The organism is Natrinema altunense (assembly GCF_000731985.1).
Lineage (GTDB): Archaea > Halobacteriota > Halobacteria > Halobacteriales > Natrialbaceae > Natrinema > Natrinema altunense.
In genome coordinates, this window is sequence record NZ_JNCS01000002.1 from 1 (window position 1) to 225,254 (window position 225,254).

General features: G+C 65.5%; 214 protein-coding genes, 1 tRNA gene and 3 pseudogenes (1 of these 218 running past the window's edge). 117 read left to right on the forward strand and 101 right to left on the reverse strand.

The features are described 5' to 3' along the window. Positions 1-805: 805 nt before the first annotated feature. Positions 806-1,060, reverse strand: a complete 255-nt coding sequence (locus ALTAJ2_RS20030; RefSeq protein WP_338041737.1) for a cupin domain-containing protein — start codon at positions 1,058-1,060, stop codon at positions 806-808. 576 nt (positions 1,061-1,636) lie between these two features. Here ALTAJ2_RS20030 and fen point away from each other — a divergent pair. Continuing rightward, positions 1,637-2,614: a flap endonuclease-1 gene (gene fen, locus ALTAJ2_RS04275; protein ID WP_007108008.1), complete on the forward strand. Its 978-nt coding sequence runs from the start codon at positions 1,637-1,639 to the stop codon at positions 2,612-2,614. A gap of 220 nt (positions 2,615-2,834) precedes the next feature. Here fen and mvaD read toward each other — a convergent pair whose 3' ends face one another. Beyond that, a complete protein-coding gene (gene mvaD / locus ALTAJ2_RS04280) occupies positions 2,835-3,818 on the reverse strand; it encodes a phosphomevalonate decarboxylase MvaD (protein ID WP_007108009.1) in 984 nt (327 codons plus the stop codon). Between the two features lie 216 nt (positions 3,819-4,034). Between mvaD and nth the strand changes: the two genes are divergently transcribed. Both nth and ALTAJ2_RS04290 read left to right on the forward strand, forming a co-directional pair. Beyond that, positions 4,035-4,718, forward strand: coding sequence for an endonuclease III (nth, locus tag ALTAJ2_RS04285; RefSeq protein ID WP_007108010.1), 684 nt, complete (start codon positions 4,035-4,037; stop codon positions 4,716-4,718). Positions 4,719-4,819: 101 nt separating this feature from the next. Next, positions 4,820-5,080, forward strand: coding sequence for a hypothetical protein (locus ALTAJ2_RS04290; RefSeq protein WP_007108011.1), 261 nt, complete (start codon positions 4,820-4,822; stop codon positions 5,078-5,080). A gap of 68 nt (positions 5,081-5,148) precedes the next feature. On the opposite strand, the gene ALTAJ2_RS04295 is transcribed toward ALTAJ2_RS04290, so the two are convergent. Then, entirely contained in the window at positions 5,149-5,961 is an 813-nt protein-coding gene (locus ALTAJ2_RS04295) for an NAD(+)/NADH kinase (RefSeq protein WP_049899756.1), read from the reverse strand. A 78-nt stretch (positions 5,962-6,039) separates the two neighbouring features. Next, complete coding sequence (locus ALTAJ2_RS04300) at positions 6,040-7,350, reverse strand: M20/M25/M40 family metallo-hydrolase (RefSeq protein ID WP_007108013.1); 1,311 nt, start codon at positions 7,348-7,350, stop codon at positions 6,040-6,042. A gap of 137 nt (positions 7,351-7,487) precedes the next feature. Between ALTAJ2_RS04300 and ALTAJ2_RS04305 the strand changes: the two genes are divergently transcribed. The 3 genes from ALTAJ2_RS04305 (at position 7,488) to ALTAJ2_RS04315 (ending at position 9,454) form a co-directional block, all read left to right on the forward strand. Then, a complete protein-coding gene (locus ALTAJ2_RS04305; RefSeq protein WP_007108014.1) occupies positions 7,488-8,552 on the forward strand; it encodes a polyprenyl synthetase family protein in 1,065 nt (354 codons plus the stop codon). A 187-nt stretch (positions 8,553-8,739) separates the two neighbouring features. After that, positions 8,740-9,156, forward strand: a complete 417-nt coding sequence (locus ALTAJ2_RS04310) for a DUF7541 family protein (protein WP_007108015.1) — start codon at positions 8,740-8,742, stop codon at positions 9,154-9,156. Between the two features lie 49 nt (positions 9,157-9,205). Next, a complete protein-coding gene (locus tag ALTAJ2_RS04315; protein ID WP_007108016.1) occupies positions 9,206-9,454 on the forward strand; it encodes a DUF6684 family protein in 249 nt (82 codons plus the stop codon). A gap of 551 nt (positions 9,455-10,005) precedes the next feature. Here the strand turns inward: ALTAJ2_RS04315 and ALTAJ2_RS04320 are convergent. The 3 genes from ALTAJ2_RS04320 to ALTAJ2_RS04330 all read right to left on the reverse strand — a co-directional run bounded on the left by ALTAJ2_RS04320 (position 10,006) and on the right by ALTAJ2_RS04330 (position 12,164). Continuing rightward, on the reverse strand, positions 10,006-10,746 hold the full coding sequence (locus tag ALTAJ2_RS04320) for an NAD(P)-binding oxidoreductase (RefSeq protein WP_007108018.1): 741 nt from the start codon (positions 10,744-10,746) through the stop codon (positions 10,006-10,008). 101 nt (positions 10,747-10,847) lie between these two features. Next, positions 10,848-11,675, reverse strand: a complete 828-nt coding sequence (locus ALTAJ2_RS04325) for a CBS domain-containing protein (protein ID WP_006185431.1) — start codon at positions 11,673-11,675, stop codon at positions 10,848-10,850. Between the two features lie 96 nt (positions 11,676-11,771). After that, the gene (locus ALTAJ2_RS04330) at positions 11,772-12,164 is read right to left on the reverse strand and encodes a DUF4870 domain-containing protein (protein WP_239647695.1); all 393 of its coding nucleotides are present in this window, start codon (positions 12,162-12,164) and stop codon (positions 11,772-11,774) included. A 456-nt stretch (positions 12,165-12,620) separates the two neighbouring features. On the opposite strand from ALTAJ2_RS04330, the gene ALTAJ2_RS19100 reads away from it, so the two are divergent. Continuing rightward, positions 12,621-13,238, forward strand: a complete 618-nt coding sequence (locus tag ALTAJ2_RS19100; RefSeq protein WP_144240217.1) for a hypothetical protein — start codon at positions 12,621-12,623, stop codon at positions 13,236-13,238. 37 nt (positions 13,239-13,275) lie between these two features. On the opposite strand, the gene ALTAJ2_RS04340 is transcribed toward ALTAJ2_RS19100, so the two are convergent. From ALTAJ2_RS04340 to ALTAJ2_RS04405, 14 genes are all read right to left on the reverse strand, one after another. Continuing rightward, positions 13,276-14,775 (reverse strand): DHH family phosphoesterase, encoded by a 1,500-nt coding sequence (locus ALTAJ2_RS04340; RefSeq protein ID WP_007108020.1) that lies wholly within the window; start codon positions 14,773-14,775, stop codon positions 13,276-13,278. Between the two features lie 46 nt (positions 14,776-14,821). Next, positions 14,822-16,360 (reverse strand): NADH-quinone oxidoreductase subunit N, encoded by a 1,539-nt coding sequence (locus tag ALTAJ2_RS04345; RefSeq protein ID WP_007108021.1) that lies wholly within the window; start codon positions 16,358-16,360, stop codon positions 14,822-14,824. Then, a complete protein-coding gene (locus ALTAJ2_RS04350) occupies positions 16,360-17,883 on the reverse strand; it encodes a complex I subunit 4 family protein (RefSeq protein ID WP_007108022.1) in 1,524 nt (507 codons plus the stop codon). Before ALTAJ2_RS04350 ends, ALTAJ2_RS04345 begins: the two co-directional genes overlap by 1 nt. Then, positions 17,880-19,928 carry an NADH-quinone oxidoreductase subunit L gene (gene nuoL, locus ALTAJ2_RS04355; protein ID WP_007108023.1) on the reverse strand — a complete coding sequence of 683 codons (2,049 nt, stop codon included), beginning with the start codon at positions 19,926-19,928 and terminating at the stop codon, positions 17,880-17,882. Before nuoL ends, ALTAJ2_RS04350 begins: the two co-directional genes overlap by 4 nt. 1 nt (position 19,929) lies before the next feature. After that, positions 19,930-20,235: an NADH-quinone oxidoreductase subunit NuoK gene (nuoK, locus tag ALTAJ2_RS04360; RefSeq protein ID WP_006181260.1), complete on the reverse strand. Its 306-nt coding sequence runs from the start codon at positions 20,233-20,235 to the stop codon at positions 19,930-19,932. Further along, positions 20,232-20,669, reverse strand: a complete 438-nt coding sequence (locus ALTAJ2_RS04365; protein ID WP_007108024.1) for a hypothetical protein — start codon at positions 20,667-20,669, stop codon at positions 20,232-20,234. Before ALTAJ2_RS04365 ends, nuoK begins: the two co-directional genes overlap by 4 nt. Further along, the gene (locus ALTAJ2_RS04370) at positions 20,666-20,938 is read right to left on the reverse strand and encodes an NADH-quinone oxidoreductase subunit J (protein ID WP_006185424.1); all 273 of its coding nucleotides are present in this window, start codon (positions 20,936-20,938) and stop codon (positions 20,666-20,668) included. The genes ALTAJ2_RS04365 and ALTAJ2_RS04370 overlap by 4 nt, the downstream gene beginning before the upstream one ends. Positions 20,939-20,977: 39 nt before the next feature. Then, positions 20,978-21,439: a NuoI/complex I 23 kDa subunit family protein gene (locus tag ALTAJ2_RS04375; RefSeq protein WP_006185423.1), complete on the reverse strand. Its 462-nt coding sequence runs from the start codon at positions 21,437-21,439 to the stop codon at positions 20,978-20,980. Next, entirely contained in the window at positions 21,436-22,557 is a 1,122-nt protein-coding gene (locus ALTAJ2_RS04380; RefSeq protein WP_049899765.1) for a complex I subunit 1/NuoH family protein, read from the reverse strand. The genes ALTAJ2_RS04375 and ALTAJ2_RS04380 overlap by 4 nt, the downstream gene beginning before the upstream one ends. A 1-nt stretch (position 22,558) precedes the next feature. Next, positions 22,559-24,214: an NADH-quinone oxidoreductase subunit D gene (locus tag ALTAJ2_RS04385; protein ID WP_007108026.1), complete on the reverse strand. Its 1,656-nt coding sequence runs from the start codon at positions 24,212-24,214 to the stop codon at positions 22,559-22,561. Beyond that, positions 24,211-24,918: an NADH-quinone oxidoreductase subunit B gene (locus ALTAJ2_RS04390; RefSeq protein ID WP_007108027.1), complete on the reverse strand. Its 708-nt coding sequence runs from the start codon at positions 24,916-24,918 to the stop codon at positions 24,211-24,213. Before ALTAJ2_RS04390 ends, ALTAJ2_RS04385 begins: the two co-directional genes overlap by 4 nt. Beyond that, a complete protein-coding gene (locus ALTAJ2_RS04395; protein WP_007108028.1) occupies positions 24,915-25,319 on the reverse strand; it encodes an NADH-quinone oxidoreductase subunit A in 405 nt (134 codons plus the stop codon). The genes ALTAJ2_RS04390 and ALTAJ2_RS04395 overlap by 4 nt, the downstream gene beginning before the upstream one ends. Positions 25,320-25,607: 288 nt before the next feature. Then, positions 25,608-26,246 carry an AIR carboxylase family protein gene (locus ALTAJ2_RS04400; protein ID WP_007108029.1) on the reverse strand — a complete coding sequence of 213 codons (639 nt, stop codon included), beginning with the start codon at positions 26,244-26,246 and terminating at the stop codon, positions 25,608-25,610. Positions 26,247-26,323: 77 nt separating this feature from the next. Then, on the reverse strand, positions 26,324-27,652 hold the full coding sequence (locus tag ALTAJ2_RS04405) for a 5-(carboxyamino)imidazole ribonucleotide synthase (RefSeq protein WP_007108030.1): 1,329 nt from the start codon (positions 27,650-27,652) through the stop codon (positions 26,324-26,326). Positions 27,653-27,776: 124 nt separating this feature from the next. Between ALTAJ2_RS04405 and ribH the strand changes: the two genes are divergently transcribed. Together ribH and ALTAJ2_RS04415 are read left to right on the forward strand one after the other, a co-directional pair. Then, positions 27,777-28,211, forward strand: coding sequence for a 6,7-dimethyl-8-ribityllumazine synthase (gene ribH / locus ALTAJ2_RS04410; protein WP_007108031.1), 435 nt, complete (start codon positions 27,777-27,779; stop codon positions 28,209-28,211). Then, positions 28,208-29,401 (forward strand): pyridoxal phosphate-dependent aminotransferase, encoded by a 1,194-nt coding sequence (locus tag ALTAJ2_RS04415; protein WP_007108032.1) that lies wholly within the window; start codon positions 28,208-28,210, stop codon positions 29,399-29,401. The genes ribH and ALTAJ2_RS04415 overlap by 4 nt, the downstream gene beginning before the upstream one ends. 67 nt (positions 29,402-29,468) lie before the next feature. Here the strand turns inward: ALTAJ2_RS04415 and ALTAJ2_RS04420 are convergent, their stop codons facing one another. Beyond that, positions 29,469-29,822 (reverse strand): hypothetical protein, encoded by a 354-nt coding sequence (locus tag ALTAJ2_RS04420; RefSeq protein ID WP_049899771.1) that lies wholly within the window; start codon positions 29,820-29,822, stop codon positions 29,469-29,471. Between the two features lie 293 nt (positions 29,823-30,115). Here ALTAJ2_RS04420 and ALTAJ2_RS04425 point away from each other — a divergent pair, with 293 nt between their 5' ends. Beyond that, the gene (locus ALTAJ2_RS04425) at positions 30,116-30,328 is read left to right on the forward strand and encodes a helix-turn-helix domain-containing protein (RefSeq protein ID WP_007108034.1); all 213 of its coding nucleotides are present in this window, start codon (positions 30,116-30,118) and stop codon (positions 30,326-30,328) included. A gap of 111 nt (positions 30,329-30,439) precedes the next feature. Continuing rightward, positions 30,440-30,512, forward strand: a tRNA-Gln gene (locus tag ALTAJ2_RS04430). 185 nt (positions 30,513-30,697) lie between these two features. On the opposite strand, the gene ALTAJ2_RS04435 is transcribed toward ALTAJ2_RS04430, so the two are convergent. Together ALTAJ2_RS04435 and ALTAJ2_RS04440 are read right to left on the reverse strand one after the other, a co-directional pair. After that, entirely contained in the window at positions 30,698-32,029 is a 1,332-nt protein-coding gene (locus ALTAJ2_RS04435; protein ID WP_007108035.1) for a cation:proton antiporter, read from the reverse strand. Positions 32,030-32,063: 34 nt separating this feature from the next. Beyond that, positions 32,064-32,558: a cation:proton antiporter regulatory subunit gene (locus ALTAJ2_RS04440; protein WP_007108036.1), complete on the reverse strand. Its 495-nt coding sequence runs from the start codon at positions 32,556-32,558 to the stop codon at positions 32,064-32,066. 219 nt (positions 32,559-32,777) lie between these two features. Between ALTAJ2_RS04440 and ALTAJ2_RS04445 the strand changes: the two genes are divergently transcribed. The 6 genes from ALTAJ2_RS04445 (at position 32,778) to ALTAJ2_RS04470 (ending at position 42,968) form a co-directional block, all read left to right on the forward strand. Then, positions 32,778-34,436: an NAD-binding protein gene (locus ALTAJ2_RS04445; protein ID WP_049899775.1), complete on the forward strand. Its 1,659-nt coding sequence runs from the start codon at positions 32,778-32,780 to the stop codon at positions 34,434-34,436. Between the two features lie 724 nt (positions 34,437-35,160). After that, positions 35,161-36,498 (forward strand): phosphohexomutase domain-containing protein, encoded by a 1,338-nt coding sequence (locus tag ALTAJ2_RS04450; protein WP_007108038.1) that lies wholly within the window; start codon positions 35,161-35,163, stop codon positions 36,496-36,498. A gap of 273 nt (positions 36,499-36,771) precedes the next feature. Beyond that, on the forward strand, positions 36,772-38,457 hold the full coding sequence (locus ALTAJ2_RS04455) for an alkaline phosphatase family protein (protein ID WP_007108039.1): 1,686 nt from the start codon (positions 36,772-36,774) through the stop codon (positions 38,455-38,457). A gap of 108 nt (positions 38,458-38,565) precedes the next feature. Further along, a complete protein-coding gene (locus tag ALTAJ2_RS04460) occupies positions 38,566-39,228 on the forward strand; it encodes a helix-turn-helix domain-containing protein (RefSeq protein ID WP_007108040.1) in 663 nt (220 codons plus the stop codon). A 437-nt stretch (positions 39,229-39,665) separates the two neighbouring features. Further along, the gene (locus ALTAJ2_RS04465; protein ID WP_007108041.1) at positions 39,666-41,174 is read left to right on the forward strand and encodes a hypothetical protein; all 1,509 of its coding nucleotides are present in this window, start codon (positions 39,666-39,668) and stop codon (positions 41,172-41,174) included. 171 nt (positions 41,175-41,345) lie between these two features. Further along, a complete protein-coding gene (locus tag ALTAJ2_RS04470) occupies positions 41,346-42,968 on the forward strand; it encodes an oligosaccharide flippase family protein (RefSeq protein WP_049899811.1) in 1,623 nt (540 codons plus the stop codon). Positions 42,969-43,073: 105 nt separating this feature from the next. On the opposite strand, the gene ALTAJ2_RS04475 is transcribed toward ALTAJ2_RS04470, so the two are convergent. Both ALTAJ2_RS04475 and ALTAJ2_RS19570 read right to left on the reverse strand, forming a co-directional pair. Then, positions 43,074-44,132 carry a glycosyltransferase family 2 protein gene (locus tag ALTAJ2_RS04475; protein WP_007108043.1) on the reverse strand — a complete coding sequence of 353 codons (1,059 nt, stop codon included), beginning with the start codon at positions 44,130-44,132 and terminating at the stop codon, positions 43,074-43,076. Next, positions 44,132-44,272 carry a hypothetical protein gene (locus ALTAJ2_RS19570; protein ID WP_168713799.1) on the reverse strand — a complete coding sequence of 47 codons (141 nt, stop codon included), beginning with the start codon at positions 44,270-44,272 and terminating at the stop codon, positions 44,132-44,134. The genes ALTAJ2_RS04475 and ALTAJ2_RS19570 overlap by 1 nt, the downstream gene beginning before the upstream one ends. Before the next feature lie 176 nt (positions 44,273-44,448). On the opposite strand from ALTAJ2_RS19570, the gene ALTAJ2_RS04485 reads away from it, so the two are divergent. Beyond that, positions 44,449-45,423 (forward strand): glycosyltransferase family 2 protein, encoded by a 975-nt coding sequence (locus ALTAJ2_RS04485; RefSeq protein WP_007108045.1) that lies wholly within the window; start codon positions 44,449-44,451, stop codon positions 45,421-45,423. Positions 45,424-45,572: 149 nt separating this feature from the next. Further along, positions 45,573-46,715, forward strand: a complete 1,143-nt coding sequence (locus tag ALTAJ2_RS04490; RefSeq protein ID WP_007108046.1) for a PKD domain-containing protein — start codon at positions 45,573-45,575, stop codon at positions 46,713-46,715. 38 nt (positions 46,716-46,753) lie between these two features. On the opposite strand, the gene ALTAJ2_RS04495 is transcribed toward ALTAJ2_RS04490, so the two are convergent. Continuing rightward, positions 46,754-48,082 carry a polysaccharide deacetylase family protein gene (locus ALTAJ2_RS04495; protein ID WP_049899778.1) on the reverse strand — a complete coding sequence of 443 codons (1,329 nt, stop codon included), beginning with the start codon at positions 48,080-48,082 and terminating at the stop codon, positions 46,754-46,756. A gap of 223 nt (positions 48,083-48,305) precedes the next feature. Here ALTAJ2_RS04495 and ALTAJ2_RS04500 point away from each other — a divergent pair, with 223 nt between their 5' ends. Then, positions 48,306-50,018: an asparagine synthase-related protein gene (locus ALTAJ2_RS04500; protein ID WP_049899781.1), complete on the forward strand. Its 1,713-nt coding sequence runs from the start codon at positions 48,306-48,308 to the stop codon at positions 50,016-50,018. 181 nt (positions 50,019-50,199) lie between these two features. Further along, positions 50,200-50,625, forward strand: coding sequence for a hypothetical protein (locus ALTAJ2_RS04505; protein WP_007108049.1), 426 nt, complete (start codon positions 50,200-50,202; stop codon positions 50,623-50,625). Between the two features lie 53 nt (positions 50,626-50,678). On the opposite strand, the gene ALTAJ2_RS04510 is transcribed toward ALTAJ2_RS04505, so the two are convergent. After that, positions 50,679-51,290 carry a DUF7344 domain-containing protein gene (locus ALTAJ2_RS04510; protein ID WP_007108050.1) on the reverse strand — a complete coding sequence of 204 codons (612 nt, stop codon included), beginning with the start codon at positions 51,288-51,290 and terminating at the stop codon, positions 50,679-50,681. Between the two features lie 390 nt (positions 51,291-51,680). Here ALTAJ2_RS04510 and ALTAJ2_RS04515 point away from each other — a divergent pair, with 390 nt between their 5' ends. Further along, a complete protein-coding gene (locus tag ALTAJ2_RS04515) occupies positions 51,681-52,670 on the forward strand; it encodes a DUF1616 domain-containing protein (RefSeq protein WP_007108051.1) in 990 nt (329 codons plus the stop codon). Continuing rightward, entirely contained in the window at positions 52,671-53,255 is a 585-nt protein-coding gene (locus ALTAJ2_RS04520; protein ID WP_007108052.1) for a metal-dependent hydrolase, read from the forward strand. A gap of 234 nt (positions 53,256-53,489) precedes the next feature. Here the strand turns inward: ALTAJ2_RS04520 and ALTAJ2_RS04525 are convergent, their stop codons facing one another. From ALTAJ2_RS04525 to ALTAJ2_RS04540, 4 genes are all read right to left on the reverse strand, one after another. Continuing rightward, positions 53,490-55,466 (reverse strand): glycosyltransferase family protein, encoded by a 1,977-nt coding sequence (locus ALTAJ2_RS04525; protein ID WP_007108053.1) that lies wholly within the window; start codon positions 55,464-55,466, stop codon positions 53,490-53,492. Further along, positions 55,456-56,418 (reverse strand): glycosyltransferase, encoded by a 963-nt coding sequence (locus ALTAJ2_RS04530; RefSeq protein WP_007108054.1) that lies wholly within the window; start codon positions 56,416-56,418, stop codon positions 55,456-55,458. Before ALTAJ2_RS04530 ends, ALTAJ2_RS04525 begins: the two co-directional genes overlap by 11 nt. Beyond that, positions 56,418-57,488 (reverse strand): DUF354 domain-containing protein, encoded by a 1,071-nt coding sequence (locus ALTAJ2_RS04535; RefSeq protein ID WP_049899791.1) that lies wholly within the window; start codon positions 57,486-57,488, stop codon positions 56,418-56,420. The genes ALTAJ2_RS04530 and ALTAJ2_RS04535 overlap by 1 nt, the downstream gene beginning before the upstream one ends. Before the next feature lie 117 nt (positions 57,489-57,605). Continuing rightward, entirely contained in the window at positions 57,606-59,009 is a 1,404-nt protein-coding gene (locus ALTAJ2_RS04540) for a nucleotide sugar dehydrogenase (protein ID WP_007108056.1), read from the reverse strand. A gap of 350 nt (positions 59,010-59,359) precedes the next feature. On the opposite strand from ALTAJ2_RS04540, the gene ALTAJ2_RS04545 reads away from it, so the two are divergent. From ALTAJ2_RS04545 to glmS, 3 genes are all read left to right on the forward strand, one after another. Beyond that, entirely contained in the window at positions 59,360-60,007 is a 648-nt protein-coding gene (locus ALTAJ2_RS04545) for a helix-turn-helix transcriptional regulator (protein WP_007108057.1), read from the forward strand. A 478-nt stretch (positions 60,008-60,485) separates the two neighbouring features. Beyond that, positions 60,486-60,629 (forward strand): hypothetical protein, encoded by a 144-nt coding sequence (locus ALTAJ2_RS19575; protein WP_007108058.1) that lies wholly within the window; start codon positions 60,486-60,488, stop codon positions 60,627-60,629. Next, positions 60,629-62,440, forward strand: a complete 1,812-nt coding sequence (glmS, locus tag ALTAJ2_RS04550) for a glutamine--fructose-6-phosphate transaminase (isomerizing) (RefSeq protein ID WP_007108059.1) — start codon at positions 60,629-60,631, stop codon at positions 62,438-62,440. The genes ALTAJ2_RS19575 and glmS overlap by 1 nt, the downstream gene beginning before the upstream one ends. Positions 62,441-62,933: 493 nt before the next feature. Here glmS and ALTAJ2_RS04555 read toward each other — a convergent pair whose 3' ends face one another. Beyond that, positions 62,934-63,875, reverse strand: coding sequence for an Ig-like domain-containing protein (locus ALTAJ2_RS04555; protein WP_007108060.1), 942 nt, complete (start codon positions 63,873-63,875; stop codon positions 62,934-62,936). 661 nt (positions 63,876-64,536) lie between these two features. On the opposite strand from ALTAJ2_RS04555, the gene ALTAJ2_RS04560 reads away from it, so the two are divergent. Next, positions 64,537-64,998: an SPW repeat protein gene (locus tag ALTAJ2_RS04560; RefSeq protein ID WP_007108061.1), complete on the forward strand. Its 462-nt coding sequence runs from the start codon at positions 64,537-64,539 to the stop codon at positions 64,996-64,998. A 39-nt stretch (positions 64,999-65,037) separates the two neighbouring features. Here the strand turns inward: ALTAJ2_RS04560 and ALTAJ2_RS04565 are convergent, their stop codons facing one another. Both ALTAJ2_RS04565 and ALTAJ2_RS04570 read right to left on the reverse strand, forming a co-directional pair. Then, positions 65,038-66,024: an SDR family oxidoreductase gene (locus ALTAJ2_RS04565; protein ID WP_007108062.1), complete on the reverse strand. Its 987-nt coding sequence runs from the start codon at positions 66,022-66,024 to the stop codon at positions 65,038-65,040. A gap of 117 nt (positions 66,025-66,141) precedes the next feature. Further along, positions 66,142-66,960, reverse strand: coding sequence for a hypothetical protein (locus tag ALTAJ2_RS04570; protein WP_007108063.1), 819 nt, complete (start codon positions 66,958-66,960; stop codon positions 66,142-66,144). A 218-nt stretch (positions 66,961-67,178) separates the two neighbouring features. Here ALTAJ2_RS04570 and leuS point away from each other — a divergent pair, with 218 nt between their 5' ends. The 5 genes from leuS (at position 67,179) to ALTAJ2_RS04595 (ending at position 72,893) form a co-directional block, all read left to right on the forward strand. Continuing rightward, positions 67,179-69,941, forward strand: a complete 2,763-nt coding sequence (leuS, locus tag ALTAJ2_RS04575) for a leucine--tRNA ligase (protein WP_007108064.1) — start codon at positions 67,179-67,181, stop codon at positions 69,939-69,941. Positions 69,942-70,059: 118 nt separating this feature from the next. Then, a complete protein-coding gene (locus ALTAJ2_RS04580; RefSeq protein WP_007108065.1) occupies positions 70,060-70,353 on the forward strand; it encodes a HalOD1 output domain-containing protein in 294 nt (97 codons plus the stop codon). Positions 70,354-70,511: 158 nt separating this feature from the next. After that, a complete protein-coding gene (locus tag ALTAJ2_RS04585) occupies positions 70,512-71,117 on the forward strand; it encodes a DUF420 domain-containing protein (RefSeq protein ID WP_007108066.1) in 606 nt (201 codons plus the stop codon). A 135-nt stretch (positions 71,118-71,252) separates the two neighbouring features. Continuing rightward, positions 71,253-72,152, forward strand: coding sequence for a thiamine-phosphate synthase family protein (locus ALTAJ2_RS04590; protein WP_007108067.1), 900 nt, complete (start codon positions 71,253-71,255; stop codon positions 72,150-72,152). A 15-nt stretch (positions 72,153-72,167) separates the two neighbouring features. After that, on the forward strand, positions 72,168-72,893 hold the full coding sequence (locus ALTAJ2_RS04595) for a class I SAM-dependent methyltransferase (RefSeq protein ID WP_007108068.1): 726 nt from the start codon (positions 72,168-72,170) through the stop codon (positions 72,891-72,893). Positions 72,894-72,920: 27 nt separating this feature from the next. Here the strand turns inward: ALTAJ2_RS04595 and ALTAJ2_RS04600 are convergent, their stop codons facing one another. Together ALTAJ2_RS04600 and ALTAJ2_RS04605 are read right to left on the reverse strand one after the other, a co-directional pair. Next, the gene (locus ALTAJ2_RS04600) at positions 72,921-73,331 is read right to left on the reverse strand and encodes an acyl-CoA thioesterase (protein ID WP_050031430.1); all 411 of its coding nucleotides are present in this window, start codon (positions 73,329-73,331) and stop codon (positions 72,921-72,923) included. Positions 73,332-73,393: 62 nt separating this feature from the next. Further along, positions 73,394-74,161 carry a DUF7001 family protein gene (locus tag ALTAJ2_RS04605; protein ID WP_007108070.1) on the reverse strand — a complete coding sequence of 256 codons (768 nt, stop codon included), beginning with the start codon at positions 74,159-74,161 and terminating at the stop codon, positions 73,394-73,396. 613 nt (positions 74,162-74,774) lie between these two features. Here ALTAJ2_RS04605 and rdfA point away from each other — a divergent pair. The 6 genes from rdfA (at position 74,775) to secY (ending at position 81,497) form a co-directional block, all read left to right on the forward strand. After that, entirely contained in the window at positions 74,775-75,533 is a 759-nt protein-coding gene (rdfA, locus tag ALTAJ2_RS04610) for a rod-determining factor RdfA (protein ID WP_007108071.1), read from the forward strand. Then, entirely contained in the window at positions 75,530-77,311 is a 1,782-nt protein-coding gene (locus ALTAJ2_RS04615) for an archaea-specific SMC-related protein (RefSeq protein ID WP_007108072.1), read from the forward strand. Before rdfA ends, ALTAJ2_RS04615 begins: the two co-directional genes overlap by 4 nt. A gap of 154 nt (positions 77,312-77,465) precedes the next feature. Further along, positions 77,466-77,684, forward strand: a complete 219-nt coding sequence (locus tag ALTAJ2_RS04620; RefSeq protein WP_007108073.1) for a hypothetical protein — start codon at positions 77,466-77,468, stop codon at positions 77,682-77,684. A 432-nt stretch (positions 77,685-78,116) separates the two neighbouring features. Next, positions 78,117-79,013, forward strand: coding sequence for a DUF106 domain-containing protein (locus ALTAJ2_RS04630; RefSeq protein WP_049899796.1), 897 nt, complete (start codon positions 78,117-78,119; stop codon positions 79,011-79,013). A 121-nt stretch (positions 79,014-79,134) separates the two neighbouring features. Beyond that, entirely contained in the window at positions 79,135-79,821 is a 687-nt protein-coding gene (locus tag ALTAJ2_RS18485) for a hypothetical protein (protein WP_007108076.1), read from the forward strand. Between the two features lie 212 nt (positions 79,822-80,033). Further along, positions 80,034-81,497, forward strand: coding sequence for a preprotein translocase subunit SecY (gene secY, locus ALTAJ2_RS04640; RefSeq protein ID WP_007108077.1), 1,464 nt, complete (start codon positions 80,034-80,036; stop codon positions 81,495-81,497). 912 nt (positions 81,498-82,409) lie between these two features. On the opposite strand, the gene ALTAJ2_RS04645 is transcribed toward secY, so the two are convergent. After that, positions 82,410-83,339: a sulfide-dependent adenosine diphosphate thiazole synthase gene (locus ALTAJ2_RS04645; protein WP_007108078.1), complete on the reverse strand. Its 930-nt coding sequence runs from the start codon at positions 83,337-83,339 to the stop codon at positions 82,410-82,412. A 382-nt stretch (positions 83,340-83,721) separates the two neighbouring features. Here ALTAJ2_RS04645 and ALTAJ2_RS20035 point away from each other — a divergent pair. Continuing rightward, positions 83,722-87,843: pseudogene (locus ALTAJ2_RS20035) on the forward strand (DNA topoisomerase I); the annotation flags it as partial. A 77-nt stretch (positions 87,844-87,920) separates the two neighbouring features. Here ALTAJ2_RS20035 and ALTAJ2_RS04655 read toward each other — a convergent pair. After that, the gene (locus ALTAJ2_RS04655) at positions 87,921-88,541 is read right to left on the reverse strand and encodes a TlpA family protein disulfide reductase (RefSeq protein WP_007108080.1); all 621 of its coding nucleotides are present in this window, start codon (positions 88,539-88,541) and stop codon (positions 87,921-87,923) included. A gap of 369 nt (positions 88,542-88,910) precedes the next feature. Between ALTAJ2_RS04655 and ALTAJ2_RS18490 the strand changes: the two genes are divergently transcribed. Continuing rightward, positions 88,911-89,087, forward strand: coding sequence for a hypothetical protein (locus ALTAJ2_RS18490; protein WP_239647696.1), 177 nt, complete (start codon positions 88,911-88,913; stop codon positions 89,085-89,087). A 103-nt stretch (positions 89,088-89,190) separates the two neighbouring features. Next, a complete protein-coding gene (locus ALTAJ2_RS04670; RefSeq protein WP_007108082.1) occupies positions 89,191-89,871 on the forward strand; it encodes a LysE family translocator in 681 nt (226 codons plus the stop codon). Between the two features lie 45 nt (positions 89,872-89,916). Here the strand turns inward: ALTAJ2_RS04670 and ALTAJ2_RS04675 are convergent, their stop codons facing one another. Then, entirely contained in the window at positions 89,917-90,591 is a 675-nt protein-coding gene (locus ALTAJ2_RS04675) for an HD domain-containing protein (RefSeq protein WP_081603327.1), read from the reverse strand. A 230-nt stretch (positions 90,592-90,821) separates the two neighbouring features. On the opposite strand from ALTAJ2_RS04675, the gene ALTAJ2_RS04680 reads away from it, so the two are divergent. From ALTAJ2_RS04680 to ALTAJ2_RS04695, 4 genes are all read left to right on the forward strand, one after another. After that, a complete protein-coding gene (locus tag ALTAJ2_RS04680; protein ID WP_007108084.1) occupies positions 90,822-91,238 on the forward strand; it encodes a cobalamin B12-binding domain-containing protein in 417 nt (138 codons plus the stop codon). Between the two features lie 2 nt (positions 91,239-91,240). Next, complete coding sequence (gene meaB / locus ALTAJ2_RS04685; RefSeq protein ID WP_049899801.1) at positions 91,241-92,332, forward strand: methylmalonyl Co-A mutase-associated GTPase MeaB; 1,092 nt, start codon at positions 91,241-91,243, stop codon at positions 92,330-92,332. A 119-nt stretch (positions 92,333-92,451) separates the two neighbouring features. Then, the gene (locus ALTAJ2_RS04690; protein ID WP_007108086.1) at positions 92,452-92,673 is read left to right on the forward strand and encodes a hypothetical protein; all 222 of its coding nucleotides are present in this window, start codon (positions 92,452-92,454) and stop codon (positions 92,671-92,673) included. 67 nt (positions 92,674-92,740) lie between these two features. Then, the gene (locus ALTAJ2_RS04695; protein ID WP_007108087.1) at positions 92,741-93,685 is read left to right on the forward strand and encodes an alpha/beta fold hydrolase; all 945 of its coding nucleotides are present in this window, start codon (positions 92,741-92,743) and stop codon (positions 93,683-93,685) included. 64 nt (positions 93,686-93,749) lie between these two features. On the opposite strand, the gene ALTAJ2_RS04700 is transcribed toward ALTAJ2_RS04695, so the two are convergent. Then, positions 93,750-94,142 carry a Zn-ribbon domain-containing OB-fold protein gene (locus ALTAJ2_RS04700; protein ID WP_007108088.1) on the reverse strand — a complete coding sequence of 131 codons (393 nt, stop codon included), beginning with the start codon at positions 94,140-94,142 and terminating at the stop codon, positions 93,750-93,752. Beyond that, a complete protein-coding gene (locus ALTAJ2_RS04705; protein WP_007108089.1) occupies positions 94,139-95,305 on the reverse strand; it encodes a thiolase C-terminal domain-containing protein in 1,167 nt (388 codons plus the stop codon). Before ALTAJ2_RS04705 ends, ALTAJ2_RS04700 begins: the two co-directional genes overlap by 4 nt. A 125-nt stretch (positions 95,306-95,430) precedes the next feature. Here ALTAJ2_RS04705 and ALTAJ2_RS04710 point away from each other — a divergent pair, with 125 nt between their 5' ends. The 4 genes from ALTAJ2_RS04710 to ALTAJ2_RS04725 all read left to right on the forward strand — a co-directional run bounded on the left by ALTAJ2_RS04710 (position 95,431) and on the right by ALTAJ2_RS04725 (position 99,601). Beyond that, the gene (locus ALTAJ2_RS04710) at positions 95,431-96,498 is read left to right on the forward strand and encodes a M42 family metallopeptidase (RefSeq protein WP_007108090.1); all 1,068 of its coding nucleotides are present in this window, start codon (positions 95,431-95,433) and stop codon (positions 96,496-96,498) included. 177 nt (positions 96,499-96,675) lie between these two features. Further along, on the forward strand, positions 96,676-96,921 hold the full coding sequence (locus tag ALTAJ2_RS04715) for a hypothetical protein (protein WP_007108091.1): 246 nt from the start codon (positions 96,676-96,678) through the stop codon (positions 96,919-96,921). A gap of 163 nt (positions 96,922-97,084) precedes the next feature. Then, on the forward strand, positions 97,085-98,704 hold the full coding sequence (locus tag ALTAJ2_RS04720) for an SLC13 family permease (RefSeq protein ID WP_081603328.1): 1,620 nt from the start codon (positions 97,085-97,087) through the stop codon (positions 98,702-98,704). Positions 98,705-98,881: 177 nt separating this feature from the next. After that, entirely contained in the window at positions 98,882-99,601 is a 720-nt protein-coding gene (locus ALTAJ2_RS04725) for a DUF2270 domain-containing protein (RefSeq protein ID WP_007108093.1), read from the forward strand. Between the two features lie 158 nt (positions 99,602-99,759). Here ALTAJ2_RS04725 and ALTAJ2_RS04730 read toward each other — a convergent pair whose 3' ends face one another. Next, the gene (locus tag ALTAJ2_RS04730) at positions 99,760-101,181 is read right to left on the reverse strand and encodes a heme o synthase (protein ID WP_007108094.1); all 1,422 of its coding nucleotides are present in this window, start codon (positions 101,179-101,181) and stop codon (positions 99,760-99,762) included. 140 nt (positions 101,182-101,321) lie between these two features. Here ALTAJ2_RS04730 and ALTAJ2_RS04735 point away from each other — a divergent pair, with 140 nt between their 5' ends. Beyond that, a complete protein-coding gene (locus tag ALTAJ2_RS04735) occupies positions 101,322-101,648 on the forward strand; it encodes a DUF7410 domain-containing protein (protein WP_007108095.1) in 327 nt (108 codons plus the stop codon). A gap of 33 nt (positions 101,649-101,681) precedes the next feature. Here ALTAJ2_RS04735 and ALTAJ2_RS04740 read toward each other — a convergent pair whose 3' ends face one another. Further along, positions 101,682-101,978: a DUF7111 family protein gene (locus ALTAJ2_RS04740; protein ID WP_049899817.1), complete on the reverse strand. Its 297-nt coding sequence runs from the start codon at positions 101,976-101,978 to the stop codon at positions 101,682-101,684. A 104-nt stretch (positions 101,979-102,082) separates the two neighbouring features. Between ALTAJ2_RS04740 and ALTAJ2_RS04745 the strand changes: the two genes are divergently transcribed. Next, on the forward strand, positions 102,083-102,985 hold the full coding sequence (locus tag ALTAJ2_RS04745; protein ID WP_007108097.1) for a DUF3267 domain-containing protein: 903 nt from the start codon (positions 102,083-102,085) through the stop codon (positions 102,983-102,985). Positions 102,986-103,031: 46 nt separating this feature from the next. Next, complete coding sequence (locus ALTAJ2_RS04750; RefSeq protein ID WP_007108098.1) at positions 103,032-103,319, forward strand: PadR family transcriptional regulator; 288 nt, start codon at positions 103,032-103,034, stop codon at positions 103,317-103,319. A 39-nt stretch (positions 103,320-103,358) separates the two neighbouring features. On the opposite strand, the gene ALTAJ2_RS19580 is transcribed toward ALTAJ2_RS04750, so the two are convergent. The 4 genes from ALTAJ2_RS19580 to ALTAJ2_RS04765 all read right to left on the reverse strand — a co-directional run bounded on the left by ALTAJ2_RS19580 (position 103,359) and on the right by ALTAJ2_RS04765 (position 107,601). Further along, positions 103,359-103,520, reverse strand: a complete 162-nt coding sequence (locus ALTAJ2_RS19580; protein ID WP_007108099.1) for a hypothetical protein — start codon at positions 103,518-103,520, stop codon at positions 103,359-103,361. Between the two features lie 121 nt (positions 103,521-103,641). Beyond that, complete coding sequence (locus ALTAJ2_RS04755; RefSeq protein ID WP_007108100.1) at positions 103,642-104,787, reverse strand: acyl-CoA dehydrogenase; 1,146 nt, start codon at positions 104,785-104,787, stop codon at positions 103,642-103,644. Positions 104,788-104,988: 201 nt separating this feature from the next. Then, positions 104,989-106,641, reverse strand: coding sequence for a long-chain fatty acid--CoA ligase (locus ALTAJ2_RS04760; RefSeq protein ID WP_007108101.1), 1,653 nt, complete (start codon positions 106,639-106,641; stop codon positions 104,989-104,991). A 291-nt stretch (positions 106,642-106,932) separates the two neighbouring features. Further along, a complete protein-coding gene (locus ALTAJ2_RS04765) occupies positions 106,933-107,601 on the reverse strand; it encodes an SDR family oxidoreductase (RefSeq protein WP_007108102.1) in 669 nt (222 codons plus the stop codon). 129 nt (positions 107,602-107,730) lie between these two features. On the opposite strand from ALTAJ2_RS04765, the gene ALTAJ2_RS04770 reads away from it, so the two are divergent. Further along, complete coding sequence (locus ALTAJ2_RS04770; protein ID WP_007108103.1) at positions 107,731-108,777, forward strand: phytoene/squalene synthase family protein; 1,047 nt, start codon at positions 107,731-107,733, stop codon at positions 108,775-108,777. A 61-nt stretch (positions 108,778-108,838) separates the two neighbouring features. Beyond that, entirely contained in the window at positions 108,839-109,258 is a 420-nt protein-coding gene (locus tag ALTAJ2_RS04775; protein ID WP_007108104.1) for a thiol-disulfide oxidoreductase DCC family protein, read from the forward strand. A gap of 50 nt (positions 109,259-109,308) precedes the next feature. Here ALTAJ2_RS04775 and ALTAJ2_RS04780 read toward each other — a convergent pair whose 3' ends face one another. Continuing rightward, positions 109,309-110,592: a hypothetical protein gene (locus tag ALTAJ2_RS04780; RefSeq protein WP_007108105.1), complete on the reverse strand. Its 1,284-nt coding sequence runs from the start codon at positions 110,590-110,592 to the stop codon at positions 109,309-109,311. Positions 110,593-110,794: 202 nt separating this feature from the next. Between ALTAJ2_RS04780 and ALTAJ2_RS04785 the strand changes: the two genes are divergently transcribed. From ALTAJ2_RS04785 to ALTAJ2_RS04795, 3 genes are all read left to right on the forward strand, one after another. Further along, the gene (locus ALTAJ2_RS04785) at positions 110,795-111,529 is read left to right on the forward strand and encodes a DUF7409 domain-containing protein (RefSeq protein ID WP_007108106.1); all 735 of its coding nucleotides are present in this window, start codon (positions 110,795-110,797) and stop codon (positions 111,527-111,529) included. Positions 111,530-111,789: 260 nt separating this feature from the next. Then, complete coding sequence (locus tag ALTAJ2_RS04790; RefSeq protein ID WP_006185358.1) at positions 111,790-112,584, forward strand: class I fructose-bisphosphate aldolase; 795 nt, start codon at positions 111,790-111,792, stop codon at positions 112,582-112,584. A 1-nt stretch (position 112,585) separates the two neighbouring features. After that, on the forward strand, positions 112,586-113,455 hold the full coding sequence (locus ALTAJ2_RS04795; protein WP_007108107.1) for a class 1 fructose-bisphosphatase: 870 nt from the start codon (positions 112,586-112,588) through the stop codon (positions 113,453-113,455). 39 nt (positions 113,456-113,494) lie between these two features. Here ALTAJ2_RS04795 and ALTAJ2_RS04800 read toward each other — a convergent pair whose 3' ends face one another. Continuing rightward, a complete protein-coding gene (locus tag ALTAJ2_RS04800) occupies positions 113,495-113,728 on the reverse strand; it encodes a hypothetical protein (protein ID WP_007108108.1) in 234 nt (77 codons plus the stop codon). 56 nt (positions 113,729-113,784) lie between these two features. Further along, entirely contained in the window at positions 113,785-115,035 is a 1,251-nt protein-coding gene (locus ALTAJ2_RS04805; protein WP_007108109.1) for a hypothetical protein, read from the reverse strand. Positions 115,036-115,802: 767 nt separating this feature from the next. Between ALTAJ2_RS04805 and ALTAJ2_RS04810 the strand changes: the two genes are divergently transcribed. Next, a complete protein-coding gene (locus ALTAJ2_RS04810) occupies positions 115,803-116,153 on the forward strand; it encodes a DUF5658 family protein (protein ID WP_007108110.1) in 351 nt (116 codons plus the stop codon). Between the two features lie 28 nt (positions 116,154-116,181). Here ALTAJ2_RS04810 and ALTAJ2_RS04815 read toward each other — a convergent pair whose 3' ends face one another. Genes ALTAJ2_RS04815 through ALTAJ2_RS04825 form a run of 3 tightly spaced genes read right to left on the reverse strand, consistent with a single transcriptional unit; the run spans position 116,182 to position 117,642 of the window. Further along, on the reverse strand, positions 116,182-116,826 hold the full coding sequence (locus ALTAJ2_RS04815) for a PH domain-containing protein (protein WP_007108111.1): 645 nt from the start codon (positions 116,824-116,826) through the stop codon (positions 116,182-116,184). After that, positions 116,804-117,424 (reverse strand): PH domain-containing protein, encoded by a 621-nt coding sequence (locus tag ALTAJ2_RS04820; protein ID WP_007108112.1) that lies wholly within the window; start codon positions 117,422-117,424, stop codon positions 116,804-116,806. The genes ALTAJ2_RS04815 and ALTAJ2_RS04820 overlap by 23 nt, the downstream gene beginning before the upstream one ends. Then, a complete protein-coding gene (locus tag ALTAJ2_RS04825) occupies positions 117,421-117,642 on the reverse strand; it encodes a hypothetical protein (RefSeq protein WP_007108113.1) in 222 nt (73 codons plus the stop codon). The genes ALTAJ2_RS04820 and ALTAJ2_RS04825 overlap by 4 nt, the downstream gene beginning before the upstream one ends. A 437-nt stretch (positions 117,643-118,079) precedes the next feature. Between ALTAJ2_RS04825 and ALTAJ2_RS04830 the strand changes: the two genes are divergently transcribed. Next, positions 118,080-118,292: a hypothetical protein gene (locus ALTAJ2_RS04830; protein ID WP_007108114.1), complete on the forward strand. Its 213-nt coding sequence runs from the start codon at positions 118,080-118,082 to the stop codon at positions 118,290-118,292. 274 nt (positions 118,293-118,566) lie between these two features. Here ALTAJ2_RS04830 and ALTAJ2_RS04835 read toward each other — a convergent pair whose 3' ends face one another. Beyond that, positions 118,567-119,853 (reverse strand): Cdc6/Cdc18 family protein, encoded by a 1,287-nt coding sequence (locus ALTAJ2_RS04835; RefSeq protein WP_007108115.1) that lies wholly within the window; start codon positions 119,851-119,853, stop codon positions 118,567-118,569. Positions 119,854-120,150: 297 nt separating this feature from the next. Between ALTAJ2_RS04835 and ALTAJ2_RS04840 the strand changes: the two genes are divergently transcribed. From ALTAJ2_RS04840 to ALTAJ2_RS04850, 3 genes are all read left to right on the forward strand, one after another. Further along, positions 120,151-120,825: an HD domain-containing protein gene (locus tag ALTAJ2_RS04840; RefSeq protein WP_239647697.1), complete on the forward strand. Its 675-nt coding sequence runs from the start codon at positions 120,151-120,153 to the stop codon at positions 120,823-120,825. Positions 120,826-121,431: 606 nt separating this feature from the next. After that, a complete protein-coding gene (locus ALTAJ2_RS04845) occupies positions 121,432-122,688 on the forward strand; it encodes a Glu/Leu/Phe/Val family dehydrogenase (RefSeq protein ID WP_007108117.1) in 1,257 nt (418 codons plus the stop codon). Positions 122,689-122,815: 127 nt separating this feature from the next. Then, positions 122,816-123,628: a DUF6517 family protein gene (locus ALTAJ2_RS04850; RefSeq protein ID WP_007108118.1), complete on the forward strand. Its 813-nt coding sequence runs from the start codon at positions 122,816-122,818 to the stop codon at positions 123,626-123,628. An 88-nt stretch (positions 123,629-123,716) separates the two neighbouring features. Here the strand turns inward: ALTAJ2_RS04850 and ALTAJ2_RS04855 are convergent, their stop codons facing one another. Further along, positions 123,717-125,009 carry a DUF7544 domain-containing protein gene (locus ALTAJ2_RS04855; RefSeq protein ID WP_007108119.1) on the reverse strand — a complete coding sequence of 431 codons (1,293 nt, stop codon included), beginning with the start codon at positions 125,007-125,009 and terminating at the stop codon, positions 123,717-123,719. Positions 125,010-125,163: 154 nt separating this feature from the next. On the opposite strand from ALTAJ2_RS04855, the gene ALTAJ2_RS04860 reads away from it, so the two are divergent. Next, positions 125,164-125,973, forward strand: a complete 810-nt coding sequence (locus ALTAJ2_RS04860; RefSeq protein WP_007108120.1) for an RIO1 family regulatory kinase/ATPase domain-containing protein — start codon at positions 125,164-125,166, stop codon at positions 125,971-125,973. A gap of 223 nt (positions 125,974-126,196) precedes the next feature. On the opposite strand, the gene ALTAJ2_RS19585 is transcribed toward ALTAJ2_RS04860, so the two are convergent. Then, entirely contained in the window at positions 126,197-126,370 is a 174-nt protein-coding gene (locus tag ALTAJ2_RS19585; protein ID WP_006185338.1) for a hypothetical protein, read from the reverse strand. A gap of 422 nt (positions 126,371-126,792) precedes the next feature. Here ALTAJ2_RS19585 and glmU point away from each other — a divergent pair, with 422 nt between their 5' ends. Then, on the forward strand, positions 126,793-127,974 hold the full coding sequence (glmU, locus tag ALTAJ2_RS04865; protein ID WP_007108121.1) for a bifunctional sugar-1-phosphate nucleotidylyltransferase/acetyltransferase: 1,182 nt from the start codon (positions 126,793-126,795) through the stop codon (positions 127,972-127,974). 393 nt (positions 127,975-128,367) lie between these two features. Here the strand turns inward: glmU and ALTAJ2_RS04870 are convergent, their stop codons facing one another. The 6 genes from ALTAJ2_RS04870 to ALTAJ2_RS04895 form a co-directional block, all read right to left on the reverse strand. Continuing rightward, positions 128,368-129,216 (reverse strand): carbon-nitrogen family hydrolase, encoded by an 849-nt coding sequence (locus ALTAJ2_RS04870; RefSeq protein ID WP_007108122.1) that lies wholly within the window; start codon positions 129,214-129,216, stop codon positions 128,368-128,370. A 27-nt stretch (positions 129,217-129,243) separates the two neighbouring features. Beyond that, on the reverse strand, positions 129,244-129,678 hold the full coding sequence (locus ALTAJ2_RS04875) for an SRPBCC family protein (RefSeq protein ID WP_007108123.1): 435 nt from the start codon (positions 129,676-129,678) through the stop codon (positions 129,244-129,246). Between the two features lie 125 nt (positions 129,679-129,803). Continuing rightward, positions 129,804-130,028, reverse strand: coding sequence for a DUF7123 family protein (locus ALTAJ2_RS04880; protein ID WP_006185333.1), 225 nt, complete (start codon positions 130,026-130,028; stop codon positions 129,804-129,806). Between the two features lie 112 nt (positions 130,029-130,140). Next, positions 130,141-130,326 (reverse strand): DUF7525 family protein, encoded by a 186-nt coding sequence (locus ALTAJ2_RS04885; protein ID WP_006185332.1) that lies wholly within the window; start codon positions 130,324-130,326, stop codon positions 130,141-130,143. A gap of 135 nt (positions 130,327-130,461) precedes the next feature. Further along, positions 130,462-131,493, reverse strand: a complete 1,032-nt coding sequence (locus ALTAJ2_RS04890; RefSeq protein ID WP_007108124.1) for a phosphate signaling complex PhoU family protein — start codon at positions 131,491-131,493, stop codon at positions 130,462-130,464. Positions 131,494-131,644: 151 nt separating this feature from the next. Beyond that, positions 131,645-132,826, reverse strand: a complete 1,182-nt coding sequence (locus ALTAJ2_RS04895) for an ATP-NAD kinase family protein (protein ID WP_007108125.1) — start codon at positions 132,824-132,826, stop codon at positions 131,645-131,647. Between the two features lie 152 nt (positions 132,827-132,978). Here ALTAJ2_RS04895 and ALTAJ2_RS20245 point away from each other — a divergent pair, with 152 nt between their 5' ends. Then, entirely contained in the window at positions 132,979-133,113 is a 135-nt protein-coding gene (locus ALTAJ2_RS20245) for a hypothetical protein (protein WP_007108126.1), read from the forward strand. Positions 133,114-133,127: 14 nt separating this feature from the next. Here ALTAJ2_RS20245 and ALTAJ2_RS04900 read toward each other — a convergent pair whose 3' ends face one another. Beyond that, complete coding sequence (locus tag ALTAJ2_RS04900; RefSeq protein WP_007108127.1) at positions 133,128-133,811, reverse strand: competence/damage-inducible protein A; 684 nt, start codon at positions 133,809-133,811, stop codon at positions 133,128-133,130. 188 nt (positions 133,812-133,999) lie between these two features. Here ALTAJ2_RS04900 and ALTAJ2_RS04905 point away from each other — a divergent pair, with 188 nt between their 5' ends. The 4 genes from ALTAJ2_RS04905 to queC all read left to right on the forward strand — a co-directional run bounded on the left by ALTAJ2_RS04905 (position 134,000) and on the right by queC (position 136,652). Then, positions 134,000-134,356: a winged helix-turn-helix domain-containing protein gene (locus ALTAJ2_RS04905; RefSeq protein WP_007108128.1), complete on the forward strand. Its 357-nt coding sequence runs from the start codon at positions 134,000-134,002 to the stop codon at positions 134,354-134,356. 264 nt (positions 134,357-134,620) lie between these two features. Then, positions 134,621-135,088, forward strand: coding sequence for a 6-pyruvoyl trahydropterin synthase family protein (locus tag ALTAJ2_RS04910; protein WP_007108129.1), 468 nt, complete (start codon positions 134,621-134,623; stop codon positions 135,086-135,088). 1 nt (position 135,089) lies between these two features. Continuing rightward, positions 135,090-135,884, forward strand: a complete 795-nt coding sequence (locus ALTAJ2_RS04915; protein ID WP_007108130.1) for a 7-carboxy-7-deazaguanine synthase QueE — start codon at positions 135,090-135,092, stop codon at positions 135,882-135,884. A gap of 33 nt (positions 135,885-135,917) precedes the next feature. Continuing rightward, complete coding sequence (queC, locus tag ALTAJ2_RS04920; protein ID WP_007108131.1) at positions 135,918-136,652, forward strand: 7-cyano-7-deazaguanine synthase QueC; 735 nt, start codon at positions 135,918-135,920, stop codon at positions 136,650-136,652. A 123-nt stretch (positions 136,653-136,775) separates the two neighbouring features. Here the strand turns inward: queC and mobA are convergent, their stop codons facing one another. The 3 genes from mobA to ALTAJ2_RS04935 are packed head-to-tail and all read right to left on the reverse strand — an operon-like array spanning position 136,776 to position 139,028. Then, complete coding sequence (gene mobA, locus ALTAJ2_RS04925) at positions 136,776-137,408, reverse strand: molybdenum cofactor guanylyltransferase (protein ID WP_007108132.1); 633 nt, start codon at positions 137,406-137,408, stop codon at positions 136,776-136,778. 58 nt (positions 137,409-137,466) lie between these two features. Further along, positions 137,467-138,366, reverse strand: a complete 900-nt coding sequence (locus ALTAJ2_RS04930) for a DMT family transporter (RefSeq protein WP_007108133.1) — start codon at positions 138,364-138,366, stop codon at positions 137,467-137,469. Positions 138,367-138,422: 56 nt separating this feature from the next. Further along, complete coding sequence (locus ALTAJ2_RS04935) at positions 138,423-139,028, reverse strand: nitrous oxide reductase accessory protein NosL (protein WP_007108134.1); 606 nt, start codon at positions 139,026-139,028, stop codon at positions 138,423-138,425. Positions 139,029-139,290: 262 nt separating this feature from the next. Between ALTAJ2_RS04935 and ALTAJ2_RS04940 the strand changes: the two genes are divergently transcribed. Then, on the forward strand, positions 139,291-139,965 hold the full coding sequence (locus ALTAJ2_RS04940; protein ID WP_050031431.1) for an IS6 family transposase: 675 nt from the start codon (positions 139,291-139,293) through the stop codon (positions 139,963-139,965). A 418-nt stretch (positions 139,966-140,383) separates the two neighbouring features. Here the strand turns inward: ALTAJ2_RS04940 and ALTAJ2_RS04945 are convergent, their stop codons facing one another. Together ALTAJ2_RS04945 and lrpA1 are read right to left on the reverse strand one after the other, a co-directional pair. Next, on the reverse strand, positions 140,384-140,863 hold the full coding sequence (locus ALTAJ2_RS04945) for an SRPBCC family protein (RefSeq protein ID WP_050031432.1): 480 nt from the start codon (positions 140,861-140,863) through the stop codon (positions 140,384-140,386). Positions 140,864-140,942: 79 nt separating this feature from the next. Continuing rightward, positions 140,943-141,371: an HTH-type transcriptional regulator LrpA1 gene (gene lrpA1, locus ALTAJ2_RS04950; RefSeq protein WP_007108136.1), complete on the reverse strand. Its 429-nt coding sequence runs from the start codon at positions 141,369-141,371 to the stop codon at positions 140,943-140,945. Between the two features lie 153 nt (positions 141,372-141,524). Between lrpA1 and ALTAJ2_RS04955 the strand changes: the two genes are divergently transcribed. Further along, the gene (locus ALTAJ2_RS04955) at positions 141,525-141,839 is read left to right on the forward strand and encodes a hypothetical protein (protein WP_007108137.1); all 315 of its coding nucleotides are present in this window, start codon (positions 141,525-141,527) and stop codon (positions 141,837-141,839) included. Between the two features lie 109 nt (positions 141,840-141,948). Further along, positions 141,949-143,115 (forward strand): LolA family protein, encoded by a 1,167-nt coding sequence (locus ALTAJ2_RS04960; protein WP_007108138.1) that lies wholly within the window; start codon positions 141,949-141,951, stop codon positions 143,113-143,115. A 185-nt stretch (positions 143,116-143,300) separates the two neighbouring features. Here the strand turns inward: ALTAJ2_RS04960 and ALTAJ2_RS04965 are convergent, their stop codons facing one another. The 4 genes from ALTAJ2_RS04965 to ALTAJ2_RS04980 form a co-directional block, all read right to left on the reverse strand. After that, positions 143,301-144,236, reverse strand: a complete 936-nt coding sequence (locus ALTAJ2_RS04965; RefSeq protein ID WP_007108139.1) for a thiamine pyrophosphate-dependent enzyme — start codon at positions 144,234-144,236, stop codon at positions 143,301-143,303. Between the two features lie 3 nt (positions 144,237-144,239). Next, positions 144,240-146,144 carry a 2-oxoacid:acceptor oxidoreductase subunit alpha gene (locus ALTAJ2_RS04970; RefSeq protein WP_007108140.1) on the reverse strand — a complete coding sequence of 635 codons (1,905 nt, stop codon included), beginning with the start codon at positions 146,142-146,144 and terminating at the stop codon, positions 144,240-144,242. Between the two features lie 942 nt (positions 146,145-147,086). Then, complete coding sequence (aroC, locus tag ALTAJ2_RS04975; protein WP_007108141.1) at positions 147,087-148,238, reverse strand: chorismate synthase; 1,152 nt, start codon at positions 148,236-148,238, stop codon at positions 147,087-147,089. Positions 148,239-148,311: 73 nt separating this feature from the next. Beyond that, positions 148,312-149,631, reverse strand: a complete 1,320-nt coding sequence (locus ALTAJ2_RS04980) for an alkaline phosphatase family protein (RefSeq protein ID WP_007108142.1) — start codon at positions 149,629-149,631, stop codon at positions 148,312-148,314. 279 nt (positions 149,632-149,910) lie between these two features. Here ALTAJ2_RS04980 and ALTAJ2_RS04985 point away from each other — a divergent pair, with 279 nt between their 5' ends. Both ALTAJ2_RS04985 and ALTAJ2_RS04990 read left to right on the forward strand, forming a co-directional pair. Beyond that, positions 149,911-151,083 (forward strand): MFS transporter, encoded by a 1,173-nt coding sequence (locus ALTAJ2_RS04985; protein WP_007108143.1) that lies wholly within the window; start codon positions 149,911-149,913, stop codon positions 151,081-151,083. Between the two features lie 152 nt (positions 151,084-151,235). Then, a complete protein-coding gene (locus ALTAJ2_RS04990) occupies positions 151,236-151,811 on the forward strand; it encodes a DoxX family membrane protein (RefSeq protein WP_007108144.1) in 576 nt (191 codons plus the stop codon). 607 nt (positions 151,812-152,418) lie between these two features. Here ALTAJ2_RS04990 and ALTAJ2_RS04995 read toward each other — a convergent pair. Next, complete coding sequence (locus ALTAJ2_RS04995) at positions 152,419-153,561, reverse strand: thiolase family protein (protein WP_007108145.1); 1,143 nt, start codon at positions 153,559-153,561, stop codon at positions 152,419-152,421. Positions 153,562-153,593: 32 nt separating this feature from the next. Here ALTAJ2_RS04995 and ALTAJ2_RS05000 point away from each other — a divergent pair, with 32 nt between their 5' ends. Continuing rightward, positions 153,594-153,929 (forward strand): hypothetical protein, encoded by a 336-nt coding sequence (locus tag ALTAJ2_RS05000; protein ID WP_007108146.1) that lies wholly within the window; start codon positions 153,594-153,596, stop codon positions 153,927-153,929. On the opposite strand, the gene aroA is transcribed toward ALTAJ2_RS05000, so the two are convergent. Together aroA and ALTAJ2_RS05010 are read right to left on the reverse strand one after the other, a co-directional pair. After that, positions 153,903-155,207: a 3-phosphoshikimate 1-carboxyvinyltransferase gene (gene aroA / locus ALTAJ2_RS05005; protein WP_007108147.1), complete on the reverse strand. Its 1,305-nt coding sequence runs from the start codon at positions 155,205-155,207 to the stop codon at positions 153,903-153,905. The genes ALTAJ2_RS05000 and aroA overlap by 27 nt on opposite strands. Before the next feature lie 120 nt (positions 155,208-155,327). After that, entirely contained in the window at positions 155,328-156,473 is a 1,146-nt protein-coding gene (locus ALTAJ2_RS05010) for a LolA family protein (RefSeq protein WP_007108148.1), read from the reverse strand. Between the two features lie 103 nt (positions 156,474-156,576). Here ALTAJ2_RS05010 and ALTAJ2_RS05015 point away from each other — a divergent pair, with 103 nt between their 5' ends. Next, on the forward strand, positions 156,577-157,773 hold the full coding sequence (locus ALTAJ2_RS05015; RefSeq protein WP_007108149.1) for a M24 family metallopeptidase: 1,197 nt from the start codon (positions 156,577-156,579) through the stop codon (positions 157,771-157,773). Positions 157,774-158,340: 567 nt separating this feature from the next. Here ALTAJ2_RS05015 and ALTAJ2_RS05020 read toward each other — a convergent pair. Then, positions 158,341-159,357, reverse strand: coding sequence for an aldo/keto reductase (locus ALTAJ2_RS05020; RefSeq protein ID WP_049899877.1), 1,017 nt, complete (start codon positions 159,355-159,357; stop codon positions 158,341-158,343). Positions 159,358-159,698: 341 nt separating this feature from the next. On the opposite strand from ALTAJ2_RS05020, the pseudogene ALTAJ2_RS05025 reads away from it, so the two are divergent. Further along, positions 159,699-161,326 (forward strand): annotated as a pseudogene (locus tag ALTAJ2_RS05025) (potassium channel family protein). A gap of 63 nt (positions 161,327-161,389) precedes the next feature. On the opposite strand, the pseudogene ALTAJ2_RS18500 reads toward ALTAJ2_RS05025, so the two are convergent. Both ALTAJ2_RS18500 and ALTAJ2_RS05030 read right to left on the reverse strand, forming a co-directional pair. After that, positions 161,390-161,635 (reverse strand): annotated as a pseudogene (locus ALTAJ2_RS18500) (GrpB family protein); the annotation flags it as partial. Positions 161,636-161,707: 72 nt separating this feature from the next. Beyond that, on the reverse strand, positions 161,708-162,319 hold the full coding sequence (locus ALTAJ2_RS05030; protein WP_007108151.1) for a helix-turn-helix domain-containing protein: 612 nt from the start codon (positions 162,317-162,319) through the stop codon (positions 161,708-161,710). Between the two features lie 207 nt (positions 162,320-162,526). Between ALTAJ2_RS05030 and ALTAJ2_RS05035 the strand changes: the two genes are divergently transcribed. After that, positions 162,527-163,642, forward strand: coding sequence for an NADH dehydrogenase (locus ALTAJ2_RS05035; RefSeq protein WP_049899828.1), 1,116 nt, complete (start codon positions 162,527-162,529; stop codon positions 163,640-163,642). A gap of 33 nt (positions 163,643-163,675) precedes the next feature. Here ALTAJ2_RS05035 and ALTAJ2_RS05040 read toward each other — a convergent pair whose 3' ends face one another. Next, positions 163,676-164,632 (reverse strand): TIGR03557 family F420-dependent LLM class oxidoreductase, encoded by a 957-nt coding sequence (locus ALTAJ2_RS05040; protein ID WP_007108153.1) that lies wholly within the window; start codon positions 164,630-164,632, stop codon positions 163,676-163,678. A 431-nt stretch (positions 164,633-165,063) separates the two neighbouring features. Here ALTAJ2_RS05040 and ALTAJ2_RS05045 point away from each other — a divergent pair, with 431 nt between their 5' ends. The 5 genes from ALTAJ2_RS05045 to ALTAJ2_RS05065 all read left to right on the forward strand — a co-directional run bounded on the left by ALTAJ2_RS05045 (position 165,064) and on the right by ALTAJ2_RS05065 (position 169,146). Then, positions 165,064-166,062: an ABC transporter ATP-binding protein gene (locus ALTAJ2_RS05045; protein WP_007108154.1), complete on the forward strand. Its 999-nt coding sequence runs from the start codon at positions 165,064-165,066 to the stop codon at positions 166,060-166,062. Further along, positions 166,059-166,832, forward strand: a complete 774-nt coding sequence (locus tag ALTAJ2_RS05050) for an ABC transporter permease (RefSeq protein WP_007108155.1) — start codon at positions 166,059-166,061, stop codon at positions 166,830-166,832. The genes ALTAJ2_RS05045 and ALTAJ2_RS05050 overlap by 4 nt, the downstream gene beginning before the upstream one ends. Before the next feature lie 99 nt (positions 166,833-166,931). Beyond that, on the forward strand, positions 166,932-168,293 hold the full coding sequence (gene truD / locus ALTAJ2_RS05055) for a tRNA pseudouridine(13) synthase TruD (RefSeq protein ID WP_007108156.1): 1,362 nt from the start codon (positions 166,932-166,934) through the stop codon (positions 168,291-168,293). Between the two features lie 143 nt (positions 168,294-168,436). Next, positions 168,437-168,733: a hypothetical protein gene (locus tag ALTAJ2_RS05060; protein WP_007108157.1), complete on the forward strand. Its 297-nt coding sequence runs from the start codon at positions 168,437-168,439 to the stop codon at positions 168,731-168,733. A gap of 86 nt (positions 168,734-168,819) precedes the next feature. Then, the gene (locus ALTAJ2_RS05065) at positions 168,820-169,146 is read left to right on the forward strand and encodes a hypothetical protein (protein WP_007108158.1); all 327 of its coding nucleotides are present in this window, start codon (positions 168,820-168,822) and stop codon (positions 169,144-169,146) included. 15 nt (positions 169,147-169,161) lie between these two features. On the opposite strand, the gene ALTAJ2_RS05070 is transcribed toward ALTAJ2_RS05065, so the two are convergent. Further along, entirely contained in the window at positions 169,162-169,683 is a 522-nt protein-coding gene (locus tag ALTAJ2_RS05070; RefSeq protein WP_007108159.1) for a hypothetical protein, read from the reverse strand. Between the two features lie 98 nt (positions 169,684-169,781). Here ALTAJ2_RS05070 and ALTAJ2_RS05075 point away from each other — a divergent pair, with 98 nt between their 5' ends. The 13 genes from ALTAJ2_RS05075 (at position 169,782) to ALTAJ2_RS05135 (ending at position 180,293) form a co-directional block, all read left to right on the forward strand. Further along, positions 169,782-170,213 carry a zinc ribbon domain-containing protein gene (locus ALTAJ2_RS05075; RefSeq protein ID WP_007108160.1) on the forward strand — a complete coding sequence of 144 codons (432 nt, stop codon included), beginning with the start codon at positions 169,782-169,784 and terminating at the stop codon, positions 170,211-170,213. 90 nt (positions 170,214-170,303) lie between these two features. Beyond that, positions 170,304-171,143 carry a 5'/3'-nucleotidase SurE gene (gene surE, locus ALTAJ2_RS05080; protein ID WP_007108161.1) on the forward strand — a complete coding sequence of 280 codons (840 nt, stop codon included), beginning with the start codon at positions 170,304-170,306 and terminating at the stop codon, positions 171,141-171,143. Between the two features lie 73 nt (positions 171,144-171,216). Continuing rightward, positions 171,217-173,058: a type II/IV secretion system ATPase subunit gene (locus ALTAJ2_RS05085; protein WP_007108162.1), complete on the forward strand. Its 1,842-nt coding sequence runs from the start codon at positions 171,217-171,219 to the stop codon at positions 173,056-173,058. A gap of 3 nt (positions 173,059-173,061) precedes the next feature. Continuing rightward, a complete protein-coding gene (locus ALTAJ2_RS05090) occupies positions 173,062-175,275 on the forward strand; it encodes a type II secretion system F family protein (protein ID WP_007108163.1) in 2,214 nt (737 codons plus the stop codon). A 2-nt stretch (positions 175,276-175,277) separates the two neighbouring features. After that, positions 175,278-176,885, forward strand: coding sequence for an Ig-like domain-containing protein (locus ALTAJ2_RS05095; protein ID WP_007108164.1), 1,608 nt, complete (start codon positions 175,278-175,280; stop codon positions 176,883-176,885). A gap of 131 nt (positions 176,886-177,016) precedes the next feature. Then, entirely contained in the window at positions 177,017-177,778 is a 762-nt protein-coding gene (locus tag ALTAJ2_RS05100; RefSeq protein WP_007108165.1) for a DUF2103 domain-containing protein, read from the forward strand. Between the two features lie 157 nt (positions 177,779-177,935). Further along, positions 177,936-178,142, forward strand: coding sequence for a hypothetical protein (locus ALTAJ2_RS05105; RefSeq protein WP_007108166.1), 207 nt, complete (start codon positions 177,936-177,938; stop codon positions 178,140-178,142). Between the two features lie 98 nt (positions 178,143-178,240). Then, a complete protein-coding gene (locus ALTAJ2_RS05110) occupies positions 178,241-178,504 on the forward strand; it encodes an eL43 family ribosomal protein (protein ID WP_006185277.1) in 264 nt (87 codons plus the stop codon). A gap of 18 nt (positions 178,505-178,522) precedes the next feature. Then, positions 178,523-178,657, forward strand: a complete 135-nt coding sequence (locus tag ALTAJ2_RS05115) for a DNA-directed RNA polymerase subunit P (RefSeq protein WP_006181151.1) — start codon at positions 178,523-178,525, stop codon at positions 178,655-178,657. Between the two features lie 5 nt (positions 178,658-178,662). Continuing rightward, positions 178,663-178,929 carry a KEOPS complex subunit Pcc1 gene (locus tag ALTAJ2_RS05120; RefSeq protein ID WP_007108167.1) on the forward strand — a complete coding sequence of 89 codons (267 nt, stop codon included), beginning with the start codon at positions 178,663-178,665 and terminating at the stop codon, positions 178,927-178,929. A 107-nt stretch (positions 178,930-179,036) separates the two neighbouring features. Continuing rightward, the gene (locus ALTAJ2_RS05125; RefSeq protein WP_007108168.1) at positions 179,037-179,579 is read left to right on the forward strand and encodes a DUF2243 domain-containing protein; all 543 of its coding nucleotides are present in this window, start codon (positions 179,037-179,039) and stop codon (positions 179,577-179,579) included. Between the two features lie 66 nt (positions 179,580-179,645). Beyond that, positions 179,646-180,041: a prefoldin subunit beta gene (locus ALTAJ2_RS05130; RefSeq protein WP_007108169.1), complete on the forward strand. Its 396-nt coding sequence runs from the start codon at positions 179,646-179,648 to the stop codon at positions 180,039-180,041. Next, complete coding sequence (locus ALTAJ2_RS05135) at positions 180,042-180,293, forward strand: DUF3194 domain-containing protein (protein WP_007108170.1); 252 nt, start codon at positions 180,042-180,044, stop codon at positions 180,291-180,293. Positions 180,294-180,354: 61 nt separating this feature from the next. Here ALTAJ2_RS05135 and ALTAJ2_RS05140 read toward each other — a convergent pair whose 3' ends face one another. The 3 genes from ALTAJ2_RS05140 to ALTAJ2_RS05150 form a co-directional block, all read right to left on the reverse strand. Then, a complete protein-coding gene (locus tag ALTAJ2_RS05140; RefSeq protein WP_007108171.1) occupies positions 180,355-182,685 on the reverse strand; it encodes an LUD domain-containing protein in 2,331 nt (776 codons plus the stop codon). 1 nt (position 182,686) lies between these two features. After that, entirely contained in the window at positions 182,687-183,193 is a 507-nt protein-coding gene (locus tag ALTAJ2_RS05145) for an LUD domain-containing protein (protein ID WP_007108172.1), read from the reverse strand. Between the two features lie 106 nt (positions 183,194-183,299). Then, entirely contained in the window at positions 183,300-183,854 is a 555-nt protein-coding gene (locus tag ALTAJ2_RS05150) for a GMP synthase subunit A (protein WP_007108173.1), read from the reverse strand. A 214-nt stretch (positions 183,855-184,068) separates the two neighbouring features. On the opposite strand from ALTAJ2_RS05150, the gene ALTAJ2_RS19590 reads away from it, so the two are divergent. Continuing rightward, the gene (locus ALTAJ2_RS19590) at positions 184,069-184,206 is read left to right on the forward strand and encodes a hypothetical protein (RefSeq protein ID WP_007108174.1); all 138 of its coding nucleotides are present in this window, start codon (positions 184,069-184,071) and stop codon (positions 184,204-184,206) included. 225 nt (positions 184,207-184,431) lie between these two features. On the opposite strand, the gene pan1 is transcribed toward ALTAJ2_RS19590, so the two are convergent. Beyond that, positions 184,432-185,649: a proteasome-activating nucleotidase Pan1 gene (gene pan1, locus ALTAJ2_RS05155; RefSeq protein WP_007108175.1), complete on the reverse strand. Its 1,218-nt coding sequence runs from the start codon at positions 185,647-185,649 to the stop codon at positions 184,432-184,434. Positions 185,650-185,775: 126 nt separating this feature from the next. Here pan1 and ALTAJ2_RS05160 point away from each other — a divergent pair, with 126 nt between their 5' ends. The 3 genes from ALTAJ2_RS05160 (at position 185,776) to rad50 (ending at position 190,278) form a co-directional block, all read left to right on the forward strand. Next, positions 185,776-186,045, forward strand: a complete 270-nt coding sequence (locus tag ALTAJ2_RS05160) for a MarR family transcriptional regulator (protein WP_007108176.1) — start codon at positions 185,776-185,778, stop codon at positions 186,043-186,045. A 199-nt stretch (positions 186,046-186,244) separates the two neighbouring features. Then, positions 186,245-187,597: a DNA double-strand break repair protein Mre11 gene (mre11, locus tag ALTAJ2_RS05165; protein WP_007108177.1), complete on the forward strand. Its 1,353-nt coding sequence runs from the start codon at positions 186,245-186,247 to the stop codon at positions 187,595-187,597. Then, positions 187,594-190,278, forward strand: coding sequence for a DNA double-strand break repair ATPase Rad50 (rad50, locus tag ALTAJ2_RS05170; protein ID WP_007108178.1), 2,685 nt, complete (start codon positions 187,594-187,596; stop codon positions 190,276-190,278). Before mre11 ends, rad50 begins: the two co-directional genes overlap by 4 nt. Positions 190,279-190,427: 149 nt before the next feature. Here the strand turns inward: rad50 and ALTAJ2_RS05175 are convergent, their stop codons facing one another. The 3 genes from ALTAJ2_RS05175 to ALTAJ2_RS05185 are packed head-to-tail and all read right to left on the reverse strand — an operon-like array spanning position 190,428 to position 191,639. Further along, positions 190,428-190,883 (reverse strand): DUF7346 family protein, encoded by a 456-nt coding sequence (locus ALTAJ2_RS05175; RefSeq protein WP_007108179.1) that lies wholly within the window; start codon positions 190,881-190,883, stop codon positions 190,428-190,430. Further along, positions 190,880-191,401, reverse strand: a complete 522-nt coding sequence (locus tag ALTAJ2_RS05180) for a DUF7322 domain-containing protein (protein ID WP_007108180.1) — start codon at positions 191,399-191,401, stop codon at positions 190,880-190,882. The genes ALTAJ2_RS05175 and ALTAJ2_RS05180 overlap by 4 nt, the downstream gene beginning before the upstream one ends. Positions 191,402-191,453: 52 nt before the next feature. Next, positions 191,454-191,639, reverse strand: coding sequence for a DUF7331 family protein (locus tag ALTAJ2_RS05185; RefSeq protein ID WP_081603331.1), 186 nt, complete (start codon positions 191,637-191,639; stop codon positions 191,454-191,456). Between the two features lie 134 nt (positions 191,640-191,773). On the opposite strand from ALTAJ2_RS05185, the gene ALTAJ2_RS05190 reads away from it, so the two are divergent. The 6 genes from ALTAJ2_RS05190 to ALTAJ2_RS05215 all read left to right on the forward strand — a co-directional run bounded on the left by ALTAJ2_RS05190 (position 191,774) and on the right by ALTAJ2_RS05215 (position 201,954). Then, positions 191,774-196,951 carry a DNA polymerase domain-containing protein gene (locus tag ALTAJ2_RS05190; protein ID WP_007108181.1) on the forward strand — a complete coding sequence of 1,726 codons (5,178 nt, stop codon included), beginning with the start codon at positions 191,774-191,776 and terminating at the stop codon, positions 196,949-196,951. A gap of 224 nt (positions 196,952-197,175) precedes the next feature. Beyond that, positions 197,176-198,087 carry an ABC transporter ATP-binding protein gene (locus tag ALTAJ2_RS05195; protein ID WP_007108182.1) on the forward strand — a complete coding sequence of 304 codons (912 nt, stop codon included), beginning with the start codon at positions 197,176-197,178 and terminating at the stop codon, positions 198,085-198,087. A 60-nt stretch (positions 198,088-198,147) separates the two neighbouring features. Next, positions 198,148-199,578, forward strand: a complete 1,431-nt coding sequence (sufB, locus tag ALTAJ2_RS05200) for a Fe-S cluster assembly protein SufB (protein ID WP_007108183.1) — start codon at positions 198,148-198,150, stop codon at positions 199,576-199,578. A 1-nt stretch (position 199,579) separates the two neighbouring features. After that, a complete protein-coding gene (gene sufD, locus ALTAJ2_RS05205) occupies positions 199,580-200,800 on the forward strand; it encodes a Fe-S cluster assembly protein SufD (protein ID WP_007108184.1) in 1,221 nt (406 codons plus the stop codon). A 91-nt stretch (positions 200,801-200,891) separates the two neighbouring features. Continuing rightward, on the forward strand, positions 200,892-201,386 hold the full coding sequence (locus ALTAJ2_RS05210) for a hypothetical protein (RefSeq protein WP_007108185.1): 495 nt from the start codon (positions 200,892-200,894) through the stop codon (positions 201,384-201,386). Between the two features lie 133 nt (positions 201,387-201,519). After that, positions 201,520-201,954, forward strand: coding sequence for a metal-dependent transcriptional regulator (locus ALTAJ2_RS05215; protein ID WP_007108186.1), 435 nt, complete (start codon positions 201,520-201,522; stop codon positions 201,952-201,954). A gap of 291 nt (positions 201,955-202,245) precedes the next feature. Here the strand turns inward: ALTAJ2_RS05215 and ALTAJ2_RS05220 are convergent, their stop codons facing one another. The 3 genes from ALTAJ2_RS05220 to ALTAJ2_RS05230 all read right to left on the reverse strand — a co-directional run bounded on the left by ALTAJ2_RS05220 (position 202,246) and on the right by ALTAJ2_RS05230 (position 206,304). Further along, positions 202,246-204,054, reverse strand: coding sequence for a phospholipase D-like domain-containing protein (locus ALTAJ2_RS05220; protein WP_007108187.1), 1,809 nt, complete (start codon positions 204,052-204,054; stop codon positions 202,246-202,248). Positions 204,055-204,171: 117 nt separating this feature from the next. Then, positions 204,172-205,512: a HEAT repeat domain-containing protein gene (locus ALTAJ2_RS05225; RefSeq protein ID WP_007108188.1), complete on the reverse strand. Its 1,341-nt coding sequence runs from the start codon at positions 205,510-205,512 to the stop codon at positions 204,172-204,174. A gap of 66 nt (positions 205,513-205,578) precedes the next feature. Beyond that, positions 205,579-206,304, reverse strand: coding sequence for a protein sorting system archaetidylserine synthase (locus ALTAJ2_RS05230; protein ID WP_007108189.1), 726 nt, complete (start codon positions 206,302-206,304; stop codon positions 205,579-205,581). A 107-nt stretch (positions 206,305-206,411) separates the two neighbouring features. Here ALTAJ2_RS05230 and ALTAJ2_RS05235 point away from each other — a divergent pair, with 107 nt between their 5' ends. Further along, entirely contained in the window at positions 206,412-206,843 is a 432-nt protein-coding gene (locus ALTAJ2_RS05235) for a cupredoxin domain-containing protein (RefSeq protein ID WP_007108190.1), read from the forward strand. Between the two features lie 190 nt (positions 206,844-207,033). Here ALTAJ2_RS05235 and ALTAJ2_RS05240 read toward each other — a convergent pair whose 3' ends face one another. The 4 genes from ALTAJ2_RS05240 to ALTAJ2_RS05255 are packed head-to-tail and all read right to left on the reverse strand — an operon-like array spanning position 207,034 to position 209,694. Then, positions 207,034-207,672 carry a 30S ribosomal protein S3ae gene (locus ALTAJ2_RS05240; protein ID WP_006185248.1) on the reverse strand — a complete coding sequence of 213 codons (639 nt, stop codon included), beginning with the start codon at positions 207,670-207,672 and terminating at the stop codon, positions 207,034-207,036. After that, positions 207,665-208,003 (reverse strand): KEOPS complex subunit Pcc1, encoded by a 339-nt coding sequence (locus ALTAJ2_RS05245; RefSeq protein ID WP_007108191.1) that lies wholly within the window; start codon positions 208,001-208,003, stop codon positions 207,665-207,667. Before ALTAJ2_RS05245 ends, ALTAJ2_RS05240 begins: the two co-directional genes overlap by 8 nt. Further along, the gene (locus ALTAJ2_RS05250) at positions 208,000-209,214 is read right to left on the reverse strand and encodes a hypothetical protein (RefSeq protein WP_007108192.1); all 1,215 of its coding nucleotides are present in this window, start codon (positions 209,212-209,214) and stop codon (positions 208,000-208,002) included. The genes ALTAJ2_RS05245 and ALTAJ2_RS05250 overlap by 4 nt, the downstream gene beginning before the upstream one ends. A gap of 6 nt (positions 209,215-209,220) precedes the next feature. Next, the gene (locus ALTAJ2_RS05255) at positions 209,221-209,694 is read right to left on the reverse strand and encodes a 30S ribosomal protein S15 (protein ID WP_007108193.1); all 474 of its coding nucleotides are present in this window, start codon (positions 209,692-209,694) and stop codon (positions 209,221-209,223) included. A gap of 421 nt (positions 209,695-210,115) precedes the next feature. Between ALTAJ2_RS05255 and ALTAJ2_RS05265 the strand changes: the two genes are divergently transcribed. The 5 genes from ALTAJ2_RS05265 to ALTAJ2_RS05285 all read left to right on the forward strand — a co-directional run bounded on the left by ALTAJ2_RS05265 (position 210,116) and on the right by ALTAJ2_RS05285 (position 215,774). After that, complete coding sequence (locus ALTAJ2_RS05265) at positions 210,116-210,586, forward strand: DUF5793 family protein (protein WP_007108195.1); 471 nt, start codon at positions 210,116-210,118, stop codon at positions 210,584-210,586. Positions 210,587-210,686: 100 nt separating this feature from the next. Then, positions 210,687-211,853, forward strand: coding sequence for an ABC transporter ATP-binding protein (locus ALTAJ2_RS05270; RefSeq protein WP_007108196.1), 1,167 nt, complete (start codon positions 210,687-210,689; stop codon positions 211,851-211,853). Between the two features lie 111 nt (positions 211,854-211,964). After that, positions 211,965-212,609, forward strand: coding sequence for a DUF998 domain-containing protein (locus ALTAJ2_RS05275; protein ID WP_007108197.1), 645 nt, complete (start codon positions 211,965-211,967; stop codon positions 212,607-212,609). A 69-nt stretch (positions 212,610-212,678) separates the two neighbouring features. Beyond that, on the forward strand, positions 212,679-212,957 hold the full coding sequence (locus tag ALTAJ2_RS05280) for a UPF0058 family protein (protein ID WP_006186471.1): 279 nt from the start codon (positions 212,679-212,681) through the stop codon (positions 212,955-212,957). 48 nt (positions 212,958-213,005) lie between these two features. Continuing rightward, positions 213,006-215,774: a DUF7527 domain-containing protein gene (locus ALTAJ2_RS05285; RefSeq protein ID WP_007108198.1), complete on the forward strand. Its 2,769-nt coding sequence runs from the start codon at positions 213,006-213,008 to the stop codon at positions 215,772-215,774. A 243-nt stretch (positions 215,775-216,017) separates the two neighbouring features. Here ALTAJ2_RS05285 and ALTAJ2_RS05290 read toward each other — a convergent pair whose 3' ends face one another. Then, positions 216,018-216,323, reverse strand: coding sequence for a hypothetical protein (locus ALTAJ2_RS05290; RefSeq protein WP_007108199.1), 306 nt, complete (start codon positions 216,321-216,323; stop codon positions 216,018-216,020). A 394-nt stretch (positions 216,324-216,717) separates the two neighbouring features. Here ALTAJ2_RS05290 and ALTAJ2_RS05295 point away from each other — a divergent pair, with 394 nt between their 5' ends. From ALTAJ2_RS05295 to ALTAJ2_RS05305, 3 genes are all read left to right on the forward strand, one after another. After that, the gene (locus ALTAJ2_RS05295; protein ID WP_007108200.1) at positions 216,718-218,082 is read left to right on the forward strand and encodes an adenylosuccinate synthase; all 1,365 of its coding nucleotides are present in this window, start codon (positions 216,718-216,720) and stop codon (positions 218,080-218,082) included. A 126-nt stretch (positions 218,083-218,208) separates the two neighbouring features. Further along, a complete protein-coding gene (locus ALTAJ2_RS05300; RefSeq protein ID WP_007108201.1) occupies positions 218,209-218,403 on the forward strand; it encodes a methytransferase partner Trm112 in 195 nt (64 codons plus the stop codon). A gap of 15 nt (positions 218,404-218,418) precedes the next feature. Then, complete coding sequence (locus tag ALTAJ2_RS05305) at positions 218,419-219,009, forward strand: DUF7524 family protein (protein ID WP_007108202.1); 591 nt, start codon at positions 218,419-218,421, stop codon at positions 219,007-219,009. A 76-nt stretch (positions 219,010-219,085) separates the two neighbouring features. Here ALTAJ2_RS05305 and ALTAJ2_RS05310 read toward each other — a convergent pair whose 3' ends face one another. From ALTAJ2_RS05310 to ALTAJ2_RS05320, 3 genes are all read right to left on the reverse strand, one after another. Further along, on the reverse strand, positions 219,086-220,255 hold the full coding sequence (locus ALTAJ2_RS05310; protein WP_007108203.1) for a DR2241 family protein: 1,170 nt from the start codon (positions 220,253-220,255) through the stop codon (positions 219,086-219,088). Between the two features lie 3 nt (positions 220,256-220,258). Continuing rightward, the gene (locus ALTAJ2_RS05315; protein ID WP_007108204.1) at positions 220,259-221,176 is read right to left on the reverse strand and encodes a CbiX/SirB N-terminal domain-containing protein; all 918 of its coding nucleotides are present in this window, start codon (positions 221,174-221,176) and stop codon (positions 220,259-220,261) included. 158 nt (positions 221,177-221,334) lie between these two features. Next, positions 221,335-221,679, reverse strand: coding sequence for a BsuPI-related putative proteinase inhibitor (locus ALTAJ2_RS05320; protein WP_007108205.1), 345 nt, complete (start codon positions 221,677-221,679; stop codon positions 221,335-221,337). Between the two features lie 363 nt (positions 221,680-222,042). Here ALTAJ2_RS05320 and ALTAJ2_RS05325 point away from each other — a divergent pair, with 363 nt between their 5' ends. Then, complete coding sequence (locus ALTAJ2_RS05325) at positions 222,043-222,798, forward strand: DUF2797 domain-containing protein (protein ID WP_007108206.1); 756 nt, start codon at positions 222,043-222,045, stop codon at positions 222,796-222,798. 62 nt (positions 222,799-222,860) lie between these two features. Here the strand turns inward: ALTAJ2_RS05325 and ALTAJ2_RS05330 are convergent, their stop codons facing one another. Continuing rightward, entirely contained in the window at positions 222,861-223,418 is a 558-nt protein-coding gene (locus ALTAJ2_RS05330; protein WP_239647698.1) for a hypothetical protein, read from the reverse strand. A gap of 259 nt (positions 223,419-223,677) precedes the next feature. Here ALTAJ2_RS05330 and ALTAJ2_RS05335 point away from each other — a divergent pair, with 259 nt between their 5' ends. Next, positions 223,678-224,064, forward strand: a complete 387-nt coding sequence (locus ALTAJ2_RS05335; protein WP_007108208.1) for a hypothetical protein — start codon at positions 223,678-223,680, stop codon at positions 224,062-224,064. Between the two features lie 85 nt (positions 224,065-224,149). On the opposite strand, the gene ALTAJ2_RS05340 is transcribed toward ALTAJ2_RS05335, so the two are convergent. Further along, positions 224,150-225,254, reverse strand: the 3' portion of a protein-coding gene (locus ALTAJ2_RS05340; protein ID WP_007108209.1) for an ABC transporter substrate-binding protein. The gene runs 602 nt beyond the window's last position; the window shows 1,105 of its 1,707 coding nt (coding positions 603-1,707); its start codon lies off the right edge, out of view — the gene reads right to left on this strand; its stop codon occupies positions 224,150-224,152.

A 225,254-nucleotide genomic window follows, 5' to 3' on the forward strand; every position in this document is an offset into this window, starting at 1 on the left:
CTCCCCACCCTACTGCGCTACTCGACCTTCGGTCTGCGTTGCTCCTTGAGGACGGGGACTTAGCCTACAAAAGTTAAAACGAGGACTCGGCAACCCGACGGTCACGTCAGACGTTTCCGACACGACAGGAGTTACAGTTGTTCAAGGCGAAATCCCACGGCTTTAACCGTGGGATGAGGCCGACACGATGGGGACGATCCCCTGTTCGGTGGCTGGACGGAAGGTGTGTCCCGAATCGCTAATCTCGAACAGAATATGCCTTGACATCCTCCTCCGGGTAAACGCGGAGGAATCCCGAGCGGTAGGAGTTTCAGGTTCGCAGTCCAGTCACCGGGCTCCCAGTCCTTTCGGGCACGGGTAGTCCCACACATCGAACTGGTGGACTGCTGGCGGTGCCAAACCGCCGTTACCCCTATCCTCGACCGTGTGTGGCGTCCCGGTGTTGTTTTTGCCAGCGGGACGCCGGCAGGTGTCAGCAGAGTCGGGGGTATCGTGGTGCTCGCTTTGAACAGTCAGCACAGACACACTCTTCTGGAATGTGCGTTCACCGACTGCCGTTCCGGATACTGCCTCGTTTCGTGGGCGGACAGGCCGCCTCCGAAGGACGGTTCGGAATCCGATCCGTTCCGACCGATTCCGACTCTACAGTCGGTCGCCTGCCACTTAACCAGCACCATGGGAAACTCGGGGGTGGCGTTTGAACGGTGAGTTGTTACGACAAGTAACGGCTCGTATCCACACCGTGAACGGCGTGGTATTGCGCCTGTTCAGCCTATAAGCGATACTCCGGTGTGGCCGAGTGGCCTCACGCGCTTTCCTGCATTTTGTTTCGAATGTGATCGATGACTTCCCCGTGTTCGTGTTGCGGGCTAAATAGAACGAAGTCGGTGTCCTCCTCGGCCCGGATAGTATGCCCCGGTGGCCAGTAGAACATGTCGCCGCCCTCGTCTACTTCTTCGCTACCGTCGGTGTAGGTGACGGTCAGCTCACCGCTTACCACGTATCCCCAGTGAGGCGACTGGCAATGGTCGTTTTCCAGTCCCTCGAGGAGTGGTGCGATGTCGGTCCCTTCGGTGAGCGTGAACTATTCCGCAGCGATGGTTTCGTAGTCGGTTGCGTCTCCGAAGTCCGGTTGGTGGCGAGCGATAGCGTCCGGGCTGTCGATTCTAGCCGGGATGTCTTCTTTCGGTACTTTCATGGATTTGGTAGAGGCCGGCGACGATCCGTCACAGCCGCCGGTCGGTGGAAGCGGGAAGAATGGTGTCGTAACCACTCGAGTACGACTACGGGTCCGTCCCATGTGAAGTGGTGGCATTTTCACGCCGAGGCCGTGTTTTGAGTAACCGAGTGAATAGCCCTCGACTTCGGAACGGAATTTCGGGTCAACTGAACGACTCGGTGAGTTTATAGTAGCAACTGAAAGTCATTGCACGCCAGATCGCACGACAGCGTTGCGATCAGTGTGTAAACCGTTTCAGTTGCTACTATAGGACGTTCGGGTACCGGATCGGATGCTGTACTCGTGACTCGACCGGCACAGTATCACTGCAGCGTATACCGATCGGCAGTCGAATCGTGGCCCCCATTCTCGCCTGGAAGCCAACGATTCAAATCCCAGTCGACCCAAAGACCGCCAATGGGAAACGCCGCACTCCGGGACATCGCCGCGATCGAGGAGATTCCTTTCGAAGACGTCGAGGGTGTCGTCGCCGTCGACGCGCACAACTGGCTCTATCGCTATCTGACGACGACCGTCAAGTGGACCGACAGCAGCAAGTACACGACCGCGGACGGGACCGAGGTCGCCAACCTCGTCGGGATCGTACAGGGACTGCCGAAGTTCTTCGAACACGACATCACGCCGGTGATGGTCTTCGACGGCGGCCCCTCCGACCTCAAAGACGACGAGATCGAGTCCCGGCGCGAACAGCGCCGCAGCTACGAAGAACAGCTCGAGACCGCCCGCGAGGAGGGCGACGCGGTCGCCATCGCCCAACTCGAGTCCCGAACCCAGCGGCTGACGCCGACGATCCAGGAGACCAGCCGCGACCTCCTCCGATTGCTCGACGTGCCGATCGTCGAAGCGCCCGCGGAGGGCGAGGCCCAGGCCGCCCACATGGTCAAGCGCGGCGACGCCGACTACGTCGGCTCCGAGGACTACGACGCCCTGCTCTTCGGCGCGCCGCTGACGCTGCGCCAGCTGACGAGCAAGGGCGACCCCGAACTGATGGATCTCGAGGCGACTCTCGCACAGCACGACCTGACCCTCGAACAACTCATCGACGCGGCGATCCTCATCGGGACGGACTTCAACGAGGGCGTCTCCGGTATCGGCCCGAAGACGGCGATTTCGGCGATCACCGAACACGGCGACCTCTGGAGCGCGCTCGAGGCGCGGGGCGACCACGTCGAACACGGCGACCGCGTCCGACAGCTGTTCCGCGATCCCGACGTGACCGACGACTACGAGTTCGAGTCGACTATCGACCCGGATCTCGAGGGCGCGAAGACGTACGTGACCGACGAGTGGGGCGTCGACGCCGGGGAGGTCGAACGCGGCTTCGAGCGCATCGAGGAGAGCGTCACGCAGACGGGGCTGGACCGCTGGACGTAGGCCCTTGTCGGTCGTCTCACGGCTGGCCGCAGTCCGCGGCTGATCGCGTGACTCGGGGGAGAACGGGCGTTGGTCGGATCGGTAACCGCGAACGACGACAGGGAGCGAGCGGACCGACGACCGATGTGAAGCGGCTGAAGTGGGGAATGGAGAGCAGAGTGTTTTCAATCGAATTGTTGCCGCGGGCCGCCGAAGGCGGCCCGGAGAGTAAAACTCCGTCTCAGAACAAGTGGTCGTCTTCGTCCAACAGTCGAGCGGGGCCGCCGACGTCCCAAACGGTGGTGGAGACGCCACAGTCGGCGACGGCCTCCTCGACTTCCTCGGCGTGTTCCTCGGTGGTGTTGACGTAGACACTGGCTCCGGTGTCCGTCGAGAAGTAGACGGGAACGTCCTCCTCCTCGCGGAGTTCGCGGACTGTGTTGAAGACCGCGAGCGTGGCCGGCTGCCAGTAGACCCACCCCGAGGGGCCGGTCATGGTCGTCGCGGCCAGCGACAGCGAGTCGCGTTCGGCGCGTTCGAAGACGCCCTCGAAGTCGTCGTTGCGCAGGGAGTCGCGCATCTTCGCGATCTGTTCGTGGATGTGGGCGTTGCGGGCCTGGAACATGTGACTGTCGGCGGCCTCGCGGTGGGCATCCTCGGTCTCCTTGTGGTAGGGGACGAGGCCGACGACGATCTTGAGGTCCTCGTGGAGATTCGAGGGGACTCGCTCGGAGCGACAGTCCTCGTCGTTCATCCCGGTACGGAGATGCGAGAAGGCACCGGTGACCGCTCGCGCAGCCGAAGCCGACCCGACCCGAGCGATCGTTGAGATCTCGCCCTTCGACGCGTCGAGTTCGGCCGCCTCGGCCAGGGCCATCGCCGCGGCCGCAAAGCCGGAAGAGGACGATCCCAGTCCGACGTTGGTCGGGAAGCTGTTCTCACTCTCGAGGCGAACCGGATACACCGTGTGTGCGGCGTCGGACTTCGAACGGGCCTTCTCGACGACGGCTTCGACCCGCTCGTACGCGCGCCCGTCGAGTTCCTCGCCGTCGACGATGAAGGTGTCCTCCTCGTGGTCCATCGAGAACTCGACGGTCGTTCGCGTGTGGCTGGGGGCCGTACAGACGCTGATACTGTCGTGGTAGGGGAGTCGCTCGATATCGTCGCGCATCCCGTGATACTTGACCAGCCCCTGAATGGGGTGGGCCATCGCCGTGGCTTTCATACGCACATAGGTGGTTGAAGCCCGCTTAAAGCTCACGGCATCCGGCCGACCGGCTTCGGGACCGGACCGACTCGCGGCCGGAACGGCCACTGCCGGTACCGTCCACGTCCGTCGCTCGAGTCGCGGGCCGAACGCCGGGAGCGGATCGTGTCCGCCCGGCTGTGCCCCCGATCCGGAACCCGAACGCTAAACCGAACCGGTTCCCACCACCCTCCTATGGGAACCCCACGCGAAACCACGCAGGCGCAAGCCGAGACGGTCATCGATCGTCTCGAGGCGGAGTATCCCGAGTCGGCGATTTCGCTGCGGTACTCGAATCGCCTCGAGTTACTGATCGCGGTAATCCTCTCGGCGCAGTGTACGGACGAACGGGTGAACCAGGAGACGGAACACCTCTTCGAGAAGTACGATGGGGCCGAGGACTACGCCACCGCGGAGCAGGACGAACTCGCCGCGGATCTGAACTCGATCACCTACTACAACAACAAGGCCAAGTACATCCGGAGCGCCTGCGAGTCGATCCTCGAGGACCACGACGGCGAGGTGCCGGATACGATGGCCGAACTGACCGACCTTTCGGGCGTCGGCCGGAAGACGGCGAACGTCGTCCTCCAGCACGGCCACGACATCGTCGAGGGGATCGTCGTCGACACGCACGTCCAACGGCTCTCGCGTCGGCTCGGGCTGACCGAGGAGGAGTACCCCGACCGCATCGAGGAGGATCTGATGGAAATCGTGCCCGAGGACAGTTGGCAGGAGTTTACGCACCTCTGCATCGATCACGGTCGAGCGACCTGTACGGCACAGAACCCCGACTGTGGTGACTGCGTGCTGGCGGATCGCTGCCCGTCTGCAAAGGGCGACAGCGAGATCGATCTCGCCTCCGGCGACCCCTGGTAACCGGCGTATAGCGGGGGTAGCGAGCCGCTATTTCTGACACGCCGACTGTCGCAAGCCCAACGTCTTTTCGGCGACCGCGGATACCCGCACGTGGGAGTACTATGTCCGAGAACACCGACGAGCGCGAGGCGACCGACAAGGACGAACACGGGCGCGATGTCCAACTCGCACGGGAGCAGACCGATCCCGAAGCGGCCCGGGACGAGGAGGGACTCACCGAGGAAGAGAAGGACGCCCGGGAGCGGCAGGCCGAAGCGGAGCGCAAGCAGGACATCGACGAGGGCTCCGTCGATCGGGAAGACGACGCCCTCGAGAACGCGAACCCGGATCACCATCGGGACGAGGAGCCGTACAACAGCTAACCGAGTCCCAGCGGCGGGCGGCTTCTCCGACCACCTAATCTCGAGCCGACGCCGCTTTTTCCACGCGCCTACGCGCTCTCGAGTCGCACGTCCGGAACGGCCAGCATCGTGAGCGAGCCGGCGGAGGAGACGCTGACCCGCGAGTCGACGGTGACCGCCCCGACCGAGCGGCCGTCGACGACGAGACTCGCGTCGCCTTCCTCGCGCTCGACCGCGAACGTCAGCGCATCAGGTGGCAGGACCCACCGTCTGGTCTGGGTGACGAACGGGCCGATCGGGGCGACCGCGACGGCGTCGACGGCCGGCGAGAGCTGAGGTGCGTCGACCGCGCTCGCGTAACCGTGGCTCCCGGCGGGCGTCGCCGCCACGACGCCGTCGGCGCGAAAGGTCGCGACGTCCGACCCTCGATCCCGGAGACTGTACTCGGAGATTCGGGCGGGTTCGTCGGTGATGAGCGTCACGTCGAACAGGGCGCGCTCTCGGATCGTGGACGCGTGCCGCTCGTCGCCGTCCGCCGGCTCGAGGACGACCCCCAAAACGGGGCGTTCGCGACGGACGGCGCGCCCGTCGAGGGCGGCCTCGAGCGCGGCGGGAAGCCGCCGGCGGTCGACCGATTCGATCCCGGTGAGCGGGCCGACCGGGACTACGGGGATATCGACGCCGGCGCGAGCGACGGCCGACAGCGTCGCCTCGCCGCCCGTCACCAGCACCGACGGCTCCGCCGCGAGAACGCTCTCGAGCGTGCCGCTCGTGATCGTCCCGTCGGCGTCGGCCACCGCCGACTCGAGGGCCGTATCGATTTCGATGGCGTCGATCGCATCCGTCTCGGCATCGACGACGCCGACGACGGGGGAGTCGTCCCCGTCCCACGCGGCATTCATGGCCGTCAGTTCACACGGCCCGCTCAAAAGCGTACGGTTGTCGAACGCGTCCCGGCAGTCGATCGTCCCGACTGTGTCTCAGTCGTCGTACGGCCAGTCGCCGGTGATCCGCATGCCTTCGGTGAGGTCCTGGGACTCGAGGTCGGCCGCGATCTCCTCGCGATCGCGACGAGCGACGGTCACGTCCTCGCGAGCGAGTGCCACGACGTAGTCGGTCAGGAGGATCGCCTGTTCGCGCAGGGTCCGGGGCTCGAGCTTCTCGATGGTGTCGGCGAAGGTATGGCCCCACCCCCGTCCCGCGCCGTCCGACATCGATTTGACGTGACAGCCCGGGACGCCCCACTTGACGAACGACCAGTGATCGCTGTGGGGGCCGAGTTTGGGGACGGTTCCGATCGGGTGATCGTACCGGTCCGCGACCTCGTCTGCGGCGTCGGCCAGGGCGTCGAACCCGTGCGTAACGATCGAGAGCGTCCGGTCGCGGACGACGCCGTCGCTGTTGACGACCGCCTCGATCGCGTCGTGATCCGCCCGCTCGGCGTACCGCCGCGAGCCGAGGAGGCCGACCTCTTCGGCCCCGAAGCCGACGAACTCGACGCGAGTCTCGAGATCGTCCTCGCGAGCGGCGAGCGCGGTCGCGATCTCGACGATCATCGCGGTGCCGGCACCGTTGTCCATCGCCCCCTCCGCGATATCGTGGGCGTCGACGTGGCTCGTCACGAGGACGCGCTCGTCGGTGTCGGGGCCGAGTTCAGCGTGGACGTTCTGGCTTTCCGCGGGCTGGATAGTGGCCTCGACGGCAACCGTAATCGATTCGCCGTCGAACCGACGGCCGAGCCGCGAGCCGACCTCGCTCGAGACGCCGACGGCCGGAATCGGACCGATCGGCTCGTCGTGCCAGCCGACGCTCCCGGTCGGTGGGAGACAACCCTCGACGTGATTGCGGTAGACGAACCCGATCGCCCCCTGCTCGACCGCGTGATGATATTTCTCCCGGCGATGGATGTACCGGTCGTAGTAGTCCGGAACGTCGCTGCGGACCATGACGATCGCGTCCTCGACGTCGGTCTCCTCGAAGTCGGCGGGGAGTCCGTAGCCGAGATCGATCAGCGGCGCGACGACGCGGTCGTCGGGACTGCGCGGCAGCGCGATACAGTCCTGGGTCGTGTCGCCGGCCGTAATCGCACTGTCTTCCCGCGTCCAACCCTGTATCTCGAAGGGCTCGAGCCGGGCGTTTCGCGCGCCGGCATCGGCCAGCGCGTCCCGCGTCAGTTCGGCGGCCTCCCGTTCGCCCTCGCTGCCGGCCATCCGGTTGCCGATATCGACCAGTCCTTCGAGGTGATTCCAACCCGCATCGCTCCGAAAGACGGTTCCGATCCAGTCGGACATGAGTGGACCGTGGGCCGACGGGCTGGTAACTGTATCGCTCGCCCGGGTCGGCCCGTCGGCCCGATACGTTGGTTGGTACCACTCGTTGACACGACAAACTGCGAATCTTTTTTACTCCGCTCGCTCTCGAACTCGATATGCGGGAGACGCTTGCCGACTGGCGGCCGGCCGTCGACGAGGCGATCGCCGACCTGGTCCCACGAGAGATCGACACCGACTACCTCGAGTCTTTCTTCGGTACGCCCACCTACGAGTACGATCCGACCGGTATCCAGCGCGCGTTAGCGACGCCGCTGTGGGATCTCCTCGACCGCGGCGGGAAACGGTGGCGCGCAGTGCTCTTTCTCGTCTTCATCGAGGAGTTCGGCGAGGACCCGGCGGAGTACTTGCCGTACGCCTGTATTCCGGAGATTCTGCACAACGGGACGATCATCGTCGACGACGTCGAAGACGGGGCGACGATTCGACGCGGCGAGCCGGCACTCCACCGCGTCTACGGGCGCGATATCGCACTCAACGCCGGCAACGCGATGTACTTCTTACCCCTGAAGATCCTCACACAGGACCCCGCCGGGCTTCCGGCCGACCGCCGACTGGCCGCCTACGAGATGCTGATGCACGAACTCAACCGCACGCACCTCGGGCAGGGGATGGACATCTGCTGGCACAACGAACGCGAGGTTCGAATCACCACCGACCAGTACCTCGAGATGTGTGCGTGCAAGACCGGCTGTCTCGGCCGGATCGTGGCCCGCCTCGCCGCGATCATCACCGATCAGCCACCCGACGTCGAGCGGGCCGTCGCCGAGTACGCGGAACTGACCGCGGTCGCCTTCCAGATCGGCGACGACATCCTGGACATCGAGCACTCGCTCGGCCAGGCCGGCGAGTTCGGCAAGGAGTTCGGCAACGACATCCGCGAGGGCAAGACGACGCTCATGGTCATCCACGCGATCCAGGAGAGCGAACCTGAACGCGCCCGACGGCTCCAGGAAATCCTCGAGACCGAGGACAACACCGACGACGAGATCCTCGAGGCCTTCGAGATACTCACAGCGGCCGGCAGTATCGAGTACGCGCGCGAGCAAGCCCTCGAACTGGCGGCCCAGGCTCGTGGTGCGATCGACGGACTGGACTTCGACGCCGAGACGACCCGAAAGCTTGAGGAGTTCACGGAGTTCGTCATCGAACGCGACGAGTGAACCGCCTCGGGGTCAAGCCCCGAGGTACTCGGCCTGCTCCGCCTGTAGAATCCCCGCGTGACTCGTACAGGCACGCGGCCGCGGTGACCATCCCAGAGCGGATCGGCCGCGTTTTCCGTCGTCGATGAGCGTCACGTACGCCGACGGGTAGGGCCAAATACTACCCCCTCGACGTGGAACCCCGGGTATGGCAGACCACTCGAAACGGGCGACCGCCGAACGGCCCGACGCCGCGAAACCGTGGCCCGTTCTCGTCGCCGTCGGGCTCACGGGTTCGGAGGTCGGTATCGTCGTCGGCCTGCTTCCCGTCGCCGTCGCCGGACTCGTAGTGTTCGCCGCGAGCGTCGCCGGCATCCTCGCGGACGCCGACTACGTCGAGCGGCCGCTCGCGCTCGCGGTCGAGTTCGGCGTCGTGTTCGTCGTCGTCGGCGGGGGATTGGCGGCTCACGGGACCGGAACGTTCACGATCGGTCCCCTCGAGCCCCTTTCGGGGCTGACGAGTCGCGGCATCGCGCTCGTCCTCGCCGGCATCGTGACGATCGTCGGGACCGGGTTCGTGCGGTCCCGACGGACCGACGGGGGACGGGGCAGCGTCGACCCGTGATCCGGAACGGACCGTCGACCGATCCGCTCGAGACGGACACGCCAGCCCTATGAGCAGACGCGCCTTCGACGCTGAAATCGCCCTGGACCTCGCGGTCAACGTGATCCCGTTTCTCATCATCGGGTTCTTCGTCGCAGTCTTCGCGGTGTTCAACCCGTGGGGGGTCGACCCGCTCCAATCGACGCTCCAGTTCGCCATCCTCCTGGCGACGATGGGTGCGCTCGCGGTCGTGACGTACGTCGCGGCTCGCGCGATCGAAACCGACGACCGAACGCGACGCGACACGGGCGAGGAATAGACCGGAACGCTCCCTCGCCGACTCCTGAGTCAGTTGATGATGAGGACGAACCCGGTCACCGCCATCATGGCTGCGATTCCGACCAGTAGGAGCAAGAACAGCTCTTTCTCGGAGATGCGCCGGCCGGAGTCGCTCGTATCGGAACTCACTGGAACAGTGCAGCAGTACGACGCGGGCCGGCAAGAGCGTTTCCCGGGACCGACTCGGGACGATCACCGTCCGCTCGATCGTCGTCCCCGTTTCGCCGGTGATGCTCGCCGTCGACGACGGCGGTGCCGTCGGTGTGCTGTTACTGACGGTCGGGTTCGTCGTCAGCGTTCGCTCGTGGGTCGACGAACGGGCGTCGTAGTCGCCCGGTATCCGGTACGTACGTGCGGCCACGCTTCGGACGCTGGCACCCCATGCCAGTCCGAGGGTCTCGCTGTACGAGCCGTACCGGTCCGCGAAGGCTCCCTTCGATACCGTCGCGAACCGGTCCCGCCTTCGCCGTGCGCTTCGTGGGTGATCGCGCGGCCTGCGAGTCGCGTTCCCGCCGCTCGCGCTGCGAGTCGTCAGGCCCGGCGGTGTTCGTGGCCGGTCGTGAGGCGGTCGTCGTCCCAATCGATATCGACGCGGTCGGTCGGCGCGTTCGACATGCCGTCGCGACTGACGATTTCGACGGTCCGGTTGCGTGCCCCCGGTGTGAACGGCGCTGCGGCCATCACTCGCGCCACGTCGGCCCGCGGGATCGATCCGGAGACGGAAGCGCCGCCCGCACCGACCACGACATCGCCCCTCGGCGGCTCGCTCGTCAGTTTGCCGGGTCGGACGATCGTATACGTCAGTCCGGATCGGCGAAGCGCCGACTCCGCGTCGCGCTTCGCTCGCAACGAGCCGCGAATCAGGAGGCGAGTCGGTAGCGAGAGCGACCCTTTCGAGTTGCCGACGCCGATCGCGCTCTCGAGGACGAAGACGGAGACATCGGCCCCGATGGCGGCAGTGACGAGGTTGATGACCCCGGTTCGATCGACCAACTTGCCGCCGATCACGTGGCGCGGACCCGGCGGCGTTCCGACCGCACAGTAGACAATATCACAGCCTTCGACCGCAGCGACGGCGTCTGCCGACTCGAAGAAATCCGCGACGGCCACCTCGTCGGCACCGTGGCGCTCGAGCGTGTCGACGTTGGCGTACGAGCGCGTGGTCGCGCGAACGGGGAGATCGGTCGGTCGGAGGACGGAGAGCAACTCCTCGCCGGTCGCCCCGCTGGCACCGGCGACGAGGACGCGGTCGGGTGTCGGTGAGTCAGCCATCGAGCGAGTTACTGTGCGGACACGGATAACGCTCACCAGCATTCGCGAGCGGCGACTGTCAGGCCGTCGTGACTGTGTAGCCGCGTCGGGCCGGCGAGCCCCTACTCGGCTTCGCCTTCGCGTCCGTCGTCGGATTGGAGCCGTTTGGTGGTCTGAACCAGCGGGTGGCGTGCGTAATCGACGACATCGATGTCGTCGATCCGCTCTAGCCCCTCTTTGTCGGCCGTCCGAGCCATCCCCAGCTCGATTTCGTGGTCGATGACGATGACGTAGGCGTCCATCTCGTCGATCTCCAACCGATCGGCCGCCAGCACGCGGTGGTGGCCGTCGGCCAGCAGGAGCGTGCCGCCGTTGTCGATAACCACCAGCGGCTCGGCCAATCCCCGCTCGAGTTCGTAGCGCCGCCCCTCGAGTTCGTCGGCGTAGACCCGACCCTGCGTGGGCGTGAGCTCCGAGAGCGGGACGGTCCGGCGCTCCTCCGTCAGTTCGATCCCGTGGATCTGCTCTAAGGTTCGCATCAGTTTCCCGACCTTCTCGGGGGTTGCGCGTTCGATCTGGCTACGGATGACGTCGGCATTGGAGATGATTCCGACGAGGTTGCCCGCGTCGTCGACGACCGGGAGCTTCTGGATGCCCGACCGCAGGATGACGCGTGCAGCGTCGTTTACCTTCATGTCGGGATGTGCGACGAGCAGCTCCGTCGCCATGACTTTGAAAATCGGGTCGTCGTCCTCGGCGAGTAGCAAGTCGCGGGCGCTGATGAAGCCCTCCACGCGGCGTCGATCGCAGACGGGAAAGCCGCTGTGTTGCTCGCTCTCGGCGATCCGCGTCGCGACCTGGCCGACGGTCTCGTCGGGTGAGACCGTCGCTACGTCGCGTGTCATGTAGTCTTTGACCGTGGGCTTCGTCCGGTCCGACACGACCTCCATGGATGGGTCGAGGACCCCCGCGTGGAAAAGCGTGTCTTCCGGGGGCCGGTCGTGAGTCGCGCACCCTGCGTCCGGCTTCAGGTGCCGAGGAGTTCCTCAAACGAGTTCGGGGACGATGGGATACTCCCACGATTCTCCGTTGAACGCTTTACTCGTCGCCACGAAGCAGACGACGAGATTGGCGAGACCGAGTACCAGTAGCCCGAACAGCCCGAGCAGTATCAAGAGTCGAGAAACGACCGACCCGACCCATCCGGCGGACGCGAGACCGACGCCGATGAATGCAACGACTGCGCTCCCGTTCCACGCGATAAAGAACGGAATATGCCAATTCAAGGCGTTTTTCGCGTTCCGTCTATCGAAATCGGTACTCGAGACGAGATACGCGAGTGCCACTCCGAGAACCGAAAAAAATAGACCAATAAGGTGTACGCCCGCACCTAACCACGTTCCCCGCTCGGGATCGACTGTTGATGACACTGTAGACATATGTTCATGTCGTTTACCGAGGCATAAATCCTTTTCCCAGATATAGATTATGATACATTAAAGCGTATAACTCAGATCATGGATCGAATTCAGGTAATAATACCATCTGATTTGGAACACCGTATAGTTGAGTCTGTTCGAGAAGTCGATAGATAGTTGAATTATATTTCCGAAGTTAATTCTTTCGCAGGTAGATCGTATTTAAAGCCACTATTATCAACTAAAACCACACATTCAATCAGTTATGTGCGGTAGTACGATACCTTATACAATACCACAACCCACAGAAAACACATCAAATCCTCAATGGAAGGACACTGATCAAAAAGATGCTAAAATAGATCCTATCTCCCACAATATTCTCAATAGTAATAATACGTATTAAAAATACAATTTAATCAGTAAATGACAACAGTAAAAAGATATCAGTTCTGTCGGGTGAAAAACTCATTCGCAATGTCAGATAGAAGCAATCGAGAGATGAGGAATCGTTCGAAAAATGACGGTCAAAATGAGAAGACCAATCAAACGCGACGAAATGTGCTGAGGTTGGCTGGCGGCGCAAGTGCCAGTTCGTTGGCCATTCCAGCTATCGCGGCAGCAGATAATTCGGACTCGAAAAACCACTCCGGATTCGTAACGGATAACAGTCAAACCCCAGATTGGTACGAAATCGGATCAAGCGACGATCTAAAACACAAGCCCAAAGACACTGTTGCGAATAACGTTTCCACACAGGAATCAGGGCTTTGCCTTGGTGGAGAAGTGAAAGTTTCCGGATACAAAGTTGGAATCGATGTCTGCCACTATGGCGGCTGTAATTTCGAAGTTAGTGCGTGTTACGTTGCTTGCGCTACTGGGACGATAGATGACTGTGATGCAGAGGTAGGCGTCTCCATCGGTGATTCGACCAGTCCGATTAGTGGTGAAATCGTTGGATCTGTCGATTCGCTTGATCCACTGGTTTTCCTTGTGGAAGGTGAAATATGTCATTACGATCCGACTTCGGGCTCAGGCCGAACGTGCAAGGATACCGAGATATACTTCAACTTCGATGAGGAGGTCGTGAACTAATAATATATCCCTTAATACTACACCCCCAACTATCGCGTCAGACCGACTCGCCGTCTTCCGACTCGCCGCGCTGGGTGAACAGCCACTCGCTGGTCTGCGTGTAGGCCCCGACCGGAACCCCCGGCTGCGTCTCGATCGCCTCGAGGAATCGGTTCGTGATCACTTCCTCGACGACGCTGACGATCGACTCGATCTCCGCCTCGTCGTCGGCGCTGCCCAGGATGCCGACCTCGAGTTGCGCGCCGGCCATGTCGGCGTGGCCGCCGGCGCTGCCGATCGGGTCGAACGCGTCCCGAAGCGTCTCGCCCAAGTCGACGTCCGCTGCCCGCGATCGGGCCGACAGGAACGCCATCTCGTCGGCAAAGCCGAAGACGAGCGTCGTGTCGACGCCCTCCATCGCGAGTAACTGATCGGCGGCCTGGGGCAACGCGTCCCGGTCGCCGATCCGACCGACGCTGGCGACGGCGACCGAATCGCGCTGGATGCGGTTCTTGATCGCGCGGGCGATCGTCTCGAGGGTCTCGCCCTCCAGCGAGGGCTGTTCGATCCGACGCAGGAGCGACGTGTCGACGTGGGGCCACAGCACCGATGCCGCCCGGAAATCCGCCGGTGACACCTCCCGAGTGAAGTCGTTCGTATCGACCCGGATCCCGTACAGCAGCGCCGTCGCCGTCGCGGCGTCGATCTCGAGATCGAACTGCTCGAGGTACTCGGTCAGGATGGTGCTGGTCGCACCCGCGCCCTGACGGAGGTCGACGAACTCGCCGGGAACGGGGCCGCGAGGCGGGTGGTGATCGATGACGATGTCGACGTGGAGGTCCCCCGGAAGCTGGTCGTTGACCCCGGGCCGGGAGTGATCGACCAGTGCGAACGCCGAATACTCCGCGATCGAGTCGTCGGGGGCCATGTTCCGCAGGTTCAACTCGAGGAGGTTGACCATCGCCCGGTTCTCCTGATGGGAGATCTCGCCGAAGTAACAGGCGTCGGCGTCGACGCCGACCGACTCCGCGAGAGCGACGAGCGCGACGGCACTCGCGAGCGCGTCCGGATCTGGGTTGTCGTGGGCGATGACCGCCAGCCGGCCGTCGATGCTTGCGAGTTGGTCCCGGAGTTCGATGGCGGCTTCGGCCGACGGACTGGCCGTCCCGTCGAGGACACGATCCGCGAGCGCGGTCGTCGGATCGACGACGCCGTCCGCCAGTTCATCGAACCGGTCGCGGTCCGCCGCCGTCGCGTTCCCGCCCAGATACGCCACGATCGACGCGTCGGGGAAGCGATCCCGCGCCCCCCGGAGTGCGGCCCGGTTGACGTCGGTGCGGTCGCTGCCGACGAAGATCACGTCCGGCGGCTCGACGTTCGCGATGGCGGCGGGGTCGGCCGGATCGGCACTGCGGGCCGGCACGCTTTCGTCACGCAGCGTCTCGACGACGCTCTCGTCGGCAGTAATGACGAGCAGTCGGTCGCCATCGTGCCCGGACAGTCGTTCGATGACCTGTCGGCAGACGGTCCCGCAGCCGAGCACGAGCCGAAAAACCATGTATCGCCGCTTGCGACCGCGACGAGTAAAAGCTACCGGGTCGCCGTCAGGCGACGACCGCGGCGGCCGCCTCGAGCGCGGCGTCGGCGACCGGGCCGAACGCAGGCAGAAGGACGACGGTCATGACGGCCGCGGCGATAACCGCCGCGTAGAGGCCAGTTGGCTGGGCGAGGCGGTCGCGATCGAGAAGCGGCTCCTCGATCCAGAGCGCCTTGACCAGCCGCGAGTAGTAGTACAGCGAGAGCGCGCTGTTGATCACCAGCGCGGCCGCGAGGACGAGCAAGACCGTGTTGTCCGCCGCCGCGTTGATGAGTTCGGTGTAGAGGAGATACTTGCTCCAGAAGCCGCTGAACGGTGGCACGCCCGCGAGGCTGAACATGAAGACCGCCATCGCACCGCAGGCGAAGGGCGCTCGTTCGGCGAGGCCGTTGTAGTCCTCGAAGGTCCGCCCGACGCCCCAGTATTCGGCTAGCCCGACGAACAGGAACGCGCCCGTGTTCATGAAGCCGTAGACCAGCAGGTGCATCATAGCCGCGCCCATGACGAGATCCCCGCCGTCGGCCGAGAGGGCCGCGAGCCCGATCAGCACGTAGCCGGCGTGGCCGATCGAGGAGTAGGCGAGCATCCGCTTGACGTTCTCCTGGGTCGCCGCCGCGAAGTTCCCGAGCGTCATCGTGACGATCGCGAGGATGGCAAACACCAGCGTCCAGTCGACCCCGATGATGCCGGTCGTCGCCTCGAGCGGGAACGCGGTCGTGAACACGCGGAACGCGAGCACGAAGCCGGCGGCCTTCGAGGCCGAGGAGAGAAACGCCGAGATCGGTGCGGGCGCGCCTTCGTAGGCCTCGGGGGCCCAGAAGTGGAAGGGCACGCTCGCGGTCTTGAACGCGACCCCGCCGATCAACATGAGGATGCCGAGTCCGAGGAGCCCGCCCATTTCGCCGACGGCGCCGTCGCCGCTCTCGAGAACCGTGGCGATACGCGTGAGTTGCAGCGAGCCGGTCGCACCGTAGACCAGCGAGACACCGTAGACGAAGATCGCCGACGACAGCGCCCCGATCAGGAAGTACTTCAGCCCCGCTTCGACGCTGCCGCGGTTGTCCTTCAGGATCGCGACCAGCGCGTACGACGGCAAACTCGTCAGCTCGAGGGCGATGAAGATCGTCACAAGGCTGTTCGAGGCGGCCATCATCGACATCCCGGTCGCTGCGAGGACGACCAGCGAGTAGTACTCGGCCTGGTAGGTGTGGTCCTGCAGGTAGTCGTAGCTCGCGACCGTGACGAGGGCCGTGACGACCGCGATGATGATCATGAAGTACAGCGCCAGTTGGTCGACGACGAACTGGCCGTTCATGATGTCGATCACGCCGTAGTTCTCGATGCCCGTCGCGCCGACGCCGGCGACGGTGAACCAGACGGCGACGGCCAGCGACGATAGCGAGCCGGCGACGGCGGTGCCGGACAGTAGCGTACGGTTCGTCGAGTGGGGCTCGATGCTGTCTATCAGGAACAGGACGAGCGCCGTCCCCGCCAGGATCAGCGCCGGGGCGAGTGCCATCCAGTCGGGAAGTTCGAGAACCGCCATCAGAGACCACCTCCGATGATCGGCTCGATTGCGTCGGTTATCATGTCGAAGATCAGGTCGGGGGCCACACCGAGAAGGATGATGAGTCCCAGCAGGACACCCATCGACGCGATGTCGTGGACGGGTGCGCGGCCCACTTCGTAGTCAGTTTCGAGTCGATACGGCCCGAACACCGTCCGCTGGAGCGCAAAGAGCAGGTAGCCCGCGACGATGACGATACCGAACATCGCCAACGAAGTAAACAGCGGCGAGTACTCGAGCAGCTCGGAGCCGAAGGTCCCGAAGAAGATCGTGAACTCGCCGTAGAACCCACTCATCAGGGGCAGGCCCATGTAGCCGAACGCACCGGCAATGAGGATTCCGACCGCGATCGGCATCCGGTCTGCCATCCCGGACATGTCGGTGACCATCCGCGTGTGAGTCGCGTTGTAGATGACGCCGACGGCCATGAACATCAGTCCCGAGATCAGGCCGTGGGAGACCATCTGGAAGGTCGCCCCGCCGACGCCGAACGTGGTGTACGCGACCAGTCCGAGGATGACGTAGCCCATCGACGAGACCGACGAGTAGGCGACGATCCGCTTGAGGTCGGTCTGAGCGAGCGCCAGCATCGCGCCGTAGATGACGCTGATCACGGCGATCGCGGCGATCGGAATCGCGTAGGTCTCGACCTGGTCCGGGAACATCGTGAAGTTGAACCGCAACAGCGCGTAGGTCCCCATCTTCAGCAGGACGCCCGCCAGCAGCACGGAGGCCGGCGTCGGCGCTTCCACGTGAGCGTCCGGCAGCCACGTATGGAAGGGGACGATCGGGACCTTCACCGCGAACCCGAGGAACATCCCGACGAAGACGACCGATGCCAGGGCGGGTCCACCGAGTCCGAAGAGCCCATCGAGCCCCCCGTTTCGCATCGCCGTCGCGATTTCGGGGAGGGCAAAGGACGTAACCGAATCCCCGAGCCCGAAGACGAGCGCGATGAACGACCCGAACATCACGAGCGACGCCACGTTCGTGTAGACGAAGAACTTGATCGCGGCGTACTTCCGGCGCGGACCGCCCCAGATCCCGATCAGCAGATACATCGGGATCAGGACCGCCTCCCAGAAGACGAACCAGAGGAAGAAATCGAGCGCCGAGAAGACGCCGATCAGGCTCGCCTCGATGAAGAGGATGAGCCCGTAGAACTGGGACTCTCGTTCGTCGATCGGGGTCCAAGAGCTCACGATCGCGAGCGTACAGAGGATCGTCGTCAGGACCACCAGCGGCAGGCTAATGCCGTCGAGGCCGACGAACCACGAGACCGAGTGATCGCCGATCTCGAGCCACGCGGTCTGCGATTCGAACGCCAACTCACCGTCGAGTAAGGCGTTTCCGCTGCCGTCGAAGGCGGCGAACAGCCACAGGCTGAGCGCCGCCGGCACGAGGCTGATGGCGAACGCGAGCTTGCCGGCGATGCGATTCGGCGCGACGAACGTCACCAGCGCGCCGACCAGTGCGACAGCGATAAGCGCTTCTATCATCATGCGAACCACCCTCCGAGATAGCCGAGGACGAGCAGTAAGCCGATGAACCCGCCCACCAACAGCGCCGCGTAGTTAGTCACGATACCCGTCTGTATCCGCTTCACTCGATCGCTGCCGAACAGGCTGATCGTCGACGTCCCGTTGACGACCCCGTCGATGACCGTCTGGTCGAAGCGATCGGCCGCTCGAGCCAGCGGCAGCGTCAGGCCCTCCGCGAGCCAGACCTGGTACTCGTCCTGGTAGTAGTTGCTCTTCAGGACGCGGTACGCGCCGCCGAGTTTCGTCGTGTGGCGGGACGGTTCGGGCACGTTGTACAGCGTGTGAGCCGTGAACGCGCCGGCCAGTGCGAGCCCGAGCGAGAGCCCTGCGCTCAGCAGCATCGTCGTCGTCTCGGACCCGATGACGCCCTCCTCGAAGGCAACCGTTTCGTGGTACGCGTGGTAGGTTAGCCCTTCGACGGCACCGTACTTGCCGTCCAGCCAGAACTCGAGGAAGGTGATGTCGGCGTGGAGCAGTTCGGCGACGGGCGCGAGGTTCGCGAAGCCGGCGACGGTCGCGAGCGTCCCGAGCGCGAGCAGCGGGACCTTGACGGCCCAGCCGACCGAGTGTGGGTCCTCGGCCGCCGCCGACCGGGGCTCGCCGTGGAAGGTCAGGAAGACCATCCGGAACGTGTAGAACCCGGTGAAGAACACGGCGAGCAGCCCCATCGCGTAGGCCGCGAGGATGACCGGCTGCTCCAACCCGACTGCCAGGGCGTCGAACAGCACCTCGTCTTTCGACCAGAAGCCCGAGAACGGGACGATCCCCGCGAGCGCGAGCGCGCCGGCGAGGAAGGTGTAGTAGGTGACGGGCGCTTTGTCTTTGAGACCGCCCATCTCCCACATGTCCTGTTCGTGGTGCATCAGGATGATGACGGCACCGGCACCGAGGAACAGGAGCGCCTTGAAGAAAGCGTGGTTCATGAGGTGGAAGACGCCGGCGACGTAGCCGCCGACGCCGAGTCCGAGCATCATGTACCCGTACTGGCTGATCGTCGAGTACGCCAGCACCTGTTTGATGTCGTCTTTGACGACGGCCATCGTCGCGGCAAACAAGGCGGTGAAGCCGCCGACGAAGGCGATGATCGCCAGCGCGGTCGGCGAAAGCGCGTAGTACCCGAACATCCGGGCGACGAGATAGACGCCGGCCGCGACCATCGTCGCCGCGTGAATGAGCGCTGAGACGGTGGTCGGGCCCTCCATGGCGTCGGGCAGCCAGGTGTGGAAGGGGAACTGGGCGGACTTACCGAGGACGCCGCCGAGGACGAGCAGTCCGGTGATCGTCACCCAGGTCTCGGCGTCGAAGCCGAACAGGGTCGTTCCATCGTCGATCGCCGTCTCGGCGGCGGTGACGAACGACTCCTCGCCGGCGAAACCGACCGTCCCGAACGTCGCCGCGATTGCGACGACGCCGATCAGGAAGAAGTAGTCACCGAAGCGGGTGACCAGGAACGCCTTCTTGGCGGCCGAGGGAGCCGATTCCGTACGGAACCAGAACCCGATCAGCAGGTACGAACAGAGGCCGACGAGCTCGAAGAACATGAACGCCATCAGCAGGTTATCCGCGAAGACGAACGCGAGCATGCTGAAGGTAAAGAGGCCGAGTTCGGCGTAGTAGCGCCGAAGCCCGGTCTCCCCTTCGGCGTTCATGTAGCCGAGACTGAAGACGTGAACGAGCAGGGCGACCAGCGAAACGATCACGAGCATGAGCGCCGAGAGCGGATCGATCAGGATGCCGAACGTGAATTCGATCCCCTCGACCATGGTTTCGCTGGTGGCAGCGCCGGACGTCCACTCGTACAGCGTCGTGTGATGCTCGCCGCCGCCCGCGACCGCTGCGAACATCACCACCGAGACCACGAGCGAGCCTGCCGTGGCGAGGATGCCCGGGAGCGCTCCCTTCTTCGGCAGATGCCTCCCGAAGACGAGCGTGATCACGAACGCCACGAGCGGGAACACTGCGATCGCCGGTGCGAATCCGAACGGTCCTGTTGCTGTTGCTGCCATCTTACCACCTCATCGTCGTCGGAACCGTGACGTCGACGTCACGGAAGTTTCGGTACAGCACCAAGATGATCCCCAGTCCGACGGCCACCTCTGCGGCAGCGAGCGCCATCGTAAACAGCGCGAACAACTGCCCCGTGAGGTTGCCGTGATAGAACGCGAACGCGATCAGATTGATGTTGGCCGCGTTCAGCATGAGTTCGACGGACATCAGGAACAACAGTGCGTTGCGACGCGTCAGTACCCCGAACAGCCCGATACAGAACACTGCCATCGACAGCAGCACGTAGTACTGCACGTCGACGGTCATCGGTTCTCACCTCCCGTCTCGGTTCGGAAGCCGTCATCGGAGCGGTTCCCGCCATCGGCGACTGCCGGCGGCTGCCCCTCGCTGCTCGAGGCCTCGCCGGTGCTCGAGAGCGCGGACACGGGTTCGCCGCCCTCCTCGCGTTTCGCGAGGACGAGCGAGGCGTCGAGCGCGGCGTCGAGCGCGACGGCGACGAGCAAGACGGCGGCGAGGAACGGTTCCGTGCCGCCGATCGTCTGCAGTTCGTCGAAGCCGAACAGGGCGTAGCCGAGTTCGGCCGTGATCGAGACGTCGCTGGGGAAGCCGGCACCCGCGGCCGTCGTCATCGGCTCGAAAGCCGTGTTCAACGTGATCAATGCCATCACACCGAACAGTCCGACGGCGAGTAGTCCCGGCACCAGCGTCTTGCCGAGTCGGAGTTTCGGACCGGTCGTCATGCCTGTACCACCTCGTCTGCGTCGGTGTCGTCGCGCTGGGTCAACATGACGGCGAACGTGATGAGGACGAGGACCCCGCCCACGTAGACGAGGACCTGCATCATGGCGACGAACTCCGCCGCCAGCATCACGTAGTGGACCGCCACGCTGAGCAGCGCCACGCCCAGCAGGAGCGCCGAATGCCACGGGTCCTGCATGAGCACGACACCCACCGCGCTGGCCAGCGTTACGACGGCGAACAGCGCGAACGCGATCAGCTCGTAGTTCATGGTTGTTGGTAGTGCCCGTTTGCGGGACGGGCGGACCCGTTACTGATAGTCGACCTCTCCGTCGCCCTCACCGACCCACGCGTCCCGGTCGGGTTCGCGGGAGGCGAGCGGGTCGATGTCCTTGTACCACGGTACTGCTTTCAGCTGCTCTTTGTTGTAGACGAAGTCGTGTTTCGTGTCCGCGGTAAACTCGAAGTTCTCCGTGAGCAGGATGGCGTCGACGGGACAGACCTCCTCGCAGAGCCGGCAGTAGATACACTGCCCGATGTGGAGGTTGTACTGTTCGCCCTGTCGCTGATCGTTCGTGACGATCTGGATCGTATCGTTCGGACAGACGTTCTCGCACTGGCGACACCAGATGCACCGTTCCTGACTGAACTTGTGGACGCCGCGGAATCGCGGCGAGACGTCGGGTGCGGTCTCCGGATACTCCACCGTGAAGGTAGAGCCGTCCAGTGCGTGTTTCATCGTCGTTGCCATCGATTTGAGTATCCCGATCATGCTATCAGCCCCACGATTACCGCGGTCAAGACGAGATTGGCGAAGGAGAGGACGAGTAGGCCCTTCCAGCCGATCTCGATCAGTTGGTCGATCCGGACGCGGGGAACCGCCGAACGCAGCCACTGCGTCGCGAAGAACACCGCCCAGATCTTGATGATAAACCAGACGATGCCGAGGGCCGCCGGTCCGGGCCCGGCCGGGCCGCCGAGGAAGATCGTCGCGATGATCGCCCCGCCGAGGAAGATATGGAGGAACTCCCCGAGGTAGATCAGGACGAAGTAGACCGAGGAGTACTCGGTTTGATAGCCCGCGACGATCTCGGTCGGTGCCTCGGGCGTGTCGAACGGGTTGCGGCCGACCTCCGCGAAGTTCGCCACCAGAAAGAGGACGAACGCGAAGGGGTTGACCAGCGCGTACCACGACGGAATCGAAATGCCCGCGATCGTAAGCAGCGGTTTCGCCTGTGCCGAGACGATTTCGCCTAGCTGCAGCGTGCCGGCGAAGATCACGATCGACATCCCGGTGATGACCAGCGGGATCTCGTAGGCGATGTTCTGTGCCACCGCACGGAGGCCGCCGAGCAGCGAGTACTTGTTCGACGACGCGTAGCCGGCCATCACCAACCCGAGGCTGGCGATCCCCGAGACGGCGAAGACGTACGCCAGCCCGACTTCCGGGTCAGCGAGGTGAATCCCGCTGCCCATCGGAATGACGGCGAACCCGAGCAGCGCCGACGACGCGACGACGATCGGCGCGAGGTCGTACGCCGGCCGATCCGCGTTTTCCGGAATGACGAGTTCCTTCGAGAGGAGCCGCACCGAGTCGGCGAGGATAATGAAGAGCCCTGCCGGTCCGAGTCGGTTCACGGCGATCCGGTCGGTGAAGGCGGCGGTGATCTTCCGTTTGGCCCACGGCCCCGCGACGCCGGTCATCGCGAGCATCAGGTTGCCGACGATGAAGGCCGCGAGGAAGGTCGCGAGCAGTTCGCCGCCGAGGCCGAACCCGTCGAGGCCGGTCAGCTCGCCGAGCCGTTCGGGGAGCAAGACGGTATCCTGCAGCGGCATCGCTGGCGGTGCGGACGGCAACGTGGCCGCGCCTGCGATCTGGCCACCGGTCATACTACCGGTCCACCTCCCCGAGCACGATATCGAGGCTCCCCAGCGACGCGATCAGGTCCGGGACGTACTCGCCTTCGGACATCTCCGGCAGCGCCGAGAGGTTGTGGAAGCACGGACTCCGGATCTTGAACCGGCCCGGCTTGTCGGTGCCGTCCGAGCGGATGTAGATGCCGAGTTCACCCTTCGCGCCCTCGACGCTGCGGTAGATCTCCGTGTCGGCGTCCGGTTTGAGCGTCCGCGGGACGTTGCTCTGGACCGTCCGCTCGTCCTCGGGCCAGTCCTCGAGCAAGTCGAGACACTGCTCGATGATCTTCGCGGACTCCTCGACTTCCTGCATGCGCACGAGGACGCGGCTGTAGTTGTCACAGCCGTCCTCGGTCACCACGTCCCACTCGAGGTTGTCGTAGTAGCCGTAGGGGTCGTCCCGTCGGATGTCGTAGTCGATGCCGGAGCCGCGGGCGACGGGGCCGGTACAGCCGTACTGTTTGGCCACCTCGGGCTCGAGGATCCCGGTGTCGTGGGTCCGAACCTGGAAGATCTCGTTGGCGGTCAGCAGGTCGTGGTACTCGTCGACCTTCGCGGGGAGGCCGTCGAGGAAGTCGCGGGTCTTCTCGATGAACTCCTCGCGGGGTTCGGGCAGATCCCAGGCGACCCCGCCCAGCCGGAAGTAGTTGAACATGAGCCGCTGGCCGGTGAGGTCCTCGAGGATGTCCTGGACGACCTCGCGGTCGCGCATGCCGTACTGGAAGATGGCAGTGAAGTCGCCGTAGACGTCGAGCGCGAAGGTTGCCAGCGCGAGCATGTGGGAGGCGATCCGACACAGCTCCGCGCCCATCGTCCGGATGACCTGTGCGTACTCCGGCACGTCGATGTCCGCGAGGTCCTCGGCCGTGCGCGCGTAGGCCCACTCGTTGAGGAGGCCGGCCGAGACGTAGTCCCAGCGGTCCGGGTAGGGCATGATCTGGTGGCGATAGGTGCCGTTCTGGCACATCTGTTCCTCACAGCGGTGCAGATAGCCGATGTCGGGGTCGACGTCGACGACCGTCTCGCCGTCTAACACCGTCTCGATGTGGAGCACGCCGTGAGTCGCCGGGTGGTGGGGACCGATGTTCAGGAACATCGTATCCGACTCGTCGTCGTGGTGGTCCGGCTGGACCGGATTGGCGTGTTCGGTCAGGGTCACGAGCTGGGGCTTCTCCTGGTCGTACCCCTCGGAGAGCGGATGGCCCTGCCAGGTCTCGGGCAGGAGGATGCGGCGCGGGTCGGGGTGGCCCTCGTAGTCGATGCCGACGAGGTCGAAGGCCTCCCGTTCGTGCCAGTCGGCGGTCCGGAAGACCGGTTCGGCGGTCTGGCTGACCGGCTCGTCGGTCGTCGTCGGAACGACGATCGACACCTCCTGGGTCGGGTCCGCGTACTTCCGGAGGTGATAGATCGACTCGTAGCGGTCGGCATACTGCTGTGCGGTGAGGTTCGCGAGGTGGTCGAAGCCGGCCTCGTCGCGCAGGTCCGTCAGCACGTCCTGGACGTCGTCCGGCCGAATGACGAACCCCGGCGCGTTCAAATGATCGTCACGCGCGAGTGCTCGATCACCGACCAGTGTCTCGAGTTCGTCCTCCGTCACCTCGACCGATGGCTCCCGCTCGAGTCCCGTGCTCATGGCGAATCAGCCCAGTTGTAGCGCATAACGAGGTCCTCCTCGTCGATGTCGTCGGCGAGCTTCTGGACGAGTTCGTCCTTCGGCAGGTCGCCGAACTCCTCGAGTTCGTAGGGCTTGACCACGACGGGCGTGGATTCGCCGTTGCGGATCCGCTCTTGGAGTTTGGCGATACCGTAGACGAGCGCCTCCGGCCGCGGCGGGCAGCCGGGGACGTGGATGTCGATGGGGATGATCTCCTCGGCACCCTTGACGACGTTGTACCCCTCCTGGAAGGGGCCGCCGGAGATCGTACACGAGCCCATGCCGACGACGAACTTGGGTTCGGGCATCTGGTCGTAGACCCGCTTCATGCGGGGGCCGAACTTCGAGACGATCGTCCCGGGGACGATCATCACGTCGGCCTGTCGGGGGGAGGCCCGGGGGACCCCGGCTCCGAAGCGGTCCAGGTCGTGTTTGATCGCGTACGTGTGCATCATCTCGATGCTGCAACACGCGATCCCGAACTGGAGCATGAACATGGAGTTGCCCCGCACCCAGTTCATGAACTTGTCGAACTTCGTGAGAATGAACGGCGTCGAGCCGAACGCCTCCCGAAGCTTCGAGTTGAAGCGATCGTCGGCACCCTCACCGATACGCGAGTCGCGGGTGTCGGTCGACGGTGCGGTGCTGTCGTAGATCTGTTGGCGTGGTTGTTCGCTACTCATGGTCTGTCAGATTCCAGCTGGCGAGGTGTCCGTGCCCACTGTACTGCGCCCGTACGCCACGCCCACGCGAGACCGACGAGCAGGATGGCGACGAACAACAGCATCGGCCCGAGCGCGCGGACGAGCGGAATATCCGCCGCGAGCGCATCCTGATAGGCGACCGCCCACGGGAAGAGGAGGACGGTCTCGATATCGAAGACGACGAACAGCAGCGCAACCATGTAATACTGGATATTAAATCGGATGCGCGTTCCGCCGGTCGGAATCTCGCCGCTCTCGTAAGTGGCGCGTTTGCTCGTTTCGGGCACGGTGGGCCGCAGGAGATACGATACCGCCATCATCCCGAACGGTATCAGTACCCCGACGAGCGCCAGCGCCCCGATGGCGATCCAATCATTCATCTCCGTAACGTTCGAGGGTTCAAACCGCACGCACATAAGGGTTGATTCTTTGTTTTTCGGGGAAACACGGGCCGAGACGCGACTTCAGCGAACGGAGACCCTCGTGAATAATCACCGTATACTAGCCGTCGCCGCCCGGGCCGTGAACGGAGCGGTAACAGCTGATTATTCGAGGGCGAAATCGGCCGACATACGCCGCTTAAGGCGGTAATTCGTTCTACACGGAGGAGACGACTGACCGGTCAGGGCTCGTCCGTCGACCCCCGGCGGCTTGCGACCGCGCTGCAGTTAGCGATCCCGATCCGCGAACGCCGCCGTTCCGCCGTCGTGGAGTTCTCGAGAGACGTCTCCTACGCCCTCGCGCAGGCTCTCGTGATAGGCCATCAGCCGATCACGAACGGCCTCGTGCTGCCGGGCGAGGATCTGTGCGGCCGACAGCGCCGCGTTAAACGATTTGCCCGCGTCGACCGCGACCAGCGGCGCGCCCGTCGGCATCCCGATGACGCTGTCGACCGACTTCTCCTGAACCGGGACGCCGATCACCGGCAGCGGGTACGCGATGGAGGCGGTCATGTTCGGCAGGTCCGCGGACTTCCCGCCCGCACCCGCGATGATCACCTCGAGCCCGCGCTCCTCGGCGGTCTCGGCGTAAGCCGTCATTAAGTCCGGCGTGCGGTGGGCCGAGGTGACGTAGGTCTCGAAGCTGAACCGTTCCGCGGGCGGGTTCCCGAAGTCGGTCTGTTCGGCGAAGCCGAGTTCCTCGACGAAGGCGTCGTACGCCCCGCGGCGCTTGCCGCCGGTCAGCATCGTCTCGAGGTCGGAGTCGCTTCCCATGACGATCCCGACGTCCGGCGTGTCCTCGGTCGGACGGTCCTGCTCGGCTTCGTCGTGGAGGCGGTCGATCAGGTCGGTAACGCTGTCGCTCATGGGTGGAGGTCATCGGGGAAGCGACTTGAAACGGTGGTATACAAGGCGAGAACGCGTGACGACCGGGCTCGAAGGCGTTAGGTGCGGAACGTGACGGCGGCCTCGAGCTCGCGCGCCCCCTCGAGTACGTCCTCGGCCGACGCGTCAGCATCGCCCGCCGAGAGCGTCACGTGTCCCATCTTCCGGAGGGGTCTGACCTGCCGCTTGCCGTACCAGTGGAGGCTCGCGCCGGGCGTCTCGAGGATTTCGTCGACTCCGTCTAGCTGTGCGGGCCGCTCTTCGCTCACATCGCCGAGCAGGTTCGTCATCACCGTCGGCGAGCGGAGCGCGGTCGAGCCGAGCGGCCAGCCGAGGACGGCCCGAACGTGTTGCTCGAACTGGGACGTTTGAGCGCCCTCGATCGACCAGTGCCCGGAGTTGTGCGGACGCGGCGCGATTTCATTGAGGAGCACCTCACCGGCCGTCGTTTCGAAGAGTTCGATCCCGTACACGCCCCGGCCGTCCATCACCTCGAGTACGTCGCGCGCGACCGCGTGAGCGCGTTCGGCGACGGCCTCGCTCGAGCGTGCAGGGACGATCGTCTCCCGGAGGATCTCCTCCTCGTGGACGTTCTCCCCGATCGGGAAGGTCGCGGTCTCGTCGTCTCCCTTGACCGCGATGACCGAGACCTCGCGCTCGAAGTCGACGAACGACTCGACCATCGCGGGGCCAGCGACCGACTCGAGGGCAGCCTCCGCGTTGGCTTTCGACTCGACGGGGACGTTGCCGCGGCCGTCGTAGCCGCCGGTTCGGGCCTTGAGCATCACCGGCGCGCCGTAGTCGTCGATCGCAGTGCGGATGTCGTCGGCGTCCTCGACCGCGCGGAACGGCGGCACCGGAACCCCGGCGGCCTCGAGTTCGCGCTTCTGGACGAGTTTGTCGTGGATCGTCTCGAGGGTCGACGGCTTCGGGTGCACCGGCGTTTCGGTGTCCTCGCTCACCCGGTCCATCACGTCCTGGTCGGCGAGTTCGATTTCGAACGTGAGCACGTCGGCGCGCGCGGCGAGTTCGCGGATCCCCGCTTCGTCGTCGAACCCGGCGACGATCTGGTCGCGGGCCACGGGCGCGGCCGGGCAGTCCGGCGTCGGGTCGAGGACGACAACCTCGACGCCCAACGGCGCGGCCGCTTCGGCGAGCATCCGGCCGAGCTGTCCCCCTCCGACTACGCCGATCGTCGGTCCCGGCGTCCGTAGCGTCGTCATTGCGTGGCGATTGTCGACACCCGCGCTTAAGAATTCCCAAACGGCCCGTCGCTCGAGGACGGCTCGAACCGATTCGAACTGACTCGACCCATCGCTCGCACGTCCCCCGTCGCCCCGGAACTCGTCCGTGAACGTCCCGATTGTCTCGTCCAGTGGGCAGGCCATCCGACCGCGGAGCGTCCGGTTCCGCCAACCGAGCTTCGTGCAGGGCACCGCGGTGTGTCGCTACGGGGCGTGTTGGTCACCCGAGAACGGTACCTCTTTTACCTGTCCTCCCTACCGCTCGCCTATGACCACGCTCGGACTGGTGGTCGCGGAATTCAACCGACCGATCACCGAGCAGATGGAGCAGGAGGCGCTCGAGGCGGCTACCGCCGCGGGTGCCGAGGTGCACGAGACGGTTCACGTGCCGGGGGCGTACGACGCGCCGCTGGCCGCCGATCGTCTCGCCCGCCTCGACGACGTCGATGCCGTCGTCGTCATCGGCACCGTCATTACCGGTGACACGGATCACGATCAGGTGATCACCGACGCCACCGCACAGCGACTCTCCGACGTGAGTCTCGAGCGCGACACGCCGGTCACCCTCGGCGTGACCGGCCCCGGCATGTCCGCCGCCGAAGCGCGCGAGCGCGTCGAGAACGCCGCGACCGCCGTCGACGGTGCGCTCGATCTCGTCGACGAACTACCCGACCCCAGTTCCGCCGTAGATTCCCACCAATGACGATGGAATTCACCGACCGCGTCAGCCGAGTCGAACCGTCCGCAACGCTTGCGATCTCCGCGCTCGCCACCGAACTCGAGGCCGAGGGCGCAGACATCGTCGACTTGAGCGTCGGCGAACCCGACTTCCCGACCCCGGAGAACATCGTCGAGGCCGGCAAGGACGCGATGGACGCCGGCCACACCGGCTACACGACCTCCGCCGGCATCCTCGAGTTGCGCGAGGCGATCGCCGACAAACTGGCCGCCGACGGCCTCGAGCACGATTCGGACGAGATCATCGTCACGCCCGGCGCGAAGCAGGCCCTCTACGAGGTCGTCCAGTCGCTCGTCGAGGACGGCGACGAAGTCGTCCTGCTGGACCCCGCGTGGGTCTCCTACGAGGCGATGGTCAAGATGGCCGGCGGCGACCTCACCCGCGTCGACCTCTCCGAGACCGACTTCCAACTCGAGCCCGCGCTCGATGACCTCGCGGCCGCGGTCTCCGACGAGACCGAACTGCTGGTCGTCAACTCGCCGTCGAACCCCACCGGAGCGGTCTACTCCGACGCCGCACTCGAGGGCGTCCGCGATCTCGCCGTCGAACACGACATCACCGTCATCTCCGACGAGATCTACAAGGAGATCACCTACGGCGTCGAGCCGACGAGTCTGGGCACGCTCGAGGGGATGGCCGACCGTACCGTCACCGTCAACGGCTTCTCGAAGGCCTACTCGATGACCGGCTGGCGGCTGGGCTATTTCGCCGGCCCCGAGGACCTGATCGACCAGGCCGGCAAACTCCACAGCCACTCCGTCTCCTCGGCCGTGAACTTCGTCCAACACGCCGGTCTCGAGGCCCTCGAGACCGAACAGGCCGTCACGGAGATGGTCGCGGCCTTCGAAGAGCGCCGGGACCTCGTCGTCGACCTGCTCGCCGAACACGATGTCGATGTCGCCGTCCCCGAGGGCGCGTTCTACATGATGGTCCCTGTGGACGACAACGAGGCGCGTAGCGCCTCGGATGCGAGCGGCGATGAGCCGCGAGCCGACGATCAGGCCTGGTGCGAGGGCGCGATCGAGGACGCCCACGTCGCGACGGTCCCCGGCAGCGCGTTCGGCACCCCCGGCTACGCGCGGATCTCGTACGCCGCGAGCGAGGAGCGACTCGAGGAGGGTATCGAGCGGCTGGCCGAGGAAGGCTACCTGTAAGGACACCGAGGCGACATTTTGCGGGAGCATGATCCGACAGAATCGTTCCCGTCGCCTATCTTCCCGGCTATTCCTCAGTTAGCGGGAAATCTGTTCGTACTCTCTCGCGCTCGTATACGTCAACCTTCTGTGCTGCAGTCAGTTCACCCCACGTGACACCAGTGTCCCACGGATTCCAGTTGAACAGTGCTGTCACTTCGTCTAATCGCCTCTCGACACGCCCGAGCGCGAACCGTGCGCTCTCGACATCCTTCTTCTCGGGCGTTTCGCCGCGTTCGAGATCGTCTTTGATAGCTGCGGTCGCTGCGACGAGGTGTGCGGTATCGCTGGACTCGGATTCCGTCGGCGGCCGGAGTCGCTCAACCAATCGATCACGGGTAAGCAGTGTCGAAGCCTCGAGAGTGATATTTCGCTTGGTCATTGGGAGACACCCGAACGAGCGGGTTGTCGGTTAAAATTCGATATTAGATTATGTACCGGTTCTGAACGTTCGAATTCAGTATGACAGTCCATGGTATAATCACCGACCGAAGCGCTAAGATCCGGGCCGTTATCATGGATTCGCGCTTCTATTGAGCCTTCTCTTCATAGCCTCATATAATTTGTGCAGATTGAACACTCAATCTAAATTGCTGCATTGAGTGGGTAATATGCGTACATGTGGCGTTTATAGACGTGGGATTTGCATTCTAATGCGGAGAGAACGGATTACCGATGGAACAGAATGATTTAACGGACGTAGACAACGCGATTCTCGACGAGCTTCGGGGCGGCCGAGCCACCAAAGGTGCACTCGTCGATTGGACCGGCTACTCGAGAAACAGCGTCTACAACCGACTCGAAGTGCTCGAGGCTGCCGGACACGTAACGTGTGTCCACGACGGAACGCGCCTCTTCGAACTGCGAGACGACCCTCGCGACGAGTAGCGGTCTCGGCCCGGATCGAAGCTGACATCGGTGATCGGAAACACACCACCACCTCACGACGAAAAGTAACACTATTGTGCGGTGGCGGCTTATCCGGTAGGTGAACCAAGCAGTCCCGTGGTGTAGTGGCCAATCATATGGGCCTTTGGAGCCCATGACGGCGGTTCGAATCCGCCCGGGACTACTAACTCGGAGGTTTGAATCCTGACAGCCGTGAGTAGCGCACGACAATGTTTCGAACGGTGAGTCGGATCTCGAGGACATGCCGGTTTTCGCGGGGACTTTTGTACTTGAAGGAGATATCGAAACAGCGCTTTCCAAAAGGGTATGCGCTGGTAGATATCTAAGGTTGTCACTGGCGCTGGCCGTTCAATTATCGGTTAGCCGTATAGTTCCGCTGCGGGCTCGTTCGAACAGCGAGACGGCGCTGGGTTCAATCTGATTCGAATACTGCATAAGCGAGGTGCCAAGAACACTCATAACGAGAACATAACCGACGGTAAAGGCGTAGATCGTCTGTGCGGTCTCAGCTGCCATGCCGCTGCCAGCCCCCGAGAGGGCGAGACTCGCGATGATCAGTGAGAACTCGCCGCGGGTGGCCATTCCGAAGCCGACCCGGAGTGATCGGCGATCGTCGAGGCCGTAGATTCGTCCACTGAGGTAGCCGCTCACGATCTTCGTCGGCGTCGTCACGATCACGGCGGCGACGATCATCCCGAGAATCGAAAGCGTGAACAGTCCCGGATCGGTGACGAGCCCGATCCAGAAGAAGAAGATCGCTGCGAACGCGTCTCGCAGCGGCTCGAGCAGCCGCTCCAGGTCGTGGACGTGATCGGTCGAGGAGAAGGCCATGCCGACGAAGAAGGCGGCGACGGCCTCGCTGACACCCAGCGCGAGCGCGATCCCGGCGACGAGGATCGTGACGCCGAGTGCCCGGACGACGATAAACTCGTTCGTGTCGGCGTCGAGAAAGCGCTGAAAGAAGTCGGTCCCGAAGGTGACGAGTCCGAGCAACGCGAGGATGAACCCGACCGCGATCCCGATCTGTCCCGCGGCTTCCCCGATATCACCGCCGCCCAAGACCAGTGCGGACGCGATCGCCAGGTAGACGGCGATGAACAGGTCCTCGTAGACGAGCGTGCCGAGCATCGGTTCGGACTCGTCGTTGGCGATCCAGCCCAGATCGATCAGTGACTTCGTGATGATCGCACTCGAAGAAATGTAGACAATTCCCGCTATAAGGAAAGCCGCGAGGAGGCTACCGAAGGTGAGATAGCCGAAGATCAGCCCGATCCCGAAGTTGATGACGAGATCGACGGACCCGGCTTTGCCAATCCGGTCCTTGCTCGCGATCAACCGGTTCAAATTGAACTCGAGACCGAGGAAGAACAGGAGGAGGACGATCCCGATCTCTGCGCCGACGACGATGAAGTCGGTTTCGCCGAGTGCAAGTCCACCGACCGCGCTCAGGAGATCGACGCCTCCGACAGTCACCTCGGGAATAGTGACGGTGATCCCACCGATCTCGACCTCGCTGCCGGCGACCGTGGGGAGTTCGCCCAGCACGTTCGATCCGAGCAAGACGCCGACGATGATATAAAAGGGGATGACCGACTGATCGATTCGACTCGAGAGGATGCCGGCGAGAGCAACCGCGGCGAAGAGGATCCCGACATCAACGAGCGCCGTTTCGGTCGCCACTACCGCTCACCTCCGGCGGGAAAGTTCGTCGCGATCACTCGTCGAGTCCGGCTCCGAGCAACTCCTCGAACTGGGCGCAGTCCTCGCGGTCACCGATGACGACCAGCGTGTCACCCACCTCGAGGACGGTCTCCGGCGTCGGCGGCGAGATCAATTCCTCGCCGCGCTGAATGGCGACGATAGAAACACCCGTTTCATCGCGGATGTTCGCCTCAGCGAGGGTCTGGTCAGCTATCTCGGCGGTCTCGGAGACGCCGTACCATTCGAGGTAGGTATCGTCGGAGAGCATCGTCTCCACCTGTTCGGCCTGCACCGGCTGGAAGTACGCCCCTTCCAGAATCGTGCCGATCTTTCGGGCCAGACGATCCGATGCCTCGAACACCTTCTCGCTGTCCGCGTCCGCGTCAGCTTTCAGGTACACCTCCCGTTTCCCCGTATTGTGAGTCACGATGACGAGGCGCTGCCCGTCATCGAGTTCGATCTCGAACTTCTTTCCGACGCCGGGGAGGTCGCTCTCGTAGACGGTCATACGTCATCAAAGCGAGGGCGTGACAATAAATGGCGTGTCCCGTCGACCGATGAGGCCATCTCTGCCGGTGCTTCTCCCGAGGATGTCAGAAAACGACTTACGGGCATCGCACCGCTCGGACTCGAGTGGACTCCAATACGCGGTGACGATAGGCCGTCCCAGCAAAACCGGTCACTTAATCGATCGGGGACGGTATCCACAGTGACTGGTGGACAGTAAATGCGCGAGCTTCGAGATATAGACGGTCTGCATCCGCGTGATCTGACGCAACGTCAACGACTGTTGGTACTATTCGTGGTCGGTCTCGCTTCAGTCGTCCTCTTCTACACGGTCGTCTACAACTGGGGAATGCAAGTGCTCGAGAACGACCCCCAGTCTATCTTCCGGTCGCTCAACACGGTCGTCGAGACGATGACGACGACCGGGTTCGGTGCGGATTCACCCTGGGAGACGCCGGTGATGAACGTCCTGATGGTGTCGATCCAGTTGACCGGCGTCATCATCGGGTTCGTCACGCTGCGCGTCTTGGTCATCCCGCTCTTCGAACGGACGCCGCTGGACCTCTCCGACCGCCTCACGACAAAGAACGACCACGTCGTCATCGCGGAGTATCAGCACGATACCGAGATGCTGCTCGACGAACTCGAGGAACTCGATATCGACTACGTTCTCATCGAGTCCGACGAGGAGGAAGCGAAGCGGCTCTCGGACGATGGCTATCAGTCGATCAAAGGCGATCCCGAGGAGCGGGCTGACCTCGACCGTGCGACGATCGAGCGAGCGGCGTTGCTCATCACCGACGCCGGCGACGAAACGGCGAGTATCGTCCTGACAGCGCTGGAAGCCAACGAGGACCTGCGGGTGATCAGTTTCACGGAGTCGACGCGTCGGAAGGCAGCACTGGCGGAGGTCGGTGTCGACCGAAGTATCGCCCCGCACGCGCTGATCGGCCAGCGGCTGGCGGAGAAAGCGGCGACGCCAGTCACGGTTCCCGACCGAACCGACGGCGACGAGGTCGACGTTCGCGAGATTCTTGTCAGACGGAATAGCCCGCTCCACGGCGTCAGAGTCCGCGATTCGCCGGTCGTGGCCCATCCGAATCTGACGCTGGTCGCCGGGTGGTTCGACGGCGAATTGCACCTACCGCCATCACCCGACGACGAACTCACGCCTAACACCGTGCTGGTCGTCGCCGGACCGAGGAGCGAGATCGACGAAATAACAGACGAGATCGCAGGTGTCCGGTCGCGACGTATCGAGAACCCCTCGCAGCTCATCGTCGCCGGCTTCGGTGAGGGTGGAACTGCAGCCGTCGACGTCCTCCCAGCGGATGTCTCGGTGACGACTATCGACGATTCGGAGGAGCGGGACCCCGACATCGTCGGCGATGTCACCGAACCGGAAACGCTCCGGGAAGCCGGCATCGAGGACGCGTCGGCCCTGGTCGTCACCGTCGGAAGCGACTCGACCGCGCTGATGACTATCGCCATCGCTCGCTCGCTCTCGAGCGAAGTCGAAATTCTCGCACGTGTGACTGATAGCGAGAAGATAAGGTCGGCGTTCCGAGCGGGCGCTGACTACGTGCTCTCTATCCAGCAGGTGTCCGCTCGGCTGGTTGCGGCGGAGGTCCACGGTGAACAGGTCATGTCTCCAACGAACCAGATCCGCCTGATTCGGGCCGACGCAGCGCCGTTTGCTGGCGAGTCACTGGGGGACGCCCGTCGCAATACTGAGCGCGGATGGACCGTCATCGGTGTCTCACGCGGCGACACTGTCCATACTGACGAGCGTACCACCATTGAAGCCGACGACGAAGTGATCGTTGCGGGAAGCGACGACGCGATTCAGGAGTTCGAGCGAACGGTCCCTTCTTCATGAGTGTGGGGACGTACTACGATCGGCCGAGAAGTTTCTACTCTACACCGAACGAAGCGACAAGTACACATCCTGTACTGAGCAATTCGGACAAATCCTCGAGAGATGGGGTCTGTTCTAAGACCCGCCCGTGTTCTAAATTCACGATGCAAAACTCGGATGTCAGCCCCGCCCCGGACTACTTCTGTCGCGAGCAAATCCGCAAGCGGCGAATATCCTCTCCTCGGCGAGACGGACCCCATTCGATCGTCGCGTCCACGACCACAGTCCACTGGCGGTCCGAGTGGTCGTGCACTCGGCTGCTCCGCCTCGCGGGCGATCGACTCGAGGCGCGAATGGATGCTGCGCTCCCATCGACTCCCGAACAGCGCCGAGTCCCGACGACGTGAACAGGCTCTCGTCGCATTACTGCCTCGAGTCCCCTGTCCACCAACGAGTGGTCGCCATCGGTATCGGTCCCGAACCGATCGAGGGACGGTGAGAAATCGGGTCTCGGTCCGACGGCCGGCTGATCGCGCGAGACGGGTCGGTGAGTACACGGTTGCCCGTGCTTCGCCACCGACCACGTCGGCGTGATGGGAGCCGTAACCGGGTGACGACACCGACCGCCGTCCCGAGAGCGGGCGTCTCGAGGGCCGCGCGGCCACTGCGCGAAACGGGGCGAAACCACCGCTGTGCCCGTTCTAACAACTCCATAATAATCAGTTCACTATCAGATCTGGCCGCTATGGTTGGTCCAAGCGGTAGCGGCGGATCGGGCGGGACGGAGATCACGGCCGCACGCGCGCTCTCCGTCGGTCGCGCCGTCGCGTCCGACGGGTACGACCGCGTCGTCGTCGGCCGCGACGCTCGAGCGAGCGGGGCGGTACTGGTCGATGCGGTGACCGCCGGCCTTCGAGAGTGCGGCGCGGACGTTCTCGCGGTCGGCGTCGCACCGACGCCGACGATCGCGCGGACTGTCTCACGAACGGACGCGAACGCGGGGATCGTCGTTACGGCGGCTCACGACCCGACACCGAACGACGGGCTCAGACTCCGGACGGCGTCCGGGACGGCGTTCGGCCCCGAGCAGCGGGCGGCGATCGCCGCTCGAGTCGAACGTGACGAGTACGATTGCCACCCGCGGGACGGCAAGGGGTCGACGGAGACGGTGGCGGACGCGGTCGAGCGGCACGCGACGGAACTGGTCGAGGCCGTCTCGGTGGCCGACCCGCCGAGCGTCGTTGTCGATGTCGGGGACGGGGCCGGCGAGATCACGGCGCGCGTGCTCTCGGCGCTCGGTTGTGACGTCGGGACGCTACACGGACGGCGAGAGGAGGCCTTTCCCGGGTGGCCGGGTGAGCCGGCCGAAGAGACGCTCGGAGCGCTGTCGTCGCTCGTGGAAGCGACGGACGCGCGGCTCGGGATCGCTCACGACGCCGACGCCGATCGGATGCTGGCCGTCGACGAGACGGGGGCCGTCGTCCCGAGGGATGCGCTTCTGGCGCTGTTCGCGCGGGCAACTGCGACCGACGGCGACATCGTCGCTGCGCCGGTCGGGACGAGCATGGCCGTCGACGATGTGCTCGCGGCCGTCGACGCGACGGTGAGTCGAACGCGGGTCGGCGACACGTTCGTCGCCGACCGTACGACGTGGCCGGACGTCGTCTTCGGTGGCGACCCGAGCGGGGCGTGGATCTGGCCGGGCGAGACGCCGTGTCCCGATGGGCCGCTCGCCGCGTGCAAACTCGTCGAACTCGTCGCCGATCGCGGGCCACTATCGTCGCTCGTCGCGGACATCGAACCGTACCCCAGCCGCCACGCGTCGGTCGCGGTCGAGGAGCAAACCGCCGTGATGAACCAGGTTCGGGAGTGTGCCCACGAGTGGTACGACGATGTCGACACGCTCGGTGGCGTCTACGTCGATGTCGGTGCCGGCTGGCTCTTCCTGCGTGCGAGCGATACCGAGCCCGTGATCCAACTCACGGTCGAGGCACGGGACGAGTTTCGAGCCGAACGACTGGAAGCCGACGCGATCGGGCTCCTCGAGAAGGCGATCGCGACGGTGTCGGGACTTCGACCGTGAACGGTGCCCGACGACGACCCGCCTCTCGTTCAACCCGCCACGAGCCCGAGCAGTCGAACCGGGTAGCCCTTGGCTCGGGGCCGCGAGGTCGGCGATCCCAGTACCCGACGGAACGCGACGCTCGGGGGCCGCTGGTTGTCTTAACGGAGTGATAATGAAGTGTGCTGTCAGCCTCGCTGGGTCTAGAGACGTGGTGCAACGAACGACACCGCTGTCGTGGCACGTCGGCAGCGGTCGAACGGGTACGCGGGTTACGAAACGACAACTACAACGATGACTCGGAGGTTTGGCGGTGACGACGCGACATCGACAGGGGGTACCGAGAGCGAATCGGACGGGCTGGACACGCTCCTCATCGGCATCGACGCGGGGTGTCTGCCGGTCTTCGAGCGGCTCTTCGAGGCGGATCGGATTCCGACCATCGAGCGGCTCTGTTCGACGGGCGTAACCGCCCCGCTCGAGTCACAGATTCCGCCGTGGACGCCGAGCGCCTGGCCGTCGCTCTACACCGGCGTCAATCCCGGCAAACACGGCGCGGTCGGCTTCGTCGGGTACGATGGCTACGACTGGCACGTGACGAGCAACGACGACGTCCGCGAGCAGCCGTTGTGGACGCTGTTGGACCGCCACGACCGCTCGAGCGTCGTCGTCAACGCACCGGTTACCCATCCGCCGGACGAGTTCGACGGGGCGGTGATACCCGGCTTTCTCGGCCCCGAGCAACCGCCGTGTCACCCCGAGGGGCTTCTCGACGACGTCCGCGACGCGATCGGGGAGTACCGCGTCTATCCGAACTACACGCGCGACGACGATTCGCTCTCCGACCGCGAGAAGATCGCGGAGTACCGCGAACTCGTCCGGCTGCGCGGCGAGGCGTTTCGGTATCTCGCCGCCGAGTTCGAGCCGGATTTCGGCTTCGTCCAGTTCCAGAAGACGGATACAGTCTTTCACGAGTTCAGTGGCGAACGACGACACGTCGACAGCGTCTACGAGGCGACCGACGACCAGATCGGGGAGATCCTCGCGGCCTGCGATCCGGACCGCGTCTTCCTGGTGAGCGACCACGGCATGGGCGAGTACGAGGGCTACGAGTTCCGGGTCAACGAGTACCTCCGGGACATGGGTTTCCTCGAGACGACGACCGGCGGCAAGGGCATGCCGTCGTGGACGCCGATGCGGAGACGCCTCCGCGAGGGCGAGGCGTACGACACGTGGGAGCCCGGTCCGATCGCACGCGCGGCGTCGGTCGCCGCGCGGTTCGGCGTCACCGCGCGACGAATACGGGCCGCCCTCGAGCGGGTCGGACTGGCCGACCTCGCGATCGAGTACGCGCCGAACGGCGTCTCCCGGACGGCGAACGAACAGGTCGACTTCGCCGAGTCGGAAGCGTACGTCCGTGCGCGAACCGAACTCGGCGTCCGGCTCAATCTCGAGGGGCGAGAGCCGATGGGCGTCGTGCCCCCCGAGGAGTACGAGGAACGCCGCGAGGAACTCATGCGGGCGCTGCAGGCGGTCGAAACGCCCGACGGCGAGCCGTTCTTCGAGACGGTGGCGCCCCGCGAGCAGTACTTCCACGGCGAGCACATCGAGGAGACGGTCGATATCGTCACGATCCCCGCCGACTTCGACCACATGCTCTCCGAACAGTTGGGTGACGGGGAGTACTTCGGCCCGGCCGAACCCTGGAACCACAAGCTCGAGGGCGTCTTCGTCGCGGCCGGCGAGGGGATCGACGAGGACGCCGCGCTCGAGGGGGCACACCTCTTCGACGTTGCGCCGACGATCATGGCCGCGATGGGGGTCCCCTACAGCGACCGGATGGACGGCAGCGTCGTGCCCGTCGTCGATCCGATCGACCCGATGTCCTACCCCGCATACGAGGAGGAAAACGGCGAGAGCCGACCGGCGACCGACGAGGCCGTCACCGATCGGCTGGCCGATCTCGGGTACATGAACTGACTCGCCGAATCGCAGGAGACGGGTGCGTTCGCGCCGTTGCAACCTGCTTACCCGCGGTATAAGTATGGGTCACCGGACCCGACGACGGAGTACGACATCGATCTCGCAATGGGATTTATCGCAGCAGTCCACCTCGTCCACGACGAACTACCGTTGGTCCCGACGATAGCGCGCTGTGCGGACGCGACGCTCAGATACGAGTACGGGGCGACGACCGGGAAGCGACGCCTCCGGTTCGTGTCGGCCTTCGGCGACGAGCGCGCGGCCCTCGAGAACGCGATGACCGCCGATCCGACCGTCTCGAACCCGACTCGCGTCGCGACGTTCGAGAACCGGGCGGTCTATCGCGTCACCGTCGACAGCGACCTCGAGGTCGTGCCCGACCGCTGTCTCGAGGACGGGCTGTTCGTCTTCACGATCACGAGCGACGACGGGGGGTGGCTCGTACGGGTTCACCTCCCCGATCGAGACGCGCTGTCCGCGTTCCGGACGCACTGTCGCGACCGCGGCATCTCGTTTCGCGTGACCCAGTTGTACGATTCGTCGGCGACCGACGACCGCACCTACTCCCTGACCGAACGCCAGCACGAGATCCTCACGATGGCGTACTACGCCGGCTACTTCGAGGTGCCGCGGCGAGTTACCCAGGACGATCTCGCGGACCGGCTCGGGATCTCGGACTCGGCGGTTTCCCAGCGAATCCGGCGCGCCGTCTCCGAACTGATCGCGACCACCCTGGAGAACGATCGAACGCCCGACGGGTACGGCTGAGCACGACTGGTCCGCGGTCGTTCGGGGGTCGCTCGAGCCCTCGCCGGGATCGCCGCTCCTCGGACAGCTGCTCCCGGGCTGCAGGCGCTTAACACGGGATTAAACTTCGAACCGGAGCGGTGAAAAACCGGCGCGATCGCGAGCGAACCCGCCGTTTGTGATTCGTACAACCGTTCCGAGACGCGGGACCGTGATGGCCATCTCGAGACCGTCGATCCGTCGGTCGATCTTAAAGGCTTGCTATCCGAATCCGCAGATACTGGACCCCGGACTGACTCACACCGAAGTGATTCTCAATGTCGGACCGAAGTAATCTGCAGCGTTCGGATGGTGCGGGGGCCGGTCGTTCTCGGCCGGGTGGGGAGCGGGATCGGCGGCCATCTCTCGACGACTCGATATCACGGAGGCGGTCACGACGGTCGTTCCTGGGAGGGGCCGTGACAGCGTGTCTCGCCGGAGTCGGGCTGACCGCGACCGCCAGCGCAGCCACGGACCCGTACGGGTACTATTACGACGACTACGACACCGTCGTCGATGTCACCGAGGCGGGAGCGGACGACACCGGTACCGAATCGATCACGCCCGTACTCGACGAACTCCGCGGTGACGATACGCTGCTCGTGTTTCCCGAGGGGGAGTATTACATGGACGAACAGTTCCGGTTCACGGGCTTCGATAACTTCGGCGTCGTCGGGGAGAACGCGACGCTGATCCCGGCGAACTACCACGACTTCGACGGCCCACAGTATCGACTGTTCCGGCTCGGCGTCGCGTACAGTCCCGGGGGGCAGCTCCGCTTCGAAGGGTTCGACGTCGATCAGACGGCCCCCGAGACGGGGATCAGGACGATCGAGGCCTACGCCGCCGACCGGCTCGAGGTGCGCGACGTGACGATCAACGGCTACCACGACAGCGGGACGTGGGGGCCGGGACTGTTCAACGTCACCGACCCCGACGGGCGAGGCATCGTCGAACGGTTCCGCGCGCCCGACGGCGGCGCGTGGGTGAACGACACGCCGAACGCGGGCAACCGCTGGCGCGGCCCGATCGGCATCGAAGCGAACGAGAACCGGGGGCGACTCGAGTTCAGGCGCTGCGGGCTCGGCGGCTTTCCGAACAACGGTCTCTATGCGGCGGGCGGCGACGGGACGATCATCGTCCACGGGGGACTCTATCGGAACAGCAACGGTGCGAACGTTCGCGTCGGCGGCCGGGACAGCGAGATTCGCTGGCCGACGGTCGAAGTCGACTCGACGCGACCGGAGGACGTGTCCCAGCGCGGTATTCGGATCGAGAACGGCCGCAACATCGAAATCTACGGTGCCGCCGTCGAGATCACCGCTCCCAAACCGACCAGCCACGCGATTTCGGTGATGAACACCTGTGACAGCGCGCGGATCGATACGACCCGCCTCCAGCTGCAGGGGTCGGAGGTGAACCACGGGATCGTCATCTCGCCGGAGTGCGGCGAGGCGACGATCGTCGACACGGAGATCACCCACGAAACCGCGGGCGGCTATCCGCTCTGGATTCGGGACAGCGACAGTGCCGGACAGGTGCTCGCGGAGCACCTCACCATTTCGGGACGGGCGGGCGATGGCGGCGGGTTCCGGGACGGCATTCGCTGTGAACGGGACGACTGCCGGTTCAGTCACGTCGACGTCACCCAGCACGGCCGCGACGGCGTGGATCGAAACGCCATCGTCAACACGGGCGCTGATCTGACCGTCTATCAGAGCGAACTGCGGGCCAGTCAGTATCCGTACATCGACCTCGGGTCCGGCACGCTGGTCCGTGACTCGACGCTCGAGTCGTCGGCCGACCACGAGGCCGTCTGTCTCTACTCGTCGTCGACGAATCCGACCTTCAAGAAGAACCGGCTGGTCGGCGGGATTCGCGATCTCGGCGCGAGCGGCGTTACGACCTGGGAGAACACGTACGAGTAGTCACGATCGCGCGCCCGGCCTGACTCGATGTCGTACTTCGGGGTCGTTTATCCCCTGTATAATAAGGCCTCGCTGTCGCCCCGGTACTGCTACAGTGAGTCCGTCGGATCGCGACCGGTCGGCGGCGAACGGGGCTGTCGATCGTCGACTCGAACGTGTGGAGGAGAACCCGTGAACAGAAGTATTGCGAGCGGCGTCGTCTCCGTCGTCAGTGCGAAAGTCGTCGTGCTCGTCGTCACCGCACTTTCGACGCCGCTGCTCTACCGGTTTCTCGGCGCGTCGGCGTTCGGCGAGTACGCGTTTCTGCTGTCCGTCTTCGCGATCTACATGATCTTCGTCAGCTCCGGGGTTACCGACGGCGTCCGGAAGTTCCTCGCGGAGGACCGCGCCGCGGCGAACTGGAGCGAACACGTCGTCGGCTTCTACTTCCGGTTGGCGGTCTCCCTCTCGGTCATCGGGGCCTTCCTGCTGGTTCTCGCGACCCGGACCGGAATCGTCGCCCTCGCGTTCGGAGCCGAACTAACGACGTATTTCTACGTCCTCGCGGCGCTCGTGATTTCGGCACAGTTTCGCGATTACGCGCGGAAGACGCTCATGGGATTCGGCCTCGAGCGGTACTCGGAACCGCTCAAGGTCCTCGACAAGCTCGGCTTCGTCGCGGTCGCGATCCCGCTGACCTACGTCGGCGTCGGCGTGATGGGGGCGCTCGCGGGCCACGTGTTCGCGAGCGTGCTCGTCGCCGCGGTCGGACTCGTCCTCGTCCATCGACGCGTCTCGCTGTCGTGCGTGTTCACCAGGCCGTCGGCGCGGTTTCCTCGGAAGGAGATGTTCGCGTTCAACTCGATGAGCATCGCGTTGATCTTCCTGCTGATGTCGCTCTATCACATCGACGTCGTGATGCTCCACCGGTTCCGGACGGACGCGGCGGTCGGTAACTATCGGGCGGCGCTGACGCTCGCCGAGTTCCTCTGGTTCGTCCCGATGGCGATTCAAACGGTCTTCGTCCACTCGACGTCGGAGCTGTGGTCGCAGAACCGCTACGGGAAGATCTCCGCGCTCGCCTCGCGGACGACGCGCTATACGTTTCTGCTGACGGGCGTGATGGCGGTTGGGCTCGCGGCGCTGGCGGATGTCGCGGTACCGATCTACTTCGGTGCCGAAGCCGAGCCGGCGATTACGCCCCTGTTGCTGTTGCTCCCCGGCGCGCTCGGCTTCGCCCTCGCGCGACCGATTCTCGCGGTCTCACAGGGGGAAGGGACGCTCCGGTACCCGGTCGTGGCCACCGGCGGCGCGGCGCTGCTCAACCTGGGACTCAACCTTGCCCTCATTCCGCGCTACGGGATGCAGGGTGCGGCCGTCGCGACCAGCGTCGGATACGGGTCGATGTTCGTCTTCCACTGCTGGAGCGCTCGCCTCGTCGGGTTCGATCCGCTCGCGGACGCCCGGCTCGGTCGTGCGGTCCTGACGACCGTCCTCGCGGCCGTTCCCATCGTCGCCCTCTCGACGGCGATCGCGAACCCGTGGCTCGCGCTCGCGGTCGTCCCGCCCGTCGGGTTCGCGATCTTCGTCACGTTCGCACTCCTCGTCGGTGTACTGGACCCGGCCGAACCGTTCGAGGTGTTGTCAGCGTTTCCGGACCCGATCGGATCGACGGCGAACGTGATCCACGATCGGATCGCGGACGGCGGGAGCGATGGCACGACTCGTAACTGGTTGCAACTCCTCCTGTTCGTCGTCGGCCTGTCCCTGCTCGTCTCGGGGCTCGCACTGGGCGTGCTCGATCCCGGCGTGTGAGTGCCGTTTCTCGAGCGAGACAGGCTTGCGTTGCTATAACACCGCGACACGGGAGAGAGGACGGATCGAAGCGCCCGAACCGGACGGGCCGGCGGCCGCGTAGCGTTATCGGACCTGGGTCTCGAGCGGTTCGCTCTCCGCCATGTCGAACACCATCGCGAGTAGGAGGAACCCGATTCCCGCGACGAGCAACAGCAGGCTCGTCGCGACCCGGACGGCCGGAACGCCGCCGCTCGAGAACGCGGAGCCCAGCGCTGTCCCGGCACCGAGAACGGCGGTCGCGGCCGTCGCGGCCCCGAACAGGTAGAGCAATGCGAGCGGGTGGCAGTCGAGGACGAGGTACTTGGTTCGCAGCCGCCACAGGAAGTCGCGTAGCAACAGCAGCGACACCTTCGGGACGTATCGGGAGTAGGTGATGCTCGACTCCTCCTCGCCGTAGACGGCCGGCATCGCCACGTCGGCGACGCGCATCCCGTGGACGTTCAGTTTGACTAGCAGGTCGTTACAGTAGCCGTAATACTCGTAGAGGGCCGGCACGTCGATCGCCGCGAGCGCGTCGTGTGAGATCGCCGTATACCCGTTCTGGGGGTCCATCGTCTTCCAGTAGCCGGACGCGATCTTCGTCAGGAACGTCAGGGTCGCGTTGCCGACGAGCCGAAACCGCGGCATGGCCGCCCGGTACTCTCGAGACAGGAGCCGGTTCCCTTTCGTGTAATCGGCTTCTCCCTCCACGATCGGATCGAGGAGCCGCTGCATCTGGCAGAGATCCATCTGACCGTCCGCGTCGACGGTAACCGTCGCGTCCACGCCGTCCGCGAGCGCGGCGAGATAGCCGGTCTTGATCGCGCCGCCAGCACCGCGGTTCTCGCGGTGCTCGATCGGGACGACCCGACCGATGGCGTCGCCGACCGTCGCCCGGGTCGCCAGCGCGGATGCACCGCCGTCGGCCGCGAGCCGCTCGCCGGCCTCGTCGACACGTCCCGCGTTCCCGATCGCGTCCTCCCGCGCGGCCTCGCGGATCTCCGCTCGAGTCCCGTCCGTCGACCGATCGTCGATCGCGTAAATCCGGTCGACGTACCCGGGCATCTCGCGGATCACGTCGCCGACGAACCCCTCCTCGTTGTAGGCGGGTATCACGACGCCGACGCTCGCGCCCCGGTACATCAGCGGCCCCCTCCGACATCGTGGTCGCCGGCGTCGATCGTCGCCGTCCAGCCGTCGAGGTGCTCGATGCGATCGATCGGTTCGAACACACCGGCCGATGCGACCGCGATTACGACCGGAGGTCGGTTTCGATTCGTCATCGACCGCGTCGACGCTCCGTTCGCCCTTGCTTATACGGCCGTTAGCGCGTTCGTCGCCGAGCCGGCCGTCGAACTCGCGGTCGCGGCGACGTCATCGGTCGATGACGCGACCGGTCGCTGTGGCCCCCGACGCTTAGCCGGGCGATAATAAACCCGGCCGGGTCGGAAGTGCCGCCATGACTCGCGTCAGCGTCATCATCCCGACGTACAACAGAGCGGCGACGCTTCCGGGTGCCATCGACAGCGCGCTCGAGCAAACGGTCGACGACATCGAGGTGATCGTCGTCGACGACGGCTCGACCGACGACACCGAGGCGGTGCTGGCCGCCTACGAGGACCCGCGGGTTCGGCCGGTCGTACACGCGACCAATCGGGGCGCAAACGTCGCCCGGAATACGGGCCTCGAGCACGCACGCGGGGAGTACGTCGCCTTTCTGGACTCCGACGACGAGTGGCACCCCGAGAAGCTCGAGCGCCAACTCGCGGTTCTCGAGGACCGGTCGAGCGACTGGGTCGGTGTCTACTGTGATTCGGCGTACGACTTATGCGGCGCGAGCGGCCGGCTCCGGTCGGCCGCCGCGGCCGTCCTCGCTCGCTGGGACGACGAGCCGACGCGGGAGGGGAACGAGAATCTGATCGGCGAGCTCCTCGCGGACAACGTCCAACCGGGAGCCGGCTCGACGCTGCTCGTCCGGACTGCAGTCGCTAGGGCCGCCGGCGGCTTCGACCCGGACCTCGACCGGTTTCAGGACCCGGAGTTCTGTCTGCGCGTACTCGAACACGGGAAACTCGCCTACGTCGACGAGGTGCTCGTCCGCCGGACGGAGACCGGTCATCCGCCGGCGGCCGTCGTCGCGAACGCGAGCGAGCAGTACCGCTCGGCGTACGAAGCCGAGATCGATCGCTTCGAGGACGAGGGGTACGACATCCGCTCGAGCCACGAACTCGTCCTCGCGAAGCGGTACTTCGCGGAGGGACGGTTCCTCCGCGGCGCGTGGCACGTCCGCGCGGCCACGGTGTCGCCGCGGGCGTATCCCGGCATCTGCTGGACGGTCGGGACGGGCGTTCGACGGCGCTCGCAACAGATCGCCGCGGCGCTCGCCGTCCTGCTCGTCGCGATTGCGCTCCGTCGGCGCGTCCGTTCCCGGTGAGGACACCGGTCGGACGCCGATCGACTCCGACCCGGACCGATCGGAGGGGCCGAGTCCATCGGCGCGGACCGTTGCAGAAACGAAACGGTCGCGGTTTCGCCGGTTATCGCTCCCGTAGTAAAACCGACCGAGGCCGATAGGACGGACGGATGAGACGCGAGACACTCTCACGGCGATCCGTACTGGCTGCCACGGGCGGTTGGTCGCTCATCACCACCGGCGTCGCCAGCGTCGTCGGCGACACGGCGCGGGACGATTCCGGGGACAACAGTCGAGATTTCATCGTCGTTCGCGAGGGAACGGCCGAAGAGACCACGGTGTTCGTGACGACCGGTGCCGTCGACGGTCCGACGGCCGTCGTCGTCGGCGGCATGCACGGAAACGAGGTCGCGGGCTACACGGCCGCGGGTCGGATCGCCGACCGGTCGATCGACGCCGGGACGCTCGTGACGATTCCCGAGGCCAACGGCGTCGCGATCGAACGTGGAACCAGAACCGACGACGAGGGGATCAACCTCAACCGGCAGTTCCCGGACGGGGAGACGCCGGGCACGCGACTCGCGCGGGCGCTCTGGGACGTCGTCAAGGAGTCCGATCCCGACATCCTGATCGATCTCCACGAGTCGACGGGGCTCTACGCGGGCGATCCCATGGACGGCGTCGGGCAGGCGATATTCCACTCGGCCGGCGACGACGCGACCGCCGCCGCCGCGGACGCCGCCGACTACGTCACCGAAACCCGCGTCGACGATCCCGCCCTCGCCTTTCAGACCGGTCCGTTCTCCGAACCCGATACCGATCCGACCGGCCTGCTCGCCCACAAGGCCGCCCGGGATCTGGACGCCGACGGGTTCCTCGCGGAGACCCGTTCGACGGACATCGCGCTCGAGACCCGCGTCCAGTGGCACACGGCGATCGTCGACCGACTCCTCGAGGGGGATCTCCTGTTCGACGACGGGGCGTCCGAAGAGCCGGCTGACGGCACCGATGGCGACGACGAGAGCCCGACAGCATCACCGATCGCCCGGATCGAGACGCAGCCGCCGTCGGCCGCGGAAGCGCCCCTCGAGCCGGGGACGACGGTCACGCTCGATGCCTCGCGGTCGCGCGACCCGGACGGCAAACTGGTGGCCTACGAGTGGCGTGTCGGTGACGACGGCCCGTTCGAGGAGGCCGGGGAGACGATCGCGGTACCGATCAACGGGACCGGCGACCACCCGGTCGCGTTACGCGTCGTCGACGACGAGGGGGCGACCGCCATCGATCGGCTCACGCTCTCGACGAACTGCTGACTCGCCGGCGGGCTGCGAACTGGGGACCTGGCCGAAAATCAGCGGTCGTTCGTTCGCAGCCGCCAGAGGTCGTCGAAGGTGATGACCTCGACGTCGGCGCTGTCGATGTGCTCGAGCAACGCCTCGTAGTGGTCCGTGGGCATCGTATTGGTGGCGTCAAACGTGTGGAAGTTCAGGATCGTACACTGGTTGTGCCGGGCGGCGAGATCGACACACCGTTTCGAAATCCCGAGATCGTGGCCGATCGTCCGCGGCAACGCCAACGGGTCGAAGCCGTAGACGCTCGTCGTATTGACGTTCCCGGCCTGGTTGAAGCCGCCACAGTAGTGGTAGTCGGTCGCTCGCTCGAGGCTCGTCCGATCGAAACTGTTGTGCGGATGGACGATGTAATTCGCCCCTTCGAAACCGTTGTCGATATACCACCGTTTGTCGTTCCTGAGCCGTTCGTCGAGCGCGCCTTCGTCGTCGAGTTCGTGAATCGGGTCGTGTGTCCCGTGGACGACGATCTGGTCGCCGGCGGCCTGTCGCTCCTGGAGTTCCGAGAGCGACATGACTCCGTCCCGGCTCTGTTCGACCCACCGCGGGACCGGTGCTTGGACCGCCGGAAACCCGTACTCGTCGTGGAGCGGCGCGGCCGTCTCGTAGTAGTCGCGCATCCCGTCGTCCCAGCTCAGCATGACGTACCCCTGATCGGGCGTCCCGTGGGTCCGCAGATCGTCGACCCAGAGTTCGGCCTCCGGCATGGAGTGGAGCACCTGGATCTCGAGCCGATCGAGATAGTCCAGCGACGGGTCGACGTCGTCCTGCTGGAAGACGCCGGGGCTCGTTCGGAACCAGCCGACGTCGGGCGCACGATACCTGATCTCCCGGAGTGAGTACACCTTCTCGCTGCCGAACTGATCGACGAGACGCAGGTTGACCGCGATGCTCTGGGGCGTCGTCGTCCGGATCGCGACTGAGAGATCCGTCTCCGTCAGGTCCTCGCCCTCGAGACTCCGCTCCGCGACGATGTTCTCGCTGCCGTTCGACCGGAGCTTGAAGCTCTGTTCGCCGTCGAACACCACGTCCGTGTCCGCGTCGCCCGATCCCTGGCTGACGGTCCAGCGGTCGAGATCGGCGAAGTCGTCGAACGACTCGCCCGGCTTGCGGTACCGGTCTCGGCTGTCGAATGCGGTTTCGAGCGGCGGCACCCCGTCCGTGAGTCCCGGCGTGGAGCCGTCCGAACCGCCCGGAGTTTCGGCCGATGAATCGCCGCCGACCGCATCGGTCGCCGACTCGATCCGATCCGCACAGCCGGCCATACCGGCGATTCCGGTCGCACCCGACAGTGCGAGGAATCGACGTCGCGTCGCGCGTTTCCGTGACATTGACGCTCCGAAGCTACCGACAGCGATCCCATTATTATAGATCCGATAGTCCGGTGCGACGATCGGCCGACTGGGGCCGAATCCATCGGTTCGGGGCTTAACGGTCGCATAGTAATTGAGTGCTCGGTTGGAGGGAAATCCACGGCGGCGTACGGCATCGACGAGCGGTCGGCGCTCGACGCGGTCCACTGTTCGGACGCCGTCCGTGAGGCTATCTTCGACGATGAACAGGGAACTTTTCGGTGTATTCGGGGGTATAGACGCGTTCGAGCGGCGCAGGTCCAGCGACGACTTCGACGAGGTGCTCGCCGGGCCGACGCTGACGGTCGGCATCAGGGATTCCGATCTCGGCGCACCCGGGTGGAGCGCCGCGTACACCGGCGACGAGGGGTGCTGTCTCGTCTGGGGCGAGGCGTACGTCCCCGGCGACGAATCCAACGCCGCGCGGTGGCTCCTCGAGCGCTACGCGGTGGCCGGACGGGAGGCGCTGACGGCACTCAACGGGTCGTATCTGGCCGTGGTCGACGCCGACTCGAGCGGCGATGCGTTCGTCGCTACTGACCCCGTTCGGTCACGGGAGTGTTTCTATACCGACGATCCGGGGACCCGCGTCTTCGGCACCGACGCTGCCGCGATCGGCCGTACGATCTCGGAGCCGACGCTCTCCCGGGACGGCGTCCTCGAGTTCCTCCATCTCGGGGTGATCCTCGGCGAGAAGACGGCCGTCACGGAACTCCGTCGGCTCCCGATCGACAGCCGGCTCACGCCCGCGTCGGTCGAGTCGTTCGATCGATTCGTCTACGATCCGCAGACCCCCGCGGCGTTCGACCCGGTCGACGAACTCGCCGAGCGACTCGAGGGGGCGCTCCGACGGCGGTCGGCGCTCCCGGGTCGAGCGGGCGTGCTCCTCTCGGCGGGCTACGACTCGCGGATCATCCTCTCGCGAATCGATGCGATCGACCGTAGTTACACGGTAGGCTCGCTCGAGGCACAGGAGGTCCGCGGCGCGCGCTCGGTCGCCGCCCAGTACGGGACGAGCCACACTGCCTTCCCGCCGGACGAGCGCTATCTCCGGCCCGACGAGTCGAAGGTGCGCTACTCGCAGGGGATCAAAGAGTCCCTGCACATCCACCACGCCGGCTACACGGACGAACTCGAGGTCGACACGATGTATCACGGCCTCCTCTGTGATACGTTCTTCCGCGGCCATTTCACGGCCTCGGAGACCGTCGACGTCCTCGACAAACGCGTTCCAACCGGGCGGCTCGATCCCGACCCGGACCCCGTCGAGGCGCTCCTCGAGACGGTGGGGTACAGCCGCGACGCCAGCCGTGCGCTCGCCGAGCGGACGTCGTTCGACATCGATCCGGATACGTTCGTCAGGGACGCTCTCGCCGACGAGTTCGCGGCGAGACGGGATCGCGCGGGGACGGTCCAGAACGCGCTCTCCTGCTGTGGCATCGCGAACCAGCCGTCGATGCCGTTCCATACGCACCTGTCCGATCACTTCGTGACCTCGTTTCTGGCTGCGGACCGCGACCTGATCGACTGGCATCTCCTGACGCCGCCGGCAGACCGAACGACGGACACGTTCCTCCGTGCGTGTACCCGGATCGACGACGACATCCTGCGACACCGCCCGCCCGACCGCCCGCACGATTCGACGCTGCTCAACGAGGTCGAAGGCTTCGTTCGCCGGAAGACGCCGTTTCTCTCCTCGTTCGAACCGCCGTGGCCGGACCGCGAGGCGCTCTTCGAGCGCTACGACTTCGATCGGCGGTTGCTGGGCGACCTCGAGCACGTCCATCGCCTGCCGGCCAGGTACAAACTCAGGCTCACCGACCTGCGCGGGTGGCTCGAGTGCTGGGACTCACAGGCACGACTCCGGCCGTGGCTCCGGCCGCCGGAACGGGCGGCCGCTAACACGTTCGGGTAGTCGGCGACTCGGACGAGCGGTAACGTGAGCCTCCTCCGCGAAAACCGCTCTCCGTGGCATTTATTCCGTTCACAGGCGATAAACCGTGAGAAGCCTTATATACAATGGTGTTTAAGCGCGGAATATGCGTCTGACGCCGCCGTGGTTGCACTCTTCGTCCGATTCCGACGACGCGTGTCCTGTGGGTTCCGATACGGACTCCGGAGTGACGATGATCCACGAACCGGGGAGGGACGTCTCGGTAGAACCGGACGTCGAGACTCGAGTCGCGGCGTTCGTTCCGGACTCCGACGACGCCCTCGTCGATGTCCTCGACGAGATGCGGACGCCCGCGACCGTCGACGAAGTCACCGACGCGCTGATCGACCCGGCCCACCCGCCGATCGAAACGTGGGCACTCGTCCACGAGCGACTGTCTCGAGACCGCCTGCCGGCACTCGACGCGTCGGGGGCCATCGAGTTCGACGAAACGCAGGGCCTGATCGAGCGGCCCGACGCTCGGCCGGGCGAGGAGCGACGCTTCTCGCCGGCCGTGCTCGCAACGATTTCGATCGGATTGTTGCTCGTCGTTCTCACGCTCGTCTCGGTTTCGGTCTTGATTTCGTAACGGACGGCTTCGCTTGCGAATTTCTCTGCGTCGGTGGACAGCCGCGGCGGCCGTCAATCGACGAGTCGTCTGATCGTCAGCACGGTAAAGAGCGCGAGGATGAGCGCGCTCAGGCCGATCCCCGAGAGCAACGAGGTGAACGGCAGTTCCATCACCGCACCGAGAAGGATGGCGTAGGAGACGACCGTCGCGCCGATGTAGTAATCGTCCCACCGCGGGCTCTCGGACCGCTCCTCGTCCGCCGACTCCGCGGTCGACTCCCCCTCGAGGTACTTGTCGACTCGATCGGCGGGGGGTTTTCGTTCGACGATCCCGCGGTTTTGCTGGTACTCGATCAGGCCCGCCTCGTCGAGCTTGGAGAGATGTGACTGATAGAGGGGGATATAGACGCGCTGGCGCTGTGTCGAGGTGAGATCTTCGACGGTGGTTTCGTGTTCCCACGCCGCGACCTGTTCCGCAACATCGCGCATGCGTACGGGCCCTTCGGTGCCCCTGAGATACCGGAGAACCATCCGACGGCGTTCGTTCTGCAGGAGATGAAAGAGTTCGTCCTTCGAAAACGCAGGCTCCTCGGAGAGGCAATCGGCGTCCTCATCCGCGCCCTGACCGTCGTCGATCACATCCGCCTCGTCCTTCTCTTCGGAGCTGATATGTTTCGCTTTCATTGCGCCAATCACCCCTATTCAGAAGTGGGTAATAAAGGATAGATATCGTGTATTCTGGAACGATACGATTTAGATATTTTCACGATATCTGACCTTCTTTTTCATTATTTTTATCCCCGTATTTCGGGCAGTATGGTGCATAAGAATGCGATTTAGGGAAACCACATAGGATATTTATTTCGAGAAAAGGACCGGTGTGTCTTTCCGACGTTCGTTCCGAGTTTACGATCATTCGGGATTCGATGACGTTCAAGAACGGGCGAAAGTGACTTAAGCGGAATCAGTGTCGAGATCGTTATAGTTCGCCGTTCGAAGGCCGTCGGATCGACCCGTAGAATCGGGGCTTATCTCGGCGATAATAAACCGCCACTGTCCCCTAGTGACGACGAAATGAGCGACACCCACTGGTGGTTCTTCGACCTGGCAGTCGCCATCGCGGTCACTGGCGTCCTCACGTTCGGCATTCTTGCAGGCGGCCATGGGCTGGTGAGAATAGCGGTGACGATTCCGCTCGTTCTCTTTCTGCCCGGGTATGCACTCGTCTCGGCCCTCTTTCCGGACGAACCGAACGACGACTACCGGACCTTCGACGAGGAGAAGACCGGCCTGGGCAGTCCGGTGCTGGTCAGCGGTGGACTCGAGGCGATCGAGCGAACGGTCCTTTCAGTCGTCTTGAGTGTCGCGATCGTGCCCGCGATCACCCTTTTTGCAACCGTTACTCCGGGGGGTGTGACGCTCGAACCGGTCCTTTCCGGGTTGGCTGTGGTCACTGTCGTTCTCGCTCTCCTCGCGATCGGCGCTCGGTACCGCTGTCCGCCGGACCGGCGGTTCACTCCCTCGCTCTCGTCGGTCACTCCGTTCTTCACTCGAGGGCGTCCGAGTCCGTACGAGCGATCCGGCTACCGACCGTACAACGTCGCGATCGGGATCGGCCTGGTCCTCCTGCTCGCAAGCGGTGGCTTCGCCCTCGCGAACCCGCCACAGCACGACGGGTTCACGGAACTGTCTGTCGGTTCACAGAACGTTACCGGAGACACGGAAACGATGTACGACTCGACTTACACCGCGGGAGAACAGCAGGAACTGCAGGCGACGATCACGAATCAGGAGCACGACGAACGGACCTACACGACCGTGGTACTGCTCCAGCGGGTGAGCGACGACGGGACCGACGTCACGGTCCGCGAATCGACCGAGGTAGACAGACGAACGGCGACGGTTCCCGATGGCGTCGCACACCGACAGTCCCTCGAGATCACGCCGACGATGCGGGGGAACGATCTTCGACTGACGGTGTTGCTGTACGACGGTGAGCCGCCGGCGGAGCCGACGGCCGACAACGCCTACCGCGTCGCCCGGCTTCCGATCGAGGTGGAATAGATGTGGCCGTGGGAACATCTCGCGTTCGCGTACGTCCTGTACTCGCTGACGGCGAACGTCGTCGTTCGAAGATCGCCCTCGGCCCGCGAAGCGATCGCCGTCGCCGTCGGGTCACAGCTCCCGGATCTCGTCGACAAACCGCTCGCCTGGACGGCCGGTCTCACGGGAAGCGGCTACTCGGTCGGGCACTCGTTGTTCGTCGCTCCGTTGGTTTGCCTCGCGGTATACGCAGTGGCTACCCGGCAGGGGGAGCGGGTCCGATCCGGTGGCGGTGCCTTCGCGCTCGCGTACCTCTCACACCCGATTGCGGACATGCTCAGCCAGTTGCTCAGGGGACGGGGCGTCGATCTTCGGACCGTCCTCTGGCCGATCGCATCGCCGCCAGCGACGTCTCACGGTGGGTTCCTCGATCACTTCGTTCGATACTTCGTCCGATACGTACACCAACTCCTCACCGGCGGGCTGACGGTACAGATCGCGTTCCAGGCCCTGCTGGGGCTCGCCGTGCTGGCGCTGTGGCTGTTCGACGGCGCGCCGGTCCTCACTGACGTCTGGCGGCTGCTGCGCGCCCGACGGCACCGGTGACCGGCGATCGACTGCGGTCGAAGCGGGAGTTATACGGTCGGTCCGACGACACGGTCTCGGTTGAGCCGTGATGCGGGTCCGAGGATCGCATCGAGAATCGCGCGGGGAGCGGCGGCGGTCGTCGTATCGAGCACAGGAGCGCGTGCTGGATGGCCACATCGAGGACCCGCTTAAAATCCAGACGGACGGCAGGATACGACCGGCAGACGCCCGTTCGTCGAGGCCGACGACCGATCAGTTACTCGCCGGCGAGGGCGTACACATCGTCACGTCACCGTTCGTGTAGACCGTGGCCTGATTCGGGCGACAGAGTTGGCCTCGAGAGAGCTGTGCGATCCGCGTGTTCCCGTCGCCGTCCGTGACGTACGTCGCCTCGGTCGATTGAGCCGCTCGATAGACCGTGTACTCGTGGTCCGCGACGCCGTCCTCGGGAACCGTGGCCGTCGTCGTCGACGGATACGCGCCGGTCCGACTGAACAGGGTTTGATACGGGTGATCGGTGTGGAGTTGCTGATCGGGACGGATTTCCTCACCCTGGGGCGACCCGGTCAGTTCGCCGATCGACTCGGCGGCGGCGAGCTCCGATTCGTCGTACGCGAGGCGCTCGTGCTGGGTCAAGAAGACCGGGTTTTCGGCGTTGCTCTCGGCGGCGAGGACCATCGCGCCCGGATAGACGAGCACGACGACGAGCAACACGGCGGCGACCAGCGCCGGCGTCATGTTCCCCCGCAGCGTCCGCACGCCGATCGCCCCGAGGACTGCCATCGGTGCGTAGAGGAACGCGAACCAGCGCGTCGGAATGAAGCTCCGAATGCCGAACATCGGCAGTCCGAGGATGAACACCAGCATGAACGCCGCCGCCAGCAGGAGGGTGAACACCGACTGTTCGGCGCGGCGCCTGTGGACGACGTACAGACAGCCCACGAACGTGGCTCCAAGCAGGAGCAGGAACCCGAGATTGTCCACGTAGGGGACGAGCTGTTCGATCAGCGTTGGTGCGGCCTCGGCTCCCGCTTCGGCTCCGTCGGACGAGTCGCCCGCGGTATTGAGGAACCCGGCGCTCTCCTCGAGCGTCTGCGTGAAGTAACTCAGGACCGTCGCCAGGAACGAGTCCTGTCGATACGGCGTCAGCGACCAGACGAAGATCGTCAGGCCGAGGTTGAAAACGACGAGCCCGACGAGGTTGACCGGCTTTTTCGTCCGGAAGACGCTCGCGTCGAGGCGCGTGAGCCCGAGCGGGCCGACCACGAACACGAACTGTGCGAGAAACGCCGCGAGCAACAGGACGAGCATGATGAACGTCGACACCTGATGGGTGAGGATAACGGCGACGCTCGACAGCAGGAGCAGCGAGAAGTCCCGGATCGTGTACTCGATCCGCATTACTCGGATCAGCGCGTACACCATCGCGAGGAAGAAGACCAGCCCCAGACTCGTGGGGATGAGGTGCATCCCCCACCTCGCGACGTGGCTCGCGAAGGCGTACAATGCCGTTGCCAGCACCGCCCATCGCGGCGAGACGAGCAGGTTCGTGGTTGCGTAGACGAGCAGGACCGAGAGCGGCATCACGAGGCCTACGGAGAGGTACAGCGCGGCGCGAATCGGAACGTCGTACAGCAGCGACGACGCGGCGACCAACAGGTGATAAAATGGCGATCCGTAGTGTTTGTCATGGGAGATCGCGCCGAGGGACTGGTCCGCGAGAATCGCGTCGATGAACTCGTGGTGGGTCCAGATGTCGATCCCGATGTATCCGGGCGTCGCGTACAGCGCGGTGAACCGGAAGACGAACGCGAAGCAGACGATCTGGAGGAGCAGCAGGCCGGGATGGAGGTCGCGATCGTTCACGAAGACGATCTGGCCGATGACGAGCGTCCCGACGACGCTCGCCAGTCCGAAGAAGCGGTACGTTCGCGCCCCCTGAACGACGGTCAGTAGCACGAGCCCCGTGAGCCCGACCAGGACGACACTCGGGAGCGCCATCGACACCGCCGACGGCAGGGTCGGAAACGCCCCGGAGTCGTCCCGCTGATACAGGGAGAGGAGATACAACGTACACGCAGTGCCGAGGATTACCGGAACGGTGTTGAGGTAAATCTGCGACGTGAGAAACCGCAGCGGAAACAGCACCGCCGCGAGGAGGACGCCGCCGATCGCCGCGACGGTGTCGAGGCGCAGCGGTCGCAGGTCCGACAGCGAGCTATACGTCATAGCTGACCCCCGTCGGATGCCCCAGCCCTTCGCCTCGTCCCAATAGCCGGCTGTACAGTCCGTGGAGGCGCTCGCCGAGGGTCTCGACGGCGAGTCCGTCGATCGAGTCGCGGCCGTCGGAACGGCCCCCGTTTTCGACGGCCCGCTCGAGCCCGCCGAGGAGCGCCCCGTCGCTGTCGCTGACGACGCAGTTGGTCACGCCGCGGACCGTCTCGCGGACGAAACCGACGTCCGTCGAGACGACCGGCAGGTTACACGCGGCGGCTTCCTTGACGACCATCGGGCCGCTCTCGCGTTTCGACGTGACCAGCAGAACGTCGCTCGCGTTCATGTAGTAGGGCATCGTCTCGTGGGCGACGCCGGAGATGGTTCGGAGGTCGATATCGACGTCTGCACGTTCGACGAGCCGGCGGGCGCGTGAAAAGTCCTTGACCGATCGGGTCCGGTCGTACGGGAAGAGTGCGACCGGGCGGTCGGTTTCCCAGCCGATGTACTCGCGCGCGTTCGCTCGCGACATCGGTCGGAACAGTTCGGTGTCGACGCCGAACGGGATCAGTCGGTGGTCGGTCGCGAGTTCGCGTGCCATGGTTCGGCTCGGGACGATCGCGGCGTCCGCCCGGCGGGCGCTGTGGCGACTGACCGACCGGAGCCACGACTGCTCGCCCATGAGATCGGTTCCCCACAGCGTCACGACGACCGGTCGCGTCGGCTGGGCGAGCGCAAAGGGGGCGACGAGCCCGTAGTTCGCGTGCACCAGGTCGTACGACGTCGATCGGACCTCCGAGAGGAGTTTCGAATACAAGCGGGCGTACTCCACCGCCGACCGGCCCGACGCCCCGCTGTGTTCGCCGGGGACTTCGAGGACCGTACAGTCGACGCCGCGGGCCTCGAGAGCGGCCACCTGCTGGTCGAAAAAGGGCCGCGGCGACGTGACCAGTTGGAGTACCTTCATCAGTGACCTCGATCGGCGGCAGGAATCGATCGTCCCGCGGGACGCGTCTGTGCGAGCGTCTCGAGTTGCCGGACGACGTAGTCCGTGACGTCGATCCGCTCGGCGAGCAAGCGGTCGCGACGCCGTCTCCACGTGTCGGCGGGTTCCTCGACGACCGAGACGGCTTTGTCGAGCCCGCGCGCATGTCTCGCATCGCCGTCGTATCCGAACAGCAGGCCGTATTCCGCCTCGAGTTCCGTCGTGTAGCCGAGCGAAAGCGGGTTCACGTAGACTGCGGGCGTGCCGAGCACGGCGGCTTCCGCTGCGGTCGTCGCCCCCTCGCTCAGGACGACGTCGGCGTCCGCGAGCAGGTCGTGCAGCCGGGTCGGCGAGGTTTCGAACCGGTACGACGCGAGGGCGTCCGGGGGCTCCCCCTCCGCCGTGAGCAGGACCTGCAGGCCCGCGTCCTCGAGCCGGTCGACGACCGCCTGAGGGTCGTCGAAGCCGCCGTGGCCGACGTCGTGGGAGGCGTCCCAACTGCTGAGCCGAACAACGGCGAACGACTCCTCGGGGGCGAGCCCGACTTCCTCGAGTACCGTCGAATCGGGGGTGAACCGCTCGGGATGGAGATAGGCGAGTTCGTGATAGCCCGGATACGTCACCTGTTTCGGGCCGATATCGTCCCGGTAACACGCCGGCGTGGCGATCACGTCCGCGAACGGGTAGCCGAGGGTCGTGATGAGAGTCGCGTGCTCGGTGTCGTAGAAGACGAGACTCGTCGCTCCCGTAAGCGACGCGACGTGGGCGGCAGCGACGCCGCCGATCGCCGTAATTACGTCGGGATCGAGCCGCCGCGCTCGCCGTAGCAGTCGGAGTTCGTACGTCGCCTGCACCGCCGCCAGCGAGGCCAGCGAGTCGGCGTCGCCGGCCACGACCTCGTGGTCGATGTCGTACGCCTCGAGGAGCCGAACGGCGACGCCGCTCTCGCGAGCGAAGACGTGCACGTCGTGGCCTCGCGCGTTCAGTTCCGCGATCGGGTTTCGGAAGAAGTGGACGTGGCCGGGGTGTTGGATCGTTATCATTACCCGCATCGTCGACCCACCTCCGCGACGGGCCGGCGGCTCGAGACGGCGGTCGCCGCCGCCGGCGGTCGACGTTCCGCCCGGGCCACCGATCCGTCGAAGACGCGTCGCTGGGCTCGCATCGCGTCACAACCTCCGGTAAGTGAGTCCCGCATCGGCGGCGACGCCGTCGTCGACCGCGCCGGTCACGTCGATCAGTGCGGGTTCGTCGGCGAGTTCGTCCGCGACCTCCTCGAGATCGAGGTGGTCGAACTCCTCGTGGGGCGTCGCGAGCACGACGGCGTCGAAGCCCTCGAACGAGAGTCGATCCTGGATCTCGATGCCGAACGACTCTCGGGCCGCCTCGTCGTCCGCGAACGGGTCGAACCCCTCGACGTCGATGTCGTACTCCTGCAGTTCGTCGATGACGGTGCCGATCTTCGAGCTTCGAATGTCCCCGACGTCCGGTTTGTACGCCAGCCCCAACACCAGGACGCGACTCTCGCGGAGCGTCTTGTGACACTGGTTGAGCGCCTTGATCGTCAGCTCGGCGACGTGGTCGGGGACCGACTCGTTGACCCGCCGGCCCGTTTGCATGAGTTCGGGGTCGAACCCCTCCTGAGCCGACCGGTACGCGAAGAAGTACGGATCGACCGGTATGCAGTGGCCGCCGACCAGCCCCGGCCGGTAGTCGTGGAAGTTCCACTTCGTGCCCGCGGCGTCGAGGACGGCCCGGCCGTCGATGTCCATGGTGTCGAGCGCCATCGTGAGTTCGTTGACGAACGCGATGTTGAGGTCCCGCTGGGCGTTCTCGACGACCTTGCAGGCCTCGGCGACCTCGATCGACGGCGCGCGATGGACGCCCGCATCGACGATCGACTCGTACAGCGTCGCCACGTCCTCGAGCACCGCCTCGGTCTGCGCGCTGACGACTTTGACGACGTCCTCGAGGCCGTGGTCCGCGTCGCCCGGCGTGGCGCGTTCCGGGGAGTACCCGACGAAGAAGTCCGTGCCCGCGGTCAGTCCGGAGGCGTCCTCGAGTGCCGGTACGACCGTCTCGCGCGTCGTGCCGGGGTAGACCGTCGACTCGAGGACGACCGTCGTCCCGGGGTCCATTGTCGATCCGACGGTGGACGCCGCGCTCTCGACGTAGCCGAGGTCCGGCCGATCGTCGTCGTCGATCGGCGTGGGAACGGCGATGATGACGTAGTCGGCCGCGCCGATCTCGCTGGCGTCGGTCGTATACGAGATGTCACCGTCCTGGATCGCATCGTCGGAGAGGTCGCCGGTCGTATCGATGCCTTCCTGTAGTCGACCCACCGTTACATCGTCGACGTCGTAGCCGATGACGCGGTAGTTCGACCGGGCGAACCCGACCGCGAGCGGGAGCCCGACGTATCCCAATCCGACGACGCAGATCGTCGCCGCGTGCGTCGACTGTGCGCTCGAGTGCTCGAGGGCGGTGTCGCCGCCGGGACTCGATTGTCGTTCGTTCTGGTCGCTCTCCCGATCGTCGACTCGCGTCTCCGTATCGCTGAGTATCGTGGTCATGGGTGATGCGTTGTCGCTGCCCCGTCACACAACCGCGTGCAACGGTCACTCCGGAACCGGTGCACCCGCGATCGGCGGGGCGTCCCGTGGAAGCGACGAGTCGGTGGCGGTGGTTTACTATACCGCGAATAAACGAGTACGGGAACGACACCGAGCGGTTCGTGGCCGGCGGACGCGCCGCTGGCGGAATCGACGATCCGTGGATGGGCGACCGACTGAGCGCTTAGAACGTTGTTAACCCCGCCTGTACTGCTGTATAATGAAGGTGGCGCGGATCGCATCCCCGATGCGGTCGGCGAAGTCGCGACGCTCGTGACTCGATCGCGTACCGACTGCAGCAGACGCGAATCATGGTGTTCACGCCCCAAATCGGAGTCAGTACCCGGCTCGCATCGATGCGGAGCACCGTCTCGGCCGATCCGGGTCCAGCTTCGACACAGCAGTACGACGTGCACGTGATGGCATCGAGAACGGTCGTTCCGCGGATCGGCGATCGGTCCGGCGGAACGTTGTCCTGGATACAACTGCTTCGCGTGACGTCGTTCTGGGAGTCCGCCCTGATCGCGGCGCTGTTCCTGTTGATCAGCGGACTCGTCGGGTTCCGGATGGCCACCGCGCTCTCGGAGCGCGATATCGACGTGTCGGTGCTGCCGCTGGTGGCGGATACGATCGGCGACCGAGACGACTCCGAGCAGCCACCAGAGGACACCCATCGCGCGTACGCATCGTATCTCTCGCCGGAAACGCCATCGCGACTCCTGAGCGACGAGGGAGAGGTGGTCCGACTCCTCATCGCGAATCACGGTCGGATTCGCCAGCATCGAATCACCGAGCGGACCGGCTGGTCGAAGTCGAAAGTGAGCCGGATCTGCTCGCGGATGCACGCCGACGGCACGATCGAGAAACGCTCGGTCGGGCGGGAGAACGTCATCACGCTGGCCGATCGACCGGCGACTCGAGAGCAGGCGTCGGACGACGTCGAGACCCCCGTTCAGTAGGCACGACCGACCGCCGTTCACCCACCAGTCACATCGCCTTTTTCCGACCGCCACATCGCTCGCGCTCATCGCAGTTCTCGTCGGCGAGAACCACCCGACCGACGGCCCCGCCTCGAGTCGACCGTCGGACGACGGTAACTGGGGCAGGCAAGCGACGGTGTCGCCGGAACCGTCCCATGGGGCAGTCGGTCGTCGCCGGCCGTCCCTAGCCATCTTCCGAGAGCCGGACCAGAGCGACCGCTCGGTCCCTTCGAGGCGGGAATCCCGCCGTTTACCGCGAGGAGGATGGCACGGCGGACGCCCGCTCCGTCGCATCGGAGAGTAGCGTTTCGAGGGTCGAACGCGGGATTATACGGCCGGTAGCGACCGTCGTATTCGCAGTACCGACTTATTCGTGCTATAGTAATGGCCGCTGTCACACGTCGTGGGAATGACGCCCCGGCCGTCGACAGCACCGTCGGACGGGGTCGAGATACCAATGACACGAACCAGTACTGCAGTTCAGGCAGCGGTCTCGAACCGGCTCGAAACGACCGATACGACCATCGGCAGCGATGTCGTCCGCCGTTCGGTCGGAGAGACATCGCGGTCGACGGCCGCTGCTCGGGAGGTGCTGCGCTGATGTGCGGTATTATCGCGCGTATCGGCCGCGGCAGCGCGGCGGAGACGCTCCTCTCGGGCCTCGAGAACCTCGAGTACCGCGGCTACGACTCGGCGGGGATCGCGGTCCAGAACGGGTCCGGCGTCACGGTCCACAAGACGTCCGGCGAAGTGTCCGACCTCAAGTCGTCGCTCGACGGCCGTCCTCACGGGAACATGGGAATCGGTCACACCCGCTGGAGCACGCACGGGCCGCCGACCGACGAGAACGCCCACCCGCACACCGACACGGCAGGTGACGTGGCGGTCGTCCACAACGGCGTCATCGACAACTACGACGAACTCAGGGCGGACCTCACCGCGGCGGGCCACGAGTTCGAGAGCGAGACCGACACGGAGGTCATCCCGCACCTCATCGACGAGTACCTGCAGTCGACCGACGACACCGAGCGGGCGGTCCGGAAGGCCGTCGACACGCTCGAGGGGAGTTACGCGATCGCCGCGATCGTCGACGGCGAGGAGCGCGTCTACGCGGCGCGAAAGGGCTCCCCACTCGTCCTCGGGCTCGACGACGAGGAGTGGTATCTCGCTAGCGACGTGCCGGCGTTCCTCGATCACACCGACGACGTGATCTATCTCGAGGACGGCGATCTCGTCGTCCTCGAGCCGGACGCCTACCGGATCACCGATCTCGACGGCACACGGATCGAGCGGTCCGTCGACACCGTCGACTGGGACCCGGACGATGCGGGGAAAGGCGAGTACGACCACTACATGCTCAAGGAGATCGAGACGCAGCCGACGGCCCTCTCGAACACGATCGAGGGTCGGATCGATGGTGGGGACGTCGCCTTCGAGGCCCTCCCGCCCGGCTCGTTCGACAGCATCGAGTCCGTCCAGTTCGTCGCCTGCGGGACGTCGTATCACGCGGCGATGTACGGCGGGCAGTTAGTGCGGGAGGCGGGCGTGCGGGCCGACGTCCTCCGCGCGAGCGAGTACGAATCCACGGCCGGACCGGTCGACGAGACCACGCTCGTCGTCGCGGTCACGCAGAGCGGCGAAACCGCCGACACCCTCGACGCGGTTCGGCACGCGGCTGCTCGCGACGCGCGGACGCTCGCCGTCACTAACGTGGTCGGCTCGACCGCCGCACGCGAAACCGACGACGCCGTCTACATCCGCGCCGGCCCGGAAGTCGGCGTCGCGGCGACGAAGACCTACTCCTCGCAAGCGGTCACGCTCGCCCTGCTCAGCCAGCGCATCGCCGGCGACGTTCCGGACGCGACTCCCGTCGCGGATCGAGCCGCCATGCTCGAGGCGCTCGAAGCCCTTCCAGCGCACGTCGAGACCGTCCTGGAAAGGGGACGGGCGGAAACGCTCGCCCGGGAACTGCTCGACAGCGACTCGTACTTCTTCATCGGGCACGGGCTCGGGCACTCGGTGGCGCTCGAGGGCGCGTTGAAGTTCAAGGAGATCACCTACGAGCACGCCGAAGGGTTCGCCGCCGGGGAGCTGAAACACGGGCCGCTCGCGCTCGTGACCGAAGACACGCCCGTGTTCGCGGTCGCGACCGGCAGCGACGACGACGAGAAGACGAAGACGAACGCGATCGAGGCCCAGTCTCGCGGTGCGCCGATCGTCGCCGTCGGCCCGGACGACCAGCCCCTCGCCGACGTCGCCGATGCGCACCTGCCGGTCCCTGACACCCATCCCGTCTGGGCGGGCTTGCTCGCGAACGTCCAGCTCCAGTTGCTCTCCTACCACGCCGCGACGCAACTCGAGCGCCCGATCGACAAGCCGCGCAACCTCGCGAAGAGCGTCACGGTCGAATGACCGTCCCGCCCGCCGAATAACGCCTTTTTGACGCGTCAGTTCGAAACAGGAACGTCGATTCTCGAACCGCTACCGTGAGCGATCACGCACGGCCGAACGTCGAGCGCTGCCGTTAGCCCTCCGCGCCGAGGCCGCTGGATCACGCAGCGAGTACACGATGCCACACCGCTCGAGGGATCGGCAGTGTCCCGTATCGAGGAGTGGGGAGTGTCTGCGGTCGCGACCGCGGCTGTACAGTCGGCGACGGGCGATCCACGGGACGGAGCCGCGCGCTCGGTGGCGACGCCCGCACGTTGGTCCTGCAGTCTCGCCGTTCAGCGAACGCGCTCGCCGAGCGGATAGTGGTCAGTTGACGACCCGGGACTCGAGGCGGTGCCGTCGGCACGGAACCAAACCGGCGTCACTCGGCGGTCGAGCCGGTCGGTGACGCCGACGGACCGATCAACGTTCCGAGATCGCTACTAACGAGCAGCGAACGGCGACCGACGCGTCCCTAACCGTCGGTCGTCTCCGCTGTCACGCGCCGTCTCGTGTCGCCATCGACGTCGACGGTCCGCTCGTCCGACTCGGTCCCGTCTACGATCACGGTAAACGTGTACTCGCCGTCCTCGCGCTCGAAGTCGACCTCGCTGTTCCGATCGACGGTCTTCCGCTCTTTCCCCTGCAGACTCAGCGGTTCCCGCTCGAGCGCAACGGTCGCGTTGTCGAGCGGTTCGCCGGTCCCGTCTGCCACGACGAACGTCACCGTACTCCCGTCGTCGCTCGAGTCGGCAGTGCCCGAGCCGTCGCGTTCCTCCTCGAGCGGCAGCGTGAGCGACGCGTTGCCGCCGTCGATCGCGACGCTGTCTTCCGCGGACAGATAGCCGTCCGCGTTCGCGGACACGGCGTAGGTGCCGTTCTCGACCTCCCACGTGGCCTCGCCGTTGCCGCCGGTCGTTTGGCCATCGTCGACGGTCGCGTTGTGACTGACGGTGGCCCCGTCGACCGGGTTCCCGTCCCGATCTTCCACGGTCACGGTCAACGTGTGCGGTCCGTCATCGCCGTCGCCGCTGGTGCCGTCGCTATCGCCGTCCGTCTCGCTGCCATCGGTATCGCCGTCGCTGCGATCCTCGTCCGTTTCGCCGTCGTCGCTGTCGGTGCTCCCCCCGCCGTCGGCGGTGCTCTCGTTGCCGCCATCGTTGTCATCTCCGCCGTCAGTAGCGGTTCCATCCCCGCTCTCGTCGTTCTCGCCGCTGGTCTCGTCGGTTTCGTTCCCGCTGCCGGCGTCCGCAGCGCTGTCATCCGACGACTCGACGCCATCGTCGGCCGGCTGATCCGAATCGTCGAATCGGTCAGTGACCGATCCGACGGCGCTACTGACGGACGCCCCGCTCGCAGCGAGCACTAACCCGGCCAGCAGGAACACGATCCCACTGACGGTGAGCAGAATCTGCACGCTGCTCCGAATCGATCTGGTCTCCGTTCGCTGTCGTTTGACATTTCGACGCATACGTGAGCAATTGTGAATCGTGATCGGTTGTTACGTGCGCGCCGTCCCGTCTCCGTCCGCGATCGCCGCGTTCCGCTCCCCATCGGACACGTCCGCTGTCGGTCGGCCAGCGCTCGAGCGGGCGCCGGTCGCGATACGTTCGGTCCCGGACGCTGCTGGTGTGGCTGCCGGGTCGTCCGACGAGCCTCGGGTCGGACCCCGTGCCGAGGGGTGCTGGCGGATCACCTGCCGACAGCGTCCAGTCGCCCGGGAGTTCGATCGGTCACGTCCGAGTGAATTCATTACGCGACGCTTCCCCGGTTCGGCGGTTCACTATACGGACGATAAAACCGTTTCACTACCGAAAACCGTCTGCGACGGCGGACTGTGGGAGCGATACCACCACTAGAACTCGGCTGTGCGATCGCGCGAGCAGTAATATCGTATTACCCAGTCCGGCGGGGGAGCGCAAGTCGCCGATTGGCGAGTCGTAACGGCGGTTTTGGCCGCTCTCACGGCTCGTTGACCGACCGCCGAACGCGTAATCTCCGGACGGATTTCGAGCGTGGAGCGTGAACAGTCGGCGCGCTTTTTCAGTGTTCCTGTGGGAGTCCCGGTTGAGAGTGCCATGAGCGAATCCACGACAAACGACCCGGCGGCCGGCGAATCGCACGCCCGCGACCAGGGGGAGCCGGACAGCCAGAAGTGGCTGAGCGGCGTCGTCTCGCTGATCGGCCTGTGGCTGGCCGCGTCACCGTTCGTCTACGGCCCGGCACAGTCCATGCTGTGGAACAACCTGCTGGTCGGGGGCGCGATCTTCCTGCTGGCGGGGTACAACTACTACCGGATCATCACCGCCCACCCGACCAGTACCGGCGTGATGTCGCTCGTCGCCCTGCTCGCGCTGTGGATGGTCGTCTCCCACTTCGCGATCGGGGGGCAGGTCGCGATCGGCGGTCTCGAGGTCGCCAGTGCGGGCCTGGCCTGGAGCAACATCGTCTCGGGACTCATCGCCGCGGCGCTGTCGGCGTACATCGCCTACGCCGCCGGCCGCGGCGTCCCTCGCGGAACGGCCGCCGGAACGCGATAACGACTCGGACACGGCTTTTTTCGTCGCCGTCCGCCGCGATCAGGGGTATCGCTCGGGCGGTGCGTCCGCCGCGCGCCGCTCGAGCAGGTCGAGAACGGGCTCGCTCGCGGCCAGTCGAATCCCGATCGCGGTGAGCCGATCCCGTATCGCGCCCGGAACAAGCGTGCCGTATAGCGAGCCGAGTGCGGGAACCGGGCCGACGCGATAGTGCGTGTCGGGGTTCGGAACGGTCGCGGCCTCCCGAATCGTCGCGGCGACCCGATCGGGATCGTTGATGAACGGACCGCCGCTTTCGACGGCGCGGAGCCGCCGGAGGATGCGGTAGAGATCGGCGTACCCCGTGGGGCTGACAACGGTCACGTTCCTGTTCGACCCGTGCCGGTCCGTCTCCGTCGTCTCTGCGCCGTCGACAGGGCCTGAGGCTGGTCGGGCGGTCGCGGCCGCGTCGTCGACCGCTGTCACGGCGCGGTCGTAGAACGGCGTCCGCACGATGCCCGGTTGCACGACGACGACGTCGATCCCGGAGCCGGTCAGCTCCTGTCGCAGCGCGTCGCTCAGACTCGCCATCGCCCACTTCGAGGCGGTATAGGCACCGATCCCGGCGAGCGCGAGCCGATCCGCGGCGCTGGTGACGGTGATAATGCGACCACTGCCGCGTTCGCGCATCCCCGGAAGCACCGCCCGAATCAGTCGGTGCGGCCCGAAGCAGTGGACGGCGAACTGGCGCTCGAGCAGCCTCGTGGGCACGTCTTCGACCGGACCGAACTGTCCGTAGCCGGCGTTGTTGACGAGGCACTCGACGCCGCCGGCCTCGTCGCGGACGCGCTCGACGACGCGGTCGATATCGTCGGGGGCGGTCAGATCCAGGGCTGCGATGTCGGCCCCGCGGTCGGCCAGTCGCTCGAGGCCGTCCCGATCGCGATCACGGGCGGTCGCATAGACCCGCCACCCCGCCGCGAGCAGTGCGCGCGCCGTTTCGTAGCCGATGCCGGACGAACAGCCGGTCACGAGTGCGGTCGTCGCCATGTGCCGTTCTACGATGGCCTCGTAGAAGGCAGTCCCCAGATATCGGCCTCGAGGACTGTCACAGCTACCGATGGCTCCGAGAGCGGTCGGCGATCCCCGAGCGGGGGAACGGTACCGTCAGTCTTCGAACGGAGCGACGGGATCTGACGGGCTTCGCGGACCTTCCGGCGGCCCTCGTTCGATGGCATCCGGTGATCCGCGTTCGATGCCGTCCGGCGATCCCCGCGGCACGTCCGGGAGTTCGAGGTCGTCGTCTTCCGGCGACCCCCGTTCGATGCCGGTCGACGGCTCCCGCTCGTCGTCCGCCGACGGGTCGCGGTCGCTCGCCGCCGAGTCGTCCGGATCGTCGATCAGCCCGCCGTCCTCGAGCGCTCGCTCGAAACCGCCGCCGAAGTCGTCGTCCGGGTCGGGTGAGTCGTCCGGGTCGGGTGAGTCGTCCGGGTCGGGTGAGTCGTCCGGGTCGGTTGAGTCATCAGGAGCAACGGGTTCGTCTGGGCCGTCCGGTCCGGTTGGTTCGTCAGGCGCAGCGGGTTCGTCCGGGTCGGTCGGTTCGGCCGGCTCGGCGGGACCGTCCGGCGACGGTCGAGCGGCATCGTCCGACGGGGCGTCGTCTCCGTCGGAGTCGTCGACCGACGGGTCGGACTCGGTCGGCGGCACCGGGTCGGCTGGCGGTTCCGTCGTACTGCTGTCGTCCCCGTCCGGGCTCGAGTCGGGCTCGGTTTCGGGAGCAGCCGCGTCGTCGCGGTCGGCGGTCGGCGCGGTTGACTCGGCGGCCGACGCGTCGTCGCTCTCCACTGCAGCGGCGGACGAATTCGTCTCGTCCGCCCGCAGATCGGGGGCGACGACCACCGTCAGGACGCCGAACGTGAGCAGGACGGCCACGACGGGCACCAGCAGCGCGAACGCCGATGGGATGTCGTCTCGAAGGCGTGACATTCGACGGCTCGACCGTAGACGACCCGCCCGCTTTGTTACTCTCGGCCCACAGCGGATCGAACCGACGGGTGCCGGTTGATACGCGTCCCCTTCCGTTCGTATCGGCTCGCTTCGGGCTCGAGGAACGGTGTCGGTCGCGACGCGGGACGAAGCCGCCGCGGGCGGCCGAACAATGATATAGCCGGCCCGTCCAGTGGGAACAACGGACACCGCCGACAATGACGACTCATTACGATCACGCACAGGTACAGGAGTTTTGGCAATACGTCTGGGAGCGCGACGATGTCTACGCGCTCGATGCCGACGCCACGGACCCGACCTACGTCCTCGGCATGTTTCCCTACACGTCGGGCACGCTCCACATGGGGCACGTCCGCAACTACGCGATCACCGACGCCTACTCGCGCTATCGTCGCATGCGGGGCGACGACGTCCTCCACCCGATGGGCTGGGATGCGTTCGGCCTCCCCGCCGAAAACGCGGCGTTCGACCGCGGGACCGACCCCGAATCCTGGACCCAGGCGTGTATCCGGCGCATGCGCGAGGAACTCGAGACGATGGGCTTTGGCTACGACTGGTCACGGGAGATTACCACCTGTGAGCCCGAGTACTACCGGTGGAATCAGTGGCTGTTCAAGCGCCTCTACGAGGCAGGGCTCGTCGAGTACGAGGCGGCGACGGTCAACTGGTGTCCCGACTGCGAGACGGTGCTGGCCGACGCCCAGGTCGTCGATCGCGAGGACGAGCGCAGCGAGTCCGCGGATCAGGGAGCCGGCGACGCCGCGAGCGGCCGCGGCGATCGCGTCTGCTGGCGGTGTAAGACCCCGGTCGGGCGACGGGAACTCGATCAGTGGTTCTTCACGATCACCGACTACGCCGCGGAACTCCACGAGGGACTCGACGATCTCGAGGGCTGGCCCGAGGGCGTCCGCGAGATCCAGCGCAACTGGATCGGCCGGCAGGAAGGGGCACGGATCACGTTCGACGTGGCCGGGTACAGCGGCGCTGGCGGGAGCGGCGACGGTGACGACGACCGAACCGTCGACGTGTTCAGCACCCGCCCGGAGACGATCTACGGCGCGACCTATCTCGCCGTGTCGCCGGGGCACGACCTCGCTCGAGCCCTGGCCGAGGACGACGACGCCGTCGCCGACTACATCACGACCGTGCGCGAGCAGGACCCCGACCGGGTCGGGTTTTCCGGCGTCGAGACCGACGCCACCGCGGTCCACCCGCTGACCGGCGCGGAACTCCCGGTCTACGTCGCCGGCTACGTCCTCGAAGACGTCGGTACCGGTGCCGTAATGGGCGTTCCCGGCCACAACGAGCGCGACCACTCGTTTGCGCGCGAGCACGACCTGCCGATCGAGCGCGTGATCGTTCCCGACGCGGACGACAACGGCGGTAGCGGGACCGAAACGGTCGAAGGCAGCCCGTACACCGGCGCGGGCGTCCTCGAGCACAGCGGCGAGTACGACGGCCTCGAGAGCGAGGTGGCCGGCAAGCGGATCGTCGCGGGCCACGACGCGCTCGCGGACGACGTCACCTATCGGCTCCGGGACTGGCTGATCTCCCGCCAGCGCTACTGGGGAACGCCGATCCCGATGGTCCACTGTGACGAGTGCGGACGCGTTCCGGTGTCGGACGAGAACCTCCCGGTCGAGCTCCCGGCGTTCGTCCGGACCACGGGGAATCCGCTGGACGCGGCCGAGGAGTGGACCGAGACGACCTGTCCGGACTGTGGTGGGCCCGCCCGGCGCGAAACGGACACGATGGACACGTTCGTCGATTCCTCGTGGTACTACCTGCGGTTCCTCTCGCCGGCTCTCGCGGACGCGCCGTTCGAAACCGAGGTCGCAAACGACTGGCTGCCGATCGACCTCTACGTCGGCGGCGACGAGCACGCCAGCCTCCATCTGCTGTACACTCGCTTCTTCACGAAGGCGCTGGCCGATCTCGACCTGCTCGAGCGCCGGGAGCCGATCCGCGAACTCGTGAGCCAGGGGACGGTGCTGTACGACGGCGAGAAGATGTCCAGTTCGAAGGGGAACGTCGTCACCCCCGAGGAGTACGGCGCGGAGACGACGCGGCTGTTCGTGCTCTCGGCGGCGCATCCCGAACAGGACTTCGAGTGGACCGCCAACAACGTCCGCGGGGCCTACGATCTCCAGCAGACCCTCTACCGGATGGCGACCGCTTTCGTCGAGGAGGGCGACGCCCGCGTCGAGCGACGGGACCACGACGAGTACGTCGCCCGGGAGATCGACCGAACCATCGCCGCGGTCACGGAGGAGTACGACCGGTACCGGTTCCACCGTGCCGCAACCGAGATCCGGGAACTGGCGCGTCTGCTCCGACGCTACCGCGAGTACGACCGCCCGCACGGCGACGTCTACCGGCGCGGGCTGCTGACCCTGGCCGCGCTGATCGCCCCGATGGCCCCCCATCTCGGCGAGGAACTCTGGAACAAACTCCGCGGGGACGGGCTCGCCGTCGAGGCCGACTGGCCCGAACCCGATCACGACGCCTCGCAGTATCGGCTCGAGCGTCGACTGGTCGATCGTACGCTCGAAGACGTTCGAGACATCGTCGACGTCGCCGACATCGACGACCCCGAACGGATCGAACTGGTCGTCGCCCCCGACTGGAAATACCGGGCCGCCGAGTTGGCGAGCCGGACCGACAGCGGGGACGACGGGTCCGACCCCGTCGACGCGATCGTCGACGCGGTTCTCGCGGACGAGTCGGCCGCCGCCCCCGATCCCTCTCGCGTCGCGGCGTTCGCGGGCGAACTCGTCGGACGCGACGGCAGGGACGGCGAGGAGGGGCGAAGCGCGGATCACGAACTGGCGATCCTCGACCGCGCGTCCTGGCTCGTCACCGACGAGTTCGATGCGGCCGTCAGCGTTCGACGGGCCACCGGCGACGACGCGCAGGCCGCCAAAGCCCGCCCCGGCAAACCCGCGATTCGAATCCGGTAGGGGTCGCCGACCGGGTCGATGTGCCGCTACTCGGCGGCGCGGAGGCGGTCCGCTCGAGCGGTTCCACAAACTCGGGAAGGACAGTTTTATTCAGCCGGCTTCGAAAGACCCAAACACGATGGTGGAGGGTGGCGGTAGCGTCGGCTCGTCGTCCAAACGAGCACCGAGCCAAGCAGTGATCGAAGCGGTCGCCGAGGCGGAAGGCGTTTCGCCGGCGGCGATTTCGCCACCGGACTACCAATCCCTCCACGCCGTCGTCGATCCGGCGGCACTGGATGCGCTCTTCGCGGACCGGTCCAACGGCGCGAGCAGGCCCGGGGGAACGGTCTCGTTTTCCTTCTGTAGCTACGACGTCACCGTCGATCAGGACGGACGGGTAACGCTCGGCGAACCGGCTGACTCGGCCGACTGACGTTCCCCTCGACGGATGGGAGTGATTGCTCGCGATCCGTTTCTCCTGCGGCGAACGCCTCTGGGGATCGACTAGACACGATCACGTTCCGGAGTGGCCGCCATCGGATCGCACCCGGAACAGCAAGCATGATACGGCGGTGTTCCTAACGTCCGCTAATGGCAACCGCTGACGCCAAACGGCGACTCCGGAAGCAGCCGGTGGGTGCAACGATCCTCCTGACGATCGTCGGGTACGCGCTGGTGCTCGGGACGTTTCTGCTTGACGTTCCGATCTATCCCGACCTGACGAACGCACAGGTCAATCTGCTGTCTCACGTGATCGCGGTCATCAACACGACCGCGACGGTCGTCTTGCTGCTCGGCTGGTACTGGATCCGCGCCGGCGACGTCGAGAAACACCGGCTGGCGATGGTCAGCGGGTTCGTGTTGATCCTCGGCTTTCTGGTCGTCTACCTGCTCAAGGTCGGCGGCGGCGGGACCAAGGAGTTCGTCGGCCCCGATCTGGCCTACTACCCGTATCTCGTCATGCTGGCGATCCATATCATCCTCTCGATCGTCTCGGTCCCGGTCGTCCTCTATGCCCTGATCCTCGGGCTGAGTCACACGCCCGCGGAACTCCGTGAGACGCCACACGCCAGCGTGGGCCGCATCGCCGCCGGCGCGTGGATTCTGAGTCTCTTCCTCGGCGTCGTCACCTACGTCCTGCTCAACCACGTCTTCGCCTACGAGTTCGCGTCGATGATCGCCCCCGTCGCCGTCTAACGCGTCGCAGATCGCCGTATCCGCGTCGCGCCCGTTTCGATACGATCGCCCGCGAGAGCGAGCCGTCCCGCCGTTGATCCGCTCGAGGCGGGACCCACAAGTTATCCCGTCGCCCGCCGTACCGTCGGGCAACGAATGCAATTCGTCGAAGAAATCGTCGTAGACGAGTTCCTTCCGACCGTCCGCTCGCTGCTCGCCGGTGATCTCCGAGAGCGAGGCTTCACGCAAAGCGAGGTCGCCGACGTGCTCGGCATCAGCCAGAGCGCCGTCTCGAAGTACGCCCACGGCGACGTGACGGTCAACGACCGCATCGCCGCGGACGACCGGGTGCTGGATCTCGTCGACGAACTCGGCACCGGACTGGCGGCCGGCGAGATCTCGCCCGTGCAAGCGCTTATCGAGATCGAGGTCCTGATCCGCGATCTCGAGTCCGGCGGGGACCTGCTCGCCCAACTCCACGAGGAGGCCGTGCCGGAACTCGCCGATCACGGCGCGAGTTTCCGCGTCCACGACCCCGAAAGCGACCTGCGGACCAGCGAGCGGGTGCTCTCGTCGCTGCGGCGAGGCCTGGGCATGCTCGAGACCGCAAGCGGGTTTACGAGCCTGATCCCCGCGGTCGGCTCGAACCTGGTCGCCTGTACGCCCGACGCGGAGGACGTCGACGACATCGCGGGCGTCCCCGGTCGGATCTTCGACGTGAAAGGTCGCGTAACGGTCCCCGCGGATCCCGAGTTCGGCGTCTCGGAGCACGTCGCGCGAGTGCTGTTGGCCGCTCGCCGCCACGGTGCGGACGTCTCGGCGGCGATCAACGTCACGTACGAGCCGGGCCTGATCGACGACCTGACCGAGCAGGGCCACGTCGCCGCCGAGTTCGACGAATCCGGCGACGTCGCCTCGAGCGTCGGCGCGGCGATCGAGGACGAACCCGAGGCGACGGTGCTCTATCAGACCGGCGGCATGGGGATCGAACCACTGATCTACGTTCTCGGCCCGGATGCGGAGTCGGTCGCGGACACGCTCCGGTCGCTCGTCTGAACGGCACAATAGCCAATGACGGAGTCAGCACGGGAGTTCTACGGTCGCTGGGCGCGCCTCTACGATCTGATCGCACGACGAACGCCGGGTATCGCCCGCCTCCGAGATCGGGCGGCCGCCGCCTGCCGCCTCGAGCCCGGCGACACGGTCGTCGAGATGGGCTGTGGAACGGGCGCGAACCTTCCGGTCCTCCGCGAGCGGGTCGGACCCGAGGGGACCGTGATCGGACTCGACATCACGCGACCCGTACTCGAGCGGGCGCGTGCGGCTACGGCGGCGTACGATAACGTCCACGTCCTGCAGGGGGACGCGACGCAGCCACCGATCGGTGGCGGGCGTGACGGAGCCGGCGTACTGGACACGGTCGCCGGGGATATCGACGCCGTCCTCGCGACGTTCGTCGTCGGCATGCTCGCGGAGCCGGCGGACGCGGTCGACGACTGGTGTGACCTCGTCGGGGCCGACGGGACCGTCGTCCTCGCCAACGCTGCCAGAAGCGGGGAGTGGTACGCCCCGCCGGTCAACGCCGTTTTCCGGGCGATCGTCGTCCTCTCGACGCCGCCGACGACGAAACTCCGCTACGAGAGCGAGCCGCATCGTCGGCTCGACGAAAAGATCGGTGCCGCACACGCCCGTCTCCGCGAGCGCGCGGTCGCCGTCGCGGACGAGACCCACGTGTTCGAGGTCGTCCGGCTTACCGGCGGGAGACTGCCGGCGCGACCGATCGATTCCCGGCCGTGAGTCGGGATCGATGTCGCCCGGCGACGATTACGCGGGGGCTTCGGCGTCGCCGTACTCGCGCAGCCGTCGGCGGATGGCCGGTGGGATCGGCGTCGGCTGGTCGGTCTCGTGATCGACGTGGACGATCGTCGTCTCGGCCGTCGCGGCGACCGCGCCGTCGACGCGAATCTCGTACTCCATGGTACAACTCGAGTCGCCGAGTTCGGCGACAGCGAGGGCCACGACCGGCTCGTCGTCGTACGTGATCGGTCGCTCGTAGGCGATTTCGAGCGTCGCGACCACGAAAGCGATCTCCTCCTCGGGTACGCCCAGCACCTCTTCGATGTAGGCGGTCCGGGCCGCCTCGAGATAGCTCGCATAGACGGCGTGGTTGACGTGATCCAGCGGATCCAGGTCCCGAAAGCGAACGGGGACCTCGTGAGTGAACTCGTTACTCATTGTGTGTTGTCGCTCGCGGATTCGCACAAAAGTACGCACCGGTTCGTCATCCCGGCACCGATTCAGGACCGGCCGTACAGGTCGGCGTGGGCGGCACAGAACGCGGGGTCACGAAGTTGCGCGTCGATCAGGTCCGGCTGTCGGTGGGCGTTAAAGAGCCGACAGCCCTCCCGGTCGCAGAACGCCTCGCCGGTCTCGAGGTAGTGAAACGCCTGCAGCACGTACCCCTTCAGGGCCTCGGTGGTCCGCGGATCGTCGGCGACCAGGAAGTCGCCGTCGACCCGATTTTCGAGGACTTCCCGCGGCGGTGCGTCCCCGGAGCGGAGGGCGTGGCGCTGTTTTTCCGTATAGTAGGCCTCGGGCTTGGCGGGAGCCTCGTAGAGCCCCGGAACCGACACCAGCGCGGGTTGGCCGGGGACGGTCACGCGCTTGTGCCAGCGCCCGTCGTGATCGCCCCACGTCCCGATGGCGCGGTCGAGAATCGCGACGTGCAGCGTCTCGAGTCCGCGCTCGTCGGCGGGGAGCGCGGCGTTGAGCGCGCGCTGTACCTGGACGCCGTCGTAGAGAACCCCGCCCTCGCGCTCGGGGGTCTCGAGCGCCCGCTCCTCGTACCGGATCGTCCCGAGCATCGTGTTTCCCGTCTCGCGCTCGTAGGGGGATGGGACTCGCGCCTCGGCGAACCGCTCGGCGAGGTCGTCCGTGCGGTGGACGTCGAGGAACCGATCGCGGACGGCCACGGTCGCGTCGAGCCGCGCCCGCAACCAGGCGGCGATGTCGTCGACCGCGGCCGTCGTCGAGGGTGACCGATAGCAGATGAGGCGTTCGACCATGTACTAACTAGTGGTACCACTCGGTGAAACAGTTGCGGTTGAATCGGTCGACCGGTCGACAGCGGGACGGGAGGTGTCGCCTCGAGCGACGCGAATGGCGGGCCGCTCCGTGTACTGACGGCTGAATCGAGACGGGTGTGTCGCAACCGATTCCGGCCGCCCACCCGGAGAAGCCATTCATAAATAATCGTATTGTTCTACTATATAGTAAGAAATTAGTCACTCAGTTGCGTTCGGAGATTCGTGTGCCGAGACGAGAGGAGTTCGGCTGAGACCGCTTCCATCGAACCCAGTCCGACGACTTGAGAGCGTCGAAGGTTGGACGAAGACGATCGCCGGAGGACGACCATGACCGACGTATTGGTTGCTGGTATCCCGATTCCGATCACTTTTTCCGAAACCATATTTTTACAAAAATACCTCTCTAAGTGTTACGTCATACTACTAACTACAGAGCGCGGTTCACAAGCAAAGTACCGTGGCTGCGCGGGACTGGCCGACGAAACTCCCGGGGGCGACGCCGTCAGCGCGGTTGCCCCGTTTCCGGGCGGTCCGGGCGTGTAGTAATCACGTTTATTAGCGGTCGGGCCCTGCTTTCGAGCAGACCACAACGATGGGATGTAAGGTCGATACCCTTATCGAACGCCACTCTCTGACCGTCCCCGTCCCGGAGTACGATTCCGTCGACGAGTATCTGGTGGCGCGCTGGACCGGTTCGGACGGCCGGTCCGCCGACGGATACAAAGCCCTCACGGAGTGGTTCAACAAACGGCTCCTGAAACGGCTCTACGAGGAGCACGACCGAGATACCGTCACCGTCCATCTGGACCGCGAATACGAACTCATCACGGGCGAGGAAACGCTCCACCGCGACGAACTCGCGGCCGATCTCGCAACGGATGGACTCGATATCGACGAGATCGATAGCGAACTCCCCTCCTGGAGCACGATGCGTCACCACCTGAAGGACTGTCTCGAGGCTGAAAAGGAGACGCAATCGGCGGAGACGGACTGGGAGACGGACACCGTCCGGATGGCTCGCGAACGGGCCACTGAAAAGGCCCAGTCGGTACTGTCGTCGCTCGCCTCGAAGGGCCGTCTCCGGAACGGAGAGCGAGCGGACGTCGACGTGCAGGTCAAACTGAGTTGTCCGGAGTGTTCGGTCCGGGTCCCGTTCGCGGACGCGGTCGAACGCGGGTACGTCTGTGAGACGCACTTCGACGCCGAATCGGACGAGTCGGTGCGAGAGCAGGGGCGGAACGCGTTGTCCCTCCTCGCGGTTCCGTACGGACTTCTCGAGGGGATTCAGACGGCCATTCTCGAAGACCCGTACCTCGTCGAGGCGGTCGCGACCGCTGCCATCCCGTTATGACGTGGGAGTTCTCCATCGAGAACATCGCCGGTATTCGGCAGGGAGAGGCACGCATCGAACCGGGCGTAAACGTCGTCCGGGCGTCCAACTGGCAGGGGAAATCGAGCTTTCTCGCGAGCATCGAAACGGCGCTCGGCACTGCGACGCCGCTTACCGAGGGACAGGCGACCGGTCGGGTCACCGTCACCACGGCCGACGACGATATCGCCGTTACCCTCGAGCGGACGGACGGGTCGGTCTCCCGGACGGGAACCCCGTATCTCCACGACGAATACGATCGGGTGTGCGCGACACTGTTCGCATCGCTCGACGAAACCAACGAGATCCGACGGGCCGTTCGAAACGGCGAGACTATCGAACACCTCCTCACGCGGCCGCTGGATTTCGAAAACATCGACGAACGGATCGCCGACCTGAAAGCGGAGCGAGAACGGGTCGAGACGGAACGCGATCGAGCGGCGGACGCCGCCGACCGACTGCCACAGCTCCGGTCCCGAGTGACGGATCTCGAGTCGACGCTCGACGAACTGCACGCCCAGCGAGCCGATCTCGACGACGAGACCGGCGGTGACACGGACTCTCGAGACCGGTTGAGCGAGTTGCGCGTGGAACGCGATCGCGTCGACTCCCGTATCGACCGCCTCGAGACGACTGCCGAGCGCGTCCGCGAGACGCTGGCGGAGAAGCGAGCCGAACTCGAGGGGCTCTCGGTTCCGTCGAGCGAGGACATCGAACGCGAACTCGAGACGCTCCACGAGGAGCGCCGTGACGTAGAGCGGGATGTCGAACTGCTGCAGTCGGTCTACGAGGCGAACAAGCGCGTACTCGACGAGGGTCGCACCGAACTGTTGACCGACGTTTCCCACGACGTGCTCGCGGATACAGTGACGTGCTGGCTCTGCGGCGAGGACGCCACACGCGACGAGATCGAGGCGCAGTTGGCGGCTCTCGACGAGCGGATCGGCGAACTCGATTCGCAGGCCGACGAGTACCGAGAGCGAGTCGCGACGCTCGAAGCGAAACGCGACGAGATCCGGGAGGCTCGACGGCGTGAGACGGAGCTCACCGATCGTATCGGCGCTCTCGAATCGCGACTGGCGGAGACCGAAGAGAGTCTGGAAAGCGCTCGGGAACGGCGGTCGGAACTGGCGTCGCGTATCGAGACACTCGCCGAAGCGGTGGGTGCGACCGAAGAGCGAGTGCTGGAACTGGAAAGCGAGATCAAATACACCGAAACGGAGTTGGAGGAGGTTCGTGCGGACCTCGAGGACGCCGAGGCGCAGGCGGACCAGTTGTCGACGCTCGACGACGAGTACGCGTCGCTGACGGCGGAGATCTCCGAACTCAGGGGTCGCAAGGCGGAGATCAAACGGCGGACTCGCGAGGCGTTTTCGACCGCGCTCGAGGATCTCCTGGAGCGATTCGACACGGGATTCGAGACGGCCCGGCTCACGAGCGGGTTCGATCTCGTCGTCGCCCGGGACGGCCGCGAGGCGCGATTGGACGCGCTCAGCGAGGGCGAACGGGAGGTACTGGGACTTGTCGCAGCGGTCGCTGGCCACGACGCGTTCGATGTCGACGAGCGCGTTCCGGTGTTGCTCCTCGACGGTCTCGGTGGACTGGCAAGCGACAACCTCCGAACGTTGGTCGACTATCTGCGGGACCGAGCCGAGTATCTCGTCCTCACGGCGTATCCAGAACACGAGGGGTTCGACGGTCACGAACTGTCGCCGGCCGACTGGCAGGTCGTCTCCCACGACGCCGAGACAGCGCCCTGAGTCAGGTCCGCCGCTTCCGCGGGCAGGCTGCCGGATCCGCCACGAATGCGCTTCCCGTGGACTGGTGCGGGCAGGAGAGTCCGGCCAGACGTTCCAGTATACTATCTTATAATTTTAGATACGGTTAAATGAGTCGAGGTGATATTATTACGTGATGAGTGAATTCACCGAGCACCACCAGAAGGGAATCGAGGCGTTTACGAAGAGTTTGGAACACAAGCGACAGACGTGTCACGACTGTGGCTTCGAAGACACCGTCCTCGATAGCGAGTGGCAGACACACGTCGAGACGGAACCCAGGTCCGGCCACATCTGCTATCGGTTAACGTGTCCGGACTGTAACGGAACCGAAACCATCGAGATCGATATTTGACCCCCGGGGTCCGCTGCGACTCGCGAGGCGAACGTACAGGTCTCGCCCCCTCGTTCGCGGCTGGAACGAGTCGGACCGACACGTCGTGTCGCGTCCTGCGGACCGACGCGCTCCGTTCGGAGCGGTACCACCGGTCCAGCCCGATCCCGTTTGACAATGACTTAGTGATTGTTATAGATCCATCTCAGTCCGTCGGTTCGGTGAACGGTTCCCGGCAGTGCCGAACCGCGAACCGTCACCGGCCGACGGTCTTCGGTTCCGATCCCGCAGTCCTGCTCGCGAATCGGTCCCAGCGAACGCGCAGTGTCGTTGCTGGCTCGCGCGTTCGATCGCGCGTATCTCACTGGGGGTCCGTCCCGCAGTCGCTTCGGTTCTCGGTCGCCGACGATGGGAAGCGTTGATAATTCTCTGAGATAAGGTCCACGTACGGCCATGCCAGAACCGCAATTAGCGTCGCTTCTCGAGGAGCCAGCGATGCGTGACGCCATCGCAGTCGTGTTCGAACGGAGCGACAGTGGACGCAAAGAGTTGCAGTGGGCCGACGTAAGAGACGCGCTGTCGAGTGATCAATGGGGACGGCTGATCCGAAACGGAACGCTCGTGGAGGGGAGCAGTGGGTTCGCGCTCGCCGATCCGAACCGCATTCAGCGGGAACTCGAGGAACACGAACGGGATTCGGGACCGGACGAAGACGAGGACGAGATCGAAGCCGAGCCGTGGGCCTGGTACGACAAGGCGGTCGGGCTGACGGCGCTTGCCTTCTTTATGGGCTACTGGAACACGGGGATTCGGAATACGATCGCGTCGATCGATGATCTCGTTCTCGCACCGATCACCGACGTACTCCCGTTTTACGCGGTCATCATCCTCCTCGCGATCGGTACCGGCCTCTATTCGACCGTTCTACAGGCGCGCCTCACGAACACCGAAAAGTTGCAGGCGTATCAAAAGCGGATGAGCGACCTGCAAGAGCGGCAAAAAGCTGCCAAAGAACGGGGCGACGAAGAAGCGCTCGAACGGATTCGGGAAGAACAGATGGCGGCCGCCGGCGATCAACTGGGCATGTTCAAACTCCAGTTCCGCCCGATGGTTTGGATCATGCTGCTGACGATTCCGGTGTTCCTCTGGCTCCGTTGGAAGGTCCGTGGCGGACACCTCGGGGCTGGCGAGACCGGCCTCGTCGTGCCGCTTGCCGGCGCTGTCTCGTGGCAAGACCCCCTCGTCGGTCCGATGGCGACGTGGATCGTCTGGTACTTCCTGTGCTCGATGGCGTCCCGGCAGCTCATTCGGAAAACGCTCGCCATCCAGCCGGCATCCCCGTCCTCGTAACAATGGCTAAGTCATTGTTACAACGCCGGTCGGAACCCCGGCGTTCACGACATCCGTCGACACGGGTCCAGCGACACGACGAACGGGACGCACTACCTTCGACCGACGACTTCGCTCACCCATGTCGCGTGTGAGCCTCGACTTCGACTCTCGGCTCTCGAGTGCAGCGTTCTCGATCGGCGTCTGCCTATGTGCGGTCGGCCTCGTCGGGAGAACGATGGATCTCGTCTCGAGCGTGCCGGTGTCCGGTCCGGGGATCGCGATCGATCTAGACCTCGAGCTCCTCGGCGTCGTCGCCGGGCTCGGCGCGGTTGCCAGTGATCGGACGGGCGTTTCGGCAGCGCTCTCATCGCAGCCGGTCTCGCCGACGGATGAGCGGCAGCCGGTGTACATCACGCGGCCGCTCCTCGAGACACTGCTCGAGACGGCTCGCCGCGCCGAACCGGAATCGCTTTCGATCGGACTGGCCGTGACGCCCGCCAGTCGGATCTCGAGTCGCGCGGACATCCCCGAATCGATGCCCGTATTCACGCATTTCTATCTGCCCAAAGGCCGTAACTCCGTCAGTACCGTCTTCGGAATGGAGCTGCAGATCCCACCGACACGAACGCACGGTCGATTCGTTACCCATCCGCTCTCGGAGCTTCGGCTTACGAAACGCGACGATCTCCACGGGATCGTCTTCGTCGCCGTGCCCCCGTGGGACGGCGACTCGATCGCGGCCTTCGATCGGTTCGGACGTCGGTGTCCGATGCGGGTGATCGATGCGGTACCGCCGGACGAGCCGCTGCCGGGTGAGAATCACTAGTATTTTTATCGTCTCTCGCTCAAGCCGAATACGAGCACTCAGTCGGCAGCCAGCGGTTCGTATCGAGTCGAAACGCTCGCCTCGACGCGGATTCGCCCGGTGACGGCATGAGTATCAACTCCAGAGACGCGTATGAGATACCATACTGACACTCCCGTTCTTATCGGCCGCCGGTATCGTTGTCGACCACATTCGACGCCGACGTGGTACCGATGAGTTGGAAAGACGCAGCCGAACCGATCCTCGTTCGCATGCCGACCGTCCGCCGACCCGAGGGACACGTCCCGTTCCGTCGGAAACTCGCCTGGACGGCCGGCACGCTCGTCCTGTATTTCTTCCTGTCCAACGTCTACCTCTTCGGTGCTGATCAAGGAAGCGATATTTTCGGCCAGTTCCGATCGATTTTGGCGGGTGGACAGGGGACGATCCTCCAGCTCGGGATCGGCCCGATAGTGACCGCGAGTATCGTCTTACAGCTGTTGGGCGGCGCGAACCTATTGGGGCTCGATACCGACGATCCGCGCGATCAGGTGCTCTATCAAGGGCTACAGAAGCTCCTCGTGGTCGTTATGATCTGCCTGACTGGCCTCCCGATGGTGTTCGCGGGCGGGTTCTTACCGGTCGACCCGAGCATCGCTCACGCGCTGAGCGTCCCACGGAGCGTCGTCAAGTGGCTCATATTCGCCCAGATATTCGTCGGCGGCGTCCTGATCCTGCTCATGGACGAAGTCATCAGCAAGTGGGGCGTCGGGAGCGGTGTCGGACTCTTTATCGTCGCCGGCGTGAGTCAGAAACTCATCGGCGGGTTGCTCTCGATCCCCGGACTCACCGGTCAGAAACCCGGCGTCTTGACCGCCTGGGTCGAAATCCTGCTCGGTGACATTCAAGTCGGCTCCCCGCTTACCGAAGCGGGTCTCCAGTCGCTGCTGTTCGGCGTCGGCAATATCGTTCCGCTCCTGACGACGCTGCTGATCTTCGCGATCGTCGTCTACGCCGAGAGCGTTCGCGTCGAGATTCCGCTCTCGCATGCTCGAGTCAAGGGTGCTCGCGGACGGTTCCCGGTCAAACTCATCTATGCGAGCGTCCTCCCGCTGATTTTCGTCCGCGCGCTGCAGGGGAACATCCAGTTTCTCGGACGCATTCTGTACCGACAGTTCGGTGACACCCTCCCTACGTGGCTCGGTGTGTACGCGAACGGGAGCCCCGTCGGCGGGCTGTTTTACTATTTGAACCCGATCCACACCCCCCGGCAGTGGATGTGGTGGACCGGCAGCGTGACACAACATCCCTGGCAGGTCGTCCTCCGTGTGGCGATCGACCTCGTGTTCATGCTCGGCGGCGGGATCGTGTTTTCGGTCTTCTGGGTCGAAACCGCCGATATGGGGCCCGAATCGACGGCTCGCCAGATCGACAACTCCGGAATGCAGATTCCCGGCTTCCGGCAGAACGTCGGCGTCATCGAGCGAGTCATGGAGCGGTACATTCCGCAGGTCGCCGTCCTCGGCGGCCTGCTCGTCGGTATCCTGGCCGTGCTCGCGAATATGCTCGGCACCATCGGCGGGATTTCGGGGACGTCACTGCTGCTCACGGTCAGTATCACGTACAAACTCTACGAGGAAATCGCCGAGGAGCAACTCATGGAGATGCATCCGATGATGCGCCAACTCTTCGGTTGACCCGTCGAGCGCTCGAGTCGGTTCGCAGTCCACACCGTGTTCGTCCGGAGGTCGTCCCGTTCGGTGAACCGAGGCGGCTCGACACTCACATCTCGGTCGAGACTGCGATCCCGACCGGCTCGAAAAACTAATTGAAGGTTTCTCTCCGCAGCTCGGAAAAGTAGACTGAGAAAGACTAGTTTTTGTAAATACCATTTCAACCATATATCATCAACCGATCAGCTATACATGTCGTTCGTCCCCCGGAATCGGAGCCACGCGTTGACTGGCGTCGGTCGGTGATTTATCGCACCGAGCCGCTGGACAGCACGGCCTCGGAGACACGATCCGTCCCGTGGTAGTCCGTGCAGAACGGCTAGTCACGGCTGTTCGGATCGGATTTCGGGGAGTCACTTGTCAACTCATGCGACGACGGCGCGGAGACACCCCCGACCACCGTCGAACCGGACCACGATCCGGTCGATCGCGACGTGAACCGATTTCCGGTTCGCATCGGGCCGTAACGCCGCTTCACGAATCCGGAGACGGATCGTCCGATGATCTATTTATCGCCAAATATGTCCCTGAGAGTAGTAGTGTGTGTAAGCGAGTAGTCGACTCGCTAAGTTCGGAAAGAGATCTCGACAACAGCTATAGCGTTTCTTTTTCACACGTCATTGTCCACCTGATCGCACGACGGCGTCGCGATCAGTGTGTAAATCGTTTCAGTTGCTACGATAGCGAACTCGGACACGCGGTCTCGAGGGAAACACGGCGAACCGCTCACACCCCACCCGGTCGATCGGCCGCGAAACTAACGGCACGGTTCCGCTTCCCATCGCCCCCTCTCGTGTTGCTCTCCGCGGCGAGCCACGTCGCGCGTCTCGCGGCGTTCGATTCGGACGGGAGCCACACGTCCGAACTGGTCGCCGCTCAGTCGTCGGCGGGGGCCGCACGCGAAGTCAGTTCGACCGGGTCGGCATCGACCTCGAGTTCGTCCAGTGCCTCCTGGGCGGCCCGTTTCCCGGAGACGAGCATCGCACCGAAGGTCGGTCCCATGCGCGGCAGGCCGTAGGTCGTCGCGGTGGCCATCCCGGTGGCGATGAGGCCGTCGTGGACAAGGCCGGTGTGTTCGACGACGGCGTCCTCGGACTTGCCGACCCACATCGAGTCGTGGCCGGGCGAGTCGTGGCCGGGTGCGCCGTAGGTGTCGTCGTCAGTGCTGTCCATGCCCGTCGCCGATTCCTCGGCGTCGCCGATACCGGGCGCATCGAGGACGCCGCGTTCGTCGAGTTTCTTGACCGCCATCGCGTCGTGGCCGGTCGCGTCGATGACCAGATCGGCCTCGACCGCGATCGGGTCGACACAGGTAATCTCGCGCGGCAGGGCGTGGACCGGCGTCCAGTTCATGACGATGCCACCGACGCGGTGATCTTCTCGGATGACGATATCGGTGAACTCGGTCATATTCTGCATCTTCGCACCGGCGTCGCAGGCGGCTTTGATCAGCCCGGAACAGGCCTCGGGACCGTTCGCGACGTACAGGCCCTCGCTGTCCTGGGACTGCTTGAAGTCCACGTCGAGATCCTCGAGGATCTGCTGTGCGGGGTCACGCACCGTGACCTTGTTCATCAGGAAGCCGCCGAGCCAGAAGCCGCCCCCGAGGTAGTTGTTCTTCTCGACGACCATTACCTGGACGCCACGCTCGGAGAGTTCCTTCGCCGCGGTCAGCCCCGAGGGGCCGCCGCCGACGATGATGACGTCGGAGTCCGAAAAGTCCATGAACTCCTCGGTCCACTCCTGTCCGATCGCGCGGGTGACGTCGGCTTCGCCGACCTGACTGAACTGCTCGAATTCGCTCATACAACTAGGTGGTATGACTTGGTAGTGAAAAGCCTATCGCAGCCGCGAGCGGAACTCCTGCAACTTTCGTGAAAGACTCACGCAAGCGCACATTCGGGGATGATCTCGGCCTCGCAGTCCCGTTCCGTCGGACTTCGGGTGCTTCTCTCTCTCGAGTCCCGTTCGCGCGTGTCGACTCGGTCTCGGCTCGCCGGTTCGGGGTGGTGGATCCGCAGGGTCCTCGCGCACACGCTCACGCGAGCCCACGACCGCACGCACACCCGCGCTGTCGGTCGGTTTTGGCGAAAGCGTTATCAGAGACTCAAGCGTACCGACCGACGATGACCGACACTCGTCCGCGACGACGGCAGCCGGACGCTCGCGAAGCAGGAGGTGACCCTCGGTGGAGCTAATAATCACGGAAAAGGACAACGCGGCTCGCCGGATCGCCGACATCCTGAGCGGCGGGACCTACGACTCGAGCCGCGAGAACGGCGTCAACGTCTACGAGTGGGGCGGCAAGCGCTGTGTTGGGCTGTCGGGCCACGTCGTCGGGGTCGATTTCCCGTCGGAGTACTCCGACTGGCGGGATGTCGAACCGGTCGAGTTGATCGACGCCGACGTCGAGAAGACGGCGACGAAGGAGAACATCGTTGCGACGCTGCGACTCCTCGCCCGTCGGGCACAGCGCGTGACGATCGCGACGGACTACGACCGTGAGGGGGAACTAATCGGCAAGGAGGCCTACGATATCGTCCGGAACGTCGATGAAGACGTGCCGATCCGCCGGGTTCGGTTCTCCTCGATCACGGAAAACGAGGTCCAGAACGCGTTCGACGAACCCGACGAACTCGACTTCGATCTCGCGGCCGCCGGCGAGGCCCGCCAGATCATCGACCTCATCTGGGGAGCCGCGCTCACCCGCTATCTCTCCCTGTCCGCGGGCCAACTCGGCGACGACTTCATCTCCGTCGGTCGGGTACAGTCGCCGACCCTCAAACTGATCGTCGACCGCGAGCGCGAGATCCAGGCCTTCGAACCCGAAGAGTACTGGGAGCTGTTTGCGGACCTTCGAAAGGACGAGACGAGCTTCGAGGCTCAGTACTTCTACCGCGACGAGGACGACAACGAGGCCGAACGCGTCTGGGAAGAATCCGTCGCCGACGAGGTCTACGAGACGCTCGCCGACGACGACGTTGCGACCGTCGTCGACGTCACCCGGCGGACCCGCACCGACACGCCGCCGGAGCCGTTCAACACGACCCAGTTCATCCGCGCGGCGAGCGCCATCGGCTACTCGGCCAAACGGGCGATGTCGATCGCCGAGGACCTCTACACCGCCGGCTACATCACCTATCCACGGACCGATAACACCGTCTACCCCGACGACCTCGATCCCGAAGACCTCTTAGACGAGTTCGTCAACCATCCGTCGCTCGGCGAAAGCGCCGAGTCGCTGCTCGAGGCCGACGAAATCACGCCGACGGAGGGTGACGAGGAGACGACCGACCACCCGCCGATTCACCCGACCGGCGAGATCCCGAGCCGCGGAGATATCTCGGACGACGAGTGGGAGGTCTACGAACTCGTCGTCCGTCGGTTCTACGCGACCGTCGCCGACGCCGCGGTCTGGGAACACCTCAAGGTCGTTGCCGAGGCCGACGACCACCGGCTCAAGGCGAACGGCAAACGCCTCGTCGAACCCGGCTACCACGACGTCTACCCGTACTTCAGTACGACGGAGAACTACGTCCCCGACGTCGACGAGGGCGAGGAGCTGGCGCTCTCCGACGTCGAGCTCGAGGACAAACAGACCCAGCCCCCCCGTCGCTACGGCCAGTCGCGGCTCATCGAGACGATGGAGGAGATGGGGATCGGAACGAAATGCCTGACAGCGGATACCAACATACTTCACCGAGATAGTGACGACGATGTCGTTCGGGTCCCAGTGTCCGACGTGTTCGATGACGGCGCAGTCGTGATGGCGGACGGCGATACCGAGATTGCGATCAATGAGCAGGGCCCGACGTCGCTCTCGGTCGACGAAGCAACCGAGCGCGTGACCGAACGGAACCAAACGTTAGTGAGCCAGCGTCCGCTCAAAGACGACGAGGGCGTTCTTCGGATCACGACCGAGACCGGATCGCTCTCGGTGACGTCCGACCACCCAATGTATCTGCGTACGGACGACGGGTTTGAGATCGTCCCCGCTGCCGACGTCGTTGCGAGTGACCGACTGCTGTCGACACGACCCACAAACACCGTCGACTATGACGGGAACGACGTCGTTGCGACCTGGTCCGAGTTCGCTACATCGTGTGACAAATCGTCGAAACTGTACGGTGTCGACTGCGGTGACCGGCTCGCTGACTACCGGTCGGCCCGAAACGAGACCCAGTACGATCTCGCCGACCGAATCGACGCGGATCGGCCGGCGATCAGCGACTACGAGAACGGTAAACGCGACGTTCCGGTCCGGATCCTCGGCGAACTCGAGATCCGGCCGGCGGAACTCCACGGCCTGAACTACGATCGGACCGTCGAGAATCCGTTCCCGCTACGCTGGAGTCCGACGCTCGCTCGCGTCGTTGGCGGTCTACTGGGTGACGGATCGATACACGTCGACGAGGACGAAAACGTCGTCGACGTACGGTATCACAACACTGACCGCCATCTCATCGATCGGTTTGCGAACGACGTCCAGACGTTGTTCGGGATCGAACCGACGATCGTCGAGCAGGACGGACGGAAAGACCATCACAAGACACGGTATCAGGTACATCTCCCGTCAGCCGCGGGCCGAATGCTGCGGTTCGTCCTCGAGTCAATGAGCGAAGACGGACGGCCGGTCGTTCCAGAACCGCTCGAGCCGACGTTCATCGGCGCGCTGTTCGACGACGAGGGCCACATCTCTCGCGACCAGAAATGTTTCATTTCGAATACCGATCACGAACTGCTCGAGGCGGTAGGGGAGATGCTTCGCCGCCACGGGATCGACTCGAAGCTGGCCCCGAGCCAGCACAAGCTCTACGTCCGTGGCCGCGAGGACCTCGAACGGTTCCTCGACGTCGTTCCGATCGCCGCCGACGAGAAGTTCTACCGCGGTCTCGATGCACTGCAGGAGTACGACGTGACTCGACACAAGGCTCGAATACTCGAGAGTACGTCGACCGAGCCGAAAACGTCCGACGAACTTGCAGCACAACTGGGGATCTCTCGAGGGCGCGTGAACGCACACGTCCGATCGCTACGCGACGACGGCTACCTGGAAAAACGCGTCGAAGGAAGTAATCGATCGACCGACGGGCTGCGGACGATTCGATACGCCGCCACCGAATTCGACGACACGATCTACGCGGCTGTGCTTGGCCATCCATCCGCCACCGAGGTGATCGACGTCGAGGAACGCGAGTACGACGGCTACGTGTACGATCTCACGATAGACGAGGACGCACCGAACTTCGCCGTACAAAGCGGAACGGTCGTTCACAACTCCACCCGGCACAACACCCTCGAGAAGCTGTACGATCGGGGGTACATCGAGAGCGATCCGCCGCGACCGACGAAGCTCGCGATGGCCGTCGTCGACGCGGCCGAGAACTACGCCGACCGGATCGTCAGCGAGGAGATGACCGCCCAACTCGAGGCCGACATGGACGCCATCGCCAGCGGCGAGGCCACGCTCGACGACGTCACCGACGAATCCCGCGAGATGCTCGAGGAGATCTTCGCGAACCTCGCGGACTCCCGCGAGGAGATCGGCGACCACCTCCGGGAATCGCTCAAAGACGACAAGCGGTTGGGACCGTGTCCCGACTGTGGCGAGGACCTGCTCGTGCGTCGGAGCCGCCACGGCTCCTATTTCATCGGCTGTGACGGCTACCCCGACTGCGAGAACACGCTGCCGCTCCCGTCGACCGGCAAGCCGCTCATCCTCGACGAGGAGTGTGCGGAGCACGGCCTACACGAGGTCAAGATGCTCGCGGGCCGGCAGACGTTCGTCCACGGCTGCCCGCTCTGTAAGGCCGAAGACGCCGGCGAGGGGCCGGTGCTGGGCGACTGTCCGGACTGTGGGGAGGACAGCGCGACGACGGAGTCGTCGCGAGACGACGGCGGTGAAACCGCCGGAGAAGGCGGCGAGTTGGCGGTCAAAACCCTCGAGAGCGGCTCCCGCCTCGTGGGCTGTACGCGCTACCCCGACTGCGAGTACTCGCTGCCCCTGCCCCGCCGCGGCGAGATCGAGGTCACCGACGAGCGCTGCGAGGAACACGACCTGCCCGAACTCGTCGTCCACAGCGGCGACGAGCCCTGGGAACTCGGCTGTCCGATCTGTAACTACCAGGAGTTTCAGGCCCGCGAGAGCGAGTCGGGATCCGATCTCGAGGCCCTCGATGGCGTCGGCGCGAAGACCGTCGAGAAACTCGCCGACGCGGGGATCGAGGACCTCGAAGACCTGACCGACGCCGACCCTGAGGCCGTCGCTGAGGACGTCGACGGAGTCAGCGCCGATCGCATCCGGAGTTGGCAGGCAAAAGCGTAGTATCCCCGGTCGCATTCCCGTAGCGCTCGTCGTTCGGGCCTGAGTCGCGCCGAAACGACCGATCAGGCCGTCGTCGGGCCGTTCGACTCGGTTCCGGCAGTGCCGCTGTTCTCGTCGAACGACTCGAAGGCTGCCTCAACCGCCTGCACGATGGCGTCGCTCGATTCGACGCCGAGCTTCTCCCAGCGCTTCTCACCCGTTTCGTCGATGACGGCCGTCACCGGATAGCCGATGATACCGTAGTGTGCCGCCAGCGACGATTCCGGATCGCGCGCGACGGCCCAGTTGCCGTCGTGGGTTCGCCACCACGTCCGGAGTTCGTCGTCCGGTAGCGAGTCCGACGACTGGTAGGTGACCGAAACCACCGTGAGATCCTCGCCGTAGTCGTCGACGAGTCGCGACCGGGCCTCGGCGAGGCGCGGCATCTGTGCCTGGCAGTGGCCACAACCCGTGACGAAGAACTCGGCGACCGTGATCCCGGCGTTGGGGACCACTATCGTCCCGGCCTCGCTCCCTCGAGCGTCGAGCGTCGCTATTTCGAGCGGCCATTCCGATTCCTCGTCGGATGCCTGCTCGGCGGCGGGTTCGTCCTCGAGCGACGGCACCCCGCCGAGGACGACACCGGCTCCACCGGTGAGAACGCCGACGCTACCGATGCCGGTGAGTAGTTCGCGCCGTCTCATTTTGGCACACCTCCATGGATCGGACACGGGGACTCCATTCGGGCGTTTCGGATCGGGGCCGATACCTCATTACGTGTCAGCCCACGATCCGGAACGAAAAGAGATCACTGGTCCGTGCGTCGAACAACCGGTACCAGCCTCTCGAGCGACGGGATGCGGTCGGGTCCGACGCGCTCGGCGGCTGTCGATGCGGACCCCTGACCGGAACCGAACAGGCCGAGAATTATTTCCTAAACTAGCATCCAGTAAACATAAGTTTCAGCAACAGAATGGTACCGTCATATTGACAGTTCGATCGATTCGACGGCCGTGTTCGAGCACCCACGTCCACGAACGCCCGCGCCGTCCCATCGGCTCGGGGTGGCATCGATGATCGACTCGGCCGACGACGACGGGTCGTCGCTTCCCGACTGCCCCCGTTGTGGGACCCCGGTCTCACAGGTGACGATGCGCGGTCCGTTCGAACGGATCGCGACGCCCTGTGGGTGTTCGATCGCGCCCGGCGCGCTCGAGGGGACGACGAGACCGACGACGGAGTCGGAGTGATCCGAACGAGCCGTCGAACCGGCGGCGGTCAGCGCCGCTAAACGCCGGTTCGGTCCGATCACTGGCCTTTTCACGGCGGCGGACCCAGTCGAGACCGAGACTCGTGGCTTCGCCCGTTACCACTACACTGGCCGGCGTCGTTTTCGGACTCGCGCTCGCGGCTCCGCCGGGGCCGATGAACGCGATCATCGCCGAGGAGAGCGTCGTCCGTGGCTGGACGGCCGGGTTCCGGGCCGGACTCGGCGCGATGCTGGCGGACGCGATTTTCTTCGCGCTCACGCTTGCCGGACTCGTCGCCGTCCTCGACAGCGTCCCGGCGGTCCGCCCGGCGCTCTATCTGGCCGGCGGCTGTCTGATGTTGTACTTCGCGATCGGCGCGATCGGCGACGCGCGGGCCACCACGTCGTTTACCGACGCCGGTCGGGCCGCTGCCACGGGGTTCCGGAAGACGTTCGTCCTCTCTTTGACCAATCCCTACCAGATCGGCTTCTGGCTCACCGTCGGCGTCGGCCTGCTCGAGTCGGGAACGCTCGACGTGTTATCGTACGCGCCGGCCGTTGGCGGGGTACTCGAGGGAGCGTTGGTCGTCCAGACTGGCTCGCCGGCACTGCTACTCGGGTTCTTCGCGGGGATCGCGATCTGGGTCGTCGCCTATCCGGCGGCGCTGGTCGCGGCGGGGAAGCGCGTCGACGCCTTCGCACCCACGATCGCAGCGCTGAGCGCGGTCGTCCTCGTCGGGTTCGGACTGCTGTTCCTGCTGCTGGGTGCCGTTCGAATCGTCTGAACGACGGGGCCTCGCCGTGTACGGACGGGTTCGATCGCGGGCCGTTTACTCGCCCAGCGCGGCGATTTCGTCCTCGAGCCACTCCCTGAACCACTTGACGCGTTTCAGACGCTGGTGGGCGATGCCCTCGGCGGTCTCGCTCTGGACGCGCGAGGCGGCGTCGTACCCGCGTTCGAGGACGCGCTCGACCATCTCGTCGGAGTCCATGTGGGTGCGGGCTTCGTAGCCCATCCGCAACAGCATCAGGGCGGTGCCGTTCGCGCCGACCTTGTCGAGGAGGTCGGCCTCGATGAGACACTGGGTCTCGAGGGCGAGATCGGTCAGGTCGCCCTGATAGGAGTGGTGTTCGATGGCGCGACACACCTGCTGGATGAACGACTCGGGGTACTCGGCGCGCGACTCGAGGTACTCGCGGGCGACGTGAGCGCCGGCCTCGGCGTGGAGTTCCTGGTCGGTCTCGAGTTTGGCGACGTCGTGAAAGAGGGCGGCGACGCGGGTGACGTCGACGTCCGCGCCCTCCGCCTCGGCGATGTCGGTCGCGAGTTCGACGACGTTGAGGATGTGGTTGTGCCGGTACTCGGCGGAGTGCCAGGGATACCAGCGCATGCGACCGCCTTCCTCTTCCTTCTCGACGCTGGCGGCGAGATACTCGAAGACGAACCCTTTCATCTCCTCGAACTCCGCGTCGGTCACTCGCGTTTCCTTTATTTCAACGCCCACGATAGATCCCTCCGCAATAGACGAATGATAGTCATTACCGGAATGTTCGGTCGTTTCGTTCTTTAGCCTTTGGTTCGGACCGGTTTCGATGAGAAATGACAGTCATGGTATTTTATCGAACCGGCCGAAGTCATGCTCGAGTCGGATCGGAACAGCGAGTTTCGTCACTGACGCCGCAACCCCCACCAACTTCCGTTAAAGTCAAACAGTCGGCTCGGGTATGGGTGGGTATGAGTAGCGAACAGGAAGCGGAGTCGATTCGGTGTCTCGTCGCCAAAGTCGGTCTCGACGGTCACGATCGCGGCGCTCACGTCATCGCCCGCGCGTTCCGGGACGCCGGCTTCGAGGTCATCTATTCCGGACTGCACAAAGCGCCCGAGGAGATCGTCCAGGCCGCGGTCCAAGAGGACGTCGACGTGCTCGGCATCTCCATCCTCTCGGGAGCCCACGACACGCTCGTCCCGAAGATCATGGACGGCCTCGAGGAGTACGGTGCCAAGGAAGACACGCTCGTTCTCGCCGGCGGCGTCATCCCCGAGGAGGATCGCGAGGGGCTCAAAGAGGACGGTGTGGCGGCGATCTTCGGCCCCGGAACTTCGATCGAGGAGACCATCGAGTTCGTCCGCGAGAACGCGCCGCAGCGATGACCATGGACGCCGACGACGAGTCGCTGCTCGAGGCGCTACTGGCGGGGGAACACCGTGCGCTCGCCCGGGTCATCTCGAAGATCGAGAATCGGTCGCCGGGCTATCGGGAGCTCGTATCGGAACTCTACGCACATACCGGCGACGCCGACGTGATCGGGATCACCGGCTCGCCGGGCGCGGGCAAGTCGACGCTGGTCGACAAGCTCGCCGAGGAGTACCGCGACCGCGGCGAGACGGTCGGGATCATCGCGATCGATCCCTCCTCGCCGTTCAGCGGCGGAGCCGTCCTCGGGGATCGGATTCGGATGGCTTCCGCCGTGGGCGATATGGATGTCTTCGTTCGTTCGATGAGCGCCCGCGGCACGCTCGGCGGCCTCTCGACGGCGACCGCGGACGCGGTGAAGGCGATGGACGCCTTCGGGAAGGACAAGATCATCATCGAGACCGTCGGTGCCGGGCAAAACGAGATCGACATCGTTCGGACCGCCGACACCGTCGCCGTACTCGTCCCGCCGGGCTCGGGCGACGACATCCAGACGCTGAAAGCCGGCATCCTCGAGATCGCCGACGTCTTCGTCGTCAACAAGGCGGACCGCGACGGCGCGGACCGCACCGTCCAGGAACTCCGGGAGATGGTTCACCTCGGCGAGGAAAGCGGTCTCGCCGGCGGCAGCGGCGGGCACCACGGTGCTGACGTGATGAGCAGCGGTAACGCCGCCGTCGACGAGACGGACGACGAAGACGAGGGCTGGACCCCGCCGATCGTCGAAACGGTCGCGACGAAAGGGACCGGCATCGAGACCTTCATCGACGAACTCGCGAACCATCGCATGCACCTCGTCGACTCCGGCACTCACGCCGAGAAGGTCCGCCAGCGCCACGCCGAGGAGATCCGTACCCTGTTGCGCGAGGACGTCCACTCGCTGCTCGAGGACGAACTCGCCGAAAGCGGCGGGATCGACGGGCTCGCGGAGGCCGTCCGGCTGGGCGAGACGGACCCGTACTCGATCACCAGCGACGTGCTCGCCCCCGTCGAGGCCTGCGTCGAGAACCTCGAGACCGGACCGCGAGAGGACGGCTCGAACCGGGAGTAGGGGTACCACTCTGTTTCAGCCTCGCTAGTCGCTCGAGCGTTACGCCGCTCGGCCGAAATGATGCTGAGATACACTGTTCAATTACCGAAACATTGAATAAATATATTTAACATTTTCGTATGATTGGTCTCCTGTACGGAAGCCTGCTGCTCGGCGGAGCGTACGCCGTCTACGTCGATGCGACGGATCGAGAAACCGACTGCCCGATCGGGTGGGCGATCGCAACGCTGGTCGTCGGCTCCGTCGGACCGATATTCCTGGGCATGTTTCTGCTGCTGTATCTCGTCTTGCACGCCATCGAGGCCTGTTGGGTCCGGTGGAGTCACGGTCACGCCGTCTGAGATGGCTGCATCGCTCGGCGCGAACCAAGACCTGAGGTCTAAGGCCGTTGCCGCCTAACGACCCGCTATGAAAGCCCGAACGGTCCTCGGTGCAGCCCTCGGAACAGTCGGTGGTGTCGTCCTCGGAAACCGCCTCCTCAAGCGACGTGCGAGCGACCTCGAGAACCCGCTGGTCGGTATCGAACGGACGTATCGCTGGCGCGGGATCGAGACGACCTACACCGTCGCCGGCGATCCGAACGACCCCGACATGCTGCTGCTCCACGGGGTCTATGCGGGCGCGAGCAGCCACGAGTTCGAGCCGATCGTCGAACGACTGGCCGAGAACTACCACGTCTACGCGGTCGACCTTCCCGGGTTCGGTCGCTCGGAGCGGCCGCCCCTGGTCTACTCCGGAGCCCTCTACGGCGAATTCGTGCGCGACTTCGCGGACGAGATCACCGACGAGCCGATCGTCGTCGCCTCGTCGCTGTCCGGGACGTTCGCCGTCGACGCCGCCGGCGAGACCGGACTCGAGCGTCTCGTCCTGATCTGTCCGGCCGACGAGACGACCGACGAGCGGCCGTGGGTCCGGACGCTCCTGCGAACGCCGATCGTGGGCACGACGCTGTACAACCTGCTCGCGAGCAAACCCTCGATCCGGTACTTCTACGACCGGGACGGCTACTACGACGCCGACCGGATCAGCGCCGCGGAAGTCGACTACGCCTGGGACAGCGCCCACCAGTCCGGCGCGCGCTACGCCCCGGCCTCCTTCGCCGCGGGTGCCCTCGATCCCGACTTCGACCTCGCGACGGAACTGGCCGCCCTCGAGATACCGACGACGCTGGTCTGGGGCCGCGACGCCGAACTCGTCCCGCTCCGCGAGGGCCGGAACCTCGCCGAGGCGGCCGACCTCGATCTGGTCGTCGTCGACTACGCGACGCAGTTACCCCACGCCGAACACCCCGACACGTTCGTCGAGTATCTGAGCGCGGAACTCCCGCGTGCCGACGCGGGCTCGAGCAAATAGTCGAGGCGGAACCCGGTTCTACGGTCGAGCGTGAAAACGATGCGCGATCGTCGTTCCCGAACTGTTAGACCGGCCGGAGGCCGATCACGCGATCGCCCGTCGTCTCCGCGGTCGTGATCTCGAGGGCGACGGTGAGTCCGGTCTCGACGTCCTCGACGTCGATGCCGACGACCTGGCCGGTCAGGCGAACGGGGCCGAAGTCGACGACGGCCGTCGCGTAGGGAGCGTCGTCCTCGAAGGCCGGCGTCGGAACGTGCGTGACCGTAACCGTCCGGATCTCGCCCGTTTCTGGGAGTTCGACCTCGGCGATGTCGGTCGAGCCGCAGTCGGGACAGACGCGGCGCGGCGGCAGGGAGCCGTGGCCGTTTGCACACTCCAGATAGTAGGCGTCGCCCTCCGCGGCGGCCGCGAGCCACTCGTCGAAGCCGGCGTCGGCGACGGGGTCGGAATCGCTCATCGGTCCACCTCCAGAACGTGAACGGTCGCGCTCGCGACGGTGCCACCCGCGTTGTGGGCGACGGCGGTGGTCGCGTCCGCGACGTGGTCGCTGTTGGGATGGTGGCCGGCCAACAGCTCGGTCACCTCGGCGATCTGGGATGCGCCGGTCGCGCCGACCGGGTGACCCTTCGCCTTCAGTCCGCCCGAGAGGTTGATCGGCGTCTCGCCATCCGCGGTCGTCCGGCCGTCGCGGGCCGCCGAGATCCCCTCGCCGATCGGCTCGAGATCGAGCGCCTCGAGCGCGAGCACTTCGGCGATGGTAAAGCAGTCGTGGACCTCCGCGAAGTCCACGTCACCGGCGTCGACGCCGGCGTCGGCGTACGCCTCAGCGCCGGCCTCGCGTGCGGCGGGCGAGCGCGCCAGGTGCTCGCGGTCGTGCAGCGCCATCCGGTCGCCGCCCTGACCGGTGCCCGTGATCGCGACCGGGGCCTCGAGATCGTGATCCTCGGCGTAGGCCTCGCTCGTCAGCACGAGCGCCGACGCGCCGTCCGAGATCGGACAGGCGTCGTAGAGGCCGAGCGGCTCCGAGACCGGCGGGGCCTCGAGAACGTCGCTAACCTCGATCGCGCGCTGGTACTGGGCTTTGTCGTTGGAGAGCGCGTTCTCGTGGTTCTTGACGGCGATATGGGCCAGATCTTCGTGCTCGCCGCCGAACGCGTCGAAATAGGCCTGAGCCATCAGTGCGTACGCACCGGGGAACGTCACGCCGGCGCGCACTTCCCAGAGGTCGTCCGCGGCGATCGCGAGCGCTTCGGTCGCGCCCGCGGTACCGAGGTTGGTCATCCGCTCTGCCCCGCCGACGAGCACCACGTCGTTCTCGCCGGTTCGAATCCGTTTGACCGCCTCGCGGACCGCGGTACCGCTCGAGGCGCACGCGGACTCGTATCGGGTTGCGGGTGCCTGGACCCCCGCCGCTTCGGCCATCAGCGGCCCCTGATGGCCCTGATGCTCGGAGAGTTCGCCCATGAAGTTGCCGTAGAGGACGGCCTCTACGTCGTCTCGGGGAACGCCGCTCTCTTCGAACGCCGTGATGGTCGCTTCGGCGAAGAGGTCCCGACTGGTCCGTTCGGGGCTGTTACCGAACGACGTCAGCCCTGTGCCTGCGACACGTACGTCACTCATGTACACACGTGTAGTGTGCGAACCCGTTAATACTCCGCGGTTACGGCCGCAGAAATCATATTCTTACTGATATCTAAACGATTTCTTTCCGCGACCTTATAAGCGATCGCGACTCACGCGAGAGTATGACAACCGTTCCGTTCGATTTCGATCTCCTGACGGAGTTGACGGAGACCAGTGGCGTCCCCGGTTACGAGGACCGCGTTCGCGAACTCGTCGTCCGAGAACTCGAGGACAGCGTCGACCGCGTGCGAACCGATGCGATGGGCAACGTCGTCGGCACCCTCGACGGCGAACGCGACTACTCGGTGGCCGTCGCGGCCCACATGGACGAGATCGGCTTTATGATTCGCCACGTCACGGAAACGGATGACGGCTACGGGTTCGTCGAACTCGACGCGCTCGGCGGCTGGGACGCGCGGGTGTTGAAGGCCCAGCGCGTAACCATCCATGCCGACGACGGGGACGTTCCGGCGGTTATCGGGTCGCCGCCCCCGCACACGTTAGACGACGACGAGCGCGAGCAGCCCCCCGCCGTCGAGGACGTCGTCCTCGACCCTGGCCTTCCCTACGAGGACCTCGCGGAGCGCGTCTCGCCCGGCGATCTCGTCACGATGACCCAGACGACCGAGCGCGTCGGCGAGACGGTCACCGGCAAGGCGCTGGACGATCGCGTCTGTCTGTGCGCCATGCTCGAGGCGGCCCGCCGGTTGACGGACCCGCAGGTAACGATCCACTTCTGTGCGACCGCTCAGGAGGAGATCGGTCTGCGGGGCGCTCGTGCGCTGGGCATCGACATCGACCCCGACCTCGCGATCGCACTCGACGTGACGGTCGCCAACGACATTCCCGGCTTCGACGCCGGCGAGCACGTCACCGAACTCGGAGCGGGAACCGCGATCAAACTCAAAGACTCGAGCGTCATCACGAACCCGAAACTCAACGACCGCCTCCAGTCGCTCGCCGAGGACGAGGACATCGACCACCAGCTCGAGATCCTTCCCTCGGGCGGGACCGACACCGCCGGCTTCCAGCGGTCCTCGGGCGCGAAACCCGTCGGTGCGATCTCAGTCCCGACCCGCTACCTCCACACCGTGACCGAGACCGCCCACGTCGACGACATCGCGGCGACGATCGACCTGCTCGAGGCGTTCCTCGAGACCGAGAGCGGCGAGTACGAGTACACGCTCTAACGGGCGACCCGATGTCGTGGCCGTACGGACCGATGCGAGCGGACCAGCGACGAGCGAGCGCTCGGATCGGCCGGCAAGCGTGACGGTCCCGGTTTTCCCGACGAGCGCAGCGAAAAACGGGACTCCCTGACGAAGCACATTTCAACGATGCCTCTCATTTGACGTGTACTGTCCCTCATGAACGGCTCCGACAGTCCCGCTCTCGACGACATTTCGCCGCGCGCCTGGCGACTCCTCCGGGTCGCCGCCGGGTACGACCAACGGGCGGTCGAGCGGGAGGTCGACGAACTCATGCAGGCCCACGTCTCGATGCTCGAGAGCGGGAATCGATCGCTCTCTCGAGCGCGCCGGGAGACGCTGCTCGATCTCTACAGTGCAGCCCTCACCGACGAGCAGTTGCGTGCTATCGTCGACCATTTTTAGTCGATCCGTCGACGGCGTCGATCGCTATCGATTCCGTCGCCCGGAGAGATGTCGCGGAGGCGGCGTTCGTCCCGCTATCCGACGATCGGGAGGCCACGGGTCCGATCGCACGACAACGGATGTAAAACATTAATAACGATGATGAATACGTTCTCGTGTATCAATGATACACGGACTGTTGGCCGGTTCAAACAGGCGATCAGTACAATTCCTTCTGGCAGCAACCGGGGCGGTTGCGATCGGGGCCGCTCCCTCTCCGACCGGCCTCTCGATGGCGGGTCAGTACGCAATCGCGACGATGTTCTTCGCCGGGTTCCTCTGGGTGACCGGTGCGCTCCCGCTGGCGGTGACCGCGCTGACGATCCCCGTGTTGTTGACCGGCACCGGCGTCTACGACTCGATGGACGCGGCTCTCGTCGGATTCGCGGATCACATCATTTTCCTGTTTCTGGCCGGCTTCATGCTCGCAAACGCCATCCAGAAGTACGATATCGACCGACGGATCGCGCTGTACGCCATCGCAAAGCTGGGCAGTTCACCGCGACGGTTGATTCTCGCCATCATGAGCGTCACCGCCGTGCTCTCGATGTGGGTTTCGAACACCGCGACGGCCGCGATGATGACGCCGATCGCGGTCGGGGTCCTCACGCAGGTACTTGATCGCGACGATCTCGCGTCGTCACAGGCCCCGCCGCGGGACGGTGAGACGTCCGAACCCCTCACCGACGGCGGGCACGGCGACTCGACGGCCGCGTTTACGAACCTCCAGATCTCGATGCTGCTCGGGACCGCCTACGCCGCGAGCGTCGGCGGCGTCGGGACGATCATCGGTACGCCACCGAACGCGATCCTCGTCGGCCAACTCAACGCCATTCTGGACTACGAGATCGGATTTGCGGAGTGGTTCCTCGTCGGGTTCCCGGTCGTCGTCGTGACGCTGCCGCTCGTCTGGTTCCTCCTGACGTACGTGCTGTACCCGCCCGAGGTGCCGGACGTCGAGCGGGCGCGAGCTACCGCCCGGGAGCAACTCGCGGCCGAAGGCGAACTCGATCCCCGCGGGAAACGGGTGGCGGCGATCTTCGCCGCGACGGCCGGCCTCTGGATGCTCGGCGGACTCGGCGACCTCTTCGAGCCGTACCTCTCGAGCGTCTGGATGACGACCGTGTTCGGCGGCGAGGGAATGACGGTCTTTGGCGTCGAGGGCCACCAGGGACTGCTCTACTACGTCATGGTCGGCGTCGCGGCGATTCCCGCGCTCGTGCTGGCCGACACGATGGAGTGGGAGGAACTGGTCGACATCGACTGGGGGACGTTGTTGCTGTTCGGCGGCGGTATCTCGTTGGCGAACGCCCTCGCGGACACGGGTGCGACGGAGTGGATCGCCGACACCGTGTTCGGCGGACTCGTCGGTGCGCCCATCGTCCTCGTCATCGGCGCGGTCGTGTTGCTGGTCGTCTTCCTGACCGAGATGACGTCGAACTCGGCGACGACCAGCATCATCGTTCCCATCCTGATTAGCCTCGGCAGCGTCTTTTCCGCGACGCTCGGCTTGACCGACTTCTCGACGGCGCTTTTCCTCTCGGTCGCCGGGACGATCGCCGCGAGTTTCGCCTTCGCGCTCCCGGTCGCGACGCCGCCCAACGCCATCGTCTTCGGCAGCGGATACGTCGAACAGCGCCACATGCTCCGGGCGGGACTGGTCCTGAACGCGGTCATGACGGTCGTGCTGACGGCCGTGATCTGGTTCCTGTTTACCTTCGTCTGGCCGCACCTGCTCTGGTAAATCGTCCCGGAATCAACCGGCTCGAGACGCGGAGGTTCTCGTCATCGTGCGGAATCGGACCACGAGGCCCTGAAACTCCGGTTTTGCTCGATCACGGAAGATCGGAGATCGTTCCGTGCCACTCGGATCGCGCCGTTCACCATAACTGCTTATGGAGCGAGGAGATGTCTCTTCCCTATGTCCGATTCGAGTGGCGACGAGTTCGATCCGACAGCACCGGACCAACGGGAGATCGGTCGCGAAATGGTCGACGACAGTACGGGACTCGGTTCGGTGATGGCCCACGCCTATCGCGGAGAGATAGACCGAGTGGGGACGTGGCGACAGCGCCTCGATGAGACGACGAAGTGGGCAGTAACGCTGATGGCAGCGATCTTGACGTGGGCGTTTTCGAGTACCGATAACCCACACTATATCTTGCTGATCGGGATCGTTGTCGTCGCGATCTTTCTGGGTATCGAAGCACGGCGGTACCGGGACTACGATGTCTTCCGCTCTCGTACTCGAGTCATCCAAGAGAACCTGCTCGCAAACGCCCTCGATCCGTCCCAAGGCACTGAAAGTCACGACTGGCGGGCGGAGCTGAGCAGGGACTATCGCAGGCCAACGCTGAAAGTCTCGTTAGGCGAAGCGCTCGCAAACCGGCTCCGCCGTGTGTACCTTCCTCTGCTCGGTGTCCTATTGGTCGCGTGGGTCTTCAGGATTACAGCGTTCGCGCCGCGCCAAGACTGGCTGACAACCGCCGAAATCGGCCGTATCCCCGGGATTGTTGTGATTACCGCTGTGGGCGTGTGCTACGTCGTACTGCTGGGCATCACCTTCTGGCCCCGTGAGCGCCGTGCTAAGGGCGAGTTCCGCGAAGGGGATCCCGACGACTGGAAGGAGACGGACCAATAAGTCCACATTCAGACGAAGTCGACGCGACCGCGATCCGAAGCCGGGGCGGAAACAGCCGCGATCGGCTCGAGCTAAGACCGCGATACCGCCGAACCGGAGGGACCGAAGACGGCCACAGTCAGCGGCGAAAAACGCTTCCATACGCTTCCCGCCATCGGTCAGAACGCGAGCGCGTCCACGAGGATCGCGACCAGCACGGCCCCGAGGAAGGCGTTCGAGGCGTGGAACGACCGGAACGCGGCGGCCTCGGTCTGCTCGAAGTGGAGTCGCACAGCGGTCCAGAGGAAGATCCCGCCGAAGACGACGACCGTGCCGGCGTACAGCGCGCCGAGGTCGGTGATCCAGGCCAGCGCGATCGAACTCACGAGCGTCGCGGCGATGTAGTAGACGATCTGCTTTCGCGTCTCGGTCTCCCCGCGGACGACGGGCATCATCGGGAACCCGCCGCGAGCGTAGTCGTCCTTGTAGGCCAGCGCGAGGTTGTAGAAGTGCGCCGGCGTCCACAGGAAGATCACGCCCGCGAGCGCGAGCCCCGGCCAGCCGATCTCGTTCGTGACGGCCGCCCAGCCGATGAGTGCGGGCAACGCGCCGGCAGCACCGCCGATGACCGTGTTCTGGACCGTGTTCGGCTTGAGCAAGAGCGTGTAGACGACGCTGTAGAACACGATTGCCGCGAGCCCGAGCGCCGCCGCGAGCCGGTTGATCGTCAGGAACGCGGCCAGTGACGCCGCGGTCAGTGCGAGCCCGAACGCCAGCGCGTTGCGGACCGGAATCAGGTCGACCGCCAGCGGCCGGTCGGCGGTGCGGGACATCTTCTGATCCACGTCGCGCTCGAGGACGTGATTGAACGTCCCGCTCGCACCGATCGCGAGGACGCCGCCGCCGAGCGTCGCGACGATCGTCGTGGTCTCGAGGTCGCGGCCGGCGGCCAGCGCCATCCCGGCGGCGGCGACCAGACAGAGCAGCCACATCAGGCGTGGCTTCATCATCTTGAAATAGGCGAAGGCGGTCAGTCGGGCGCGGGCTATCCGACTCGCGGGCAGCGTACGTTCGGCGGCGGTCGGCGTCGACTCCTCGAGCGGGGCCGGCGAGTCGATGCCGTCCTCGTCCGCGCTGCCGGTCGCGAGTTCGAGGTCCCAGGCAAGCGCGAGGACGACCCCCGAGAAGATCACGAGCCCGAGCGCGAGGTGGAGTCCGGGGAGGACAGCCTCGGGACCGATCGTCGCGGTGGCGGCACCGACGCCGACCTGGACGACATAGAGCGCGGCGGCGGCGACGAGCGTCGCCCGGACGCGCCGCGAGGCGTCACCGAAGGCGGCGGCGTACGCCGTGACGGCGACGAGCAGGCCGACGACGACGGCGGTGAGCCGATGGCCCCACGCGATCGCGAGTTCGGTCTGGTTCAACGGGTCGACCGGGGCGTGACAGGTCGGCCACGTCGAACACGACGCGGCCGCGTTCGTCAGCGAAGTCGTCGCGCCGACGATCAACAGCAGATAGACGCCCAGCGCGGTCGCTGTGAGCAGTGCGGAAAAGCGGCGTCGCGTGCCGATCGGGCGGGGGAACGACTCTGTTGCCACGGCTATTATCGTCTACACCGTTCGACTCCGTGTATTTAGGGCTCTCGCTTTTTCCCACCCGTCGCGGACGGGATCGGCCGTGACCGCGGTCCTCGAGAGGCGACCGAAAAGGGATTGTACTCGACAACGTAGCGCCCTCCGTGTCCGGCGACGCGCACCGTCACGTCCACGGGACCGCCACCGATACATCGGGACCTCCCTCGGCCAGTGCTCCCGATATCGACGTTCGGGATGAGACGCCGTCGGCCCGATGCCCGTACTGCAAGCGACCGTTTCGGCGACCGGCGTTCGAGTCGCTCCACCGCGGCCGCGAGCATCACGACCGTCTCTCCGATCGCGAACGAGCGGCCGCCGAGCGGGCCGCTCGCGACGAGCGCGCTGCACTGCGGCGCTTCCGACTGTACGCGCTCGGCGTTCTCGTGGTGCTGTACTTCGGCCTCCTCATCGTCGCCGCCTTCGTGGTCTGAACGCCTCGGTCGCGTCTCGTCGGCCGTGTTCGACTACATCCCCATGTCTTCGGCGGCCGCCGGAATCGGTAGGTCGTGTGGCGAAACGCCCAGCAACTCCCCGACGTGGTCGAGTGCCATCTCGAACCCGTAGTAGCGCTCGAGTTCGTCACCGTCGGCGGCGGGTCGCACCTTCAACATCGCGTACCCCTCGCGGTTCTGTGCGATCGCGGCGGTCCCGCCGGTCCCGTAGTCGCCGGCGTCGCGTTCGAACGCGAGGATTCGTTCGGTCTCGGTCTCCTCGTAGGTCGCCTTGATCCCGTTGGCCGCCGCCGTTCGATCGTCGGTCATACTCGTCACTCGGGACGCGCCCACCGGGAAACTGTCGGTTCCGGTCGGAACGTCAAGGCCGAACATCGACACCGATTTTTCGGTTGCCTCCGAGGCTCCGACCAGTGAGCCGTTCGGATTCCCTCCCGGTTCGTCGCCCGCTCGCGACGTTTCGACTCACGCGATCGGTCGCCCTCCAGTGGCTCGTCGTTTCCGCGGTCGGCTTCTTCGGGTTCGCCTACGCGCTCGGCCACGTCCTCGCGTGGCTCCGCGGGACCTCGCTCGAGCCGATCGTGATCGCGCCGTCCTCGCCGCCGACGGTAGTGAGTTGGATCGCCGTCTCCATCGGACTGCTCGTCTGCGTCGTCGTCCCGCACGAACTGCTTCACGGCGTGTTCATGGCCCGCTACGGCGATACGCCGCGATACGGGATCGGCGTCTCCTATTTCGTGTTGCCGTACGCCTACGCGGAGACCAGCGACGCGAACTACACGCGGAACCAACTGCTCGTCGCCCTGCTCGCGCCGTTCGTCGTGATCACGGTTGTCGGCCTCGCCGCGATGGTCGTCGTCCCCACGCCGCTGCTGATCGTCCCGCTGGCGGCGAACGCGGCCGGCTCGATCGGCGACCTCTGGATGGCCGCCGTCCTCTGTCAGTACCCCGCCGACGTTCGCGTCGGCGACCCCCCGGACGGCGTGCGGGGCTTCGGGATTTACGGCACCGACGAGCAGGTGAGCCGTCTCCCCGGGACGACGCTGCTCTCGCGGTTCCTGACCGGCAGCGTGGGCACCCTCGCTGCGGTCGCGGCCTACGCCCTCCTCGCGGTGTTGCTCTCGCTCGCATTCGGCTCCGGCGACGTCGTCCTCGGGGCCCCCGAGCGGGGCTGGCTGCTCGTCCGTCACGACCACCGACCCGGCGGCACCGCCGTCCTCGAGCTCGGCGATGGCCCGTTGGTCGGCACGGCCGCCCTCGGCGGCCTCGCGTGGACGGTCGTCGCGACCCTTCGGCGGCGTCTCGCGTCCGAGTGAACGCGGCAACCGTAACGTTCGAGCGCCCGTCGTACGGACGGACCGTATGACCAAGTGGCTTCGAAGCGGCCGTCGCCGAGACATCTGTTTCCTGCTCGCCGCCGCCGACGGCGAACTGCGGGGGCAACAGCTGAAATCGCGCCTCGAGTCCCACTACGACGACCGACTCGAGCCGAAGTCGTTCTACGGCTCGCTGTCGGCGCTAGTCGACGCGGGAATCGTCGAGAAGCGGACCGAGGGTCTGCACGATGTCTACGCGCTGACCGACGGCGGGGAGCGGCGAGTCCGAGCACACTACGATTGGGTGGTGGACTGTCTCGAGGACGGGGACTGACGACACCGGTGTGGCGGCTCCGGCTGGCGTGCCGTGTCGTCACTCGAGCGAGGGATTCCTGTAGAGATGGACGACGACGTAGATCGGGAGCGCGAACAGCAAGACGAACAGCGGGAGCATCGCGGCCTCGGCTTTCTCGCCGAACGTTCGCACGATCAGCGTATACGCGATGATCGCGAGGAACAGCTCCGTACGGTCCATAGGTTCACTGTACCCAGCACCGTTATAAACATGCCGAAAGAATGCGGAACAAAGGCGATCGGCAAAGCAGTCGGATGGTCGATCCGCAAGCCGCAGGCTCTTGACGCGGGAAGTCGGGGGGCTACTCCTCGAGCAGTTGATCGCCGATCGTGTTCCGGAGCACTTCGCTGGTGCCCTCGTAGATCTCGTTGAGCTTGGCGTCCCGGTAGAACCGCTGAGCGGCGAAGTCCTTGGTGTAGCCGTAGCCGCCGTGGATCTGGATGCCTTCGTTGGCGACCTCCCGGCTCACTTCGGAGGCGTAGAGCTTGGCCTGAGCGGCGTCCTTGATGTAGTTCTCGCCGCGGATTTTCTTGTCGGCGGCCTTGTGCATGAGCATCTTGGCGGCTTGGATCTTCGTGTCCATGTCGGCGAGCTTGTGCTTGATCGACTGGAACTCGCCGATCGGCTGGCCGAACTGCTCGCGCTCGTTGGCGTAGTCGCGGGCCTCCTCGAAGGCCGCGCGGGCGATGCCGACGCCGCGGGCGGCGATCGTGATCCGGCCGCCGTTGAGGGTCTTCAGCGCGTGGACGAAGCCGTCGCCCTCCTCGCCGAGCAGCCGCGAGTCCGGGATTCGAAGGTCGTCGAATCGGAGCTCGGCGGTCGGACAGCCCTTGTCGCCGAGTTTGTCCTCGGTGCCTTCGACGATGAAGCCGTCGTCCTCCTCGGGGCGGACGATAAAGGACGAGATGCCCTTGTTGCCCGCATCGGGGTCGGTCTTCGCGAAGAGCGTGACCGTGTCCGCCACGGAGCCGTTCGAGATCCAGAGCTTCCCGCCGTTGATGACGTACTCGTCGCCGTCCTTCTCGGCGGTGGTCTCCATCGCCGGCACGTCGCTGCCCGCGCCGGCCTCCGAAAGTGCGAACGCGCCGACGTCCTCGCCCGCCGCGACGGGGGTGAGATACTCCTCCTTCTGGGACTCGTCGCCGAACTCGTAGAGCATGTTCCCGGCCAGCGACGTGTGGGCGGCGACGATCGTCCCCAGCCCGCCCGAGCCTCGAGCGATCTCCTCGAGCCCGATCGCATACGAGTGATAGTCCAGTCCGGCGCCGCCGTACTCCTCGGGGAAGGGCATCCCCATCAGCCCCAGGTCGGCCATCTCACTGACGAGGTCGGCGGGGAACTCGTCCTCGTGGTCGATCTCCTCGGCGACCGGGACGACCTCCTCGTCGACGAATTCCGACACCATGTCTCGAATCTGTTGCTGCTCGGCCGATAGTCCAAAGTCCATATCGCCGCATTAGGAATCATTACCCTTTACTGTTCTTTCTTCCGTCCGTCCCGTGTCAGTCGCGGGAGGGAAATCGGCCACTCGTGGGCCACGGATCGGCAGCGACGGACTCGGCTCCCCGCCTGTGTCACCGAGGCGTCCGGCGTCCCGACGCTGGCGACGGCTGTCGTGGCTCCCGGCGAAAACGAACCGTGACTGCAGTCAGTTCCGGTCCGGGGCAGCCTCGTCCGGAACCTGTCCCTCGACCAGGGACTGGTCGGCGTACTCCTCGCGGATGTCCTTCTTCGAGAACTTGCCCGTTGCCGTCTTGGGCACTTCCTTGATGAACTCGATCTCGTCCGGCAGCCACCACTTGGGATACTCGTCGGCGAGTAGTTCGTTGATCTCGTCGACGAGCGTCTCGCGATCCGCTCCCTCGGCGGGCACGACGAACGCGACCGGTCGTTCCTGCCAGCGCTCGTGGGGCACGCCGACGACGGCCGCCTCGGCGACGCCGTCGTGGGCCATGATCGCGTTCTCGAGTTCGACCGACGAAATCCACTCGCCGCCGGATTTGATCACGTCCTTCTCCCGGTCGACGATCTTGATGTAGCCGTCCTTGTCGACGGTAACGACGTCGCCGGTCTTGAGCCAGCCGTCCTCGAAGTCCGCCTCGTTGGCCTCGGGGCGCTCGAAGTACTCCGTCGTCACCCACGGCCCGCGGATCCACAGTTCGCCGAACTCCTGCCCGTTCCAGACGATCTCCTCGCCGTCGTCGTCGATGACTTTGAACTCGAGGCCGGGGACCACGAGGCCCTGTTTGCTGCGCTTTTCGACCTGGGTGTCGTAGTCCGCAGTCGCCAGATCGGATTTGAGGTGAGAGACCGAGCCGATCGGGGCCATCTCGGTCATGCCCCAGGCGTGAAGCACCTCGACGCCTTGAGTGTCGAACCACTCGACCATCGATTTCGGTGCCGCCGAACCGCCGACGATGACTGTCTCGAGCGTCGAGAGGTCGACGTCGTGCTCCGAGCAGTACTCCATCAGTCCCAGCCAGACGGTCGGGACGCCGGCGCTGATGGTCACGCCCTCGTTTTCGATGAGGGTCGCGAGGTCTTCTGGCTCCGGGGAGGGGCCGGGGAAGACCTGTTTGGCTCCGCCCGCGGTCGCCGTAAACGGCATCCCCCAGGCGTTGACGTGGAACATCGGGACCACGGGCATGACGACGTCGTCGTCGGCCATCGGAATCCCTTGTGGCGTCTGGGACGCCATCGTGTGGCTCCAGAGCATCTGCTGGGTGTATTCGACGCCTTTCGGGTTCCCGGTCGTCCCCGAGGTGTAACACATCCCCGCGGGCTGGTCCTCGTCGACGTCGGGCCAGTCGTAGTCGGTCGCGTGGCCCTCGATGAACGACTCGTACGGCGTCGCCTCGAGATCGTCGGCCGCCTCGTGTCCCATGACGACGAAGTCGACGCCATCGAACTCGTCGTCGGCATCGGCGACGGCACCGGCGAGTTTCGACGCGAGCGACTGGTCGACGAAGATCAGTTCGTCGTCGGCGTTGTCGACGATATACTGGATGTGGGCGTCCGGAAGCAGGGGATTGATCGTGTGGAGTTGTGCGCCGATCGAGGGGACGGCGAAGTACGTCTCGAAGTGACGCGAGTGATTCCAACAGAAGGTCCCGACGCGGTCGCCGCTCTCGATCCCGTACTCGTCGAGGGCGTTCGCGAGCTGGCTCGTTCGCCCCTCGTACTCGCTGTAGGTGTATCGTTGCATCCCGTCGTGGTTCCGGGAGACGATTTCCGTGTCGGAATAGAGGTTTGTCGCACGCCACAAGAACGGCCGAAGTGTTTGATCTGTTCCGCCTGGCATCTTCGTGTTCTACTGTAGCACAATGACTGTATTATTCTTTTCATACACACACTGCTATGACCGGATTTCCGATCGTTCCGACCCGAATAGGATGAACGGACATCTAGAGAAAAATAACCGATGCGGTTCAGATGCCCGAGCCGACGAGGACAGTAGTGTGACAGCCAGTTCCACGGATACGGCATTTACGGGAAGCGAGAACCCCACGACAACGGTCGTATCTCCGGACGACCCGTGCGAACGGCGTTCGATGCCGGTTCGTCGACGCTGTACCGTTGCTCGAGCCCTGCCTCAACTCGAACCGACGGTCGCGAGCGCGTCCTCGATCGGCGTCGCTCCCGACAGGATTTCGAACGTCTCCCCGTACACCGGCTCGAAGTCGAGCGCGGTCACGAGCGTCCGTGCGACGTCTTCGCGGGGAATGGAACCGGAATCCGGATCGAGCCCGTTGCCCGCTCGGATCTCGCCGGTTCCGGGGTCGGTGGTCAGTTCGCCCGGGCGAACGATCGTCTCGGTCAGATCGCTCGTGCGGAGGTACTCGTCGGCTTCGGCTTTGGCGATCAGGTAGTCCCGAAGCGGCTCGGGTCCCGCCGCCGGCTCGTCGGCGCCCATCGAACTGAGCATGACGAACCGGTCGACGCCCGCTTCGCTGGCCGCGTCGATCAGGGAAATCGCGCCGTCGCGGTCGACGCCGTAGACGTCGTCCCCGCCGGAGCCGGCTGCGAAGACGATCGCGTCACAACCCTCGACCGCGTGCTCGACATCCCCGGTCAGATCCGCGACGACCGGCTCCCCGCCGCGGGCGGTCATCTCGTCGGCCTGCGATTCCGTTCGGATCATCGCTCGAGCGGTCCGCTCGCTCTCGCCGAGCAGTTCCGTGACGTGCTGTCCGACCTGACCGTGCGATCCGGCGATGAGTATGGTCTGGCTCACGGCCGTCGTTTCGTCGCTCGGCCACATACCGGTTGTGTCGTCCGGCGCCGAGAGCGGGTGCTCCGAGTCGCCGCGCCGTCCCGATTTCCGCCGGCCGGAAGAGCACGCCGCGACCGCGGCGTTTTTCCCCGGGGGTCACGAAATGAACACGAGTAGATGACCACGGGCCAGCCCGAACCTCCCACCGACGCCGATCTCGAGTGGTGTTACGACGCGGTTCACGGCGTTTCGCGGACTTTTTCGATCACGATCGATCGGCTCGAGGAGCCGATGGCGAGACACATCTGTATCGGGTACCTCCTTTGTCGGATTGCAGACACGATCGAGGATGCGGGGCATATCCCGCCGGACGCACAGACCGAACTCCTCGCCGAATACGACCGACTGCTCGATCCGGACGCCGAGGAATCGATCACGGCCTTCATGGACGACGTCGAGCCGTGGATTCCCGAGGATCGAACCGACGACTGGGACGTGGTCGCCGAGACGCCGCGGGTACTGCGGACCTTCGAATCGCTCGACGAGGAGCCCCGCGAAATCATGCGCGAACCGGTCCGCGAACTCGTCGACGGCATGGCGATGTTCACCGACCGGTACTCCACCGAGGGCGGATTGCGGCTCCAGACGATCGAGGAACTCGAGGAGTACTGCTGGTACGCTGCCGGGACCGTCGGTACCCTGATCACGGGGCTGGTCGCTCGCGGCACCTCGCAGGAACGGGCGACGGAGATGCGGGAAAACGCCCGGTCGTTCGCCCTCCTCTTGCAACTTGTCAACATCGCCAAGGACGTCGACGACGACTATCACGAGGAGAACAACGTCTACCTCCCCGCCGAGTGGCTCGCGGCGGAGGACGTCGACGTCGAGGCAGTCACCGACGAGGCCCACCACGGTGGCGTCACGAACGTCATCAAGCGGGTGACAGGCCGCGCCGAGAGCTACCTCGACGACGCCCAGCGCTACCTCGAAGTCGTCCCCGAACACAACGGCAACCGCCTCTCGGCGTGGGCGATCCCCTACCTGCTCGCCGTCGGAACGCTCCGAGAACTGCGCGAGCGCCCCGAAGACGTCGTCCGCGAGGGCGACGTCAAGGTCTCTCGAGCGGAAGTGTTCGCCCTCCTCCAGCAGTTCGAGGACGGCGTCTCCCGCTCTCGACTCGAGGAACTCCGCAGCAAGATGGCGGAACAGCCGCTCCACCAGTAGCGGGCGAGCCCTCGCCGACCGGTACGTTGAACTCGCGTCGGGACGTACTGACACGTATCCAATGAGTTCGGCTGTCCCGGACGGCCCGATTATCCTCTTCGACGGCGTCTGTAACCTCTGTAACGGGTTCGTCCAGTTCGTTCTCCCCCGGGATACGGAGGGGCAGTTCCGCTTTGCCTCCCTCCAGTCCGACGTTGGTACGGAGTTGCTCGCCGAGCACGACCTCCCGACCGACGACCTCGAGTCCGTCGTCCTGATCGAGGGCGAGGACTGCTACGTCAAATCGGACGCGGTCATTCGCATCGCGCGGCTCCTCGGCGGCCCCTACGCCCTGCTAGGTCCGTTCCGCTTCCTCCCGCAACGGCTCCGTGACTGGGGCTACGACTTCGTCGCCGCGCGCCGCTATCGCTGGTTCGGCAAGAAGGATCAGTGTGCCATGCCGCCAGCGGACGTCGACGCCGGTGCGCGATTCCTCGAGTAGCGCCGGTGTCGGGACGCTCGGTCTCGCGTCGGAACTGCCCGCGAGATCGCTCAGTCGACGCCGAGCGCTAGCCGCCGGCCGAGCAGTGCGAGCGGGTAGCCAAAGACCGCGACACTTCCGACCCATGGCACCAGGAGGACGCCGTAGACGGCCGGTCCGTATCCGAACAGGGAGACGGGAGCGATGCTCGCAATCGCGACGACCGGTGTGAGTGCGGCGACCGCGACGAGCCCGATCGGGAATCGCCCGCGCTCGGCGGCGTACCCGATCGGGAGACAGAGCGCGGTGGCCGCACCGAAACAGAGCGGGAACGCGTACACCGGCGGGCCGGCGAGCAGGAGGGTTACCCCTGTGGCGGCGACCGTCGCGAGGATTGACAGCCCGACCAGTCCGCGAGTCTCGAGTCCGTCACCGAACCGGCGGGCCGTACTCCCGAGCAGGGCGTAGCCGACCCCGAGTGCGGCCAGTGCGACGGCACCCGGCGCGGGGTCGGCACCGGTCGCGGCGACGCCGACGACGAGGAAGCCACCCGCGCCGACGGCACCGACGGCGACGATCAGCCGCTCGAGCGTCGCGGCGTCGAAGGCATCGATCCCCGTGTCGATGCGACCGATCACGACGCCAACGAGTCCAAGCAAGACGGCCGGGAAGAGACCGCCGCTCACGCCGTGATCGAGCGCCGTCGGGCCCCTCTCGAGCCCGATCGTGGCGTAGCCGGTCACCGTCCCGCGGACGCCGCCGCTGCCGTAGGTGAGGTACGTCTGCTCGTCGAACTCGGCGTCGTCCGTCCACGTTGCGGCGGTCCCGTCGATCTCGGCGGCGGGGACGCGGTTCGTGATTTCGGTCCCCTCTGGGGTGTGGACAGTCACCCGATCGGCCACCCTCCCGTACCGGGTGTTCGACGTGCCGACGGCGAAGTACTCGACGAGCCACGCGTCGCCGACGCCGCGGCTCGCGACATCGTCGACGGTGTAATTCACGACGACCGTTTCGTCCTCGAGACGCGAGTCGACCGTTCGGACGTCGCCGTCGGCCGCGTGGTACCGCGCCCAGGCGTCGTCGACCGCGGCCTCGAGCGCGGTCGCGTTCGTCCGGTAGCGCTCGGCGGCGGTCTCGGTGACCGGGACGCGGGCCTCCCACCGGGAGTCTCCGGCATCGTCGATATAGATGTCGAGCGTGCCGTGACCGGTCGCACCCGCGATCGCGGCCTCGTTCCCGGTGCTCGGGCCACAGACCCCACAGAGCTGTATTGGAGGGGGCGCGCCAGCAGCGGCGGTGACACAGAGGGTGCCGACGACGAACCAACAGCAGAACGCGAGTCGAGTGCGGCGCATCGTTTCGAAACTCGCGTATCAACACTAAATAGCTTCTCCCAGGGAAAGTTCTCGACGCGAGAGACGGGTGGCGATCGCCAAGTTCGATTCCCCGCATCGATGCCCGTCGCTGCCGGGTTCCGCCGCCGGTCGCTCCGGACGCGGCGGTCGAGGATAAGTTTCAAGACGGGACAGTGTGAGCTACGGACAACCGGTGACTCGCGTGAGCGAAAAAAACGTCGTCAGCGACACGAATACGGGGACGACTGAGAGCGACGAGGGGGGCCGTGTCGTCGATATCGGAATCACCGTCGACGTCAGCGACGACGGTGACTCGGCCACCGCTGCCGGCGCTCCCGTCGAACTCGAGTTCGACGAGGCGGACTTGTTCGAAGCGGCCGACGCCGCGACGGACGCGGACATCGAGCCAACGACCGACGCGGCGATCGAACCGGACGAGCGCGAGGTTCTCGAGGCGGTCGATATCGATCCGGCCACGATCGCCGACAAGGAGTACTCCTACCGCATGTTACTCGACGCGGGCGTCGACGAACCGGTCGCGGACACCCTCCGCCGGCGCTACTCGCTGCCCTGGTCGTTTGAAAGCGAAGGCGACCTCGACCGGCGCTCGAGCGAAGTGCGAGGGTTGGGCGATGCCGAGCGCGAGTGGATCGCCGTCAGCGACGGCGAGGACTGGCAAGCCTTCGAGTACGATCACTCGGCACCCGTCGCGGTCGAGCGCGAGCGCCCGTCGGAGCGGCCGTATCCCAGGCCGACGCCGGTCACGGCGGTCACGGGCGTCGGCCCCGACGACGCCGACGCGCTGGCCGAGGCCGGCATCCGCTCGGCGGAGCGACTCGCGACGATCGACGCGATGGCGGTCGCCACCGTCCTCGAGCTGAACATCCTTCACGTCCGGACGTGGCGACACAACGCGCGGGAACTGCTCGGAAGCTGAGCGAACCGACGCGGCCGCGGCGAGGATCGAAACGGCTCCCGAGCGACTCACGCCGCGACTGGATGATCGACGGGCGGGACTCGGCACCGGAGTCGATTCGACTGGTACCGATCCGTCGGTTTCCCGGACTGATTCCGGCCCGATAAGTCAGCCGCTCATCACGTTCGTCGGTCGAAATCGCATCAATTACTACTTTTATACTCAATTTCGATAACACGGACCATCAGAGATTTATAGCGACCCGTTGGACCGTCTAACAGATGATTCCGATCGACGACTCTCCGATCGTTCGCGACGGCAAGTCACTGATTCTGGCGATGGACCACGGGTTAGAGCACGGCCCGGTCGACTTCGAGGAAGTACCGGAGAAACTCGATCCGGCGACGGTCTTCGAGACGGCAACTCACGACGCCGTCACCACCATGGCCGTCCAGAAGGGGATCGCAGAGGGATACTACCCCAGCTACGAGGACGACGTCAATCTCCTCCTGAAGCTCAACGGGACGTCGAACATGTGGATGGGCGAGCCCGATTCCGCGATCAACTGCTCGGTCGACTACGCGGCCGAACTCGGCGCCGATGCGGTCGGCTTTACCGTCTACAGCGGCTCGAACCACGAGGTCGAAATGTACGAGGAGTTCCGTCGGGTACAGGAGAAAGCCCGCGAGTACGACCTCCCGGTCGTCATGTGGTCTTACCCCCGCGGCCAGGGGCTCAAAAACGACACCAAACCCGGGACGATTTCCTATGCGACCCGTATCGCTCTCGAGGTCGGTGCCGACATCGCGAAGGTCAAGTACCCCGGCAGCGCCGACGCGATGGAACACGCCTGCAAGGCCGCGGGTGACATGAAAGTCGTCATGAGCGGCGGCTCGAAGACGTCCGACTACGACTTCTGTTCGACCGTCGAGGCCGCCATCACCGCCGGCGCGAGCGGGCTCGCGGTCGGCCGCAACATCTGGCAGCGCGAGGACCCGACCCGAATCCTCGACGCGCTCGAGGACGTCATCTACGAGGAGGCGACCGCCGACGCCGCGCTCGAGGCGACCGAATAGGATGACGGTGTCCGACCCAGTCGTCGAGACCGTCGTGGCGACGATCGGCCGGTCGGCGACCGAGATCCGGCAGGGGCTGATCGGACGCCGCGGGACGGTCGACGAGGAGAACCCCAGCGGCGAGACGCAGGCCGAGGCCGACGTCTGGGCCGACGAACTGCTCGGCGATCGTCTCACCGGGATCGGCGGCATCGGTCAGTACGCCAGCGAGGAACGCGCCGCGGTCGTCGACTGCGGCGACGATCCCGCGACGACCGACGCGTACGCCGTCGCGGTCGACCCGCTCGACGGCTCTTCGAACCTCACGTCAAACAACACGATGGGGACGATCTTCGGGGTCTACGACGCCGCGCTTCCGGCCCGCGGCGACGCGCTCGTCGCCGCCGGGTTCGTCCTCTACGGCCCGATCACGACGATGGTGCTCGCGACCGACGAGACCGTCACCGAGTACGAACTCTCCGGCGGCGAGCGAACGGTCGTCGAGCGCGATCTCACCATCCCCGCGGAGCCGGTCGTCTACGGTTTCGGCGGTCGCGTTCCCGACTGGCCCGACGACTTCCGCGCGTACGCCCGCGAGATCGAATCGGAACTCAAACTCCGCTACGGCGGCGCGCTGATCGGCGACGTCAACCAGGTGCTCACCTACGGCGGCACCTTCGGCTACCCCGCCCTCGAGTCCCGACCGGAGGGCAAACTCCGACTCCAGTTCGAGGGGAACCCGATCGGCTACGTCGTCGAGCGGGCCGGCGGGCGCTCCTCGAACGGGACGCAGTCGCTGCTCACCGTCGAGCCCGACGCCCTCCACGACCGGACGCCGCTCCACGTCGGGAACGACGAGTTGATCGACCGGCTCGAGGCGGCGCTCGCGTAGTCGCTGCGGCCGGGGGCCGTTTGCTGGTTCCGGCTGGTACTAGTCGCCGTCTCCCGTCCAGGCCGCCGTCACGGTCACGTACCCCCCGACGCCGACCACGAGCAGCGCGTAGAACGCCCAGCGGGGCCAGCCGGTCTCGAGGAACAACAGCGTCAGAAACAGTACCCACAGCGAGATGGCGAGCAAGTCAGCGAAAATCCTGAGGAGACCGCTCGCGACAGTCCGGACGAGACCGCGGCCGGAACGAGCGGATCGTTGGGTGTCGTTACTCATTTTCAACTGGGGGTCGCGATCGGTCGGTCGTCCGCAACCGTGGCGGCCGACGGCGGTTAGAAGTGATAGCCATGGTTCTCGGTCAGTCGATAGGCACCGACGCCCCAGACGTAGCTCTGTCCGGGCCACCAGGTGCGGGCGTTGTTGAACCCGGCGACGAGCACGTCGCCGTCCTCGCCGTCGGGGTCACGGTGGTAGCTCACGGAGCCGCTGTCGCCGTCGGTCAAATCCATCTCGCCGCCCCACCGGATCTGTCCGTGGCGACAGAAATCGTCGGTGAAGCAGGTGACCGCGTCGATACCCTGGATCTTCCCCGTCGTGTGGCCGCTCAGGGCACCGACCTTCTCGAGTTCCTCGTCGCGAGCGACGAGATCGGCCAGTCCGAACTTGGTGAACTGGCCGCGCACGCGGGGTTGTGACGGTGCTGCGATCCTGCTCGTGGGCTCGAGCCAGCCGTTGGGTTCGACCGCGGCGACGTCTTCGACCGGGTGGTAGCGGACGACGGTTCCCAGTTCGACGGGATCGTCGCCCGCCCGGGGCAACAGGAGGGCATCGTCGGCCGCGTCGTGCTCCTCGCCGAAGGCGTGGTCGGCCGTCACGAAGAACCGCTGCCGGCTGTCGGGGTCGTACAGTGCCGGCCCGAGCGTGGCCATGCTCGACGGGGTTTCGCAGGCGACGCCGCTCGGAACGCCGCCGTCGATCGCGGCGTCGACGAAGGTCGGCTCCCGGGACTCGGGTCCGTCCTGAATCTCCTCGACATCGATGATCGTCTCGGCGTCGATGTCGATCCCCGCTGCCACCTCGCCGAGCATTTCGGTGAGAGAGTGACCGTCGCTCGAGAGACCGACGGAGACGGTCGCGGTACCGCTCTCATAGTCCCCCGGAACGACCGCACTGCCGAGGTAGCCGGTGAACGCCGTTCGGGCGAGCAGGTCGTTTAGCTCGAAGGCCTTTTCGACCGCGGCGTACCACTCGGCGGGGACGAGGCGCGTCCGTTCCCGAACGGACCACGGATCGTCGGGGTCGTCCCTGACGAGGGCGGTGACGACGGGGACCTCGCCGTCGTCCGCGGCGAGGAAATCGTCGACGCCGAGCCACTGGGCCATCCCGACGGCGAACCCGCCACTGACGACGGTTCGCAGGAACTCCCGCCGGTCCATTCCCGTTTCGACCCGGTCGCGAAGCGTCCCGAGTCGCCGGACGAGACGCTCGGTGCTGACTTCCAACATGCCGCGTTGCAGGTGTTCGGTCGCGGTGCGCCCCGTTCCGCCAACGCGTCTGTGCACGGACACGGGATCGATAACCATTGCAGGGAACGACAAATCGAAGTAAAGCGGTTCTGCCTGCAGGTGCCGCCGAGGATATCGTCCCCCGGAACGACGCCGGTCGCGCCCCGTTCGAGCGGACCGACGACCGCTCTCCGAGTACGCTTCCGACCCGGGACCGCACTATAATGGCTGTCCAACTGCACCCGAGCGTTCGTGTCGGTCCCCGTCCCAGTACGCGTCGTCTCCGTGCCGGTGATCACGGAGACGAACACGGTCGATCGGTCGGTCCGCGCCGCGACCGCGATCCTCATTCCTCGCGGCGAACGCCGTGATTAGCGGCAACCCACGGGCGCGAACCGGCCGCTCGTTCCTCCGTTCCGATCGCCGTCGAGTCCCGTCCGTCCACCGACGGGGTCGACGACGGCCCGTCGCTCGAGTTACGTTCCGATTACGGGTTGCTGATCGTTCCAGACGCCGCCGACGGAGGCGCGGAAGTCGTCTCCGAATCGTTCAATATGTTCTTACTCTCCATGCACCGCCGATTTCGGACGGCAAACCGACCGCCCGATTCCATGTCGACGAAGACATCGGGGCGTCCCTACCGGATGGGAACGCGATACGAGTCTCCGATCGTCCGCCGCTGTCTGTCGTCCCGTCTCGCTCGCGTCGAGCGACCGGGTCGGAAGTTACGAGTACTTACTCGAGACCCGGGACATCCTACGCCTGGCATAACAATACCCCGCGTGAGCGAACCGACGCGTGCTCTCTGGGGTGCGACGGTCCGGTTCGACTCCGGCGGGGAGCCTATGAGTTCCGAGGGTGCGTTCCTGCGCCACCGCCTCCCGGGCGACGTGACGCCGGTCGACCTCGAGCGACTGCTCTGGGGTGTCGTCGTCCTGGCGTTGGCCGCCGACATCGTCACGACGTTCGTCGGTCTCCGTATCGGACTCTCCGAATCGAACCCGGCGGCTCGCGGGGCGATCGAGGGCCACGGCCTGGCCGGCATGCTCGCCCTGAAGGCCTTCGCGGTCGGTGTCGGACTGATCTGTCGACTCCTCCTCGAGCACAAGTACCGCCCGATCGTGCCGGCTGGCCTCGCAGTGCCGTGGCTGGCCGCCACCGTTCTCAACGTGTATGCGATCTCGAGCGCGCTCTGACTGCGATCCCCGTCGACCGGCGCGCCGGCTACGCATCGTGTTCGAGGGCGCGTCGCCACGCCCGGACCTCGGCGAGGACCGCCTCCCACTGGTCGCGTCCCCCCGGGACCTCGCTACCGGTCAGTCGGTCGCGTTCCGCCTCGAGTCGGTCGCGAATCTCGCCCGGCCGCTCGATATTCCGGAACCGAAGCAGTGAGCCACCCGCGGTCTCGATCGTGACGGTCCCGTACCCGACGTAGCGACCCACCGGATCCTGTTCGACGGTCGTGTTCTGGACCCGCTCGAGGGAGACGATCCGGACCGTTCGCCCGAGGACGCCGCGCCGCGTGGCGGCGACCCCGTCCGTGACGACGAACGCCGTTTGCGAGACGCGGGCGTACTGCCACAGCGCCGGTGCGAGGACGGCCGGGACGCCGACGACCGCGAGGATCGGCAACCACTCGACGGCGACGGCGGCCAGAAGGAGCACCGTTCCGACGAGGGCCACGACGGCCCACGGGACGACGGTCTGAACTCGCGGACCAGCCTGCCAACGGACGCGGTCGCCCTCCTCGAGCGGCAGCCACGGCGGAACGGACGCGGCGGAATCCCCGGAGTGTGGCGTGCTCTCGGCACTCGCTTTCGATCTCGCTTCCGATCCCGCGTCGGGCTCAGACGGACTGGTCCTCGTCATACTCGTAGTGGTGGTCGTCGGTCGCGCCGGTCTCGACGGTGGATCGACCGCCCCCGTTGCCGTCGCCGTCAACGGCCGCCCGAATCGCTCGGAGTTCGGTGAGGATCTCCTCGAGCACGTCGTCTGTCGTCCGGTCGGTCCCGGAGTCGCCGCGCTCGCGTTTGATCCGGTCGCTGATGTGCTGTTGGACGGCCCTCGGATCGGGAACCGATTTGAACGCCATTTCGACGCCGGAGCCGCCGGCGGTACTGACCTCGACGGTTCCGTAGCCGAAGTGCGTCCCCAGGGCGCTCTGGCTGTAGGAGATGTCCTGCACCTTGCCGTGTTCGATCCGCTTGACGTCCCGCGAGAGCACCCCCGTTTTCTCGTACAGCGCGCGGTTCGTCACGACGTAGTGGGTGTTCGTCACGCGGAGGTACTCGCTGGCGATGATGACGAGTCCGATCAGGACGATCGAAAGCGGGAGCCCGACCACGAACGCCGGGATGAGCGTTCGCCGGTCCGGGCCGCCGGCCCAGATCACCGTCTCGTCGTCGTCCAGCGAGAGCCACGCGAGGTCCACCTCGGCGTCTCCGGCCGCGGTTTCGGCGGTCGTCACGACTCTGCCCCGCCCCCGTCCGCGGCAGCCTGCTCGCACGTCAGCGGGCGGACGGCCCAGCCGATGGTGTCGGTCGCGAATTCTGTGCGGGGGTGCGGTAGCCGCTTGGTCGTGGACGGCCCACGGCAGCCCTGCCCGTCGCTCTCGGAGATCGGCCGTCGGCGCTCGTGTCCGACCGTCTCGTCGACCGGCAACGCCTCGTCGTTCAGTTCGCTCATACGTTCGGAGTGGCGCAGTGTACACAAAAACGTGTCTCTCCCTCGAGAAGTATCGATCGAGAACCTTGAAAGGGGTCGAGACGTCTAAAAGGGGCCAACGCACGCATAGGACGGTCAAAGTTACAGGGGATCGCCACACCCTCCCCAACCGATTCGTTCGCTCCCCCCGGTCGCTCACTCATCCCTCGCACATGATCGGACCGCGGTTCGCCGCTCGCTCACCGCGGTCCAGTGCGCGCCACCGCCTGCCGGGATGCAGTATGAAACGCGACGTTCCGTAAGACCGTTTTCCCCGACGAGATGATCGTCTCGACGGGATGAATGTCGACGGAATAACCGAAGCGCTGAGTCGACTGGGGCTGCCGAGGACGGCGACAGTTCGGCACGGGCAATCGTCTCACGCAACTCCTATTCACGTCGAACCCCTACTGGCAGCAATGACAACCGACACGTGTCACGACGATTCGTATCCGCCGCCAGTGCAGCGAAAAGCCGTCCTCTTCTGTCCGGAGTGTGACCACGAGAGTCCGATCTCCGGCGACTGGGAGACCACGACCGTCGGCGACGAGCGACTGCTCGTCTGTACCGACTGCGGCTCCGTCGTCGACCGCCGGTCCCGGGACCGGTCCGAACTCGTCGAACCAGCGTAACCGGAGATCTACGGCCTTCTATCGCGACGTCCGATTCGAGACCGACTGCCCGGTTCGTTTCGATCCATGGGGCCCCCACCCCCGATTCAGAGTGAAAGCGTGGGTGCGAGGGTGCCCCCACCGTTCGCTGCTTCGGTTACGGTGGCAATTCCGGTGCCGGGGCCGGCTCAGTTAAGGTATTGTCCCCGCCTTCGGGCTGCCCCCTCTCTCGGGACTACCCCACTTTCGGACTACCCCTCTCTCGAGACCGACCCCGGTATCGAGGCCAGTTCCCTCACGAGAAGCTGGTGAGATCGGTATCACGGTTTCCCGTCGATGGACTGGTCTCGCGGAGTCGGTCGTACGTCGGGAGATCCTCGAGCGAGGCGTCCCGACGAACCGCCTTGACGATGTGTTTCGGATCGGTTACGAGACGGTGTAAGAGGTAACTCCCCTGTGATCGTCCGCCACCGGTCTTCTCGGATTCGATGACGCCCAGAAACGCCTGTTCTTTTAACTGTCGGTAGAGTCCGTTCTCGGTGATCGGATCGGTGGCGACCAGTTCGCAGATCCCGACGTAGCGCTCGTACACTTCTCGCGTCTTGTACGTCTCCCGATCGCCGGTGATGATGCAACTCGCGAGCGCGTACAGGGCGAGTTTCGCGTGGACGGTCGCCCCGCTGGTGAGTTCCTCGATGCGATTGATTTCGGCAACCTCCTGGGCCTGCTGGATGTGGTCCTCCGAAACCGTCTCGCTACCGATGCGTCGGGCGAGTTCGCCGGCTTCCTTGAGGATCTCGATCGCCTTCCGCGCGTCGCCATGTTTCTTGGCCGCGAGAGCGGCACAGAGTTCGATCGTTCCGTCCTCAAGAACGTCGGGCTGAAAGGCGTCCTCGCGATTGCGCATGATCTCGCGGAGCTGCGAGGCGTCGTACGGATGGAAGAACAGTTCCCGATGGCCGAAGCTGCTATCGATGCGTTCGTCGAGCGTCTCACGATACTGGACCTTGTTGCTGATCCCGATGACGCCGATGTAGGCGTCGGTCTTTCGCGCCTCGCGAGCGCGGGAGAGTTGCATCAAGATATTGCTGTTGTCGAGTTTGTCGATCTCGTCTAAGATGACGATGACCGCGTCGAAACAGTCCTCGAGAATGCCCCAGATATGCTGGTAGTATTCCATGGTCCCGACCCCCCGAAGCGGGATGTTCTGTTGGTACTCGGTTTGCTCTTTCAGACTCAGGGCCAACTGTCGCGTCGTCCGGGTTTCCGTGTTCGCCTCAGAACAGTCGACGTAGAGAACACCACAGTCGATGTCGTTGCCCTGCGCGGCGTCTTGGGCCCGCGTCGCGACGTGCCGGGAGATGAGGCTCTTTCCGGTGCCGGTCTTCCCGTAGATCATCACGTTGTTCGGGGGATCACCTCGCGTGATGGCACCGACTTCGGCGGCGACGGACTGGATCTCGTCATCGCGCCCGACGATCCGGTCCTCGTCGGGCACGTGACCGACGTGGAGGAGTTCCTTTCGATCGAAGATGGGGTCGTGAGATTCGAAGAGCGGGTCCCCACCCGTCTGCTCAGCCATAGTTCTGTTCTGGGAGACACTCGTTATAAAACTATGGAAGGTAGTTCAGACTGATAAGGGCCGGGTAGCGACCGTCCGTAGCCGTTCCCGGACGGGTTCGCGGTTCTCGGAGACGTTGCCGGATGCAGACTGAAGTCCTGTCGGACGAGGGCCCAGCCCCTCGTGCAGACTGAAATCGATCGACATCGGCAGCTACCGGTTTCCGTACTGCCGGCTGACGGCCACCGGTCTTCGTGCTGTCAACTGAATATGGGGTTTATAATATCCGGATGGTTCGGATTTGCTATGAACTAGGAGTTGGGCCCCCTCGCTCGAGCGCTATCGCTACCGTATTACGACGACGCTCTCCCGGCACACGATCAGTTCCATGCCAACCGGATTTGTGCTCTATCCAATCGAGTGGCGGACGAGCACGAGCGACCCGTCGATAGAGCTGTACTGACTGCAGCGGCGTGGTTACACGACATCGGCCACCCACTGGAGCGACGTGGGATAATCGAAAACCACGGCGAATGGGCCCCAACGGAAGGGAAAGCCCTGCTCGAGGCCGAAGCGGTGGCAACTGATCGAATCGATGCGATCCAGCACTGTCTTCGAACGCACAGCGTTCGGTCTTACTCCCCGAAGCCGGAAACGCTCGAGGCGGAGGTACTCTTCGACGCGGATAAACTGGAAGCGACCGGCGCGGTCGGTCTCGTTCGAATGGCCTGTATCGTCGGCGAGAGATCGGGACGCGCAGGCGAGACGTACGCGGTGATCGATACCCCGGCAGTCGACGGGGAAGTTTCCTCGGAACTCCCGGATATTACTCTCCTTCGGGACTGGGCAGAAGAGCGGTTAGAGCAGTTGTATACGCCATCTGGACGCCGCCTTGGAACGTCTCGCTGGCGTTTCATGGATGCGTTCTTCACACAGTTTGCGAACGAAATCGACATCGAACTGACGGAATACCGCACCGAATCGACGGAATAATCCGCAGATATGGAGGAACAATCCGTAGAGCTGATGGAAAATCGGAATCGAACCCAAAATCAAGTTGAGGAACTGGATTGTAGTGCGGCAAAGAACTGAACTGCGGTGCGGAGGTCCTTCGTACGAGTCCACCGACCGAACTGGTCCCTATGTCAGTACCGCCTGCCAGTCCACCAACCCCACCTCCGTTCAGCTGCTTTTCACTCTGAACAGGGGGTGTGGGCCCCGTCGTCCACTCCGGGAGACCGATACCCGTCTCCCCACCCCTCGTTCAGACTGAAAGCGGTCCGGTTTCGGCGACTGCGTTTCAGTCTGAACCGGGGGTGGGACGATTTCACGTCCCGTGGCCGATCGAGACATCGACGTCACCACACGTGTGCCGACCGGGTTTCACTCTGAACGAGGGGTGTCCGTCACCATGCTGGTCCATCCCGCTCGAGGGCGGTCGCTTCCGTCGTTGTCGTCGATGCAGTATCGTCGTTCGGAGGCCGGCTGCCGTTACGACAGGCATCCATTATATAATCAAACCTGGATACCTTATATTGGAACTTATGACCTATGAGGGGCATCGCCACGTTTATTTTGGTTTCCTCGGAACCTACTGCCATGTCCGACGAAGCCAACCCGTTCGAAAGTCTGCAATCGCAGATCGACGACGCCGCCGCGTACCTCGACATCGGCGACGACGTGATCGAGCGGCTCAAACACCCCGAACGAGTCCTCGAGACGAACCTCACGATCGAACGCGACGACGGTAACCTCGAGCGATTCGAAGCCTTTCGATCGCAGTTCAACGGGGACCGCGGCCCCTACAAGGGCGGGATTCGGTACCATCCGCAGGTCTCCCGCGACGAAGTCAAAGCGCTGTCGGGCTGGATGACGTACAAGACCGCGATCGTTGACATTCCCCTCGGCGGCGGCAAGGGTGGCATCGTCATCGATCCCGACGACTACTCCGAAGCGGAACTCGAGCGACTCACCCGCTCGTTCGCCAAAGAGTTGCGTCCCCTGATCGGCGAGGACCGTGACGTTCCCGCGCCCGACGTGAACACGGGCCAGCGGGAAATGAACTGGATCAAAGACACCTACGAGAACCTCGAGAACACGACCGAACCGGGCGTCATCACCGGCAAAGCACTCGACTCCGGCGGTAGCGAAGGCCGCGTGGAGGCGACCGGTCGCTCGACCGTTATCGCCGCTCGCGAAGCGTTCGACTACCTCGACAAGGATCTCGAGGGCGCGACCGTCGCGGTGCAGGGCTACGGCAACGCCGGCTGGATCGCCGCCAAACTGATCGACGAGATGGGCGCGACCGTCGTCGCCGTCAGCGACTCGAGCGGCGGCATCTACAACGCCGACGGCTTCGACCCGGTCGCGGCGAAGGAGTACAAAAACGAGACCGGGAGCGTCGTCGGCTTCGCGGGCAGCGAGGCGGAACTCACCAACGACGACGTCCTCACCCTCGACGTGGACCTCCTGATCCCCGCGGCGCTCGAGAACGCGATCGACGCCGACCTCGCCGAAGCCGTCGAGGCGGATGTCATCTCGGAAGCCGCCAATGGGCCGCTGACGCCCGCCGCCGACGAGGTGCTCGAGGGGAAAGACGTCTTCGTCGTTCCGGACATCCTCGCGAACGCGGGCGGCGTCACGGTGTCGTACTTCGAGTGGGTCCAGAACCGCCAGCGCTTCTACTGGGACGAAGAGCGCGTCAACGAGGAACTCGAGGCGATCATCGTCGACGCGTTCGACGCGCTGGTCGAGACCTACGAGCGCCACGACCTCGAGAACCCACGAACCGCGGCGTACGTCGTCGCGATCCAGCGCGTCGCCGACGCCTTCGAGGAAGCCGGTAGCTGGCCCTGATTCGGGACCCGTCGCCGTCGGCCGCGACCGATCGAAACTCGACAATCGGGCACTGATACTTCCCTCAATTGACAAACAATCACGAATCCAACAAGCACTTGGTACCCGAATCGACATCTGTAGGGAAATGAATCGACGAACCGTCGTCGCGGGGCTCGGGGCGGCCGGCCTCGCCGGCTTGTCGGGCTGTCTCGGGCTGCTCGGGATGGCCGAACACGAATCGTCACCCGCCGGCGTCGAGGCCGACGCCCGTGCGGAGACGGGCTACGAGCAGTCCGCTATCGATGCGCTCTCCATCGATCGGGATGTCGGACCGACGAACGAGACCGTCACGGTCACCAATCACATGACCAAACACGAGAAGGCCGTCGACATGGGGCCGCTCGGGAGTCGACGCGGTGCCGTGTTCAACGTCCTGACGACGCCACAGGTGAGCATCTTCGGTAAGGAACTCAACCCCGTCGAGGAGATGTCCACGCAGGAACTGATGGATCTCGTCAGGAGCAACTACGACGGAATTGACAACATCTCACACGACGGAGATTCCGATATCACGATCCTCGAGCAGTCGACGACCCGGTCGGAGTTCACCGCCGACGCGGAGTTCGACGGCGCGGACATACCCGTCATCATCGCCATCACCGAGGCCGTCGAGGCCGACGAGGACCTGCTCGTGACGATCGCCGTCTATCCCGAGTACGTCGAGCGTCAGGAGGACCCGAACGCCACGCTGCTCGCCGAGGCGGTGACTACCGACGTGGACGAGGGTGCCTCGAGCGACGACGGGGGGTCCGACAGCGGTGGAGTCGAGAGTACCGTCGACGCCAAGGTGACGGGCGGAAACGATAGCACCCACGACGACGGCGGCAGTGACACTCTTGACGGAAGCGGCAGCATCGAACTCGACGGCAACGAGAGCGACGACGACCTGCTTAGCTGATCTCGACCGAGCGCGTTCGAATCGCGACCGTCCTCGCGGTCCGTCGAGGCGCTCGGTTTCGACCGTTGCCGAGCCACGGAACCGCTGCTTACCAGCCGTAATCGTCGTCCTCGTCGCGGTCGTCCGACTGATCCTCTCGAGACTCGGTATCGTCGTGGTCGTCGTCCCAGCCCCCTGTCTCGTCGCGGTCGTCGTTCCACCCACCTGTCTTGTCGCGGTCGTCGTCCCAGTCGCTCGGACTGTCCCACCTACTCGCGTCGCCTCGGTCGTCATTCCGGCCGCTCGGATCGTCCCAGCCAGTCGCACCGCGCCGGTCGCTCGAGCGGTCCGTATCGGGATCGGTGCCCCCGAACCCGGCGGGACCGTTCCCGCCGCCGCGATCGCCGCCATCGACCGGCCCGCCGCCGCGGACCGCCCCGCGTCGGTCGGGGATGAGATCGAGATCGGCGTCGGTATCGCCGAGGAGCAACAGCGCGTAGTAGCGGAAGTATGTCTCGACCGGGACGTAGAGCAGCGTCGCCAGGAGCAAAAAGAGGACGAGTCCGACGACGCCGAGCAGGATGGCCAGGACGAGTCCCGCCGCATCGAACGCGAGCACCAACAGGACGCCGACGATCACGAATGGGATCGCCAACAGCAGCCCGCTGAGACCGATGATGATCGTGGCAGCGATGCCGATGACGAACTGGAGAATCCAAACCAGCAGGAGGTAGACGACGTAGTCGCTCCAGTTCGCCGTCATCGTCGACCAGAACCGACCCCAGCCGTCGCGGACGCCGCGATCCGTCAGTAGCATGATCGGCGCGACGAACTCGGTGGTAAACCGCATCGCGATGACGTAGAGCAAGCCCAGGACGATCACGTAGAGGAGGTAGAGTAAGAGTAACCCCATCGAAAAACCGTCGAGACCCGATTCCATCGAGAGCAGGAGGACCGCGGCCGGAGCGATGGTGACAACCGCCAACAGCACCCGGAGACCGAATCGGAACAGGAACAACCACAGTCCCTTGCCGAGGTTCGCGGAGAAATAGCGCCTCACGTGGACCTCGGACGAACGAAGCGACTCGAGGAAGACGAACTCCATGACAGCGCTGATGAACTCGTAGAGCAGCCAGAGTAACAGGACGATCGCGACGATCGCGAGCACCCAGAAGAGCAGTTCCTCGCCGGCGACTCCCCCGAGTTCCTGTGGCTGCTCTTCGACCGTCGGGTCGTCGGTGACTGTCCCGGTGTCCCCGCCCGGGATCGTCGGCCCGCCCAGTCCGAGCGAACTCACGAAGAAGACGATCAGCGCGAGCCTGAGCCACGTTCCCGTTCGAAACGGCGTGAGCCGGTTCCGGGTAACGTCGATGGCGTCCCCGAGATCGTCGATGGCGTCCATAGTACTCCACGCTAGCATCGGCACAGCGATAATACTACTGTTCTGACGGACCCGTCCGGCACGAAACGATCGCGGCCCCGTCCGGTCGAAATCGAATACGTTCCCCCGGTAACACTTCGAGGGGCATTTAACCCCGACCGTCGACAGATCCCCTATGGACATCCGCCGGCTCGCACGTGGATCGGTCGAGTGGAGCCGCATCGAGCGTGTCGTCCGCACGCTGGCGGATCGCTACGACCGCGAGGAGGTCCGCGTCGAGTTTCTCGAGGCCGACAACTGGTTGTCGACGCCGTGTGTCATCGACGACGAGTGGTTCGTCAAAATCGTCTCCAGACAGAACGCCCTGGTCCACGCGGTGTTGACGACCGGTCGGAACGTGGGTGCCTTCTCCTCGGGCACCGAGGGGTTTTTCGACCGGTTCGACACGCCCCGCGAGATGGTCGAACACGAGTACGCGGCGACCGAACGGATGCAGGAAATCGGTCTCAACGCGCCCCGACCTATCGACGCCTTCGAGGTCAACGGGCTGGGCGTCCTCGTCCTCGAGTATCTCCCGGACTTCCGGTCGCTCGACGACGTTTCCGACGACGTGGTCGCCCGGCGAGCGCCCGAACTGTTCGCGATGCTCGCGACGCTCCACGAGCACGGGCTCGCCCACGGCGACCTACGGGCTGAGAACGTCCTGCTCTGTGACGACGAGTTCTACTTCATCGACGCGACCAGCGTCCACGACGACCGCGTCGACGAGACGACGGCCTACGATCTGGCCTGTGCGCTGGCCATTCTCGAGCCACGGATCGGGCCGCGGGAAGCCGTCGACGCGGCCGCGACCGCCTACGACCCCTCGCAGCTGCTCGCCGCGCGGGAGTTCCTCGACTTCGTCCGGCTCCGTCCCGACCACGAGTTCGACTCGACGACCTTGCGCAGCGAACTCGAGAAGGCGGCCGATCTGGGCGGAGAATGATCCGAACCGGACGGGGACCGGTCACCGACTGACAGGCCAGCCCAGGCACTACGGGTTGTCTCGGAGTGGCGTTCGGGCGATGTCTGAGCGCACCGTTTACCGACGACGGGAGGGATGCTCCGGGCGCGCCTCGAGCGAGGAGGAGGAGAACCGGCGGCGGGATAGCCCGGCCGCCGCCGGGGTCGGTATCCGGCCCGGCTGTGATTCGAAGTCGGCGTGTGACTTATCGCATGCCGTCCAGCGTCCGGACCGTATCCGACATGATCCAGGCCGTCTCGCTGTCCGGTTCCTCGAGGCAGATCGCGAAAAACGAGTCCCGGCCGTCGTCGACGGTGATGCGGTACCCGCGACTCGTCAGCGGCTGGCTCTCGTCGGTGCGGGGTTCAGGGGAGGTCACACGCGTCTTCAGGGACGCCGGCGGATAACGAACACGATTCGGAACGGGGCCGAGAGTGCCTGACACGGACGTTCGTTGGCGTTGCCGTCGGGCGTTCGGTCTCCGAATCGACCGTCGATCGCCCGACGGGAGCGGGTCGAATATCGCCACCGCTCCGCGCGTGGGAGTCACCAGCAAGATGTTCACTGCGCCCGTCGTTTCGTCTCATGAACAACTCCAAGGAGATCGAGATGGCACAGGGGCTGTCGGCCGACATCACAACCGACGAGGACTGACCCGTCGTGACACAGCCCTGACTCCCGTGGCCCCGTCGGCAGGATCATAACGCCCAGTTACCCAGTCAGGACCGTCGAACCGCGGGACTCTCAGTTTCTACTCGCGAACGAACCGCTTATCAGACGTTTCGTGGAAGGGGTGAGTACATGAAGGCAGTCGTTCTCGCGGCGGGTCAGGGAACGCGGATGCGACCGCTGTCGGAATCGGTGCCGAAACCCATGCTGCCGGTCGCCGACCGACCGCTCGCGGCCCACACCGTCGACGCGGCGATCGACGCTGGAGCCGACGAAATCGTCCTCGTGATCGGCTACGAGGGCGAGACGGTCCGTGACTACTTCGGCCCCGAGTACCGGGGCGTCCCGGTCTCCTACGCCGTCCAGGAGGAACAGGCCGGGACCGCCGACGCCGTCGACGCCGCCAGCCCCGTTCTCGAGGGTCCCTTCGCCGTCCTCAACGGCGACAATCTCTACGATCCGGCGGCGATCGACCGGTTGTTCGACGCCTGTCCGGCCGTCTGTGCGATCGAGGTCGACGAGCCGCGCAACTACGGCGTCCTCAGCACCGCCGACGGCAGCGTCACCGGGATCGTCGAGAAGCCCGACGAACCGCCGACGAACCTCGCCAACGCCGGAGCCTACGCGTTCCCGGCCGAGGCCCGAGAGTGGCTCGCGGTGCCCGCGAGCGAGCGCGGTGAACACGAGATCACCGACGTCGTCGCGCGGGTGATCGACGAGTACGACGTGACGCCGGTGACCCTCGAGCGGTGGCTGGACGTCGGTCGCCCTTGGGAGTTACTCGCGGCCAACGAGTGGCACCTCGCCGAACTCGACGGCCGGATCGACGGCGACGTGAGCGACGACGCCCATCTCGAGGGTGAGGTCGTCGTCGAGGCGGGTGCGACGGTCGAACCCGGCGTCGTGATCGAAGGGCCGGCCCTGATCCGCGAGGGTGCGGAGGTCGGGCCCAACGCCTACGTCCGCGGCGCGACGCTGATCGGCCGGGATGCGGAGATCGGTCACGCGGTCGAAATCAAAAACAGCGTCGTCTCGCGCGGGACGTCGGTCAGTCACCTCTCGTACATCGGCGACAGCGTCCTGGGTCGGGACGTCAACGTCGGCGCGGGGACGAACGTGGCGAACCTCCGTCACGACGACGCGGCGATCGAGTTCACCGTCAAAGGCGACCGCGTCTCGACGGGACGCCGGAAGTTCGGCGTCGTCGCCGGGGACGGGGTCAAGACCGGCATCAACACGAGTCTGACGCCCGGACTGCGACTCGAGCCCGGTGCGACTACCATGCCCGGCGAAACCGTCGAGCGGGATCGGTAGTCGTCGGTCACCGTCGCACTCCGCATCGGCACGCTCCGCTCGGTCCAGAGCTTCGGGTTCCCGTTGCCCGGCAAACACCGGCTGTACAGGGAAACGCAGTCGGCCGAACCCGTCCCGGTCGGGTCGGACCGGTCTCCGAACTCGCCGGACGGAGTCAGTTCCGAGACGAGTCCCTTCGGGGAGGACAGTCGAAAGGGAGAACCGAGGCGAAAGGTGGGACGAGGAGACGGATGCGGGCGTGGTCGCTCGGTTCCCGCGGGAAACCGAGCGCGCGACGGGCCGGAGCGACGCGCAATGCCGGGGAGACGTGAAAAGCGCCTGTGCCGGCGATCGTACCAATGGCGCGCCGAAATAAAAAGTCAGCGGTCGGCGAGGGTGTGGGATCGGCGTCGACTACAGCCGTCGGTCTCGAAGCGCGGGGAACTCCTCGCGGACCGTCGCGACCGTCTCCGGTTCGATTTCGGTCGTGACCAGCGCCGGCCCGTCCCCGCTCGAGGCCAGCGACACGCCCCAGGGGTCGTAGACGCTCGAGCGACCCAACAGCGTGGCATCGTCGAACGTCCCGGCCCCGTTGATCGTCGCCACGTAGGCCTGGTTCTCGATCGCGCGGGCTCGCGAGAGCGTCGTCCAGTGTTCGACGCGCGGATAGGGCCACGCGCTGGGGACGAGCACCAACTCGACGCCGTCGTCGACCAGTCGCCGGTAGAGTTCGGGGAACCGCAGGTCGTAACAGGTCGTCACCCCGACGGTGACGTCGCCGATCGTCGCCGTGTCGATCCGTTCGCCGGGAACGAGCAGCTCCGATTCCGCGGATTCGTAGCCGAAGAGGTGGTGTTTGCGATAGATCAGTTGCAGGTCACCGTTGGCATCGAACAGCGCGGACGTGTTCGCGAGCCCCTCGTCGGCGGGGGTATCGACGCGCTCGGTCGCCGACAGATCCTCGACGATGCTGCCCGCGAGAACCGCGATCCCGTGATCGGCCGCCGCCTCCCGGAGCCGGCCGAACGTGTCGCCCCCGAACGGCTCCGCGTTGCGCGCGTAGAGATCGAACGCGAAGTAGCCCACGGTGAACAGTTCCGGCAAGGCGACCAGGTCCGCGCCGCGATCGGCGGCTCGCGACACCGCCTCGAGCGCCCGGTCGACGTTCGCCTCGACCTCGCCGGCCTCGATGTGGAGCTGTGCGAGCGCCAGCGTCAGTGCGTCCCCGCTATCGGCACCAGCGGCGTCCGTATCGAACGTCATGGCCCAACAGTCGCCGCCCCACCACCGTTACTGTGTCGTCTGCAGGTCCCGCTCGAGCGCGCGCTGGAGGTTCCGAAGCTCGGCGTCGAGATTCCGCTTGAAGAACTTCTCGACGCCCGGCAGTTTGCCGTCGACGACGAAGTGATTCTCGAGGCAAGCGCCGTCCTCGGTGTCGACGATGTCGTGTTCCCCGGTCACGTCCATCACTTTGGATTTGCCGACGAATTTCACGTACTCGGGCGGTCTGCGCGTGACGTCTTTCGTGTTGACGGTCACGGTTTTCCGCACGAGCGGGATGGGCAGTTCCACCTGCCAGGTTACTCGTCGGCCGTCGGAATCGTCGACGGTGTACTCCTGAACGACGCTGATCGCCCGCGCGCGGTTCGCCGGATCGGCGATGAACTCCCAGACCCGCTCGGGCGACGCCGCCACGTCGAACGACCGGTCGACCCGTACAGTCATGCCCCTACGTGTGCGGTTGTCGGATAAAAAGACCGTGGACCGCGTGCGAGCGCCGTTCGAATCGAACGGCGCTGTCGGGTCCCGGTCGGAACGAAGCCGGACCGGTCGTCGTCCGCCGACACCGGTCAACTGATCGTCACTTTCCAGGTCGTCGACCGCGCCCGACCCCATTTCTCGATGTCGACTTCGTCTGCCTTCTCCGCGAGGTGGGGAAGGCGGACGCCGACCTGTTTCGACGAGAGTCCGATTGCGTTCGCGATGTTCTTCGCCCGGAAGTACTGCTCGCCACGGGCGGCGCTCTCGCGGAGGTACGAGATGATTCGCTGCTCTTCGTCGGAGTAATCGGTCATCGTCCGTACGTCTCTGTAGGTGGTCGCTGGTCTTAACTCTTAACGGGCGGTACGGCCCCGGTCGAACGCGGCTTACTACCCGATCAACGGATCGATCGTCACCGCTGCCGGTTCAGTGCCAGTAGAGGTGGATGCCGACGACCGCCAGCGAGCTAAAGAGGACGGCCGCGGCGAAGCCCCACGCCGCCGTCACGTCCGGTGCACCGGCGTACATCAACAGTGCGCCGATCACCGCGAGTGCCCCCAGTGCAAGCGCCAGTCCAACGCCCTTGTCCGTCGCCTCGGTTTCCGTAGCCATGCTCGAGCGTTGTGTATGGGGTCTCTTAACTTCACTCATTACTGAGCGAACGACCGCCGATCGGCGGACGACTGCTCGGCCGACCGGCGCGGTCGATCGGTTGCGGACGGGGAATCGATCCACCCCATCACGCGGTCATTTGATCGTGGTGTGTACGGACTCCTCGTTGAGCGCGAGGTTGGCCGCAATTTCGGCGTTTCGCATCGCGTACTGGGCGGTCTGTTGGAGGCTGACCAGTACCTCTCGGATCCGCAGCAGGTCCTCGTTGTCCATCTCCGGCAGCCCCGTGAGGATCTCCTGCTCGAGGTCGGAGATATCGTGGAACAGCGCCCGGACCTCGTTTGACTTGTCGTAGTCGCGTTCGACGGCCGCTTCGACGGCGCGGGACGTGATCTCGTCGACCAGTTCGTTCAACTCTCGGATCTCTCGCATGACCGAACTGTCGACGTTTAGGGTGTGCCCTTCGGTCTCGATGACGATGTCGGCGATGTCCTCGCCGTTGTCGGCGGTGAGTTCGAGGTTCTTCGCGATCGAGCGGTAGCCGATCAGCGGGAAGCCGGTGTTCAGGCCGACCGCTCGCGCGAGGTTGGGGTTCTGGTAGGCAGTGAAGATCAGGCGCAGCAACAGGACGAAGATCTTGTTCGCCTGTCGCTCCCGGTTCAGGGCGCGCTGGGCGAGATCGGGGTTGCCGTGGGCCAAGGCCTTGATCCCCTCGCCGCGCATCGTCTGGCCGGTCCGCTCGAGGCGCTCGAGGAGGTTATCGAGCGTGAAGTCCTCGGGGTCGACCGAGCAGCGAATCGAGATGCTCTCGGGGGTTTCCTCGATGACGCCGAGCCCCATCAGCTGCGTTTCGGCCTGATAGACCGCGTTGATGTGGTCGGACTCGAGGGCCCCGTCCTCGCGTTCGATACGGATGATGCGCCGGCCGAGGACGTACTGGGCGACGATCGCACGCTCGACGGCGTCGGCGTCGAGTTCGTCGGTGTGAATGATCGCTTCCGTTTCCTCCGAGTTGGCGGACTCGGGCATCACGGTCAACGTCCCTTTGCCGCTGGTTCGAAGCGAGACTTCGTCCCCTTTCTCGACGCCGTGTTCGGACGCCCACTCCGCCGGGAGCGTCATCGCGAGCGTCGACGGACCGAGTCGTTGCACTTTCCGCGTTTCCATGTCAGACCGTAGGATCGACTCGACCTTAATCCTGACTATACACTCATTATAAGGGGACGAATCGTTATACGGTTGAGTAGATTCGCCGATTCGCACACCACCTTATATAATTTCGAACGAGGTATCCGTGCCGTCGTCGCGGCGGGGTGGATTAAACGACCGTGACGAGTCGAGTCGTAAACCGGCCGGTCCGCACTCGGAGCCAGCCACGGAGTTCGTCGTCGACTGCTTCGTCGTCGGTGTCGACGCGCAATGACTCGATGTCGTCGAGTTTCTCGCCCGCGGCGACGACCGCGATGTCGTCGGCTCGTCGGATCACCGTCGGGGAGATCTGGTGATTGCCGCGACCGAACACGAACCCCTGTCCCCCGATCGGCGAGACGACGATCGTGACCGGGTCCGCGAGAGCGTCGAGAATGTCCGATTCCGCGGCGTCACGGGCGAGTAGCTCCCCGTCGGACGCCGAAGCGGCCGTCTCGCCGTCGTCTCCCGCCGTGTTCGCTGCTCGCCAGACGTCGACGCCCAGCGGGGAGGGGTCGATCCCCAGTTCCGTCTCGATCGCGCCGACGGTACTTCCGGGGCCGAAGACGTAGGTCCGTCCCGGTTCGACCTCCCGAGCGAACCCCGCGGCCAGCGAGTCGACGCTCCCGCTCGAGACCTGCTTGCCCGATTGGACGGCCGGAGCGACGGGGACGGGGACGACCGCTTTCAGTTCCGTTCGAACTTCTCCCTCGCGGTACGCGTCCTCGTCGATGTCGTTGACTTCGCGGGGCTCGACGCGGTCGAACTCGGCGGCGATCCGCCCGGCGTCGGCCGGCGTCACGCCGAAGACGGACGAATAGATCTTGACGCCGGCCGGCACGCCGAGCATCGGCGTCTCGCCGGTCTCGTCACCTTCCGCATCGAGCACCTCGGCGACGTCGACGGCGGTGCCGTCGCCGCCGACGAAGAAGACGAGGTCGACGTCGTGCTCGAGGAGCGCTCGAACGGCCGCGCGGGTATCGGCCGCCGTCGTCTCCGCGGTCGCGGGATCGCTGGCGATCGCGGCCCCGTCCGATACGGTTTCGCGGTCGCTTTCGGACGGATCGTAGACGACGGTGGGTTCGTAGCCGGCGTCTCTCGCCGCGCGTTCGCCCATCACGCCCGCGGCCGTGTAGACGGTGAGCGAGGGCGCACGCCGGTGGACCGATCGCAACGCCTCCCGTGCACGGGCCGGCGCTCGCGGCTCGGCACCGCGGCGACGCGCCTCCGCGACGTTTCCGTCGGTTCCCTTCAGCCCGACCCGACCCCCCATCCCCGCGATCGGGTTGACGACGACGCCGATGGACTCCATGGTGGAACGTGGGGACGCCAATGGGAAAGCCGTATCGCAGCCCGGCCGTCGGGTCCACGTCTCGGGAATCGGCCCCGCCCGCGGCGTGAACCTGCTCGAAGGCTCGGTGCGGTTTCTGAAATGTTAAGAGGGATGCGAACCGATCGCAGACCATGTCCGCACTGATCGACGCCGCCGTTCTCGCGACGGAAACGGAACCGGAACTGCCGATGCAACTCGTCGGCTGGGGTGCGCTCGCCCTGGGCCTGCTCGTGACGGTCGCCTGGCTGGTCTCGTTCTACCGCTAACTCCGATCGCGGCGTTATGGCGAGTCGACCCGCTCGCGGAGCCACGCGGCCGCCTCCGCGACGGTCGCCTCGTCGGTTCCCTTGAGTTCGATCCGGACCGATTCGCCCGGATAACTTCCGACGGAGACGTCGAACCGCTCGCGGAGGTCGGCAATCCGGTCGAGCAGCGCGCTTTCGGGTTCGTCCGCGACGACCGCGTCTCGGTACGTCTGCGTTCCGGTGAACTCCTCGACGATCGATTCGAACATCGCCTGCATCTCCGCGGGAACGCCGGGAAGGACGTAGACACCCTCGAGAGCCGCGCCGGGAGCGACGCCCGCCTCGTTGTGCAACGCTCGCGCCCCCGCCGGGAGGTCCGCCGTTCCCGCCGCGAGGTCGTCGCGGGTGTACCCGTCCTCCTCGAGCCAGGCGAGGGCGACCGCGTGTTCCTCGACCGAGCGGCCGAGCGCGGCTGCGACGCCCGCCATGGTAACGTCGTCGTGGGTCGGGCCGAGCCCGCCGGTGACGATGACGGCGTCGTACTCGGCGCGGTACTCGTTGACGACCCGGGCGATATCGCTGACTCGATCCGGAACTGTGGTCACTCGCTCGACGGTGACGCCGCGATCGTCGAGCCGTTCACAGAGCCACGTGGCGTTCGTGTTCGTCGTTCGTCCGGCGAGCAGTTCGTCCCCGACCGTTACGACCGCGACGTTCATATCGCCCCGTTCGAGCCCGGTCCTCAAATGGGTCTCGCCCTTCGGTCGCGACGCCGGCGGCGTCGCGATCGTGCACTCGATCGAAGATGTTTTGCTCATAGAGACGTATAGTTCACATCGGCTGTCATATTCCCGAGTACTCATAGCAACCATAAGATTCAATCCTGATAATTGGTAAGGGGGAGAGTATGTCTCGGAGTCGGACGGAATACGACGAGGTGGATTCGACCGTCGTCCTCTCTGCGTTAGGGAGCAAATATAGCGCAGAGATCCTCTGTGCGGCGGGAACACCGAAATCCGCGCAGGCACTGAGCGAAGACATCGAGATCCCGATCGCGACCTGCTATCGCCGGATCGAAGAACTCGTCGACGCCGGGCTGTTGACCTGCGAGGGACGACAACTCTCCGAAGAAGGTCGACGAACCAACATATATCGACGGACGTTGGACGAAATCGAAATCGACTTCTCCGACGATGTTCCCGCGTTCTCGCGGAAACACCGCACCGAGGCCAAAAACAGGCTGCAGGATCAACTCGAGGACTGAACGGACCTCTTTCCGATTGCGCTCGCCTGACGCGTGCACAACGAAGGGGAAGCACTGGTCGATCGGCGTCCCGTTTTTCGACGACTCGGATCCGATACGTCGTCGGATTGTTATCACGGCGCATCGCAGTCCACCGTGCGACGGTCGTCGCGGTCGCCTCCTGTCGTCACCGGTCGGTTTTCGACTTTGCTCGATACCACCGGGTCCGCTCCGTCGCCATCGGCGTTCGGCCATCCTTAAGTATTCTCGAGAGAATACAAAGGTATGACCGAACCAGTCACGGACCGCGATGCGGCGACGGACGACGCAGTCGTTGGGACCCCTCGCGTTCTCCACGTCGGTCGCGACCGGCCGATCCGGATCAGCGCCGGGCACCGAATCCGACACCACGACGGCAAGTGTTCGCGGCCCCACGGCCACAACTACGAGATCGCCGTCACGGTTGCGGGCCACCTGTCCGACGAGGGCTGGGTGGCGGACAAAGGTGATATTACCGACGTGATATCCGAGTGGGACCATATGTTCCTACTCGAGGCCGGCGATCCCCTCGTCGAGGCCTTCGAGGCGGCCGGCGACGCCGACGGCGTCGTCGTCCTCGAGCAGCCGCCGACGGCCGAGGTGATGAGCGTGCTGCTGGAACGGAAACTCGAGGCGGCCCTGCCCGAGACGGTCACCGAGGTCGCCGTCCGGGTGAACGAGACGAGCGAACTCTGCGGCGGCAGCGAGGTCTGAGATGCCGGTTTCCGATTCCGCCGACCGAACGTCCGACATCGGGACGGACGCCGCCGAAACCGCGGACGAAACGGCCGAGGGTCTGCCGATCAACGAACTGTTCTACTCCCTCCAGGGGGAGGGCACCCTCGCCGGCGTTCCGTCGGTGTTCGTCCGCACGAGCGGCTGTAACCTCCGTTGTTGGTTCTGTGACTCCTATCACACCTCCTGGGAGCCGACCCACGCCCGGATGACCCTCGCGGAGATCCTCGCCGAGATCGAGTCCCACGACGCCGACCACGTGGTCCTCACCGGCGGCGAGCCGCTGCTCCACGAGGCGAGCACGACGCTGCTCGAGGCCCTCGACGAGCGCGGCTATCACACGACCGTCGAGACCAACGGGACGATCTACCGGGACGCGCCGATCGACCTCGCGTCCGTGAGCCCGAAACTCGAGAGCAGTACACCGACGCCCGACCGCGATCCCACCGGCGACGGCGAGTGGGAAGCACGCCACGAAGCCGACCGGATCGATATGGATGCCCTCGCCCGACTCGTCGAGAGCTACGACGTCCAGTTGAAGTTCGTCGTGACCGACGCTGAGGACATGCCGGAGATCCGTGAACTGCTCGCGGACCTCCGAGCGGTCGCCGACGTTCCGGTCAGCGACGACGACGTGCTCCTGATGCCCGAAGGGGCGACCCGGGACCGCCTCGCTGAGACCCGTGCTCGCGTCGCGGACCTCGCGATGGAGTACGGCTTCCGCTACACGCCGCGACTGCACGTCGACCTCTGGAACGACGCACCCGAGACGTAATCACGACACCGTTCACCACAACTCGAGATCACTATGACCGACGCAACCACTGACGCGCCGACCGACGCATCGACTGCCAACCGCGCCGTCGTCCTCCTGTCGGGGGGGATGGACAGCGCCACCGCCGCCGCTGAGGCCCGCGACCGTGGCTACGAACTCTATTGTCTGCACACCTCCTACGGCCAGCGCACCGAAGACCGCGAACTCGAGTGCGCTCGCCGGCTCGCCGCGGCGTTCGACGCGGCGGACTTCCTGCGGATCGAGACGGGGCATCTCTCGGCGATCGGTGCCTCGAGTCTCACGGACGACGAGATGCCCGTGGCCGACGCCGATATGGAGAGCGACGAGATCCCCTCGTCGTACGTCCCCTTCCGGAACGCGAACCTGCTCGCGATGGCCGTCTCCTACGCCGAAGCCAACGACTGTGACGCGGTGTTCATCGGCGCACACAGCGAGGATTTCTCCGGGTATCCCGACTGCCGGCCCGCGTTCTTCGAGGCCTTCGAGGAGGTCGTCGACGTCGGAACGAAACCCGAGTCCGAGATCTCGATCGAGGCCCCGTTCGTGGAGTGGTCGAAGACCGATATCGCCGAACGAGGGATGGAACTCGACGTGCCCTACGAACACACCTGGAGTTGCTACCGCGAGAACGAACCAGCCTGTGGCACCTGCGACGCCTGTGCCTATCGGCTACAGGCGTTCCAGAACATCGGGGTTCGCGATCCGATCGAGTACGCCGAGCGACCGTCGTACGTCGACGACGCGTAGCGGCCCGCGCCTTTCGAGGGCGATTCGATCCGATCGGGAAGCGAGACCGACGCCGACCGGGAGCGGCGATCGCCGATGGCGGTCACCGCTACCACGCCGCCCGCGATCGAGACCTGCGGCCGGTCACTCCAGTCGGTCGCTCGCCGCCTCGAACTCCGCGCGGGTATTTATGTTCTCGAAGGATTCGAGCGGTGCGTACTCGCGGAGTTCGTCCTCGTCGAGGACGACGTAGTCGAGGGTCAGCAGGGGTTCGGTGATTTTGCGCTCCCCGCGCTCGAGGGCGCGCTCGCAGGCGTGGATCATCGGCGCGGCTCGATAGACGGCCTGAGTAGTCTGGAGCCATCTGTCGTCGAGCCGCGGCACTGCGGCCTCGCGGCCGGCGGCCCGCTCGAAGAGGGAAGTGACGAGCGCCGGCTCGACGAAGGGCATGTCGCAGGCGACGACGACGGCGTACTCTCCGGTCGTCGCCCGGAGGCCAGTCATGATGCCCGCCATCGGTCCGCGGTCCGGCACCGGATCGATCGCGAACGTCGCGTCGGGGCCACCCGCGAGCGCGTCCTCGATCGCCGGGACCTGCTCCTCGCGGCAGTTGACGACGATTCCGTCGACGACCGACTCGAGTCGGTCGACGACCCGGCGGATCATCGGCGTGCCGGCGAGGTCGGCGACCGCCTTGTCCGCCTCGCCGAAGCGGGTCGAGTGACCGCCGGCGAGGACGACGCCCGTCCGTTCGTCGCGGCCGGTTTCGCGGGACATGGTCGACCGTTTGTTCACCGGTGGCAAAAGGGTGCGGACGCGCTCGCCGGCGGGTCCGTCAGTCGCTCCCACGATGTCGCTCCCGCTCGAGCGTCGTCACGGCGACGCCCGCGAGCACGACGAGGCCGCCGCCGACCGTGATCGCGTCGGGGACCTCCGCGAGCAAGACGAACGCGAGCAGGGTCGCGCCCACCGGCTCACCCAACCAAGCCACGCTGACGACGACCGACTCGAGGTGGGCGAGGACCCAGTTGCTCACCGTGTGGCCGAGGACGCCGGGGCCGACGGCCAGGCCGAGAAAGAGCAGCCACTCGCGAGCGGGGTAGCCGACGTAGGGGTGGCCCTGCGCGCCGACCAAGAGGAACAGGGCGATCACACAAGCACCGTAGACGACGGTCACGTAGGGAAACACCGGAACCCGTTGACGGATCGAGCGACCGGCGAGCGTGTAGCCGGCGACGGTCACCGCGCCCAAGAGGGCGAGGGCGTTGCCGTACGCCGTCGCGCCGGTGAGGGCTCCGCGGCCGGCGTCGCCTAGCGACATCGCCGCGGCCCCGGCGATCGCGACGACGATCCCGACTCCCGTCGCGCGGCTGATGCGTTCGTCCAAAAGGAGGGCGGCACCGAGCGCGACGAAGACCGGCTGAACCTGCACGATCGTGACGCTCGCGGCGACGCTCGTGTGATTGAGGCTCTCGAACCAGGTCGCGAAGTGGATCGCCAACGCGACGCCGGCCACGACGGCCCCCGCGAGGTCGCGTCGCGAGAGTCGCGCGAAGGCCGTGCGGTGACGGGTGACGGCGATCGGTGCGACCAGCACCGTGGTAAAGAGCACCCGGTAGAAGGCCGCGACGGAACTCGGGGCCGCACTCCAGCGCACCAGAATTGCGCTCGTACTCGCGGCGAACACCGCGACGGCGAGTGCGACCGCCGGCGTTGCCTCGAGATCTCGGTTCACGTCCGTGTCGACTCGCTCGAGGGGTCAAACGGGTTCCGAAACGGACTGCCGGATCGCTACTCGTCCGGCAGTCGGGTGCCGCGGTAGATCGACGCGAGTTCGAGGTCGACCGCGTCCAGTCCGACGATGATGTCCGCATCCGGATCGAGGTCCTCGGCTTCCCACCCCTCGAGGAACGCGACGGCGTCCTCGCGGTCCGCGTAGGGACGCGGATCGATCCCCATCGGGTCATCGGCGGCCTGCTTGTCGGTGATAAGGACGAAATGGGCGTCGGTCGCATCGATCAGATCACCGGTCTCGTAATCGGTCGTCCAGGCACCGGCGATCGGCGAGTCCGGTGTCGACGAGACGAGATAAGCGAACAGACAGCCCGGCGATTCGACGGTCGCCGCCAGCCCGTTCTCGTGGACGAGTTGCCCGTTCCCGAAGTACTGGGTCAGTCCCATGCCACAGACCGCGCAGTTGTGCTCGTCCGTGATTTCGACGGGACCCTCAGCCACGCCCTCGAGCGTTGGTTCGTACACCTGTGCCGGCGAGTCATCGGCGTCGGCCCCGCCGCTGTCTGGTTGGGTACCCCCGAGACAGCCTGCGATGCCCGCTGCCGCGCCCGCGCCGAGCACGCCCAGTAGTCCCCGCCGGTCCAGCCCCTCGTATTCAGCCATGCACGACTCTACCGACCGGATCGTCAAAACGAGCGTGGTACACCTCTCGAATCCGAACGGCGCGGCGCGGGGTCACGACCGACCTCGCTCGCTTATAGGCTGAACAGGCGCAATACCACGCCGTTCATGGCGTGGATACGAGCCGTCACTTGTCGTAACAACTCACCGTTCAAACGCCACCCCCGAGTTTCCCATGGTGATGGGGCACCGTCTAGTTAGCGCAGTTTGAGGAATGAGCAGGTCGTAGAGTTAGTTTGGAACAATGCTCGCAGACCTGCTCAGCGGGAGCTACGCGGCGGAATTTGATGAATGTTGGGAGCGTGAGCGGACGGCGACGCCCGTTAGGGCGTTCGCCGTCCGGCTCCACGCGACCGGTTGTTCGCTTCGAGAGACACAAGCAATTCTTTGTTCACTCGGCGTTGAACGGTCTCACCAAGCAATCTGGCACTGGGTACATCGGCTGGCTGACAGCGTGCCAGACCCGCCGACGGCGCAGCCGTCGCGGGTCGCGGTTGACGAAACTGCTGTCAGGATTAACGGCAACCGATCTTGGCTATATGCTGCAATAGACCTCGACACGAAACTCATTCTCGATGTCGCGCTCTTTGGGCGGCGAGGCACCGATCCAGCTGCTGCGTTTCTGCATGGACTCACCGAGAAACACAATCTCTCCGAGGCTGAGTTTCTCGTTGATGGCTACGGCTATCTGACTGCCCTCTCCCGGTTAGGATTGAGCGGTCACCTCGATTACGTCGATCGAAACCACATCGAAAAGTGGTTTCACACACTCAAAATGCGGATCGACCGCTTCCACAACTCGTGGGTGGGCAGTCGGGCAAGCGTCAGAGAATGTCTTGGGCAGTTTGTACACTACTATAACACGCAGCGACCGCACCAGTCACTCAACAAACAATCGCCAGCGGAGGTGCTAAACTAGACAGTGACGTGATGGTTAAGTGGCAGGCGACCGACTGTAGAGTCGGAATCGGTCGGAACGGATCGGATTCCGAACCGTCCTTCGGAGGCGGCCTGTCCGCCCACGAAACGAGGCAGTATCCGGAACGGCAGCCGGTGAACGCACATTCCAGAAGAGTGTGTCTGTGCTGACTGTTCAAAGCGAGCACCACGATACCCCCGACTCTGCTGACACCTGCCGGCATCCCGCTGGCAAAAACAACACCGGGACGCCACACACGGTCGAGGAGAGGGGTAACGGCGGTTTGGCACCGCCAGCAGTCCACCAGTTCGATGTGTGGGACTACCCGTGCCCGAAAGGACTGGGAGTCCGGTGACTGGACTGCGAACCTGAAACTCCTACCGCTCGGGATTCCTCCGCGTTTACGCGGAGGAGGATGTCAATCTAACTGTGCTTTCGCCAACCGATGGCGCGCCCGGAACATGGCCTCGAAACCGAGCCACGAGAGCGGTGCGATCGCGTCACCGAGTCCGCCCAACGGGAGGTCGTACTCCACGTGATCCCGGAGTATCGTCCGGTCACCGTCCGCGAAGAAGGAATGGGTGTGTTCCCAGTGGTCGAACGGCCCGTGGACCATCTCGTCGCGAAAGTACGCCGAGCCGTTCTCGCGCTCCCGGGCCGTGATCACCGAGGTCCAGTGCTGGCGCGGTCCCACTCCGAACGGCCGCATCGACAGCGCGATCTCCGAACCCGACTCGAGCACGGTCGGGTCCGGGTCCCCGTCCGGACCGATCACGCGCTCGACGCGCAGGTGCATCCAGTCCGGAGTCACCGCCTCGAGACCGGAAATACGCGAATTGAACGCCCAGACCTCCTCGAGCGGCGAGTCGACGGTCGTTTCGCGATCGTACGTCTGCATGAACCGGCCGGGTCTACGACGGCCAGCGTGAAAACGTGATTCCCAACGACGGGCGACGGTGGGGCGACGGTCGAGCGGGTTACTTCAGTCGCTCCTGCAGGAACGACGGATGGGCCGCGGTGACGCCGTCGATCTCGAGCAACTCCTCGGAGATGGTTTCGCCGAGCGAGTCCCCGTCTTCGGCGCGCACTTCGGCCATCAGCATGTGGTCGCCGCTGGAACTGTACAGCGCTTCGACTTCCTCGAGGTCCTTGATCGCCTGCGTCGCCTCGACGTAGCGTTCGCTCGCGACGTCGAGCCCGACCAGTGCGATGGTCTTGCTCGAGAGTTTCTTCGGGTCGATGTCGGCCGAATAGCCGACGATGACGCCCTCCTCCTCGAGTTGGTTGATGTATTTGCGCACGGTCGGTTTCGAGACGTTCGCCCGCTCGGCGATCTCGGCGTAGGACGCCTGGGCGTCCTCCTCGAGAACTTCGAGGATGCGATCTTCCGTCGCCTGGGTACTCATGCGTATACGTTTTGCTCCGGCGGAAAAATATCTTTTGAATACGAAAACGACGGATATCCGAACCGAAGACAGTACGAGAACGGACGTGGAGCCGATCGTTCGGATCGGTAATCGGCGGACTTATTCGCCCGGTGGGCCCAGGACCGATACGGAATGGTCGATCCGAATCTCGTCAGTGGCGTGGTCTGGGTCCTCTGTGGGCTCGCAATTCTGGGTCTCGGCTCGCTGATCGCCTTTCGCGGCCGGGTCGACCTGCACGCGAACTACGACGAGTCGGTCGATCCGGCACACGTGTCCCGGTGGGCCGGCGGGACGGCCCTGCTCATGGGGATGCTCGTCGTGGCCTACGGCGTGCGCGAGATCAGGTACGGCTTTCAGCCCCGTTTGCTCGCCGGACTGGTCGTCGCCTTGCTCGTCCTCAGCTACCTCTCGAAACTGTTCGCCGGCGGGTTCGGCGCTGGCGACTAGCTGATCGGCGTGTCCTCTCCGAGGAGTCAGCGGCGACGGTCGCGATCCGCCGGACGAGACGCGGAACGGACCGACGAGTTAATGACGATAGACAAGTGAACTAAATAACATGTTCGACAGCGATAGTGACTTCACTACTACCCTCCCCGCCGTGGCGCTGGTACTCGTTTTCGTACTCGGTGGGTGTCTTGCACTCCCGAGTGACGACCCCGCGCCGTCGGATCTCGAGCGGGAGATCACCGCGGCTGACCCCCCAGACGAAATCACTGCGACGGTCGACGTCCGCCGGACGGTCGACGGCGAGACATCGCAGTACACGGAAGACGTCTGGCTTCGTGCCGATGGTGCGAGTCGGATCGAAACCACCGCCGGCGGGACCGAAACAGTCATCGTCGACGATGGCGACCGTCGCTGGCACTACGACGCCGCCCACGACTGGGCGACGCGCCTCGAGACCGATCCCGCGGCCATGTCGTATCTCGAGGGGGTGTATGCACAGCAAGCGCGGTACCTCGAGCGCTACGAGATCACGGCAGTCGAGGAAACGTCGCTCGACGGCCGGGACTCCTATCACGTCACGTTCGATACCCCCGCAAACGAGACGATCGAGCGGTCGATCAACGTCCTGATCGACGACACCGAGTACGTCGTGCCGTTGGCGACCAGCGAGCGCGCCCCGGTCAAACGCGCCGCCGATCACGTCGAGGTCTGGTACGACCAGGAGACGATGTTCCCCGTCAAACACGCCGTCGAGGGCGACGGGGTGACACTCGAGCGGACCTATCGAAACCTCTCGATCGAGCCCGGGATCGACGACGACCGCTTCACGTTCGACCCGGCGACCGACGGAAACGGGACTGCAGTCCGAGACGTTGTACTGCCGTCGATCGACTCGTACGACAGTCTCGAGGCGGCCAATCGGAGCGTCCCGTTTGCGGTTGTCGATCTGCCGACCGACGCGGTACCCGAGACGATCGAACGCGATGAGATCATCAGATACGAGTTCCCCGACGAAAACCGAACGCAGGTGTCCGTCCGGTATCGGATGCCCAACGACGAGTCGATCTCGGTGTCGACGAGCGACGGGCCGCGGCGACTGGCGGTCGGCGGTGATGCGGTCACGCTCGGAACCGTGACGGGGACGATCGCCGAGACCGACGAGGCAACCGAACTGCAGTGGGCCTGTGGTGATCGATACTACTCGGTGGTAGTGAGCCACGCCTTCGAGGATGGGACCGCGCTTCGGATCGGCAAGGCGCTTTCGACCGACTGTTGACCCGTCCCGTATCCGATCCAATACGTCTTTTGCGGACACGTCTCTCGAGCTGATTCGACTGAGTCCGGCGCTGGCGCTCCGCGGAATCGATCGACTGTGGCTCGATCTCGTTTTGGGCCGGTCGCACCCGTTCCCGGGACTGTGTTGCTTGCAAAAGACGAACCGCGGGACAGCCGGCGGCTGGTCTACGTGTGGCGCTCGAGCAGGTCGTAGCTGCGTTCCCACTCGGCGTCCTCGTCGAAGTAGCGCTCGGCAAGCGGCTGGTCCGGAAGCTCGCCGACGGCGGCTTTCTCTTCCTGGTAGGACGGCCGGTCCTCGTCGACGTAGTAGCGACCGGTCAGGACGGTTCCCTCGTTGAGGACGTCCTCGGTCTCGTGCATCATCTCGGCGGCCTCCTGTCGGTCGGTGACGTCGAAGTCGTAGTCGTCGGACTCCTGGACATCGATGTACGGGACGTACTGGCGCGCGTCCTTGTTCCAGGTCGGACACTGGGTCAGGAAGTCGACGTGCGCGAAGCCGTCGTGTTCGATGGCTTCGGCGATGATTTCTTTGGCCTGGTTCGGGTTGACCGCGGCGGTGCGGGCGATGTAGCTCGCACCGGAGGTCAGCGACTGCGACAGCGGCCGGATCGGCGTCTTCGCGCTGCCGGAGGGCTGGGTCTTGGACTTGTGACCCTTCGGGCTCGTCGGCGAGGTCTGGCCCTTCGTCAGGCCGAAGATCTCGTTGTTGAACACGATGTAGGTCATGTCGTGGTTCTCCCGAGCCGTGTGAACGAAGTGGTTGCCGCCGATGCCGTACCCGTCGCCGTCACCGCCCGCGGCGATGACTTCGAGGTCGGTGTTGGCGAGTTTGGCGGCGCGGGCGACGGGCAGCGACCGCCCGTGGATCGTGTGGAACCCGTAGGTGTCCAGATAGCTGTTCAGCTTACCCGAACAGCCTATCCCGGTGACGGTCAGTACCTCTTCGGGGGTCTTGCCGACTTCCGGCAGGGCCTGTTTCAGGGACTTCAGGACGCCGAAGTCGCCACAGCCGGGACACCACGTTGGCTGCGGTTCGACGCCGGGGGTAAACTCGTCCCGGTCGATCTCGCGGTCCTCTCCGATGGCGTTGAATGCGCTCATAGCTTAGTCACCTGCTGCGGGTTCGATTCGTACCTGTGCGGTCGGTTCGCGGTCCTCGTCGGCGAGGTTGACTTCGTAGCCCTCGACGATTTCGGCGGGCTCGAAGGGGTTGCCGTTGTACTTCAGCAGGCTCGTGAGCTTCTCGCCGAATCGCCCCAGCTCCTTCTGGAGCAGGCCGCGGAACTGCGCCGTGGCGTTCATCTCGACGACCAGCGCCTCGTCGACGCTCTCGAGGAACTCGGTCACTTCCGCCTCGGGGAACGGCATCATGTCGGAGACGCTGAGACCCTTCACCGAGTGGCCGTTCTCGTTGAGTCGGGACACGGCTTCCTCGACGGCACCCTGACTCGAGCCCCAGGTGATGATCCCGTACTCGGCCGTCTCGTCGCCGAAGTAGGTCTGGGTGGACTCGCGCTCCTCGTCGAGTTCCTCGCGGATGGACTCGAGTTTCTCGAGGCGGCGGTCCATCTGGGCGACGCGGTTGTCGGGGTCCTCGCTGATGTGGCCGACGGGGCTGTGTTCGTTCCCCGTCGCGAGGTAGCGCCCGCCCTTCTGTCCGGGAATCGAGCGCGGCGCGACGCCGTTCTCGGCGTCCGCGTAGTTGAACCGCTTGAACTTCCCGGAGTTGTCGTGGGCGGCCTCGCGGAGTTCGTCCTCGGTCAGCGTCGACCCCAGATCCGGCGAGACGTCGCGGTCGAAGAACTCGACGTCGACGTTGGTGTTCTCGCCGGAGAGCTTCTGATCGTAGATGATGATCGCCGGGATCTGGTAGTCCCAGGCGATGTCGAAGGCCAGTCGCGTCTGTTCGTAGGCCTCCTCGATGTTGCCGGGCGCGAAGACGACCCGCTGGGAGTCGCCCTGGCTCGTGTAGAGCACGTGCTCTAAGTCGGCCTGTTCGGGCTTCGTCGGCATCCCCGTCGAGGGGCCGGCCCGCATCGCCTCGATCAGGACGACCGGCGTTTCGGTCATCTCGGCGAGTCCGAGCGGCTCGCTCATCAGCGCGAAGCCGCCGCCGGAGGACCCGGACATGGCCTTGACGCCGGCGTGGCTCGCGCCGACCGCGAGCGCGGCTGCAGCGATCTCGTCTTCGACCTGTTCGGAGATGCCACCCATGTCAGGGAAGTTCTGGCTGAGGATAGTGAACACGTCAGTCCACGGCGTCATCGGGTAGCCGGAGATGAACCGGCAGCCGGCGTCGATCGCACCGTAGGCGATCGCGTTCGAGCCCGACAGCAGGGCCTGCTCGGTGTCGTGAGTGCCTTCGGGGGCACGCAGGTCGTGTTCGAACTCGTACTCCTCCCGGGTCGTCTCGTAGGCCTCGTGGAGGATCTCGAGGTTGGACTCGAGAACGTCCCCGCCCATGGCGTCGGACATCAGGTCCTCGATGTGCTCGAGATCCATATCGAGCAGCGCCGCGGTCACGCCGACGCCGGCGGTGTTGCGCATGACTTCCCGGCCGTGTTCCCGCGCGAGTCCGCGCAGATCCATCGGGAAGACGTGCCAGTCGTTCTCCTCGGCACGGGCCTCGAGGTCGATTTCCTCGACGTCCTCGTCGCTGATGAGACCCTCGTCGTAGACGATGATCCCGCCCTCGCGGAGGTCGTCTAAGTTCTCCGAGAGGGGTTTGATCTCTTCGTTCCCGTAGTAGGCTTCTTCCTGCGGATTGCGAGCGAACGAGTCGCCCAGCGAGAGCAGGAAGTTGTAGCCGTCACCACGTGACTGTACCTCGCGGTCCGCGGCCCGAATCTCGACGTACGTGTGGCCACCGCGGATCCGCGACGGATAGTGGCGGTGTGTGAATACGTCGAGTCCCGAGCGCATCAGCGCCTTGGCGAAATTCTGGCTCGTCGAGTCGATCCCGTCGCCGGAACCCCCCGCGATTCGCCAGATAAGTTCGTCGCTGCTCATAGGTGGATCAGTGGCCAGTGGCCAACCGTACTCGGAATTTGCTCCACATAACCTAAAGACTTTGCTATAGATTACCAAGGAACTTTCGTGAAGAATGGACATCCTTTGAAGAATATGTATGATCTATCATTACTATATCTGCCAGACCCGTTCATAATTGACCACATTCGATCGCAGGACGATGTCGCCGGTTCCGGTCGACTTCTGCGTCGTGCTATCGCTGTCCTCCCCGCCTGCCGTCTCGGACCGTCCCGTGTCCATCGCAGTAGCAACGGCTCATTCGTCCACCTTCTTCCTCGCAGTCTACTGCGTTCCGTCGCACACCGGAAACCAACCGTTCGAGAACCGACTCCGAGAACCCATCCCGTCGCCACCCGTGACTCGAGGCGATCACGGAGTCGTCTCCGCGCCGTAACGCGTCAACAGTCGAAACGGCAGCGGGGAGGGGTGGAAGCCTTCGATATGGTCACGGCCGGACTCGATGCCGGCGGCCGCTCGATCGGCCTCGGCCGTGGCTTGCGGTCCAGCGCATCGGTCCGGATCGGTCGACCCCACGACGCGGCCGCTCGAGCGAGCGCGGCGAGATGCACCCTCGGGGGAATCCCTCGCCGGCCCCGCCGCCGTCCTCGAGCGACCCGACACGGAGCGCTCTCCCAGTCGGGTTCGACTCGAGAACGCACCTCGGACGCGTCGCTCTCCGTTTCGAGCGAACGGACTGTCGGGCGAGACGTTTATGTCTCGGGAGCGGATACGCAGTCATGGCTTCGACCTTTCCGGGTTGGAAGCCACGTCTCGGGTGTTCCTGCACCCGGGACATTTCAGCGCATGTCCCCTGCGACTGTTCTGGAGACGACGGCTTCCGGCGGGAACTATCACCCAGAGAGACTTATATCTAGTGGCGAGCGGCTGGAACGATCCCCGCCGGGAACGGGTCGAGACGCGTTACTCGTTGCGCGGGTTGCTCGGATGGTAGTCGGTATCGTACTCGCCAGGCTGATCGTCGACGCGGTCGGGGTTGATCCGGCCCGATAAGAGCATGAAGTCGACCAGCGTGAGCGCGAGCATCGCCTCGACCACGGGAACGCCGCGGGGCGGCAAGACCGGGTCGTGGCGGCCGATGACCTGCTCCTCTTTGAGTTCGCCGGTCTCCCAGTCGGCGGTCTGCTGAGATTTCGGAATCGAGGTCGGTGCGTGCAGCGTGACCTCGCCGTAGATCGGTTCGCCGGAACTGATCCCGCCCTGAACCCCGCCGTGGTCGTTCTCGACGGGAACTGGATTTCCATCGTCGTCGAACTCCCAATCGTCGTTGCGCTCCTTGCCGGTCCACTCTGCGGCCTCGGTCCCGAGGCCGAACTCGAAGGCCGTCGTTGCCGGCACTGCCATCATCGCCTGCCCGAGTCGCGCCGAGAGGGAGTCGAATCGGGGCGCGCCGAGGCCGACCGGGACGCCCTGGGCCTCGAAGTAGATCGAGCCGCCGATGGAGTCACCTTCCTCCTGGTACTCCGCGATCCGCTCTTGCATCCGCTCGGCCGTCTCGGGGTGGGCACAGCGGACGTCGTTTTCCTCGCTGTGGGCCAGAATCTGGTCGAAGCTCACGTCGGGCGCTTCGATTTCGCCGATCTGATTGACGTGGGCCTTGAGTTCGATCCCCTCCCGTGCGAGCAGTTTCTTCGCGATGGCACCCGCCGCGACCCAGTTGACCGTTTCGCGGGCCGACGAGCGGCCGCCGCCGCCCCAGTTGCGCGTCCCGAACTTGGCCGAGTAGGTAAAGTCACCGTGAGACGGCCGGGGCGCGGTGATGAAGGGTTCGTACTTCCCCGAGCGGGCGTCCTTGTTCTGGATGACCAGCCCGATCGGCGTCCCCGTGGTGTAGCCGTCCTGAATCCCGGACTTGATCGAGACGTCGTCGGGCTCGCCCCGAGACGTCGTGATCATCGACTGGCCCGGCTTGCGCCGATCGAGGTCCGCCTGGATGTCCTCCTCGGAGAGTTCGAGGCCGGCGGGACAGCCCGAGACGGTACAGCCCATCGCTTCCCCGTGGCTCTCGCCGAACGTGGTCACCTGAAAGAGGCGACCGAAGCGGTTGCCGTTCATTACCACGTCCTCGGGGACCGGGGCACTTAGCCCTGCAGGGTTCGTCTACCATCGACCGACCGTCGCGTCTCGGTCAGTCGGCGAACGCCTCGAGGCCGACGGCCGCGAACGGAACGAACTGTTCGTCGGGATGGAGCCCGCCGTGCATCCCGATCAGTTCGAACTTGGCCGAGTCGCTGCCGTACCAGACCGACTGATCGCGGTGGCAGACGACGAGATCGCCCACCCGCCGCCGAAAGACGGCGCTCTCTTCCCCGTCGCCGAAGAGGGACCACTCGCGGACCTCGTCGGCGGTGAAGACGCGGGCCTCGAGGGCGTCGGCGAGTTCCGACCGGACCGTTTCGCGGACCGCCGTGCCGCCCTGCAGGTGGAGGTGGACGTTGCGCGGGCTGCCGGCGTACCGGACCGGCTCTCCGGTGGCGTGGCGCTCGAGGGAGTCCAGTACGGTCTCGAACGACTCGAGGTCGACGCTCCGGGCGGCGTCGGTGTCGACGTGGCCGTGATCGGCCGTCACGATCACGAGCGTCTCGCCGGCGGCGTCCGCTGTGTTCGCGGCGATCCTCGAGAGCGCCCGCTCGAGCGTCCCGAGGGTCTCCTCGACGGTCGCCCGGTACTCGTCGCTCTCGGTGCCGGCGGCGTGGGCGGCCGTATCGATCTGCGGCAGGTAGGCGTACAGGAAGGCGGGCTCGTCAGCGGCGGTGAACGCCCCGGCGAGCGCGGACTCGAACCCCTCGAGCGGGTACGACGGGGGCGTCGCGTCGGTTCCCTCGGCGTCCCCGCCGTCGCCGCTCCCGTCATCGTCGCTTCCGCCGTAGGTGTGGACGGCCGCGCCCTCGTAGGTCTCCGGGAACGGAACGACGTGGCGACAGTCGATCCCCGCCGCGGCGAGGGCGGGATAGAGCGGGTCGCCGGCGAAGATGTCCGCCAGGTCGGGATCGACCGACTCGTCGCCGGCCGTCACCCTGCCGGTGAAGGCCTCGTAGGAGGCGTCGTCGACCGGGTCGTAGACGTCCCAGCCCAACACGCCGTGAGAGACCGGGAGTCGGCCGGTGTGGAACGTCGTCAGCGCCGCCGCGGTCTCCGAGGGGTAGATCGACGTCAGCGGCGAGACGGTCCCCGCTGCCTCGAGTCGCTCGAGCAGCGGATGGTCGTGGCGCTGCCAGAACGTGAGGCCGAAGCCGTCGACCAGGGCGACGAGGACGCGGTCGTACTCGCCGTCGACGCCCGCGAGGACGTCCGCGGGGAGCGGCCCGGGAACCGTCGGACCGTCCGCGTCGAGGACGGACAGCGCCGTCCCGGGAACGCCCGCGAAACAGTAGCCGCCGTAGTCCGGGAACAGGTAGCCGTCCTCGGTGCGCCGCGTTCGGAGCCGTGCCTCGAGGTCGGTACGCATGGGTCGATCCACGGACGCGAGCGAAAAAGGAGCGGGGGTCAGCGGCCGGTCGTGCCGGCGACCGTCGCCCACACCGAGACGAGCGTCGCGACGATCACGGTCCCGCGTCGCTCATCCGCCATCGAAAACGTTCCGTTTCGGCCCGGCCTCGAGTATGAAATCGTTCGGACACGTAAACGAAGGGCTACGATAGTAGTACTAGACTGCAATCGAATATACCTCGCTGTTCCGATGTCACCACGCTTATACAGCTCAGCGCGAAAGCCGGCGGTAGAGTACATGCGCTGGCAGTACCGGACGACGGTTCTCGTCCTCTGTCTGCTCGCGTTCTTCGTCACGTACTTCGCCCGGATGGCGATCAGTCCGATCGTCCCGTTCATCGTCGCGGACTTCGCCGTCTCGAACACGGCGATCGGGGTTGCGCTGACGGGGATGTGGCTCGCCTACGGCCTCTCGCAGTTTCCCAGCGGCGTCCTCAGCGATCGCTACGGGGAGAAGCCAGTGATCCTCGTCGCCGTCGGCGGGACCGTGATTGCGAGCGTCCTGCTCGCGTTCTCGCCGGTCTTCGCCGCCTTCGTCGTCTTCGCCGTTCTCCTCGCCTCGGTCGCGGGGCTGCACTACGCCGTCGCGACGACGCTGCTCTCGCGGACCTACGACGAACTCGGCCGCGCGGTCGGGATTCACTCCATCGGCGGCCCGCTGGCCGGACTCGTCGCGCCCGTCGCGGCGGCGTGGGTCGGCGTCCGGTTCGGCTGGCGGCCGGCGCTCGCGCTCACCCTCGTCGTCGGGGTTCCGGTCTTCGCGCTGTTTGCCTGGCGGGTCCGGCCGACCGAACCACGGCGGCCGGATCAGCCGATGCGGGAGCGGTTCGAACTCGCCGTCCTGTTCGACCTGATCTCGCGGCCGGCGGTCGCCTTCACCCTCGCGATCGCCATGCTCGGTACCTTCATCGTCCAGGGGTTGCTCACGTTCCTGCCGACGTTTCTCGTCGAACACCACGGCTACTCGGCGACGCTCGCTGGAACCGCATTCTCGGGCTTCTTCCTCGTCCGGACCGTCGGCCAGTTCGCCGTCGGCGACCTCTCCGATCGGTACGGCCGTGACATCGTGATCGGCGCGTCGCTGTTCGCGGGAGCCGTCGGCCTCTTCGGACTGGTCGCCGGGGATACCCGCGTCACCGTCGGCGTCGCGGTCCTCGCGGCCGGTCTCGGCTCGAGTTTCTTCGCGGCGATCGATCCCCGGTTTCTCGACCAGTTCGGCGACACCGAACGCGGTGCCGGCTTCGGGCTCGTCCGGACGTGCTACACCGTCGTCGGCTCCGCCGGCTCGGTCGGCGTCGGCCTGCTGGCCGACTTCTTCGGCTGGGGCGCGGCGTTTCTCGTCCTCGGCGGGCTGTTCTCGATCACGTTCCTCTCGCTGGCCGTGAACTGGGCGTTCGGGCTCGGCTATTGATCGCGAGCGACGACCGGTCGTCGGTCGGCGGGGGTTCTCTCGCACCTCGTGTATAATTCGAATACGTTACGAAAATCCATGCTAGCATGTATTCATCTATTTATATATACTCGAGTGACCTTCTAGGAAGTAGGAAGTATTCTTCCGTTCCCATGACTGCATCCCCCATCTCCACAGACGCTCGCAACACGTTCGAAAGCACCGTCGGCGGCTACACGGTCGGCGGTCGCGCCCATAGCCTCTCGGCTTGGTTCGTCCTCTCGCTCCGGCTCATGATGGGCTGGGCCTTCGCCTACTCCGGGTTCACCAAGCTCGTCGCGGCCGAACCGTTCGGTGCCGGCGGCTACCTGACCAACGTCGCCGCGACCAACGGCAACCCCCTCGCCGACCTCTTCGCCTGGATGGGCTCGACGCCGTGGTTCGTCGAGTTCGCGAACGTCGCCGTCCCGTGGGGCGAACTCCTGATCGGCCTCGGCCTGCTCGTCGGCGCGCTCGTCCGCCTCGCAGCGTTTTTCGGCGCGCTCATGATGCTCCTATTCTACTTCGGGAACTGGGACATCGCCCACGGCGTCATCAACGGCGACTTCGCCTACATGCTCGTGTTCCTCGCCGTCGCCGCCTTCGGCGCTGGCCGGATTCTGGGCCTCGACGCCTGGATCGAGAGCTACGACCTCGGCAGCCAGACGTTGCTCGAGCGCTACCCCCGACTCGAGTACGTGCTCGGATAGCAACAGATCGTAGCAAATTTCTTATCCAGTTTCGGATACGGAACTAAAACGAGTGATTCGGTACCTACGGGTGCGTCCCTAACACTGCGTATCAGCTATCATTACCGCATCACCGCGTCCAAACCCGATATTGATGTCTAGTTCTTCATCGATCTCTCCGTCACGGTCAGTACAATCCATAGTCGCTCCAACAGTTCGCACTTCCGTCCCATCGAGGAAAAGGGAGACAGTATACGAGAGACCAGTAGGGACATTCGAGACGGCATCGGTTTTTATCCGTACGTATGGGTCGTCTCCGCTTGCAGTCGGCAACGGATACGTTTCTTCGAACGCCGTTTGTCCGTGAAATTGTATTTTAACACGTGCATCATAGGATTCTTGCGTATAATTGCGAAGTCGAAATCCGATCGTCCCGACGAACGGGAGTGCCGTACAGCCGGATAAACCAGCGAAAGCAGAGAGACTTCCCAGTTGGAGGACGCGCCGACGTGATCGCATACGTATTCGATTATACCCTGTATATAAATAATTTGTCACCAGGCCACTTTCAGACGCTACCTGCGACCGACCACCCGGTCATCCGCGGACAAAGACGTCCTCGAGCGCTTCAGGGCAGTTCGAACTCGATCGCCGCGCCCTGACCGAAGCCGACGCACTCCGTCGCGATGCCGCGGTCGACGCCTTCGCGATTCATCTCGTGGACCAGCGTCACCGGCAGGCGCGCGCCGGAACAGCCAAGTGGATGCCCGATCGCGATCGCACCGCCGTTGACGTTGAGTTTGTCGTCCGGAATGCCGAGTTCGCGCTGGGAGTACAGCGTCTGGCTGGCGAAGGCCTCGTTGATCTCGACGAGTCCGTAGTCGTCGATCTCGCGGTCGGCGCGCTCGAGCAGGCCCTCGGTCGCGGGGACCGGGCCGACGCCCATGATGGTCGGGTCGACGCCGGCGACGTAGCTGGTCCCGACTTCGGCGAGGACCTCGAGATCGTTCTCGTCCGCGAAGTCCCGACTCGTAAGCATGACGCCGGCCGCGCCGTCGGCGATCTGAGAGGCGTTACCGGGCGTGACCGTCCCGTCCTCTTTGAACACTGTCGGAAGCTCGGCGAGCGTTTCCGGCGTCGTCCCGGGGCGGAGCCCCTCGTCCTCGTCGTGAACGCCGTCGTCGGTCTCGATGGGAACGATTTCGTCGTCGAACGTGCCTTCCTCGGTCGCTTCGACCGCGCGCTGCTGGCTGCGCGCACCGTACTCGTCCTGTTCCGCGCGGCTGATGTCGAACTCCTCGGCGACCTTCTCGGCGGTCATGCCCATCTGGAGGTTCCGCATGCCGTACTCCTCCTCGAGTTTGGGATACATGTCGCCGCTGTCGCCGCCGCCCATCTTGACGCGGCTCATACTCTCGACGCCGCCCGCGATGACCGCGTCGTGTCGTCCCGCGGCGATCGAATCCGCGGCGCTGATGATCGCCTGCGCGGAGGAGGCACACTGGCGGTCGATCGTCGTCGCCGGGACCGACTCGCCCAGGTCCGAGAAAAGCGCGATCTGTCGCGCGATGTTCGTTCGCTGCTCCGAACGCTGCTGGGCACACCCCCACATCAGGTCGTCGATGTCGTCGCCCTCGATGCCCGTCTCCGCGAGCATCTCGTCGACCAGCGGGATCGAGAGGTCCTCGCTGCGGACGTCCGCGAGCGCACCGTCCTCTTTCCCCTGGGCAGTTCTAACAGCACTAACGATTACCGGCGTGTTTCCTGACATTGTTCATCACAATTTTTCGTAGACATAAATAGATGCGCCCTCCGGAACGCGACGGGCGGCCCAATCGCTCATCCGTCGGCGTCGGTCTCGAGCGATCGGCCACGAGGACGGTCAGTCAGTTCGAAGGCGAGGCACAGTTCTCCGACGAGATCACCGCTGGGGACGCCCTCACGGTTGCGGTTCCGAGCGCCGATCCCGGCGAGTCCGTCGCGGTCTCCTGGCGCGGACCGACCTACGACCGTCATATCGTCCCGATCGCTTTCGAACCCCCGACTGATCCGTCACCGGCGACCGCACGGACGAACGTTTCCCTTCCGTTCGATCCCGTCAGCACACCGTCGCTAGTGCCCGTCGTCACGCTCGAGTGAGACGCCCAACTCCTCGAGCGTACTGAAGAAGCCGGGGTACGAGACGGCGACGTGGTCAGCACCCTCGATGGTGGTTTCACCGTCGGCGACCAGCCCCGCGAGCGCGAGCGCCATGATGATTCGGTGGTCCGCTCGGCCGCGAACGGTCGCCCCCTCGAGCGTCGACTCCGTGCCGTGGATCGTCAGCGAATCCGGCTCCTCGGTCGTCTCGACGCCCAACTTCCCCAACTCCGCGGCCATCGCGCTCACGCGGTCGGTCTCCTTGTATCGGACGTGCTCGGCGTTCGTGATGTGGGTGTCGCCGTCCGCGACCGCGCCCAGCGTCGCGATCGTCGGGAGCAGATCGGGCGTGTCCTCGACATCGACGTCGATCCCGGAAAGCGGTGCCGTCGAAACGTCGATCGTCCCCGCATCGCGATCCCAGTCGACGTCGGCACCCATCCGCTCGACGATCTCGACGATGGCGCTGTCGCCCTGCGCACTGGGGTGTGCGCCCTCGATGCGGACGGTCGCGCCTTCGTCGCCGGCGATCGCCCCCGCGGCGAGGGGGTAAGAAATCGACGAGAAATCCCCGGGAACCGCATACTCGCCGCCCACGGGCGCGTACGACTGCCCACCGTCGACTTCGAAGCCGGCGTCCGTGTGGCGAGCGTCGACGCCGAAGTCGGCGAGTACCTCGAGCGTAATATCGACGTACGGCGCGGACTTGAGTTCGGTCTCGAGGTCGATCGCGATCCCGTCCTCGGTGACCGCACCGGCCAGCAGCAGGGCGGTGATGTATTGGGAGGAAACGTCGCCCGGAATCGAGACGTCGCCGCCCGACAACGGGCCGGTGACGACCAGCGGTGCCTGCCCGTTCCCGCGGGTACTGTCCGCCTCGGCCCCGAGATCGGCAAGCGCCTCGAGCAGCGGGCCCTGCGGGCGCGAGCGCAGCGATTCGTCGCCGGTCAGTACCGTGGTCCCATCCGCGAGCGCGGCCGCGGCCGTGACGAGTCGCATCGTCGTGCCGCTGTTCGCGCAGTCAATGACATCCGCCGGCACGTCGGGACGGCCGTCGAAGCCGTCGATCTCGAGGACGCCGTCGTCGGTCCGTGTTACGTCGCCGCCGAACAGGGTGACTGCGCGGGCGGTCGCTCGCGTATCCGCGCTCCAGAGCGCGTCGCGGACGGTCGCCTCGTCGGCGTATCCCGCCGCGAGGATCGCCCGGTGCGTGTAACTCTTCGAGGGTGGTGCACGGACGGTCCCCTCGACGTTCGAGGGCGTGATCGTGACGTTCATGCTCCCTCTGTGGGGTGGCCTCGCCTTACCGATACCGATCCCACGAGTCCCCGACGGGACGGTCGGTCCATCCTCGGCCGGTTCGTTCGCCGTTCGCGGCTCCCGCCGACCGCTAACCGGTTATCGACACCCGATCGACGCGGCGATCTCGAGCAGGGGTGTGTCGTCGGTCAGACACGTGACCTCGTAGTTAAGTCCGTCACACTGCCAGAAAATGCTCCGTTTCCCCCCGTCGCGGCGATAGGCGGTGTGGCCGTCGAACTCGATCGTCTCCAACACGGCCGTATCGACTCGTTGAACCTCCTTGACCGCAACGTAGAGTTCGCGCGCGACGACGTTCGGATCGTTGTACCACAGCGTCGTGGTCGTGCCGAACCGCTCGGCCATCTCGACGACGGTTACCCGATCGAGCACGTACGAGTCCGGAAGGGTCGGCTCCGGGAGGTCGTACGGAGCGACCTCCTCGGCAGCCGACCGCGATTCGAAGACCCCGTCGGGGCCGACCCCCTCCGTGGTGACCGTCGCGTCCGTCGGCGGTTCGTACGTAAACGTCCCCGGCTCGAGCCCCGTATCGAGCGCGAGGTCCTCGTAGGCGACGGTCAATTGGTGGTAGACCTCGCCGTCGATCCTGGTGGTGTTCCGCTCCTTGATCGGGTACCGGTACTCGTCGTCGATCCAGACGGTTCGAGTCGCGGAGAGTGCCTCCGGATCGCTCTGCGCCCGCAGCCCGACGACGAACTCCGTATCACCGACGACGAGGCCGATCGCCGGCCCGGCGTCCTCTGCCGGCGGCCGCGTCTCGACGACGTGTGCCTCGCGACCGTCGACGGTCTCCGTCCCCCGGTAACTGAGCCGGTGGTCGTCGCGGAGGGTCTCGAGGACGAGTCGCGTGCGGTCGGTGTCGGTCTTGTTCGGATGATACTGTTTCTCTACCCGCTCGGTCGCCGGGTTGTACTCCCACGTCGTCGTCCGGTTCGTCACCGTGACCGAGCCGGCCGGGACGTCCGGATCGGTCGACTCGACGACCTCGCGTCGCTGCTTTGCCGGCGGCCGCAACGCGACCCGCTCCGTTCGCTCGACCGTTTCGTCCCCGGTTTCGACGGACATGACCCGCCGGGCTGCAAGATCGGTCATGTGGCGGCGTGTCCCGATCGCGTCCCGGAGAAGGGCGCGACTCGAGGGTGGCTCGTCGCTGTCGGACGGATAGCTCACACAGCCGGCGAATGCGACCGCAGCCCCCGTTGCCAGAATCCGGCGACGGTTCATACGCGGGGGATTACCACGTTTAGTGATAAGTTTGCGGGTTCGAGCCGATCCGCACGCGGTCGGGATCCGCGGGATTATGTGGCCCGCTGTCAGATATCAGCGTATGAACGTCGACGTCGATCTCGCCCCGCTGCGCGAGTATCTCTCGGCCGAGGACCTGGACGGCTACCTGATCGATGACGATGCCTCGGACGCCGACCAGCGGTACGTCTCGGGCTTTACCGCGCCCGACCCCTATCAGACCCTCGTCACCGCCGACGGCGTCCACCTGCTCGTCTCAGGGCTCGAGTACGGGCGCGCGACGGCCCAGGCCAACGCGGACTCGGTCAGCCGCCGCGCCGCCTACGACTACCAGCGACTGGTGGCCGAACACGGCCAGTACGAGGGGACGATCCGGACGCTCGCGGCCTTTCTCGAGGACCACGGCGTCGAATCTCTCGCGGTCCCCCGGAACTTCCCCACGGGGACCGCGGACGGCCTGCGCGAGCAGGGGTTCGCGGTGACCGTCGAACCCGAGGGGATCGTGACGGGGAGCCGCGCGACGAAAACGGAGTGGGAAGTCGAGCAGATCCGGGCGAGTCAGCGGGCCAACGAGGCCGCGATGGCGCGGGCCGAGGCGCTGATCGCCACCGCCGACATCGAGGACGGGACCCTCGTCTCCGACGGCGAGCCCCTGACAAGCGACCGCGTTACCGAAGAGATCGAGATCACCTTACTCCGCCACGGCTGTGCGTTAGACGAGACCATCGTCGCCTGCGGGGCCGACGGCGCGGACCCCCACGATCGGGGCAGCGGCCCGCTCGCGGCCGACGAGTTGATCGTGATCGATATTTTCCCTCGGGACAAGGAGACGGGCTACTTCGCGGACATGACGCGGACGTTCGCCCGCGGCGACCCCGGCGAGGAGGCCCGACGGCGCTACGAGGTCACCCACGAGGCCTACGAGGCCGCCCTCGAGACCGTCGCGGCCGGCGTGACCGGGGCCGACGTTCACGCCGCGGCCTGCGACGTGATCGAGGACGCGGGCTACGAGACGCTGCGCAGCGATCCCAACACCGAGACCGGGTTCATCCACAGCACCGGCCACGGCGTCGGGCTGGACATCCACGAGGAGCCGAGCGTCTCGCCCTCGGGCGGCGACCTCGAGCCTGGCCACGTGATCTCGATCGAACCGGGGATCTACGACCCCGCGGTCGGCGGCGTCCGCATCGAGGACCTCGTCGTCGTCACCGAGGACGGCTACGAGAACCTGACCGACTACCGGATCGGGCTCGAGCCGACGGCCGAAACGCGTCCGTAGAGAGCCCCTATTTCGATCGGTCGTCACTGTGAGACCGTGAAATCGTCTCGATTGGTTGACGACATCGCGGCGGCGCGCACTGTCGGCTGTCCGAGCGCAAGCGAGGACAGTCGATGATCTTGTGCGAGGGATGAGCGAGCGAATCGGTTGGGGAGGGCGTGGCTGCTCCGTTCGCCACGAGAGAGGATACTTCGTTTACGATACTGGTCACCCGTACACACTGTCAACTAGACATGCGGACTTATCCAAGCAGATTTCCAACCAGTGGTAATCTAAATACGTGCCCCCATGGAAACCTCGGACCTTATCGAGGCTCTGCCCCTCTGGTACGTTGTTCTGATCGCTCTTGAGACGACCGACCCCTCTGGAAGTGTCTGAGTATTGCCCTATTTGGTCGGTCTCGCGATCTTATTTCTGCTCCCACTCTCCGTTATCGGGGGTGTAGTAGTGATGATCGCGGAGCCAACAAAATATTGAATCGATACAGGTATACCCTGTACTACGCGATTCGAGCGGTTTCGTCTCAAGGTATCGACCGACGGAATCGTCTTCCGACTGCCGTTTGACTCAGCGATAGCCGTCGTCGTCGGGCCCGCGGGCCGCGTCGATCCGCTCGAACTGCGCGTCGGACAGCTCGAGGTCGACCGCACCGACGTTCTCCGCGAGTTGCTCGGGCGTCCGCGCGCCGACGATCGGGACGCAGGTAAAGCTGTCCTGCTCCATGAGCCAGCGCAGCGACACCTGTGCCGGCGTGGCGTCGATCTCCTCGGCGACGCCCTCGACGGCCTCGAGGACGTCCCACGCGGTGTCGCTGGTGTAGCGGTCCTCGAAGAGATCGGTCAAACTCCCGCGAGCGCCGTCGGGCGCGATCACGGTGCCGTCGTCGGCCCGCTCGTATTTCCCGGTGAGGAAGCCGCCGGCCAGCGGCGAGTACGGACAGACCGCGATGTCCTGATCCGCACAGACCTCGAGATAGTCGCTCACGTCGTCCGTATCGGCCGCGTTGAACATCGGCTGGGTCACGTCGAACCGCTCGAGGCCCTCGACGTCGCTGGTCCACAGCGCCTTCGTGAGCTTCCAGGCGGCCATGCTCGAGGCCCCGAGATAGTGGACTTTCCCCTCGCGGACGAGTTCGGTGAGCGTCCGCATCGTCTCCTCGATCGGCGTGTCCTCGTCCCAGCGGTGGATGTAGTACAGATCGAGGTAGTCGGTGCCCAGTCGCTCGAGGGTCCCCTCGATCTGGGCGCGGATGTGCTTGCGGCCGAGGCCGGAGTCGTTCGGTCCCGGCTCGCCGCGGCCGTCGAACGGGAAGTAGACTTTCGAGGCGAGAACGAGGTCCTCGCGGTGATGGTCGCGGTCCGCGAGCCACTCGCCGATCCAGCGCTCGCTCTTGCCGTTCGGATTGCCGTAGACGTTGGCCGTATCGATGAAGTTGATGCCGTGCTCCCAACAGGCGTCGAGCAGCTCGTAGGCTTCCTCGTGGTCCGTTTCGACGGTGCCGTCGCTTTCCTTGCCGAAGCGCCACGTTCCGAAACAGAGCTTCGATACTTTCGTGCCCGTCTTCCCGAGCGTCGTGTACTCCATGGACGCCGGTTCAGCGGCGAGGGGCAAAACGAGTTCGGAAGCGGCGATCACCGCGTCCACGTCTTTGATCGGTACCTCGTCGCGCTGCAGCGTCGCGTTGATTTCCCCGGCGGTCATCGCACACTCTCGAGCGACACGCCGTCGGTCAGTCGTCGAACGCCGTCACTGAGCCGCCCGTTCTCGCGCGTTGTCGCTCTGGGACGCTCGTACGCGTCGTCTGCCAGTGAGCTGGTTTTCGTCCCCGTTTCCGTATAACGCGTTCGACGACGGAACGGGGACTGCGACGGGACTGCCTCCGGGCTTTCCGAAGCTACAAATCACTCGATAGTCTCGTACGGACAATGAACCACTGGTGGCGGCGGATCACCCTCTCGCTGGTCGCCGTCCTCGTTCTCGTCCTCGTCTACGCGTGGCTCTATCGGCTGGGAATGGCGACGTTCGAGGGCGAGCCGAGGACGTACGCCCAGGCGATCCGGACCGTCATCGAGACGCTGACGACGGCCGGCTTCGGCGGCGATGCGGACGACTGGCAGAGCACGCCGATGAACCTGATCGTGGTCATGATGAACCTCACGGGCGTCCTGTTGGTCTTTCTCGCCCTCCCGCTGATCGTCGTCCCGCTCTTTCAGCAGGCGCTCGAGGACCGGCCGCCGGAGTCGACCGACCTCACCGACCACGTCGTCATTTGCTCGTACACCCCGCGGTCGGACGTTCTCGCGGGGGAACTCGAGGCGGCGAACGTCCCCTACGTCTTCGTCGACGACGACGCCGAACTCGTCGTCGACCTCAACAACGAGGGGACCAACGCCATCTACGGCGAACTGGACCAGGAGGAGACGCTGCGGGCCGCCAACGCCGGGCAGGCCGACGCGCTCGTTACCGACATCGACGACGAGACGAACGCAGTGGTGATCCTGACGGCGCGGGAACTCTCGAGCGACCTCACCATCGTCAGCGTGGTCGAGGACGACGAGGTCGCGAGCTACCACCGCTACGCCGGGGCCGACGAGATCGTCCGGCCGCGGCACGTCCTCGGACGGAGTCTCGCAAGAAGGCCACGACGACGGTCTCGGCCGAACTTCGGGACACGATCGAACTCAGCGAGGACCTCGCGGTGACCGAACTCCTCGTTCAAGCGCACAGCGACCTCGTCGGGCAGACGATCCCCGAGTCGGGCATCCGCGACCGGATGGGGATCACCGTCATCGGGGCCTGGTTTAGCGGGGAGTTCGTCCCCGTTCCCGGGTCGGAAAACGTGATCGACGGCAACACGATCCTGCTCGTTGCGGGGCGTCGAGACGATCTCACGGAGCTGAAATCACGGACGGTGTCGGCGCTACGGCACAACACGGACCGCGTCGTCGTCGGCGGCTACGGCGTCGTCGGCCGGACGGCCGTCGAGACACTGGCGACCGGGGGCGTCTCGACCTGTGTCGTCGACCGCACGGACGAGCCGGGGGTCGACATCGTCGGGAGCGTCACCGACGAATCGGTCCTCGAGGCCGCCGCTGTCGACGACTCCAGGGCGGTCATTCTCACCCTCGATGACGATGCGACGACGATCTACGCGACGCTGGTCCTCAAGCAGGTCGCCCCGGAGGTCGAAATCATCGCGCGAGCGAACGAGACCGAGAACATTCCGAAGTTCTACCGCGCGGGGGCCGAGTACGTCCTGTCGCTGTCGACGGTGACGGGCCGGATGCTCGGCTCCATCCTGATCGAGGACGAGGAGATCCTCACGCCGGAGACCCAGTTCGAACTCATCCGAACGACCGCGCCGGGGATCGCCGGGCGAAGCCTCGGCGACGTGGATCTGCGAGCGCGAACCGGGTGTACCGTCGTCGCCGTCGAACGCAACGGGGACCTCCTGACCGACCTCGGTCCGGAGTTCGTCGTCCAGACCGACGACATGCTGATCGTCGCCGGGAGCGACGAGGCGATCAACCGGTTCGTCTCATTTGCGTGCTGATCCTCCGAACGGTGGGGAAACGGGACGGTCCGTTGCGAGCAATCCGTCGCCGTTTCGATCCAGCTACGACTCGACCGTCGGGATCTCGAACACAAATGTCGGATTATCGTCCGTACACGCGACATCGAGGCTGCGCTCGATGAGCGCGGTCTTCCCTTCGAAATCGGTGACGAGGCTATCGTGGTCGGCTGACAGGGCGTGTTTTAGCCTCTCGTACTCCGCACGGAGCGTGGGGCACGTACGAAGGATGTCGCGCGTACTACCGCTGATCTTCCAGCTACCGATCGACGCCGCGAAGACGTGATCGTTGCACCGCTGCCGTCCTCGCGCACACCGACTCCGTACCCGACTCGATACTGGTCCCGCAACGGGAGGGCCCCCTCAGAACGGTCCACCGCGGACGAGTTCCTCCATGACGGTTCGTTCGGCCCGCCGGAGCAATTCCCCCGCCGTCCCGCTCGAGCAGTCCAGCCGCTCGGCGATGTCCTCGATCGAGGCGGCCCGCGTCGCGCGGTAGTAGCCGCAGTCGACGGCCGCGGAGACGGCCTCGAACTGGCGCTGGGTCAGGTCCGCCCGCGCGTCGATCCGTCCGGCGCGATACTCGCCGATCGACAGGATGTCGACGTGCATCGCGTCGGACACGTCGTCGACCACCGTCTGGATCGCTTCGCCGGGGCCGACCACCGTCAGCCGGATCGTGCCGTCGGCGCGGTGCTCTAGCGGCGGGACGACGATCAGTCCCGGCTGTTCGACCGCGTCCGCGAACGTTCGATCGGCTCCCGTCAGCGTCTCCCGTACGTACAGGTACAGGGAATCGTCGCGACAGGGTGCGAGTTCGTACTCGAGTATCATGGGCGCGTCTTCGAGGGCGCGCTCGTAGGGTGCTCGTGGACCGTCGACGTGGAACAACATCACGTGCTCGTCATCGTACCGGTGTCCATAGAGCAATCTCGACGCGGTGTACGCCTCGTGTTCGACGACGAACTGGTGCATCGGATGCCGTTCAGCCGGGGGTCGCTGAAGGCTCAGTTCGAGATAGCGCATTTCACTGGCCCGATGTACGCCCACTGTCACCTACAAAGCTACCGTCTCGGCGGGTCGTCGAGCGGCGGATCGAACGTCTGCACGATGCGACTTATAAAGACTCCGCAGATATGCGGATCAAGTCGGACGACCGCGCCGGGCGAGTATCCACTCGGTATGACGACTCCACGCTTACGGGTGACCCGATCCTCGGAGTGGCCGGACGTTCGAACGCAGGGGAGCGATCTGATCCGGGCGGCCGGCGTCGCGGGCGCTGGCGGTGCCGGATTCCCCTCCTACGCGAAGTGGACGGATCTCGAGTCCGTCGATTCCCTCCTAGTGAATCACCAGGAGAGCGAGCCGAACTACTACATCGACAAATGGCTCGGAAACGCGCGCGCGAAGACGTTCGCCGCCGTATTCGACGCGCTGCTCGAGCAGGCGTTCGACCTGATCGTCGTCAGCGCGAAGTGGAAAGACCGCGACGAATACGTTCGGGTTCTCGAGGCCGAAACCGGCGGTCGGGTGATTCCGCCGGACGAACTGCCACTCGACAGGGACGAGGAGTCCGGCGTCGTCTTCGCCTACACGGAGAATCGGTACCAGTACGGAATGGAGAGCGTTCTCCTCAAAACCGTCGACGGCACGGTCATCGGGACCGACCTCCCCACCGATCACGGCTGGCTCGTCCAGAACACCGAGACCCTGTACAATATCTCCCGCGCACTCTCCGACGGCGCGCCAGTGACCCACAAGTACGTCCACGTCGGCGGCGAGGTACCGCGCGCTCGGTTCCTCGAGGTTCCCGTCGGCACGCCCGTGAGCGAACTGCTGCGCGCAGCCGACTGTCCGCCCGACGCGCTCCCCTCGGACGCCGTGATCGCCGACGGTGGGCCAGGTTGGTGTTTCCCGATCGATTCGGCTCCCGACGAGTACGGCGTCCGTAAGCACACGAACTGCCTGCTCGTGCTCGACGAGGGAACCGTCGCGGAAAATACGTTCGGCGAGGGACGAATCGACGTGCTCGAGGAGTACCAGTGGAACGCCCGGGAGGCGGAAACCGAACCGACCGCTACGGTCGAACCGGCCGCCGTCCGGCTTCCGCTCGTGACGAACCCGGAACCCGATATCGTCGAACCCGCCGAGCCGATCGTCGCGGTCGGCGACCGCGTCGACGCCGGCGACCGGATCGCGAAGCCGAGTTCCGACGGGATCAGTACGCCCCAGCACGCGTCTATCGCCGGCACGGTGACGGCGGTGTCCGAGACGAGTCTCGAGATAGAATCCCGGTGAGATACCGTTCCGGTCGGCGCTCGCGGCCTCGCGTCAGCGGAACGACGGCAACACCTCGTCCTCGTAGAACTCGAGCGCCCGCTCCTGTTCGGGTCCGATCTGGTGGAAATAGACGTGGTCGTAGCCGACGTCGATCGCCCGCTCGATGCTGTCGATGTGGGCCTGCGGGTCCGGTTCGGTGGTCGTTCCGGCCTCGGCGATGTCCTCCTTTTCGACCATCCCCGCCGCCTGTTCGAAGTGTGCCGGCGTCGGGAGTTCCTGCCCGAGTTCGCCCGGAATCGAGCCGTTGGGCCACTGCTCGAGGACCGTTTCGATCGCGTCCGCCTCGCTGTCGGCGTAACAGCCGTGGAGTTGGGTGTATTTCGGCCCGTCGTCGCCGGCGTCCTCGTAGGCCTCGACCGGTTCGGGTTTCGGTCCGGAACACCAGAGCCCGTCCGCGTTCTCGGCGACCCATCGGGCCGTCTGCGGGCCGAACGCACTCCCGATCGTCGTCGGCTGCTCGTCGGGGACGGTGTAGAGGCGCGCGTTCTCGACCGTGTAGTGTTCGCCGTGGTGGCTCGTCGTCTGGCCGGTCCACAGCGAGCGCATGACGTCCATCGCCTCGTCCAACATCTCGAGGCGGACGTCGTGTTCGGGCCAGCGCTCGCCCGTGACGTGTTCGTTCAAGTTCTCGCCGGTGCCGACGCCGAACGTAAAGCGATCGCCGAGCATCTCGTCGACGGTGGCGACCGCGTGGGCGACGTTGACCGGATGGATCCGGATCGTCGGGCAGGTGACGCCGACGCCGACCGCGATCTCGTCGGTCGCTTCCGCGATCGCCCCCAGCGTCGACCAGACGAACGGCGACTCGCCCTGCGCCGAGACCCAGGGGTGGAAGTGATCCGAGATCGAGCAGAAGTCGAAACCGGCCGCCTCCGCGCGACGGGCGATCTCGACCAGTTCCGTCGGCCCGAACTCCTCGCTCGAGAGCGTGTATCCGAGCTCCGTCATTCCCGGGCCGCTACCACGAACCGGCGGGTAACGGTTGCACCTGCGAGGGCAAGAGCGCGAGTGCGACCGAGCCCCGACGGCGTGCCTCTCAGCCCCGATTACTGCGATCGAGGTTCCAATCTGCGGTGGCGCGCGCTGAACTGTGCCGAACGGAAGTGAGGTGCAGTTCCAAACCGTGCGAGGGATGAGCGAGGGAACGAAGTGACCGAGCGTTAGCGCGGGACCGCAGGTCCCGCGAACCATCCGAACGGGTGCGATGCACCCGTGAGGAGAAATCGGTTGGGGAGGGAGTGGTAACTCCGTGTTGCCACGATAGCAGAACGTCCCCCTCTCGTCAACCGTTCAGCCCGTGTCCAGCGACATCACTGACGGCAACTCCGCTCGAGCCCCGAACCGAACCCCTTACCCACGCCGCGCCGGAACCGACCCATATGGAAGCCGTAGTCGACGCGACGGACCTCGAGAAGGCCTACGGCGAGACGGTCGCCCTGTCCGGGGCCTCGCTGTCGGTCGGCGGCGGAGAGGTCTTCGCCCTGATCGGGCCGAACGGTGCCGGCAAGACGACGCTCGTCCGCACGCTGACGGGAACGGTCGAGCCGGACGGCGGGACGGCACGGGTTCTCGGCGCGTCACCGTCGACGGTCGACCGCGACCGCCTCGGCGTGTTGCCACAGTCGTTTTCGCCGCCCGACAGACTCAGCGCACGGGAACTGCTCGCGTACTACGCCGGCCTCTACGACGACCCGCGCGATCCCGACGACGTGCTCGCCGACGTCGGCCTCGTCGATACCGGCGACACCTGGTACGAGAACCTCTCCGGCGGTCAGCAGCGCCGGGTCTGCGTCGGGTCCGCACTGGTCAACGACCCCGATCTGCTCTTTCTGGACGAGCCGACGACCGGCATCGACCCCGCCGGCCGCCGCACCGTCTGGCGACTGATCGAGGACCTCGCCGACGCCGGGACGACGGTCGTCCTGACCACCCACGACATGGCCGAGGCCGAACGCCTGGCCGACCGCGTCGGCCTGCTCGCCGACGGCTCGCTCATCGCACAGGGGCCGCCCGATCGGCTGGTCCGCGACCACGGCGGCTCGAGTCGGCTCACGGTCGAGACGGCGGCCGATCCGGACGCGTTCGACACCCTCGAGTATCCGGTCGAACGCCCCGGGCGCGGTCGGACCCGAAACCCCGACAGCGCGGTCGTCGTCCGCGATATCGATCCCGCCGCGATCGGGACGGTCGTCGACTATCTCGAGACCCACGCGATCGAGTACACGCAGCTTTCGTGGGCCGAACCCGATCTCGAGGACGTCTATCTCGAATTGGCCGACACGACCGAGCGGGCGCGGACGGATCGGCTCGAGGGCGGCGGGACCGGGGATGGCGTGGCCGACGAGTCCGACCTCGCGCAGGCAGGTGAGACAGCATGAGTCGGCTGGGACGGGTGGGCGCGGAGACCAGCGCCGGCTGGCGGTCGTTCGTCCGCCGGCGGACGGCGGTCTTCTTCACGTTCTTCTTCCCCGTGATCCTGATCGTCATCTTCGGGGCACTCGTGCGGACGGACCCCACCGGCGGCGGGCTGTTCACGGAGCCGGCGGCCTACTACGTGCCGGGCTATCTCGCCGTCGTCGTGCTCTTTACCCCGCTGTCGCGGATGGGCAGCGAGGTCGCGCGCCACCGTGAGGGGAGCCGGTTCGAGAAGCTCGCGACGACGCCGCTGACCCGCGGCGAGTGGTTACTCGCCCAGACGGTCGTCAACGCCGCGATCATCGGCCTGGCGAGCTTGCTCATCCTCGGGCTGGTGATCCTGCTGACCGGCGCTGAGATCGTCTTCTCGCCGCTGTTAGTGCCTTACGTTCTCGTCGGCGTCGTCTGCTTCTGCGGCGTCGGCGCAATGCTCGGCAGCTACACCGATTCACAGGACGGCGCGGTCGCCGCTAGCAACGGGATCGGGCTTCCCCTCCTGTTCCTCTCGGAGACGTTCGTCTCGCCCGAGCTCCTCCCCGGCTGGTTCGGCCCGCTGGTGAACCTCTCGCCGCTGACGTACTTCGCACGGGGCGTGCGAACGGTAACCTACGCGGGTGCGGACACGGCAGCCGTCGCCGGCGTCGATCCCGCGCTCGCGAACCTCGCCATCCTGGCCGTCCTGGCCGTCCTCGCGTTCGCGCTGGGCGCGCGATCGATCCCGCAGACGGACTGACCTCGCGGACGGATCGATCGCAGTGGGGGCTCGTCGCCGCGCTGCTCGCCGCGAGAACGAACCGATTTACGCGCGGCACTCGAATCGGCGGTAATCAGTATGCGCTCGGGACACCCCACGGAGCAGGCTGTCGGCATGGAGTACTACGTCAGCGACGCGGACGGCGTCGGCGGCCGTCTCCGCGAGGACGACGCCGATTTCCGGGTGCGCGAACTCGAGCGCTTCGACACCGAACCCGTCGACGCGCCGACGGACGCCTACCCGCACCTCGTCTTTCGAGCGACGCTGCGGGGGTGGGACACCAACGATTTCGCCGCGCGGGTCTCGGACGCGCTCGGGATCTCCCGCGAACGGGTGAACTGGGCCGGCACGAAGGACAAGTACGCCGTGACGACGCAGCTGTTCTCGGTCTACGGTGCCGATCCCGACGAACTGCCCGAAATCGACGGCGTCGAGATCGAGGTCCTGGGACGGGCCGGCCGAAACCTCGAGTTCGGCGATCTGGCGGGCAACGAGTTCGAACTCGTCGTCACCGAACCCGAGCGGCCGGACAACGCCGCGGCGATCACCGACGCCCTGTGCGAGTTCGGCGGGCTCGAGACCGGACGATCGGACTCGAGCGAAGACGTGACCTCGATCGGCGTCCCCAACTTCTTCGGTCAACAGCGCTTTGGCAGTCGGCGGCCGGTCACGCACAAGGTAGGGCTCGCGATCGCCCGCGACGACTGGGAGGGGGCGGTGATGGCTTACCTCGGGGAGCCGACCGACGCGGAGCCGAAGGGGACGCAGGAAGCCAGGGCGTTCGTGGAGGAGACGAGAGACTGGCAGGCGGCCCTCGAGCGGATGCCACACCGCCTGCGCTACGAGCGCTCGATGCTCCACGCGCTCGCCGAGCACGACGGTGAGCCGGGACCCGACCAGTACAGGGAGGCCCTCGAGCGGGTCCCATCGAACCTCCAGCGGCTGTTCGTCCACGCCGCCCAATCGTACGCGTTCAACCTGATGCTCTCCGAGCGCCTCGAGCGCGGCCTGCCCTTCGACCGGCCAGTCGAGGGGGACGTGGTCTGTTTTTCGGACACCGACGCCCCCGACGGGCTCGCGCTCCCCGACACCGACCGGCTCCAGCGGGTCGACGCGCGCCGGGTCGACTCGGTGACCCGCCACTGCGAGCGCGGCCGGGCGTTCGTCACCGCGCCGCTGGTCGGCACCGAGACCGAACTCGCCGACGGCGAGCAGGGCGAGATCGAGCGTGCCGTCCTCGAGGAGCTCGGCCTCGAGCCGGCGGACTTCGACCTGCCCGGGGAGTTCGGCTCGACCGGCACCCGGCGGGCGATCCTCCTCCGGACCGACCTGAGCCTCGACCGCGACCCGCTGCGCCTCGCGTTCGCGCTTCCGAAGGGGTCGTACGCGACCGTCGTCTCCCGGGAGTTCCTGAAGGTCGATCCGATCGACCTCGGCTGAGACGACACTTGAGGGAAACCGACCGCTCGCGGCGGCCGTCGCCGTCCGACGCTGCGGCGAAGCCTTTAGCACCGTGTCACGAGTAGACTCGAGGGAATGGTCCTCGTATCCGAGCAGGAATCGAATCGAGGTGAGCCCCGCACGTGATCGGCACGAGCGAGAGCCGCGAAATCGTCGACTGGCGGAAGACGACCGACGACGGGCAGTCGGTGTACGTCATCGAGTACAGCGAACCCGTCCCGGAGCCGACGGGCCGCTCGAAGACGCTGTTCGGCGCGGGCAGCGGCGGCACGGTCCCCGCCGGCGAGCAGTACTTCGAGATGCCCGACGGCACGCGCATTCCCGCGACCGAGGCCGCCTTCGACGCCGACGGAACGACGCTGCGGGTCCGCCGCGAGCGGTCGGTGGTCGATCGGCTGCGGCGCTACCTGCCCTGGTGACGAGGCCGCCCGTTTCGGCCGCGTTCGAACCGCAGGTAGTATCGATCGGCAAAGAAGTTATCAGTCTATCACGAGACGTCGTTCGTATGTTCGAACCGTTCTCGCTGTTTACCTCGGCGCTGTACGTCGTTCAGGGCCTCCTGGGACTGGCCGATCAGCGCGTCCTCACCGGCGAACAGCGATCGCGCGCACAACCGGCCGCGAGCGTGCATCTCGGCAGTTCGGTCGCGTTCGTCGTCGCCGGCATTGCCAGCGCGTCGTGGGTACAACTGCACGGCCTCCCGACGGTGTGGTTTCCGACGATTCTGTCCCTCGGGCTCCTCGTTTCGATCCTCGTGCAGGGCTGGCTGTATCGATCGATCGGCGTCTCGCAAAGCCCGCTCCTCGAGCGGGCGTGGACGCGCCTGCACTGATCGGGACACGACGCCTTACTCGAGCGCGTTCCGCAGTACCGCGCCGAAGCCGGCGGCACCGATACAGATCGCGAGGATGCCCCCGACGCCGGTGACCGCGAGCGCGCCGCTGATCGCCGCGGCGACGAGCAGGCGCGTGAGCCACTCGTCGTCGCGCCCGACTAGCCGATCGGCGATGGCGAGATACGCGATCGCGCCGCCGATCGCCCAGACGAGATACGCCAGCAGGAACAGCGGAATCGCCACGACGATCCCGACGATCGTGACGACGAGGAGCAGTGTCAGCAGGCCGATTCCGAGCAACGACGCGATGCCGTAGAGGAACACGCCGAACGGATCCGCGAGGGCGTCGTCCATCATCCGGTCCGTGTAGTCGGGCGCGATCGCGATTAGGATCGCGCCGACGACGAGCGTCGTCAGGGCGGCCCCGAGCGCACCCCCGAGGAGGCCGTCGGTCGTCCCGATCTCGATCTCGGTCCCGGGATCGACCTGCATGATCACTGCGACTGCGAGGGTCGGTCCGTCGAGTCCAATCATGATTTCTGAAGGCCCGGCCGGTACATAAACGGCGGTGTCGACGTGCCGTCGCCCGGCTTCGCTGACAGCCTTTTGCCCGCTCGCGACCTATCCCGTCCATGCGAAGCAACCGCCTGCAACGGGAGATCGACGACCTCGTGTCTCGGGGCTGGACGATCGAGGAGGAGACGCCGGACCGCGTCGTGATGGTCGACCGGGAGTTCGGCTCGGTGCTGTCACACGTCCTCGTCGTGGTCCTGACGGTCTGGTTCTCGATGGGGCTCGGCAACGTCGTCTGGGGGGCGTACAACTACGTGTCGAACTCCCGGCGGCGAGTTCTCTGGGAGGACGCGGTCGGCTGTCCGCACTGCGGCGCGGACGTCCCGGCGTCGGCCGACTACTGCCCGGCCTGTGGCGACGGCCTCGAGCGGGTCCCGGAGCCGAACGGTGGAATCGCCTGCCTGGAGTGCGACGCGGTCGCCGCCGAGGGCTCGCGGTACTGTCCGGCCTGCGGGACGCGGCTCGCGGAGACGGGCGGCGGTCCGTCGTAAGGGGCAGCGCGGTCCGTCGTAAGGGGCAGCGATGTCGTCTTCGCTGAACCGAACAGCTACGTAGCTCGCCCCCAATCGACCGACCAGCCAATGGAACTGGACTCGGACCCGCACATCCTCCTGACGAACGACGACGGGATCGACGCGCCCGGGATTCGGGCGCTACACGACGCGCTCTCGGCGGTCGGCGAGGTGACCGTCGTCGCGCCGGACCGGAACCGGAGCGCCGTCGGTCGGTCGCTGTCCTACGGGCGGACGAACTCCTCGGACGGCGGGGACCTCTCGCTGGACCTCGAGGCCGACTCGTTTACCTCGCCGGTCCCCCACACCGATCACGACCTGGGCTACGCCGTCGACGGCACCCCCTGTGACTGCGCCATCGTCGGCGCGAAGGGGCTCGAGCCGGCCCCCGATATCGTCGTCTCGGGCTGTAACGACGGCGCGAATCTCGGTGCGTACGTCTTCTCACGCTCGGGAACCGTCAGCGCCGCCATGGAGGCGGCCTTCCTCGGCACCCCGTCGATCGCCGTCTCGATGGACACGCTCGGCTACGACGACGACCTCGAGCCCGCGGACTTCGAGCGGGCGGGCGAGATCGCCGCCGACCTCGTGGCCGGCGCACCCGGGACCGGCCTGTTCGATCGGGTCGACTACCTGAACGTCAACGTCCCCGGCCCGAAGGCCGAACCCAACGGCTTTGCGATCACGCGACCGACCGAGGTCTACGAAATGGACGCCGCCTTCGAGGACGGCCGGTTCCAACTGACGAACCGCCTCTGGCAGCAGATGTCCAACCGGGACATTCCCGACGACGAGGATACCGACCGCCACGCCGTCCTCGAGGAGGCGGTTTCGATCTCCCCGCTTCGAGTCCCCTACGAGGTCGTCGACACGGAGCCGGTACGGACCGTCTTCGACCGGGTTCTGTAACCTACGGCTCGCTGTTAAGTCACGAGCCAGCACAATTTAGGGAGTCGGCTCACAAGGGACAGCCAATCGATCGATGTCGGACGGGAATCCACCGGACGAGACCGACGACAACCGGGGCGAAATCCCCTCGCAGCCGCCGAGCGGCGTCGGCCCGGCCTCAAGTCTCGATACCGAGGCCGATTCGGTCGTCGCTCCGCCGGGCGACGGGACGGCGGGGAGCGACGACGCCGAACCGGAGCCGACGTCGGCTATCGCTCCGCCGGACTCGAAGTCGACGCGAGCGATCAGGGACGCCGTCCTCGCGGACGTGAAGGCGTCGTTCGACGACCGACCCGACGACGCGTTCCCCGGTCGCCCGTCCGACGCCTTCATCGAGGCGGAGTTCTTCGATTTCGGCTATCTCGACGACTACGAGGAGGTCGACCGCTACTGGGTGAACCGGCCGTACGCGTACGTCACGATCCTGTACGACGAGTCGACCAACACCAACCGGTATCACGTCGTCGAACCCGATCTAGACGAGTTCGAGGAGTACGTCCGCGAGGACCTCATCCGGTCGCTGCGCAGCGATCTGCTGTACAAGGAGTTCGATGGCGAGATCGACCGGGCGGCGACCTTCGACGAGGAAGTCCCGCGGGTGATGCGTGAACACGCCGCGACCGTCAGCGACGGCTCCCTCCAGCAACTCCGCTACTACCTCCGCCGGGACTTCGTGAGCTACGGGAAGATCGACCCGATCATGCGCGACCGGGCGGTCGAGGACATCTCCTGTGACGGCGCGGCGAAGCCCGTCTTCGTCTACCACCACGGCTACCGCGACCTGCGGACGAACCTCGCTTTCAGCGACGAGCGCCTGAGCGCGTACGTCGTGCGACTCGCCCAACGCGCCGGCAAACACCTCTCGGTGGCCGACCCCCTGATCGACGCCTCGCTCCCCGACGGGTCGCGCGTCCAACTCACACTCGGGGGCGAGGTGACGACCGGTGGCCCCAACTTCACCGTTCGGAAGTTCGCCGAGGTGCCGTTCACGCCGGTCGACCTCATCAACTGGGGCACGTTCAGTATCGCGCAGATGGCGTACCTCTGGCTGGCCGTCGAGAACAACGCCTCGCTGATGGTCGCCGGCGGCACCGGATCGGGGAAGACGACCAGCCTCAATGCGATTTCGATGTTCGTGCCGCCCGAAAGCAAGGTCGTTTCCATCGAGGATACGCCGGAGTTGACGCTGCCCCACGACAACTGGATTCAAAGCGTCACGCGAACGGGCGTCACCGCCGGCGGGCGCGGCTCCGTCGGGATGTTCGACCTCCTGCAAGCGGCCCTGCGTCAGCGGCCGGAGTACCTCGTCGTCGGCGAGATCCGCACCGAAAGCGACGTCGCGCTCACCTTCTTCCAGTCGATCGCCACCGGCCACACGGCGTACACGACGTTCCACGCCGACTCCGTTCGGGGGCTGTTGAGCCGGCTGGGTAACGAGCCGCTGAACGTCCCATCCGAGATGATCGGCAACCTCGATATCGTCTCGATCCAGCAACAGACGACCCAGAACGGCAAACGCGTTCGGCGCAACAGGCGGCTCGTCGAATTCGGCTCCGGCGACGCGGACACCGACGACCTCGAGCCACACGAAGTGTTCCGGTACGATCCCCGCTCGGATGGGTTCGAGCAGACCACGGGCTCGAGAGTGTTAGGTGCTATCGCCGACGAACGGGGCTGGACGCCCGGCCGCATCGAACGGGAACTGGACCACCGCGAAGCGGTCCTCGAGTACCTGCTCGAGGCGGGCATCACCGACTACGAGAGCGTCGCCCGCGTCATCCAGGGTTTCATCCGCGATCCCGACTACATTCTCGAGGAGGTCCGCACCGGCGACCTCGATCCCGAACAGATCGCGGTGACGGAGGCCGACGACTGACCCGTGACCGACCGTGATCGATCCGGCGACGACGCCGCCCGCCAGCCCGACGAGCCGGCGTTCCGCGAACCGGGGCTCGACGAGGCGACGGCCGAGGCCGTCCTCGAGGACGCGTTCGGCGACGATGCGGGGGTCTCGAGCGAACCCACGGCGTCCGGGCCGTTCGCGGCGGCCGACGAACGACGGGCGGCGGTGGCCGACGCGGAGCCGGAACCCGAGGAAGCGCTCAGCCAGCCGCTCGCCGAGGAGCGCCACCTCGGTGCCGCGGAGCAACTCGAGTTCCGGGAGGCGTACGGCCGGACGCGGGCGTTCTTCAAGACGCGACCGGAGCGATATCGCGACCTCCAGCGGCTGCTCAAGCAGGCCCGTATCCGGGACACCTACGATAGGTACCTGACCGACAGCGCCAGGCGTGCGGGAATCGCCGCGGTCGCCGCGGGACTCCTCGCGACCGTCGCACTCGTCGCGCTGGTGGTTACGGGGACGCTATTCAGCGTGCTCGAACCGCTGTTCGGCCTGTCCGGCCGGACACGGGACGCGTTCCTGACGCACCCGCTGGTCGTGGCCGCGCTGTTCGTCCCCCCGCTCTGCTCGCTCGCTGCCGGCGGTGCCGTCTGGATCGGTCGGAACTACTACTACCCGCGCAGCGTCGTGGCGACGCGGCGACGCAGCATCGCGCTCAACCTGCCGTACGCGATCACGTTCATGTACGCGCTCTCAAGCGGCGGGATGAACGTCATCGAGGTGTGTCGCCGACTCGGGAACAGCGAGGCGGTCTACGGCGAGGTCGCAACCGAGTTCGACCTCGTCGTCCGCGAGATCGACCTGTTCGGCAACGACCTGTTGCAGGCGCTTGACAACGTCCGGATGCTGACCCCGAGCGACGACTTCCGGCGGTTCCTCGACGACCTGCTCGGCGTCCTCGACTCCGGCGGCGACCTCGAGACGTTCCTCGAGGCGGAATCCGAGGCGGCCCTCGAAGACGCCCTCGAAGAGCAGTCGTCGTTCATCGAGACGCTCGGCGTGCTCAGCGAGGTGTTCGTCGTCGCGTTCGTCGCCGCGCCGCTGTTCCTGATCGTCGTTTTGATGGTGGTGAGTTTCCTCGGCGCGGAGACCGTCGGCCTGATCGCCGGACTCGTCTACGTCGTCTTCCCGCTCTCGATGGGCGGTTTCCTGCTCCTCGTCGACGTGCTCTCGCGCCCGTACCAGGAGCCGACCGCCAGCCTTGCCGTCGCGGACGAGCGAACGGTCGAACTCGAGCAGGTGGTCGACGATCCCCGGTTTGCGGCCTATCAGCGGTCGAAACGCGAGACCGGTATCCGTGCGTTCCTCGCCGACCCGTTGCGGGCGATCACCCGCCGTCCCGTCCGCTCGCTCGGGGTGACGGTGCCGGCCGCCCTCGCCGTCGCCGGGCTCGCTATTTGGACCGGACTCGTCGAGCCGACCGCCGCCGCGTTTCTCGCCGCCCCGCTCCGGACGACCGTCGGGCTCGCCGTCGTCCCGCTGGTGACGGCGACCGCGCCGTTGACGGTCCTCCACGAGCGCGAGCGCCGGCGGACGACCGTCATCACCGAGCGGTTCCCGGACGTGCTGAGCATCCTCGCCAGCGCGAACCGGATGGGCGTCGACATCGTCGACGCCTTCGATCTGGTCACGCGGTGGGCCAGCGGGACCCTCGCCGCGGAGCTCCGCCGGGTCCGCAACGACGTGGCCTGGAACCACGACCTGACCCGCGCCCTGCTCGGCTTCGCCGACCGGCTGAACGTGCCCCAACTGACCCGGACGATGACGCTCGTCGCGGAGGGGAGCCGCTCGAGCGGCGATCTCCACGGCCTGCTCGAGATCGCGGCGACGAACACGCGGGCGCAGGCGAAATTGGCCCGCGAGCGACGGCGCGAAGTCGGCTCGTACGTCGCGATCGTCGTGATCGGCTTCCTCGTCTATCTGCTGGTCATCGTCATGGTCAGCGCGAGCTATCTCACCCCGATCGCCGAGGTGGCGGCCGAGACCGATCCGGCGGCTGCCGGCGGGCCGGTCTCGTTGGGCGCGATTCCCGTCGACACCTACGAGCTACTGTTCCTCCACTCGGCGCTCGTTCAGGGCTTCGGTAGCGGGCTGATCGCCGGGAAACTGGCCGAGAACGACGTTCTCAGTGGCCTCAAGTACGGACTGGGACTGGTCACCCTCACCGTCGTCGCGTTCTTCCTCCTGGTGTAATCATGGTCGAACCCCACCCCCACGGCCGGAGCGGAACCGAGACACAGCCGGCGGCCCGACTCGACGGGAACGGAGCGCTCCGCGGCTCCGAGCGAGCGGTCTCGCCGGTCATCGGCGCGCTACTCATGTTCGCACTGCTCCTCGCCTTGCTGGCGATCCTCCAGACGACCGCGATCCCCGCGGTCAACGAGGGCCTCGAGTTCCAGCACAACGAGCGGGTTCGGACTGACGTGGGGGCTGTCGACGGGGCCGTCGATCGGGTGGCCGCGACCGGGAACGGCGAGACGGTCTCCATCGAGGCCGGCTTGCGCTACCCGCCGCGGCTGTTCTTCGTCAACCCGCCGCCCGCCGCCGGGACGGTTCGCACGACGGCCCCCGCTGGCGTCGAAATCGCCAACGCGTCCGCGGCCGGCGAGACCGGCGACTACTGGAACGGGACCCCGCGGACGTTCGAGACGCGGTCGCTCGAGTACGTGCCCGACTACAACGAGTACGGCGACGCGCCGGTGACGGTGGCCGAGCCGTGGGTCGTCTACGACCGCTTCGACGAGACGACGGTCGCGAGGGGGGACCAGGATCTCGTCGACGCCCGCCGGCTCGATCTCGTCGCGTTGACGGGCGACCGCTCCGCGTCGGGGGCGAACGACGTCGCGATCGACCTCGAGCCGACCAGCACGCCGGTTCGAACGGTGACGATCCGCGGCGACGGCGAGCCGGTCACGCTGACGGTCCCGACGCGGCTCACCGAGGACGAGTGGGCCGCCCTCCTCGCGGACGAACGCGACCCGGACGGCGATCCCGACGACGACCGGTACGTGACGCGTCTCGACTGTCAGCGAGCGCCGCCGGACCCCTGTGGACGGTTGACGCTCACGCTCGAGCGCGGGACTACCTACGAACTTCGACTCGGGGCCATCGCCCTCGGCGGCGCGAACGAGGGGGCGGCGGCGTATCTCACCGATATCGAGGGGAACGCGACGGCCGTCCCCGAGAGCGGCCGCCAGCGACTCGTCGTCGAGGCCCGCGACCGGTTCGACAACCCCGTCAGCGGGGTCCCCGTGACCGGGAGCGTCGATGGCGACGGGACCGTTCGGGCCGTCGATCCCGTGACCGATGCGGCGGGACGGGCGACGTTCGTCTACGAGGCCCCGTCGACCGTAGACGGGACGCGGGACGTCGCGCCGACGCTTCGCATCGGCGAGCGCGCGCACCGCGAAGTCCGGTACGACATTCGCGTGCTGGATCGCGACGGCGGGACGTCGAGTTCCGGCGGCGGTTCGGATGGTGGTGACGAGGCAACCGGCACCGAGCCGAGCGTGTCGATAACCGACATCACGGCGACGAACCCGCGGGACAGCTACCGGGTCTCCATCGAGGCGACCGACGGGAACGGGGATCTCGAGCGGGCCACCTTCGAACTCCGGGACCCCGATACCGGGACTCCCATCCGGACGGTGACGGCGGATCTCGGCGGCGAACGCGATACGGCGACCGAACGGCTGCGAGCGAAGGGGCGCGAGCGACGCGCGGCGTACCGACTCGTCGTAACCGTCGTCGACGCGGACGGACGGACCGGAAGCGACGAGACGACCGTTCGCGGAAGCGGATAGCTGGACTGGGCGTCGATCCGAGCCACACTCTCCGAGGTTGGCGTTCGATCCGTTCGAACGACGGCCGACCGGCGACGACCGTAGCCGGTCGGAAACAGACCTGTTTTACATCCGTCCCGACAAGTCCGCCTATGGAGTGTCGCCACTGCGCATCGCCGCTCGAGAAACCCGGTGACTTCTGTCTGGTCTGTCGGGAGGCCAACACCGAGGCGATCGTCCTCGACGCGGCACGCGACAGGGCGACGATCACGATGCTCGCCGGCGAACCCGACGACCCGACGACGCGGGACGACGACATCGACGCCGACGAGCAGGTGCTCGGCGAGACGACGATCACGACGACGCCCGAAGACGGCGAGAACGAACCCATCGAACTCCGCAACTTCGCGGGGCTGATCGGCGACGAGATCCGCCGGAAGCGTCCCGAAGAGGTCTACGCGGGCGGCGTCCGTGCGGTGATTCGCGCCGTCCGCGAGGACGTTCACCATCCCTTCTATCGCGTCGACGACGACGATCCCGTCCGGGCGGTCCTCGAGCGCCGCGGCAACCGCGCGCTCGACGTCGTCGAGACGCCGCCGGCCGAGAAGATCAGCGGCAGTCACTCGACGCTCATCGGCGGCCGTACGGGGATGCAAGCCATTCACACCGTCGCGGACCACCCCCACGTCAAGAAGGTGATCCCCGGTCCCATCGACGCCGGCGGGAAGGGGTCCCAATCGGGCATGCGCGCGAAAGTGACCCGCGCCGACGACGGCGGCAACGTTCGCATGCTGTTGCGCAACGGCTCGAGCGTACAGGAGAACCGGGTCGTGACGACGGCTCGTGACCGGGAGATGGGCGAACGCATCCGCGACGACCTCAACGACGTACTCGCCGACGCCGAGTTTCAGTAGCGTCCCGTTCGGTCATCGGTTCGGACTGCCAACCGCCGCTGTCAGTAGTGCTATCGGGAGCGTCCCACAGCAAATATTGTGTCGAGTCGATGGCAGTGTCAGGTGCTGCTGGTTGTGTGAGCCTTAATAACTCGACTGTAATTAGATATAATTAGCCATGCTCGAGCGACCGGACGCCGTCCTGACCCTGATCCCGCTGTTGGCGGTAAGCGGCCTCGCGGTTCGTACGCTGCTTGTGTCCCCAGGCGTCGGCACGGGACTGCTCACTGCACCGCTCGCGATCGCGGGCTACCTCGCCGCGCTCGCGCTCGTCTTCCTGGAACTGCTCGCGTGGCCGGTCGCCGAGCGGATCGGCGACTCCTGATCGGAGACCGCCGACGAACCGGTCCGCGGAGCGATTCGGACCGAAGGGCGTCGCGACTCAACAGGTTTAAGAATCCGCTGGCGATAGAGTGGACCACTATGGCCAAGAAAGGACAGGTCGGTAGCGCTGGCCGCTTCGGTGCCCGCTACGGCCGCGTCGCCCGACGTCGCGTCAGCGAGATCGAAGACGACATGGAAAACGCCGAGGTCGACGGCGACGACGTCACCCGCGTCGGCACCGGCATCTGGAAGAACGAGGAAACCGGCGAAGTTTTCACCGGCGGCGCGTACCGCCCCGAGACCCCCGCCGGCCGCACCGTCCAGCGCTCCATCCGCGCTGCCCTCGCAGAGGACGACGACTAACGCCTTCCGAGACCCAGTATGAGTTACAAATGCTCCCGCTGTAAACGCGACGTCCAACTCGACGAGTACGGCGGCGTCCGCTGTCCCTACTGCGGCCACCGCGTACTCCTGAAGGAACGCAGCCGGGACGTCAAGGAAGTCGACGTCCAGTAACCGCCGTGTCTTCTCACGACGCGACACTCGAGTTCGACTACGAGACGCCGTCGCGTGCCGCACTCGTCGCCACGAGCGTCGCCCGCGAGATCGGCGAGATCGACGACGAGCGCTCGCGGACGACCCTCGAGCGGGACGGCTCGTGCGTTCGTATCGAGATCGACGCCGCGGACGTGGTCGCGCTCCGAGCGGCGCTGAACACCTGGTTCTCGCTGGTCGACGTCGCCGAACGGGCCGCTGACGCCGGCGAGGCCGTTCTCGCGTCCCAGTAGTCACGCTGGCTCGAGCCGAACGACCGGATCGATTCGCGTCGAATCCAGCGAGCCGGCCCTGTACCGGCAGGCAACGCGGTCTTCGTCGTCGTCGCCGAACCCGTCGTATGGCCGACCGGAACGAAACGTGGCTCGGACTGCGGCGGGACGCCAAGCCGCTGGTGCTCGCCGGCCTCGCGCTCGGGCTGGGTTTTGGCGGTTTCTTCGACGGCATCGTCTTCCACCAGATCCTCCAACTCCACCACATGCTGTCGTCCTATCCGGACGCGAGCGTCGCGACCGATCTCGAACTCAACGTGATGGCCGACGGCCTCTTCCACCTCGCGACGTACGTGTTCACCGTCATCGGCGTCGTGCTACTCTCGCGAGCGTGGCGCTTTCATCCGGTGCCGAACTCCGGGCGGACGCTACTGGGCGCAGTGATCATGGGCTGGGGCGGTTTCAACCTCGTCGAAGGACTAGTGAGTCACCAACTGCTCGGTATTCACCACGTCTGGCCTGCCGGCCCGGGACCGATCGTCCTCTGGGACGCGATTTTCCTGCTCTGGGGCGCGCTCTTCCTCGGCGGCGGCTATCTCGTGATCCGAACCGACAGCGCGGCGACGCCGACGGCCGGCGACGAAGCGGTCGCGACGGACGGCCGCGGCTAGGGGGGTCGGACCCCTAGACGGAAGACAAAGCTTGGCTTTATCAGTCCGGAGGGCGACGGTCGAGATATGCAAGGAAACCTGCCGCCGGAAGCACAAGAGAAAATCGAGCAGCTACAGGACCTGCAGGAGACGGCACAGGAAGTCGCCGTCCAGAAACAGGAAGCCGAATCGGGTCTCACCGAGGCACAGAACGCCCTCGACGAACTCGAGAACATCGACGAAGGGACGACCATGTACCGGAACGTCGGCGAACTCCTCGTCGAGACCGACTACGAGCAGGCCGAGGAGGACCTCGAGGACAAGGTCGACTCCCTCGAGATCCGACTCGAGACCCTCGAGAAACAGGAAGAGCGCGTACAGGACCAGTTCGAGAGCCTCCAGGAGGAACTCGAGGACCTGCTCGGCGGCGGCATGGGCGGCGGCCCGGCCGGCCCCGGCGGCCCGGGCGCTGGCGGCGCATAAATGCCGACTGAGGAACCGTCGGACGAGACCGTCGTCCAGACGGCCTCGGACGCCGCGGAAGGCGTCATCTTCTCACAGTACAAACAGTCCGACGTGCGCGATTACGACGTGACCGTCGTCTTCGAGGACGGCATCCTCGAGGTCGATGTCTATCTCAACGCGCCCGAGGACGACGAGGCCGACCCCGAACGGGTCGCCGACGACGCCGCGCTCGCGGCGCGAGAGGCGGTCGACGACCTGTTCGAGGCGTAGCCGACTGGTCCGGTCCGTCCGGATGTCGTTCTCCCCCCGGCACACCGACGGAGAGCGACCGCTACGTCCGAGAGCCACCAGGTGCGAGCAACTCGATCGGATGCGGAACGTCCCGCTCGAGCAGCGTCTCGAGCTGATCGCCACAGGAGGTTCCGGAGGCGACGACGGTCTCCGTGTCCGCGACCTGTCCGGCCAGCCGCTCGCCGACGTCCAGGCTGAGTTCGTAGTACTCCCGCTTGTAGCCGAACGAGCCGGCCATGCCACAACACTCGGCGCTCGAGGTCTCGGGTGCGTAGCCACAGCGCTCGAGGACGGCGACGGTGGGCGCTTCGAGATCGAGCGTCCGCTGTTGACAGTGGGAGTGGTAGGCAACTGGCTCGGAACCGGTGCCGGTCGACAGGGCCATCGGCTCGGCCCCGTTCTCGAGGAGTCCGTAGACGTACTCACAGATCTCGTAGCTGCCGTCACGGAGGCGCTCGTACGATTCTTCAGGCAGGAGGCGCTCGTACTCGCGGTGCATCGCGGCCAGATCGGAGGGTTCGATGACGACCACGTCCCGGCCGGCATCGAGGTCCTCGGCCAGTGCGGCGTAGAGCCGACTGGCCTGCCGGTCTGCCGTGGCAATCAGTCCCTGGGAAAGCGCCGCGCGACCGCTCTCGGGGAGGTCGGGGACTCGCACCGGAACCCCCAGCGCCTCGAGCGCGCGGACGGCGGCCTTCCCGCGGTCGACATCGACGTAGTTCGTGTAGACGTCGGAGTAGAGAACGACCTCGCGGTCGACATCGGCGCTACTGTCTCGGGAGTTCGCTCGCGCTGCCCGTCGACTCGAGGCCTCCGTGCCGCCTCGCTCTTCGAACCAGTCGACGAGCGACTCCCGTTGGAACGTCGGCAGATCGCGCCGCCGGTCGATCCCGAGGGTGCGCTCGAGCGCCGCGCGGACGGGGTCGGCGTCGGCGAGCCAGTTCGAGACGGGGGCGGTCGCGCTGGCGGCCTTCGCGACGGTGCCGATGTTGCCGAAGAAGCGCTTGCCGGGGTCGAGCCCGCCCGACTCCGCGTCGGGCGTGAGGCCGTCGACGAGGAAGTCGTACGTCTCGGGTTCGTCGCTGCGGTTGATCCGATCCCTCACGACGGTGTTGATCCACGGAATGTCGATCTTCACCGGGCAGGCATCGACGCAGTTCGTACAGCCGGTACAGAGGTCGTTGAACTCGGCCGCGGACTCCTGACCGTGAACGCCGGCCTCCCAGCCGGTGGCGATCCCGCCGGAGTAGGTCTCGCCGCCGAAGCCGTGGCCGCCGACGGACTGGAAGTTCGCACACGAGTTCGAACACGCGCCACAGCGGATGCAGTATAACGTTTCCCGGAGCTGGTCGTCCTCGCGCATGTCCGTACGGCCGTTGTCCAGCAGGACGAGGTGGAAGTCCCGATCGGGATCGCCGGTCCCGGCCGCCGCATCGGGCTCGTCGGCTGCCCCCTCGCCGTCGCCCGTGATCGGCTCGTCCGGAGCGTCGAAGTCCAGCGTCGGCGAGTCGGTCGGCGGCGACAGCATCGTCACGTACTGGGAGATCGGTTGACCGGTCGCGCTCTTGGCGATGATATCGACGAACGGCTCGAGGTCCGACAGCGTCGGGATCAGTTTCTCGACGCCCGCGACCGCGACGTGTGTGTCCGGCGTGACCGCACACTTCCGGGCGTTGCCCTCGTTCGTGACCAGCGCGATCGTCCCGCTGTTGGCGACGACGAAGTTCGCGCCGGTGACTCCCACATCGGCTCTCTCGATGCTCTCGCCGAGGCGATCGCGTGCGAACCGCGTCAACTCCGTGGCCGTCTCGAAGGGATCGTCGGGAGCGAACCGCTCGTTGAACAGGTCGGCGATCTCCTCGCGGGAAATGTGCATCGCCGGCCCGACGATGTGGGAGGGCGTCTCGTCCGCGATTTGGAGGGCCCACTCGCCCAGATCGGTCTCGGTGACATCGATCCCGTCGGCCTCGAGCGCATCGTTGAGATCGATCTCCTCGGTCGTCATGGACTTCGATTTGACGACTGACGGCGTCACAGCGGCCGCATCGCCGTCGGTACCGTCCGCGGCCTCGCGGTTGACCACGTCGGCTACGTACGCGTTCGCGTCCGCGGCGTCGTCCGCGACGTAGACGGTCCCGCCGTTTTCCTCGACGGCTTCGCGGACCGTTTCGATCAACTCGGGGAGCCGATCGATAGCGGCTTCCTTGATCGATCGCGCCTCGGTCCGCAGTTCTTCGAGGTCGTCGGTTCCGCCGTAAGTCTCCTTTCGCCGGGCGTTCGAGGCGCTCGCGTGGGCGTGGATCGCCGGTCCCTCCGTCTCGAGCAGGTGTCGAATCCGGTCGGCCCGCTCCGATCGCGTGCGTTGGGCCATCCTATCGATCCTCCAGAACGATCACGTGAACGTCGCCGGGGCCGTGGACGCCGTGGACGAGGTCGCCCATGTCGGCGGTCGCGCTCCGGCCGGTCGCGAAGACGACGCTGTCCCGGCCCGCGTCGAACCCGTCGGCGAGTCGGTCGAAGCCGGCGCTGAGATCGGGGACGATATCGCTCTCCGCGACGACGGCAACGTGTCGCTCCGGGTAGAGACTGATCGGTTCCGCGCCGTCGGCCGTCGACTCGACGGCGACCGTGCCGTATTCCGCGATCGCGAACCCGACCGGGGTGATGCCGGTCCGTGCGGCCGTCAGTTCGGTGGCCGTCGGATCGGTCGTCACCGACGCCGGGAGGGCTACGCCGTCGAAGGGGAGGTGGACGCCGATCACTGGTTCCGCAGCGATCGTTTCGATCCGTTCGCTCGCGTCGGCGGCCGTCACGCGCTCGAGTCCCACCTCGAGTCCCTCGAGTACGCGTTCGAACCGGCCGACAGTGTCGACTGTCATCGCGTCTCATGTCCGGGCGAACGGTAAAGACACTGATGGTCAGTACGTTGCCATGTCGTGACGGCACAGTGGCCCGACTCGGTCGCGACTCGGAGCGGCCGCGTGACTACCGCGATTCGCAGATCGCCAGGAAGTTCTCGAAGATCTCGTCGCCCTCCTCGGTGTGGGCGACCTCGGGGTGCCACTGGACGCCGTAGAGATCGCGGTCGGTGTCGCTCATCGCTTCGACGTTACAGACGTCGCTTTTCGCCGTCAGTTCGAAGCCCGCCGGCAGTTCCGTGACCTCGTCGGCGTGACTCGCCCAGACGCGGGTTTCGGGGTGCAGCGAACCGGTCAGCGGGTCGTCTTCGTCGACGATGTCGACGGTCACGTCGGCGTACCCGCCGTACTCGCCGCTCCCGACGCTGCCCCCGAGTTCGGCGGCGATCAGTTGCATTCCCAGGCAGATGCCCAGGACCGGCACGTCCGCCTCGAGATAGGCCGGCGACTCCCCGATCCGATCCATGTCCGGGCCACCCGAGAGGACGACGCCGTCGGCATCGACGTCTGCCGGCGGCGTCTCGTTGTCGATCAATTCCGTGTCGACGCCGAGATCGCGAAGCGCCCGGCGCTCCAAGTGGGTAAACTGTCCGTGGTTGTCCACCACGACGATCTTCGTCATTGGGTGCCCGTAGCGGCCCACCCGATAAAAGCGGTCCGAAAACCGTTCTCGGCGTCGGTGGCGACGACGATCGCAGCGAGGCACACGGATAGTGTCCGACGGGGTATGGATGTGACGGGGGGATCGGGAAGCCGGATACACATCGCGACGGAAACAGCGAACTTCGACTCGGTGTTCCGGTATGTTTATGCGTTCGTCACCGGTTACAACTGACATGGCAGTCGATCTCAGTGAATTCGAGCATCCGTCGTGGCTCACTGCGGCAGGAACGGGTATCGGGTATGTCGCCATTCTCGGGCTGCTGACACTGCTGATGTTCGTCGTTCCGTGGCTCGTCTTCTCGGCGCTGTAACGTCGACCCGGCGTTCCGACGGACAACGCGCTGCCAGTCGGCCTTCTCGGTCCCTGCCGGGAGCGTCAAGCGGTACGATCGCCCGTCAGCTACTGCGGCCGCAACTATCCTCGCCAGCGAGAACACAGCGGTGAGTCCACACTGCGACCGACCGACGACGGTACCGCCGTCGCTCGAGGGACGGCAAACCGAAAGAGGAGAACTGCTGTCGACTTCGGGGGGCGTTCAGGCGAACGTCTTCGAGACCTCTTCGGACTCGTCGGATTCGGCCTCGACCTTGTCCCAGGCGCTACGGAAGTCCTCCATCCGGATCTCGGTGCGGTCGTCGCGGATGGCGAACATGCCGGCCTCGGTACAGACGGCTTTGATGTCGGCACCGGAGGCGTTGTCGGCCTCGGCGGCCAGTTCGGCGAACTCGACGTCGTCGGCGACGTTCATGCCGCGGGTGTGGATCTCGAAGATGATCTCGCGACCCTCCGCGTTCGGCTTGGGCACTTCGATCAGGCGATCGAACCGGCCGGGACGGAGAATGGCGCGGTCGAGCATGTCGAAGCGGTTGGTGGCGGCGATGATGCGGATCTCGCCGCGCTCCTCGAAGCCGTCCATCTCGGAGAGCAGTTGCATCATCGTCCGCTGGACCTCGGCGTCGCCGGAGGTCTTGGATTCGGTTCGCTTGGCCGCGATGGCGTCGATCTCGTCGATGAAGATGACGGCGGGCTCGTGTTCGCGGGCGACGTCGAAGAGGTCACGAACGAGTTTCGCGCCCTCGCCGATGAACTTGTGGACCAGTTCCGAGCCGGCCATTTTGATGAAGGTGGCGTCGGTCTGGTTGGCGACGGCCTTGGCGAGCATCGTCTTCCCCGTGCCCGGCGGCCCGTAGAGGAGGACACCGCTGGGCGGATCGATCCCGACGTCGTCGAACATCTCGGGCTTCTCGAGGGGCATCTCGACGGTCTCGCGGACCTCCTGCATCTGCTCTTCGAGCCCGCCGATGTCCTCGTAGCTGACGTCCGGGCTCTCGGTGACTTCCATCACGCGGGCGCGGACGTCGGTCTCGTTCGAGAGGGGCTTGACGATCGACAGCGAGTTGTTGACCGCGACCCGGGCGTCGGGTTCGATGTCCGCGCGCATCTCGTCGGTGACTTCCGTCAGCGCCTCCTGGTTGTTCCCGTGTTGTTTGATGATGACGCCCTCGTCCGTGACTTCCTGGACGGTGGCGACGAACAGCGGGGACTGTTTGAGTTTCTTGTTCTCGTGTGTGAGACGTTCGAGTTTCTGCTGGTACTTGTTGTTCTCGGCGTTGGCGTCGAGGAGTTTGTCGCGCATCTCCTCGTTTTGCGCTTCGAGGATCTCCAGCCGTTCCTCGAGCGCCTGGATTTTCTCCTGTTGGGACGCCTCGTCCTCGTCGTATGGGAGGTCGACGTCGTCCACGGTGTCACTCATTACCCGCCCTTTGGGTGCTGGTTCATAAGAGACTTCGGGTAGGTGCATTCGTCCTCGAAATATAACCGTAGGATATTAAATCGAATAGCAAATATTATTACTCTGTATTCGGAATGGGAGAGTAGGATGAGTGCTTCAGAGCGGTTTCGACAGGAGACTACCGAGCGCGGAACGTGGGACGACGTCCGAGACCTGCCGCCGAGCGCGAAACTCGTCGCGAAGGTCCTCGAGTACAACGACACGATGACCCAGCAACAGATCGCCGACGAGACGCTGCTGCCTTCCCGGACGGTCCGGTACGCGTTAAACCGACTCGACGAGGAGAACGTCATCGACTCGCGGTTCTCGTTTTCCGACGCTCGCAAGCGACTCTACAGTCTGGACGTTCGATCGTAACGGGCGACCGCGCCTGCTGCCGACGGACTGCGTTTTCTCTGGAGAGCGTCTCCGCGTCGTCTCGATATCGTCGTCCGAGTTCTACAGCGGCCCGGCCCATCGTCCCATCCCGACTGCCGTCAGTTCCGTCTGACGTATCGCTTTTACTTTCACTCCGGTGACGGAACCCATTTACGACGGGCTCGCAAACGACTGGCCAATGACGCGGGTTATCCATACGGGCGATACCCACATCGGGTACCAGCAGTACAACTCGCCCGAGCGACGACGGGACTTCCTCGAGGCCTTTCGCTCGGTCGTCGAGGATGCGGTCACCGACGACGTCGACGCTGTGATCCACGCCGGCGACCTCTTTCACGATCGACGGCCGGGGCTCGTCGACCTCCAGGGGACCGTCGAGGTGCTTCGAACGCTTTCCGACGCTGACATCCCTTTTCTCGCCGTCGTCGGCAACCACGAATCGAAACGCGACGCCCAGTGGCTCGATCTCTTCGCCGACCTCGGCCTGGCGACGCGGCTCGGGGCCGAGCCGGTCGTCGTCGACGACACCGCTTTCTACGGACTCGACTTCGTCCCGCGATCGCGCCGGGACGATCTCACCTACGATTTCGACGCGCTGCCGGCCGAAGCGGCCCACGCGAGTTTAGTGAGTCACGGCCTCTTCGAACCCTTTGCACACGCCGACTGGGATACCGAAACCGTCCTCGCCGAGTCGACGGTCGATTTCGACGCCGTGCTGCTGGGGGACAACCACAAACCCGACACCGCCGAGGTACTGGACACGTGGGTCACCTACTGCGGTTCGACCGAGCGTGCAAGCGCCAGCGAGCGCGCCGATCGAGGCTACAACTTCGTCGACTTCGCGGACGACGGGACGGTCGGTATCAGCCGCCGCGGCCTGCCCTCGACCCGCGAGTTCGTCTTCGTCGACGTCGAACTCGCCGCGGACGAGGGCATCGACCGCGTCCAGGAACGGGTCCGCCAGCACGACCTCGCGGATGCGGTCGTCATCGTCACCGTCGAGGGCGAGGGGCGACCCATCGCCCCGGCAGCCATCGAGGAACTCGCAATCGACCGCGGCGCGCTCGTCGCCCGCGTGAACGATCGCCGGGACCTCCCCGACGAGGACGAGGACGTGTCGGTCAGCTTCGCCAACCCGGACGATGCGGTCCGCGAACGGGTGCGAGAGATGGGTCTCAGCGACGCCGCCCTCGAGATCGACGAGACCGTCCGGAGCGGGGATCTCGCCGATTCGAACGTTCGCGACTCCGTCGAGCGGCGGGTTCGCGATCTGCTCGAGGACGACGATTCGGCGTTCGAGCCCGCACCGGAGCGCCGGCCGGACGACGAAGACGTGACGACCGTCGCCGACCACCTCACTGACGGTGCAGAGTCTGCCCCCGAATCGACCGACGATGCGCCCGCCGAAGGGGCGGCAAGTGACAGCGCCGACGCGGTCGCCGATGCTGGCGACGGCGACGGGGCTGCGGGCACCGATGACCCCGACGAGACCGCCGACGCCGACACCGCCTCGCTGGGTGATTTCGCATGAGAGTCGACCGTGTTCAGCTGTTGAACTTCAAGTGCTACGGTGACGCCGACCTCACGCTCGAGCGCGGCGTCACCGTCGTCCACGGCGTCAACGGCAGCGGGAAGTCGACGCTGCTCGAGGCCGTCTTCTTCGCACTCTACGGCTCGAAGGCGCTGGACGACCGAACGCTCGACGACGTCATCACGACCGGCGAGGAGGAAGCGGCGGTCGAACTGTGGTTCACCCACGACGACCGCGAGTACCACGTCGAGCGCCGGCTCAAACTGCGCGGCGACCGCGCGGCCACGACGAAGTGCGTGCTCGAGACGCCGACGGCGACGATCGAGGGCGCTCGCGACGTTCGCCGGGAGGTCACGCAGCTCCTGCGGATGGACGCCGAAGCGTTCGTCAACTGCGCGTACGTCCGCCAGGGGGAGGTCAACAAGCTCATCCACGCCTCGCCGAGCGATCGCCAGGACATGATCGACGACCTGCTCCAGCTCGGCGCGCTCGAGGACTATCGGGAGCGCGCCAGCGAGGCCCGTCTCGGCGTCAAGACGGTGCTGGACGGCCAGCGGGAGGTCCTCGAGGACCTCGAAAAACAGGTCGCGGAGAAGGAAGCACAGGACCTCCACGACCGGTTGAACGACCTCGAGTCGCGCCGGGCCGAACTCACCGAGGAGATCGGTAACTACGAGGCCCAGCGCGAGCAGGCCGAAGAGACTCTCGAGACCGCCAGAGAGGTCCTCGAGCGCCACGAGGAGACCCGTGAGGAGATCGCCGATCTCGAGACCGAGATCGAGGAGCTACGGGCGAAGATCGAAGAGACCGAGCGCGACCGCGAGGACGCCAGCGACGAGATCGGCGAGCGTCGGGAGCGCCGCGAGGCGCTGGCCGACGAGCGCGCGGACCTACTCGCGGACATCGATCTCGAGGCGGCCGACCCGGACGAGGCCGACGTTCGGGACCGCATCGCGGAACTCGAGGCGCGAGACGAGGACCTCGGGGACGAACTGCAGGAGGTGACGGTGACGATCGAAACCGGGACCGAAGAAGTCGAACGCCTCCGCGAGGCGGCCGACGACCTCGAGGCCGAGGCCGAGTCGGCACGGGAGGAGGCCGCCGAACTCGCCGAACGGATCGATGCCGACGAGGAGGCGATCGCGGACCGCGAGGCGAAACTCGACGCTCTCGCCGACGATATCGAGGCCGCCCGCGACCGGTTCGACGACGCCCCGATCGCGTTCGGCGAGGCCGAGGCCCACCTCGCCGACCTCGAGGCCGACCGTGAGGAACTGACCGCAGCGATCAACGACGTCACCGCCGATATCCGGGCCGCGGAAAACGCCATCGAGGAGGGCGAGCGGCTGCTCGAGGAGGGCAAGTGCCCAGAGTGCGGCCAGCCCGTCGCTGAATCGCCCCACGTCGACGTCCCCGAGGACAAACGGACGGAACTCGCCGACCTCGAGGACAGGCGCGAGGAACTCGCGGCCGAACGCGACGCCCTCGACGAGCGACTCGAGCGCGCGGAAACGCTGTGCGAGGCCGAACGGGAGGTCGAGCGACTCGAGGACAACCGCGAGAACGTCTCGCAGTTGCTCGCGGAGAAACGCGAAGCGCTTACGGACCGACGCGACCAGCGCGACGCGCTGTGTGAGGAGGCCGACGACCTCGAGGCAGAGGCCGAGGAAAAGCGGGCCGCCGCCGAGGAGCGCGAGGCCGAAGTCGCCGACGCGCGGAGCGTACTCGGCGAGCTAAACACCGAACGCGGCGAGATTAAGGCGGAGATCGAGACGCTCGAGCGTGCCGCCGAGGTCGCCGACGAGCGGGCCGCCCTCGCCGACGAGATCGAACGGCTGTGCGAGCGTCGGCAGGACTGGGCCGAGATAAACGAAGAACGCCGTGAGACCCTCTCGGAGAAGCGCGACCGGAAGCGTGAACTGGAGTCCGAGTTCGACGAGGACCGCGTCGAGACGGCTCGGGAAGACGAGGAGAAGGCCGCGGCCTACATCGAACGGGTCGACGAGAAACTCGAGGCACTCGAGGCCGACCGCGACGCGGTCCAGGGGCAGATCGGCGGCGTCGAGGAGAAACTCGAGGAACTCGAACGGCTCCGCGAGCGCCGCGAACGCCTCGAAGAGCGGTGTAATCGGCTCGAGTCCCTCTACGAGGAAGCCGAAGCGTTACAGACGACGTACGGTGAGCTGCGTACGGAGCTGCGCCAGCGCAACGTCGAGACGTTAGAGCGGCTACTAAACGAGACGTTCGATCTGGTCTATCAGAACGACTCCTACGCGGCGATCGATCTCGACGGCGACTACCGGTTGACCGTCTACCAGAAGGACGGCGAGGCCCTCGAGCCCGAGCAGCTGTCCGGCGGCGAACGGGCGCTGTTCAACCTCAGCCTGCGGTGTGCGATCTACCGGTTGCTCGCTGAGGGGGTCGAAGGGACCGCACCGATGCCGCCGCTGATCTTGGACGAGCCGACGGTCTTCCTCGATTCGGGCCACGTCACCCAACTCGTCTCGCTGGTCGAGTCGATGCGGGATCTGGGCGTCGAACAGATCGTCGTCGTCAGCCACGACGAGGAACTCGTCGGCGCGGCCGACTCCCTGGTCCGGGTCGAGAAGGACGCGACGTCGAACCGGTCGCGCCTCGAACGGGGCGAGCCGCCGGAGAGCGCGCTGCTCGCGTCCGACTAGACTCGTTCGCTGGCACCGTCTATAGACGATGGTCGACTACGATATGTTCTGCTGATCTGCGGGGGACTGATCGCAACGCCGTCGTGCGATCAGGTGTGTAATGACTCTCAGTTGCTACTATAATTACTGCAGTCGATGCGAGAGGTGCATCACGGATCGTCCGAAGGGTCGTCGAGCCTCGGCGTTTCAGTTCGGAGCGTCTCGAGTGCAACTTCACAGTCCTCGGTGAGCTGGTAGCCGCGTTCGCCGGCGAGCTCGGTTTCCTCGAGCAGGCCGGCGGTCGAGAGGACCGTCAGCCGCCCGTGCAGGTCGCTCTCGCAGAAGTCGTAGGCGTCGAGCAGGGTCCGGACCCCGAGCGGCCCCCGCTCGGCGAGTTCGATCAGCAGGCCCAGCGTCTCCGCGTCGTGAACGTTCGTCAGGAGGGTGAGAACGGGATCCGGGACGCTCCGGGCCGCCGTCTCGAGGGCCGACTGGTCGACGGCCTCGAGACGGTCGTTGCGGATGTAACACTCGTTGCCGGTTTCGGGGTCACGGACGAGACTCGCGTCGTCCGATCGTTTGAGAAGCAGGTACCGTTTGCCGGTGTCGTCCTCGACTGTGTTCATGGGCTGTCGTTTTGCTCCGGTGACCGTGAGCGGGGAACGTCCCCCGCCGTCGGGCCGGCTGCGTCGGGCGGTTTCGATTCGGCCGTTCCCGCGTCGGTATCGGCTCCGTCGTGGGTCTCGGGATCGTCAGCGGTGCTAGCGTCGCGGTCTCGCTTGAACGTTTTGTATCGCCGGCCGGCGAACCCGAACAGCACGGCCCCGGCGGCGACGAGGAGGCCGCCGCGGAACAGATCGCCCTCGAACACGAGCAATAGCAACCCGAGCGACACGGCCAACACGGCAGCGTTGATGACCAACACCAGCGACCAGAACGTCTCGAGGATGTCGCCGGGGACGTCAGTCTCGTCGATGGACACGGTTGGCGGGTCGATCCCGTCCGACAGATCGGGCAGGTCGTCGTCGGGAACGTCGTCCTCGGTCGACACCTGTGGGATCGTGAGCCCATCGCTCTCCTCGTCGTAGAGATCCGCTTCCGGGTCCCACTCGTCGGGCTCGTCTTGGGGCCGGTCGAATACCACATGCGGGTCGATGCCCAGGGAGGGGAAAAACGTTCGCTTCGCGAGTGCCGTCTCAGGCCAGGTCCTCGAGCGTGAGGGTTCGAGAGGTCTCGACCCACGCGAGCGGGTTCTGGGCGTCGTAGAAGACGACGCCGTCCTCGGTCTCATAGGATTCGATCGTTGCGGTCCCCGCGGGTTCACTACTCGGCTCGCTCCGATCCGTCGCGTCGTCGTTCACATGGGTGGACACGTCGATCACCTGATTGCATGCTATGTGTTACCACTTTATATGTCTTGTTGCTCCCGCAAGCGTCCGCTGCCGGACTCCTGTCGGCGGGTCTCGCGGGCGGGGATTGCAGGGGTTTTTATCCGCCGACTCCGAACCTCGGTATCATGACTGAGGCGGGCCAGACCGGACTCACGGAGTTCGGCGACGACTCCGCGGAGACCGACGACCGGCCGGACGAAGAGGCGGTTGCCGTCGCCGGTAACGGCGGGTCCGACGCCGCGGAGGTGATCGACGTCGTCGAGGAAACGCTGCCCGAATCCGAGGGCGACCTCGAACTCGCCGTGATGCAGGTCGACTACACGATCGCCGGCTACGGCGACGAGGAACGGCCGATCATGCACGTCTTCGGGCGGACGCCCGACGGCGAGTTAGAGCACGTACAGGTCGTCGGCTTCAAACCGTATTTCTACGCGCCGACCGAGACGCTCGAGCGGCCGCCGGAGGAACAGTACGACCGGTTGACTGGCAGTCGGGAGTACGACGAGGACGGCGAGCCCTACGAAAGTATTCGGGGCGAGAAACTCACCAAGATCTTCGGCCAGACACCCCGTGACGTCGGGCAGGTCCGCGACGACTTCAACCACTACGAGGCCGACATCCTGTTTCCCAACCGGTTTCTGATCGACAAAGACGTTCGCAGCGGGATTCGAGTCCCCGAACGCCGCGCCGACGACGACTCGCTGGTCGTTCCCCACGACGAGGTCGACGCGGCCGACGTCGACGCCGCCCCGCGCGTGAATACCTTCGACATCGAGGTCGACGACCGCTCGGGCTTCCCCGAGGACGGCGAGGAGCCGATTCTCTGTCTCACCAGCCACGACTCCTATCGGGACGAGTACGTCATGTGGCTCTACGAGGCCCCGATGGGCGACGGCGAGATTCCGACCGAGATCACGGAGTACGAACCCATCGAGGGCGAGATCGACCACGACGTACGGTGCTTCGCGGAGGAAGAGGCCATGCTCGAGGCCTTCGTCGAGTACGTCGAGGACACCGACCCCGACGTCCTCACGGGCTGGAACTTCGAGGATTTCGACGCGCCGTACTTCCTCGACCGGCTCGAGGAACTCGCCGGTCCCCACCACGAGTACGACCTCTCGATCGATCGTCTCTCGCGAGTCGACGAGGTCTGGCGCAGCAACTGGGGCGGCCCGGACATCAAGGGTCGTGTCGTCTTCGACCTCCTCTATGGCTACCAGCGGATGGTCTTCTCCGAACTGGATTCCTACCGGCTCGACGCCGTCGGGGAGGCGGAGTTGGGCGTCGGCAAGGAGCGCTACGCCGGCGACATCGGCGACCTCTGGGAGGCCGACCCCACGCAGTTGCTCGAGTACAACCTGCGGGACGTCGAGCTTTGTGTCGAACTCGACCGCCAGCAGGAGATCATTCCGTTCTGGGACGAAGTGCGCTCGTTCGTCGGCTGCAAACTCGAGGACGCGCCGACGCCGGGCGACGCGGTCGACATGTACGTCCTCCACGAGGCCTACGGGCGGTTCGCGCTGCCATCGAAGGGCCAACAGGAGGCCGGCGAGGAGTACGAGGGCGGCGCGGTGTTCGAACCGATCACGGGCGTCAAGGAGAACGTCACCGTACTGGACCTGAAGTGCTTCAGCGGTGATACGGAGGTTATGACACCTGACGGCCCGACGAATATCAAAGATCTCGATGTCGGCGACGAGATGTATACGCTCGACCCGGATACGTTCGAGTGCGAAATTACCCCCGTATCTGAAACACATGAGTACGAGAACCAATACGGACAGTTACACCACTTAGGTGGGAACACACACGATCTCAAGGTGACCGAGAACCACCAGTTCCTCGTCTCGAATACGCGTGGATGGGACGATCTCGGCCCGGACGATTTCGAACTCACCGAATACCGAAACATCCCCGAGACCGATCGGTTCGCGTTCCCGAATCACAAACCGATGACGGGGGCCGCGCCCGAAACGTTCGACCTCTACGAGGAGGTCACGGGTGGACACGTCGTCGTCTACACTGACGACGATCTCCGATCGTTCCGTCACTCGATGCCGGATCCCGTCGAATCGACGCTCGATCTCGTTCACGGCTCGTCCGAAGCGATGGGCATCCAGAAGTCGGTCGGCAAATATCTGATTCCGCTCTCGACGTTCCGCGATAACGAGTCGACGATCCGAGAGTACGCTGACGAACTTTTCCTGAAGTACGGGAAACAACACCGCGAGGCGCCTCTCTCGTTCCAAATGACCGACTGGCTCGAGTTCCTCGGGTGGTTCGTTACCGAAGGAAGCCTTGACCAGTCCGCCGACCGGTTTACGATTCATCAGTCGAACGGTACGCACCGCGAGCAGATCTGTTCGCTCCTCGATCGAATGGCGGTCAATTACAACGTCGATGAGCGAGGAATCAACGTCTCGAACCGATACCTCCTCGAGTGGCTCGAGGACCATTGCGGCGACGGGTACGCCGAAAAATGTCTCCCCGAGTGGATATTCGATCTCGACGCCGAGTACCTCTCGATACTCCTCGAGACGATGATCGACGGTGACGGAGACCGTACGGACTCCGGTCTCGGGAAGTTCTGGACGAAAAGTGACGATCTCATGCGAGCTATATCCAGGATTGCCGTCCAGTGTGGACAGAAGCCAACGGTGTCGAAACAGAAAGACGGTACGTGGTACGTGTCCGTCGGGAAACGGGGATCGTTCAAGAAATCCAACGAGACTGTCGAACGACATGATGGGAACGTCTATTGTGTCACTGCAGCCGAAAACCACGTCATCCTCGCCGGACGAAACGGGAACTTCCAGTGGGTCGGTCAGTCGCTGTACCCGATGTGCATGACGACGATCAACGCCTCGCCCGAGACGAGGGTCGATCCCGACGAGTACGACGGGGACACCTACGTCGCGCCGGTCGGCGACGATGAGATTCACTTCCGCAAGGAACCCGACGGCGTCATGCGCGAGATGATCACGGAACTGCTCGCCGAGCGCGAGGAGAAGAAGGAACTGCGAAACGAACACGAGCCCGGATCGCACGAGTACGAGCAGTACGACCGCCAGCAGGGGGCGGTAAAGGTCATCATGAACTGCTTCACGTCGGATACGGAGGTTTTGACTCCTAGTGGCGTGCGCGGGATCACCGATCTCGAGATCGGCGACGAAGTGTATTCGCTCGATCCGGAGACGGAAGAACTGGAGATCAAGCCGGTCGTCGAAACCCACGACTATCCCGACTACGACGGCGATCTGATCGATATCGAGACGAGCAAGATCGACTTCCGCGTTACGCCGAATCACCGCATGCTCGTCCGAAAGAACGAGACAAACGGAATCACGGAAGACGAGTATAGCTTTGTCGAGGCCGGAAACCTCGACCGAGCGACGAACTATGAGCTCCCTCACGGGTGGGCGGGCCCCGACGGAGACAAGCTCGAGGAGGTCGATCTCACGGAACTGATCGACGGCGAATACGAAGTGTGGGTCAGGCCGTCCGTTCACGGCCGTACGTTCACGGCGGAATTGGGCTGGACGCCGCGTCGCGTACCGAAAGCTGATGTCGGCAAAACGGGGTACGTCTTCACGGACGAGGAGTTCGAGGAACACCGTGAGTACATCGAAGAGGTCTGTGAGATGAGTTTCATTCACCGGGAATCCGGCCGGAAATGGATTCCTCGGACCTACGATGGAGACGATTTCCTCGACCTGCTTGCATGGTTCGTAACGGAAGGAAACGTCTATACGTCCGAAGACAAGCAGTTCGGCGAGAATTTCCGTGGTTCGGCAACGACGGTAAACCTGGCACAGGACAAACTGCCGGTTGCCGACGGCGGCGTCGACCACCACGCGACGATCGGCGAACTGCTCGATGACATGGGTTTCGACTACTACGTCGATGATCGGTGTTACACGGTCACATCGAAACTCCTCGGTAATCTATTGACGTCGCACTGTGGCGACGGCAGTTTCGAGAAGCGAATCCCCGAGTTTGTCTTCGAGTGCAGCAGCCAACAGAAACGACGGTTCCTCGAGGTGCTCATCGACGGCGATGGCGATCGGCAGGTCAACTCCTGGCGGTATACTACCTCGAGCGACCGGCTTCGGGACGACGTCCTCCGTCTCTGTGCACATCTCGGCATAACAGCAAACTACAATCGTGATAGCGGCTCGTGGCGCATCTACGTCACTGAGGGCTCGAAAAACACGCTTCGAATGCACCGAAGTGCGTCTCGAAGTACTGCTGACGACGGTGTTTACTGCGTTACCGTCGAGGACAACCACACGCTGCTCGCCGGCCGAAACGGGAAGTTCCAGTTCGTCGGTCAATCGCTGTACGGCGTCTCGGGTTGGGAGCAGTTCCGCCTGTACGACAAGGAAGCAGCATCCGCCATCACTGCCACTGGTCGCGAAGTCATCGAGTTTACCGAGACCGCTGCTAACGAGGAAGGCTACGAGGTTACCTACGGCGACACCGACAGCGTCATGCTTGAACTCGGTACCGACGTATCGAAAGCGGAAGCTATCGAAACGTCGTTCGACCTCGAAGAACACATCAACGGTCGGTACGACGATTTTGCGCGCGAAGAACTAGGTGCCGAGTTCCACCGCTTCCAGATCGAGTTCGAGAAACTCTACCGTCGGTTCTTCCAAGCAGGAAAGAAGAAACGCTACGCGGGCCACATCACCTGGAAGGAAGGAAAGGACGTCAACGACGTCGACATCGTCGGCTTCGAGTATCAGCGCTCGGATATCGCGCCGATCACCAAGGAGGTCCAGCATCGGGTCATCGAGATGATCGTCCGCGAGGGCGATATCGAAGGCGCAAAGGAGTACGTCAACGGCGTCATCGAGGACGTCCTGGCCGGCGAAATCTCGCTCGAGGAGATCGCGATTCCCGGCGGGATCGGGAAACGACTCGACAACTACGACACCGACACGGCGCAGGTCCGTGGTGCGAAGTACGCCAACCTGCTGCTTGGGACCAACTTCCAGCGCGGGAGCAAACCCAAGCGACTCTATCTCGACCGCGTCGATCCGTCCTTCTTCGAACGCCTCGAGGCCGAGGAAGGGTTCGACGCCCGCACCGACCCCCTCTACGGTGCGTTCAAGCGCGACCCCGATGTCATCTGCTTCGAGTACGAAGATCAGATCCCCGAAGCGTTCGAGGTCGACTACGACAAGATGCTCGAGAAGACGCTGCAGGGACCGATCGAGCGCATCCTCGAAGCGCTGGACATCTCGTGGGACGAAGTGAAAAGCGGGCAAGAGCAGAAGGGACTCGACTCGTTCATGTGAACTGATCGACGGACTACGCCGAACCGTTCCCCGGAATCGGTACGTAACGCCGATCTGAAGTCCGTCTCGCCGCGGAAAGCAGGATACCGTCTCACGGTTCCGTATCGGACCATCCGAACTGTGCTTTCCGAATCAGAAACTTATTTTGACTCTGCGGGACTGTATCCAATTGGATACGAAACCGTTATCAGTCATACGACCCACTGTCCAGACGACAGAATACTATGGCACGCCTCGAACTCAACAATCTGCATGCGGAAGTGGCGGAGGGCGACGAGAAGATCCTCGAGGGCGTCAACCTCGAGGTCCAGTCGGACGAGATCCACGCGCTGATGGGACCGAACGGCTCCGGGAAGTCGACGACCGCGAAGGTCATCGCCGGCCACCCGGCCTACGAGGTCACCGAGGGCGACGTCCTGCTTCACCTCGAGGACGACGAGTTCGGCGAGGACATCGAGATCGACGAGGAGCAGCGCACCTGGAACCTCCTCGAGCTCGAGCCGAACGAACGCGCCGCGCTCGGTATCTTCCTCGGCTTCCAGTATCCCGCGGAGATCGAAGGCGTCACGATGACGAACTTCCTCCGAACGGCGCTGAACGCCAAGATCGAGGAGCGCGAGGAACTCTTCGAGGACGAGGAGAACGACGAGGCCGACGCGGCGGACGACGAGGGCTTCGAGTCCTCGCCGATGGAAGGCCCCGCGGACGAGGGCGAAATCGGCGTCGCCGAGTTCCAGAAAATCCTCCAGGAGAAGATGGAACAGCTGGAGATGGACGAGAAGTTCGCCCAGCGCTACCTCAACGCCGGGTTCTCCGGCGGGGAGAAGAAACAGAACGAAGTGCTACAGGCCGCCATCCTCGAGCCCTCGATCGCCGTCCTCGACGAGATCGACTCCGGGCTCGACATCGACCGCCTGCAGGACGTCTCCAACGGGATCAACGCACTGCGCGACGAGCAGGGCACCGGCGTCCTGCAGATCACCCACTACCAGCGCATCCTCGACTACGTCGAGCCCGATCACGTCCACGTGATGCTCGACGGCCAGATCGCCAAGAGCGGCGGGCCCGAGCTCGCCGAGAAGCTCGAGGACAAGGGGTACGACTGGGTCCGCGAGGAAGTCTACGGCACCGCGTAACCGGATTCGACTAGAACAACCGTAATAACGCTACAGCCGTAACCACAACTACATCAACCAATGAGTTCCGATCAAGACCACCTACAAGAGACAGACACCGAGGCCCGGTTCGAGTTCAAGAAGGAAGAGAACGCCGCGGTCCGATCCGGGAAAGGCCTGACCGAGGAGGTCATTCGCATGATCTCCGAGGACAAGGACGAACCCGACTGGATGCTCGAGCGCCGCCTGCGTTCGCTCGAGCAGTACCACAACATGCCGATGCCGTCCGGTTGGCCCGGCATGCCGGATCTCTCCGAACTCGACGTCGAAGAGATCATCCCGTACATCCGACCGGACGTCGACAAGCGCGAAGGCGTCGACGACTGGACGGAGCTGCCCGACGAGATCAAGGACACGTTCGACAAGCTGGGCATTCCCGAAGCCGAGAAGAACGCCCTCTCGGGCGTCGGTGCCCAGTACGAGTCCGAGGTCGTCTACCAGAACATGCAAGAGCAGTGGGAGGAGAAAGGCGTCATCTTCTGTAACATGGATGAGGCCGTTCGGGAGCATCCCGAACTCGTCAAAGAGCACTTCATGACGACCTGCGTGCCGCCGAGCGACAACAAGTTCGCCGCCTTGCACGGGGCCGTCTGGTCCGGCGGGAGCTTCGTCTACGTCCCCGAGGACGTCACCGTCGAGATGCCGGTTCAGGCCTACTTCCGCATGAACTCCGAGGGGATGGGTCAGTTCGAGCACACGCTCATCATCGCCGAGGAAGGCTCGGAGGTCCACTACATCGAGGGCTGTTCGGCCCCGAAGTACGGCACCCACAACCTGCACTCGGGCGGCGTCGAGGTCTTCGTCGGCGAGGACGCTCACGTTCAGTACTCGACCGTCCAGAACTGGTCGAAGAACACGTTCAACCTCAACACCAAACGCGCCATCTGCGAGGAGAACGGCACGATGGAGTGGGTTTCGGGCAGCATGGGCTCGAAAGCGACCATGCTCTATCCGTGTACGATCCTCAAGGGACGGGGTTCGACCGACACCCACATCACCATCGCCTTCGCGGGCGAGGGTCAGGACATCGACACCGGCGCGAAGGTCTACCACAACGCGCCCGATACCAGCTCGACCATCGAGTCCAAGTCGATCTCCAAGGACGGCGGCCGCACCAACTACCGCGGGCTCGTCCACATCGCCGACGGCGCGGAGAACTCGAGCACTGCCGTCGAGTGTGACGCCCTGATGTTCGACAACGAGTCCACGTCGGACACCATGCCGTACATGGAGATCGAGGAGTCGAAGGTCGACGTCGCCCACGAGGCGACCGTCGGCAAGATCGGCGACGAGGACATCTTCTACCTCCAGTCGCGCGGACTGGACGACGACGATGCCAAGAAGATGATCGTCGCCGGCTTCATTGAGCCGATCACGGAGGAACTGCCGATCGAGTACGCGGTCGAACTCAACCGTCTCATCGAACTCGAGATGGAGGGGAGCCTCGGATAATATGAGCGCAGGAACACAGGTACACGCCAATCTGACCGAAGAACAGGTACGCGAAATCAGCGGAGATCTCGACGAGCCCGACTGGCTCCTCGAGACCCGTCTCGAGGCACTCGGGGCCCTCAAAGAACTCGACATGCCCGACGTCATCCGGACGCCGGGGCGGGACTGGACGAACCTCCACGACCTGGACTTCGAGTCCCTCGTCGATCCGCTCAACGCGGCCGAGGACAAAGATCAGGTCGGTCCCGACGAGGCTGAAGTCCTGGCCTGGAGCGACGCCGTCGCCGAGCACGAGGACCTCCTCAAGGAGCACTTCGGCAGTATCGTCGATCCACAGGAGAACTATCTGACCGCGCTCTCGACGGCGCTGTTTAGCACCGGGACGGTCATCTACGTCCCCGAAGGTGTCGACGCCGAGGACGTTACCGTCCGCACCGAGCAGAACTCCCGCTCGCTGTTCAACTACACGCTCGTCGTCACCGAGGAATCGTCTTCGGTCACGATCCTCGAGCGACAGTCGACCGGTGCCGAGCAGGACGAACAGTACTACAGCGGCGTCGTCGAAGTCGCCGCCGGCGAGAACAGTTACGTCCAGTACGGCAGCCTCCAGAACCTCTCGGAGGAGGCCTACAACTTCACCGTCAAGCGCGGCGTCGCCGACACCTACGCCACGATCGACTGGATCGAGGGCAACCTCGGGACCCAACTCACGAAGACGGAAGTCTCGACGACGCTCAGCGGCGATAGCTCCGAGACACAGATCGTCGGGGCGTTCTACGGCCACAACGACCAGCACTTCGACCTCGACGCGAAGGTCTGGCACCGCGCCGAGCACACGACCGCGGATCTCGTCACCCGCGGTGTCACCGACGATGTCGCCCGCTCGGTCTACGAGGGCGTCCAGGACGTCGGCGCCGACGCCTGGGACACCAGCTCCTACCAGCGTGAGAACACGCTGATGCTCAGCGACGAGAGCGAGGCCGACGCCTCCCCGAAGCTGATCATCAACAACCACGACACCGAGGCCAGCCACTCCGCGACGGTCGGCCAGATTGACGCGGAGGACCTGTTCTACATGACCTCCCGCGGTGTCGACCCCCGAGCGGCGCGCAACATGCTCGTCGAGGGCTTCTTCGTGCCCGTTCTCGAGGAGATCGACGTCGACGAGCTCAGCGAGGATCTCGAGGAACTGATCGGCGCTCGACTCCGACAGCGCGACTGATCGCTGTCGGTCCCCTGTCCCTCCCGCTGGTTCGCGTTGTTCCCGTCCGCGCTCCGAGACGACTAAGTAACCACGGCTCCCTTGTCGTGATATGAGCCTGGGACAGCGTGTCTCGAGCGACCACCAGCTGACCCGATTGCTCCAGATCGGGGTCGTGCTGGAGGAACTCGTCGAGTCACGCGCCGCCCACCACATCGAGTCCCTGCCCCCCGACGAGCGGGCGGAATTCGACGAGGAGGTGGAAGAGTTACTCGCGGAGGCCGCCACGGAGTCGGCCGAGCACCGCGAGCGACTCGAGGCGCTGATCGACGATCTCGAGGCGGAAACGGTCGGATACGAGGAGATCAACGCACTGGTCGACGCCCAGTACGGGCCGCCGGAGGACACGGACGGCGTCCTCTACGACCAGTTGGCCAACGAGGAGACGGCCTACAAGTTCTACGACGACCTGATCGAAGCGATCGAGGCTTCCGAATCCGAGTTCGCCGTCGACCGCGAGCGACTGCTCGAGACGCTGTACGGCATCCGCGAGGAGGAAAAAGAGGGCGTCGAGGAAGTGACCGAGGTCATGGAGCAGCGAGCATGATCAGGGCGATCGCCACGACCGCGGCCACCACAGTTACCGCGTTGACGCCGTCCGCGACACGCATCGACGCCCGGCCGCGGGTGCGCCGGCGAGGGACCGACACGACACGGAACGCGACCGACGGAGGGATGGCATGAACACTGCAGATCAATACCTCAAAGCGATCTATCTGGCCCAGCGCATCGAGGACGGCCCCGCATCGACCGGCACGCTCGCGGACCTCCTCGAGGTGAGTCCGGCCAGCGTCAACGAGATGATCGGCAAACTCGAGGAGCAGGACCTCGTCGACCACGAGAAATACAAAGGTGCCAGTCTGACCGACGAAGGACTCGAACGGGCACACAACGCCCTCCAGACCTACTGTATCATCGAGCGGTTCCTCGCGAACGTCCTGGAGGTCGAGGAGTTTCGCGACGAGGCCCGCGCACTGGAAAGCGTCATCGACGATACCGTCGCGGAACGCCTCGACACCATCATCGACCGGCCCGCCCAGTGTCCCGACTGTTTCGATGCCGAGCAGGACTGCTGTGAACTGCTCGAACTCGAGGCCGGCGGTCGGGCCGACTGAGTCGGGTCGGTTACCGGACCCGTATACCGGTGCTGTTTTATAGGGATAGCAGAGAGGAATAGGAGACGGCACGGTCAGACAGCTACCTTTCAGCGCGCGTGGTTTCCACGTGTGTTCACCTGACTGACCTACCCCGTCTCTCAAACACTCACGAGCGGTTGCTATTGCGGTCGGAGGGCCGCACCGACAGTATAACGAACGTGCTGCAGCCCGACATCGGGAGCGATTGCTGAACCAAATTCGATGAGAGCGACCGACGAAATTGCCGATTTAACCGCACGACACGCCCGGTCAGGGGTCGTCGGACCCGTCCCGATCACCGAATCGGACGTAGCGTCGGCCGACGATCGCCCCAGCTGCGAGGGCGACGACGACCGCGACGCCGAGGCCGATCGGGAGCGGCCACGAGTCGCCCGCCCAGTCCGCTTCGAACACGTCGGCGTAGTAATTCGCGGCCGCCACACCGTGGAGCACGACGAGCACCTCGCGGTTGTTCTCGAGCGAGTTCGAATTCCAGTTCGCACTGCCTACGATCGCCGTCTCCCGATCGATCACCACGCCCTTGGCGTGGATCTTTTCGAACCGATCTGTGTCCTCGACGAGGCGGACCTCGAGCGGGAGGTCCTCACGGTCGGCGACTCGCTCGAGGTCGGCGGCCAGCGCCTTGTTTTCGTCGGCGTTGTACCACGTCGAGCCGAGCAGGAGTTTGACGTCGACGCCGCGGCGGGCGGCCGCGAGGGTTGCCTCGAGCAGCGAGACATCGGCGTTGATACTGGGCTGGATGACGAGGATCTCGTCGTCGGCGTCGGCCAACAATGCCTGCATCCGGCCGTCGGCGTTGTCCGGCGCGAGCAGGAGTTCGGCGGACTCGACCGGGACCGTCGCCGGATCGTGAGCCGTCGGGAACTCGGGATCGGCTTCCGGCGACGAGAACCCCTGCGTTTCGTCGTCGACGAACGTGGCGTTCGCGCGGTAGGCACTGCCGTCCGTCGTGTCTCGACCCTCGAAATCGGCGCTGAAAACCGTCGCGAGTCGGGCCGCGAGCGTCTCGCTTTCGAGGCGGACCCCCCAGCCGCGGCTGCTCTCGCCGCCGACGCCAGCGGGTTTCCAGTTTTCGGTCGTGACCAGCACGCGGTCGTCGACGACGGCGTACTTCGGGTGATGATACCGGTAGCGAGCGTTCTCGCCGCCGATGACCCGGACGTCGACGCCACCGGACTCGAGCGTCTCGAGGACGCTCTCGGTCGGTGCGGGCGTGCCGCCGACCGGGCTCGCCTCGAAGAGGACGGCGACGTCGACGCCGCGTTCGGCCGCGTCGACGAGGTCGGCGGCGATCGCGTCGGAGGTGACGGTGTACCCCGCCAGCAGCAGTCGGTCGTCCGCGGATCGGATCGTGGCTCGCGGAACCTCGGGGGTGTCGGGAAGGACGAACGCCGTCGCCTCGTCGACCGCGGTGCTCGCGACGGGGAGACAGGTCGCGCCGGTGGGCCACCACTGGCCGCCGGTGCTACCGTCTGCCCCGTTCGTGGTCGGTTCCGTTCGGTACCACCGCGCTGCCGTCGGCGCGCGGTCGTAGGTGACCGAATCGATCTCGGTCGTGGCGTTTTGGAGGCGGAGTTCGTCACCGTCGTTCGCGAGTCGGAGACGACCCGCGAGTGCGAGAACGGGTGCGTCGGTCAGCGTCCGCGTGACGTTCGGAGCAGTGCTCAGCGCGACGCGGCCGGACACCGTCTCGTTCGGGAGGGCTGCCGTCGTGTGGCCGTCAGTGAGGGAGACGTTCTCGAGTCGCGTGTCGGGCGGGGTCTCGAGAACGACGAACTCGCCGACGTTGCCGTCGGTCGTTGGATTCGGGGCGAGGGCGGCGATCCGCGGTCGCTCCGGTGTGTCGTTCGTCGGCGGGCTCGTGGCCGTCGCCGTCGCGTCACCCGCTCGGGACGGACAGTCGAGGGCGGTGGCATTCGCGTCCGGACCGGTAGGTGCTTGAGCGATTGGCCGGCCGTCCACCGTCGTTCCGTCAGCGACAAAGCCCGCGACTAGCGCGGTGCTGGCGACGAGACCACACGCGAACGCCGCGACGAAGGCCACACGCCGGCGGTTCATCGCTCCGTCTGGCCGCCCCTTCGTACTTAAATAATCGGGAGAACTCGACCGTCCCGCACTAATTTCGGACGCGTGGGCCGGACCGGGCGGATCGAATCGGTTCCGTCCTGTCGCTCGTCAGGCCGCGGGCTCGAGGTTCACGCCCTCGGCTTCGGCCTGGACGAGATAGGCTCTATCGTCGTCGTAGTCGGCGACGATCTCGAGCGCGTCCTGGGTGCCGATGCGGTTGAGCGCCCACGCGGCGCTGGCCCGGACGCGGTCGGCCTCGTCGTTTTCGAGGACGTCCGCGAGCGGGTCGATGGCGCGCGTGTCGCCGATGAGTCCGAGCGCGCGCGCAGCCCAGCTGCGGACGTCGTCCTCGTCGGCGACGAGTTGTTGGGCGATCGGTTCGACCGCGTCCGCGGCACCGATTTCGCCGAGCGCGCGGAACGCCGGCCGCTGGAGGTTCGGGTTGGAGTCGACGTAGTCGACCAGCGTGTCGACGATCTCCTCGTCGTCGACGCCGATCTTGCCGAGGATGCGCATGGCGGCCTGATCGCGCCGGTTTGCCTTCTGGAGCATCGGATCGATGGCCTCCTCGGGACCCATCCGCTCTAAGGCCTCCATGCAGTGGTCCTCCATGAAGTCGGAGTCGAAGGTCTCGAGCGCGAGCAGGATCTGGTCGACGTTCCCCTGCTTCTCGTGGACCTTGAGCGCGTGCCACTCCGGCGGGAAGTCCTTGACGTGGTCGAGCACGTCGTAGTAGCCCTCCCGGCGGAGCTGTTCGCGGATTTCGAGGTCGGTCCACTCGGTTGCGTCGTCGATCTCGTTCTGGAGGTCGTCGGCCGCCTCGAGCAGCCCGGCGATCGTTTCGGCGTCGTCGTCGGCGTCGAGGGCGGCGTCCTCCACGGCGTCGGCCGCGTCGTCGAGGGTCGCCTCGAGCTGGGCGGCGACGTCCTCGCCCTCGTCGACCAACGCCACTGACGCTCCGAGCAGCCCCTCGAACTCGTCGAGGAAGCCGTCGACCGCTTCGATCAGTTCGGCGTTGCCCTCTTCGGTCCAGCGAGTGCTCGTGATCGTGCCGCTCGCGTCGTCGATTTCGCTCACGACGTCCTCGCCGTAGGGACCGCGCTGGTCGTCCAGATCGGACTCCAGGTCCGAAAGATCGCTCTCCAGTTCGTCGTACTCCTCCTGCAGTTCCTCTTCGGGGGCGGGTTCCTCGTCTTCGTCTTCCTCCTCGTCGGTCTCGGGCGGCTCCGGCACCTCGATGCTGTCGAGTTCGTCGCGGACGGAATCGAGATCGGCCTCGACGACGTCCAAGTCGTCCTCGGTCTCGGCCGCCTCGAGGGTCGACTCGAGTTCCTCGACGTCGGCCGCCACGGCGTCGAGTCGCTCGCCGACGGCTTCGAGATCGACGGCGGTTTCGTCCGGCTCGGCCTCGTCGGCCGCGTCGTCACCGTTCGCCTCGTCCTCGCTCATGGTCCCACCTCGGGACGACGCCGACGCGTGACTGTGTACATACTCTACGGTCGTGTCAGCACGGCCCTAAGCGTTTCCATGCGCGTCGACCTCGCCGGTCCGTTCGGCGTCGCCCCAGTACAACCAGGGGCTGCACGTCATGTAAGCCAGCCCGAGCATCAGGAGGGCGTAGGGAAACGTTCGACCGGCGAAATCGGGGACGAGGATCGCGAGCGCGTGAACGACACCCATGATCGCGGCGTCTCGAGCCAGGAGATCGGGGTACCGGATTCGCGAGACCATCAGGTAACAGAACGCGCCGGTCACCGTGAGGACGAGCCATGGCCGAAGCTCGCCCGCGAGAATCGCCGCGCCGAGCACCGTCGCGGCCAGCGTCGTCTGGACGCCCTCGGTGTGGCTGCCGGCGATGTCGTAGGCGGTGTACATCCCCAGGCGGGTGACCGCCATGGCGACGAACAGCGCACAGACGACCGTCACGAGGAGGAGTACGGGCGTAACCGACTCGAACCCGATCCCGAAGCCCTCGGTGACGACGACGAAGGAGAGGACGGCGGGGGCGACGGCGAAGGAGGCGACATCAGCGAGCGAGTCGAGATAGGGGCCGGCATCGGTGCCGCCGTAGCGACGCGCGAGGATGCCGTCGAGGCCGTCAGCGATCGCCGCCAGGAGGATGAGGCGGGCGGCCAGATCGATGTCGACGACCGCGACGACGACCGCGACGAACCCCAGAGCGGCGTTGGCGATCGTCACCGCGTCGGCGACACCCAACCGACCGACGAACCGGGGGAGCATATGCCCGGATTCGGCGGGGCGTTACCTTACGTGTTTTCGTTTCCGCAGGCGGCGTTTTCGAGAGCCAAACCGGGGCGATTATACCGCGACTCTCCGTACGGTTCCGTATGCAACGGCGCGCCTGTCTCGCCGCCGTCGGAACCGCGCTCTCAACGAGCCTGGCCGGGTGTTCGTCCGTCCTCAGCGCGTTCGACGACGACCCCTGTGGCGGCGAGGAGTGTCACATCGGAATGAACCGCACCGAGTTCACGCCCGCCGTCTACGAGGTGTCGGCCGGCGATACGGTCGTCTGGAAGAACACCAGCGAGGCCGACCACACCGTCACGGCCTACGAGAGCGGCATTCCGGACGAGGCCGAGTACTTCGCGTCCGGCGGCTACGAGAGTCAAGCGGCCGCGTACGAGGCTTGGGAGGACCGCGGCGGCCGCCTCGGAACGCGCGATACGTTCGAACACACCTTCGAGGTCCCGGGGACCTACGAGTACTTCTGTATTCCACACGAGGGTGCCGAGATGATCGGCGAAATCGTCGTCGAGTAACCCCTCAGTCGAGTCCCCGCCGCTGTAGACGGTCTGTTTCTCTCGAGCGACGTTGCTCCATCTCCCCGCCGATGAATCGATGTCTGCCGGGTCGAGTTACGTCGACGAAGACAGCGAGCGCTAAGCGGCGTTCGACTGCAAAAGAACGAATCGCGCCCCGGCGAGACTCGAGTCGACTCGCGGATCGCGATCAGTCCGCGGAGACGTCGTCTTCGTCAACGTCGACCGCGGTCGCTTCCTCTTCGGCGACTTCCTCGGGGTGTGCCTCGAGGGTGGCCTTCTGGATCTCGACGCGGCGCAGCGGGTAGATCGTCTTGGCCTCGCCGTAGATGCCCGAAGAGAGTCGTCCCTCGACGACGCTGTCGATGAGTTCCTCGAAGGAGCGCTCCTCGGCCGCCTCTTCGATCATCTGGACCATCCGCTCGCGAATGGCCTTCTCCTGGCTCGCGTCGGCCTTCTTGGTCGTGAACGCGACGGGCTGGATCTGAACGCGGTAGTCGTCCGTCGTGAGGACGGTGACGTAGGCCTCGATCTTCGAGGCACCGCGACGGACCAGCGAGCGCAGGTAGTCCCGCGTCAGGGAGTGTTCAACGAACTCCGTGTACGCGCTGTCGCTGCCGACATCGGTGATCTTGAAGGTCAGCTTGGTGTTGTTCTCGCTGGCGTTGTTGTTGAGTTCGCCGAGCGTCGTTTCGAGCGTTCGGCCGTATACTTTGTCCGGTTCGTCAGCGGGGGTTTCGCCGAGTTCCTGGCGGTCGAACTGCTCGGGTGCCAGAACGGTGTACCACCGCTTTTCCTGTTTCGCACGTGAAACTGATCGTTCACTCATTGTGTGTTGTGTCTGAGTCGGTATCGGTGTCGGACACAGGTCCCGTGTCCGTCGGTCGGTCGTCCTGTACGAGTTGCGCCTGCGACGCGATGTCGATCGCGACTGCGAGGTTGACGACGTAGTCGTCGACCGTCGACTGCAGGCCGCTGGTCGTCTCGCGGTCGATCCGCGTGACGACCGTTCCTGTGCGGTCGCCGTCGCCGTCGGTCCCGTCGGCGACGCCGTCGCGTTCGACGGTCGTCGTCATCTCGTCGGTGTTGTCCGGGTCGAGCGCCCGTGCGACGAGCGTCGCATCGTCGTGGTCCGTCCGAATCGTCGCTCGCCGGCTCATAGTAGGTCCCTCGCTGCCGCGATGATCGCCGAGTCGTCCACGTCTCCGTCGTACCGAAGGTAGCCGCGCCGCCGCCCGATATCGTACTCGACGTCGGTAACGTCGGCGTCCGTTTCCGCGTCCGGCTCCGCCCCCTCGAGATCGCGCGCGATGCCCTCGACGGTCGCGCCGAGGGGCTCGGGCTCGCGGGTCGCGATCGCCGCCGCGCCGTTTCCGACGGTGAGCACGGCCGGCTCCGGCGACCGGTAGGCCGCCGCAATCGCCGCGACCGCCTCGACGGGGCCGTCGTCGATGCCGACGACGAACAGCCCGTCGTAGCGGCCTGTCGACGCGCCTTCGAGCGCCGCGTGGGCGCGGCGGCCGCGCTCACGCCACGCGTCGAGTGCGGCGTCGCGGACGTCGTGTCCCATCGCGAGCGCCGTTCCCGTGCCGGGCTGGGTTCGAGCCAGCGCCTCGAGCACGTCGGCCAAGCCACCGAGCGTTGCGACGGCATGGCTGGGGGTGGCGTACGGGCGGAGCAGCCGACCGATCGACGCGGCCGCGGCGTCGGTCGCCTCCGCAGCGCCGACGGCGTCGAGCGCGACCAGCGAGGCGATCGCGCGGTGATCGTCCGCGTCGAGCGCGTCGGACTCGTCGTCGACGGCGCCCGCAAGCGCATCGCGCGTCGCAGCGAGATCCCCCGACCACGGCGCGCGCACTCGCGTCGAGTGGGCGAGCCCGTCGGCGGGGTCGGCGGTCGGTACCGCGACGCCCGGCCGCTGCTCGAGGAGCCCGCGGTCGAGCGCGGTCTCGAGGAGCCACTCGGTCTCGCCCGCACCGGGGTCGCTCCCGCCGGCGACGACGCCGGCGAGCGCGAGCACCGGATCCGGCGTCGCGCCGAGTTCGCGGACGAGATCGACGGCCTCGAGGGTCGACGGGCGGTCGATCCCCGCGAGGCGAATCTCGTCGGTCTCCGCGGCCGTATCGGCGGTGCCGACGACGACCGTGATGTCACCCTCGTTCGTCGGCGACCGAGCGCGCTCGGAGCGTTCCGTGACCGTCCGTCCGACGGTCACCTGAAACGGCGTCTCACGGTCGGCCAACGCGGTCGCGAGGAGGCCGCTCGCCGCGAGCCCGTCGCCGTCGGCGCGGGCGATCAGCCGGACGAAGCCGGCGCTCTCGAGTGCGCTCGTGGCGGACGCCGGCTCGGCGGATCGACCCTCGGTGGACATCTGACGTTACTCGGCGTCTTCGATGAGTTCCTTCGCGAACTCGGGCGTGTAGGTGAAGTCCGCCTCGAGTTCGTCGCCGCGGTAATACGTGACCAGGCGACGAACCTTCGCTTCGGTGTTCTGCAGGGCACGCTTGTTCTGGTGGTCCTGCTGGTTCTGCTGGACGTGTTCGCGCAGACGCACGGCACGCTCCATCAGGTTCCAGAGGTCCTCGGGGATGTCCGATCGCGCGTCGTTCTCCTCGAGGATCTCGGTGATTTTCTTTCCGGTCGCCAGCTTGACGTCGGGGATTGGCGTGCCGGTGACGCCTTCGTCACGCAGCTTCATCCCGATCTGGCTGGGATCGTGGCCCTGCTGTGCTAGTTCGACGACCCGGTCTTCGACGGCTTCGGGGTCGACGTCGCTCCACTCCGGCGGTTCGTCTGCCGACGGCTTGTCCGAACCGGACGAGCCGCGACGGCGGGTGTGCATTCGTGCCATTGTTGAGGATAGGAATCGCACTGACCGCTCAGTATACTGTCGAACGACAGTATTGGCTCTCGCCGTGCACTTCCGCAATCCCAAGCCACCCGGAAGAGGGGGTGACGCAGTCGGATTTGCGGCCGTGCGCTTCCCACGCTCACTTCCCGCGTCGGGGACTAAAGGGTTTCTACATCGCCATCCCACCGCACGCGGTCGGCCAGGCCAGTCCCCGCTCTCGACGCGTCGGCGCCGTCGGCGAGTACGCGGTCTCCAGCGAACGCGAATGGCCTGACGCGTCCGGACCGATTCGCGTCGCTTCGCTCCCTAGTCGACGGCTCGAGGGCGACGTCCACACCCATCCGTTCGATGAACTGTCCGTCGACCGTATTTTTTCGTGCGTTACGTTCATACCGCGGGAGTCCGAAGCGACGGGTACGGAATGAGGCGCGAGCACTTCACGTTAGACGTCACCAACATCGACTGGGTCGAAACCGACGGCGAGCCAGCGAAGCCATCGGTATCGATCGATTTCACCGGCCCGGCGACCATGCTTCGCGAGCGCCTCACTGGTCCCGACGGAGACGTTCTCGAGGCGAGCGAAACGGATGCGGCCCTCCGCCTGCAGGGACCGCTCGGGGACGACACCACGGGGGTAGTGAGCGTGACCAACCGCATCACCGGCGAGTTCATCCTCGAACTCAACGAGGACGCCGACGACGTCCTCCAGTTCATCCGCGCGGCGCGAGGGTACGGCGAGGATGCCGCCGACGATGAGGGTCGCTACGAGGTCACGATTACGCTCGACGGGGACCCGTTCGTCAGCTACGACAAAGGGACGTTTCTCGTCTACGACGATGAGGGCAGCCTGCTCCGCCAGCACAGCCTGATCCCCAGCGGCGTCGAACTGTAGCCGTCTCCGTTCGTTCTCACCGTTCAGGATCGGACCGGCAGTTATAAGCATTTAGGCATGCCTAAAGGCAATATACGCCGGCAGACGGCGGAGTCGATTTATGGCGAACGGACACCTACTCACGACGGCGGTCGAGGACGAAGCGCAGGCACCGACGACCGCGGAGCCGGTCCTCGAACTCGACGGCATCGCGAAACGGTTCGGTAGCGAGGAGGTCATCGGGGACCTCTCGTTGGCCGTTCGCGACGGCGAGATCCTGACGCTGCTCGGCCCGTCGGGCTGTGGGAAGACCACGACGCTGCGATTGATCGCCGGCCTCGAGAAGCCGAACGCCGGACACGTCCGGCTGCAAGACGAGACCGTCGCCGGTGACGGGCGGTTCGTCCCGCCGGAGGAACGCGGCGTCGGCGTCGTCTTTCAGGATTTCGCGCTCTTTCCCCACTTGACCGCTCACGAGAACGTCGCCTTCGGCCTCCAGGAGTGGGCCGACGCCGAACGCGACGCCCGCGTCGACGAACTCCTCGAACTCGTCGGACTCGCGGACCACGGTGAGGACTATCCGGACGAACTCTCAGGCGGGCAACAACAGCGGATCGCGCTCGCGCGCTCGCTGGCCCCGGAACCCGAGATGCTGTTGCTCGACGAGCCGTTTTCGAACCTGGACGTGGATCTGCGCGTCGAGATGCGCGAGGAGGTCCGTCGCATCATCAAGGAAACCGGCGTCACCGCCATCTCGGTCACCCACGATCAGGAGGAGGCGCTCTCGATCTCCGACCGGGTCGCCGTGATGAACGACGGCGATATCGAGCAGATCGACACCCCACAACAGGTCTTTCAACAGCCCGAATCGCGGTTCGTGGCCGGCTTCCTCGGTCACGCCAGCTTCCTGCCGGGCGAGGTCCACGGCGACCACGTCGAGACCGCGCTCGGCCGCGTGCTCCGCGACGACGTCCACGGGCTCGCCCACCAGTACGACGGGAGCATCGTCGACCTGCTGGTCCGACCCGACGACGTGACGGCCTACCCAGCCGCGGAAGCCGAGGCCGACGGCCGCGTCGTCTACCGCCGGTATCTCGGTCCGACGGTCCTCTATCGCGTGGAACTCGACGGCGGCGAGACCATCGAGTGCATGCACAACCACTCCGACCGGATCGATCTGGACGAGCGCGTCGGCGTCCGCGTCACCGCCGACCACGAACTCGCGTGGTTCCCCGCCGACCATCGCGCGGACGCGGAGACGGACGAAGTCCCCGCGGGTGCCGACTGAGCCGTTTCGAAACGCCATCGACGCCGGGTTCTCCGTCGATCTGTCGTGACACGCAGCCGCGTTCGAGCCACCGCGCCGAACGTTGATAGGTGTGCACATACCAGGTCACGTGTGACCGAGCGGACATCGCTTGCGACGTACTGTGGGATCGCCGGTACGATCGTCTCGCTGGGGACGATCACGGTCGCGACGATCGTCGCGTCGCCCGAGACGTTCACCTGGCAGGGGCACGCCCTCTCGGATATGGGTCGCTACGGGACGCCGACGTTCCCGCTTTTCAACGGCGGGCTGATCGTCGGCGGGCTGTTGGGGCTCCCCTTCGCCTGGCGGTGCTGGATCACGAGCCGGAACGCCCTCGAGCGCGTCGGCGTCGGCCTGCTCGCGACGGCGGTCGTCGGGCAGATCGGCGTCGGGCTCTTCTTTCTCGAGCACACGGCCGTCTACCTCGAGACGAGTCTCCACGGGATCGCGGCGCTGACGGTCTTCGGGGTCGCTCCGTTTGCGGGATGGATCTACGGTTCCGGGGCGGCAATGGCCGGCGACGGCCGTCTCGCGATCGCATCGGTCGGACTCGGTACCGTCCACCCCCTCGTCTGGTTCGGGTGGCTGCTGTCGCTCGGCGGGGCGGCGGAGACCGGCGCATGGTTCGCCGTGGCCGAGTTCGGTGCCGCCGTCGCGTTCGGCGGTTGGATCCTCGTGCTCGCGATCACCGTCCGTGATCGTGACGACAGCGAACCGGACGGACCGAACCGCTAAATCGTTCGGGCTGCTTTTGCGATGCTCGGCCACACAACGCTTAAATCGAAACCGTCCCTAACGAGATGTATGCATAAAGACGAACTCCTCGAACTCCACGAAGAACTCGTCGTCATCATGGAGTACTTCTCGGACCGCGAGGAGGTCGACGAAACGCTGTTCGATCCCTATCGTCAACTCGATGTCGATCCGTCCCACGTCCACAAATCGAAAAGCGAACACAAACACGCGGTCTTCGTCCTCGGAAATGCGCTCGCGAGCGCGATGAGTGAAGACGAGTTCTCGAGCGCCGGTCGGATCGGCAAACGCATGAAGGAGCTCGCCGAGGACGCGGAGTCGAAAATATAGACAGTATCTAGGCGAAACGTATTTAGTGTGGTTCTCGCTTGTTGAACTATGGACCCGCGCACGCAAGAGCGCGTCGAGGAGTGGGACTCCCGCCCGTTCAACGGTGGGTTCGATGGTCTCTCCGATCTCGCTGCCGCTGATTTCTCCGGTGCCGTGTCGGCTGTCGGCACGTGGGTATTCATGCTCAACGGCCGTATTATCGGCATCATCGACGGCGATATCGAGGACTTCGAAACCGCCTCTGGTACGCAGTACGAGGCCCCCCACCCGTCGCTTCCCCTGCTCTGTGCAATGGAGGAACGCGGCGGTGACACACGAGCGAAGTACTACACGAACGAGACGCCGCTCCGGGAGGTGGACAACACCCTGCAAAGCGGCTCGTTTACCGGCTACGTCGAGCTGAGCGAAAACGTCCTCAGCGGCGACTACTACGCCGTCTACTACGGCGGCCGACGGATGGCCGCCGCCTACATCGGCAACGCCGAGCGGCTGCTCACCGGCGACGAGGCCTTCGACCGAGCGGCCGACGAAGTCGGCATCTACGAGGTGACCGACGTCGATATCGAGGTGACCGACGTGCCGGGGACGGGCGACGCGAGCGCCGGCTCCGGACCCACGGACGGGACGACCGACGGCTCCGACTCGAGTCCGGCGACCGGAGCGGTTCCGGGGACCGATCCGGCTGCGTCCGCCGCCGGGACGGACACGCCTAGCGGCGACGGTGCCGAGTCCGAACCCGGCGTCGGTGCGACGGGTTCGGCGATCGATCCGATCGACATCTCGAGCACCGAGTCGACCGATACCGTCGGCGCGACGGGGAGCGATCAGATCGGGGACGAGGCTGCGGACGATCCGTCCTCGCTGACGGGAGAGATCGATCTGACGGGCGACGCGTCGGGGATCACGGCGACCGACGACGCCGCGACGGAGTCGGACTCGGCTTCGAGCGGAATCACCGAGACGGACCCCTCCTCTTCCGGTTCGGCTCCCGAAACCGATCCATCCGCCGGGACGGACGCGGCTTCCGAGACCGGTCCGACGACCGACTCCGGTCAATCTCAGGGATCGGTTCCGTCGGACGGTTCCGTCGACCGCCGGGAACAGGGGGCAACCGAACGCGTCCAACGGGACGCGCGAGCGACCGCCGACGGCACGACCGCACCCGCGACCGACGCCGCACCGGAGCCGGCGACTGACGACCGCGGGACGACCGACTCGCCGGCAAGCGAGCCCGGAACGACCGATACCGCATCGAGCGCGGCCGACGACGGCGGAGCCGACGTGAGCATCGACGTCACCCCCGCCGACGAGGCGGAACCCGGGACCGACACCGACGGCGAGGCGGCGTCGGACTCGAGTCCCGACCTCGCGGAGGTCGAGGCGGCGGCCGAGGAGTTAGAGCGCAACGATATTTCCTGGGTCGACGAGGAAGGGGACAACGGGCCGGCGGACGGACCGACACCAGAGGAATCCACCGCCGATTCCGGTGACACTCCCGAGGACGACGAGGACGGCTATCTCGACGAACAACTCGAACGCGAGGAAGCGTGGCGGGAGACGCGACGCATTCCGTCGATCGACCCCGACGACAGTGACCCGGCGGACGAAACGGGTTCGAGCAGCGACAGCCGTCGTACGCGGACGGGTCGATCGTCCGCATCGGCGGCAGGTGCGGACGCCACGAACGCCGCCATATCCGACGGATCACGGTCCAGTTCGCGGAACGGGGACCGGACGGCGGAGTCGACGACGGCCGAGACGCGCGCGGAGCGCTCCCAGACGGGGGGTCGCCAGCGGACGGCGGCCACCCAGTCGGAATCGGCGGCCGACGGACGGGCCGCCGATCGGAAGCAACAGCGGATCGACGCGCTCACCGAGAAACTCGAGACGCTCCAGGAGCAACGCGACACCCTCGCGACGAAGGCCGAGGAACTCGAGGCCGAACGCGACCGACTGCAATCGACGAACGACGACCTGTCCGCGACGGTCGAGCGCCTCCAGTCCCGCATCGAGGACCTCGAGACGGAACTGGAACGCGAACGCGAGCGCACCGCCGATGCCGACGCCGCGGACTCCGGGGGAGCCGCCGAGACGCAGCTCTCGGCCCAGCAGGCGCTTTCGGGGACGAACCTCTTCGTGCGGTACGCCTCGAAGAGTCGGCCGACCCTCGAGACGGCTCACGACGGCGACGCCGACCGCAGCGAGGTCGCGTCGAACCTCCGACTCGAGCATCACACGCAGTTCGACTCGGCCGCTGCCGCGGTCGACGGGGAGCCGTACGCGGACTTCCTCCCGTCTTCGATGGAGTTTCGGTTCGTCGACTGGCTCACCGAGGTCGTCCTCTACGAGATTCGTGATACCGGTAACGCGGACAGTCTGATCGACCTCTACGACGCCATCCCCCGCATCGATCGGGCCGAACTCGACGCGACGATCTCGCTCGAGAACGACGACACCGAGGACGTACCCGACGAGCTGACCTTCGATATCGTCGCGTTCGACAAGATGGGGAACCCGTTGGTCCTCGTGACGCTCAACGACTCCCGGGAGCCGGCGACGAAGGGGATGCTCGAGGGATTGGAGGAGGCCGCTTCCGCGATCAAGGCCAACTACCCCGATCTCGCGGCGGCGTTCGCCGTCACCTCGAGTTACTTCGAACCCGGCGCGCTCGAGGTGGCCGAGGAGGCGACCAGCGGCGGCTTCCTCAGCCGCGGCTCGAAGCTGAGTTACGTCAACCTCTCGCGCAAGGACGGCTACCACCTCTGTCTCGTCGAATCACGGTCGGAAGGGTTCCACATGAACGTCCCCGAGTTGTAGTCGGCGAGCACGCGCTCTGACTGCCGGCGTTTCGGACCAGTGGGACGACAGCGAACGCCGCTCGAGCGACGGGTGTCCGATGGCTGATGCAGCCGTCTCGATCGGCGGCAGTCGTGGCGGCGATACGGAGACGAAAGCGGGACGCTCCGGGGAACAAAAACGGCGATACGATCGTCAGCGAGTCGGCAACGCGCGGGCTGTCGGTCGCGGGGACGGGCGACAGCGTCCGAACTGGACGAGAGACTACCCTTCGATCTCCGCGACGTCTTCGATCTTCATTCCGTCGAGTTTCTCGACGATGTCATCGATCTTGCCGTGGAGTTCGTCGACGAACTCCACGGTCCGCTCGGTCTTGATCGCACCCTGGCTCGAGGGTTCGATCAGGTTCTCCTCCTCGAGGACCCGAAGCGAGTAACGAACCTTGTGGTGGGGATAGCCGGTCTCGTTGGACATTTTGACGATCCCGATCGGTTCGTTCTCGATGACCATCTTCAGGACCTGGAGATGTCGTTCCAGCATATCGACTTCCTTCTCAAGCCTATCTATCATGGCATTTGTTAACTTGTCTTTGGGCCTTTTAAAAGTTACTCTCGGCAATTGAACGGACCGGTTTCGACTAGATGTCCGTTCCTGTCAGTAGTTAACGTTTCCGATCCCGGCGATTCGCGGGATCAGTCGGCCGGTTGGACGCCGACCGGCAGGGGTCGCACCCGATCACGGAGGCGACGGGCCGTGCTGTCGGTCAGTCCCGGACACTCGGTTCCGGGGTCGACCGCGGAACGGTTATCTGGATCGTGTACCCTCCCTTGTGCCTGCACGCATATATACTGGTAGCTATCGGACCGAGCGGCGTGGCACATCCCGCGTCCGACCCCGGATGCTACCCGTCAGTCACCCGTATACCGAAATCTGTTTATCGGCCCGGGAAGAATCCGCCGCTGTTATGACCGTCACTATCGTCGGGTCGCAACTCGGCGACGAAGGCAAGGGTGGGGTCGTCGACCTCTACGGCGACGCCGCCGACGTCGTTGCCCGGTATCAGGGCGGCGACAACGCTGGACATACCGTCGTCCACGACGGCGAGAAGTACAAACTGTCGCTGGTGCCGTCGGGAGCCGTTCGCGGCAAGATCGGCGTCCTCGGTAACGGTTGCGTCGTCAACCCCGAGACGCTGTTCGACGAGATCGATACCCTCCGCGAACGCGGTCTCGAGCCGGACGTCCGGGTCTCCGAGCGCGCCCACGTTATTCTCCCCTATCACCGCGCGCTCGACGGCATCGAGGAGGAAGAGAAGGAGGACCTCGCCGCCGGGACGACCAAGCGCGGCATCGGGCCGACCTACGAGGACAAGGCCGGCCGTCGCGGCGTCCGGGTGGGCGATCTGCTCGACCCCGATACGCTCCGCGAACGCCTCGAGTACGTCGTTCCCCAGAAGAAAGCCCTCGCCGAGGAGGTCTTCGACAAGGAGACCGGCGAGGAGTTCGATATCGATCACCTCTACGAAACCTACCGCGAGTACGGCGAGCGCCTCGCCGAAGAGGGGATGACCGTCGACTGCGGGACCTTCCTCCAGAACCGGATCGACGCCGGCGACAACGTCATGCTCGAGGGAGCACAGGGAACCTCCCTCGACATCGATCACGGGGTCTACCCCTACGTCACTTCGTCGAACCCGACGGCGGGCGGCGCGACCGTCGGCACCGGTCTCGGACCGACCGTCATCGGGGACGGCGAGGTCATCGGTATCGTCAAGGCCTATCTCTCCCGCGTCGGGACCGGGCCGCTCCCGACCGAACTCGGTGGGGTCGAGGGACAGACGCCGGACTACGACGCAGCCGACGGCGCGGGCGCGGACGAGGAGGCGCTCGCGACCGCCATCCGCGACGAAGGCGGGGAGTACGGCACCGTCACCGGCCGCCCGCGGCGGGTCGGCTGGCTCGACATGCCGATGCTGCGCCACGCGGCGCGCGCGAACGGCTTTACCGGACTCGCGGTCAACCACATCGACGTCCTGTCCGGCCTCGACACGGTCGAAGTCGGCCACAGCTACGAGTTCGACGGCGAGGAAATCTTCACCATGCCCCCGACGACCGAACAGTGGGGCCGCTGTGAAGCCACATTCAAGTCGTTCGACGGCTGGCCGGACGTCGACTGGACCGCGGTCGCCGAGGACGGGTACGAGGCGATCCCGGAGAACGCACGCACGTACCTCGAGTACATCAGCGACGAACTCGACGCCCCGATCTACGCCGTCGGCGTCGGCCCCGGCCGCGAGGAGACCGTCGTCGTCGAGAACCCGTACGAGTGACGTCCTCTCCGGCGTAACCGCCGGATTTTTCTCGCGGATTCCCGATAGGCACCCCACGGCGGGTCGCGAGCGACTCGCTCACGTCGTTCCCGAAACCTTTTGCTGTCGGCGGCAAGCCTACGTAGTATGAAGGAGTCGTTACTGGAGATTCTCTGCTGCCCGCTCGACAAACACGACCTGGAACTCGAGAACGCCGACTACGACGACGAGGAGGTCGTCGGCGGCAATCTCGTCTGTACCGAGTGTGGCGAAGCCTACCCGATCGAGGACGGCATTCCGAACCTGCTGCCGCCGGATATGCGAGAGGAGACGCCGGCCTGAACGGCCCCACTGATTATGTCCGGAACCGAGGTCGCCGTCCACGTCAACCGCGGGGCCGCCGAGGCGCTCGAGGCGACGAGCGGGACGCTCGAAACCAGCGCGTCGTTTTCGGTCCTGTTGTACGGCCACGAGACGCCCGCGCACGTCCACTGCCGTCTCGACGGTGACCTCGAACGGATCGCATCGCTCGGGGAATCGAACTACTACGTCGAACCCGAGACCGTCACGCGCGTTCCGGTCACCGTCGTCGCCGACGCCATCGACCGCCCCGTCGATGGCCGCCTCGAGGTGCTGACCGGCTACGGTTCCGAATCGGTCTCGATCGCCGTCACCGTCGAACCCGGGCCGCCGGGCGTCGACGTCGACGAATCCCTCGCCGAGCCCACGCGGTCGGAGCCCGAGCCGACGGCGTTCGACCGGGCCGTCGACCGGTGTTCCGCCGTGACTGCGGTCGAGCCGGCGACGCTCGTCGTCCTCGCACTCGGCGCGGTCGCGGTCGGCGTCGCGGGGGTGACGACGGCGACGATCGGCGGTCCCGTCGCGACCGCCGGCCTGGGAATCGTCGGCGGCGGCGTTCTCGTGGCGCTGTTCTTGCTGTTACAGTAACTCGCCGGCGACCGGACGCGAGATGGCGGTCGTGGCCGGCGGGCGAAAATCGGAGTCGCGTGGCACCGGTCGGTCGTCAGTCGTCGACCCGTGTCGCTTCGAGATCGCCCTCGGCGTCGAACCGTTTGGCGCGGAGGTACCGCGCCCGGTAGCGGTTCGCGCCGTCGTAGACGTCGGCCTCGCGGATCTCGTCGGTGCGGTCCTCCGCGACCGCGTCGATCAGCTCCTCGAGTTGGTTCAGTTCGCTCGTCGTCAACTCGAGTTCGTAGGTATGCTCGTCCTCGGACTCGAGGGTGGCCCACTTGCGGGCGGCGGCGACGACGAGTGAACACGGCTCGCGACAGGGGAACGGCCCGTTGCCGCCGTCGACAGCGAGGTCGTCGCCCTCCTCGTACTGCCACTCCCGGCGGCGCAGACACTGGGAGTCGACACAGCAGGCCTCGGCCATCCATTCGACGGCCTCGCGGGGGAGTTCGTCGATCACGTCGTAGATGCCCGTCTGGCGCTCGGCGGTCTCGAGCCAGTGGTCGACGTCCAGGTTCCCCCGCAGTTCGCGGTGCCAGTTGGCGACCGTCGCGGGATAGAAGAACTCGACCGTCTCGACGAGTTCCGCGCCCGAGAGGCCGGTAAAGGCCCAGCCGTCGGGCAGCGTCGGCGCGGTCTTCAGCGGGCGGTAGCGGCCGTCCTCGTCGTACGTCGCGAGTTCGCGTGCGTCGCGTGGGTCGTCGTGGATCTCGAGGTCGGCGAGATCGCTGCCGGCGTCCTCGACGTGCCAGAGATCGTAGACGCGCTCGCCGTTGGGAGCATCGATATCGACGAATCGGGCCGTAATAGAGAGCTGTCCCCACTCGCGGTCGATGCCGTCGCTGAGCGCGTCGTACCGGTCCGCGACGCCGAGTGTCTCCGGGCGGTCGTTCGCCTCGTCGGCTCCGCCGGACCAGGGACCGGGCGTCGCCTCGTCCGGATCGGCGTCCGCCAGCGGCGCGCGCTCGCACCACCGGAGGAAGGCCCGACGGGCGGTCCCCTCCCCGCCGACGGTCTTCTGCCAGTAACGCCAGTTCGTGACGTACGCCGCCGCGGAGTCGAGCGCCAGCCGGAGTGCGTCGTCGTCGAGTCCGGTCCACTCGTTGCCCGGCGTCTCGAGTGCGTACTCGCCGTCCGTTTCCGTGACGTGCAGGCCGTCGAACGCGATGCCGTCGGATGCGTGTGCCAGCAGCGCCTCGATGTCGTCGGTCGCCACCGTCACGCGTCAGTCACCCGCACCTGCGCCCGCGTTCGGCTCCGGGCTCGAGTCGGTTCCGGCCTCGGCGGCCGAGGCGGCCAGCTCACGGACCGCCTCGCGGGCGTCGCCGATGTCGGCCCCGGCGTCGGCCGCCCGCTCGAGGACGACGTCGGCCATCAGGTCCTCGGTCCCGACGGCACCGGTGTACCAGATCCGGTGGCCGTCGACCGCGGCGGGTACGTCCCAGCCGAGCCGGTAGTCCTCGGTCAGCCCCATGTCCTCGGGGATGTCTTCCTGCGTGTGGTAGCCGTCGGCGATGAAGAGGGGGACGACGACGATGTCGTCGCTCTCGAAGTAGTCGGTGACGTCGTCGACCTCCGGCTCCTCGTCCATGAACAGCGCCTTCACCTCGTCGAAGCGGTCGCGGTCGGCAATGCGGTCGCTGTGGTACTCGATGGCCTTCGCGGAGTTCTCGTTGCGGTCGGTGCCGTGACCGACGACCGAGAGGCCGACTCCCTCCCCGACATCGGGATCTTCCATCGCGGTTTCGGCCCGCTGGACGATCACGTCGGTCATCGCGTCGTGGGTCCCGACCGGCCCGCAGTAGTGGATGGTCTTCCCGACGTCGGTCGCCTCGAGCGTGGCCTGGGAGGCGCTGGTGCCGTCGGAGTCCCACTTCTCGGGGTCCCAGTCGTCGAGCCGAAGTTCTCGCGGGATGACCTGTTCGGTGAAGTACCCCTCGCTGATAAAGAGGGGAACGACGAACACCTCGTCGGACTCGAGCGTTCGGATCACCTCGCGGAAGTGGGGTTCTTCCTTCCAGAACGCTTCGCGGACCTCGTCGAACGCGCCTGTCTCGCGGATCGTGTCCGCGTGGGCGTAGGTCGGGTCCGAAGCGTCCGGATTCAGATGCGATCCGTGTGCCGCGATGACCAGCGCTTGCATGGTCGACCGTTCGGACGGAGCCGGTATATACCCTATGGAGAAGCACAATAGTTCCTCTTGTAAAACTGAAACAGAATTTTTGTTTGACTAAAACTGGTTCCGTAAAGACGAACCGGCGCGAGCCGCGGTCGGCGTTCCGACCGGCGTGTCCCGGCCGCTCAGTCCACGACGGTGACTGTGGTCGTCGCCTCGCAGTCCGTCTCCCGTGCCTGCAACGTCGCGATCGCAGTGTACTCGCCCGCGTCGGGATCGGACCACTCCGCCTCGTAGGTCGTCGCTTCGCCGGGATCGAGTTCGTCCGAACTGAGCACCTGCGCGAACATGCGCCCGTCGCTGAATCGCCAGACCTCGCTTCCGTCGTCGACGAGCACAAACTCCGCCTTACAGCCGTCCGTAAACGCGAGTTCGACGGGCTCGTCGCCCGTATTGGTGACAGTGAACACGAACAGTACAGCGTCTCTGGACCCGTCCGCCGTCGTCTCGAGTGCACCCTCGAGGGTCATGAACGGGGGGTTCGGTCCCGCGGCGCATAGGTCTTCTCCGTGGTCCGCGCTCGATCGCGTCGGGGAGCAGGTCGCCGGCCCCGTCGCCACCGGCCGGGGGTCGTCGATCGAACCACTCGCCCCCGGATTCTCCCGCGAGCCGCGTCCCGCGGTATCGTTTCCACGCAGCCCGCGACCGTTTCGATCCGCTCGCTCGGTCCCGGGTTCGCTCTCGGGGGTCTGCCCTCGAGTCGAACGTGGCCGGTGTGATCGGTCTCGGCGTCGACCAGCGATGGGAACCACAGCCCTGAGGCCGAAACACGAACGGAGTCGGTCCGTCCCGAGAGCGCTACGTCTATCTGGGCCTGGCACCAACTCGAGCCCGTGCAACTGGTCGGTTACGAACCGAGCGGACGGGGATCGGCGCTGCTGCTCAGCGACGGCAGCGGCGACGTCGAACGCCGTCCGCTCGCGGCCGGCGACGACCTCGCGTACGCGCTCGGTGACCGCCACTGTGCCGGTACCGTCGCCGACGGCGACCACGTCTCCTGTGACCGGCCGTCGGCACCCTACTGCGACTACCACACGAACACGTGGGTCTGTGCGCGCTGTACCGGGACCTGCCTGAAAGACGAGATGGACTGTTACGAGGAACACGCGGTCTATATCGCGGCCTTCGCCCCGGACACGTTCAAGGTCGGTGTCACGAAACGCCGCCGACTCGAGACCCGCCTGCGCGAGCAGGGAGCCGACCGCGCGGCTCACGTTCACACCGTCTCGAACGGGCGGGTCGCCCGCGAACTCGAGGCCGACATCGCGACCCGGCTCGTCGACCGCGTTCGAACCGGGCCGAAGGTCGCCGCGCTCGCGGCCGCGGTCGACGAAACCGCCTGGGCGGCTACGCTCCGAAAGTTCGACGTGATCGACCGGTTCGAGTTCGACTACGGGGTGTCCCTCGAGACCCGCCCGGTCCGCGAGACGATCGCTTCGGGAACCGTCGTCGGCGTCAAAGGCCGACTGCTGGTCCTCGCGAACGGTGGGACGACCTACGCCGTCGACATGCGCGACCTGGTCGGCTACGACCTCGAGACGGGGGGGTCGGATCGGAGCCTCCAGTCGTCGCTCGGCTCCTTCGGCTAACGCTCGCTCGGCGGTACACTCGGAGCACCGTTTCGGCGACTCGACGGCCGTGAGCGGTCCGATCAGTCGGGGACGTACTCGAGTTTCGTATCCCCCGTCGGACCCCAGTTCGTTCGGCGCTCCGCCTCGACGTCGTACTCGATACGGTAGGGCGTTTCTCGTCGCCAGTTACTTCCCGAAAGGTGCTCGCGGACCCGCTGCGTGGCAACGTGGTAGCCGTCGCCGCGGTGCAAATACGCGTACTCGAGGTCGATGACGTCCAGGTGTGCGTGGAGCGCCGCTCGATCCGCGTCGAGTTCCCAGACGTGGACGTGCGTCCACGCGTCGCCCAGTCGCGGCCGGCGAACCGAACGGTCCGGAGCGACGAGTTGACCGCCGTCGCTGTCCCACGCTGCGGTCGGCGCGTCCGGGAAGACGCGGGTCCAGCGCGGGTTCTCGAGGCCGGCCAGTTCGGCGTCGATCGCGGCGAGCGCCCGTTGCTCGCCCGGGGCGGTGACGTGCATATTGATCGGCATCGTGACGCCCCAGCCGCCGTCACCGTCCGGCTGGTAGACACAGTACGGATACTCGCGTTCACGCTCCGCTTCGGGGCCGGGCGGCGACCCCGTTCTCGCGGCCACAGATTCTCCCGGTCGCTCCGGCCCGGCGATGTCGGTTCCGATCGGGTTGGCTTCGCGATCGTGGTCGCATCGTCTCTCGAGGCCCCCACCAATCGGGAGGTGATGGGAACGATCGTCGTCCATACGCCAGCTACCGGTTCGTCTCGGGTCGGTTTTGTGCAGGCATTGCTCGCTGGGCGACCGCGGCGTCGGGACGCCGGTCGGTGCGGACATTCGAAACATGGCAACCCTTTTCCCTCACGCAACGGAATCCGATGGTATGACGGACGAAAACGACTCCCCTGACGGAGACGCAGGCGAGGACAGCGAGGAGAAATCCTTCCGCGAACGCGTCGAGGAGATCCGCGAGAAGCGAGCCGAGGAAGGCGACGGTGAGGGCGAGCCACCCGAGAGTCCGTTCGGCGGCGGTGGCGGTCCCGGCGGCCCCGGTGGCATGGGCGGCAACCCGTTCGCGCAGATGATGGGCGGTATGATGGGCGGTGGCGGCCCCGGTGCCGGTCCCGGCGGGCCAGGTGCCGGCGGCCCGGGCGCTGGCGGTCAGGACGAGAGCAACGAGGAACTCGTCCGCGAGGTCCGACAGATGCGCGACGAACTCCGCGACCAGACCCGCGCACTGAAGCGCATCGCGGACGCACTCGAGGAGTAACGGCCGTTCGTCTCGTTTTTGTCTCCACGCCGAGCCGATCAGCCGCGGCGCAGCCGTTCCGACTCGCACGCAGTGCTCGGGTCGGTTACTGTCTGACCCGAAGCCGGCCGTGATCGTCGTATCGGAAGCCGGCGGCTTCGAACGCCGCCTTCGCCGCGTCGACGTCGACCTCGCCCTCCGAACCCAGAAACGGCGTTTCGGGATCGTTGCCACGCCACTCGAGGCTCTCGGGGACCCAGTCGTCGGTGACCGGGGTCGCGATGGGACGGGCGTGCCCGTGGAACACCTCGTCGACGAGCCACTCTTTGTCGACTAACTGCGCGAGTAGCCGCCGGAACCGGTAGTTGCTAAACGGCGCGTCGCGAGTGTTGAATCCGAGACAGTAGAACGTCCACGACGACGCGTCACGCATCGACACTCCGGTAGGGGTCTCGACGCCGTCGATGTCGGCCGCGCCGAGCGGGAGACTCGTCGCGTCGGCGTCGCCGTTCGCGACGACCTGTGCCGCCGTGTCGCCGCTCGGATGGATGTCGATACGACACTCGTCGACGGTCGGTGCCGGGAGATCGACCCCCGGGCGACGCGTGAAGTGATCGTCGAACCGCTCGAGGATCAGCTGGGCTCCCTCGGTCCGCTCGCCGAACTGGAAGGGGCCGCTCCCGATCGGCGGGATGTTGTTCGTGGCGACGGCCTCCGTCGTCCCCTGGGCGACGCTGGGGCCGCCGGGCCCCACGACGTCGACCGCCCGGTCGCGCCAGTGGTGGGCCGGGAGTATCGGCACGAGAAGCGCACGCGCACCGACCGCCGGCGACGTTTCGACCTCGAGTTCGACGCGGTGGTCGGTGCGACTCTCGACCGATTCGACGGCGTCGACCTGGCCCCGGTATCGGGGTGCTGGCGAGGGCGTATCGTGGTTGCCAAGCGAGGTATCTTGGAGGAACCGATACGTGAACTCGACGTCGTCGGCGGTCACCGGCGTGCCGTCGTGGAACTCGCAACCGTCCCGGAGGGTAACGTCGACGGCCCGACCGTCCCACTCCCACGATTCGGCGAGCCAGGGCTCGACAGGGCCGTCACCGTTCTTGGTCGCCAGCGAGTCGTACAGCAAATCCGTGATCGTTCCACGACCACGGTAGTCGGTCGCGATCGGATTACAGTTCTCCGTGAGCCTGCCGTCGAGATGGGCGAGT

Excerpts from the sequence above, each read along its gene's own strand:
- fen (WP_007108008.1), top strand. The coding sequence starts at position 1,637 with ATGGGAAACGCCGCACTCCGGGACATCGCCGCGATCGAGGAGATTCCT.
- mvaD (WP_007108009.1), bottom strand. The coding sequence starts at position 3,818 with ATGAAAGCCACGGCGATGGCCCACCCCATTCAGGGGCTGGTCAAGTAT.
- nth (WP_007108010.1), top strand. The coding sequence starts at position 4,035 with ATGGGAACCCCACGCGAAACCACGCAGGCGCAAGCCGAGACGGTCATC.
- ALTAJ2_RS04290 (WP_007108011.1), top strand. The coding sequence starts at position 4,820 with ATGTCCGAGAACACCGACGAGCGCGAGGCGACCGACAAGGACGAACAC.
- ALTAJ2_RS04295 (WP_049899756.1), bottom strand. The coding sequence starts at position 5,961 with ATGAATGCCGCGTGGGACGGGGACGACTCCCCCGTCGTCGGCGTCGTC.
- ALTAJ2_RS04300 (WP_007108013.1), bottom strand. The coding sequence starts at position 7,350 with ATGTCCGACTGGATCGGAACCGTCTTTCGGAGCGATGCGGGTTGGAAT.
- ALTAJ2_RS04305 (WP_007108014.1), top strand. The coding sequence starts at position 7,488 with ATGCGGGAGACGCTTGCCGACTGGCGGCCGGCCGTCGACGAGGCGATC.
- ALTAJ2_RS04310 (WP_007108015.1), top strand. The coding sequence starts at position 8,740 with ATGGCAGACCACTCGAAACGGGCGACCGCCGAACGGCCCGACGCCGCG.
- ALTAJ2_RS04315 (WP_007108016.1), top strand. The coding sequence starts at position 9,206 with ATGAGCAGACGCGCCTTCGACGCTGAAATCGCCCTGGACCTCGCGGTC.
- ALTAJ2_RS04320 (WP_007108018.1), bottom strand. The coding sequence starts at position 10,746 with ATGGCTGACTCACCGACACCCGACCGCGTCCTCGTCGCCGGTGCCAGC.
- ALTAJ2_RS04325 (WP_006185431.1), bottom strand. The coding sequence starts at position 11,675 with ATGGAGGTCGTGTCGGACCGGACGAAGCCCACGGTCAAAGACTACATG.
- ALTAJ2_RS04330 (WP_239647695.1), bottom strand. The coding sequence starts at position 12,164 with ATGTCTACAGTGTCATCAACAGTCGATCCCGAGCGGGGAACGTGGTTA.
- ALTAJ2_RS19100 (WP_144240217.1), top strand. The coding sequence starts at position 12,621 with ATGTCAGATAGAAGCAATCGAGAGATGAGGAATCGTTCGAAAAATGAC.
- ALTAJ2_RS04340 (WP_007108020.1), bottom strand. The coding sequence starts at position 14,775 with ATGGTTTTTCGGCTCGTGCTCGGCTGCGGGACCGTCTGCCGACAGGTC.
- ALTAJ2_RS04345 (WP_007108021.1), bottom strand. The coding sequence starts at position 16,360 with ATGGCGGTTCTCGAACTTCCCGACTGGATGGCACTCGCCCCGGCGCTG.
- ALTAJ2_RS04350 (WP_007108022.1), bottom strand. The coding sequence starts at position 17,883 with ATGATGATAGAAGCGCTTATCGCTGTCGCACTGGTCGGCGCGCTGGTG.
- nuoL (WP_007108023.1), bottom strand. The coding sequence starts at position 19,928 with ATGGCAGCAACAGCAACAGGACCGTTCGGATTCGCACCGGCGATCGCA.
- nuoK (WP_006181260.1), bottom strand. The coding sequence starts at position 20,235 with ATGACCGTCGACGTGCAGTACTACGTGCTGCTGTCGATGGCAGTGTTC.
- ALTAJ2_RS04365 (WP_007108024.1), bottom strand. The coding sequence starts at position 20,669 with ATGACGACCGGTCCGAAACTCCGACTCGGCAAGACGCTGGTGCCGGGA.
- ALTAJ2_RS04370 (WP_006185424.1), bottom strand. The coding sequence starts at position 20,938 with ATGAACTACGAGCTGATCGCGTTCGCGCTGTTCGCCGTCGTAACGCTG.
- ALTAJ2_RS04375 (WP_006185423.1), bottom strand. The coding sequence starts at position 21,439 with ATGATCGGGATACTCAAATCGATGGCAACGACGATGAAACACGCACTG.
- ALTAJ2_RS04380 (WP_049899765.1), bottom strand. The coding sequence starts at position 22,557 with ATGACCGGTGGCCAGATCGCAGGCGCGGCCACGTTGCCGTCCGCACCG.
- ALTAJ2_RS04385 (WP_007108026.1), bottom strand. The coding sequence starts at position 24,214 with ATGAGCACGGGACTCGAGCGGGAGCCATCGGTCGAGGTGACGGAGGAC.
- ALTAJ2_RS04390 (WP_007108027.1), bottom strand. The coding sequence starts at position 24,918 with ATGAGTAGCGAACAACCACGCCAACAGATCTACGACAGCACCGCACCG.
- ALTAJ2_RS04395 (WP_007108028.1), bottom strand. The coding sequence starts at position 25,319 with ATGAATGATTGGATCGCCATCGGGGCGCTGGCGCTCGTCGGGGTACTG.
- ALTAJ2_RS04400 (WP_007108029.1), bottom strand. The coding sequence starts at position 26,246 with ATGAGCGACAGCGTTACCGACCTGATCGACCGCCTCCACGACGAAGCC.
- ALTAJ2_RS04405 (WP_007108030.1), bottom strand. The coding sequence starts at position 27,652 with ATGGCCTGCCCACTGGACGAGACAATCGGGACGTTCACGGACGAGTTC.
- ribH (WP_007108031.1), top strand. The coding sequence starts at position 27,777 with ATGACCACGCTCGGACTGGTGGTCGCGGAATTCAACCGACCGATCACC.
- ALTAJ2_RS04415 (WP_007108032.1), top strand. The coding sequence starts at position 28,208 with ATGACGATGGAATTCACCGACCGCGTCAGCCGAGTCGAACCGTCCGCA.
- ALTAJ2_RS04420 (WP_049899771.1), bottom strand. The coding sequence starts at position 29,822 with ATGACCAAGCGAAATATCACTCTCGAGGCTTCGACACTGCTTACCCGT.
- ALTAJ2_RS04425 (WP_007108034.1), top strand. The coding sequence starts at position 30,116 with ATGGAACAGAATGATTTAACGGACGTAGACAACGCGATTCTCGACGAG.
- ALTAJ2_RS04440 (WP_007108036.1), bottom strand. The coding sequence starts at position 32,558 with ATGACCGTCTACGAGAGCGACCTCCCCGGCGTCGGAAAGAAGTTCGAG.
- ALTAJ2_RS04445 (WP_049899775.1), top strand. The coding sequence starts at position 32,778 with ATGCGCGAGCTTCGAGATATAGACGGTCTGCATCCGCGTGATCTGACG.
- ALTAJ2_RS04450 (WP_007108038.1), top strand. The coding sequence starts at position 35,161 with ATGGTTGGTCCAAGCGGTAGCGGCGGATCGGGCGGGACGGAGATCACG.
- ALTAJ2_RS04455 (WP_007108039.1), top strand. The coding sequence starts at position 36,772 with ATGACTCGGAGGTTTGGCGGTGACGACGCGACATCGACAGGGGGTACC.
- ALTAJ2_RS04460 (WP_007108040.1), top strand. The coding sequence starts at position 38,566 with ATGGGATTTATCGCAGCAGTCCACCTCGTCCACGACGAACTACCGTTG.
- ALTAJ2_RS04475 (WP_007108043.1), bottom strand. The coding sequence starts at position 44,132 with ATGTACCGGGGCGCGAGCGTCGGCGTCGTGATACCCGCCTACAACGAG.
- ALTAJ2_RS19570 (WP_168713799.1), bottom strand. The coding sequence starts at position 44,272 with ATGACGAATCGAAACCGACCTCCGGTCGTAATCGCGGTCGCATCGGCC.
- ALTAJ2_RS04485 (WP_007108045.1), top strand. The coding sequence starts at position 44,449 with ATGACTCGCGTCAGCGTCATCATCCCGACGTACAACAGAGCGGCGACG.
- ALTAJ2_RS04490 (WP_007108046.1), top strand. The coding sequence starts at position 45,573 with ATGAGACGCGAGACACTCTCACGGCGATCCGTACTGGCTGCCACGGGC.
- ALTAJ2_RS04495 (WP_049899778.1), bottom strand. The coding sequence starts at position 48,082 with ATGTCACGGAAACGCGCGACGCGACGTCGATTCCTCGCACTGTCGGGT.
- ALTAJ2_RS04500 (WP_049899781.1), top strand. The coding sequence starts at position 48,306 with ATGAACAGGGAACTTTTCGGTGTATTCGGGGGTATAGACGCGTTCGAG.
- ALTAJ2_RS04510 (WP_007108050.1), bottom strand. The coding sequence starts at position 51,290 with ATGAAAGCGAAACATATCAGCTCCGAAGAGAAGGACGAGGCGGATGTG.
- ALTAJ2_RS04515 (WP_007108051.1), top strand. The coding sequence starts at position 51,681 with ATGAGCGACACCCACTGGTGGTTCTTCGACCTGGCAGTCGCCATCGCG.
- ALTAJ2_RS04520 (WP_007108052.1), top strand. The coding sequence starts at position 52,671 with ATGTGGCCGTGGGAACATCTCGCGTTCGCGTACGTCCTGTACTCGCTG.
- ALTAJ2_RS04525 (WP_007108053.1), bottom strand. The coding sequence starts at position 55,466 with ATGACGTATAGCTCGCTGTCGGACCTGCGACCGCTGCGCCTCGACACC.
- ALTAJ2_RS04530 (WP_007108054.1), bottom strand. The coding sequence starts at position 56,418 with ATGAAGGTACTCCAACTGGTCACGTCGCCGCGGCCCTTTTTCGACCAG.
- ALTAJ2_RS04535 (WP_049899791.1), bottom strand. The coding sequence starts at position 57,488 with ATGCGGGTAATGATAACGATCCAACACCCCGGCCACGTCCACTTCTTC.
- ALTAJ2_RS04540 (WP_007108056.1), bottom strand. The coding sequence starts at position 59,009 with ATGACCACGATACTCAGCGATACGGAGACGCGAGTCGACGATCGGGAG.
- ALTAJ2_RS04545 (WP_007108057.1), top strand. The coding sequence starts at position 59,360 with ATGGTGTTCACGCCCCAAATCGGAGTCAGTACCCGGCTCGCATCGATG.
- ALTAJ2_RS19575 (WP_007108058.1), top strand. The coding sequence starts at position 60,486 with ATGACACGAACCAGTACTGCAGTTCAGGCAGCGGTCTCGAACCGGCTC.
- glmS (WP_007108059.1), top strand. The coding sequence starts at position 60,629 with ATGTGCGGTATTATCGCGCGTATCGGCCGCGGCAGCGCGGCGGAGACG.
- ALTAJ2_RS04560 (WP_007108061.1), top strand. The coding sequence starts at position 64,537 with ATGAGCGAATCCACGACAAACGACCCGGCGGCCGGCGAATCGCACGCC.
- ALTAJ2_RS04565 (WP_007108062.1), bottom strand. The coding sequence starts at position 66,024 with ATGGCGACGACCGCACTCGTGACCGGCTGTTCGTCCGGCATCGGCTAC.
- ALTAJ2_RS04570 (WP_007108063.1), bottom strand. The coding sequence starts at position 66,960 with ATGTCACGCCTTCGAGACGACATCCCATCGGCGTTCGCGCTGCTGGTG.
- leuS (WP_007108064.1), top strand. The coding sequence starts at position 67,179 with ATGACGACTCATTACGATCACGCACAGGTACAGGAGTTTTGGCAATAC.
- ALTAJ2_RS04580 (WP_007108065.1), top strand. The coding sequence starts at position 70,060 with ATGGTGGAGGGTGGCGGTAGCGTCGGCTCGTCGTCCAAACGAGCACCG.
- ALTAJ2_RS04585 (WP_007108066.1), top strand. The coding sequence starts at position 70,512 with ATGGCAACCGCTGACGCCAAACGGCGACTCCGGAAGCAGCCGGTGGGT.
- ALTAJ2_RS04590 (WP_007108067.1), top strand. The coding sequence starts at position 71,253 with ATGCAATTCGTCGAAGAAATCGTCGTAGACGAGTTCCTTCCGACCGTC.
- ALTAJ2_RS04595 (WP_007108068.1), top strand. The coding sequence starts at position 72,168 with ATGACGGAGTCAGCACGGGAGTTCTACGGTCGCTGGGCGCGCCTCTAC.
- ALTAJ2_RS04600 (WP_050031430.1), bottom strand. The coding sequence starts at position 73,331 with ATGAGTAACGAGTTCACTCACGAGGTCCCCGTTCGCTTTCGGGACCTG.
- ALTAJ2_RS04605 (WP_007108070.1), bottom strand. The coding sequence starts at position 74,161 with ATGGTCGAACGCCTCATCTGCTATCGGTCACCCTCGACGACGGCCGCG.
- rdfA (WP_007108071.1), top strand. The coding sequence starts at position 74,775 with ATGGGATGTAAGGTCGATACCCTTATCGAACGCCACTCTCTGACCGTC.
- ALTAJ2_RS04615 (WP_007108072.1), top strand. The coding sequence starts at position 75,530 with ATGACGTGGGAGTTCTCCATCGAGAACATCGCCGGTATTCGGCAGGGA.
- ALTAJ2_RS04620 (WP_007108073.1), top strand. The coding sequence starts at position 77,466 with ATGAGTGAATTCACCGAGCACCACCAGAAGGGAATCGAGGCGTTTACG.
- ALTAJ2_RS04630 (WP_049899796.1), top strand. The coding sequence starts at position 78,117 with ATGCCAGAACCGCAATTAGCGTCGCTTCTCGAGGAGCCAGCGATGCGT.
- ALTAJ2_RS18485 (WP_007108076.1), top strand. The coding sequence starts at position 79,135 with ATGTCGCGTGTGAGCCTCGACTTCGACTCTCGGCTCTCGAGTGCAGCG.
- secY (WP_007108077.1), top strand. The coding sequence starts at position 80,034 with ATGAGTTGGAAAGACGCAGCCGAACCGATCCTCGTTCGCATGCCGACC.
- ALTAJ2_RS04645 (WP_007108078.1), bottom strand. The coding sequence starts at position 83,339 with ATGAGCGAATTCGAGCAGTTCAGTCAGGTCGGCGAAGCCGACGTCACC.
- ALTAJ2_RS04655 (WP_007108080.1), bottom strand. The coding sequence starts at position 88,541 with ATGAGACGGCGCGAACTACTCACCGGCATCGGTAGCGTCGGCGTTCTC.
- ALTAJ2_RS18490 (WP_239647696.1), top strand. The coding sequence starts at position 88,911 with ATGATCGACTCGGCCGACGACGACGGGTCGTCGCTTCCCGACTGCCCC.
- ALTAJ2_RS04680 (WP_007108084.1), top strand. The coding sequence starts at position 90,822 with ATGAGTAGCGAACAGGAAGCGGAGTCGATTCGGTGTCTCGTCGCCAAA.
- meaB (WP_049899801.1), top strand. The coding sequence starts at position 91,241 with ATGGACGCCGACGACGAGTCGCTGCTCGAGGCGCTACTGGCGGGGGAA.
- ALTAJ2_RS04690 (WP_007108086.1), top strand. The coding sequence starts at position 92,452 with ATGATTGGTCTCCTGTACGGAAGCCTGCTGCTCGGCGGAGCGTACGCC.
- ALTAJ2_RS04695 (WP_007108087.1), top strand. The coding sequence starts at position 92,741 with ATGAAAGCCCGAACGGTCCTCGGTGCAGCCCTCGGAACAGTCGGTGGT.
- ALTAJ2_RS04700 (WP_007108088.1), bottom strand. The coding sequence starts at position 94,142 with ATGAGCGATTCCGACCCCGTCGCCGACGCCGGCTTCGACGAGTGGCTC.
- ALTAJ2_RS04705 (WP_007108089.1), bottom strand. The coding sequence starts at position 95,305 with ATGAGTGACGTACGTGTCGCAGGCACAGGGCTGACGTCGTTCGGTAAC.
- ALTAJ2_RS04710 (WP_007108090.1), top strand. The coding sequence starts at position 95,431 with ATGACAACCGTTCCGTTCGATTTCGATCTCCTGACGGAGTTGACGGAG.
- ALTAJ2_RS04715 (WP_007108091.1), top strand. The coding sequence starts at position 96,676 with ATGAACGGCTCCGACAGTCCCGCTCTCGACGACATTTCGCCGCGCGCC.
- ALTAJ2_RS04720 (WP_081603328.1), top strand. The coding sequence starts at position 97,085 with ATGATACACGGACTGTTGGCCGGTTCAAACAGGCGATCAGTACAATTC.
- ALTAJ2_RS04725 (WP_007108093.1), top strand. The coding sequence starts at position 98,882 with ATGTCCGATTCGAGTGGCGACGAGTTCGATCCGACAGCACCGGACCAA.
- ALTAJ2_RS04740 (WP_049899817.1), bottom strand. The coding sequence starts at position 101,978 with ATGACCGACGATCGAACGGCGGCGGCCAACGGGATCAAGGCGACCTAC.
- ALTAJ2_RS04750 (WP_007108098.1), top strand. The coding sequence starts at position 103,032 with ATGACCAAGTGGCTTCGAAGCGGCCGTCGCCGAGACATCTGTTTCCTG.
- ALTAJ2_RS19580 (WP_007108099.1), bottom strand. The coding sequence starts at position 103,520 with ATGGACCGTACGGAGCTGTTCCTCGCGATCATCGCGTATACGCTGATC.
- ALTAJ2_RS04755 (WP_007108100.1), bottom strand. The coding sequence starts at position 104,787 with ATGGACTTTGGACTATCGGCCGAGCAGCAACAGATTCGAGACATGGTG.
- ALTAJ2_RS04760 (WP_007108101.1), bottom strand. The coding sequence starts at position 106,641 with ATGCCAGGCGGAACAGATCAAACACTTCGGCCGTTCTTGTGGCGTGCG.
- ALTAJ2_RS04765 (WP_007108102.1), bottom strand. The coding sequence starts at position 107,601 with ATGTGGCCGAGCGACGAAACGACGGCCGTGAGCCAGACCATACTCATC.
- ALTAJ2_RS04770 (WP_007108103.1), top strand. The coding sequence starts at position 107,731 with ATGACCACGGGCCAGCCCGAACCTCCCACCGACGCCGATCTCGAGTGG.
- ALTAJ2_RS04775 (WP_007108104.1), top strand. The coding sequence starts at position 108,839 with ATGAGTTCGGCTGTCCCGGACGGCCCGATTATCCTCTTCGACGGCGTC.
- ALTAJ2_RS04780 (WP_007108105.1), bottom strand. The coding sequence starts at position 110,592 with ATGCGCCGCACTCGACTCGCGTTCTGCTGTTGGTTCGTCGTCGGCACC.
- ALTAJ2_RS04790 (WP_006185358.1), top strand. The coding sequence starts at position 111,790 with ATGATTCCGATCGACGACTCTCCGATCGTTCGCGACGGCAAGTCACTG.
- ALTAJ2_RS04795 (WP_007108107.1), top strand. The coding sequence starts at position 112,586 with ATGACGGTGTCCGACCCAGTCGTCGAGACCGTCGTGGCGACGATCGGC.
- ALTAJ2_RS04800 (WP_007108108.1), bottom strand. The coding sequence starts at position 113,728 with ATGAGTAACGACACCCAACGATCCGCTCGTTCCGGCCGCGGTCTCGTC.
- ALTAJ2_RS04805 (WP_007108109.1), bottom strand. The coding sequence starts at position 115,035 with ATGGTTATCGATCCCGTGTCCGTGCACAGACGCGTTGGCGGAACGGGG.
- ALTAJ2_RS04810 (WP_007108110.1), top strand. The coding sequence starts at position 115,803 with ATGAGTTCCGAGGGTGCGTTCCTGCGCCACCGCCTCCCGGGCGACGTG.
- ALTAJ2_RS04815 (WP_007108111.1), bottom strand. The coding sequence starts at position 116,826 with ATGACGAGGACCAGTCCGTCTGAGCCCGACGCGGGATCGGAAGCGAGA.
- ALTAJ2_RS04825 (WP_007108113.1), bottom strand. The coding sequence starts at position 117,642 with ATGAGCGAACTGAACGACGAGGCGTTGCCGGTCGACGAGACGGTCGGA.
- ALTAJ2_RS04830 (WP_007108114.1), top strand. The coding sequence starts at position 118,080 with ATGACAACCGACACGTGTCACGACGATTCGTATCCGCCGCCAGTGCAG.
- ALTAJ2_RS04835 (WP_007108115.1), bottom strand. The coding sequence starts at position 119,853 with ATGGCTGAGCAGACGGGTGGGGACCCGCTCTTCGAATCTCACGACCCC.
- ALTAJ2_RS04845 (WP_007108117.1), top strand. The coding sequence starts at position 121,432 with ATGTCCGACGAAGCCAACCCGTTCGAAAGTCTGCAATCGCAGATCGAC.
- ALTAJ2_RS04850 (WP_007108118.1), top strand. The coding sequence starts at position 122,816 with ATGAATCGACGAACCGTCGTCGCGGGGCTCGGGGCGGCCGGCCTCGCC.
- ALTAJ2_RS04855 (WP_007108119.1), bottom strand. The coding sequence starts at position 125,009 with ATGGACGCCATCGACGATCTCGGGGACGCCATCGACGTTACCCGGAAC.
- ALTAJ2_RS04860 (WP_007108120.1), top strand. The coding sequence starts at position 125,164 with ATGGACATCCGCCGGCTCGCACGTGGATCGGTCGAGTGGAGCCGCATC.
- glmU (WP_007108121.1), top strand. The coding sequence starts at position 126,793 with ATGAAGGCAGTCGTTCTCGCGGCGGGTCAGGGAACGCGGATGCGACCG.
- ALTAJ2_RS04870 (WP_007108122.1), bottom strand. The coding sequence starts at position 129,216 with ATGACGTTCGATACGGACGCCGCTGGTGCCGATAGCGGGGACGCACTG.
- ALTAJ2_RS04875 (WP_007108123.1), bottom strand. The coding sequence starts at position 129,678 with ATGACTGTACGGGTCGACCGGTCGTTCGACGTGGCGGCGTCGCCCGAG.
- ALTAJ2_RS04880 (WP_006185333.1), bottom strand. The coding sequence starts at position 130,028 with ATGACCGATTACTCCGACGAAGAGCAGCGAATCATCTCGTACCTCCGC.
- ALTAJ2_RS04885 (WP_006185332.1), bottom strand. The coding sequence starts at position 130,326 with ATGGCTACGGAAACCGAGGCGACGGACAAGGGCGTTGGACTGGCGCTT.
- ALTAJ2_RS04890 (WP_007108124.1), bottom strand. The coding sequence starts at position 131,493 with ATGGAAACGCGGAAAGTGCAACGACTCGGTCCGTCGACGCTCGCGATG.
- ALTAJ2_RS04895 (WP_007108125.1), bottom strand. The coding sequence starts at position 132,826 with ATGGAGTCCATCGGCGTCGTCGTCAACCCGATCGCGGGGATGGGGGGT.
- ALTAJ2_RS20245 (WP_007108126.1), top strand. The coding sequence starts at position 132,979 with ATGTCCGCACTGATCGACGCCGCCGTTCTCGCGACGGAAACGGAACCG.
- ALTAJ2_RS04900 (WP_007108127.1), bottom strand. The coding sequence starts at position 133,811 with ATGAACGTCGCGGTCGTAACGGTCGGGGACGAACTGCTCGCCGGACGA.
- ALTAJ2_RS04905 (WP_007108128.1), top strand. The coding sequence starts at position 134,000 with ATGTCTCGGAGTCGGACGGAATACGACGAGGTGGATTCGACCGTCGTC.
- ALTAJ2_RS04910 (WP_007108129.1), top strand. The coding sequence starts at position 134,621 with ATGACCGAACCAGTCACGGACCGCGATGCGGCGACGGACGACGCAGTC.
- ALTAJ2_RS04915 (WP_007108130.1), top strand. The coding sequence starts at position 135,090 with ATGCCGGTTTCCGATTCCGCCGACCGAACGTCCGACATCGGGACGGAC.
- queC (WP_007108131.1), top strand. The coding sequence starts at position 135,918 with ATGACCGACGCAACCACTGACGCGCCGACCGACGCATCGACTGCCAAC.
- mobA (WP_007108132.1), bottom strand. The coding sequence starts at position 137,408 with ATGTCCCGCGAAACCGGCCGCGACGAACGGACGGGCGTCGTCCTCGCC.
- ALTAJ2_RS04935 (WP_007108134.1), bottom strand. The coding sequence starts at position 139,028 with ATGGCTGAATACGAGGGGCTGGACCGGCGGGGACTACTGGGCGTGCTC.
- ALTAJ2_RS04940 (WP_050031431.1), top strand. The coding sequence starts at position 139,291 with ATGCTCGCAGACCTGCTCAGCGGGAGCTACGCGGCGGAATTTGATGAA.
- ALTAJ2_RS04945 (WP_050031432.1), bottom strand. The coding sequence starts at position 140,863 with ATGCAGACGTACGATCGCGAAACGACCGTCGACTCGCCGCTCGAGGAG.
- lrpA1 (WP_007108136.1), bottom strand. The coding sequence starts at position 141,371 with ATGAGTACCCAGGCGACGGAAGATCGCATCCTCGAAGTTCTCGAGGAG.
- ALTAJ2_RS04955 (WP_007108137.1), top strand. The coding sequence starts at position 141,525 with ATGGTCGATCCGAATCTCGTCAGTGGCGTGGTCTGGGTCCTCTGTGGG.
- ALTAJ2_RS04960 (WP_007108138.1), top strand. The coding sequence starts at position 141,949 with ATGTTCGACAGCGATAGTGACTTCACTACTACCCTCCCCGCCGTGGCG.
- ALTAJ2_RS04965 (WP_007108139.1), bottom strand. The coding sequence starts at position 144,236 with ATGAGCGCATTCAACGCCATCGGAGAGGACCGCGAGATCGACCGGGAC.
- ALTAJ2_RS04970 (WP_007108140.1), bottom strand. The coding sequence starts at position 146,144 with ATGAGCAGCGACGAACTTATCTGGCGAATCGCGGGGGGTTCCGGCGAC.
- aroC (WP_007108141.1), bottom strand. The coding sequence starts at position 148,238 with ATGAACGGCAACCGCTTCGGTCGCCTCTTTCAGGTGACCACGTTCGGC.
- ALTAJ2_RS04980 (WP_007108142.1), bottom strand. The coding sequence starts at position 149,631 with ATGCGTACCGACCTCGAGGCACGGCTCCGAACGCGGCGCACCGAGGAC.
- ALTAJ2_RS04985 (WP_007108143.1), top strand. The coding sequence starts at position 149,911 with ATGCGCTGGCAGTACCGGACGACGGTTCTCGTCCTCTGTCTGCTCGCG.
- ALTAJ2_RS04990 (WP_007108144.1), top strand. The coding sequence starts at position 151,236 with ATGACTGCATCCCCCATCTCCACAGACGCTCGCAACACGTTCGAAAGC.
- ALTAJ2_RS04995 (WP_007108145.1), bottom strand. The coding sequence starts at position 153,561 with ATGTCAGGAAACACGCCGGTAATCGTTAGTGCTGTTAGAACTGCCCAG.
- ALTAJ2_RS05000 (WP_007108146.1), top strand. The coding sequence starts at position 153,594 with ATGCGCCCTCCGGAACGCGACGGGCGGCCCAATCGCTCATCCGTCGGC.
- aroA (WP_007108147.1), bottom strand. The coding sequence starts at position 155,207 with ATGAACGTCACGATCACGCCCTCGAACGTCGAGGGGACCGTCCGTGCA.
- ALTAJ2_RS05010 (WP_007108148.1), bottom strand. The coding sequence starts at position 156,473 with ATGAACCGTCGCCGGATTCTGGCAACGGGGGCTGCGGTCGCATTCGCC.
- ALTAJ2_RS05015 (WP_007108149.1), top strand. The coding sequence starts at position 156,577 with ATGAACGTCGACGTCGATCTCGCCCCGCTGCGCGAGTATCTCTCGGCC.
- ALTAJ2_RS05020 (WP_049899877.1), bottom strand. The coding sequence starts at position 159,357 with ATGGAGTACACGACGCTCGGGAAGACGGGCACGAAAGTATCGAAGCTC.
- ALTAJ2_RS05030 (WP_007108151.1), bottom strand. The coding sequence starts at position 162,319 with ATGCACCAGTTCGTCGTCGAACACGAGGCGTACACCGCGTCGAGATTG.
- ALTAJ2_RS05035 (WP_049899828.1), top strand. The coding sequence starts at position 162,527 with ATGACGACTCCACGCTTACGGGTGACCCGATCCTCGGAGTGGCCGGAC.
- ALTAJ2_RS05040 (WP_007108153.1), bottom strand. The coding sequence starts at position 164,632 with ATGACGGAGCTCGGATACACGCTCTCGAGCGAGGAGTTCGGGCCGACG.
- ALTAJ2_RS05045 (WP_007108154.1), top strand. The coding sequence starts at position 165,064 with ATGGAAGCCGTAGTCGACGCGACGGACCTCGAGAAGGCCTACGGCGAG.
- ALTAJ2_RS05050 (WP_007108155.1), top strand. The coding sequence starts at position 166,059 with ATGAGTCGGCTGGGACGGGTGGGCGCGGAGACCAGCGCCGGCTGGCGG.
- truD (WP_007108156.1), top strand. The coding sequence starts at position 166,932 with ATGCGCTCGGGACACCCCACGGAGCAGGCTGTCGGCATGGAGTACTAC.
- ALTAJ2_RS05065 (WP_007108158.1), top strand. The coding sequence starts at position 168,820 with ATGTTCGAACCGTTCTCGCTGTTTACCTCGGCGCTGTACGTCGTTCAG.
- ALTAJ2_RS05070 (WP_007108159.1), bottom strand. The coding sequence starts at position 169,683 with ATGATTGGACTCGACGGACCGACCCTCGCAGTCGCAGTGATCATGCAG.
- ALTAJ2_RS05075 (WP_007108160.1), top strand. The coding sequence starts at position 169,782 with ATGCGAAGCAACCGCCTGCAACGGGAGATCGACGACCTCGTGTCTCGG.
- surE (WP_007108161.1), top strand. The coding sequence starts at position 170,304 with ATGGAACTGGACTCGGACCCGCACATCCTCCTGACGAACGACGACGGG.
- ALTAJ2_RS05085 (WP_007108162.1), top strand. The coding sequence starts at position 171,217 with ATGTCGGACGGGAATCCACCGGACGAGACCGACGACAACCGGGGCGAA.
- ALTAJ2_RS05095 (WP_007108164.1), top strand. The coding sequence starts at position 175,278 with ATGGTCGAACCCCACCCCCACGGCCGGAGCGGAACCGAGACACAGCCG.
- ALTAJ2_RS05100 (WP_007108165.1), top strand. The coding sequence starts at position 177,017 with ATGGAGTGTCGCCACTGCGCATCGCCGCTCGAGAAACCCGGTGACTTC.
- ALTAJ2_RS05105 (WP_007108166.1), top strand. The coding sequence starts at position 177,936 with ATGCTCGAGCGACCGGACGCCGTCCTGACCCTGATCCCGCTGTTGGCG.
- ALTAJ2_RS05110 (WP_006185277.1), top strand. The coding sequence starts at position 178,241 with ATGGCCAAGAAAGGACAGGTCGGTAGCGCTGGCCGCTTCGGTGCCCGC.
- ALTAJ2_RS05115 (WP_006181151.1), top strand. The coding sequence starts at position 178,523 with ATGAGTTACAAATGCTCCCGCTGTAAACGCGACGTCCAACTCGACGAG.
- ALTAJ2_RS05125 (WP_007108168.1), top strand. The coding sequence starts at position 179,037 with ATGGCCGACCGGAACGAAACGTGGCTCGGACTGCGGCGGGACGCCAAG.
- ALTAJ2_RS05130 (WP_007108169.1), top strand. The coding sequence starts at position 179,646 with ATGCAAGGAAACCTGCCGCCGGAAGCACAAGAGAAAATCGAGCAGCTA.
- ALTAJ2_RS05135 (WP_007108170.1), top strand. The coding sequence starts at position 180,042 with ATGCCGACTGAGGAACCGTCGGACGAGACCGTCGTCCAGACGGCCTCG.
- ALTAJ2_RS05140 (WP_007108171.1), bottom strand. The coding sequence starts at position 182,685 with ATGGCCCAACGCACGCGATCGGAGCGGGCCGACCGGATTCGACACCTG.
- ALTAJ2_RS05145 (WP_007108172.1), bottom strand. The coding sequence starts at position 183,193 with ATGACAGTCGACACTGTCGGCCGGTTCGAACGCGTACTCGAGGGACTC.
- ALTAJ2_RS05150 (WP_007108173.1), bottom strand. The coding sequence starts at position 183,854 with ATGACGAAGATCGTCGTGGTGGACAACCACGGACAGTTTACCCACTTG.
- ALTAJ2_RS19590 (WP_007108174.1), top strand. The coding sequence starts at position 184,069 with ATGGCAGTCGATCTCAGTGAATTCGAGCATCCGTCGTGGCTCACTGCG.
- pan1 (WP_007108175.1), bottom strand. The coding sequence starts at position 185,649 with ATGAGTGACACCGTGGACGACGTCGACCTCCCATACGACGAGGACGAG.
- ALTAJ2_RS05160 (WP_007108176.1), top strand. The coding sequence starts at position 185,776 with ATGAGTGCTTCAGAGCGGTTTCGACAGGAGACTACCGAGCGCGGAACG.
- mre11 (WP_007108177.1), top strand. The coding sequence starts at position 186,245 with ATGACGCGGGTTATCCATACGGGCGATACCCACATCGGGTACCAGCAG.
- rad50 (WP_007108178.1), top strand. The coding sequence starts at position 187,594 with ATGAGAGTCGACCGTGTTCAGCTGTTGAACTTCAAGTGCTACGGTGAC.
- ALTAJ2_RS05175 (WP_007108179.1), bottom strand. The coding sequence starts at position 190,883 with ATGAACACAGTCGAGGACGACACCGGCAAACGGTACCTGCTTCTCAAA.
- ALTAJ2_RS05190 (WP_007108181.1), top strand. The coding sequence starts at position 191,774 with ATGACTGAGGCGGGCCAGACCGGACTCACGGAGTTCGGCGACGACTCC.
- ALTAJ2_RS05195 (WP_007108182.1), top strand. The coding sequence starts at position 197,176 with ATGGCACGCCTCGAACTCAACAATCTGCATGCGGAAGTGGCGGAGGGC.
- sufB (WP_007108183.1), top strand. The coding sequence starts at position 198,148 with ATGAGTTCCGATCAAGACCACCTACAAGAGACAGACACCGAGGCCCGG.
- sufD (WP_007108184.1), top strand. The coding sequence starts at position 199,580 with ATGAGCGCAGGAACACAGGTACACGCCAATCTGACCGAAGAACAGGTA.
- ALTAJ2_RS05210 (WP_007108185.1), top strand. The coding sequence starts at position 200,892 with ATGAGCCTGGGACAGCGTGTCTCGAGCGACCACCAGCTGACCCGATTG.
- ALTAJ2_RS05215 (WP_007108186.1), top strand. The coding sequence starts at position 201,520 with ATGAACACTGCAGATCAATACCTCAAAGCGATCTATCTGGCCCAGCGC.
- ALTAJ2_RS05220 (WP_007108187.1), bottom strand. The coding sequence starts at position 204,054 with ATGAACCGCCGGCGTGTGGCCTTCGTCGCGGCGTTCGCGTGTGGTCTC.
- ALTAJ2_RS05225 (WP_007108188.1), bottom strand. The coding sequence starts at position 205,512 with ATGAGCGAGGACGAGGCGAACGGTGACGACGCGGCCGACGAGGCCGAG.
- ALTAJ2_RS05230 (WP_007108189.1), bottom strand. The coding sequence starts at position 206,304 with ATGCTCCCCCGGTTCGTCGGTCGGTTGGGTGTCGCCGACGCGGTGACG.
- ALTAJ2_RS05235 (WP_007108190.1), top strand. The coding sequence starts at position 206,412 with ATGCAACGGCGCGCCTGTCTCGCCGCCGTCGGAACCGCGCTCTCAACG.
- ALTAJ2_RS05240 (WP_006185248.1), bottom strand. The coding sequence starts at position 207,672 with ATGAGTGAACGATCAGTTTCACGTGCGAAACAGGAAAAGCGGTGGTAC.
- ALTAJ2_RS05245 (WP_007108191.1), bottom strand. The coding sequence starts at position 208,003 with ATGAGCCGGCGAGCGACGATTCGGACGGACCACGACGATGCGACGCTC.
- ALTAJ2_RS05250 (WP_007108192.1), bottom strand. The coding sequence starts at position 209,214 with ATGTCCACCGAGGGTCGATCCGCCGAGCCGGCGTCCGCCACGAGCGCA.
- ALTAJ2_RS05255 (WP_007108193.1), bottom strand. The coding sequence starts at position 209,694 with ATGGCACGAATGCACACCCGCCGTCGCGGCTCGTCCGGTTCGGACAAG.
- ALTAJ2_RS05265 (WP_007108195.1), top strand. The coding sequence starts at position 210,116 with ATGAGGCGCGAGCACTTCACGTTAGACGTCACCAACATCGACTGGGTC.
- ALTAJ2_RS05270 (WP_007108196.1), top strand. The coding sequence starts at position 210,687 with ATGGCGAACGGACACCTACTCACGACGGCGGTCGAGGACGAAGCGCAG.
- ALTAJ2_RS05280 (WP_006186471.1), top strand. The coding sequence starts at position 212,679 with ATGCATAAAGACGAACTCCTCGAACTCCACGAAGAACTCGTCGTCATC.
- ALTAJ2_RS05285 (WP_007108198.1), top strand. The coding sequence starts at position 213,006 with ATGGACCCGCGCACGCAAGAGCGCGTCGAGGAGTGGGACTCCCGCCCG.
- ALTAJ2_RS05290 (WP_007108199.1), bottom strand. The coding sequence starts at position 216,323 with ATGATAGATAGGCTTGAGAAGGAAGTCGATATGCTGGAACGACATCTC.
- ALTAJ2_RS05295 (WP_007108200.1), top strand. The coding sequence starts at position 216,718 with ATGACCGTCACTATCGTCGGGTCGCAACTCGGCGACGAAGGCAAGGGT.
- ALTAJ2_RS05300 (WP_007108201.1), top strand. The coding sequence starts at position 218,209 with ATGAAGGAGTCGTTACTGGAGATTCTCTGCTGCCCGCTCGACAAACAC.
- ALTAJ2_RS05305 (WP_007108202.1), top strand. The coding sequence starts at position 218,419 with ATGTCCGGAACCGAGGTCGCCGTCCACGTCAACCGCGGGGCCGCCGAG.
- ALTAJ2_RS05315 (WP_007108204.1), bottom strand. The coding sequence starts at position 221,176 with ATGCAAGCGCTGGTCATCGCGGCACACGGATCGCATCTGAATCCGGAC.
- ALTAJ2_RS05320 (WP_007108205.1), bottom strand. The coding sequence starts at position 221,679 with ATGACCCTCGAGGGTGCACTCGAGACGACGGCGGACGGGTCCAGAGAC.
- ALTAJ2_RS05335 (WP_007108208.1), top strand. The coding sequence starts at position 223,678 with ATGACGGACGAAAACGACTCCCCTGACGGAGACGCAGGCGAGGACAGC.